Here is a 226,659-nt window from a genome sequence, read left to right on the forward strand (position 1 = left end):
CCATCCATGCTGGCCTCCTTCCCAGCCAGCATCTTGAATCAGACGCCAGCTGATTTGGGAATCCCGCGATTCAGCTAAACCTCAACCCGCTCTAGGCCATAGGTCCGGGGAGGGAACCATGGTCAAGATCGTCACCCTGAAATCCGTGCTGGCGGCCGCCGGCGTCTCCGTCGCGCTCGGCGCGGCCGGCGGCGTCCAGGCCCAGGCCGTCCCCCACACGCCGCAGATCAAGTACGACCCGATCGCCGAGGCGCCCGCGGTTCCGCCCGGGTTGCAGGTCGTCTGCGTCAAGGTTCCGGACGACGGCGCGGAGATGAGCAAGACCTGCCCGGTCATCTACTATGGCGGCTACAAGACCTGGATCTACAGCTTCGCCGACAACCGCACGTCCTTCGCCCTGGTCAGCTACGACAGCACCGGCCAGGTGGTGCAGAACATCACCCGCGACGGCGCCCGGTATGTCTTCGACGCGCTCAGCGACGACAAGGGCCAGAAGATCACCATCGTCGGCCAGGCCAAGAACTTCGTCATGATCAACTGGTCCGACCTGCCGCACTAGAGCATCGCGCGGAAAAGTGGACGCCGGTTTTCCGCAAAAGCGATGCGAAAACAGAAATCTAGAGCAAGCCGCACGATTCTCATATCGCGCGGCTTGCTCTAGGCCGGACCAGTCGGCGCGCCTCAGCCGACCTTCAGCACGTTGAAGCGGTAGAGCAGCGCGCCCAGCACCGCGCCGATCGCCGGGGCGACGAAGAACAGCCACAGCTGCGCCACGGCCTGGCCGCCGACCAGGATGGCCGGGCCGAAGCTGCGGGCCGGGTTGACCGAGACGCCGGTCACCTGGATGCCGACGATGTGGATCACCGCCAGGGCGATGCCGATGCCCAGACCCGCGAAGCCGGGGGCGGCGTCGGTGCCGGTCGAGCCCAGGATCACGATCACGAACAGGGCGGTCATCACCACCTCGAAGGCGAAGGCGGCCTCGACCCCAAAGCCGCCGCCATAGCCCGTCCCCCAGCCGTTCTGGCCCAGGCCGTGCGCCGTGCCGCCGGCGATCAGCAGCAGCACCGCCGCCCCCGCCGTCGCGCCGACGAACTGGGCGATCCAGTACAGCCCCATCTCCCTGGCGCTCATCCGCCCGGCCACAAAGGCGGCGAGACTGACCGCCGGATTGACGTGGCAGCCCGAGACCGGGCCGATGCCATAGGCCATGGCCACGATCGCGAAGCCGAACGCCAAGGCTATGCCAAGTTGTCCGACATGGTCGCCGCCCAGCACGGCCGCACCGCAACCGAACAAGACAAGAGCAAACGTGCCGATGAACTCGGCAACAATTTTTGACATTTCGCGATCTCCCGCTCCGCGCCCGCGCTTCACCTTGAAGACAGGCCGACCGACCTTGTCTCTATTTGGCGAGTCCTGGAATAGGAGAAATGCTCGGGCGTCCAGAACGAACGGGGACCTCAGGTCTCCAGCAGCATGTCCGGCCGCCCCCTCAGGCGGGCGGCGTCGCGAAGCGGCGGCGCGCCGAACAGCCGGGCGTATTCGCGGCTGAACTGCGACGGGCTGTCATAGCCCACCGCGTGACCGGCCGAACCGGCGTCCAGCCGCTGGGCCAGGATCAGCTTGCGCGCCTCCTGCAGGCGGATCTGCTTCTGGTACTGCAGCGGACTGAGCGCGGTGACCGCCTTGAAGTGGCGATGCAGGGCCGAGGGGCTCATCCGCGCCTCGGCGGCCAGCTCCTCGATGCTGAACGGCTGGTTGAAGTGCTGGGTGATCCAGCCGATGGCGCGCTTGACCTGGCGCATGCGGCCGTCGGCCCGGGCGATCTGGGCCAGGCGCGGCCCCTGATCGCCCAGCAACATGCGGTAGAGGATCTCGCGCTCGATCAGCGGCGCCAGCACCGCGGCGTCGCGCGGCGTCTCCACCAGCCGGACCATCCGCATCACCGCGTCCAGCAGCGGCGGATTGACCTGGCTGACGGCCATGGCCCCGATCAGCGGCCCGGCGTCCTGGGCCAGGGCCGGCTCGCCGCCCAGCTGCAGCAGGAGGTCGCCGATCACCGCCGGGTCCAGCGTCATCCGGAACGACAGGTACGGCGCTTCGGGCGAAGCCTCCACCACCTGGCCGATCACCGGCAGGTCAACCGACGCCACCACGTAGTTCAGCGCGTCGTAGACCAGCACCGATCCGCCGCTGAGCACCTGCTTGCGCCCCTGGGCCACCACGCAGACCGCGGCCCCGAACACCCCATGGGTCGGCTCGCTGGGCTGGCTGGCGCGATGCAGGGACGCCTTTTCACAGACCTTGTGATCGCCGTCCACAGGCGCGTATCGTTCAATCAGAGCGGCGAGTTCGCCTGGCTCGACCATCGACATTTCCTTTTGCTGATGGCGCTTGTCCTACGCCCGGCGCGGTCGCCCGTCACGTCCGCCAGACATGATGTGCAGGATCGTGCAATCAAGGAGCAGCATCGGTCTATCGCGAAGGACGATCCATGGGTCATGGTGGGGATGTCCCGCCCCGCCGCCATCGCCGCCCCTTCCCGAGCCGTCGGCCAGAGCCGTCCGCCCGGGACCGAGCGACACGGCGGCCGTCCGCCCCCGAGGATGTCATGACCCGATACACGCCCCGCCGGCCCCAGGCCGCGCCACGGTGGTTCGTCGCCGCCTGGCTGACCGCCACCGCCCTCGTCACCGCCGCCTCCGCCCTGGGCGGCGCCGCCTGGGGAGCCGTCCATTGACCGGCCGCCGCGTCTCCGGCGTCTGGGCCAGCGCCGACGGCGGCGTCAGCCTGGAACTGCGCCCCGACGGCCGCTTCGATGAGCGCCATGACGGAGAGCTGGTGTTCGCCGGTCACTACGAGCTGATCGGCGACGACATTCGGCTGTTCGAGGACGGCGGCGGCCAGCTATCCGGCCGCCTGACCGAAGGCCGGCTGAGCCTGACGCCGCCGCCACGTCCCGCGCCCCATCCCCGTCAGTGGCGGCGTCGCTCTTCCCATGGCGAGCCTCACCCCCTATATTGAACGTGTTCGGGTTCGCCCGGACTATGGGGATAAACGCGCACGTAATAAGCGGACTGGACCCGGGTGCGATTCCCGGCGGCTCCACCAAAACCTCCCGAGTTATCACGGGACTTCATGGGGCCGATCAGCATCGACAGACGTGTAAAGGTGTCTGCTTTCTCTCGGCGTGGCTCACCGTATCGGGCCGCTAAACTAACTGCGAACGATAACTTCGCTGAAGAGTTCGCCATCGCCGCGTAATGCGGTGCGGGTGATCTCGCCTCTTAAGTCCTAGGGGTTCAGATCCCTAGGCGGGGCCCGGAGGGAGCCTGCCAACAGAATCCCTCCACTTTCCACGACATCGCCGAGGCTCCCTCCTCTTCCTTGCGAAGGGATGCGGGAGCCTGCCAACAGAATCCCTCCACTTTCCACGACATCGCCGAGGCTCCCTCCTCTTCCTTGCGAAGGGACGGGGAAGCGGTCGAGCCAATTGTGAAATTCCCCCGCTCCCCCACCTTCTCGCCGCCCCTGCGACAGGCTACTCTGCGCGCTTCGTTCCAGTTCCCGCCTCACGATGGACCGCATGGCCCAGACCAATCCGCCTGAAGACCTGATGCAGTACGAGGCGATGGCCCAGGACGCCCTGCGCGGCGTCGTCAAGGCCGCGCTGAAGAAGGCCGCCGCGCCCGGCGGCCTACCCGAGCCGCATCACCTCTACATCACCTTCAAGACCCAGGCGGCGGGCGTGTCGGGCCCCCAGGATCTGCTGGGCAAGTATCCCGACGAGATGACCATCATCCTGCAGCACCAGTATTGGGACCTGGCGCCGGGCGAGACCTTCTTCTCCGTCACCTTGAAGTTCGGCGGCCAGCCCAAGCGGCTGTCGATCCCCTACGCCGCGGTGACCCGGTTCTACGACCCGTCGGTGCAGTTCGCCCTGCAGTTCGAGGCCCCCGAGATCGCCCCGCAGGAGCCCGAGCCCGAGCCGGAACCCGAGGTCGCCGCCACCGTCGAAGGCGGCGAGGAAGCGCCCAAGATCATCTCCCTCGACCAGTTCCGCAAGAAGTAGCGCGTGAGCGACATCGCCCCGAACGATGTGGCTTTCGACACGCCGCAGACCCTGACGGACGAGGCGATCCTCGCGCGCTTTCACGCGTCCAAGAACCCGCCGGGCAGCGCCCGCACGCTGGGCTTTCACATGCTGTCGGTCAGCCAGGCCGAGCGTCGGGTCGAGATCGCCTTTGCACCCTCGGTCGAGGCGGTCGGCAATCCGATGGGCCAGGTCCAGGGCGGCTTCGTCTGCGCCATGCTGGACGAGTGCATGTCGGTGGCCGGCATGATCGCCTCGGGCATGACCTCCGTCGTTCCGACGCTCGAGATGAAGACCAGCTTCCTGCGCCCAGCCCGGCCCGGCCCGCTCAAGGGCGTCGGCTGGGTGGTCAAGTGGGGCCGGACGGTCTGCTTCCTGGAAGGCGAGCTCTACGATCCCGAAGGCCGGCTGCTGGCCCGGGCCAGCGCCACGGCGATCCCGACGCCGTTTTCGAAGTTCAAGACGTAACGGGACCATGCGGCGGTTCGCGAGCCTGGTTCTGGGTTTGCTGCTGACGTCGCTGCTGGCCGCCGCGCCGGTTCGGGCCGACACCCCTACGTTCTCCGACTGGGCCGCCGTCGTGGTGGCTGGCGACTGGCACGCCCATTCGGGCGGTCCCACCGAAGCGTTCGACAACGCCCGCCGCGACGTAAGCGCGACTCTTGTCGATCTCGGATTTTCCGCCGACGCCGTCCGTCAGTATTCGATGCGTCCCAGGCGCTATCCCACCGCCAAGCCTCGCAAGACCGACCTGGGCGCCATTCATGCCGACCTGCGCGATCTGGCGACCAAGCGCTCCGCCGGATGCCTGGTCTATCTCACCAGCCACGGCGCGCCCGAGGGCGCCTTGCTAGGTGAGGACATCCTTCCGCCCAGCCTGATGGCGGCCATGATCGACGACGCCTGCCCGGCCCGCCCGGCGATCATCGTGGTCTCGGCCTGCTTTTCAGGCGTGTTCGTCAAGCCGCTGCAGCGCGAGAACCGGATGATCCTGACGGCGGCGCGGCCGGACCGCACGTCGTTCGGCTGCAGCGAGGACGACAAGTACCCGTATTTCGACGACTGCTTCCTGTCGTCGGCTCCCACCGCTCACGACTTCGCGGCCTTGGGCCGGGCGGTGCAGGCCTGTGTGGCGCGGCGCGAGCGCGACACCGGCGCCGAGCCGGCCTCGGAGCCGCAGCTGTGGATCGGCGCGGGTCTGCGACCGCTCCTGCCGCTCTACGCCTTTCCGCCACGCGCGGTCGCGAAGCCCGCGACCGCCCGGCGGCGCTGACCGACCGGGCGTCCACGGGAAAGACACCCAGGCAAGGCCACATCCCCTTGATCCCCGGCCCGGACGCCCTAGAAGTCTGAGCACCCTTAGTTTTCCAAAAAGTCGGCGAGGTCTTGTTCGTGACGCTGCGTCTTTCGTTCAGGGCCGTTCTTTCGGCGGCGATCATCGGTTGCGGCCTGTTCGGCGCGACGATCGCCGAGACCCAGGACGTCGCCCGCGCGGCGCGACCGCCCGCGGCGACGACCGCCACCCTGCCCTCGGCGCCGATCCCCTACAGCCAGACGGTTCGACGCCGCCGCGCCCCGCGCCCGCAGCCCGCCGCGCCGGCCGCGGCCCACCCCCCCGCCACGCCGGCGTCCGCGTCCGTCGCCACGGCGACAGCGGGCCCGGCGACGGGTGCGCTGGCCAGGCCGACGGCGACGCCGGCCGGTGGCGAGGCCGCGCCTCCTGCTCCGGTCCTGGCCAGCCCCGCCACGCCGCTGCCGCCCGCCGACCTGGAAGCCTATGTCGACGGCGTCGTGCGCGACCGCATGGCCCATGACCACATCGCCGGCGTGACCGTCGCGGTGGTCCAGAACGGCCAGGTGGTGCTGAAGAAGGGCTATGGCGTCGCCAGCCTGAGAGACCACCGACGCGTCGATCCCGACACGACCCTGTTCCGGGTCGGCTCGATCTCCAAGACCTTCACCTGGATCGCCCTGATGAACGAGGTCGAGGCCGGACGGATGCGCCTGGACGCCCCGATCAACGTCTACCTGCCCGAGAAGCTGCAGCTGAAGGACCAGGGCAAGAAGACCCCGGTGCGGCTGCGCGACCTGATGACCCACACCGCCGGGTTCGAGGATCGGGCCCTGGGCCAGCTGTTCGAGCGCGACCCGCGCCGCGAGCGGCCCCTGGAGCTGTACCTGCGCCAGGAACGTCCCAACCGCGTGCGCGAACCGGGCCTGCTGCCGGCCTATTCCAACTACGGCGCCGGCCTGGCGGGCGCGGCCCTGGCCAACGTCACCGGTCAGCCGTTCGAGAAGGTGATCGCCGACCAGGTGATCCTGCCCGCCGGCCTGACCCACACGACCTTCCGCGAGAATCGTCCGTGGCGCGACGACCTGCCCGCCCCGATGGCGCCGGCCCTGGCGGCCGGCCTGTCGGACGGCTTCCGCTGGACGCCGCTGGGCTTCCAGACCGAAGCCCCCGAATTCATCGGCCATATCGCCCCCGCCGGCGCGGCCTCCAGCACCGCCGGCGACATGGCCCGCTACATGACCCTGCTGCTGAACGGCGGGACGATCGACGGCAGGACGGTCTTTTCGCCCCGGACCAGCGCGATGTTCCGCACGCCGATGTACCGGCCGGCCGAGAGCGCGCCGGGCTGGAACGCCGGCTTCATGGACATCCCCCTGCCCGGCGGCAAGCGCGGCTTCGGCCACGCCGGCGCCACCCTGTGGTTCCATTCCAACCTGGTCATGGTCCCCGAGCTGGGCCTGGGGGTGTTCGTGGCGGTCAACACCGACACCGGCGCCTATCTGCCCGCCACCCTGCCCTCGACCATCATCGAGCGCTTCTATGCCCCGCGTCCGGAGATCCCCGCCCCCAGCCGGATCACCTACGACGAGGCCCGGGCCTATGAAGGCCAGTTCCTGACCACCCGCCGCGCCTATGGCGGGCTGGAGGGTTTCATCGACCGCCTGATCGGCCAGGCGACCGTGCGCGCCGCGCCCGACGGCCGCCTGACTCTGACGGTCGACGGCGAGTCCAGCCAGTGGACCGCCACCGACCAGCCCGACACCTTCGCGCCCGCCAATGGTTCGGGCCTGCTGGTGTTCCAGCGCGAGGACGGCAAGGTGGCGCGGTTCTTCTCGCCCACCGGCGGGGCGGCGTTCGAGCGCATCGACTTTCCGCACCAGCGCAACCTGTTGACCACCTTCGCCGTCCTGGCCGCCCTGGCCGCCCTGGCGACCCTGATCGGCGCGGCCACCCGCGACCGCCGCGAAGCGCGCCAGACCCCGACCCAGGCCCGCGCCAGCCTGCTGCAGACCATCCAGGCGCTCCTCTGGCTGATCGCTCTGATCGGCGTGGGCGTGTTCGCCACCGGCGCCGACGACATGGCGCGGGTGTTCTATGGCTGGCCCAGCGGCTGGCTGCTCAGCGCCTCGGCCTGCGCCTTCGTGGCCACCCTGCTGACCATCGCCACCCTGGCCATGCTGCCGGTGGTATGGCGCGGCGGACGGCGGGTCGACAGCTGGACCGCGCTGCGCAAGCTAGCCTTCAGCTGCACGACCCTGATCTTCCTGGGCTTCGCCCTGCTGCTGGCGGCCTGGGGCTTCCTGGAGTTCTGGAACGCTTAAGCCGCGCGCCTCAGCCCTCCAGCGTCGCCCGCAGGAAGCGCGACTCCAGCTTGCGCACGACGATGACGATCCGCTCGCGCTCGGCCGGACGGCGCTCGACCAGCAGCCGGGCCACCTGGGCGTCGTCGTGGAAGGCGTAGCCCTTGATCGCGTCCAGCAGGGCCTTGGCCAGGTTGTCCAGGTCCATCCACGGCGGCTCGCCGACGAACTCCATGCCGATCTCGACCGAGAACTCGCCCCAGGCCGGGCGCGAGCCGCGCCAGACCTTGCGGAAGAACTCGTAGATCAGCGGCTTGTAGTACTTGGCCTGGGTGGTCAGGCCGTCGACCACCAGGGTCAGCTCGCCGTCGGCCTCGCGGGCCCGGACCTTGCCGTGGTGGATCCAGCCATCATCCATCACTCGGCGATCGGCTCGACCTTCACGGCGGTGCCATAGGCCAAAACCTCGGTAATGCCTTCCATGATCTCGTTGGCGTCGTAGCGCATGGCCAGGATGGCGTTGGCGCCCATCTCGGTCGCGTGGGCCACCAGCAGGTCGTAGGCCTCCTTGCGGGCCGCCTCGGCCAGATTGACATAGATCGACAGCTTGCCGCCGAAGATAGACTGGATCGAGCCGCCGATATTGCCGATCACACTGCGCGAGCGGACGGTGACGCCGCGCACCAGGCCCAGATGGGCGACGATGCGGTGGCCGGGCAGGTCATTGGTGGTGGCGACGAGCATGGGATATCTCCTTGGCTTGCCACCGATATAGCCAAGGCCGGCGGGCCGCGTCCCCTACAAACCCACCATCGCCGCCAGCTTCAGCACCGTGTTCCAGTTGCGGGCGGTGCCCGGCGGGGACTTCTTGGTCTTCTTCCAATCGCGGTCGAGCATCGAATGGCCCACGTCCTCGGGATAATCGATATAGAGCTCGCGCGCGCCCGCCTTGAAGGTCTCCGGGCCGGTGATCGCCGCGCGCAGGACCGCCTCGTCGCCGTCCGGCAGCGGCGCCTTCATGAAGTGCACCAGCAGGTGGTTGGGGTGGCTCTTGACCTCGTCCGGATAGGGGTTGGCGTCGATGATCGCCTTCAGCTCAACGGGGGTGCGGACGAAGAACTCGGTGCGCAGGCCCATGTGCTTCTCCAGCCCGTCCTCCAGCCGCTTCTCCAGATCGGCGTCCGCTTCGGCCTTCCCCCACAGCACCAGGTTGCCGCTGGCCAGCAGGGTCTTGGCGTCGTCGAAGCCGAGGTCCTTGGCCAGGCCCAGCAGGTCGTCCTTCAGCACCTTGCGGCCGCCGACATTGACGCCGCGCAGCAGGGCGATGTGAGGGCTCATGAGGCGAACTCCGTTCTTCTAACGTTCCCGTCGTAACTTCACCCGCGCGGCTTCGCAAGCCGGGAGCGTTGCCCTTCGCCCGCCTTGGGTCTAGACCCCCGCTCGACCGTTTTTCCGGGAGACCCGCCGCATGACCGCCACGCGCAACGAGACCGACACTTTCGGCCCGATCGCCGTCGAGAACGACAAGTACTGGGGCGCCCAGGCCCAGCGTTCGCTCGGCAACTTCAAGATCGGCTGGGAAAAGCAGCCGCTTCCCGTCGTCCGCGCCCTGGGGATCGTCAAGCGCGCCGCGGCCGAGGCCAACCTGGCCCTGGGCAAGCTGGACCCGAAGTTGGCCGAGACGATCGTGGCGGCCGCCAACGAGGTGATCGAGGGCAAGCTGAACGAGCACTTCCCGCTGGTGGTCTGGCAGACCGGCTCGGGCACCCAGTCGAACATGAACGCCAACGAGGTGATCTCCAACCGCGCGATCCAGATGCTGGGCGGCGAGATGGGCAGCAAGAAGCCCGTCCACCCCAACGACCACGTCAATATGAGCCAGTCGTCGAACGACACCTATCCGACGGCGATGCACGTGGCCTGCGCCGAGCAGATCGTCCATGATCTGCTGCCGGCCCTCAAGCACCTGCATGAGGCCCTGAAGGCCAAGTCCGACGCCTGGGCCAAGATCATTAAGATCGGCCGCACCCACACCCAGGACGCCACGCCCCTGACCCTGGGCCAGGAGTTCGGCGGCTACGCCCAGCAGGTGGCCAACGGCATCGAGCGCATCGAGCAGACCCTGCCCAAGCTGATGCAGCTGGCCCAGGGCGGCACCGCCGTCGGCACCGGCCTGAACGCCCCGGTCGGCTTCGCCGAGAAGGTGGCCGAGCAGATCGCCGCCATCACCGGCCTGCCCTTTACGACCGCCCCCAACAAGTTCGAGGCCCTGGCCGCCCATGACGCCATGGTCTTCAGCCATGGCGCGATCAACACCGTCGCCGCCAGCCTGTTCAAGATCGCCAACGACATCCGCTTCCTGGGCAGCGGCCCGCGCGCGGGCCTGGGCGAGCTGAGCCTGCCGGAGAACGAGCCCGGCTCGTCGATCATGCCGGGCAAGGTCAACCCCACCCAGTGCGAGGCCCTGACCCAGGTCTGCGTCCAGGTGTTCGGCAACCACGCCGCCGTCACCTTCGCCGGCAGCCAGGGCCATTTCGAGCTGAACGTCTTCAACCCGGTGATGGCCTACAACTTCCTGCAGTCGGTGCGCCTGCTGTCGGACGCCGCGATCAGCTTCACCGACAACTGCGTGGTCGGCATCGAGCCGCGCGTCGACAACATCGCCAAGGGCGTCGAGAACTCGCTGATGCTGGTCACGGCCCTGAACGGCAAGCTGGGCTACGACATCTGCGCCAAGATCGCCAAGACCGCGCACAAGAACGGCACCACCCTGCGCGAGGAAGCCGTCGGCGGCGGCTACCTGACCAACGAAGAGTTCGACCAGTACGTCCGCCCCGAGAACATGATCTCGCCGGGCTGATCTTGCTTCAGCTGATCCGGATCCTTGAGGACCTGCCGGAAGGCTTCGACGCCCTCCTCGCCGACGCGGCGAGCGAGGGCGTCGGCCACATGGCGCGGCTGGCCGACGGATGGGCCAGCGGCGACCAGCGCTTCGACGGCGATGGCGAGGCCCTGCTGGGCGCGCTGCTGGCCGGCGAGCTGGCGGGGATCGGCGGCGTGTCGATCGAACCCGCCGCGACCGAACCGGCCCGCCGCGTGCGCCGCTTCTATGTCCGCCCCGCCTTCCGCCGCCAAGGCGTCGGCCGCACCCTGGCCTCCGCCCTGATCCAGGAAGCCCTCGACCAAGTCGACCTCCTGACCTGCAACGCCGCCGCCTCTCCCGCCGCTGCGCCGTTCTGGAAGGCGCAGGGGTTCTCGCCAGACCGTTCGGGCCCCTGGACGCACGTGCTGCGGCGGAGCGTCGGGTGAGCCAGACCCTCGACTTCGCCCGCGACGGCGCGACGCTGTTTCGCGCCGCGCTCGACGACACGACCGTCAAAGCCCTACGCTCCCTGGCCGACGAACGGGTCGGAGCCCGTCCCGGTGCGCGACTTCGGGGCGACGCGATCCTGGCCGACCTGCTTGCGGCGAACGGCGCAATCGGCGCCTTGGCCGCCTGCCTCACCTCTGCCTCCGCCCGACCGGTGCGCGCGGTGATGTTTGACAAGACGCCAGAGGCGAACTGGGCCGTGGCCTGGCACCAGGACCGCGTGTTGCCGGTGGCCGAACGAGTCGAGGTCGAGGGCTTCGGGCCTTGGTCCACCAAGGACGGCCTGTTGCACGTCGCGCCGCCGTTCGCGATCCTGGCCCGGACGGTCACCCTGCGCGTCCACCTCGACCTCGTCGATGCCGGCAACGCACTGCTCCGGGCGGCGTTGGGCTCGCACCGCCTCGGCCGCGTGGCCGCCGAGAACGTGGCCCTCCGCGCAGCCGAACATCCGCAAATCGCCTGCTTGGCCGAGCCGGGCGACGTCTGGGCCTACGCCACGCCGATCCTGCACGCCTCGGACCGCGCCGCGCCGCCACGCCGCCGCCGCGTGCTGCAGGTCGACTACGCCGACTTCGACCTGCCCGGCGGCCTGTCCTGGGCGGGACTTCGCGCGCCATGACCGCCCTCGACCGTCCCTACTGGATCGAAGCCCTGTTCGAGCGGCGCGACGGATGGAACCCCAACGCCTATCCGTTCAACCTGCCTGTGGTGCGCGACCTGGACCGCCTGGCGTTCCATCCGCGCGTCACGTTCCTCGTCGGCGAAAACGGTTCAGGCAAGTCGACCCTGATCGAGGCCTTGGCCATGGCCTGGGGCTTCAATCCGGAAGGCGGGTCGACCAACGTCAACTTCTCCACCCGCGCTTCGCATTCGTCCTTGAACAACTACATTCGCAGGGTTCGCGGCGCCCTTCGTCCGATCGACGGCTATTTCCTGCGCGCGGAGAGCTTCTTCAACGTCGCCAGCTATATCGAGGAGGTCGGGGTCGGCGGCTACGGCGACACGCCGCTGCACGAACAGTCGCACGGCGAGGCCTTCTTCGCCCTGTTCGACAACCGCTTCCGGGGCGACGGCCTCTATATTCTCGACGAGCCCGAGGCGGCCCTGTCGCCGCAGCGGCAGCTGTCGTTCCTGGCGCGGTTGCATGAACTGGTCCTGGCCCGCTCGCAGTTCATCATCGCCACCCATTCGCCGATCCTGCTGGGCTATCCCGACGCCTGGATCTACCAGGCCTCCGAGCGCGGCCTTGAGCGAGTGGACTACGAGGACACCGAGCACTTCCAGGTGACCCGCAATTTCCTCAATCGACGCCAGACCTTCCTGGACGTGCTGCTGGCCGACGACGACTTCGAAGCCTGACGCGCGGCAAGGCGCGTGTTAGCCTTGGCCCATGGGCAAGGTCGAACTCGACATCGGCATCGATCCGGAACTGCTGGCGCAGGCCAAGCGACTGGGAATCTCCGTCGCCGGCATGAGTGAGACGCAGCTTCGATTGCACCTCCAGAAGGTCGATCCGGCCGGCGCCGAGGAACGTGCGCGGCGATGGGCGGACGAGAACGCCGGCGTCATCGACGAGTTGAACCGCTTCGTCGACGAGCATGGCGCCTTCGGTGCGGAGTGGCGTCGCTGGTGATCCGCCAGTACGACGTCTGCGACAATCCCACCGCGGCCACGCGCGCTAAGGTCCCCTATCTCGTCGTCCTTCAATCCCACCTGTTCGACGCGCTGCCGACATTGATCGTCGCGCCGCTGATGCGGCTGGATCAGCCCGCGCAAGCGGCAAGGTCCTGATCGAAGTCGACTTCGCCGGCGAGGTCCTGGTGATGAACGCGGCCTTCCTGACCAATATCGAGCGCCGATTGCTTGGCCGGCCGCGTGGCTCTCTCGCGGCTTACGAAGACGATATCCGCCGGGCGATCGACCGCCTGTTCACCGGCTTCTAGCGCCGGTCAACCACGGTCCGCCCGATCGGAGCCAGGGCCACGACGGCCAGTTGCAGGTCCTTGATCGCGAACGGGATGCCGATGATCGTCACGGCCTCGGCCACGGCGGCGATCAGATGGGCCAGGGCGATGTACCAGCCGCCCAGCACGAACCAGATCACGTTGAGCACGCAGCCGAGGGGGCCGGTGCCCAGGTCCTCGCGGCCGGTCACCAGGTCGCGCGGCACGATCTCCTTGCCGAACGGCCAGAAAGCGAAGCCGGCGATGCGCCAGGCCGCGCCCGTATAGGGCAGGCCTACGATGGTGATCGCCAGCAACAGGCCGCCCAGCAGCCATAGGCAGCCGGAGATGAAGCCGCCGAAGATGAACCACAGGATGTTGAGCAGCAGGCGGATCATGACGGCCTCCGGAAGTCGCGAACCTAGGCGTGCGACGAATCGCGGGTGATGTCGAGCTTCGCCTTTCAGGCCTCGCCGGACGTGACCTTGCCACAAGGTATCGCTATGTGACGCCTCCGAAACAAAGGCGCGGCGCGATTCCGCGCGAGGCACCGAACGAGGGCACGATGGGTCTGTTCCGCAAGAAGAAGCACCAGGCGATCTCGCTGCCGGTCGGCGTCGCCCCCGTCCCCGCCTCGGTGAAGTTCCGCGGCTGCACGTTCCGCATGCCCGACCACTGGGTGATCACCAAGCAGCTGCTGGACGGCAAGGACTACGAGCCCTGGGTGCTGGACTACTTCCTCCAGACCCTGAAGCCCGGCATGACCGTGCTGGACGTCGGAGCCAGCTGGGGCGCCTTCGCCCTGCCCGCCGCCAAGAAGGTGGGTCCCGCCGGCCGGGTGATCGCGATCGAGATGAGCCCAGGCAACGGACGGGTGATCCTGGAGAGCGCCAGGACCAACGCCATCGACAACATCCGCCTGATCCTGGTGGGGGTGTCCGATAGGTTGGAGACGGCCTTCCTGCGCCGCCAGACCATGCACAACAACCACCAGCTGGAACCCGCGGGCCAGGCCGCGCCCGACGACCTGAGCGACTACGATTTCGCCCCCGTGGTGCCGATCGACCTGCTGCGCGGCGAGCTGGGCAAGGTCGACGTGATGAAGATCGACATCGAGGGCATGGAATACCGCGCCTTCATGGGCGCCAAGGCGTTCATGGCCGAGCAGAAGCCGATCACCTTCCTGGAATATTCGCCGCGTTTCCAGGCCGAGACCTCGCGCGCCGAGGGTTCGGCCCTGCTGAGCTTCTTCCTGGACCTGGGCTACGGCGTCGAGATCCTGCACCGCAAGAAGAAGCGCGAGGCGGTCAAGGGCGCGGACGCCGCCGAGGTCATCGCCCGGATCGACGCGGCCTGGACGCGCCACGTCGAGGACGACAACGGCACGCACCTGGACCTGTGCCTGAAGGCCGGGGCCTAGCGGCTTTCGCCCTGCGCCCGTCGAGCTTCGTCGGCGGCTCGCTCCTCAGGATGGGGAGTTCAGCAGCAACAAAGCTCCTCATCCTAAAACGCCCGCGCAGCGCGCCTCGAAGGACGCAGGGCCTCCCAACCTATTTGAGCAGCTGCCACCGCTTGGCCCATCGACCCTTGGCGAAGCGCGTCAGGATCAGCAGATACAGCCCGGCATAGATCACCGTACCGACGCCGACGAGGGCCATCGCCCATGGTCCCGGCGCATGCCAGGGCGGTGGAGCCAGCCAATCGTGCCGCGGGGCGGTCGCTTCCAGCCACAGCCCGCCCACCCAGGCCAGCGAGAACAGCAACACCGCCGGATAGCGCAGCAGCGGGCTCTTCTGGATCAGCAGCAGGAACTGGAGGAACGCCACGGCCAGACCGGCGGCGATCGCCGCGCCGGCGGTCAGCCAGCCGTTGTGGGCCAGGGCCTTGACCTGCATCGCCGCCGAAACGGCCGCCCACAGCGGGGCCCACAGCACCGGGCCGAACATCAGCAGCAGGACGCAGAAGCCGATCACCACGCCCAGGCCGCCGCCGATCACCTGACCGGCCGCCTCGCCGGCGCGGTGAGCGTGGTCGTTCGCTTCGTCGCGTGAAGTCTCGGAGGAGGCCCGCCGCCCCGCCCTGGCCATGTCAGGCCCGCCGACTGACCGCGAAGTCGGCCAGGCTCTCGAGACTGGCGCGCCAGTCGTTGGCCGGGAAGCCCGACAGGGCCGCCTTGGCCTTGTCGGCATAGGCGGCGGCCAGATCGAGCGTAGCCTCTAGCGCGCCGGTGCCGACGATCAGTTCGCGAGCCCGGCGGAAATCGACCTCGGTCTGCTCGCGGCGGCCGATGGCCCGTTCCCAGAACTCGGCCTCGCGCGGGCCCGAGCGGGCGATGGCCAGCAGCAGCGGCAAGGTGGCCTTGCCTTCGCGGAAGTCGTCGCCGGCGTTCTTGCCCAGGGCTTCGGTCGTCCCGCCGTAGTCCAGAGCGTCGTCGGCCAGCTGGAAGGCCAGGCCGAGATTCATGCCATAGGCGCGCAGGGCGTCGGATTTCTCGGTCGGGACGCCGGCCGAGACGCCGCCGGCTTCCGACGCCGCGGCGAACAGCTCGGCGGTCTTGGCGCCGATGATCTCCAGGTACAGCGCCTGCGAAAGGTTCAGGTCGTGACTGCGGGTTAGTTGAAGCACTTCGCCTTCGGCGATCACGCGGCTTGCACGGGCCAGGATCTCCAGCGCCTTCATCGAGTTCGTCTCGACCATCAGCTCGAAGGCCCGGGCGAACAGGAAGTCGCCGACCAGCACGCTCTGCGCCGCGCCCCAGATCAGGTGGGCCGCGACCTTGCCGCGCCGCAGCTGGCTGCCGTCGACCACGTCGTCATGCAGCAGGGTGGCGGTGTGGATGAACTCGACGGCGGCGGCCAGCTTCAGGCAGGTGTCGTTGTCCGAGCCGGCCAAGCGCGCGGCGGCCACGGTCAGCAGCGGACGCAGGCGCTTGCCGCCGGCGGCGATCAGGTGCTCGGCCAGGGCCGGAATGACCGGCACTTCGCTCTGCATGCGCGCGGTGATCAGAGCATCGACCCCGGCCATGTCGGCGGCGGCCAGCCGCACGAGACGATCCACCGATCCCGGCTGGCGGGCGAGGGTCGCTGCAGCTGCGTCCAAAACCATACTCTCCCTGGCTGACGCCCGCCGGCGGTCGGCGTACGCCTCGCGTCCCTTGGGCTTGATCAGCCGTTGCGAGCGACAATGGTGGCGGGATAGGTCAGGGTCAAGGCGAGCACAAGGCTTGAAACGTTGCCGAACGAGATACCCGCGGCCGGAAGCCCGCCAAGCGTCACCGAAGACGCCGTCCTCAACGGCCGCGTGCGGCTGCGCCAGCCCCTGGCGGGCTATCGGGCGGGCCTGGACGCGGCCCTGCTGGCGGCGACCTGCGACGCGGAGCCCGGCGAGCGGGTGATCGAGGCCGGCTGCGGGGTCGGCGGCGCGCTGCTGGCGGCGGCCGCCCGCCGCCCCGGCGCCCGATTCGTCGGCGTGGAGCGCGATTCCGTCGCCGTCGAACTGGCCCGAGCCAATGCGGCGCTCAATGGACTCCAGGATCGGGTCGAGATCGTCGGGGGCGATGTCGAGCGCGGCTTCCGCTTCCTGGAGCTGCCGGTGTTCGACGCGGTCATGAGCAATCCGCCGTTCTTCGACGACCCCGCCGCCTTGCGCGCCCCCGCGCCGGAGAAGTCCGGGGCCTGGATGGCGGATGGCGGCCTGGCGGCCTGGACCGGTTTCTGTCTCAAGGCGGTGCGCGAGGGCGGGACGATCACCGTGATCCACCGCGCCGACCGGCTGGCCGACCTGCTGGCCCTGCTGGCGCCCAAGGCCGGCTCGTTCCGGATTCGCCCGGTCGCGCCTTTCGCCGACGCTCCGGCCAAGCGGGTGATCGTCCGGGCGATCAAGACCGGCAAGGCCCCGCTGGTGTTGTTGCCGCCGCTGGTGCTGCACGAGCGGGACAGCCCGGGGCATTCAGCGGCGGCCGAGGCGATCTTGCGGGGAGATGCGGCGCTCGGGTGGTGATCACTTGCCCCCACCTGGCGGCTTCGCCGCCTGTCCGCCCCCATAGGGGGCGGAGCCTAAGCGCGTAAGCTCTTCCCCCTATGGGGGAAGACGATCGCGAAGCGATCCGTAGGGGGCAAGTGCGTGAGCCCTAGCCCCCTACTCCGCATACAACGCCAGCGCCTCCAGGCACATCTCCAGCCCGGTCAGGTCGTGCAGCGGGTCGTCGGTGATGATCACGAACAGCCGGCGGGCCTCGGCCCAGAGCATCAGGGTCTCGGGCAGGCCGAAGTCCTCGACCACGCAGCCGTCCCCGTCGCGCCACACGCCGTGCTCGTCGCGCTGGGCGCCGACATGCACCTCGACCCGGTCGACATATTCGGCCTCGCTCTCGTCGGCGACGTTGACATAGGCCACGACCGGACGCCCCAGCCCGGCCAGAACCCCGGCCTCGAAGGCGGCGGCGCTGGCGCAGGAGGGGCCGCGGAACGGCGTCAGGTTGATGATCCCGGCGTCGGCCTGCCGCAGCTTGGCCATCCTCTCGGCGTAGAGTTCGCGGGCCTGGACCTCGACATTGTCGGCCTGGGTCTCGACGACGGCCGGCGCGGTCAGGCCGGTGAAGCCGTTGTCGGCGCAGAAGGCGCGCTGGCGCGCGGCCTGGGCCTCGGCGTCGGGAAGCCAGGGCTCGGGGCCGGCCAGCCAGATGGAACGTACGGGTCTCATGTCCCTTAGAACTTGCCGAAACGCGACGCTGTCAACCGCCATGAGAACCATGATCGCTCCAAAGACCGACCTGGACCGCCGCGCCCTGATCGCCACGACCGCCGCCGCCCTGGTCTCTCCCGGCCTCGCCCAGGCCGCCCCCAGCGATCCGTGGCTCGCCTACGACCGCCGCCTGCGCCGCCAGCTGGCCGAGAGCCGGGGCGACTTCGACCCCGATTTCGAGACCGACCTGCGTGACCTGGGCGACCTTTTCCGGCGCGGCCGGGGCCTTTCCGAACTCGCGCCCGATCCCGGCCTGACCCTGGCGGCCCGCGCCCACGCCGCCGACATCGCCCGCACCGGCGTCTTCGACCACATGACCCGTGAGGGCTTCGGCCCCGCCGCGCGGGTCGGCCTGCTGGCCCGCGACCTGGTCGGCGCCCCGGCCGAGAACATCGCCGAGCGGCTGAACGCCGACGGCGCGGTGCGGCCCGACCAGATCATGGGCCAGTGGAAGGGCAGCGCCGGCCACCGCGCCAACCTGCTGGCCCCGGGCTTCACCCATGTGGGCTACGGCGCGCTGCGCCGGGGGCGTGAGGTGATCGCCGTAGGAGCCTATGCCGAGGTCTCCGCCCGTCTGACCACTCCCGCGCCCCTCCGCGTGGCGTCGGTCGCGGCCATCGCCGCGGGCCTGGCCAACGCCACCCCGCGCATCGACCAGTTCTCGGTCTCCGAGCCCGGCGTCGAGGCTCTGGTCGAGACCTATGTCGAGGCGCCGGGAGCCCGGACCCTGCCGCCGGGCGCCTGGCAGCTGCGCCCGCACCTGTCGACCGGCGCGCGGAAGTACCAGGTGGCCTGGGGACCGGTGTTCGTGCTGGGGTAGCGCGCAACGAAAAACGGCGAGCCCTTTCGAGCCCGCCGTTCGTCGCTCCGGCGATGAAGCCGAGGCCTAGTTCTTGGCCACGTCCACCAGCTTGTTCTTGGCGATCCAGGGCATCATGGCGCGCAGGCGGCCGCCGACTTCCTCGATCTGGTGCTCGGCCGAGCGGCGACGGGTCGCCTTGAAGCTCGGCTGGCCGACCTGGTTCTCCAGCATGAAGTCGCGGACAAACTTGCCCGACTGGATGTCGTCCAGCACCCGCTTCATCTCGGCCTTCGTCTCGGCGGTGATGATGCGCGGGCCGGTGACGTATTCGCCGTACTCGGCCGTGTTGCTGATCGAGTAATTCATGTTGGCGATGCCGCCTTCGTACATGAGGTCGACGATCAGCTTCAGCTCGTGCAGGCACTCGAAATAGGCCATTTCCGGCGCGTAGCCGGCTTCCACCAGCACTTCGAAGCCGGCGCGGACCAGTTCGACCGTGCCGCCGCAGAGGACGGCCTGCTCGCCGAACAGGTCGGTTTCGCACTCTTCGCGGAAGTTGGTCTCGATGATGCCCGAGCGGCCGCCGCCGATGGCGCTGGCATAGGCCAGGCCCAGGTCGAGGGCGTTGCCGGTGGCGTTGTGGTGCACCGCGATCAGGCAGGGCACGCCGCCGCCCTTCTGGTACTCGCCGCGCACGGTGTGGCCCGGGCCCTTCGGGGCGACCATCAGCACGTCGATGGTGTCCTTGGGCTCGATCAGGCCGAAGTGGACGTTCAGGCCGTGGGCGAACAGCAGGGCCGCGCCGTCGCGGATGTTGGGCGCGATGTCGTTCTTGTAGATGGCGGCCTGGTGCTCGTCGGGCGCCAGGATCATCAGCAGGTCGGCCCAGGCGGCGGCTTCGGCCACGGTCATGACCTTCAGGCCTTCGCCTTCGGCCTTCTTGGCGGTCGGCGAGCCGGCGCGCAGGGCGACGGCGACGTTGGTCGCGCCCGAGTCCCGAAGGTTGAGGGCATGCGCGTGACCTTGCGAACCATAGCCTACGATCGCGATCTTCTTGTCCAGGATGCGGGCGAGGTCGGCGTCGCGATCATAATAGACGCGCATGTTTTTTCTCCAGGACTTGGTCAATATGGCCACCCCGCGCAACGGCGGAGCGACAAAGGCCGGGCGTTTGAGCGTTTTTTTGCCGTTTCGTCAAGGCGACGACGACAGAACGTTGTGGCCGGAAAGCCTCTGTGGCGACGTTTTAGACGCTGGAGCGTTTCCCCGCCATGGCCAGCCTCGAAGAAGCGCCCGAAGACGCCCCGCTTATTTCCCCCAGGCCCAGCGAGGACCGCGCCCTGCGGGTGCTGGTGGTCGCCGGCTCGCAGCGACGCCAGAACAGCTGTCCGGGCCTGGATTCCAAGGCCCGCGCCCTGATGCTGCGGATGGCCGCCCGCCTGCCCGCCGCGTGGCAGATCGACACCGAGGACCTGGGCAACCAGCACGGCAGGCCGAAGATCCAGGCCTGCAACGCCTGCGTCAGCTCGTCGATGGCGCTCTGCGTCTGGCCCTGCAACTGCTACGGCCCGCGCAGCGGCGCCCAGCCGGATCTGATGTGGGACCTGGACCTCTATGGCCGCCTGGCCCGGGCCGACGCCTGGGCCTTCATCGGTCCGACCAACTGGTATGGCCCCTCCACAAACTTCAAGCTGATGTTCGACCGCCTGGTCTGCGCGGCCGGCGGCAATCCGCGCCCCGACCTCATCGACAAGAAGGACACCCTGAAAGCCCAGGCCCTGGAGCGCTCGCCCCAGTGGCGGCGGCTGACCCGAAACCACCTGGAGGGCCGCACGGCGGCGTTCTTCACCTATTGCGACGGCGGGGCCAACGAGATGGGTGAGGACGGCAGGCCCCGGCTGGTCCGGCGCAAGGACTGGTTCGATCCGGGCCAGGAGCCCTACAAAGACGAGAGAATGGCCTATCAGGGCCTGGTCTGGCAGTGCCGCTACAGTGGGATCGAGGTTCCCGATCCGCTGTGGACCGCGGGCGTGTTTGGCGAGGGGCGGCCCTATGCCGACGATCAGGCCGACGACATGATGACCGAGACCGACCACCTCGCCGACTTCGACGCCTGGGTCGATCGCTTCATCACCCATGTGGCCCTGAAGGGGATCGTGGCGACCAAGGCCGACGAGCGGGCGGCGAAGTCGACGACGAACGTCTAGAGCAAGCCGCGCGATACAGGAATCGGGCAGCTTGCTCTAGATTTCTGTTTTCGCATCGCTTTTGCGGAAAACCGGCGTCCACTTTTCCGCGCGGTGCTCTAGGCGTTCGCCGTCTCGCGCCAAGGGAACAGCGCTCGCAGCGCCGGGGTGCGCAACCAGAGGCCGCCCCACATGAACAGGCCCAGATAGATCGAGAACAACTCGTGGCTGAACAGCGGGTTCTCGACTCGGATCTGGGTGGCCATCGCCCCGCCCAGCAGGCCGGTCATCAGAACCGCGCCCAGCACGGCCGTACGCGGGAACAGGTAGAGGACGACGAAGGTCAGCTCCATGAGTCCGATCATCAGAACGTAATCGGCCTTCCAGCCCAGGGCGGTCAGGGTGTCGGCCGCCACTGGCATGCCGGTCAGTTTCGGCAGGACGGACGCGCCCAGCATGAACAGGGCGAACAGGCCGGACAGGACGCGTCCTGTCCAGACCATGGGCGAAGCTTTCAACATCGTCTTTCCTTTCGAGGTCGCCATGCGGCGGAAGGCGCCGCGGCAGAGCCCCCAGGACGATCCTCCAGACCGACCGCCGACACGCTCCGTCGAAAAACCTCAGCACGGAAACCTTGGACTTGAGAGCGGCCCGGAAACGAAAAACCCCGGGCGGATCGAAATCCGCCCGGGGTCCATTCAGGACGAGGCCGATCTACCAGAACAGGTCGTAATAGACGCTCAGCACCTGGCCGCTCCAGACGTCGACCAGCACGGCGTCGTCGCCGACCCGCACCCATTCGCAGCCGATCGGCGGATAGGGCAGGCCGTAGCGCCAGGCGTCCAGATAGTAGGACGAACCGTACCAGCCGCCCGGCAGGTAGTCGCCGAACGCCCAATGCCGAACATAGAAGCCGCGCGGATAGCGGTAGGCCGGGACCCGGTAGCGCTGCACGGCGCGATACGAGGGCCGGTAGCGGCGCTGGTCGTAACGCGGGCGATCGTTGTCGCGGTCGCGCCACTGACCGTTGTGACCCGGACGGCCCCAGTCGGGACGGCCCTGGTCGCCACGTCCGGGACCCCGGTCCCAGCCGCCGTTGCGGTCGCCGCGATCGCCGCGGTCGCTCCAGTTCCGATCGCCACGGTTTTGGTCGTCGCGGTTCTGATCGCCACGATCCCAGCGGCCGTCGCGACCGTCCCGGCCTCGCCAGCCGTCCCGGTCGCCGCCTTCCCGCGGGTTGCGGGCCTGAGGCGCGGGCGGGGCTTGCTGCGGCTGCGGGGGCTGCTGAGCCTCGGGCGCCGGCCGGCCGCCGCCGTTCCAGTCGGGACGGCCGCCGCGATCGCCACGGTCCTCGCGCGACGGGCGCCAGCCGCCGCCTTCCCGCGGATTGCGGGCCTGAGGCGCGGGCTGGGCTTGCTGGGGCTGCTGTTGTTGCTGACGCCAGCCGCCGCCCTCGTCGCCGCGGCCGCCGTCCCGGCTGGCGCCGCGTTCGCCCCGACGATCCGGGCGATCCTGCCCGGCCCCGGCGGCTTCCGCCGCGACGCCGCCCATCAGGGACAGGATCATCGCGGCCGTAATCAGACGTTTCATGTCTTTCCAAGTGCTCCAGGGGGCCCTTGCGCTGGCCCCGTCGCTCATCCCTTGTATGGAAGTGTCGGCCTTGCTCCATGAACCGCGTTTGAACGACGCCGCCCATCCCAGATTGTCTGAAAAGGGGATCCGCCATGACCGCCAAACCGCAGGATGTGCTGGGCTTCTGGACCGCCGCCGGCCCCGACAAGTGGTTCGCCAAATCCGACGCCTTCGACGACGCCATCCGCCTGAAGTTCGAGCCCGTCCACCTGGCCGCCGCGCGAGGCAAGTACGACGCCTGGGCGGCTGAAGCCGACGGCGCCCTGGCCCTGGTGATCCTGCTGGACCAGTTTCCTCGCAACCTCTACCGCGACAGCGGCCACGCCTTCGCCACCGACGGCAAGGCCCGCGCCGTCGCCGCCGCCGCGGTGGCGGCCGGCCACGACAAGGCCGTCGCCCCCGAATTGCGGCCGTTCTTCTACCTGCCCTACGAGCACTCCGAATCCCTGGCCGACCAGGAAACCAGCATCGCCCTGTTCGAGGGGCTGCTGAAGGACACCGGCGACGCCGACAGCCTGAAATGGGCCATCGCCCACCGCGACATCATCGCCCGCTTTGGCCGCTTTCCCCACCGAAACAAGGCCCTGGGCCGAAGCACGACCGCGGCCGAGCAGGCCTTCCTGGATCAAGGCGGCTTCGCCGGCTGACGCGAGCTTGGCCGCGCCCTCCGCGCAAGCTAAGGTTGGCGCTCGCAGTCAGGGATTACTGGAGCACATCATGAAACCGTTATCGGGCCTGCTCACGGCCGGCCTCACGCTGTCGATCCTCGCGCCGAGCGCGGCCCTGGCCCAGGCCAAGCCGAGCAACGCCCAGAAGCTCCAGACCCAGGCGGTCGCCGAGATCCCCCACTGCGCCCGCAAGCTGGGCACCCTGTCGATCATGGACGGCGACGATCCGCGCGGCTGGATGCAGTACAATCTGGCTTCGCCGCAGAAGCTGCTGAAGGCCATGGTCCAGAAGTCGGGCTGCTTCAACCTGGTCGACCGCGGCGCGGGGCTCAACGCGGCGCAGATCGAGCGCAACATCGGCGGCAATCTGGGCCTGCAGCGCGGCTCCAACGTCGGCCAGGGCCAGGTCAAGGCCGCCGACTACGTGCTGGTGGCCGAGGTCCAGGCCAGCGACAGCAACGCCGGCGGCGGCGCGGTGGCCGGCGCCATCGGCGGCTTGATCGGCGGTCGCGTCGGCGGCCTGGTCGGCGGCATCAAGACCAAGAAGCTGGAAGCCAACACCGTGCTGTCCCTGACCAATGTGCGCACCACCGAGACGGTGGCCGTGCAGGAGGGCTATGCGGCCAAGAACGACATCGGCTGGGGCGCGGGCGGCGGCTGGGGCTTCGGCGGCGCCGTCGGCGGCGGCTACGAGGACACCGAGATCGGCCGGATCATCACCCTGTCGTTCATCAACAGCTACACCAAGCTGGTCACGGACCTCGGCCTGCTGTCGGCGACGACCACGGCCGCGGCGGACGCGCCGTCCAAGACCTTCGTGGCGACCCGCGTGACCAACATGCGCGCTACCGCGGCGGCCGGCGGCAAGCTGATCCGCGCCCTCCCCGCCGGCGCCATCGTCTATCCGACCGGAACCAAGAACGGCCTGTGGTGGGAAGTGGCCGACGAGAACGACAATGTCGGCTGGGTGCTGAACACCGGCCTGGAGCCGGCGAAGTAGGCCCGCGACAGATCCACGACCAGACGCCCCGCCCGAGACCTCGAGCGGGGCGTTTTTGTGATTGGCCAGCGCGGCGATTCGCGTAGGACAATGACGTCATGAACGCCGTCGCGCCCATCCATGCCGATCCCGCCGCCGCCGACCATCCCGAGCGGCAGTACCTGAACCTGCTGGCCGACATCCTGGACAACGGCGTCCAGCGCGGCGACCGCACGGGCACCGGCACGCTGGGCGTGTTCGGCCGGCAGATCCGCTTCGACCTGTCGAAGGGCTTCCCGGTCCTGACCACCAAGAAGCTGCACCTGCGCTCGATCATCGTCGAGCTGCTGTGGTTCCTGCGCGGCGAGACCAACGTGAAGTACTTGCAGGACAACGGCTGCAGGATCTGGGACGAATGGGCCGACGGGAACGGCGACCTGGGGCCGGTCTACGGCAAGCAGTGGCGCTCGTGGGCCGCGCCGAACGGCCAGTCCATCGACCAGATCGCCAACCTGATCGAGGGCCTGAAGACCAATCCCAACAGCCGCCGCCACATCGTCAGCGCCTGGAACCCGGCCGATGTCGAGGACATGGCCCTGCCGCCCTGCCACTGCCTGTTCCAGTTCTTCGTGGCGGATGGAAAGCTCAGCTGCCAGCTCTACCAGCGCAGCGCCGACGTCTTCCTGGGCGTGCCGTTCAACATCGCCTCCTACGCCCTGCTGACCATGATGGTCGCCCAGGTGGTGGGGCTGAAGCCGGGCGAGTTCGTCCACACCTTCGGCGACGCGCACCTCTATCTGAACCATCTGGACCAGGCCCGCGAACAGCTTCGGCGCGAGCCCAAACCGTTCCCCACCCTGAAGATGGCCGACAAGCGCGACCTGTTCGCCTTCGCGTACGAGGACTTCCAGCTGGAAGGCTACGAGGCTCACCCGCACATCAAGGCGGCGGTCGCGGTTTGACCTGGGCCACCGACCGGCTCGACCAGATCAAGAGCGGCGACACCGCCCTCCCGCCCGTCGTCCAGACTCTGAAACTCGGCGGCCTGGACGACTGGAGCGAAGGCTGGGTGCGCAAGACCTGGACCCCGGCCCCGGAGCTGCTCAACAGCGACGGCTCGCTGTTCGGTGGCTATGTCGCCGCCCTGGCCGACCAGATCCTGGCCTTCGCGGCCATGACCGTGGCACCCGCCGATGCGATGTTCCGCACCAGCAACCTGAAGGTCGACTTCATCCGGGTCGGTAAGGCCGAGATCCTCGCGATCGCGGGCCGGGTGGTCGCCCGGACCAAGGGCGTGATCCATGTCGAGGCCGACTCCGCCGGCCCGACGGCGAACTGATCGCCCGCGCCGGCGCCCAGCAAATCATCGTCCCCTTCGGCGGCTGAACCGTCAGCCGCCATCGCAAATCCGACAGAGCGGTGGCCGCGGCGCCCGACGCAGGGTAAACTTGTCCCATGCCCGTTATCCTGACCGTCGGCCCAGTGGCTCGCTCCCTCAACGGCGTCATCGGCCGCGACAACGACCTGCCATGGCGGCTGAAGTCCGACCTGGCGATCTTCAAGGCCTGCACGATGGGCAAGCCCGTGATCATGGGGCGCAAGACTTGGGACAGCCTGCCGCGCAAGCCGCTGCCGGGGCGGATGAACATCGTGCTGTCGCGCGACGGCTCGTTCGAGCCGCCCCAGGCCGTGGTCTGCGAAAGTTTCCTGGAGGCCGTGCAGATGGCCAAGGAACAGGCGGCCGAGGACGGGGTCGACGAGGTCTGCGTGATCGGCGGCCGGGCCCTGTTCGAGACCGCCCTGCCCAAGGCCAGGCGACTGTACCTGACCGAGGTCCAGACCGAGGTTTCGGGCGACGTCAGCTTCCCCGCCTTCGACGAGGCGGCCTGGACCGAGGTGCGCCGCGAGGAACATCCCGCCGGTCCCGACGACGACCACGCCTTCGTCTTCCGTGTCCTGGAGCGTCGATGATGACCGCCCGTTCCCGCGCCCTGACCGGCCTGCTCTGCGCCCTTGCCCTCTGCGTCGGCATGGCCGGCGCCGCCGAGGCCGATATCGGCCTGGGCCAGGGCGACAGCCTGGCGCGGGCGGCGGCCACCGACGTGGTGGTGTTCAACGTCGTCAAGGTGCGACCGCTGGACGGCGGCGAGGTGGCCAGCTGCCGGGTGTTCGGTCGAGCGATCCGGGCCGAGCGCGGCAAACGCTTCAGGCCTCGCCAGTCGGTGCGCCTGGTCGTCCCCTGCGCGACCCAGGGCGCGGACGCCTCCGACGCCACACCCAAGTGGGTGGACCGCGAGGCCCTGGTGCGCTCGGCCCACGGCCGCGCCTTCCTGGGCAGCGATGGCGGGCTGATCGCGTATGAGCTCTATGACCTGAACTGAGGCGGGTCGCGTCCTGCGGGGCTTGCCTGCGAACGCGCTTGCTCCGTCATTCAAACGATCGTTTACTCCCGACATGCGCCCGCTAGCGGCGCCATGCCGGGAGAGACGCATGGAGCTGGAACTCGTCGCCGAGGGCCTGCAATTCCCCGAGGGGCCGATCGCCATGGTCGACGGCTCGGTGATCCTTGTCGAGATCCAGGGCCAGGTTCTGACCCGGGTGCATCCCGATGGGCGCAAGGAGACGGTGGCCCAGGTCCCGGGCGGGCCCAATGGCGCGGCCATCGGCCCGGATGGGGCGATCTATGTCACCAACAACGGCGGCAGCTTCCAGTTCGTCGACATGGGCGGCCTCAACGTACCCGGCCCCACACCGCCCAGCCACCGGGGCGGCTCGATCCAGCGGGTCGATCCCGCCACGGGCGCGGTGACCACGCTCTATACCGAATGCGACGGCAAGCCGCTGGTGGGCCCCAACGACCTGGTCTTCGACCGGCGGGGCGGCTTCTGGTTCACCGACCACGGCTGCAGCACGCCCGACGGCCGCAAGCACGGCGCACTTTACTACGCCCTGCCCGACGGGTCGAAGATCACCCGCTGGCGCGACCACCTGATCTCGCCCAACGGCGTGGGCCTGTCGCCCGACGAGAAGACCGTCTACATGGCCGACACCCTGCTGGGCCGGCTATGGTCGTTCGAGGTAGCCGAGCCCGGCGTGCTGGCCGATCCCGCGCCGCTGCAGCCGGGAAACGTGGTCTGCAACCTGCCGGGCTACCAGCTGCTGGACAGCCTGGCGGTCGAGGCCGACGGCAGGGTCTGCGTGGCCACCATCATCAACGGCGGCGTCACCGCGTTCTCGCCCGACGGGACGACCGAGCACTTCGCCGTGCCCGACGCGATCGTGACCAACATCTGCTTTGGCGGAACCGACATGCAGGACGCCTGGATCACGGCTTCGGGGACAGGAAGGCTTTACAAGGCCCGCTGGCCGCGACCGGGGCTGCGACTGAACTTCAACGGCTGACGGCCCGGCCCTGACAAGCAAAAAGGCCCCGGATCGCTCCGGGGCCTTTCCGATCGTCTTCGACGGGTCGACGCTTACGAAGCGTAGAATTCGACGACGAGGTTCGGTTCCATCTTCACCGGATACGGCACCTCGGCCAGTTCCGGGGCGCGGACGAAGGTGGCCGACAGGCCCTTGGCGTCCACGGTGATGTAGTCGCAGAAGTCGCGCTCCGACGAAGCGACGGCTTCCAGCACCAGGGCCATGTTGCGCGACTTTTCGCGGACGGTGATCACGTCGCCGGCCTTGCAGCGGTAGGACGCGATGTTCACGCGCTTGCCGTTCACCTGCACGTGGCCGTGGTTCACGAACTGGCGGGCGGCGAACACGGTCGGCACGAACTTGGCGCGGTAGACGATGGCGTCCAGGCGCGACTCAAGCAGGCCGATCAGGTTTTCCGAGGTGTTGCCCTTGCGGCGGGCGGCTTCCTCGTAGGTGCGCGAGAATTGCTTCTCGGTCAGGTTGCCGTAGTAGCCCTTCAGCTTCTGCTTGGCGCGCAGCTGCAGGCCGAAGTCCGAAACCTTCTGCTTGCGGCGCTGACCGTGCTGGCCGGGGCCGTAGGACCGCTGGTTCACCGGCGACTTGGGCCGGCCCCAGAGGTTTTCGCCCATGCGGCGATCGATCTTGTACTTGGCGCTATGGCGCTTGGACATAAGTCACTCTTTTTCGTCGATCCGGGCCGGCTCCCCCAAAAGGGGTGCGATCTCAACGGCGGCTTCGGGTCATTCCGTCATGCGTTTTTCGCGCCGTCCGGCAAGCCGGCGGCGAGAAGGGGCGGTTTATGGCGGAGGGGCGGCGGGGAGTCAACGGATTGGTCCCGCACGCCGACGGATAAATCCCGCGCCGCGATGTATGACGATTTAACTTCACCGTTTACAATCGTCTTACATCAAGCCAAGCTCCACCCATGGTCGCGCTGAACACGCCCTTGAGCGTCAGGCTCTCCGAGGAGGACTCGCTGTTCCTGGCCCAGCTTGAGCTGGAGGGGGCGGTGACGTCCAGCGATAAGGTGCGCGGCCTGATCCGGCTGGCCCGCCAGCGCGCCCAGGCGCCCGAGACCTTCGCCGGGGCCCTCGGCGCCAGCCACGACATCATGGCCCCGGCGGTCCGCGCCGTGCGTCAGGCCGAGGACGCCACCGACCGCCGCTCCGGCGTCGTCGTCGGCCTGCTGACCACGATCGAGGAATTCCTGGCCCTGGCCCTGGCCACGCCCGGCGAGATGGCCGGGGCGGACGCCAACCGCATGGAGCGCCACGAGGCGCGCCTGGCCGACTGCGCCGCCCGCATGACCGAGCAGATGCTGCGCTGGGCGGTCACGCCCTCGGCCCCCGCCTACGACCCCGGCGTCGTCGCTCGGCGCCTGGCCGCGCTGGGCGACCTGATGAGCCTGGTCACCCAAGCCTCGGCCGCCCGGCCGACCACCACCTCTTGAGAAGCCCCATGCCCGAGTCCCTCCGCGTCCGCGTCGGCCGCATCGTCGCCGGAAGCGCCCACGCCATCGTCGACGCCCTCGAAAGCGCCCTGCCCGACACCCTGGGGCATCAGGCCCTGCGCGAGCTGGACGAGGCGATCGACGAGGTCCGCGCCGAGCTGGGCAAGACCATCGCCGCCCGCCACCTGGCCGCCAAGCGCCTGGCCGAGCAGAGCAGCCGCCACGACGAGCTCTCGGCCCAGGTCGAACTGGCGCTGTCGCAAGACCGCGAGGACCTGGTCCGCGCCGCCCTCGAGCACCAGCTGGACATCGAGGCCCAGATCCCGGTGCTGGAGACCGCCGTCGGCGACGCCGCCGCACGCGAGGCCGAACTGGAAGGCTATCTGGCCGCCCTGCAAGCCACGCGCCGCGAGATGAGCGAGGACCTGCAGAACGCAGCCGCCGTCCGCGCCAGCGCCCCGGCCAAGCCGGCCCAGCCCGACCGCGGCGCCAAGCTGTCGGAACTGGACAAACTGGCCCGCCGCCATCGCGTCGAGGAACGCCTGGCGGCTCTGCGCGCGGCCCGAGCCGCCGAGGCGGATTGACACCCATGCTGGCCTTCCTGACCTCGGGCGACAACGTGCCGTTCCTGGCGGCGCTGGTGCTGATGCTGCTGATCGGCCTGGTCGAGGCCGTCGGCCTGGGCGGCGGCGCGCTGCTGGGCGATGGACTCGATCACGCCCCCGATGGCCCGCACGTCGACGGCGATTTCGATCATCCCTCGCTGCTGAGCTGGCTGAACGTCGGCCGGCTGCCGCTGCTGATGCTGATCGTCGTCTTCCTGTTCAGCTTCGGCCTGGTCGGGCTGATCCTGCAGCAGGTGATCGCCGGGATCTTCGGCAAGCCTGGGCCCTGGTGGCTGGCCGCGCCGGCGGCGATGGCGGCCGCCCTGCCCTTCACGCGCCTGTTCGGTCGTGTCGTGGCCAGGATACTGCCCCAAGACGAAACCACCGCCGTCTCCCGCGAGACCCTGGTCGGCCGCTGGGCGACCATCGTCACCGGCAAGGCCCAGGTCGGCTCCGCCGCCCAGGCCCGGGTTCGCGACGCCCACGGCCAGACCCACTACGTGATGATCGAGCCCGACGACGCCGGCGAGGTGTTCGAGGAAGGCTCCCAGGTCATCATCGTGCGCCACGCCGGCGCGCGCTTCTTCGCCATCCAGAACACCAGCGCATCCCTGCGCGATCTTTGAATTTGTCCGGTACCTAGGGGGTAATCATGAACATGCCTGCTCTGATCGAGATCGCCGTCATCGCCGGCGGCAGCCTTCTCGCCCTGCTGATCCTGGGACTGATCCTGGCCCGCCTCTACAAGCGCGCCTCCAAGGAAACTTCCTTCGTCCGCACTGGTTTCGGCGGCGAGAAGGTGGTGATGAACGGCGGCGCGCTGATCTTGCCGGTGTTCCACGAGACCATTCCGGTGAACATGAACACCCTGCGCCTGGCCGTGGAGCGGAAGAACGATCAGGCCCTGATCACCAAGGACCGCATGCGGGTCGACGTGCTGGCCGAGTTCTACGTGCGGGTCCAGCCCAGCGCCGACGCCATCGCCAGCGCCGCCCAGACCCTGGGCCAGCGCACCATGCATCCCGAACAGCTGAAAGACCTGGTCGAGGGCAAGTTCGTCGACGCCCTGCGCTCGGTGGCCGCCGAACTGACCATGACCGAGCTGCACGAGCAGCGCACCCACTTCGTCCAGAAGGTGCAGCAGGTCTCCAGCGAAGACCTGCTGAAGAACGGCCTGGAACTTGAGACGGTGTCGCTGACCGGCCTTGACCAGACCGCCATGGAATATTTCAACCCGTCGAACGCCTTCGACGCCGAGGGCCTGACGCGGCTGACCGAGGAGATCGAGCTGCGCAAGAAGCTGCGCAACGACATCGAGCAGGACACCCAGGTGCAGATCCGCACCAAGAACCTGGAGGCCCAGCGCCGCACGCTGGAGATCAGCCGCGACGAGGAGTACGCCAAGCTCGAGCAGGAGCGCGAGCTGGCCATCCGCCGCGCCGAACAGGCCGCCGAGGTGTCGCGCCAGGAAGCCGAAAAGTCGCGGGAAGCCGAGGGCGCAAAGATCTCCGCCCAGCAGCAGATCGAGACCGCCAAGATCGAATCCGACCGGGCCCTGGCCCAGCAGCGTATTGCCATGGAGCAGGAGCTGGGCGAGCGGGAAATCGCCAAGGCGCGGGCGGTCGACACCCAGAACATCGAAAAGGCCAAGGCCATCGAGCTGTCGGAACAGGACCGCGCCATCGCCGTGGCCGAAAAGTCCCGCGCCCAGTCCGAAGCCCAGGCCGAAGCCGACAAGGCCCTGGCCATCGCGGTCGCCGCCGAGGAGCAGGTCAAGACCGTTCGCGAACGCGAGGCGGCCGACCGCCAGAAGATCATCGAGCTGATCGAGGCGACCAAGGAGGCCGAGCGCGAGGCCATCGCCGTCAAGGTCGCCGCCGAGGCCCAGAAGACCGCCGCCGCCGACCAGGCCGAGGCGCTGCGCGAGGAAGCCAAGGGCGCGGCCGACAAGACCCGCATCGAGGCCGAGGCCGCCGCCGAGGCGGTCCGCGTCGCCGCCGAGGCCGCCCGGGTGCGCTACGCCGTCGACGCGGCCGGCAACAAGTCGCTGAACGAGGCCGCCAACCTGCTGTCAGCCGACCAGGTGGCCATGGCCATCCGCCTCAAGCTGATCGAGAACCTCGACAAGATCATCGCCGAGTCCGTCAAGCCGCTGCAGGCCATCGACTCCATCCGCATCGTGCAGATGGACGGCATGAACGGCGTGGCCGCCAATGACGCCGGCGGCGGTTCGAATGGCGGCAACCTGGCCGACCAGGTGGTCAACGGCGCCCTGCGCTACCGCGCCCAGGCCCCGCTGCTGGACCAGCTGATGGCCGAGGTCGGCCTGTCGGGCGGCGACGTCCACGGCCTGACCGCCGCACTGCGCGAGCCCGTGGCGACATCGGGCGAAGCGGCCCCGGCCGCCGTCGAGACCCTAGCCGCTCCCAAGAGCCGTAAGGCCAAGTCGATCCCCGCCGCCGTCGAGCCGATCGAGATCGTGGCGGACAAGGCAGAGGATGCGGATGACGCAGAAGCCTAGGCCTCCGTTCCAGGACTGAAATGCGGACGCCCCCGTCACCTCGTGGCGGGGGCGTTCTGTTTGCCCCTTGTGGGAAGAACGGGAATTTAGAGCCTCGCCGCGTGCCAGGCCACGTGCTCGCCGATGAAGGTGGCGATGAAGAAGTAGCTGTGGTCGTAGCCCTCCTGGCGGCGCACCGTGACCTTGCGGCCGGCCTTGGCGGCGGCGGCTTCGATCAGTTCTGGCTTCAGCTGGCTGTCCAGGAAGCTGTCGGCCAGGCCCTGGTCGATCAGGATGTCGTCGAAGGCCTCGCCCGCCCCGTCCTCGATCAGGGCGGTGGCGTCGTGGGCCCGCCAGGCGCTGCGGTCCTCGCCCAGATAGGCGGTCATCGCCTTGTCGCCCCATGGGCAGTTCAGCGGCGAGACGATCGGCGAAAAGGCGCTGACCGACTTGAACAGATTCGGATTGCGCAGGGCGATCGTCAGCGCCCCGTGGCCGCCCATCGAATGGCCGAAGATCCCCCGCCGGGCCGGGTCCAGCGGGAAGGCGCCGTCGACAGCCTCCAGCAGGTCCTGGGTGACATAGGAATACATCTTGAAGTGCGGCGCCCACGGCGCCTGGTTGGCGTCGACATAGAACCCCGCCCCCTGCCCCAGGTCATAGGCTGGATCGTCGGCGACGCCCTCTCCGCGCGGCGAGGTGTCGGGCGCGACGATGGCGATTCCGTGCCGGGCCGCGTGCGCATAGACGCCCGACTTGGTGGTGAAGTTGTCCTCGGTGCAGGTCAGGCCCGACAGCCAGATGAGGTAGGGGAACGGCCCCTCGCCCCCTTGGCTATCTTTGGCCGGGGTCCAGACCGTGAACTTCATCGGCGTGCCGGTGCTGGCGCTGTCATGCCGGCAGTAGCGCAGCGTCCCGCCCTGGGTGCGATGGGTGGTCAGGGTTTCGACGGTCATGGGACTAGAACGTCACCACCGTCCGGATGCTCTCGCCCCGGTGCATCAGGTCGAACGCCTCGTTGATGCGCTCCAGCGGCAGGACGTGGGTGATCATCGGGTCGATCTGAATCTTGCCGTCCATGTACCAGTCGACGATCTTGGGCGTGTCGGTGCGGCCGCGGGCGCCGCCGAAGGCCGTGCCGCGCCAGACCCGGCCGGTGACCAGCTGGAACGGCCGGGTGGCGATCTCCTTGCCGGCCTCGGCCACGCCGATGATGATGCTCTCGCCCCAGCCGCGATGGCAGGCCTCCAGCGCCTGGCGCATGACCGTGGTGTTGCCGGTGGCGTCGAAGGTGTAGTCCGCCCCGCCGTCCGTCAGGGCCACCAGGTGGGCGACCAGATCGCCGTCGATGGTCTTGGGATTGACGAAATGGGTCATGCCGAACTTGCGGCCCCACTCTTCACGGTCCGGATTGAGGTCGACTCCGACGATCATGTTGGCGCCGACCAGCTTCAGCCCCTGTATGACGTTCAGGCCGATGCCGCCCAGGCCGAACACCACCGCGTTGGCGCCCGGCTCCACCTTGGCGGTGTTGGTCACCGCGCCGACGCCCGTGGTCACGCCGCAGCCGCAGTAGCAGGCGGTCTTGAACGGCGCGTCCTTGCGGATGCGGGCCACGGCGATCTCGGGCAACACCGTATAGTTCGAGAAGGTCGAGCAGCCCATGTAGTGGTGGATCGTCTGCCCCTTGTACGAGAAGCGGCTGGTGCCGTCGGGCATCAGCCCCTTGCCCTGGGTGGCGCGGATCGCCGTGCAGAGGTTGGTCTTGCCCGACAGGCAGCTTTTGCACTGGCGGCATTCGGGCGTGTAGAGCGGGATCACGTGGTCGCCGACCGCCAGGCTGGTGACGCCCGGCCCGACCTCGACCACCACGCCCGCGCCCTCGTGGCCCAGGATCGAGGGGAACAGGCCCTCGCTGTCCAGCCCGTCCAGCGTGTAGGCGTCGGTATGGCAGACGCCGGTGGCCTTGATCTCGATCAGCACCTCGCCCGCCTTGGGGCCCTCCAGGTCGACCTCGACGATCTCCAGCGGCTTCTTGGCCTCGAAGGCGACGGCGGCGCGGGTTTTCATCGGTCAGGTCTCCGGAAGGGCGAGTCGGCGGACTTTGCCTTCGCGCCGGGACCGGGTCGAGCCCCTGGATCGCCATCCTCTCGACTTGGTCGGGAGATGGCGATCCCTTCCGGACCTCAGAACGTGAACCGCGCGCCCCCGCCGACCACCAGTCCCTTGCCCTCGGACCGGCCGCGCAGCGACAGGTTCATAGGAAAGGCCGTGCCGTCGTACAGCACCTGGTCGCTGTGGATCGCGCTGTCCTTCAGCTTGATGTAGGCGGCGCTGAGATCCAGGTGCATGCCCGGCTTGGGCGTCACGGTCGTGCCGACGCTGTAGAGCTTGCGGTCGCCGTCCGGCACGCGCGGGTCGCGATAGAGGTCGTTGGTCGGGGTCGGGTCCTTCTGCGCCCCGGCCCGCACGGTCAGCCAGTCGGTGACGGCGAAGTCCGCCCCCAGCGCCACATTGGTGGTGTCCTTGTAGAACTCCTTGACGGTGATCGACTTGGGCAGCAGCGCGCCCGGTAGGAGTTGGCCCGCGCCCTTCAGATCGACGCGAACATTGTCGAAGTCACTCCAACCGAAACGCTGGACCTGGGCGTGCAGGGCCAGGCGGCGCATCGGGCGCACGGTGACGCCGCCGGTGGCGATCCACGGCAGGTCGAAATTGGTCGTGGCCTCCTGCTTGCTGGTGACCAGGGCGAACGGACCCTGGAAGCCGTAGATGGTCACGTCGCCGTCCAGGTGATGCTTGTAGCCCGAGCGGTAGCTGGCGCCGACGGTCACGGTCTTGGCCGGACGCACCTGGGCCCCGGCGTTCCAGCCGAAGCGGGTGTTCGATCCCTTGACCTCGATCTTGCCGTCCGGGAACGGCGCGGTCAGGTCGGGGCCCATCTGGCTGAAGGTGGCGTCGAAATAGTCGACGTTGCCGCCGCCGCCGATCGTGAGCCAGCGGTTGACCCGCATCGAGACGGCCGTCTGCAGGTTGATGTTCAGGAACCGCGACTTGATGGCGCCGTAGCGCACCCAGCTGTCGCCGTCATAGGTGGTGATGGCGTTGAACGGGGCGTTGATCCCCAGGCCCACGGAGAGGCGGTCGGTCACCGGCATGGCGAAGGCGAAGTTGGGGACGATCGACTTGGGGATCGGGTTCTTGGCCACCGGATTGCCGCCCACCGGCTGCGGCGGCAGCAGGGCGATGTTGGGCAGGCTGTTCAGCGTGGGGATCAGCACCCCATTGGTCAGGCCGGGCAGCACGCCGCTGAGCAGGCCGGTGACGCCGTTCGGCAGCCCCGGGATCGGCGTTCCCAGCGCCGAGGGGACGTTCAGGGTCGGCCGCTGCAGGGTCGAGCCCTCGTCGGTCACCTCGCCGATGACGAAGACGCCGAACGCGCCGTTATAGACTTCCTTGCCCTCCAGCCGGCCGATGGCCGCCGGGTTCCAGAACATCGACTCGGCCCCGGTGTCGGTGACCTCGCCCGAATAGGCCCGCCCCGCGCCCTTGACCGACTGTTCCTGGATGTAGAAGGCGCCGGCCGCCGCGCTTGAGGCGCAGGCCAGCACGTAGCCGGCCGCGCCCATGGCGAGCCATGCCCTGAAACCCTTGATCACGATGTCCTCCCTGCGGTCTGTTTCCCCCCAAGCCGCAGGGGGCCAACGTGACCGGAAGGGTTTGGTTCCGCTTAGTTTTCCGAGCCCGTTTCGCCTTCCGTTACGGAAGTTTCGGCGGTTTTCCGGGCCTTTTGCTCGGCCAGCTTGGCCAGGACCCGGCCCCGCCCCCTCGACAGCGCCGTGACTACGCCGCGGAAGGTGCGCACCTCCTGCTCGGTCAGGCGGGCCCGGGCCAGCGGGGCGCGCAGGTTGCGGACCATCGACGGCTTCTTCTCCGGCGGATGGTAGAAGCCGGCCTTCTCCAGTTCGTCCTCCAGCTGGCCGTACAGGCCCAGAAGGCTGGACTGGTCGGCGGGCTCGGCGACGTTGTACTCGAACTTGGACCACGGCCGGTCGTCGACCGTCATCTTCCACTCGTAGGCGTTGATCGACACGGCCTGGGCCAGGTTCAGCGACCGGAAGCGCTCGTCGATCGGGATCGAGACGATGGCCTGGCACAGGGCGATGTCGTCGGTCTCCAGCCCCGCCCGTTCGCCGCCGAACAGCAGGCCCACCGCCCGGCCCTGGGCGACGTCGGCCGACAGGTGGGCGGCGGCCTCGCGTGGCGTGTAGACCGGCAGGCGGGTCTCGCGCGGGCGGGCGGTGGTGGCGAAGACCAGCTTCAGGTCGGCGATGGCCTCTTCCAGCGTGCCGAACACCTTGGCGTCGTCCAGCGGCCAGTTTGCGCCCGAAGCGCTGGCCCAGGCGCGCTCCTGGGGCCAGCCGTCACGCGGCTTGACCAGGCGCAGGTCCGACAGGCCGAAATTGGCCATCACGCGCGCCACCGCGCCGATGTTCTCCGCCAGTTGCGGCTGGTTCAGGATGACGCAGGGCGGGGCGTTCTGGGAGCTCATCGTCCCCCTTTGCCGCCGGACCGCCGCGCGGTGCAAGTCCCATGATGGAGTTCGTGCGTCGGGCGATGTGCCGCTGGCGGGACGACCGAGGCCTAGCCCGCCGCGCTAAGCTCGGCCGCCCCGCGCCCTATCCGCGCCCGCGCCAGGGCTTCCAGCAGCTGGGCCGGACGCACCGGCTTGGCCAGGTGGAGGTCGGCGCCCGCCGCCCTGGCGGCCAAGATGTGCTCCTCCATGGCGTTGGCGGTCAGCATGACCAGCAGCACCGGCGGAGCGCCGGCGGCGGCTTCGCGCTCGCGGATCAGGCGGGTGGCGGTCAGGCCATCCATGACGGGCATCTGCATGTCCATCAGGATCGCGTCGAAGGCTCCGGGCGCGAAGGCGTCCAGCGCCGCTTGGCCGTCCGCGACCATGGTCAGGTCCACGTCGAACGGCTGGAGGATGATCTCGACCACCTTCTGGTTGGTGGGATGGTCTTCGGCGACCAGAACCCGCAAGCCTTCGAGCGAGATCTCTTCCTCGGCGTCGGGCGCGGCGTCCTCGACGGCCCGGATGCGGGTCAGGGGCAGGTCGACTCGGAAGGTCGCCCCGCGGCCCACCACGGCGCGCGCGTCGATGCGGCCGCCCATCATCTCGGCCAGGGCGGCGCAGATCGACAGGCCCAGGCCCGAGCCGCCGAACTGGCGGGTGATCGACTGGTCGGCCTGGACGAAGCGCTTGAACAACCGCCGGCGCACCGTGTCGTCAAAGCCGACGCCGGTGTCGCTGACGATGAAACTCAGGCCCTCGGCCCCGCTTTCGACGCTCAGCGCCACCTCGCCGATGGCGGTGAACTTCACGGCGTTGGCCAGCAGGTTGTTGAGGATCTGGCTGATCCGCCCCGCGTCGCCCAGATAGCTGCCCGCCAGGCCGGGCTGGATCGACCAGCGGAAATTCAGGTCCTTGGCCTGAGCCGACGCCCGATGGAGTTCGGCGACGCCGCTCACCAGGGTGGCCAGGTCGAACGGGGCGGGGGTCAGGTGGAACTGGCCCGCCTCGATCTTGGAGACATCGAGGATGTCGCTGAGCACCTGCTCCAGCAGCCGGCCGGACGACGTGACCAGGGCGGCCAGCTCGCGGCGGCGCTCGGGATCGGCCTCGTCGGCCAGCCGGTCGCCGATGGCGATGACCCCGTTCAGCGGGGTGCGCAGCTCGTGGGACATGTTGGCCAGGAACACCGACTTGGCCTGGTTGGCGTGCTCCAGCTCGGCCGTGCGCTCGGCGACCCGCTCCTCCAGCGAGCGCAGCAGTTCGATATTGCCGTCGCGCTGGTCGCGCAGGGTCCGGGCCAGGGCGCCGATCTCGTCGGCGCGGTGCTCGATGGGCTCGGCCTCGACGACATTGCCCGTGCGGTGCGCTTCGGCCAGCACCCGCAGCGGCCGCTCGACGGTCAGGCGCATCACCCGGTAGAGCAGCGCCACCTGGATGATCACGCCCAGCACGCCGAACAGCAGCACCCAGGAGGCCGTCTTGACCGCCGACCACACCAGGTCGCCGGACGGGAAGCTCATCAGGAAATACCAGTCGGGCTCCTTGAGCCGGCCGTAGGCGATCACCCGGTCGCGGTTTCGGATGGCGCCCGCGTCCGCGCCCAGCGCGCGGATCTGGCTGACGACGTCGGCGACGCCCTCCTTGGCCTGGGCGCGCACCAGGGCCTGGGCGTCGACGACGCCGTTCTTGGCCAGCCCCGGCGCGGCGATCAGCTCGCCGTCCGACGAAACGATCATGTTGCGCCCGCCCGGCAGGGCGTCCTCGACGGCCCGCAGCAGGTAGGAGTCCAGAGACAGGCTGGTGCCCCACGCCCCCAGCTGCTGGCCGTGATAGTCGAAGGGCGTCATGCAGGCCGAGTTCAGCCCCCGGCCGCTGGGGTCCGACAGCAGCTTGCGCAGCTTGGTGCACTTCATCACCCGCTCGCTGTTCTGCGCGGGCAGGGTCAGCAAGGTCATTTCCTCGCCGCTGACGTCGAAGGTCGGCGGGGCCTTGTGGCGGTAGTAGGTCAGCCGGTCCGGACGCCGGGGCCCGAACATCACCAGCCGGGTGTCCGGGGTAAAGAAGTAGAAGTTGTCGTAGCGGTTCAGTTCGGCCTCGCCGGTGTGCGACACCACCTGGGTCGCCGCGAGGAACAGAGCCTTCTGCGCGGGGGTCAGCTTGTCGGCCCTCCGCAGGTAGCCGCCGACGCCGTAGGTATAGTCGCCGTCGACCATCCCGCCGTCATAGAGGGTGTCGGCCGTGCGGCGGGTGCCGTCGCCGCGCTTGGGGAACTGGGCGTCGAACTCGCGCTCCACCGTGCGGGGATCCATCGCCTGCAGTCGGCGCGCCAGGGAGTCGGACGCGGCCTCGTGCACCTTGACCAGGTCGGAAAACAGCCGGTCCTCGGTCTTGACGCGCTCGGCGACGTACTCGGTCAGGTGACGCATCTGGGCGTCGGTGGCCGCTTGCTGCACGAAAACGAAGGTCACCGCCGTCGCCACGCCCGTCACGGCGATGGACAGGATGGCGACAATGGCCAGCAGCCGCCGCGCGAGCGGCGAAGTAACGTCGGCTATGGCGGCCCGCTTCTTCACGCCTGGTTCGTACCCCAAGAAGCCTCAACAAGGATTTACACGCAGATCAAACACTTAGCGCGCGGAAAGGGCTTCATCGCCGGTTCGAGGCGACCTCGGCTTTCCCCCCGGCTCGCAACAGTCTATAGGCACGCCGTCCGCGCCGCTCCTTGGCCCTGTGCGCCAAAGAGTCACAGGCGCGCCACCGCGAGAGGAAAGACCCCGCAATGGCCAAGATCAAAGTCGCCAACCCCGTCGTCGACATGGACGGCGATGAAATGACCCGGATCATCTGGAAGCTCATCAAGGATAAGCTGATCTTCCCGTACCTGGACCTGGAGCTCGACTATTACGACCTCAGCGTCGAGAACCGCGACGCCACCAACGACCAGGTCACGATCGACGCGGCCGAGGCGACCAAGAAGCACGGCGTGGCCGTCAAGTGCGCCACGATCACCCCCGACGAGCAGCGCGTCACCGAATTCAATCTGAAGAAGATGTGGAAGTCGCCGAACGGCACGATCCGCAACATCCTGGGCGGCGTGATCTTCCGCGAGCCGATCATCTGCCAGAACGTGCCGCGCCTGGTGCCGGGCTGGACTCAGCCGATCATCGTCGGCCGCCACGCGTTCGGCGACCAGTACAAGGCCACCGACTTCCTGTTCCCGGGCAAGGGCACGCTGTCGATCAAGTTCGTCGGCGAAGACGGCCAGACCATCGAGCACGAAGTGTTCAAGAGCCCGTCGGCCGGCGTGGCCATGGGCATGTACAACCTCGACGAGTCGATCCGCGACTTCGCCCACGCCTCGTTCGCCTACGGCCTGAACCGCAAGTATCCGGTCTACCTGTCGACCAAGAACACGATCCTCAAGGCCTATGACGGCCGCTTCAAGGACATCTTCCAGGAAATCTACGACGCTCACTACGCCGAGCAGTTCAAGGCCCTGGGCATTCATTACGAGCACCGCCTGATCGACGACATGGTGGCCTCGGCCCTGAAGTGGTCGGGCGGGTATGTCTGGGCCTGCAAGAACTATGACGGCGACGTGCAGTCCGACATCGTCGCCCAGGGCTTCGGCTCGCTGGGCCTGATGACTTCGGTGCTGATGACCCCGGACGGCAAGACGGTGGAAGCCGAGGCCGCCCACGGCACCGTCACCCGCCACTACCGCCAGCACCAGAAGGGCGAGTCGACCTCGACCAACTCGATCGCCTCGATCTTCGCCTGGACCCGCGGCCTGGCCCACCGCGCCAAGCTGGACGACAACCAGGAGCTCGCCAACTTCGCCCACACCCTGGAGAAGGTCTGCGTCGACACCGTCGAAAGCGGTTTCATGACCAAGGACCTGGCCCTGCTGGTCGGCGACAAGCAGTCCTGGCTGACCACCGAGGGCTTCCTCGACAAGATCGACGAGAACCTGAAGAAGGCCATGGCCGCCGCCTAGGCTCCACGGCGAACGGCTCTCGCGACGCCTCCCCCGCAAGGGGGAGGCGTTTTCGTTTCAGGCTCTCGCCAAGGGCGCAAAAATTGGCTCTTCTGGGCGCCGCGACCCCGTGCCGCGCGTTCCATGATCGTGGGGTAGCGCGCCCGATCGAGAAGTTTGCCCTATGGTCCATGCATGACCGCGATCGCTTGTCTGAAGATCTTCGTGGGCGAGGAGCTGGTCTTCGCCGACACCGACACCATGGCCAGCGTGGTCGCCAAGGTCGCTTCCGCCTATCTGGAAACCCACTGGACCTGGCCGCGCCGCTACGGCCTGGTGGCCCCGTTCTCCTTCGTCCTCGCCGATCCCCGCGCGACCAGCCTGGACGCCGAGGAGCTGTGCCGCATGTCCCGCGACCTGCAGTACAAGCTGTTCGGCGAGAACGGCGCGGGGGAGGTCACGCTGCTGATGCTCGAAGGCGATCAGGCCGAGGTCATGCGGTTCGCGGGAACGCCCGCCCTGGCGCTCAAGACCTTGCTGGACGGCCTGGGCGACGGCGCCTTCGCCGGCCGGGTCTGCAAGATCACGCCCGAGGGCGCGGTCAGCCTCGCGCCGCCGGACGGCCCGACGGAGGGAGCGCCGCCGGCCGAGGAGCTGGCGGCCCTGTCGCCGGCCCCCGGCGACATCGACGACCTGCTGCAGGTCGAAACGCCGCGGACCGGCTGGTGGGGCATCTACTATCTGCCCAAGGAACGGTTCGTCGGCGGCGGCGTCGGCTGGGGGGCCGAGATCAACGGCGGTCCGGTCACCGACCTCGTCGAGGCGGTGGAGCGCGACCAGGTCTGCCACGAGGCCGCGCTGGTCGAGGCGAAATCCGGCCCGTCTGGGTACCTGTTCCTGCCCTTCTGCTTTTCGGCCCTGATCAAGCCCAGCCTGCAACGGACCTACGACACCACGCTCCAGAAGCTGCCGCGCGCCCTGCGCCCCAGGCTGGCGGCCAACATCTACGACGTGCCCCGCGAACCCAGCTACGGCGCAATCAACAAGGTCCGCTCGTTGCTGATCGACCGCTTCTCGCTGCTGGACCTGCACGTGTCCGACCCGGGCTTCCGGATCGAGAGCCTGCAGGCCGGCGCGGTGAACAGCGTGACCCTGGTGCTGAGCGGCGAGGACGAGCGACAGCGCGCCGCTGCGATCACCCGGTTCCTGCGCGACCCCGCCATCTATCGAAACAAGAGGGTCTGGCAGGGCATCGCCGGGGTCCAGAGCCTGCGCGAACTGGATCTCTGCCGACGGCTGAAGGCCCCCTTCCTCAGCGGCCCGATCGTCGCGCCGATCTCGGCGAAGTTCCCCGGCGAGCCAGCCTGCCCGTCACTGAACCTTCCCTATCGCCACGCGGTCTAGAAGGGGGCGCTCCCGCCGTAGAGGGCCGAAAGGCCCAGAAGGCCGCAATCGGCCTCCAGGACCAGGTAGAGCGGGATGTCCTTCATATAGACGTCCATCCGCCCCTTGGCCTCAAAGCGGGCCCGGCACAGGTCGCGGTCGAACAGGTCGGTCCAGCCCAGCATCATCGGGCTGAAGATGTAGACGCCGCTGCGGGCGCCCGCCACCAGCGCCAAGTCGCCGGAAACCGCCCCCAGCCAGCTGGAGAACAGCGCGAAGGCTTCCCGCGCGATCGGGTCGTCGGCGCGGGCCGCCGCAACCAGTTGAGGGAAGTCGCCGCTGGGCGGCGCGTGGCCGTCCAGTTCGGCGATGGCGACGGCGACCTCCAGCAGGCCGCCGTCGGACAGCACCCGGTCGGCCGAGACATAGGGATTGGCCAGCCGCAGGTGTTCGATGACGGCGCATTCGCGGGCGGTGCCCGCCGCCAGGGCGGCGTGTCCGCCTTCGCTGGCGGTGGCCACCCAGCCCACGAAACCGTCGGGATTGAGGATCGACACGCCCAAGCCGGTGCTCGGCCCCAGAGCCGCCGCCGGGGCCTGGCCTTTGGGCGGCGCCCCGCCGATCTGCTCCAGGGCTTCGGGCCCCAGTAGCGGCATCGCCATGGCGCGGGCGGTGAAGTCGTTGACGAGGCGGACATCGGCCACGCCCAGCCGCTCGGACAGCACATCGGCGTCGAGCTTCAGGTCGGCATGGGTCACCTGCAAGGTCTTGCCGAAGATCGGTCCCGGCGCCGAGAAGGCCGCCCCGCGCGGGCGCGGCGCGCCCAGCTCTTCCAGCGCCTGGCTCAGGACCGCGATCAGCTCGTCCAGGGATCTGGCCGGCGCCGCCTCCGTCGTCGCAGGCGGCTCGCCGGCCTCGACCACCGCGAAACGCGCATACGCCCCGTCCGCATCGACCAACAGGAACTTATCGGACACGAACACCTCACTGGCCGCCGGGTCTTGCGCCATAAGAAACGCGCGTTTTCCCCAATGAGGCAAGGCTGTTCGGTCATCAGCGCAGCGCCGCCACAGGCAACGCGCGCAACGTCGCAGCGTTACGTTGAACAGCGGGCGGAACCTTCGGCAAGAGGCGGCTTGTCCCTGGCGGCGGAATGGGGTGTCCTTCCGGCCCGAACCTTCGCGCGGAGCGGCGATGACCTTTCACAGGCGGCTTTGGGATCTGGTCGTCCTGGCGATCGCGGTCTTCGCCGCGGCCTTCGCCACCGCCCCCTGGTTCGCCTTTCGCGCCCTCAAGGCCGCCGCCCAGTACGAAGACGTCCAGGCGATCGGCGAGCTGGTCGACTTCCCAGCGGTGCGCCGAAGCTTGACCGCCGAGCTGAACGAGACCCCGGCCGCCGCTCCGGCCGAGCCGCCGTCGCTCTGGCGCGACCCCTTGCGCGTCTTCAAGCGGGCCATCGAACCGATCGCCCCGCCCGAGCCCAGGGTCGACCGCTACCTGACCGTCGCCGGCCTGGCGGCCCTGACCCGCGGCTACCCGCCCGGCGCGGCGCCGCCCGCCCCGCAGAAACCAACGACCGCTCTCGACCAGATCGAGGCCGCCGTGGCCGGTCCCCACCCCGCCGTCGCCTACTGGGATCCCAATCGCGTGCGGATCTCGGTCAAGCGGCCGGGCCAGCCGTCCAAGACCACGACCTTCACCTTCCGGCGCGACAGGCTGTTCACCTGGCGGCTGGTGCACATCCGCCTGCCCGTGGACGAGCGGTAGGCGTCGCTGAATTCGGGTCGCCGGAAAACGGCCGAACTTTGACCGCCCCCCGCGACCGATGCTATCGACGGATGGCCCCTTCGGGCGGAGACCGCCACGCTTGCGCCCTATGCCGGTGACCCTGTGATCGACCTGTTGATCGACGTGCCGCAGCGGGTGGTGCCGTTCTTCCTGCTGGTGACCGGCGGCGTAACCCTGGCCAGGCTTCGGCTGTTCGACGCCCGGATGTCTGCGGGCCTGTCGACCTATGTCTACTGGATCGGCTTTCCGGCCCTGCTGGTGCATTCGTTGTCGCGCGTCGGCGTCCCTGACCACGCCCTGACCCTGGGCCTGCTGACCTACGGGGCCTGCGCCCTGACGGTGGTCGCCCTGATGGTGGCCGTCGGCATCGCCCTGCGCTGGACCCGTGAGGAGCGGGCCGGCGGGGCCCTGTCGGCCAGCCTGGGCAACAGCGCTTTTCTCGGCCTGCCCATCGCCCTGGCCGTGCTTGGTCCCGAGGCCGCGCGGGTTTCGGCGGGCGTGGTGGCGGTGGACTTCGTGGTCGTGGCGGCCATCGGCGTGGGCCTGCTGGGCTGGGCCGGCGGCCGCTCGACCTGGCGCTCGCTGATGCAGGCCTTGCGCAACCCCATCGTGCTGGCGGCGATCACCGGGTCGGTCATGGCCCTGGCCGGCCTGTCCCTGCCCGGCGTGCTGGACCGCGCCGTGGGCGCGGCGGCCGCCTCGGGCAGTCCCGTCGCCCTGGTCGCCCTGGGAATCGCCCTGGGCCTGACCGGCCTGCCGGCGGCCGGCGTACCCTGCGAGCCGACCGACGAGGAGCCCTCGCCGATCCCGCGCTGGGGACCGATCATCGTGGCCGCCGTCGGCAAGCTGCTGGTCATGCCGACCCTGGCCTGGTTCGCCACCGGCCTGGTCGACGCCCCCCTGCCCTTCCGCCTGGGCGCGACCCTGCTGGCCGCCACCCCGACCGCGGTCAACGTCTTCATCCAGACCAAGGCCTACAGCGTGTTCGAGCGCGGCGGCGCGCGGATCGTGGCCCTGACTACGGCCGTCTCCTGCGTCAGCCTGTCGGCGATCGCCATCCTGCTGGAGCGCTACGCCGGCGCCTGACCGCGGCGCGGCGCGGTCGTCTACGACCCTACGCGCCTTGCGCCGACAACGCTGTCAGCTACCCTGGCGCGCAGCCCCGGCAGGGGGCGCGGGAGGATGCATGCTCAAGATTCTGGCCTTCACCCTGGCGCTCGCCGTGGCCGCCCCCGCCCTTGCCACGCCCCCTGTGGCCGCTCCGAACCCGCCCCTGGCGCTCGCCGACATCCCCAAGGCCGCCGGTCCGGCCGTCGCGCTGTTCAACGGCCGGGACCTGAAGGACTGGAACGCCTGGCTGGGCTATGCCGACCCCGCCCTGACCTACAAGCGCCCGCCGGTCGCCCCGATCGGCGCCGGGCCCCGGAGCGCCGAGATCTTCAAGGCGGTGATCGAGGACGGCCGCCCCGCCCTCTACGTCAACGGCAAGATCTGGGGCAGCCTGGTCCACAGCGGCGACTTCCACGATTACCACCTGCGGCTCCAGTACAAGTGGGGCAAGGGCCGCTGGGCGCCGCGCGAGGCCCAGGCGCCCAACAACGGCCTGCTCTACCACGCGCATGGCGCGCCGGGCGCGGTGTGGGGCACGTGGAGCCAGGCGGTGGAGTTCGAGATCATGACCGGCTCGATCGGCATGGTCGTGCCGGTGGGCGAGGCGATCAGCGCCACCGCCACGGCCGTCGACGATCCCTCCCTGATCGCCCCCAGGCTGCGGTTCTCGCCCGCCGGCCGCGCCGTCACCGCCAAGGGCGGCACGGCGCTGTGGAACGTCGAGGCCTACAGCGACGCTGAGAAGCCGGCCGGCCAATGGAACACCCTGGACCTCTACGTGCTGGGCGACCGCGCCGTCCACGTGGTCAACGGCGTGCCGGTCATGGAGGTCCGCGACCTCCAGGCCGACGGCGCCCCCCTGACCCACGGCGCGATCCAGCTGCAGTCAGAGGGGGCCGAAACCTTCTTCCGCGACATCACGCTGGAGCCGATCAGGAGCCTGCCGAGGGTGGCGGCGAGGTAGGCGGGCCGCCAAACATTGACAATCTTTGCCAAACGGCCATCCTCGACGGAGAGGTGCGAGAATGGCCACGATGAACGTTTCCCTGCCCGACGCCATGAAGGACTGGGTGGAAAGCCGCGCCGAGACCGGGCGCTACAGCAACGCCAGCGACTATGTGCGCGACCTGATCCGTCGCGACCAGGAACGCGCTGAGAAGATCACCGCCATGCAGCGCCTGATCGACGAGGCGGAGGAAAGCGGCGTCAGTCCAAACGGGATGGCCGATATCCTCGCGACCGCCCGTCGCCGCGCCGGCGTGGATCGTGGCGTATAGGCTCAGCCGCAAGGCCGAGGAAGACATCCTCGAGATCTACGCGACGGGCGCGGCCCAGTTCGGCGTGGACCAGGCGGAACGCTACTATTCCGGCCTGGAGAAAGCCTTCGCGTTCCTTTCCCAATTCCCGCGCGCCGCACCGGAGCGGCCGGAAATCGACCGCCCCACCCGCGTGCACCCGTACAAGAGCCACATCATCCTCTATCGACTGGATGGACGCGACATCCTGATCCAGCGGGTACGTCATGGCAGCGAAGACTGGACGACGTAGGACGTGCCTGGCTCCACACACTGAGAGAAGCTTAGTAGGCCCGGAGGGACTCGAACCCCCAACCAGACCGTTATGAGCGGTCGGCTCTAACCATTGAGCTACAGGCCCCCAAGACTCGAAAGGGCCGCGCGGCCCCTTCGGGAGGAGGGGTCGATTAGCATGGGCTGCACGCGGCTTAAAGGTCCGGTTCAGGTTGAGCCTGTCAGGAATGCCACCGTCCGTCGTCGGCCGCGCTTGCCGGGGCCGGCGGACGGGACGATCAAGGTCGCGGCGCCTGTCCCCCGAGCCGCATGGAGAACGACGATCATGACCGCCCTGACTGCCGCCCGCCCCGTGTTTCCCCTGGCGGCTTCCTTCGCCGTGGCCGCCGCCCTGATGGCCGGCGCGGTCGCTCCGCCCGCCCAGGCCCAGACGGCGGACGCGGCCTTCCGCGCCACGACCCTGAACCTGTCGGCGTTCGGCGAGAGCAAGGTCACGCCCGATCTGGCGACCATCACCCTGGGCGTCCAGACCGACGGCGCGACCGCCGCCGCCGCCCTGTCGGCCAACGCCGCCCAGATGACCAAGGTCGTCGCGGCGCTGAAGAAGGCCGGGATCGCCGAGCGCGACATCCAGACCTCGACGCTCAACGTCAATCCGCAATACGTCTACATCCAGAACGAGCCGCCCAGGCTGAACGGCTACCAGGCCAGCAACCAGGTGACGATCCAGGTGCGCGACCTGACCAAGCTGGGCCAGACGGTGGACGCCACGGTGGGCGCCGGGGCCACCAATGTGGGCGGGATCAGCTTCGGCCTGCAGGACCCCAAGGCGGCCGAGGACGCGGCGCGGCTGGACGCGGTTAAGGCCCTGCAGGCCAAGGCCGACCTCTATGCCCGGGCCACGGGCTACAAGATCGTCCGCCTGGTCAGCCTGGGCGAAGGCGGCGGCTATACGCCCGCCCCGCCGATGCCGATGTACGCCATGGCCAAGCGCGAAATGGCCGACAGCAGCCCGGTCTCGGCCGGCGAGCTGAAGGTGCGGGTCGACGTCTCGGCGACCTATGAGCTGGTGAAGTAGTCGTGGCTGGGGACAGGCCCATGGGCCTGTCCCCAATCTCGTCCCCGATCGTCTAGAGTCCCGCCTTGCCGAACGCTTCCTCGACCCGCTCCTGGACCTCGCGGCCCGGCAAGGCGCGCTCGCCCTCCATCACCGCGACATAGGACAGGCCCAGGTCCGGCTTGCCCGCGCCGACCGGCACGGGACCCATGGCCCAGCCGACCGTGTTGGCGCCGGGGCCCGAGGGGCAGCTGGCGAAGCGGGCCGGCTTGCCGACCGCGCCTTCCAGCACCGTCTGGGCCGTGGTGGTCGCGCCGCCGCAGGTGGGCAGGTTGCGGGCGCAGGTGATGTAGCCGCCGCCGGTCCAGACCACCTTGCCGGCCTTGTCGGCCAGCAGCACGCAGGTGTTGGGCCCGCCGATGGCCCGGCCGACCGCCTCCGACAGCTGCTGCTCGTCGACGCCCTTGGGCAGCTTGGGCGAGCAGGCCGCCAGGGCCAGCCCCGCCGCGACCAGGAGAACGGCGGCAGCCCGCACGCTCAGGCGGCCTTCTTGATGCGGTTGCCGTCTTCCAGCAGCACCACGGTCGGGGCGTAATTGCGCGCCTCCTCGGCCGGCATCTGGCAGTAGGTGACGACGATCACGGTGTCGTTCTTCTGCACCAGCCGGGCGGCGGCGCCATTGACGCCGATCACCTTGGAGCCGCGCGGCGCGGCGATGGCGTAGGTGGTGAACCGAGCGCCGGTGGTGATGTTCAGTACGTCGACCTGCTCGTTGGGCAGGATGTTGGCGGCCTCAAGCAGGTCGGTGTCGATGGCGATCGAGCCTTCGTAGTCCAGGTCGGCCTGGGTGACGGTGGCGCGGTGAAGCTTGGCCTTCATCATCGTCAGCAGCATGGCGATATCCCCTTATCTTTTTGAAACGTCGCGGGATTTCCCGGGTCGCCACACACATGACCCGTCGTCAGTCCTGGCCATATAGCCAGGAAGCGGACGGCGTTCAATCGCGGTGCGACAAAGCGGCCGCTCCCGGCGAAACCTATCGCGGACACGAACCCGTGGGGACGTCCGAAGAGGTCAACGCCCTTCCACGTCTCCCAAGGTTCAGGGTCGGACTTCGAACACCAGGTTGAACGGGGTCTGGGCCACACGGCGGAAGCGCGTGAAGCCGGCCTCCTGGCAGACCCGGCGCAGGCGCGCCTCGCCCGCCTGGGCGCCCAGACCCAGCCCCACCTCCTGGCTCAGCGACGCCGGCGTGCACAGCATGGTCGAGGCCGCGTAGAACATCCGGCCGACCGGGTTGAGGTTGTCGGTCAGGTCGTCATTGGCGAACGGCTCGACCAGCATCCACGTGCCGTCGGGGCTGAGGCAGCTGCGGATATGGGCCGCCGCCCCGACCGGGTCGCCCATGTCGTGCAGCGCGTCGAAGATGCAGATCAGGTCGTAGTGATCGCCAGGGAAGGTCTTGGCCATGGCGGTCTGGAACACGGCGCGGTCGCCCAGACCGGCGGCGGCGGCGGTCTCGCGGGCCCGCTCCACGGAGGCGTCGTGATAGTCGAAGCCAAAGAACCGGGACTTCGGGAAGGCCTGGGCCATCAGGAGGGTCGAGGCGCCATGGCCGCAGCCCACGTCGGCGACCACAGCGCCCCGCCTCAGCTTGGCTTCGACGCCGTCCAGCGCCGGTATCCAGCTGGTAAGCAGGTTGGCGTTGTAGCCCGGCCGGAAGAACCGTTCCGTGCCACGGAAGAGGCAGGCATTGTGCTCGTGCCATCCCACCCCGTCGCCGGACTTGAAAGCGTCAGCGATCTTCGGCTCGTCGCGGAACATGGCGGCAATCACGTCGAAGCCGCCGGCCAGGAACACCGGCCCGCCCTCGTCGGCGAACACCAGGGTCTGCACCGGATCGAGGAAGAACCGGTGCTCGTCCTCGTCATAGGTCACGTAGCCCGCGGCGGCCTGGCCGGCCAGCCATTCGCGCACGTACCGCTCGGTCGTGCCGGTGCGGGCCGCCAGTTGCGCCGAGGTGGCCGGACCGCCGTCCGCCAGGGCGCGGTAAAGTCCCAGATGGTCGCCCAGCAGCACCAGGGCGGCCGACATCGCCGCCCCCATGTCGCCGACCATCTTGCCCATGAAATCGTCGAGCGCGCCCGGACTGGGCTGCGGAAGCGGCCCCGCGGGGTCGGTGGGTGGGGATTGTCCAAGCATGATGACCTCCGATCATCGGCGCATAGCGCGGACGGGCCGTGGTCACACCTGTTCGGCCCGAAGACGCGAAAGGACCTCGATCCTACGCCTGGCCACCGGAACGCCCAAGGTCAATCACCGCCTGGCGAGGCCCGAAAACGCGTTTCGCGTCGCTGTCCCGCAGCCGTGGATAGGCATAGGCCGAGGATCGCCGGAAAGTGGCGATCACGGCTTCCCGGAAACGGCCCTACAGCCGGTAGCCGCCGGCCAGGATCTTGGCGTGCACCGTCTTGGTCAGCTTCACATAGCCCTTGGCCGGGTCGCGGAAGTACAGCGGATCCTTGATCTTGCCCGGGTCGAAACCCTCCTGGACCAGGTCGATCTTGCGGTACTTGAAGGTGCCTGTCGTCTCGATCTCGGGCTGCAGGCGCACGAAGATCGGCCGGGCGTAGGCCGGCAGTTCGCGGTCGACATGCTCGGCCAGGGCGCCGATCTCGAACTCGGAGCCGACCACCAGCGAGGCCATGCCCGCCTTGCCGTCCAGCTCGCCCACGGGCACGCCGTAGACATTGACCTCCTTGACCCCGGCCACCGCCGACAGGCGTTCGGACACTTCGCTGGTGGCGACGTTCTCGCCCTTCCAGCGGAAGGTGTCGCCGATGCGGTCGACAAAATAGAGGTAGCCGTCACCGTCGGCGCGCATCAGGTCGCCGGTGCGGAACCAGGCGTCGCCCTTGTCGAAGACGTCGTGCAGGATCTTCTTCTCGGTGGCCGCCTTGTCGGCGTAGCCGGTGAAGTTCGAGCGCGCGTCGCTGGCGATATGGCCGATGCACTCGCCGATCTCGCCGGGCGCGGCCTCGATGCAGCAGCCGTTGGGGCCGCGCACCGGGGTCTCGGTTTCGACGTCGAACTTGACGATGCGGATGTTGAACTTCTTGCGCAGATAGCCTGGCACTCGGCCGATGGCCCCGCGCCGGCCGTCGAAGTTGAACAGCGAGACATTGCCCTCGGTCGCGCCGTAGAACTCCAGCACCCCGCCGACCTTGAAGCGGTCCAGCATCACGTCCCAGACGTCCGGGCGCAGGCCGTTGCCGAAGATCAGCCGGATCTTGTGGGCGCGCTCGCTCGGCGTTTCCGGATGGTTGGCCAGGTAGCGGCACAGCTCGCCGATATAGACGAACATCGTGCAGTTCTCGGCGACGATGTCGTCCCAGAAGGCGCTGGCCGAGAACTTCTTACGCAGCACCACTGCCCCGCCGTTCAGCAGGGCCGCGCCCATGGCGCACAGGCCGCCGGTGGCGTGGTACAGCGGCAGGGTCACATAGATGCGGTCGGTGGCCTTCGCATCGGTCGAACCGGCGAAACCCCGCATGTAGAGCTGGGCCCGCATGTGGGTGATGCGGGCGGCCTTGGGAAGGCCGGTGGTGCCGCTGGTGAAGATGTAGAGCGCTGTGTCCTTGGCGACCAGGCCGTTGCGGGCCGTCAGGCGGTCCGGACGCAGCTGGCTGCAGCTCTTGAGCGCATTGGCCAGGTCGCGCTGATCGCCGTGCGCCTGGCCCAGCACCCACTGCTGGACATGGCGTTCCAGCCCGCCCTTCACCTGCTCGAAACAGGGCGAGGTGTCGGGATCGACGATGCAATGCAAGGCCTGGGAGATGTTCAGGCAGTGGGCCAGGGCCGGCCCGGTCAGCTGGTTGTTGATCAGGGCGGTGGCGACGCCCACCTTGGACAGGCCATACCAGATCGCCAGGTATTCCAGGCGGTTGGGCATGAACAGCGCCACCGTCTGGCCGCGGGTGATGCCCTGTCCCTTGGCCCAGTGGGCGTAGCGGTTGGCGATCGCATCCAGCTCGGCGTAGGTCACCGACTTGCCTTCGAAGACGATGGCCTGGCTGCCCGGCCACTTGTCGACGGCGGCCTCCAGATCGTCGCAGATCAGGTTCGAGCTGTCCGGCGCGATGGACTTCACGCGCTTGAGCGTGCGCGAGAGCCCCTTCAGGAACTTCAACTCGCGTTTCAACCTGGCCGGCAAACTCATCGACGCACTCCGTTCAAACAACCATTGGAGAGCGGCGAGCGACCGGTCAAGACGTGGCCGCGCCTCGATCGACGGTTGTCGACGAGAGTTGGAAATGCACAGCCCCTCTACGGTAGTCGAGGGATACCGTTTGGAAGATGCTGAGCACGTCCATGCCCAACAGCAGAGCCGGCCGATCCGAGATGCCCCAATAATCAAAGGTGTGCACCGGACCGAACACGACCGGCAGGTTTACGAGGGCGATCGATCCAAACCGCAAGCGTTTGAGCGCCGCCAGCCGACCGGCCAAGGTCTGCCCAGTGAGACTGACCAGCTGCAGGTCGGCCCAGTCGCTGGTGATCTCACGTTTGCGGACGGCCGCGTCCATCAAGGCCTGGTTGCCAACTGTCGTGGTCGAGCCGGTGTCGAGGAAGCAAAGCGTCCGCACGCCGCCGGCCAGCGCCTCAATCAGGCTCAGGCCGCTGCGCTGAATCTTGGCCGGCACCGAAACGCTATATTCGTCGGTCTTGGGAAGGCTGGCTCCGACGTGCATCTGACGGCCGGCGACGTCAAGCGTCAGGCCTTGGGAGCCCAGCCAATCCATGCCCAGAATACCAGGCGCGCTGAGGTGGCGATCCGGCAGCACCGACAGCACCAGGTCCCGGCGCTCGCGCCGCCCCACCCGCACGCGGTCGATGGTCACCGTTCCCACGACCTGGACGCCTGCGATGCCGTGCAGATTGACCTCCTTCCCCGCCGGGAGGCTCAGCTGGGACGCCAGGGCGCTGGAGATCACCGAAGCGTTGGCGCCGGTGTCCACGAGAAAAGAGAACGGTCCTTGATCATTGAGGAAGACCTGCACCGTCAGGCGACGCGCGCTGTCCAGAACCCGGGTCGGCGCTGTCGTAACCGGAGGGGGTTGTTGCTGGTCGGCCAAGGCCAACCCTGGAAATGCCACGCATGACAGCGCGATCGCCAGATTCCGGCGGGAAATCGGGACGTTAGCCACGGCGCCGCCTCCTTCTTCTTGAACGGAGACTACACCCGTGGGCGAACAGAAGCCACATTGTCTAACGGCGTTATCCCGTGGCAAGGCGACGCTGGTCGTCGCGCGCCGACTTCAGCTTTTCGGCCACCAGGAACGCCAGTTCCAGGGCCTGCTCGCCGTTCAGGCGCGGGTCGCAGTGGGTGTGGTAGCGGTCGGCCAGATCGCCTTCCGAGACCGCCCGCGCGCCGCCCAGGCACTCGGTGACGTTCTGGCCGGTCATCTCAAGGTGCACGCCGCCCGGGTGGACGCCCTCGGCGTGGGCCACCTCGACGAAGGTCTTCACTTCCGAGAGGATACGGTCGAACGGCCGGGTCTTGTAGCCGGTCGAGGCCTTCAGCGTATTGCCGTGCATCGGGTCGGTGGCCCAGACCACCGAGCGGCCGGCGGCCTTGGTCGCCTTCATCAGGCGCGGCAGGCGGTCGGCGATCTTGTCCGAGCCAAAGCGGCCGTACAGGGTCAGGCGACCCGGCTCGTTGTTCGGGTTCAGCACGTCGATCAGCCGCAGCAGATCGTCGCCTTCCATGGTCGGGCCGCACTTCAGGCCGATCGGGTTCTTGACGCCGCGCATGAACTCGATGTGGGCGCCGTCCAGCTGACGGGTGCGCTCGCCGATCCACAGCAGGTGGGCGCTGGTGTCATACCAGTCGCCCGAGGTCGAATCGACGCGGGTCATGGCTTCCTCGAAGCCCAGCAGCAGGGCCTCGTGGCTGGTGAAGAACTCGACCCGGCGCAGGTCGGGCTGGGTTTCGGGCGTGACGCCGACCGCCGCCATGAAGGTCAGGGCCTCGCTGATCTTTTCCGACAGTTCGCGATAGCGCGCGCCTTGGGGACTGTCGCCGACGAAGCCCAGCGTCCAGCGATGGATGTTGTAGAGGTCGGCATAGCCGCCGCTGGCGAAGGCGCGCAGCAGGTTCAAGGTCGCGGCCGACTGGCCGTAGGCGCGCAGCAGGCGGTCCGGATCCGGGACGCGGTCCTGGGCCGTGAACTCCATGCCGTTGATGTTGTCGCCCCGGTAGGACGGCAGGGTCACCTCGCCGATCGTCTCGACAGGCTCTGAGCGCGGCTTGGCGAACTGGCCGGCGATGCGGCCCACCTTCACCACCGGCTTGCCGCCGGCGAAGGTCAACACCACGGCCATCTGCAGGATCAGGCGGAAGGTGTCGCGGATGTTGTCGGCGTGGAACTCCTTGAAGCTTTCGGCGCAGTCGCCCCCCTGGAGCAGGAAGGCCCGCCCCTCCGCCACCTCGCCCAGGGCCGACTTCAGGCGGCGCGCTTCACCGGCGAAGACCAGCGGCGGCATCTGGCGAAGTGTCTGTTCGACACGCTCGACCGCCCTCATGTCCGGATAGTCGGTCGGGACGTGCTTCGCGGGCAGGGTTCTCCACGACGACGGGGTCCAGCGGCTGGTCATGACGGTCTCGAACATCTCAAAAAGGGAGCGGCTTTTATCCCAACCGCGGCCCAAAGGCAAAATCGTTGCGACGGAAACAGGAAAGTCACCCCAACGGGGTAAGTTCATCCAAGGCGGTCCACTGCGGTTCGGCGACCGCGCGGGCCAGGCCGCAGGCGATCAGCGTCACCGCGCCCAGGCCCAGCCACCACTCCTGCCAGACCCCGAAGCTCAGCCCGCCGATCACCAGGTAGCTGACGAGGGCGGCAGCGGCCATCGCCGCCTCGGATCGCGAGCGCTGGCTCAGGCGCACGACGCCGTAGGCCAGCCAGCAGAAGAACACGCCGGCCAGGGCCGCGCCGATCGCGCCCAGCTCCAGCCACAGCTGAAGCTGGGCGTTATGGGTGTGAAGCGGGATGGCCGGACCGAAGGTGCGGCTGGCGTCCAGTCCCCAGCCTCGGAACGGATGGCTCTGAATATGGTCCGCGGCGAAGGTCCAGATGTTCAGCCTGGCGTCCCAGGAGGCCGGAACCATGCGGTGCAGCCAGGCGATGGTGCCGGTCTGGACAGCCACCAGCACGGCCAGGGGCGCCAGCACGAACGGCGCGGCCACCAGCCCGACCAGCACCTTGGCCCCCGTCTGCCTGGCGAAGTACACGAGCAGCCAGACCAGCCCGCCCGCCGCGAGGGCCACAAGGCAGGCGTCCGAACTGCAGATCACCGAGGTTACGATCGTCCCAACGACCATCAGCCAGATCAGTCCACGACGCCAGAGTCGCGACAGGATCAGCGCGGCCGGCCAGAACAGCAGCGCCAGAGCGTAGGTCGACAGCGAGACCTTGACCATCGCCAGGTCCGGCCGGATCGCCTCGCCTGTCACCTGATGGAGCTTCTGGTAGATCGCCGCGCCGGTCAGCGAGTCCAGCGCGGCGACGCTGGCCAGCGCCACCGTGCCATAGGCCAGCACAGCCGCCGCCCGTCGCGCGCCGGCGTCGGACAGACCGCGCAGGGCCACTACGGCCGAGCCGTAGGTGGCCAACTGCAGGAAGAGCTTCAGGGCTGTCAGGCTCTCGATATCGCCATAGTCCTTGAGCTTGGTCGCGTCGATGACCACGGGACTCCAGCTCATGCTGGCCGCCGCCCACAAGGCGATGGCCACCAGGATCAGCAAGGGCGGCGCGGCGGCGCGCGTCAGCCTGAGGCCCGGCAAGGCCAGCAGACCCGCCAAGGCCAGCAGCGGCGCGAAGCCCAGCGGCGCCAGATAGGCCAGCAGCGGCGTCATCACCACGAGGAAGATCGCCACGGCGGTCAGCCAGGGCGTGCGGCGCTCCGGCGCTTCGTTCGACTGGGACACGAACGTCGCGGTCATACGGTTCCCATTTCCGAGGGCATGTACTTCTCGCGCATCGTCACCAATTCCTCGGCCAGCGTCGGGTGGACCGCGCAGGTGGAGTCCCACTGTGGTTTGGTCACGCCCATCTTCACCGCGATAGCCGCCATCTGGATGATCTCCGGCGAATCCGGCCCGACCACGTGCACCCCGACGACCCGCTGGTCATCCTGCTTGACCACCAGCTTCATCAGGCAGCGATCCTGGCCGCCGTAGAAGGTGCTCTTCATGGGCCGGAACACGGCGCGATAAATATCGACCTTGCCGAACGCCTGCCGCGCCTGCGCCTCGCTCATGCCCACGGCGCCGACCGGCGGCTGCGAGAACACGGCCGAAGCGACCATGTCATGGTCGAACGTCGTCGGGTTATCGTGGAACTCGGTCTGGGCGAAGGCCGCGCCCTCGCGGATCGCCACGGGCGTCAGGTTGATGCGGTCGGTGACGTCGCCCACCGCCCAGATATTCTCGGCCGTGGTCCGGGAATAGTCGTCGACCATGATCGCGCCGCGATCGTTGAGCTTCACCCCCACCTTCTCCAGGCCCAGGCCCGCCACATAGGGGTCGCGGCCGGTGGCGAACATCACCGCGTCGGTCTCGAAGGTCAGGTCATTGTTGAAGGTGCTGAGCAAGCCGGTCTCGGTTTTCTCCAGCTTCTCGTGCGAGCAGCCCAGCACCACCTTGATCCCGCGCTTTTCCAGTTCGTCGGCCAGGTGCGCGCGCACGTCGTCGTCGAACCCGCGCAGGATATTGGCGCCGCGGTAGCAGAGCGTGGTCTCTACGCCCAGGCCATTGAAGATGCTGGCGAACTCGACCGCGATATAGCCGCCGCCGACCACCATGACCCGCTTGGGCAGTTCCGGCAGATGGAAGGCCTCGTCGGAGGTGATGCCCAGGTCGGCGCCGGGGAAGTCCGGACGCCAGGGCCGACCGCCGGTGGCGATCAGGATCTTGCGGGCGGTGTAGCGGCCCGCGTCCTTGCTCCCGGCCTTGGGCAGCACCTCGACCGTATGGGCGTCGACGATCTCGGCCCGGCCATGCAGCAGGTGGGCGCCGGCCTTCTGCAGGTTGGTGACATAGATCCCCGACAGGCGGGCGATCTCGACGTCCTTGTCGTGAAGGAAGCCCTTCCAGTCGAAGCTGGCCTCGCCGATCGTCCAGCCGTAGCCCTTGGCGGTCTTCAGCTGAGCCTTCACCTCGCTGGCGTAGACCATGAACTTCTTGGGCACGCAGCCGCGGATCACGCAGGTGCCGCCCACGCGGTACTCCTCGGCCACGGCGACCTTGGCGCCGCTCATCGCGGCCACCCGTGCGGCGCGCACGCCGCCGGAACCGGCGCCGATGACGAAGAGGTCGAAGTCGTACTCAGCCATCGGAGGCTCCAGGCTCACTGGGAGAGGGTCCGGCCGGCTTGGCCGTGGACCCGAAAGAGGGCGGATATGGGTCTAGGGGACCAGCTTGACCACCCCCTGGTCGGTTCCGATCAGGGCTTCGTCCGCCAGGTCGAGGAACAGGCCGTGGTCGACGACGCCGGTCACCGTCTTGAGCGCCGCGCCCAGGGCGGCCGGCTCGGCGATCACGCCGGACGGCAGGTCGTAGATCACATTGCCGCCATCGGTCACCACGATGCCCCGGTCGGCCATGCGCAGGCGCGGTGGCAGGAGGTCGAACTCCGCGGCGATGTCGGCCAGGCGGTGGCCGGTGTGGACGTGGCCGAACCGCACCACCTCGATCGGCAGCGGGAACTTGCCCAGGGCGTCGACCTTCTTGGCGGCGTCCGCGATCACGACGCAGCGCTTGGACGCCTCCCAGACCAGCTTTTCGCGCAGCAGGGCCGCCCCGCCGCCCTTGATCAGCGACAGGCCCGGACCGACCTCGTCGGCGCCGTCGACGGTCAGGTCGATCGACCGGACGTCGTCCAGCGCCGCCAGCGGGATGCCCAGCTCGCGGGCCAGGTTGGCGGTGGCCTCCGAGGTCGGCACGCCGCGGATGTCCAGCTTGCGCGCCGCCAGGGCCTTGACGAACCACGCCGCCGTCGAGCCCGTCCCCAGGCCCACCACCATGCCGGCCTCCACGAACTCGGCGGCCGCCTCGCCCGCAATCCGCTTCTGAACGTCGGCGCTCATTTGCTGTCCTTCCTGGCCTTCTTGGCCGCCTTCATGGCCCGGAACTTGATCGCCCAGCCGGGCTTGTCGCTTTGCACGCCGCGTCCCAGCGCCAGCGCGCCGTCCTCGACATCCCTGGTGATCACCGAGCCCGAGCCGGTCATCGCTCCGTCCCCGACCCGCACCGGGGCCACCAGGGCGGTGTTGGAGCCGATGAAGGCCCCGGCGCCGACATGGGTCTCGAACTTGTCGAAGCCGTCGTAGTTACAGAAGATCGTGCCGGCTCCGATATTGGCCTTCGGGCCGACCGAGCCGTCGCCCAGATAGGACAGGTGGTTGGCCTTGGCGCCGGCCCCGACCTGGACCTTCTTGACCTCGACGAAGTTGCCGATGTGGGCGTCCGGACCGATGTCGGCCCCGGGGCGCAGGCGGGCGTAGGGACCGATCAGGGCTCCCTCGCCGACCGTCGCGCCTTCCAGGTGGCTGAACGCCTTGATCACCGCCCCAGCCGCGACGCTGACGCCAGGGCCAAACACCACGAATTGTTCGACCGTCACGCCGGCGGCCAGCCGGGTGTCCCAGCTCAGGTGCACCGTTTCCGGAGCCGGCATGGTCACGCCTTCGACCAGGAAGGCGGACCGGCGAGAGGCCTGCCATACGGCCTCGGCGGCGGCCAGTTCGGCCTGGGAGTTGACCCCCTGCACCGAGGCCTCGGGCGCGAAGGCCGCGCGGGTCGACAGCGAGCGGTCGTGGGCCAGGCCGACCACGTCGGTCAGGTAGTATTCCTGGTTGGCGTTGTCGTTGCCGACATCGGCCAGCAGGTCGAACAGCAGGGCGCGGTCGGCGGCCAGGACGCCGGAATTGCAGTGCTTGACCTGCTTGACGGTGTCGTCGGCGTCCTTGGCCTCGACGATGCGCAACAGCACGTGGCCGGGCGCCAGGATCAACCGGCCGTAGGCCCCGGGGTTGGCGGCTTCGAAGCCCAGCACCGCTACATCCGCCCCCCTGGCCCGCAGGTCGAACAGCGGCTCGATCACCGGCGCGCTCAGCAGCGGACAGTCGGCGAAGGTCACCACCACGTCGCCATCGAAGTCGGCCAGGGCCTCGCGGGCGGCCAGCACGGCGTGGCCGGTGCCCTGGGGCGGATCCTGCAGCACGGTCGCCCCCTCGCCCAGGCGCTTCCTGGCGTGCTCACCGACCTGAGGGCTGTGGGCGCCGACCACCACCACGATACGCTCGCAATTCAGGGCCTGGGCGGTGTCGATGGCGTGGTCCAGCAGGGTCCGGCCGCCGATCCGGTGCAGCACCTTGGGCGTCGGCGACTTCATGCGCGTGCCCTGGCCAGCGGCCAGGATGACGGCGGCGCGCGCCCGGGCTGGCGAAGAGACGGCGTTGGTCATGGGCGAAGCGACTCCCGAAGCGCGGACCAAAGTTGCATTAGCCGCGCGTTTAGCCGAAAGGCCAGAGCCATGCATGCCCAGAACGACATTCCCAAGGCCGAGATTCTGCAGGGCGCGACGATCGCCTTCGATCTCGACGGCACCCTGGTCGACACCGCTCCCGACCTGGTGGCCTCGCTGAACCTGATCCTGGCCCAGGAAGGTCTGCCGCCCTTGCCGTTCGACGACGTGCGCAAGATGGTCGGCCGCGGGGCCAAGGCCCTGCTGGAGCGCGGCTTCGCCGCCGCCGGCGCCCCGCTGGACGCTGACCAGGCCCCCCAGCTGGTCGAGCGCTTCGTCGCCCTTTATCTGGGCCGCATCGCCCACGAGAGCGCCCCGTTCCCCGGCGTTGTCGACGCCCTGGTCGCCCTGCGCGCGGCCGGCGCACGGCTGGCGGTCTGCACCAACAAGCTGACCCACCTGTCCGTCGCCCTGCTCGACGCCCTGGACCTGACCCAGTATTTCGACGCCGTGGTCGGGGCCGACAGCGCCCCGGCGGCCAAGCCCGATCCACGCCACCTGCTGGCCACGATCGCGGCCGTGGGCGGCGACCCGGCCCGCGCGGTGATGGTCGGCGACAGCATCAACGACGCCCTGGCCGCCAAGGCCGCCAACGTGCCGACCCTGCTGGTCACCTTCGGCTATACCGAGGCGCCGGTCGAGACCCTGGGCGGAGATCTGTTGATAGACGCCTTCTCCGACGCGCCATCGGCCTGCATCACGCTTTTGGCCTCTTGCGGTCGCGGAAACGCCGGGCTATAGGCCCGTCCCTCTCGCGGCGGGGTCTTCGAACCTCACCGACACGGCGGATGCGTAGCTCAGCGGGAGAGCACCTCGTTCACACCGAGGGGGTCACAGGTTCAATCCCTGTCGCATCCACCATTTTCCTCTCCCCGACGGACAGGCCGAGCGTTCGATGGACTCGGTCCGATGCGGGCCGAGCGACGCCGCCCCGGACTTAACGGTCCTTTCAATACGAGCTGCGCATATGGCGATAGCGAAGCTGCTTCCCTAGGGCGTCGCTCGTAACCTCGTAAGGGTGTCGGCGTGCAAAACCAGGCTTCCAGCGACCAGGACGGAGGCTACGGCGCGCTCGACATCCTGGACGCCAGCCAGGAATGCGCCTGGATCCTGCGGCTGGACGGGGCGGTCGAGCACGCCAACCGCCACGCCCAAGCGCTGTTCGCGGCCAGGCAGGACGGTTCGGCCGCCTGGCGCTCGATCTGGCCCGAGGAAAGCCGCTTCTCGCTGGATCGCGCCTTCGACATCGCCCGCGGCGGCCAGGTCGCCCACTTCCGCGCCTTCCTGGGCGACGCCCGGCGGCGGGCCTATTGCGACACGACGATCTCGCCGATGCGTGACCGAAGCGGCGCTGTGATCCGCCTGCTGGCCTGCGCCCGCGACGTCACCGACGAAGTCGAGACCCTGGGCTTCCTGAAGACGGTCATCCAGCTTCTCCCCTCGCCGCTGACGGTCAAGAACGCCGAGGACGGCCGCTATGTCCTGATCAACCGGGCCGCCGAGGACGCCTTCGGCCTGGTCGCCGAGGAGGCGGTGGGCAGGACGGCCGCGGAGGTGCTGCCCGCCGCCCTCGCCGGGACCCTGACCGAGATCGAAAGCCGGGTGCTCAAGACCGGCGAGATGCGGATCTGCGAGGAACAGGTCGGCGGCGAGCCCGACGCCGCGCCCCGCTACCTGCTGACCAAGACCTTGGCCACCTATGACGACATCGGCGCGCGCCATCTGATCACCCTGGGCGACGACATCACCGCCAGCAAGCTGGCCGAGGCCTCGTTGCAAGCGGCCCTGGACCAAGCGGAGCAGGCCAGCCAGGCCAAGACCGCCTTCCTGGCCAATATGAGCCACGAAATCCGCACGCCGCTGAACGGCATCGTCGCCGGCGCCGACCTGCTGGCCCAGGGCGAGCTGCCGCCCAGGGCGCGCGAACTGGTCGAGATCATCGTCCATTCGGGCCGCAGCCTGGAGCGGCTGCTGTCCGACATCCTCGACCTGGTGCGCATCGAGGCGCGACAGGTGACGGTCGAAAGCCAACCCTTCGACCTGGGCGACCTGACGCGGTCGGTCGGCGCCCTGTGCGCCCTTCGCGCCGAGGAGAAGGGCGTCCTCCTAGAGACCCGCGTCGATCCAGCCGCCGAGCGGACGGTGTCCGGCGACGACGCCCGGCTGCGCCAGGTGCTGACCAACCTGGTGAGCAACGCGGTCAAGTTCACCGATCGCGGCCGGGTGAGGCTGGATGTCGCTCCGGATACGGACGAGCGCGTGCGCTTCTGCGTCCGCGACACCGGCATCGGCTTCGACGCCGCCGAGAAGAGCCGCATCTTCGAGCGCTTCCAGCAGGCCGACGCCTCCTTCACGCGCCGCTTCGGCGGCACCGGCCTGGGCCTGGCCATCTCGCGCGAGCTGGTCGAGCTGATGGGCGGCGTCCTGCACTGCGACAGCGCTCCCGGCGAGGGCTCGACCTTCTGGTTCACCCTGCCCCTTCCCGTCCATCAAGGGATGCTCGTCGAGGAAACGGCCGACGCCGCGCCGGAAGCGCCCGCCATGCCTCGGGTGCTGGTAGCCGACGATCACCCGACCAACCGCAAGATCGTCGAGCTGATGCTGGTCGAGGTCGCCGAGATCTTCAGCGCCGAGAACGGACGCGACGCCGTCGAGCTGTGCGCCGCCGTCGCGCCCAGCCTGATCCTGATGGACATGCAGATGCCGGTCATGGACGGCCTGGACGCCGTTCGCGAGATCCGGGCGCGCGAGGCGAAGAGCGGCGCGGCGCGGACGCCGATCATCATGCTGACCGCCAACGCCCGCCCCGAGCATGTCCGCGCCAGCCGTCAGGCCGGCGCCGACCTGCACCTGGAAAAGCCGATCACCAGCGCCATGCTGTTCTCGGCGATCGGCCAGGCCTTCGAGGCTGCCCACGGCCCGCCGAAGGCCCTCGCCGTGCGGGCCTGATCGAGGCCAAAGGCGTCCGATCTTTACCTGACCTTCGCACATGTTCCGGCATGATGCGGCAACAGTAATCATCCGGCGATTTCATGGGCTTGGCGTCTTCCTCGGCGGCTTTCGCAACGACTTTCCACACCTCGGGCGAGGCCGATGGCGGCGCACGGATCGGCGCGCGCCTGGAATCGGCTCGCCAGGTGGTGGAAGCCCGCTTTCTTGAGGCTGGCGACGTCTTGTCACGGGCCGTCGACGGGGTCGGCGCCCTGATCGCCGGCCTGGAGGCGATCCGCGCCAATCTTGACGCCGAGACCGTGACGGCGACCACCGGCGAACTGGCCCAGGCCGCCGCGACCCTGAAATCGCTGCCCGACAGCCTGGACGCCCGTCGCCAGCGCGTCGGCGAACTGGTCAAGTTCAGCGACGGCCTGGCCGGCCGCATCGCCGAGATGCGCCAGCACCTGGCCTATCTCCGGGTCTTCGCCATCAACATCAAGATCACCTCCGGCGGCATCGCCGCGGCGGGTCCCGAATTCGCGATCTTCGCCCAGGAGATCTATGACTGCATCGAGATGGGCGGCGCCCAGCTGGACGCTCTCAACAACGACCTGACCGGCCTGGACCAGACCCTGCGCGGCGCCCTGGCCCACGAACAGAACCTGGCCCGGAACTGCGCCAACCTGCTGCCGGCGGTGCCCGACGCCCTGACGGCCAGCGCCGCCGCCATCGCCGACCATCACAGACGGATCGCCAGCGTCGCCGTCAGCGTCGCCGTCCTGGCCCGCGACGTCCAGAAGAAGGTCGGCGGCGGCCTGGCGGCCCTGCAGATCGGCGACATCACCCGCCAGCGGATCGAACACGTCCAGGCCGGCCTGGGTTTCCTGGACGAGGCGAGCGAGATCACCGCCCTCGCCCCGGAGCCGCGCCAACGTGCCCAGGCCTTCGTCCACCGTCTGCTGGCCGCCCAGTTGGCCGCCATGGCCGAGGACTTCCATCGCGAGGTCGCGCGCATCGGCCACAACGTGGTCGGCATGGCCGCCGACGCCACCGAACTGCTGCGCCTGCGCGACCTGGCCTCCGGCCAGGCTCCGGGCCGGATCGGCCAGGTCGAGACCAACTTCCTGCGCGATCTGGAAGGCAATGTCGGCCAGGCCCTGGACCTGGTCGGCGACATGACCGCCGGCGAGCAAGCCGCGGAGACGGTCAGCCGTTCGGCCGCCGTCTCGGCTCGCGAGCTGACCGAACGCATCGCCGGCATCCAGAACATCCGCGCCGACGTGCAGATGATGGCGCTGAACACCACGCTCAAATGCAGCCGCATCGGCGAAACCGGCAAACCGCTGGGCGTCATCGCGGTCGAGCTGCGCCAGCACGCCATCCACCTGGAGAAGTCCGCCGCCCAGACCACCAGCTCGCTGGAAGGCCTGTTCGACGCCGCCGAGGCCCTGGGCCAGGGCGAGGCCGGCCAGGGCGACGGCAGGGCGGCGGCGGCCGCCGCGGTGCTGAGCGGCGCGGTCGCCCGGATCGGCAAGGCCGGCGACGGCGTCGACAGCGCCCTGACCGCCGCGGCCCGCCAGGGCGCCGACGTGGTCGACATGCTGCGGCGCGCCGCCGAGCGCTTCGACTTCCACAAGCAGATCGGCTCGGTGCTCGACGCGGCCGCCAACCAGCTGCTGGACATGGCCGGCGACGATGAGATCCCCACGGACGACATCGCCCACGCCCTGCGCCCGCTGCTCGACCGCCTGGCCAGGCAGTACACCATGGCCCAGGAACGCGAAGTCCATCGGTCGCTGACCGAGGGGCTGGCGGATATCGAAGGTTCCGCGCAGGCCGCCCCCTTGGTCGGGGATGAGGACGACGTGCTGTTCTAGACTGGCGTGCGTACCGCGGCCACGCACCTGCCGATCATGGCTCGTACCGTTGCTGCTGAATGACCGCTTCGCGGCTGGCCAGGGCGTGCAGATACCTGAAGCGCTCCTGCGATCCCTTCCTGTATCCGCCCAGCTCCGCCGCCTGGGCGGGGGTCAGTGTGAACCTGACATAGCCCTTGTCCGACAGGCACGCCTCGACATGGTCGACGAGGAGCCGCTGCAGGGCCTTCACCTTCGGCTCAGGCCGGCTCTTCAGGCCGTTGAGCGCATAGTCGCGCGCCAATTTTTCCACCGGGTCTTCCCGGGTCAGGGACGGCGGCAGGGACCGTCCGATGTCGATGTCGGTATCCTGGCGGTCCAGCCCCAAGACCACCGCGTCGAACTCGCTTCGCCCCTTCATCGAGGTGGAGGCGCCCCGCGCGCCACACTCGATCGAGTCTTTCCGGTAGTCGTCGAACGAGACGTCGGACTTGCCCCACGACACGACCGGCGCCGGCTTCACGCTCGCAGCGCCTGCTGGGCCGCACAAGATAGCTGCCAGGACGGTCGCGAGGCAGACGGCGGAGTTTCGCATGGCCACACGTTCGCAGGAGGACAAGGGCGGGCGGGTAAGGCTTGCCCAGGGGGAGTGTTAGGATAAATCCTCACAACGTAAAGATGCAATCAGCGGCGCGCGACCTGGACCACGGCGCTTCACACCGGGGAGACCGCCGTCTACCGGCTGGCCGCCCGCAGCACTTCGCCCGCCAGGCCCGGCAGCGGGACCACCCGGTCGACGCAACCCAGGGCGATGGCTTCCTTGGGCATGCCGAACACCACGGAGGTGGCTTCGTCCTGGGCCAGGGTGAAAGCTCCGGCCTGCTTCATCTCGGACAGGCCACGCGCGCCGTCGTCGCCCATGCCGGTCATGATCACGCCCACCGCGTTCGAGCCGGCCGAGCGGGTGGCCGAGCGGAACAGGACGTCCACGGACGGACGATGTCGCGACACCAGCGGGCCGTCCTTGACCGACACGTAGTAGCGGGCCCCGCTGCGCTCCAGCAGGGTGTGCCGGTTGCCTGGCGCGATCAGCACCCGGCCGCGCCGCACGGTGTCGCCGTCCTCGGCCTCCTTGACCTCGACGGCGCACAGGCTGTCCAGCCGACGGGCGAACGAGGCTGTGAATTTCTCGGGCATGTGCTGGACGATGACCATGCCGGGCGAGTCCGGCGGCAGGCCTTCCAGCAAAACGCGCAACGCCTCGGTGCCGCCGGTCGAGGCCCCAATGCAGACCACGCTCTCCGTCGTGCGGGCCATGGCCCGCCCCCCGGTCGGCGGCGGCAGCATGGCGTCGGCGGTCAGCTTCTTCTCGGGCTCGTGGCCTAGGCGGGTGAACTGCGGGACCGCACGATTGACGCCGGCCAGCCTGGCGCCGGCCGCCGCCTTGACCGCGTCGCAAATGCGGATCTTCGATTCCAGCAGATGGTCGGCCACCCCGACCTTGGGCTTGAGGATGATGTCGACCGCCCCGGCCTCCAACGCCTGCAGCAGGGTCTCCGAGCCCGCCTCGGTCAGGGACGAGCACATCACCACCGGAATCGGCTTCTGCGCCATCAGCTTGCGCAGGAAGGTGATGCCGTCCATGCGCGGCATCTCGACGTCCAGGGTGATGACGTCGGGGATCTCCTCGGCGATGCGCCGGGCGGCGACGAAGGGGTCGGACGCGACGCCCAGCACCTCGATCTGCGGATCGGACTCCAGGATCGAACTCAGGGTCTGACGCACCGTGGCCGAGTCGTCGATGATCAGGACACGGATCTTGCGGACCACGGACATCAGCTATCGCTTCTGGAAGACCGTATTGGCGATCTGGACGACGGGCAGGTCGATGCCGACGATCGACTCCGAGTGGCCCAGGAACAGATACCCGCCAGGCGCCAGATGGTTGCACAACCGGCTCAAAACCTTGGCCTGGGTGGCCTTGTCGAAATAGATCAGGATGTTGCGGCAGAAGATGATGTCGAGGCCGGTCTCGATCGGATAGGCCTCGTCCATCAGGTTCAGGCGGCCGAAGGCCAGCTTGGACCGCAGGTGCGGCTTGATCCGCACCTCGTTGCGCGACGCATCGCGCGCCCGCATCAGGTAGCGCTGGCGGCGGGCCATCGAGACCGGCTCGATCATCTGCTCGGAGAACCGGCCGGCGATCGCCTGGCCCAGCACCTCGGTGCAGATGTCGGTGCAGAGGATCGAATAGTCCATCCTCCGCTGCCTCTGGCAGAACTCGTCCAGGATCATGGCCAGGGTGTAGGGCTCGGCGCCGGTCGAGCAGGCCGAACTCCAGATCCTGATCTCCGTCTTGCCCTTGGCGGCCAGCGCGGGCAGCCCCTTGGCCACCAGGAAGTCGAAATGGGCCGGCTCGCGGAAGAACTCGGTCTTGTTGGTGGTCACCGCGTCGATCAGGTGGATGACCTCGGCCTCCATCCCGTTCTCGTCGAACAGGTAGCGGCAATAGGCGTTGACGTCGTCGATGCGCGTCGCCCGCATCCGGCGGCGCAGGCGGCCCTCCAGCATGGTGCGCTTGTTGGCCGGCATCTTGATGCCGCTGTAGTCGTGGATGAACGTCGCCAGGCGCTGGAAATTGCGGGCGCTCAGCTGTTCGATCTCCGGGGCTTGCAGCACGGCGGCGGCTTGTCTCGACACGGGCGTCTCCGTTCGCGGTGTTCGGGCGGCGGCTCGGGCCGCCGGCGCAATCCTAGGCGGCCAGGCTGAGAGCGGCCGCGTCCTGGCTGGTCAGCAGGCGTCCCAGGTCGAAGATGACCACGAAGCCGCTGCCGCCGGACGAGGGCTCACGACGCACCACGCCCTGGATGTACTCCGAACGCCACGGCACCCCGATGTCGGGCGCGCCTTCGATCTGGCTCTCCGAGAAGGCCACGACCTCGATCACCCGGTCGGCGACCAGGCCCAGCGACAGCACGCGGTCGTCCACCGGCACGTCCAGCACCAGGATGCGGGTGGCGCCGGTCGGCTCGACGCGCGGCAGGCCCAGCTTCAGGCGCAGGTCGAGGGTCGGCGTGCCGCGGCCGCGCACGTCGGTCAGACCCATCAAGTAGTCGGGCCCCTCGGGGATCGCGAACGGCGGCTGGTAGTCGAGGATCTCGCGCACATGGCTCACCGACACCGCGAAGACCTCGGCGCCCAGACCCAGCGTGACGAACTGGCGATCGGCGGGACCGGCCATCAGGCGTATTCCCGGAAGTCGGCGTCGTCGGCGTCGGGACCGCCGCTGGTCAGGTCCAGGGCGAAGCCGCCGGCCCGGGCCTGCTGGGCGGCGACCGTCTGGCGCGGCGCCGAGACGGCGGACTTTCGGGCCGCGGATGTCGCGGGGCGCTTGGCGACGGCGGGGCGTGCAGCCGGACGACGCGGCGCCGCGCCGCTGGCGTTGGTGCGGAAATAGGCGATCGAGGCCTGCAGCTCCTCGGCCTGGGCGGCCAGTTCCTCGGAGGTGGCCGACATCTCTTCGGAGGCCGAGGCGTTCTGCTGGGTCACCTTGTCGAGCTGCTGGATGGCCTCGTTGATCTGGGACGCCCCGATGTCCTGCTCGCGGCAGGCGGCGCTGATCTCGGCGACCAGCTCGGCGGTCTTGCGGATGTTGGGCACCAGGGTGGTCAGCATCTCGCCGGCCGACTGGGCGGCCTTCACCGTGTCGGAAGACACCGCGCCGATCTCGGTGGCCGCGGTCTGGGACCGCTCGGCCAGCTTGCGCACTTCGGAGGCGACAACCGCGAAGCCGCGGCCATGTTCGCCCGCCCGGGCGGCTTCGACCGCCGCGTTGAGGGCCAGCAGGTCGGTCTGGCGGGCGATCTCCTGCACGATGGTGATCTTCTCGGCGATCGTCCGCATGGCCTCGACGGCGCGGCTGACGGCCTCGCCGCTGACTTCTGCGTCCTTGGCCGACTGACGGGCGATCTTCTCGGTCTGGGCGGCGTTGTCGGCGTTCTGCTTGATGTTGGCGGCCATCTCCTCCATCGAGGCCGAAGCCTCCTCGGCCGACGAAGCCTGCTCGGTGGCGCCTTGCGACACCTGCTCGGAGGCCGCCGACAGCTCCTGGCTGCCCGCCGAAACATTGTCCGAGGCCGAGATCGCGTCCGAGACCACGCCGCGAAGGCGCTCGATCATCACGTTCACATGGCCCAGCAGGTCGCCGATCTCATCCTTGGTGGTGACATCGACCGTCTTGGTCAGGTCGCCGTCGGCCACCGCGCGCACGGCTTCCGAAGCGCGGTTGAGACCCTTGCCGACCGCCATGGAGATGTAGAGCGCGGCGCCGGCGGCGATCAGCAGCGAGACCACCGTCAGGGCGACCAGGCTGTTGCGCACGGAGGCGAAATCTTCGTCGGCCTTGTCGGTGGCCGCCTGCAGCTGGGCCTGGGAGAGCTCGACCAGTTCATGGACCTGGTCCGCCGCTTCGGTGACCGCCTTGCGCCCGTCGCCCATCGAAATGGCGGCGGCGGCGGCGTCATTGTCGGCGATGGCCAGGGCGTAGACGCGTTCGTGGGCGGCGATCAGCCGCTCCCAGGCGTCGCCCAGGGCCTGCCACTTGGGCTTGCCCTCGGCGGTCGCCAAGCCCTCGGCCTTGGTCAGCAGGGCTTCGAAGGCGCGCTTCTCCTTCTCGATCGAGGCCTCGAAGGTCTTCACCTCCTCAGGGCTGTCGACCAGGACCATGTTCTTTTCGGCCCGCACCACATTGAGCAAGTGGATGTTCAGCTGCTGGGCGGCCTGCAGGCGCACGGCCGGGCCGTCGACCATCGCATTCATGTCGCGATTGGTGCTCGACAGGCTGTTGATCCCGAACAGGGTCGCGGCCAGCAGCAGGGCGATGATCAGGCCAAAGGCGAGGCCGAGCTGCAATTTGATTGTAAGGCGCATGGTCTTGTCCTTGGGACGGATCAGTATTCGGTGAAGTCGCGGTCGTCGGCGTCGGGACCGCCCTGGCTCAGGTCGAGGGCGAAGCCCTGGGCCCGGGCCTGCTGCGCCGCGACGGCTCGGGCGGGGGCCTTGCGCGGCGCGGCCTTGGCGCCGCGGGCCGGCAGGCGCACGACGGGGGCCGGCTTGCGCGACGCCTGGGCGACGTTCGACAGGCGGAAATAGGCGATCGAAGCCTGCAGCTCCTCGGCCTGGGCGGCCAGTTCCTCGGAGGTGGCCGACATCTCTTCGGAGGCCGAGGCGTTCTGCTGGGTCACCTTGTCGAGCTGCTGGATGGCCTCGTTGATCTGGGACGCCCCGATGTCCTGCTCGCGGCAGGCGGCGCTGATCTCGGCGACCAGCTCGGCGGTCTTGCGGATGTTGGGCACCAGGGTGGTCAGCATCTCGCCGGCCGACTGGGCGGCCTTCACCGTGTCGGAAGACACCGCGCCGATCTCGGTGGCCGCGGTCTGGGACCGCTCGGCCAGCTTGCGCACTTCGGAGGCGACGACCGCGAAGCCGCGGCCGTGCTCGCCCGCCCGGGCGGCTTCGACCGCCGCGTTGAGGGCCAGCAGGTCGGTCTGGCGGGCGATCTCCTGCACGATGGCGATCTTCTCGGCGATCGTCCGCATGGCGTCGACGGCGCGGTTGACCGCTGCGCCCGACACCTCTGCCTCCTGGGCCGACTGGCGGGCGATCTTCTCGGTCTGGGCGGCGTTGTCGGCGTTCTGCTTGATGTTGGCGGCCATCTCCTCCATCGAGGCCGAGGCCTCCTCCGCCGACGAAGCCTGCTCGGTGGCGCCCTGGGACACCTGCTCGGAGGCCGCCGACAGCTCCTGGCTGCCCGCCGAAACATTGTCCGAGGCTGAGATCGCGTCCGAGACCACGCCGCGCAGGCGCTCGACCATCCTCTGCAGGGCGACGCCCAGGATGTCCTTGTCGGACAGGGGCTTGGTCTCGACCGTCAGGTCGCCGTCGGCCACCTTGTCGGCGATGGCGGCGGTGGCCCGCAGGTTCTCGGTCATCTGGTTGACCGTCTCGACCAGGTCCTTGATCTCGTCATTGGTCGTCACCTGGACCTTCTGGTCCAGGTCGCCCAGCGCCACGGCGTCGGCCAGGGCGGCGATCTTCGACAGGCCCCGGCCGATCGACAGGGCGATCCAGGCCGCCGCCGAGACGGCGACCAGCAGCGAGACCGCCACCAGGCCGATCATCAGGTTGCGGGCCCTGACGTAGGCCTCGCCGGCCGCGTCCTCGGTCGCCTTAAGAAGTCCCTGGTTCACCGCCACCAGGTCGTCGACCTTGTCGGTGATGCGATTGGTGATCGTTCGTTGCGAGGTCTGCATCTCGCGGATCGCGTTGGCGCGCTGGTGGGCCAGCAACTCTCGCCGCATCGTCGTGTCGGACGCGGCGTAGGTTTCCCAGTCGGCCTGAAGGGCGGTCCACTTAGCCTTGGTTTCGGGATTGGCCGCGGTGGCGACGCCGCCGGCCACCAGCTCCTGAAAGACCTGCCGCTGCTTGTCGGCGCTGGCGTTCTGGCCTTCCAGCTCCTCCTCGTCGTCGGCCAGCGCCATGTTCTTCTGAGCGCGGCTGATCTGCAGGAGGCTGATGCTCAGCGACTGGGCGCGTTGCAACTGGGACATCGGCCCGGCGATCATGGCGCTCTGGTCGGCGTTCAGCCTGTTCAGCTCGCTGATCCCGAGCAGGGCCGCGCCCGTCATCAGGACGATCAACAGTCCGAACGCCGCGATCAGTTTGGCTTTGATGGTGAAACGCACTGGAGGACCCCGTTCGTTCAGGACTGAATTGAGTGAAGGCTGGTCACAGACGCGCCGGTCCGGCCGCGCGCGGCGAAAATCTGCTCAAGATCGGGAATGACGATCACGTCGCCGTCCCGGCGCGCCAGCAGGCGGATGAAGTCGGACCGCCAGCGAAGGCCGACGCGCGGAACCTCCTCGGTGACGGCGCGGTCGATCGTGGTCACCTCATGGACCTTGTCGGCCCGCAGGCCGATCAGGGTTGGCTCGCCGTCCAGGTCGTGCTCGATGACCACGATCCGGCTATCGATCGTGGGCTCGGCGGCGTCCATGTCGAAGGCCAGGCGCAGATCGACCAGGGGGATCACCCGGCCGCGGAAATTGATCACGGCGCCGACGAACGGCGGCGCGCCCGGCACGCCGGTCTCCGGCAGCAGGTCCAGGACCTCCCGGACCAGGCTGGCCTCGAGGGCGAAGGTTTCGCCGCGCAGATCGAAGGTCAGGGCCTCGATGGCCTGGGTCGACGGTTCGGCGGTCATGTCGGGGCCCTTCATCAGCTGGCGGCGCGCAGCTGCGCGTCGTGGCCCTGGCCGGCGGCCACCAGGTGGGCGATGTCGAGGATCAGGGCCACGCCGCCGTCGCCCAGGATGGTCGCCCCCGAGAAGGCGCCGACCTCGGCATGGAAGGCTGACAGGGCCTTGATGACGGTCTGGTGGTCGCCCAGGATCTGGTCGACGACCAGGCCGACGCGTTCCTGGCCTGTGGAAACCACGACGATCTTCTGGTGGGGATCCGGCTCCAGGCCGGTGGCGAACATCTGGCGCAGGCGGATGAACGGCACCAGCTGGTCGCGCAACGTGATCAGGTTGCGGCCGGTGGAACGGACGTCCTGCTCGACCGACAACTCGACGCACTCCTCGACCGAGGCCAGCGGGATGACGTAGCGCCCCGTCCCCACCCGCACCAGCAGGCCGTCGATGATCGCCAGGGTCAGCGGGATGCGCAGCGAGACCACCGAGCCCTGGCCCGGCGTGCTGGTCAGCTCGATCGAACCGCGCAAGCCCTCGATCGTGCGCTTGACCACGTCCATGCCGACGCCGCGCCCCGACAGGCTGGTGATCGCCGCCGCGGTCGAGAAGCCCGGCGCGAAGATCAGCTGCAGCAGCTCGTTGTCGCTCAGCGCCTGGCCGGGCTGGATCAGGCCGTTCTCCTCGGCCTTGGCGCGAACGCGAGCGCGGTCGACGCCGCGGCCGTCGTCGGTGATGGTGATCACCACCTCGGCCCCGGACTGGCGGGCGGCCAGCACCACCTGCCCGGTCTCGGGCTTGCCGGCGGCCAGGCGCTGTTCGGGAGTCTCCAGGCCATGGTCGGCGGCGTTGCGGATCAGGTGGATCAGCGGATCGGCCAGGCGCTCGATCACCGTCTTGTCCAGCTCGGTGGCCTCGCCCTCGGTCGACAGCTCGATGGCCTTGCCGGTGTCGCGGGCCAGGTCATGGATCAGGCGACGGAAGCGGCCGAACAGCTGGGCGATCGGCACCATGCGCACGACCATCATGGTGTCGCGCATCTCCGAGGCCAGGCGCTCGATCTCTTCGGCCACGGCGCGCAGGGCGATGTCGCTGCTGGAGGCGGCCAGCTGCTTGAGACGGGATTGGGCGATGACCAGCTCGCCCACCCGGTCCATCATCTCGTCCAGGCGTTCGGCCGGGACGCGCACGGTGTCGCCGCCGACCTTGGCCCCGCGGCCTTCGCCGACGGTCTCGGCCTGGATCGCGACGACCTGAGGCGCGCCGGGAGCCTCGGCCACTTCCGCGATGGTTTCGAGCTCGGCGGGAGCGGCGTTCATGTCCTGGATGTCCAGGGTCATGTCGTCGATCACGAAGATGAAGACGTCCTCGATGGCGTCGCGGCCGTGCCGAGTGGTCAGGGTCACGTCCCAGGCCAGGTGGCATTCGGTCGGGACCAGCACGTCGAAGTCGGGCGCCGCGTCGGTGAGGGCGACCACCGTGCATTCACCCAGCTCGCGCAGTTCGTCCAGCAGGGGCAGCGGCCGGGTTCCGTTGACCAGCGCATCGGCCGGCAGGCTGAAGCGGACCCGCCAGCGGTTCAGGCCGGGCTCGGAAGAAATCTCGGCGGACGTCGGGCGGCCCGCGGCCTCGACCACGCGATGCAGGTCGGCCAGCAGCAATTCGCCGTCTGCGTCCGACGCGGGGCGACCCTCGGCCAGGGCCCGCATGTGGTCCTGGGCGGCCAGGACGGCGCCGACCAGTTCGGGCGTGGCGGCGACCTCGCCCTTGCGGACGCGGTCGAAGGCGGTTTCGCAGTGATGGGTGAAGGCGGCCAGGGCGTCGAAGCCGAACATGGCCCCCGACCCCTTCAGGGTATGGAGGCCGCGGAACACCGCGTCCACCAGATCACGATCCCCCGGACGATGGGCCAGGTCGAGCAGGCCCTGCTCGATCTCTTCCAGCAGGTCCTGGGCTTCCTGGCGGAAGGTCTCGATGGGATCGAGGCCGCTCACTTGGCCAGGACCTTCTTGACCACCCGGATCAGCTGCTCAGGGTCGAAGGGTTTGGTCAGCCAGCCGGTCGCGCCGGCGGCCTTGGCCTGGGCCTTGATCTCGGCGTCGGATTCGGTGGTCAGGAACAGGATCGGCACGCCGGCCCCGGCCGGACGCTGGCGCAGCGCGCGGATCATCGCCAAGCCGTCCATGACCGGCATGTTCAGGTCGGTGACGATCAGGTCGAAGCCGCCCGCGCTGCCCTTGTCCAGCCCGTCCTGGCCGTTGACCGCCTCGGTGACGGCGTAGCCTTCGCCGCTCAGGGCGATCCTGATCGCCTGCCGGATGCTGGCGGAATCGTCCACGGTGAGGATCGAGGTCATTGGGCGGTCCCTTGAAGCCAGAACTTGGCGCGCTCGGAGGTCTCGTCGTCATCGAGGAAGCCGCCGCGGCGCAGCACTTCCAGTACCGCGCCGCCCGCCGGATGACGCAACCTGAAGTCACGCCCAGTCCCGGCCGCCTTGCGGCGCGCGGATTCGATGAGTTGGATGAACGTCAGGTCGGTCTCGTCCACCGAGACGATATCGACAACGACCGGACCACCCTCACGCAAAGCCGCGTCAAGATCGTCGCGAGCCGCGCCGATATTTGAGATCGTCACCTCTCCGGCGAACGAAATCGTATTTTTACCTGGACTCAACAATAACGTCGGCCCCCGCCGCGCGCAGGTACCAGCGTTATCTGGCACCACTACTTATCATAACTTGCGATGCGCGCCTTAAATTAGCGTAAACCTGACAACCTCAAGGGGAGCGGCAAACTGTCGCAAAGCGTGTGCGCTCGAGTTTGGTCGCGCAGCGACTGCGGCGGGGTTGATTGCAGGGCGCCGGTCGGGCGGAACACAGGGTCCCGCCCTCGGGGTGAACGGAGCGGCGTAATGCGCGCTTAGGCCTCGTCGTCGGTGTTGGCCATGGCCTTGGCCAGCGCGACCAGGCGACGCCGCAGGTTGGGGTTCATCGCCTTGAACGCGACGACCAGATCCTGCGAGCCGCTTTCCCCGAGAAAGTCGATCAGGCCGCCGGCGGGGGTGTCGCCGCTGATCCCAGGATGATCCAGGCCCTCGAAGAAATCGGCCAGCGGCGTGTTCAGCTTCAGGGCGATCTCGTAGAGCTTGGACGAGCTGACGCGGTTGGCGCCCCGCTCGTATTTCTGGATCTGCTGGAAGGTGATGCCCAACGCCTCGGCCAGCTCGGTCTGCGACATGCCCAGGGCCTTGCGCTTGGCCCGGATAAGGGCCCCGACGTGCCTGTCCACATGATGCGGTTCGGAAACGGACGTGACTTCCATGGTCTTCACCTTCCCTAAAACTCTTGACGCCAAAGCCTCCAGACAAGCGCCACTGTCGCCCATTATAAAGCCAAGGTTGCGGCTTGGTTGCAGGCGGATCGTCGCAGGCGAGCGACGCCTGGATGTCGGCGATTCAGGGTTTCGAAGGCGGCCTTTACGGGAGTCGTCACCCGGTGCTGGCCACGACCTAGCGTGGGCGCTTTTCGCCGTCGGCCGCCCAGTAGCGGGCCATGCGGGCCTTGACCGCGGCCGGCGGCGGCTCGGTCCAGCCGGCGGCGCGCGCAGCGGCCGGCGGCCAGGCGCCCGCCAGGACCAGGCGGCGAATCTCGCGCGCCTCCAGCGCGCCCGGGAAGCGCCATCCGGCCTTCTCCAGGACCGGCACGACGCGCTGACGCGCCGCCTGCTCCTCGGGCTCGCCCGGACGCATCGGCCCATCGACCACCGCCCCTACGGTCTCGCCGTTGGCGCCGACGCTCCAGGGATTGGCGCCCCGCTGCAGCAGGAACTCCGCGATGCGGTAGTTTTGCTGCTCGACCGCCAGGCGCAGCGGCGTCGCGCCGCTGGCGTCATGCTCCTCGACCGCCGCGCCATGGGCGACCAGCAGCCGCACCGCCCCCAGGGAGTTCAGCCCGATCGCCGCCTTCAGCGGCCAGTAGGCGCCGTCGGCCCGCCGGCCAGTCCCGGCGCCGGCCTTCAGAAGCCGATCAGCGAACCAGGGGTCCGTCGCCCGCAGGGCCAGGCTGAGCGGGATGGCGTCCGCCGCGCCGTCGGGCGACGCGCCCAGGGCCAGCAGGCGCTCGACCATCGGCTTGTCGCAGCGCGCGATCGCCAGGCTCAGCAGGTCGCCGTTCGGACCGCCGCGCGTGGCGACCAGTCCCTTGTCGGCGGCCAAACGGCGCTCGACGCCGGCGACGTCGCCGTCCAGCACGGCGGACATCACCTCTCGCCCGGCCTGACCCTGGTCGGCCGCCGCCAGCGCCTGGCGGGGATCGGGCAGGGCCGTGCCGCTCACGAAACACGCCGCCCCAGCCGGATCCGCCATCACCATCGTCGCCATCAGGACGGCGAGCCTCAAGAGCATGAGAAAGGCCTCATCGGCCTACTGGACCGCCGCGCGATAGGCGGCGTCAAGGCTGGAGATCAGCCAGGCGCGGCCATGCAGGTCGCCCAGCGAGGCGTCGTCGCCCGATTGCCCCTCGGGCCCGACCGGCCGCAACCGGTGGCGGTCGCCATAGGCGGCCGGCGCGTCGGCCAGCAGCGCGCCGAGAACCCCGCCGCCCAGACCGCCGAACAGCCCGCCCAGCCCCGCGCCGATCCAGCGGTCGCCGCCGTCCTGCACCCGGCTCAGCGGATCACCGTCCAGATAGTAGGCGTCGACATGCGGGGCGGTTGCGCCATTCGCCCGCGCCGCCTCAAGGGTGTCGGCGCTGAGGCCGGCGGCGTTGAACGTGTCGGCCTCCAGGCCGGACGCCACCGCCGCGGCCGAGGCCAGGCCGCCGCCCAGGGAGTGGCCGGTCAGGGTGACGTCCTCGCCCGCCGTGCGCAGGCGCTCGCCGATGACCAGGGCCTTGTCGTAGTGGCCGGAGTCCAGGCCAAGCCCCTGCTGGAAATTGTTGCGCCAGTCCTCGGCGGTGGCCGAGCCTCGGAACGCGACCACGTAGCCGCCGTCCGCGTTGGCGTAGACCCGGGCCCGGAAGCTGGAGCCCGGCTCCTCCAGGTCGGTGGCGTCCAGCCCCAGCCGCGCCAGATCGTCCTCGCCCGCCACGCGCCAGCCGGCGGGCGGGTTGGGCGTGTCGTTGTAGACGTCATTGGCCAGGGCCAGGTGCACCTTGGCCCGGGCCAGCTCCTCGGCCTGGCCGCCGGGGTTGGCCGCGACCGCGGCGCTGGCCTGAGCCTTGCCGACCGCCGCCACGCTGATCGGCGCCCTGGCGGTCGGGGCCGCCCAATCGGCGGCGACAGCCGCGTCGACGGACATCGCGACGACCTGCGGCTCGCGCGCCGCGCCGATCGCCGTCGTTGATCCGCTCTCAATGCGCATGACGCCTCCCTGGATCGGCAGGAACTGTCGGGATCGTTGCATGCTGGAGGCGGCGAGGGCGAACGCCTAGCTAGGGTCTTCCCTAGTTATGCGGGGCGGCCGCGGGGCGTAGCGTTCGGGACAGTTGTCCGTGCGAGGAGCGTCCCCATGACCAGCGTGTCCCTGAACATCCAGGCGTCGGCGACCGGCGGCGGACGCTCCGGAGCCTCGCCCGACGAGCACCTGGTCAAGCCCGGCGAGACCCTGTCGGGCATCGCGGCGGAGCGCGGCGTGTCGCTGGACGCCCTGATCCGCGCCAATCCGCAGATCGTCAATCCCAACCTGATCCGCCCCGGTCAGGTCCTCACTCTTCCGGCCGGCGGCGAGCCCCGCTCGTATCGTGTGGCCGACGGCGACACCCTGTCCAAGATCGGCGCCAACCTCGGCGTCTCCTGGCAGGCGATCGCCCAGGCGAACCACCTGGCCAATCCGAACCTGATCCATGTGGGGCAGGAACTGCGGGTCCCAGGCGCTGGCGCGGCGCCCGTGCGGGCCGGCGTGCGGACCGGGACGACGGCCGTTTCTCCCGCGACGCCGGTCCAGACCCAGGCCGCAAGCCGCCCCACGGGCGCCCTGCCCTCGACGGCGGGGCTCAGCGCCAGCCAGAAGTACGAGCTCTATGCCGGCTATGTGAACGCCTATGGCGGCGCGGAGGCCAAGGCCGACTTGGCCGCGGGCCGGCAGGTGATCCTGGGCCTGCGCACCGACACCGCCGTCAACATCAACGGCGGCAAGGGCGCCTATGACGACCGCGTCGTGGTGATTCAGGCCAACGCGTCCGGCGGAACCGCGACGGAGTTCTCGGCCAATACCGAGCCCTCCGGCCAGTACGACGGCCGCTTCGGTTCGGACTTCAATGGCGACGGCCGCCTGGAGCTGGGCCGCCTGGCCGAGGGCACGGTCAACTTCCAGAAAAGCCGCAGCGACAGCCTGGGCGACGTGCTGCGGCCGACGGGCCCTGTGAGCGTCGAACGCGACACCAACCACGACGGCCGGATCGACGCCACTGATCCGCGGGGCAAGGGTCAGAGCACCGACAATTCGTTCCTGTTCCACGCCGGCGGCAACAGCAACACCGGCTCGGCCGGTTGCCAGACCCTGAAGCCGGCCGACTTCCGCGCGTTCTGGAACGGTTTGGGCGATCAGAAGACCTTCAACTACGTGCTGGTGGATGTAGACCGCCACGCGGCGCCCGGCGGCGCCACGACCGTCCAGGCAGCGTACAGCGACAACGCCCAGCTGGGCGCCCTGTCCGAGCGGTACGAGACCGGCGGCCGCGGCCCCGGCACGGTGTCGTCGGGAGCCGGCGACCCGGGCGGGGTGTCCTACGGCAGCTACCAGCTGGCCGGAAACCTCGGGCGTCCGCAGCAGTTCCTGGCCAACGAGGGCCGGAGCTGGGCGGCGGAGTTCGGCGCCGCGGCTCCCGGCTCGGCCAGCTTCACGGCGACCTGGAAGGCGATCGCGGCGCGCGAACCCGAGGCGTTCAAGGCCGCCCAGCACGCCTATATCCAGCGCACCCACTACGACGTCCAGGTCGCCCACGTTCAGGCGGCCACGGGGTTGGATCTTTCGACCCGCTCGGCGGCCCTGAAGGACGTGGCCTGGTCGACCTCGGTGCAGCACGGCCCGGAGACCAACGCCATCGTCAAGGCGATGGCCAAGGTGGAGGCGCAGGGCGTCACGCCGTCGGACGGTCAGACCTATGACCGGGCGCTGATCAACGCGATCTACGACGAGCGCGGCAAGCGCGACGCCAGCGGCGGCCTGGCCTATTTCACCAGCTCTTCGGCCCAGGTCCAGGCCTCGATCGCGGCCCGGTTCGGCGACGAGCGGCGCGACGCCCTGGCGATGCTCGACCGATGAGCGCCGCGTGAGAACCGTCGGGACCTCGCCGCGTTGTCGGCTCATGCCCCCTCGCCTGTTTCCCCTGCTTGTCCTTGCCCTGGCCCTGGCCGGTTGCGAGCGCCCGGCGGCGGCAGTCGCTTCCCCCCCGCCTGACGCCGCCGCCGGATCCGCTTCCCAGACGGCGCCGGCCGCCAAGGCCTCGCCCGCCGGGACCTACGCCATGCAGGGCGATCGGCGCGCCGCCCTGACCCTCGCCCCGGCCGGCGCTGGATGGCGCGTCAGCCTCAAGGGGGGCTCCAGCGCGGCGGACGGCGCCGGGGCTGCGGCGGACTGTGAGATCGAGGCGGAAGGTCCGTTGAACAACCAGACGATCGAGGCCAGGGTCGTTCCCTTCGAAGGGACCGACCTGTCGGTCAGCGCCCAGGACCTGGCCGCCCGTCCCGCCGGCGTGAAGGTCGACCTTCGTCCGCAAGGCGCGATCGTCAGCACCGACTTCCAGGGCTGCGGCGTCGGCGCCGACCTTTCGGGCCGCTACGTCCGCGCCGGAGCGGCGCAGAAGGGCGTCGCCGCCCTGCGGCCGGGCGCCTCGATCGCCGATCTCCGCGCCGCCTATCCGGACGCCCGGCTGCAGATCGTCGAGGGTTATCCATGGGCCCGCTTCGCCGTCCGGCAGGACGGCCGCGCCACCGCGATCCTCACCTTCGACGGCGAGAACGAGGAACTGGCCGACGGACGCAACAGCATCCAGGCCATCGGCGCCGTGGTCGGCTGGGATGCGCTCAAGCCGAGTCTGCGGGTCACCAAGGTGGAGGCGGCCAAATCATGATCCGTCCGGTCGAACGCACCGCCAGCGCTGAGTTCTCGACCTCCTCGCCATCGACGACCGCCGCACGAGCCGGGGTGGCGCGGCTGGCGCTGGAGGCGATGGCCACCATCGCCGGCGCGGCCCTGGTCGATCCCCTGCGCGGCGGCGACCGCGCCGGCGCCGTGGCCCAGACCTGGTCCGAGCACGGCCAGAGCAGCATGGCGCAGGTCGGCGGCGACCTGCGCACTCTGGCGGCCCAGAGCGGCCAGACCGTGGCCGGCCGCCTGTCGGCCACATCGCCGGTCGACGCGGGCCGGATCGAGCGGGTGCTGGCCGACTTCGCCCGCGAGCTGCGCGCCCAGGCGATCGACAAGCCGCACATGACGCCGGCCGCCCTGGTCGAGCCGCTGATGCGGGCCATCGCCGCCGGCCTGCAACGCGATCCCGCTCCTGGCGCGGCCCGCGCCGACGCGGTGGAACAATTCGTGCGGATCATCGACGGCGCGACCCAGGACCTGCGCGACGCCTGCTAGAGCATCGCGCGGAAAAGTGGACGCCGGTTTTCCGCAAAAGGGATGCGAAAACAAAAGTCTAGAGTAAATCGTGCGATTTTGACTTTGCGCGATTTACTCTAGGCTCGAACGAAGCCGCCGGCGGTCAGGCGCAGCCCTCGCAGATCGACGCCCATCTCGCTTCGAAAGCGCGCCACCGCGGCGTCGCCAAGCCGCTTCTGGGTCGGCCAGTCGCCGCGCTTGAGGGCGTCGACATAGGCCGCCTGCTGGACCAGGAAGTTCAGCATCAAGGTCTCGGCGAATTCCTGGCGGCCAGGGTCGTCCAGGCGCGCGAACGCCGGATTGCCCGCCATGATGGCCCGGACCTGTTGGCGAACGGCCAGGACCTGGGCGCGGTCGCTGTCGGCGTTGTTGGCGATCACCCAGTTGAGGATCCAGTAGGCGGCCAAGGCGTCGGCCGCATCGCCCGGTCGCAGGCCATCGCCGCCGACCAGTTGCGCCCAGTCGCGCACCGGGTCGCCGCGCTCCAGCAGCTGCGCCACGCGACGCCCCTCTTCCGGACTGGTCTGCTTGCCCATCCAGTCGGCGAACTGACGCCGTACTCTGGCGCTGACCGCCGGGGCCGGACGATAGACAGTGGTGATCGAGGTCGAACGAGGCTGGCTCGGAGTCGGCGCCCGCCGGCTCGCCTCGCCCGGCCGCGCGCCGATGGCCGCCTCGACACGCTGCTGGTTGAGAATGTCCTTCAGGACATAGTCGTTCGGCAGAACGGTCGGCATGTCCTGGGCGTGGACGGACGTGACCGCGCCGGTCAGGGCCATGAGCAGCGCCAGGCCAATCGATCCCAGGATCTTCAAACCTTCGACTCCGGCGCCGGCGCGGTGGCGTCCGTGCGGGTCAGGTTCGCCAGGGCCGCGGCGGGCCGATCCAGCTTGTGGTGGAAGGCCAGGGTGACGTCCATCTGGGCCTGGCCGCGCATCTGCGTCCACCACTGGTCGTGGACCGCCGCCTGGAAATTGCCGTTGGTGCGCTCGGAGCGGGTTTCGATCGCCGGATCGGCGACCGTGTCGGCCGTGTCCTCCACCGCGCCCGCCGCGTCGTCGACCACGCCGCCGACGCCGTTCAGCAGCCCGCCCAGTCCTTCGGCGAGCAGCGCCCCCTCCAACGCGCCACGCTGAGCCGGCGGCAACCCTCGCAGGGCGGAGGTCAGCTCTGCGCGGTCGGCTTCGGCGAAGGCCGCGCCATCCAGTTCGCCGCTGCGCCGAAAACGGTCGACCGCCTCATCGAGACGGCCATCGCGGGCGGGAGCGGCGGCCGCGGCGCGCCCTGGGCCGGGAAGATCTTGCACGATCATGACGGAGCCTCCTGCTCCTAACCTGCGCCAAGCGGTCCGGCGCGACTATTGGGGTTTTCCCCAGCGGTCACGAAGCTTCAGCGCACGAAGCCGGCCGGGGTCAGCCTCAACTGGCGCAGATCGACGTTCATCTCGCTGCGGAAGCGCGCGACCGCGGCGTCCGAGAGCCGGCTGGCCAGGCTCTTGTCGCCCTTGGCCGTGGCGTCCGAAAACGCCGAGCCCTGGGCGACGAAATTGTACATGAACACCTCGGCCATCTCCTGCCTGGCGGCGTCGTCGAGACGGGCGAACTGCGGGTTCGCCCCGAGCGCCCGATAGACCTGGCCCCGGACGGCCTGGACCTGAGTGCGGTCGGTGAAGGGCACCTTGTTGGCGATCTGCCAGTTTTGCACCCAGTAAGCGGCCATCGCATCGGCCACGTCGCCCCGGCGCAGGCCATCGACCGAGACATGCTTTTCCCAGGCGCCGAGCAGATCGTTCTGCTGGACCGCCTGGCGCAGACGGGGACCGTTGGCGGGGTCGGTCTTGGCCACGAAATCGGCGAACTGGCTCTTGACCCGCGTGGTTACGGCGGGCGAGGCGCGGTAACGGGTGTTGACCGACACGGCCTGCCGCGACGCCGACAGTCCGGCGCCAGCGCCGCCGCCCACCCGGCGGGCGCCGCTTCCGCCCCCCCGCACAGTGTTGCCCAGCACGTTGTTCATCTGGCCGACGGCCATCATGGACGAGCCGAAGTCGATATACTGGCTGCCGATGCTGGGAAAGTCCTGGGCCGCGGCGGGAAGGCCCACGGCCAACACCATGGCGCTCAACACGGGGACAAGGCAGCGTTTCATCCGGCTTTCTCCAGTTTTTTCCAACCCTGACGTGCAATATTGACAACAAAACGACAGGCGGTCCAAGGACCGCCTGTCTTTCTGTACTGCAAAGCTTGAGCTTAACCCTTGCGGGCCAGGGCCGAGCCGGCTTCGCCGATGGACTTGATCGAGTTGTTCAGCGCTTGGCTGACCATGTTCATTTCCTGACCCAGAGCCTGGATCTCGGCGGTCAGCTGGCCGTACTTGGAGTCCTTGGAGTCCAGGCCGCCCAGCTGATCGGTCTTGGCCTTCATCTGACCCATCTTGTTGTCCATGACCTTGCCCAGCGCCTTGGCCAGGGCGACCAGGAAGCTGTCGCCCTTGGTCGACTTGGCTTCGCCGCCGTCGCGGACCTGATCGAGGATCGAGCGGGTCCAGCTTTGGGCCACGTCCTCGGCGGTGCGCTGCAGATCGCCCTGCTGCTGCGGGTTCAGGTTGAAGGCGTCGCCCGCGTTCTGCACGGCCTCGGTCAGGCTCTGGGCCGCGCCGCCCGGATTGCCGCTGGCGGCTTGGAAGACGCCTTGCGCCATGTCGATCACGCCTTGCGGGAGGCCCAGTTGCTGACCGACCTGCTGGATCACCTGGCTGGCGACCGAGCTGATGATCTGCTGGAAGATCGACTGGAAGGCCAGCGAGGTGCCGCCCGTCAGGGCCGCGAGGGCGACGGTGCTGAACAGGCTGCCGATGTTGAGACCGCCGCCGCTGAAGATACCGGACATGATTGGGACTCCGCGATGTGAAATCTGGCGCCTTGGGTCTGCCTGGCGCTCATCGCCGTGACCTGGCGATAGAAGACAACCATTCCGCGCCGTTCGTCAGAAGTCGGGGCGTTCCCTAGCTAGGGTTTTCCCTATCAGCCGGCGCAGGGCCGTCGGAGGCTGGGCGGCGCGGCGACGGGCCTGTTCGGCGGCGCTGGCTTCGGCCGCCAGTTCCTCGGGCGAGCGGGGCCGGCGGTCGAGGACCGTGATCTGGCCGGCCGTGACCCCCAGCAGGAACACTTCGTCGCGATAGGCCACCAGGGTCAGCCGCTCGCGCTGGCCCACCGGCAGAGCGCGCAGATAGCGGATCTGGTCGTCGCTGGGGGCGCCGGCCTGCAGGCGCTTCAGCAGCTTGAGGGAGAAGAACGCCAGGCCCAGCACGATGGCCAGGGCGACGGCGACCGTCAGCAGTTCGAGCAGCGCGCTGGCGAGGTTCACTGGGGCTCCTGATCAGGCCGGAAGCCGCCCTCCGGCGGCGGCGGGAAGATGGGGCCCGAAGCGGCGCCGTCCGGGCTGGAACGCGATTCGCCCGGCGAAGGTTCACCTGCCGCCTCCTCGCGCAGGCGGCGGGCCCAGAGGATGACCTCGGCGACAGCCGCGAACAGGTCCTGCGGGATGATGTCGTCGACGGCCACCTTGTCGCGCAGCGCCCTGGCCAGCTCGACATTGCGGATGATCGGCACGCCGCCGGCCTCGGCCGCCTCGCGCATGGCCTGGGCGATCAACCCCTCCCCCTTGCCCAGCAGTACCGGCACGGCGTGCTCCGCCGGGTCGTAGGCCAGAGCGCAGGCGATGTGGGTCGGGTTGACCACCAGCACCGAGGCGTCGCGCGCCGCCTGCACCGCGTTCTGCTGCGCCCACTCCTGGTGCAGCTGGCGGCGATGGGCCTTCACGTGGGGATCGCCCTCAGAATCCTTCATCTCCTGGCGGATGTCGCGACGGCTCATCCGCATCTTCTTGGTGAACGAGAACTTCTGGTAGGCGAAGTCCAGCATCGACACGAACAGGAACACCCCCACCGTACCGGCCAGGAGCTGGAAGGTGATCCCGCCATAGGCCGCCAGCGCGCCGTCGGCCTCGCCGGTCGGCACGGCCATCAGCTTGTCGAACGCCGCCGCGGCGACGATCCAGGTCAGCACCACCAGCAGCAGGGTCTTGGCCAGCGACTTGACCACCTCGAACAGGTTGTCGGTGTTGAACATCCGCTTGAGCCCCTCGCCGGGGTTCATGTGCGACATCTTCGGGCTCATCTTCTCCAGCGTGAAGACCGGCCCGACCTGGGCGAACTCGGCCAGCATGCCGAAGATCGCGATCGGCAGCAGCAGCATCGCCGTGATGGAGACGAAGGCCCTTCCTGCGGCGGCGCCGGCGATCGGCCAGGCCTCGGCGAACGGGCGGTCCATCACGGCGAAGATCTCGTCGAACAGCCCGCCCAGCCGGTCCAGGGTGAAGCCGGCCGCCATCAGCCCCAAGAGCAGCCAGGCGCCCAGGACGGCCGTCGAGGTGACGTCCTTGCTCTTGGGGACATCGCCTTTCTTGCGGGCGTCGGACAGGCGCTTGGGCGTCGGCTTTTCGGTCTTGTCGCCACCGTCATTCTTCTCAGCCATAGCGTGTGCTCACGAAGAAACGCCGGTCCTTGACCGTTGATCGGCCAACGAATTTGACGAGTTCATATCCAAATGGGGCAGAAAGATGACAACCTGAACCATAGATGATCATAAGCTTAAGCTTGGACTATCTCGCCATTATATCAGTATACCGCGCTTAAAAATTGTCACGAATGCGCAGTTGACAGGTCAGACAGCCTAAAGTTAACCTTTAAATCGTCGGGAAAACAGACGGGGCGCTACACGAGGGAACCAATGAATGCGCAAGTTCTGCGTAGCGCCAACTATTGCCTGTTTAATATTGATTTCATCCAGCTCAGCACTTGCTTATGAATGCGAGACGGAGGACGGGCTGAAATTCAGCTCAAGCCAGGCGCTCAACGAGAAGTTTTCCTTGGCGCTGGCCGATTGCAGGGTTGAAACTCAACCAACGGCGGCATCCGAACAGCTCAGGCTCTATGACGCGCCCGTCTCGGCGACTGCGGTCATCTCTGCGGGCCGGATGGTCCCGACGCCCACCGTCGTCGCCTCGCGGGGGCTGGCGGGAACCGCGCTCTATGCCAACCAGACCGCCGCGGTCGCCCGTGACTACAACATCGACCCGGACCTGTTGCGCGCCGTCATGCACGTGGAATCGCGGGGCAACGCCGCCGCCGTCTCGCCCAAGGGCGCCCGGGGCCTGATGCAGATCATGCCGGCCACGGCCAAGCGCTTCGGGGTCCGCGAACCGCTGGTCGAGCTGAGCGATCCGATGATCAACATCCGCACCGGCGCGGCCTATCTGAAGACCCTGCAGCACCGCTTCGGCAACAATCTGGAACTGGTGCTGGCGGCCTACAACGCCGGCGAGGGCGCGGTGATCAAGTACGGCCTGAAGACCCCGCCCTATCGCGAGACCCAGGGCTACGTGACCAGCGTCATGGGCCGGTACCGCACCCTCGTCTCGGCGCGCGGCAGCCAATAGGCGGGACGAAGGGCCGAAGCGATGAGCGTCGAATCCTATCTCAAGCGCCTGCAGCGCCGTCCCGATCAGGGCTTGGTCGCGCGGTTCAGCGACCTGTTCCTGGTCGCTGGCGTGGTGGCCATCGTCGGGCTGATGATCCTGCCGCTGCCGGCCCTGGCGCTGGACACCCTGGTGGCGGTCAACATCTGCTTCGGCGTGATGCTGCTGCTGGTGGCGATCTACATCTCGACCATCGTCGAGTTCTCGGTCTTTCCCAGCCTGCTGCTGATCACCACCCTGTATCGCCTGGCCCTGTCGATCGCCACGACCCGGATGATCCTGATCGAGGGCCACGCCGGGCATATCATCGACACTTTCGGGACCCTGGTGGCCGGCGGCAACCTGGTGGTCGGGCTGGTGGTGTTCCTGATCATCACCGTCGTGCAGTTCATCGTCATCGCCAAGGGCGCCGAACGGGTCGCCGAAGTGGCCGCGCGCTTCAGCCTGGACGCCATGCCGGGCAAGCAGCTGTCGATCGACAGCGACCTGCGCTCGGGCATGATCGACAAGGACGAGGCCAAGCGTCGCCGCCGCGTCCTGGAGATGGAAAGCAAGCTGCACGGCAGCCTCGATGGGGCGATGAAGTTCGTCAAGGGCGACGCCATCGCCAGCATCATCATCGTGGTGATCAACCTGCTGGGGGGCCTGGCCATCGGCATGATCCAGCAGGGGCTGGAGTTCGGCGCGGCGATCCACAAGTACTCGATCCTGACCATCGGCGACGGCATGGTCACCCAGATCCCGGCCCTGCTGGGCGCCATGGCCGCCGGCCTGATCGTCACCCGCACCACCGACGAGGACAGCGACAGCCACCTGGGCGACGCGGTGCGCAAGCAGTTCGCGGCCAAGCCCCGGGTGTTCCTTGTGTCGGGCGGCATCTGCTGGCTGATGGCCCTGATCCCCGGCTTCCCCGCCCCGGTGTTCCTGCTGCTGGGCGGCGTGGCCCTGGTCACCGGCGCCCTGCTGGACGTCGATCTGCGGTCCAGGCTGACCCGGCGGTTCGCCCCCGGGCGCGCCCTGGCCGAGGAGGCCAAGGCCCCGCCCGTCGCGGCCCAGACCCGAACCCTCGACGCCCAGCCGATCGTGCCCCTGCTGCTGGAGCTGGACGGCGACGGCGTGCGCCGCCACGAGGGCGCGGTCCTGGCCCGGGCGCTGGAGGAGGTGCTCGAAAGCTTCGAGGTCCGGCTCGGCGTCGCCCTGCCCCGCGCCTCGTTCCACTACGGCGAGCCCGCCGGTCCCGCCCGCTGGCGGCTGCTGGCCTTCGAGGCCCCGATCGGAGCGGGCGAGCTGGCGGACCCGTCGGACCTGTCCGCCCTGCAAGAGGCCGTGCGTCAGGCCCTGCGCCGCAACACCGGCCTGTTCGTCGGCATCCAGGAGGCCAGCACCCTGCTGAACCGGGCCGGCGCCGACTATCCTGAGGTGGTCAAGGAAGCCGCCCGCGCCCTGCCCCTGGCCCGCATCGCCGAGGTGATGCGCCGCCTTGCCGAGGAAGAAGTCCCGCTGCGGAACCTGCGCGACATCCTGGAATCCCTGGCCGACGCCGGCCAGCGCGAGAAGGATCCGTTCGCCCTGACCGAGTTCGCGCGGGTCGCCCTGCGCCGCCAGATCAGCCACCGCTACGCCCCGGACGGCGCCCTGCGGGCCGTGGTGCTGGAGCCGCCGCTGGAACAGCACCTGCGCGAGGCCATCCGCACCGGCGGGGGCGCCCAGCAGCTGGCGCTGGATCCGGAGATGTCGCGCCGGATCACCGACGCCATCCTGGCCAAGGTGGACGACACCCAGGCGCCGGTCCTGCTGGCCGCCATCGACCTGCGCCGGCATGTGCGCAAGCTGATCGAGCCCGCTCGCTTCGACTTGGGCGTGCTGTCGTTCCACGAGCTGCTGCCCACCCTGAAACTCGACATCGCCGGCCGCGTCGCCTTCCCGCGCGAGCCGCTGACCGTCGTGCCGAACGATCCCGAACCGCCCCAAACCGCGCCGGCCGCGGCCTGAACCTGGAGACGGAATGCGCCTACGACCGGACTACGCCACCGCTTCCCGCCGCGCCTGGCGAAAGACCTTGCTCGCCGCCGGCCTCGGCGCCGCCCTGCTGATCCCGCCGCCGGCCGCCGTCGCCGGCGAGGTCCCCCTGGGCGCGCGCACCGTGGACCTGACGGCGCGGGAGCAGCCGATCAGCCAGTTCCTGCAGAACTTCTACAGCCAGATCGGCGTGCCGGTGGTGATCTCGTCGTCGGTGGCCGGCACGATCAACGGTGTCTTCAAGGGCCCGGCCGCCAAGATCGACGCCGACGTCTCCAAGGCCTTCGATCTGGTCACCTATTACGACGGCGGCGCGGCCTATGTTTACACCGCCTCGCAGCTGTCCAGCCGCAGCTTCCCGATCTCGGCCTCGGCTTCGCGACGGGTGGACCGGGCGGCCCGGCAGCTGGGGATGCTGGACAATCGCAACACCCTGCGCGCCACCGGCGACATGCTGCTGGCGTCCGGCGCGCCGCGCTTCCTACAGCAGATCGACGAGCTGGCGCGCGGCGGGGCCCAGGCCGAGGCCGCCTCGCCGACCCTGCAGTACCGGGTGTTCTATCTGCGCTACGGCTGGGCCGACGACGTGAACCTGACGGTGGGCTCCAAGCAGGTGACCATTCCCGGCGTCGCCTCGATCGTGCGCTCGCTGGTCAATTCCGATCCCAACGAGCGCACCGGCGCCAGCGCCCGCAGCGAGAGCCTGATCCCCGCCGCGGTCCAGGGCCTGCGGGGCCAAGGCTTGGCGACGCTGGGCACGCCCAACCCAGGCGGTCCGGGCTACGCCAACGACCAAGGCACCCTGGGCCTGCCCCTGGCCAGCGAGCAGACGGGCGTCTACTCGCCGCAGAACCCGGTTCGGATCCAGGCCGACTCCCGGCTGAACGCCGTCATCGTCCGCGACGTGGCCGAGCGGATGTCGGCCTATGAGGAGCTGGTCCGGGCCCTCGACGTCGAGCCGCAGTTGCTGGAGATCGAGGCGGCGATCATCGACATCGACACCACCAAGGCCCGTGACCTGGGCGTCAACTGGCGGTTCGACGACGGCAACGGCGGCGTCCAGTTCGGCCGCGGCCCCAATGCGCCGGCCGGCCTGGAAGACAGCAACCTGGTGCGCGGCAACACCTCGCCCAAGTCGGCCACCGGCCTGGTGGCCTCGACGATCATCGGCAACGGCGACTATTTCTCGGCCCGGCTCAACGCCCTGGAGACCGAGGGCGTGGCCCGGGTCGTCTCACGGCCGCAGGTCGTCACCCTGTCCAATGTCGAGGCGGTGTTCCAGAACACCCGCGACTTCTACGTCCGCCTGGCCGGCGAGCGCGACGTCGACCTGTTCAACGTCAGCAGCGGCACCACGCTGCGGGTGACGCCGCACGTCACGCGCGACAACAACCAGACCCGGATCCGCATGCTGGTCAGCATCGAGGACGGGGCCCTGACCAACGCCAGCGTCGACAACATCCCGGTGGTCCGGCGCTCGGCGCTCAACACCCAGGCCCTGATCGTCGAAGGCCAGAGCCTGCTGCTGGGCGGCATGACCGTGCAGTCCGACACCAACGACTCCACCAAGATCCCGGTGCTGGGCAGCATTCCGGGCCTGGGGAACCTGTTCAAGGTGCAATCGCGCAGCAGCGGCCGCGTCGAGCGGATGTTCCTGATCACCCCGCGCCTGGCCTCGATCGGCGCGCGATCCACAACCCAGGCGGGCCTGCGCTACGAGGCCCCGGCCTCGGGCTTCGAGACCGCCCCCCTGCCCTCGGCCCCGCCCCTGCCCGTCGACCGCAAGAAGCCGCCCCGCGCGGCCAGGACCAGTCGCACGACGCAGCCTCCCGTCCCCCCGTCGGCGGCCCCGCCCGCCAGCGGCACGATGCAACCCATCCCCAACCCGAGTTAGGCGCCATGTTCGACACAGCCCTCGAAACGTCCTCGGAAACCCTCGTCCTCAAGGTGCTGGCCGGCCGCGTGCGGGGCGCCTCCGCCCCGCTCGGCGACGGCGAGCCGGTGGACCTTGGCCATGGCTTCGACGCCGACATCGTGCTGCGCGATCCCAGCGCCAAGGGGATCCGCGTCCGGCTGACGGCGCGGGAGGACGCCGCCGACCTTGAGATCCTGGAAGGCCGCGCCGAGATGCTCGGCCACGTCCTGGCCGCGCCGTCCCGAGCGGTGTTGCCGTTCTACGTGCCTCTGCTGGTCGGCGACAACGCCGTGGCCATCGGGCTGGAGGACAGTCCCCGCTGGGCCGAGGCCGAGCGGCTGCTGGCCACCGCCCCGCCGAGCGCCGCCCACGACGTCGCCGATGCCGACCACGATTATGGCGAGACGATCGCCCGCCGGCTATTCGACCGCACCGTGGCCGTGGTGCGCGGCACGCCGCACCTCGTGCCCGGCCTGGTGTTCGGCGCGGCCCTCGCCTGTGTGACCTACGCCGCCGCCAACGCCCCGATCTGGGGCGGTCCCCACGCCAGCGCCAGCCAGGTCCACGCCCTGCTGCGCGAGGAAGGCTACGGCGCCCTGGCGGTCAAGCCGGGCGAGGGCGACAAGCTTGTGATCGCCGGGGTGCTGAACCGCGAGGCCGACAAGGACCGGCTGCGCCAGATCGTCGACGCCCGCCAGGTGCCGGCCCGCATCGAGGTGCAGACCAGCGAGTCCCTGGCCCAGAACGTCGAGGACGTGTTCATGGCCAACGGCCTGGCCGCCACCGCCCGGCCCAACGGCCTGGCGCGGGTGCAGGTGCAGGTCACCGGCCCCGCCGAGGAAGTCGCCAAGGTGCAGAAGGTGGCGCTGGCCGACGTTCGTGGCCTGCGCGCCCTGGACATCTCGCGCGTCGACGGCGGCGACCGGTTCGGCAAGGTGTTCGACGAAGGTCCCGGCAAGCGGGTGGTGTCGGTGGTCGGCGGCGACGCCGGCTACGTCGCCACCGCCGACGGCGCCCGCTACTTCGCCGGCGCGATGCTGCCGACCGGCGACCGCATCGTGGCCGTCGAAAGCCAGGCGGTCACCGTCGAGAAGGGCGGGGCCCAGACCAAGCTGATGTTCTGAAATCCAATCCGAGAAGGAGAACGACCATGGCCGACGAAATCCAGGGGTTTGGCAGCCTCTCCCTGGCCTCCACCCTCCAGGGCACCAACAACAAGAACCGTCCCGGCACCTGGTTCGAGGCCATGGCCCACGCCTGGGGCCAGACGCTCGACGCCCAGGCGGTCAAGATCACCGAACTGGCCGACCAGATCGGCCCGGGCGGCGAGGACAAGCCCTCGGTCATGGCCATGCTCACCGCCGAGAGCCTGCGCATGAACTTCATGGCCAATTCCGAATCCACCTCGGTCGACAGCGTCGGCCGGGCCCTCGAAACCATGGCCCGCAAGAACTAGCGGTCCCTCAATCGGAAGAGACGTCATGTCCTTCGATCCCGTTTCGGCGGCGGCCCTGGTCGCCCCGCAGGAAGCCCAGGTCACCCAGGTCGGCTACGGCGCGACCATGACCGACGCGGTCCAGTTCCAGAACGCCCTGCACACCGCCGGCGCCCAGGCCCCGTCGGGGCTCGGTGGTCCCGAAGCCCTGGCTCCGGCCATGAAGGGCATCTTCAACCAGCTGGAGTTCGTCAACGGCCAGGCCTCGAACCTGGCGGCCCACGCCAGGGCGGCCGAGGCCAAGGGCGCGGCGATCACGCCCGGCGAGATGATCGGCCTGACCGTCCAGTGCCACGAGTTCATGTTCAACTGCCAGCTGACCTCGAACATCGCCAACCGCACGTCCGACGGCCTGCAGCAGTTGTTCCGGCAACAGGCCTAGGAGGCAGCCATGCGCAGGAGCCTTCTGGCCGTCCTGGCCGCCACCGCCCTGCTCCTCTCGGCCTGCGCCGAGAAGGAACTCTACGGCGATCTCTCCGAACGCGAGGCCAACGAGATGGTCGCCGTGCTGCAGAACGCCGGCGTGTCGGCCGCCAAGAGCACCAAGGACGGCAAGGTCTGGACCCTCAAGACCCGGCCCGAGCAATTCTCGTCCGCCGTGGCCGTGCTGCACGACCAGGGCTATCCCCGCGACAAGTTCGAGAGCCTGGGCGACGTCTTCAAGAAGGAGGGCTTCGTCTCCTCGCCGATGGAGCAGCGGGCCCGGCTGATGTACGGCCTCAGCCAGGAGCTGAGCCAGACCATCTCGTCGATCGACGGCGTGGTCCAGGCGCGGGTGCATATCGCCGTGCCCGAGGCCGACCCGCTGGCCGAGACCCAGAAACCGTCGTCGGCCTCGGTGTTCATCCGCCACAATCCCGACGTCGACCTGTCGGGCCAGGTGGGTTCGATCAAGGCGCTGGTCACCAACTCGATCGAGGGCCTGCCCTACGACAAGGTGACGGTGGTGATGTTCCCGGCCCGGCCGGTGATGACCCAGGCCCAACCCTCGGCCGTCAAGTCCCTGACCGTGCCGGCCATCGCCGTGGTGCTGGCCGTGGGCGGGGTGGCGGCCTACCTGCTGACTCGCCGTCCGAAGAAGAAGCCACGGCCCCGCCTGCGCGCGGTCGAGACCGAGAGGCCGGCGGCATGAGCGGCGCCGACGCCCGAGCCCGGATCGTGGCCCAGGCGCGCGTGCTCGACGCCGCCGGCGCGCCGGCCGGCCTCCCGGTCGACCTGGGCGCCCGGGCTCGCCGCCTGTCGCGCCGGCTGGCCGAGCACGCCGGACGCGGCTGCGCCCCGGCGGTGGCGTTCGCCGACGTCGCCGCCCTGCCCGACTGGGCGTCCTGGCCGGTCGAGCGCCGCGACCTGTTCGTCCACCTGGCCGCCGCCATGGCCTGCGCGCCCGCCCTTCGCCGCACGATCGACGGCCGCGTTCTGGCCCGCCTGGCGCGTCGGCTGGGCGAGGCGACGCTGGATGCGGTGCTGGCCACGCCGCCCGGCCTGATCCCGCCCTCGCCCTGCGACACCGCGCTGGCCAGCGACGAGGGCCTGCGCGACCTGGGCGCGGCGGTGCTGCTGTCGGAGCTGGCGGACCGCCCCGCCCTGTCGATGCGCCTGGCCCACCTTCTGGACGCCCAGCCCTGGCCCTTGCCGGCCGCCGTCGGCCAGGCCGCCCTGCACGCCGCGCGCGGAAGTCTGCTGGCTCTCGAGGCCGGCCTGATGGAGGCCGCCGCATGAGCTACCTGCTGCTCGCCTCCGCCCCCTCCGCGGTCCTGCTGACCGACGACCCGATCCTGCGCCGCGAGGACGTCGCCCACCTCGCCGAGGCCGCCGAGGTTGTTGCGGGCCTGGAGGCCCACCGCCAGGCCGCGCGCGACACCGCCGTCGCCGAAGGCTTCACCCAGGGCCGCGCGGAGGGCGCCGCCAAGGCCGCACGCGAGACCGCCGAGACCTTGGCCGGCGTGCACAACGCTCTGCAGGCCGAACGGGCTCGCCTGCGCGCCTCGTCCGCCGCCCTGGCCCTGGACATCGTCCGCCGCATCGCCGCCGGCCTGGCGCCCGAGGAGGTGCTGGCCGCCCTGGCCGAACAGGCCGCGCGCGACCTGCTGCCCGAGGAGCCGATCGGCGTCCGCGTCGCGCCCGAGGCGGTCGGCGCCGTCAGCCGCCGCCTGTGGCCGATCGGAGCGCGGATCGAGGTGCAGGGCGATCCCGACCTGGCGACCGGCGACTGCGTGCTCGACACCCCGTCAGGCCGTACCCACGCCGGGCTCGAGGTCCAGCTGCAGGCCCTGGAGACCGTATTCGCCGCCCGCGACGAGGCCGCCGCATGACCGCGCCCGACGCCATCCTGCGCGACGCCCTGCGCCATGCCCGCACCGTCGAACGGCGCGGCCGGGTCGTCCAGGCCTTCGGGACCACGATCCGCGCCACGGGCCTGGACGCCCGCATCGGCCAGGAGTGCGAGATCGTCGACCGCGCCAGCGGCGGTCGCGTGAAGGCCCAGGTGGTCGGCTTCCAGGACGGCGCGGCCATCCTGACGCCCCTGACGCGGCTGGAAGGCCTGTCGATCGACGCCGAGGTTCTGGCCGGCCCGCGCCGCAGCGAAGTCGGGGTCGGCGACGGCCAGCTGGGCCGGGTGCTGGACGCCCATGGCGAACCCCTGGACGGCCTGGGCCCGATCGCCGGTCCGCTGCGCCCGCAGGCGGTCTATGGCGAGGCGCCCAATCCCCTGGCCCGCGCGCCGATCGACACCGTCTTCGCCACCGGCGTGCGCAGCGTCGACACCCTGCTGACCACCGGCGAAGGCCAGAGGGTCGGGGTGTTCGCCATGGCTGGCGGCGGCAAGTCGACCCTGCTGGGCATGTTCGCGCGCCACGCCCAGGCCGACGTCAATGTCATCGCCCTGATCGGCGAACGCGGGCGCGAGGTGCGCGAGTTCCTCGACGACTGCCTGGGTCCGGAAGGCCTGGCGCGCTCGGTGGTGATCGTCTCGACCTCCGATCGGCCGGCCATGGAGCGGGTGCGCGCCGCCCACGTCGCCACCGCCATCGCCGAGGGCTTCCGGGCCCGGGGCCGCAAGGTCATGCTGCAGATGGACAGCGTCACCCGCTTCGCCCGAGCCCTGCGCGAGATCGGCCTGTCGGTGGGCGAGCCCGCGGTGCGCCGGGGATTTCCGCCGTCGGTCTTCGCCGAGTTGCCGCGGCTGTTCGAACGGGCCGGCGCGGCCGAGGGCGGTGCGATCACCGCCTTCTACACGGTGCTGGTCGAGGACGAGGACGGCGGCGACCCGGTCGGCGAGGAGGTCCGCTCGATCCTGGACGGCCACATCTATCTGTCGCGCAAGCTCGGCCAGGCCGGCCACTATCCGGCGATCGACATCGCCGCCAGCCTCAGCCGAGTGTTCCCGCGCGTGACCTCGACCGGGCACCAGGCTCAGGCGGCCAGGGTGCGCGGCTGGATGGCCAAGTACGCCGACATCGAATTCCTGTTGCAGATCGGCGAGTACAAGGCCGGCGGCGACCCGCTGGCCGACATCGCCATCGCCAGGCGGCCGGCGATCGAGGCCCTGCTGCGCCAGGGTCCGCACGAGCGCATCGCCCTGGCCGACGCCCTGGCGACCCTGGCGGAGACCGCCGCATGAACCCGCGCCGCCAACTGGACATCCTGACCCCCGTGGTCCGTCTGCGCGAGCGACGGGTCGAGGTCGCGCGCCTGGAGGCGATCGCGGCCCGCGACGCCCTGACCGCCGCCGAGGACGCCCTGGCCGCCCGCGACCGCGCCGTCGCCGCCCACGACGCCGCCCTGGCTCGCCTGGACGCCTGGTTCGCCGAAGGCCTGTCCGGCTCGGTCGCCATGGTCGAGACCGCCTTGGCCCGCCGCGAGATGGTCGCCGAGACCCGGGCTCGCGACCTGGACCTGCGCGAGCAGGAACGCCTCGCCGTCCAGCAGGCGCGGGAGGACCTCGACGCCGCCCTGCGGACGCTGGTCCGCGCCCAGGGTCGGTTCGAGGCGATGAGCGGCCAGCGCGACCGCGCCCGCTCGGCCCTGCTGGCTCGGCGCGACGAGCGTCAGCAGCAGGAGATCGAGGAACTGCCCATCCGGAGGGCCACGCGATGACCACCACCCGCGACGTCTCGTCGGCCGAACGTCCGACCCCGCCTCAGCACCATCCGGCCAGCGAGCCGGCCACGCCGTGGCGCGGGGCCGAGTTCAACGCCGCCTTGCGACAGGCGGCCGAACGCCATGCGCCGGCGGCCCGCCAACAGCCGTCCCGCACCGAACGCGAGGACGAGGACAGGACCGAGGACGGCGCCGATCTGTCCGCCCTGTTCGGTCCCGCCCGCGACTTCCAGAGCGCCGACGCCGCCTCGACCGACAAGCCGCCCGTCGAAGGCGTCGGCGTGCCCGGCGCGGCGCATGGTGCGGCCGAACCCGTCGTCGTCCAGCCGCCGGCCGGGGCCACGGGGGCGGAGATCGAGGCCTTCGCCGCGGCCATGGAGAAGGCCTGGCTGGCGGCCGGGGGCAACGCCTCCAAGGGCGTGGCCATGGGCCTGGCCGATCGCGGCTCGCCGTTGACGGGCCTGGGCCTGGCGCGCGGCGCGGACGGATCGCTCTCCCTCACCCTCGCCGCCCATCCCAACGCCACGCCCGAGGTGACCAAGGCGCTGGAAGCCCTGCGCAAGCGACTGGAGGTGCGGGGCCTGACCCTGGCCGACCTGCAGGTCGAGGCGGACGACGGCGACTTCGAGCGCCTGATTCCGAAGGTGCGCTGATGAGCTCAGCGGAGCGGAAGACCCCAGCGCGCGGCGCCCCGGTCGGCCTCGGCCGCGCGAGCCACGGCGCGCGCCACCTCGGCAGGAGCGTCGCCGGCCGCCCAGCGCTCGGCCAGGGTCTCGATCAGGCGACGGGTCTGGGCGTTGTGCAGGCCCTCGGTCGGGTCGCTGGCGTCGGCGCGCAGCTTGTCGACATAGAGGGCCGCCGCCCGGGGCGATGCCGAGATCAGGTCGACCAGATAGGTCGCCGCCGTCTCGAAGGCCTCGCCGCTCAGGGCCTCGTCGCTGACGTCGCGCACCAGCCAGACGCAGAGGAACTCCAGCGGTCCGACATTGCGGCTGTTGGTGCGCAGCGGACCGTCCAGCCCCAACCCTGCGAAGCCGCCAGCGCCCCAGGCGGGCAGCCGCGTCGAGGGCAGGCGCGCGGTCATCAGGGCCTGGGCCAGGGCGTCGGCGCCCAGCACCTTGACCTCGCGGTCACCGAAATGGTCGACGGCGGCCAGCAGCTTGGCGAAGCCGGGATACAGCGCCTCGCCCAGGTCAAGGCATACGCGCTCCAGCACGTCGACCCGGCCATCGAGGGTGGGTTGCGCCTGCAGGCCCTCGACCAGGGCCTGGGCGGCGCCGAACCAGTCCGGCTCGGCCTTGAGGATGCGTTCGGCCATGACGCCGGGAAGCTAGCCTCAGCCGAAGCCGTTGTCGCGGGTGTCGGTGAGGCGATCACTGACGGCGCGGGCGGTGCTCTCCAGATCGCGATGGGCGGACGAAAGGCTCAAGGCCCCGTCCTGGCGCGAGAAGGCCGAGAAATCGCCGAACGCCTGGCCCTGACGGCCGGCGGCGGACGGCGAGGCGCTGTCCAGGCCCCGGGCCCAGACGCCGGAGACGGCGTTGGCGTCGATGCGGATGGTGGACATGGCGGACTCCTTCGCAGCCTGGATACGGCTGAGAACGCGCGGACGCCATTCGGGTTTTCCCTAGTGAGACCGCCTGTCGCAGGAGGCCGGCCATGAGAGCCCTGCGCCTGCACGCGCCGGACCTGGATCCGGCCGAGGCCGCCTTCGCCGCCCTGGACCTGGCGGTCGGGGCGTTCGACGGCGCGCCGGCCCGCCTGGTCTGGCGCACCGACGCCTTCGCCCGGCTGATGCCCGAGGCGTCGCCCGGCGACGTCGCCCCGCCCGCCCTGGACGCCGCACTGGCGGCGGCGGCGCGCGGCGAGACCGCGCCCCTGTCGCTGGAGGCCGGCGAGGCGGTGCTGGAGGTTCGACCGGGCCGCAGCGCCGACGGACGGCTGTATCTGAAGCTTTCCGACGCCGCCGAACGCCAGGAGGCCGAGGCTCGCCGCCTGGCGGATCGCGAACGCCTGCTGCTGACCTCGCGGGTGATGTCGGTCGGCGAGATGGCGACGATGATCGCCCATGAGCTGAACCAGCCGATCGGCTCGATCGCCAATATCGTGCGTGGCCTGAAGGCAAGACTGTCGCGCGACGCCCTGACCGTGGCTGACGGCGTCGAGGCCTTGGACAAGGCCGCCGACCAGGCGCTGTACGCCTCGGGCGTGATCCAGCGCATGCGCTCGTTTGTCGAGCAGCGCCAGCCGCAGGTCGAGCCCCTGGACCTGCCGCGCCTGGCGCGCGCCACCCTGGACCTGCTGGACTGGGAAATCGCCCGCGACCGGGTCTCGGCCCAGGCGGTGTTCGACGACGACCTGCCGCCGGTGCTGGGCGACGCCGTGATGATCCAGCAGGTGCTGGTCAACCTGGCCCGCAACGGCCTGGACGCCATGCGTGGCGAGCCCCAGCCCCGCCGCCTGACCATCACAGGCCGCCGCCTGGAGGGCTCGACGCGGATGGTCGAGCTGACCGTGACCGACACGGGTCCCGGCGTCTCGGAGGAGGCGGCGGGCCGGATGTTCTCGCCGTTCTTCTCGACCAAGCCCGGCGGCATGGGCGTGGGTCTGGGGATCTGCCGCTCGATCATCGAACTGCATCGCGGACGCCTCTGGCACACCCGCGAGCCCGGAGGGTCCAAGACCTTGGGGGGAAGCGTGTTCCACATCGCGCTGCCGACGGCGCGCCAGGAGGATGAACCATGACCGTTCAAGACGCCGTCGCGTCCCGTTCTGAACCGCCCCGCAGCCTCGGCGCGGTCTGCCTGGTCGACGACCACGGCGAGTTCCGCCAGTCGGCCGCCTGGTGGCTGGAAAGCCTCGGCTACGAAGTCAGGACCTTCGACGATCCGCAGGCCTTCCTCGACGCCGGCGACCCGCCCGCCGACGCCTGCCTGCTGTTCGACGTGCGGATGCCGACGATGTCCGGACTGCAACTGCTGGACGCGGTCAAGGCGCGCGGCTGCGAGCGGCCGGTGATCTTCATGACCGGCCACGCCGACGTGCCCCTGGCGGTCGAGGCGATGAAGAAGGGGGCGATCACCTTCCTGGAGAAGCCCTTCCAGGAGGCGGCGCTGGAGGAGGCCCTGGGCCTGGCCTTCGCCCGCCTGCGGCCGGCGACGACGCCCGGCCAGGACCTCTACGCCCGCCGGCTGGCCAGCCTGACCGAGCGGGAGCGCGAGGTGATGGCCCTGGTCGTCGCCGGCCGGGTCAACAAGATCATCGCCTACGAGCTGGGCATCAGCCCCAAGACCGTCGAGCTGCACCGCTCGCGGATCATGACCAAGATGGAGGCGACCAGCCTGACCGAACTGGTCCGCATGGCCATCACCGGCACGACGGACGGCGACGCATGACGGACGTACTCGCAGCCGAACCGCTGGTTCATGATTTGGAGCGCTTCGACGCCGCCGAGGTGGCCGCCCGCAACCGCGCCCTGGCGGTGATGTCCGCCCTCCCCGCCCCAGGCCTGCGCATCGCCGCCAGCTTGGTCGAGCCGCCGGCCGGTCCGTGGATCCTGTTCGGCTCGGAGGCCGACGCGCCGCGCCTGGCGATCCCGGCCCTGGACGGCGCTGCGTTCGCGCCGGCGGACGACGCCGCCCTGCTGGTGGCTCTGGACCGCCTGGAGCCCGTGCTGGCCGCGATCGAGGCGGCGACCGGCCTGAACCTCGACCCCACCGACATCTCCAGACGCCCTCTGGAAGCGGGGATCGCTGTCGCCCTGGACGTGGCGCGCGACGCCGAGACGGCGCCAAGCCGCCTGGTCCTGCACGTCGCCGCCGATGCGCCCGCCGCCTGGCCGGCTCCGGCGATCGACCTTTCCGTCGACGGCGCCCACCTGGCCGTACCGATCGCCGGAAGGTTGGTGCTGGACGCCGCCGTCGTCTCCGCCGCCCGCGTCGCGGCGCTGCGGACCGGCGACATCGTGCTGACGGCCTGGGGCCCCCGTCGGCCGGGCGACGCTCGCCTTGCGCTGCCCAATCGCCACGTGGTCGGCCGCTTCGACCCCGCCGACCGCCGCTTCACCGTCATCACCCTGGAGGAGGACAGCGCCATGACCGCGCCGCCCATGGAAGCCCTCGTTCAATCGGCCGAGGCCGCCGCCCCGGACACCTCCCCTATCGCGCCCGCCGACCTGCCGGTGGCCCTGCGGGTGATGCTGGGCGAGGCCAGCCTGCCGCTGTCTGAGCTGACGGGCCTGCGCCCCGGCTCGACCGTGGTGCTGGGCGGCTCGGCCCGCGACACCACGGCCGTGCTGCTGGCCGGCGACCACCCCATCGCCACCGGCAAGCTGGTGGCCGTGGGCGAGGCCTACGGCGTGCTGATCGAACAGCTGGCGAAGGGAGCCTGACCCCGGATGGACCTGTCGTCGTTCACGCCCGGCTCGGCCCTCATCACCGTCATCCTGCTGGCCCTGGCGCCGTTCGTGGCGGTCATGGTCACCTCGTTCACCAAGATCGTCGTCACCCTCAGCCTGTTGCGCAACGCCCTGGGCCTGCAGCAGGTGCCGCCCAACATCGTGCTCAACGGCCTGGCCCTGATCCTGACCCTTTACGTGATGTATCCGGTCGGCCAGCAGATGGCGGCGGCCAACCAGGGCGTCAAACCCGTCGCCGCCGTCAGCAGCGACACCCAGGCGCTGTTCACCTACGCCGACAAGGCCAAGGAGCCGCTGCGCGCCTTCCTGATGAAGCATTCGACGCCGCGCGAACGGGCCTTCTTCCTGAAGACCGCCCAGCGTATCAACGGCCCGGACAAGGCCCGCACGATGACCCAGCGCGACTTCATCGTGGTGGTGCCGGCCTTCACCGTCTCGGAGCTGGCGGCCGCCTTCCAGATCGGTTTTCTGATCTTCCTGCCGTTCCTGATCATCGACCTGGTGGTCTCCAACATCCTGCTGGCCATGGGGATGATGATGCTGTCGCCGACGACGGTGTCCTTGCCCTTCAAGCTCCTGCTGTTCGTGCTGATCGACGGGTGGGTGAAGCTGGCCCACGGCCTGGTCCTGTCCTACACCTGAGGAGCCTCCCATGATGAACGCCCAGGCCATCGAGCTGGTGAACCAGGCGCTGTGGATGGTGCTGATGCTGTCGGCGCCGCCGATCGTCGCCGCCTCGGTGGTCGGCGTCGCCGTGGCCATCGTCCAGTCGGCCACCCAGTTGCAGGAGCAGACCCTGCAATACGCCGCCAAGTTCTTCGCCATCGTCCTGACGATCTTCCTGACCGCCAGCCTGCTCGGCGGCACGCTCTACCGGTTTGGCGATCGGGTGTTCACCGAGTTCCCGGCCATGGTCCGCCGCTGATGCCGGAAACGGCGCCGGACTGGCTCGGCGCGATCTTCGCCAACACCCTGGTGCTGGCCGTAGGCGCCACGCGGATCGCCGCGGCCTTCATGCTGCTGCCGCTGCTGTCGCCCGAGACCGTGCCGGCCCTGGTGCGCAACTCGATCTTCCTGGCCTTCGGGGTGATCGTGATCACCCTGCAGCCGCAGATCGCCCACAGCGACCTGCCGACCGTCCAGTGGATCCTGATCTTCGGCAAGGAGGCGCTGATCGGGGTGGTGATCGGCTTCTTCTTCGGGACCATGCTGTGGGCCTTCGAGGCGGCGGGACAGATCATCGACGCCAAGGTCGGGGCGACCATGGCCCAGGTCGTCGATCCGCTGAGCGGTCACCAGACCTCGCTGAACGGCGAGTTCCTGGCCCGCCTGGCCAATTTCGTCTTCATGTTCTCCGGCGGGCTGCTGCTGCTGGTCGGGACGATCCTGGACAGTTACGCGGTCTGGCCGATCGGCAGCATGACGCCGGTGCTCAGCCTGCGCAGCCTGTCGCTGTTCGAGGGCGAGTTCTCGCGGCTGATGGTGCTGGCTGTGATGCTGGCCACGCCCGCCCTGGCCATCCTCTATCTGGTCGATGGGGGCCTGGGCCTGATCAACCGCTACGCCCCGCAGCTGAACGTCTTTTCGCTGGGCCTGGCGATCAAGTCATGGATCGCCACGGCGGTGATCCTGGCCATGCTGACCGGCCTGGTCCAACTGCTGCTGAACGAGATCGGCGCGCGGCCCTCGACCATCCTGCAGGTGCTGCGGGCGATGTCGGGAAAGCCCCTCTGAAGCGGCGCTAGGGAATACCCTGATGGGGTACGCCCCAGCTAGCGGGGCCGTCGCGTCTGGAGCCAACTGTCGCTTGAGGCCGCAGGACGCGGCCGGCACGATTGGACAGGGGTTGAAGGATGACCAGCATCAACACGGCCTTGGCGAGCGCCGTGAACGCCAGCTTGCTGACGGAGATCGGGGCCTCGATGGGCCAGGGACTGCGGACGTTCGGCGCCATGCAGTTCACGCTCGGCCTGATGGCCGGCGGGGCCTTCCAGGCCGCGCCCAGCCAGCCGAAGTTCACCGCCGCCATGCCCGAAAGCGGCAAGGCCGAGATCGACCTGGGCGACGGCAACACCCTGTCGATCAACGAGGCCAGCTCCGAGGTCGTCATCCGCGACGCCGACGGCAACGCCACGCGCATCTGGGGCGACCCCCACGTCAGCTACAACGGCAAGCAGGTCGGGGACTTCTGGGGCACGACCACCTTCGTGCTCGAGAACGGGACAAAGATCACGATCAACACCGAGACTTCCAAATGGAACAACATGACCTACGCCGAGCAGATCGTCGTCACGCGCGGCGACCAGGCCTTGGTGATCGACGGGGTCAGCGAGCAGACCAAGGGCGACCTGAAGGTCTCGCTAGGCGGTGACGGCTATGCGCTCGACGCGGCCCATGACGACGGCCTGGTGGTCAACGAGAACGACGGCACCAGCAGCGGCTGGACCAGCTCGATCACCGGCGCCGCCGTCGGCCAGGCCGACTTCAACCTGACCAAGCCCGGCGCCGAGGGCCTGCGCGAGGCTCTGGAAGCGTTCAACGCCACCCTCGGCCTGATGCTGACCGGCTGGCTGCTGGGCAATCTGGTCAAGGCGGACACCGACGTCGCCGCGACCGTCACGGCCAAACCCTTCTCGACCCTGCCCCTGGTGAACGCGGCCCGGTTCTGAACCCTCGCCGAGACCGCGTCCGATCCCGGATCCGCCCACGCGGATCCGGGACTTTTTCGTGCCTGAAGAACGGGTTGGTCGCGTCGCCGTCAGTCCGCGTTGGTGCGGACCACGACCGGCAGGCCCGCCGCCGGCGGAGCCAGGGCGGGACCCGGCTCGACTCCGGCGACCATGAACCGGCGGGGACCGGCCTTGTAGCCGAACGACCAGTACTGCCCGGCCAGGGTGGACCGCGCGGGCGGCGACAAGTCAGGGTCCGCGACCCAGCCGCCTTCGGCCGCGGCCTTGCGATAGTAGGCGGTGATCGCTTCGCGGCCCAGCCCGACGGGCGCGCGATAGACCTTGGTGCTGACATTGGGGGCGCGCCAGATCTGCGGCTCGGCGGCCAGGCCGGTTTCGAGCACGCGATCGTAGTCGCCGGCCGAGGCCTGGCTCAGGGGCAGGGTGCGGGCGTCGACGAACTGCGCCGGCGGTGCGGGCGTACGCGCCGCCGGCGCCTGGCCGCAGGCGGCCAGGCCGAGGGTCGTGGCGAAGGCCGCCGCCAGCAAGGGCGGGGCGAAGGCGGTCGGTCGCGTCATCGGGCCTCGACGTCGGCGGGGCGCCGGCGTCAGGGTTTGGCCTGCCGCACGACGGTGTCCAGGGCGGTGTTGTAGGCGCTCTTGGAATTGCTGCCCACCGCCTCTTCGCCGGTCTTGGGGTTGGTCGGCACGGCGGTCAGGTCCAGCGCCTTGCCGGCGGCGGAGGGATCGTCCTGGATGGCCTTCAGCGCGGCGTTGGTGCCGATGGTCACCCATTCCTTGGCCACCGCCGCGGCCGCCCCGACGCCCTTGCCGCCTACGCCCGCCTTGTCGATGATCGTCAGGCCGCTCTTGAGCACCGCGGTCAGCAGTTCGGCCTGCTCCTTGCGATCGGTGGTGATCGAGGCGGCGGCGGCCTGCACCCCGCCCACATAGTGGCCCAGGGCCGCGGCGTTCTCATAGCGATCGACCTTGTCGCCGTTGGGCAGGGTCACCTTCTCGGTCGCCTCGAACCGGTTGATCGGGTTCTCGTTCTTGCTCCCGCCCACCTGCAGTTGCTGCATCATGTCGGCCAGCGGCTCGGTCTGCTTGTCGTTGAGCATCTGCTTGGCGTAGGTGGCGAAGGCCGTGCCGTCGCGGGTCTCGCTGTTGAACGACAGCTCGCGCATCACGCCCGACACGTCGCTCTTGAGCACCGCCGTCAGGCCCTCGGCCATGGTCCGCGTCGCCGCGTCGCGGTCCATGACGCTGACGCCCAGCAGCAGGTTCTGCTGCGGAACGTCCTTCAGCACCGCCGAACCCTCGGCGAACAGCCTCGCCTTGAAGTCGGCGTCGGTCGACTGGGCGCCGGCTTCCAGGATCGCCTTGTAGGTCGAGGTGTCCAGCGAGGTGCTGTTGCTGTGCGCCGCGCCGCCCATCGATATAGTGGTGGTGTCCATCTCTTCACGATGGATGGAGGCGGACAGCACGCCGCGCAGTTGCTCGGGGCTGAGGGCCTTGAACGCCTGCTCGGCGACGGCGGGATTGCCCTTGAGGCTGGCCAGCACGTGGCCGACCGCGGCGGCCTCGGCGTCGCCGTGGCTGGTCACGCGGATCGAGCCGCCCAGGGTGAACGGGCTGGTGGTGTCGGCGGCGTGGTCCAGGGTCGAACCGGCCTGGGCCTTGACGAAGTCGAGCTTGGCGTCGGGGGTGGCGTGGGTGGCGATGGCCTTGCCGAGGGCCTCGACATCGGCCTTGCCGTGATAGTCGCCGCCCGCCTTGGCGAAGGCGTCCGACAGCGCCTTCAGCTCCGTCCCGCCCAGGTCCTTGGCCATCTCGGTGAAGAAGTCGCGCTTCTCGTCGGCCGACAGGCCGCCCAGGCCGAAGCTCTTGCCGTCGTTGATCTCGGAGGCCAGCTTGTCCAGCCCGCCGTCCTTGGCCAGTTCGCTGATCGCCGCCTTGGCGTTGGTCGCGTCCAGGCCCTTAAGGGCGCTGACGGCGTTCTTCACGTCGCCGTTGGTGATCGGATTGAAGAAGCCGCTTTCCATCGCCTTGTGCACGGTCTTGACCGCATCCTTCGCGGGATCCAGCGAGGGCGGCGGAGGCGGCGGCGGAGGGGCCTGGCGGACCGTGGTCGAGGATGTGGCGTCGAGCATGGCGAAACTCCCTGACTGGCCGCCGACCTCGGCGACGCCGGGACTTTCGTCGCGGACGACCGCAGCCGCCAGCTAGGGAATTCCCTAGTCTTGGCGATCAGGCCCCACGCTCTCCCCCCCTCAGGTTGCGCGCGATCTCGGAGCGCGCGATGGTCGGCGGCCGCGATCTCGCCGTCCTACGGAACCCCAAGGGCAGACGCGGGGTTCCACTTCCAACACCAGCGCTTCCAGGTATGTCGGACTTCATGCTTTCTCGTCGTTTGACCGACCTGGCTCAGGCCGAGCGCTTTCAGCTGCTCGTCGACGCGGTCAAGGACTACGCCATCTATCTGCTCGACAGCGAAGGACGCGTGGCGACGTGGAACACCGGCGCCCAGCTGTTCAAGGGCTATACCGCCGATGAGATCATCGGCCAGCACTTCTCGACCTTCTACACCGAGGAGGACCGTGCGGCGGGCCTGCCCGAACGGGCCCTGCACACCGCGGCGACCGCCGGCCGGTTCGAAGCCGAGGGCTGGCGCGTACGCAAGGACGGCACGCGCTTCTGGACGCATGTGGTGATCGACCCGGTGATCGAGAACGGCGAGGTGATCGGCTACGCCAAGATCACCCGCGACGTCTCCGAGCAGCGCGCGGCCGACCGGGCGCTGTACGAAAGCGAGCAGCGCTTTCGGCTTCTGGTCCAGGGCGTCAAGGACTACGCCATCTACATGCTCGACCCAGAGGGCAACATCACCAACTGGAACTCCGGCGCGCAGGCGATCAAGGGCTACAGCGCCGACGAGATCATCGGTCAACACTTTTCGCTGTTCTATACGCCCGAGGATCGCGAGGCCGGGGCGCCGGCAAAAGCCCTGGCTACGGCCTTGCGCGAGGGCAAGTTCTCCGGCGAGGCCCAGCGCGTCCGCAAGAACGGCGAGCGGTTCTGGGCCAGCGTCCTGATCGATCCGATCCGCGACGAGACCGGCAAATTGCTGGGCTTCGCCAAGGTGACGCGGGACATCACGGAAAAGCGCCGGGCCGAGGAGGAACTGGAACGCTCGCGCGAAGCCCTGGTCCAGGCCCAGAAGATGGAAGCCATCGGACGCCTGACCGGCGGCGTCGCGCACGACTTCAACAACCTGCTGACCGTGATCCGCGCCTCGGCCGACTTCCTGCGGCGGCCGAACGTGCCGGAGGAGAAGCGGGCGCGTTATGTCGAGGCGATCGCCGAGACCGCAGAGCGGGCCGCGACCTTGACCGGGCAGCTTCTGGCCTTCGCTCGCCGCCAGCCTCTCCAGCCCGAGGTCTTCGACGTCTGCACGCGCCTGAGGGGCCTTCAGCGGATCATCGGCAGCATGATCGGCTCGTCGGTGACCATGCAGAACGACCTGCCGGAGGCGGAGCACGTCGTGGAGGCCGATCCCACCCAGTTCGACACCGCCATCCTCAACATGGTCATCAATGCGCGAGACGCCATGCCCCGCGGCGGGACGATCAGGATCGGCGCGCGGATCGTCGACGGCCTTCCCGCCGTCCGAGGCCATGCCGCCGCCAGCGGAACGTTCGTCGCCATCGAAATCTCCGACGATGGCGAGGGGATGTCGCCGGAGACCCTGCAAAAGATCTTCGAGCCGTTCTTCACCACCAAGCCGGTCGACAAGGGCACGGGCCTGGGTCTGAGCCAGGTCTACGGCTTCACCAAGCAGTCGCGGGGTGAAATCGACGCCCGGAGCCAGCTGAACGTCGGCACGACCTTCACGCTCTACCTGCCCAGCGCCGACGGACAGGTCCCGACGATTTCCGCCTCTGGCGGCGACCTCGCCGAGGCGTCGAACGTCCCGCGCCGCCGGGTGCTGCTGGTCGAGGACAACGAGGGGGTCGGCAAGTTCGCGGCGGGCCTGCTCAAGGAGCTGGGCCAAGCGGTCACCTGGGTTGGGGACGGCCAAGCTGCGCTCAGGCAGCTGAACAACGATCCCGGCGGCTTCGACCTGGTGTTCACCGACGTGGTCATGCCCGGGATCAGTGGACTGGAACTGGCCCAGATGATCCAGAAGCAGCGGCCCGACCTGCAGATCGTGCTGACCAGCGGCTACAGCCACGTCATCGCCGAGCAGGGCGCCCAAGGCTTTCCACTGGTGCGCAAGCCCTATTCCATCGACGGTCTGCTGGCGATCCTGGCCTCTAGGCCGGATCAGCGCGGATAGCCGCCCACCTCGTTCTCGTCGTCGATCACCCGCCCGGTTCCCTTGCCAACCTCCTGGACAATGCGGCGGTCGACGGCGTCACGGTCCCAGGGCCGGGCGCCGGCGTTGGCCAGGACCCTGGCCTCGACGAGCGTGGCGTCGATCGCATGCAGTCCCTCCGGCCATAGCGGCGGCCTGTCCAGCAGCCGGATCTTCGGCAGGGGCGCGGACGGCAGCACGCGGGTCGGCGGCATTTCGCCGCCGTCGGCGTAGGTCGCCAGGTTGCCGCGCGCATGGAGGTCTAGATCGCCCTGCCCCTCGACGATCAGGAACGGCAGATTCGGATCGGTCGAGGCGCCCCCCTTGACGACGTTGCCGACCAGGGCCAGGCGTCCGGTCCGCCAGGCATGACCCACCCACTCCGAGGCGTTCAGGGCATAGTGCATGGCCCGCGTGCCCGGATCATAGACCAGGTTGTTGACCGAGACGGCCTCGACCGCGCCCTTGAACAGCTGGTTGCGCTCGCGGTTGTGGGCGTAGAGGTTGCCGACGATCAGCACCTGGGTGGCGTTGTCGTGGATCAGGCTGCCCTTGGAGTGCTCGCCCTTCACATGGCTGGCGTTCGACAGACCCTCGGCCACGATGTTGTTGCTGAAGGTGATCCGGTGCGAGGTCCCCTCTTGCCAGCCCTTCGGATCCTCGCCGCCCGTGAAACGCGGGCCCGAGGCCGACAGGTTCTCGTCGGTGGCCCAGCTGATCGAGCAGTGGTCGACGATCACGTCGTGAGCCTTCCAGCAGGTAATCCCGTCGACCTCCCAGCCGCTGCGCGAGGGCGCGCCGTCGCGGCCCGCCCGCACCCGCAGGTGGCGGACGATAACGTCGTGGGTCTCGATCGCCAGGCCGCCTTTGATCAGCGTGACGCCGGGCGACGGCGCGGTCTCGCCGGCGACGGTCAGGAAGGGTTCGGCGACCTTGAGACTGTGCCGGCCCAGGTCGACGACCCCGGCCACGTCGAAGACCACGGTGCGCGGGCCCTTGGCCGCCAGCGCCTCGCGGAACGACCCCGGACCGGAGCCGGACAGGCTGGTGACCCGGATGACCTTGCCTCCGTCGCCCCCCGGCGTGCCGCCGGCCCAGCCCAGCCGTTCGAACATCCGCGGCCTGGGCGCCGCGACCGCGCCGAAAGCCGGAAGCCCCAGGGCGCCGCCCAGCAGCATCGCCCGCCGCCCGATCCTGGTCACTCTCACCACGTCCGCCTCCCTCAAGATCCGCGCGCCAGCCAGTCGACGGCGTTGGCCAGCCAGCGCCGCTGCAGCGGGCCGGCCATGTCCGGCAGCCGGTGGACCAGGACCCGCATCCCGACCCGGCGCGCGATGAAGCTGGCCGCCCCGTTCTTGCGGTCGTGGTCGCGGCTGTAGGCGGCGATCACCTCGACGCCGTCGCCATCGACGACCAGTCCGTTGGACGGCTGGCCCTCGACCTGATGCAGCACGCTCAGGCCCCGGTCGACCGGCAAGCCGGCGAAGGTGGAATGGGCGCGGACATAGTTCCAGTTGCCCATCCAGGGCGCGCGCAACCCGCCCACCTGGCCGGCGTCATCGAACAGGCCCAGGCTGGAGAGCTGCCGGGCCACACCCTCGGCCAGGCCGTCTTCCTGAACCATGGCCAGCAGCGGAACGCCGGCCTTGACCGCCGCCAATACCTCGGGCGGCAGTTCGCCCAGGACGACGACGGGCTTGTCGCCCTTTTTGGGCTGGGCCTCCAGGCCGGTCTGCTCGCCGACCTGTCGCCGGACGATCTCGTCGCTCTTCAGGCCCGAGGCGATGACGCCGTCGTAGCGGACGCCGGGCTTGAAGTCCTCGAGGACGACGCCCTGGAGGAGCGCCAGTTGGTCGCGCAGGCTGCGGGCTATGCCCGAAACGCCGATGCGCGCGGCCTTGGCGGGTTTGGGCCCAGGCCCGGTCACCCAGATCTCGCGGTCGGAGACGATGTCGCCCAGGGCGATGCGGATCACGTTCAGCCCTTCGCGCCGTAGGAGCGGGGTGCGGACGCTCTCGGCGACGAGATAGCTGAAACGGTCTGGCGACTGAGCCGGGGCCGGCCAGCGGCCCAGCGCCTCGACGGCGCCGTCGGGTCCGACCAGACTGAGGACCAGCTCGCCCGTGACGGCCCTGCCTGTGTCGTTCAGCAGGTAGAGGTCCAGCTCTGCGCTGTCGCCCACGGCATAGGCCAGGGCCCGGGGCTTGGCGATGGCCAGCACCGGCCGCAGGCTCTGGCTCAGCAGGGCCGGATCGGCCTTGAAGCCGCGCAGGTTGTCGACGATCCCCGAATGGTTCTCGATCGCCGTGCTCTCCCAGCCGGAGATGGCGGCGACATCGACGGTGTCGCCGATCCGGATGTTCTCCAGATACTCGCGCCAGGCCTCGTAGGCCTTGCGGCCGACCGACAGGAACAGGCTCTCGCTGGTCGGGAAAGCCTTCTGAAACCCCCAGCGCTCGAGATAGCTGTTGGTGGCCGCGACCACCGCCCTGTGGTCCTCCTGGTCGTAGCTCTTGCCGCCGTTGGCCAGGATCTCGGCCAGCATGGCCGAGTGATTGTCGGCGACCGCGCAGCCCTGCATCTCGCCGAACTCGACGATGAACGGCTTGCCGGTCTGGCGATGGATGTAGTCGTCCTTACCCTTGTAGAAGCGGTCGTACCACTGGTCGCCCGCCCCCTGGTGGTTGACCCACCAGCCGCCCCACGCGTCCCTGTCCGAACGCCAGTAGCGATCGTCATAGGGCAGGTACATGGCCTGGGCGGCGCCCCGCGCCACGAAGCCGTCGTTGAGGATCACCGTGCGGCTGGGATCGACTTCGTGGATCGCCTTCAGCACCGCCTGGACGTCGGGATTGGCCAAATCGGCCCCGATCTCGTTCTGCAGGGTGTACTGGACCAGCGACGGGTGGGAGCGGAAGGCCCGGGCCATGGCCTTGCACTTCTCGACCATGAAGTCGCGGCTGAAGGCGTCCGCCGGCGATAGGGCCTCGCCGGGCTTGAGGTCTTTGCCGATGGCGTGACGACCGCCGCCCGGCTCCATCACTCGCAGCAGGCCCATTTCGTCCATGGCCGTGAACACCTCGGGCTTGCCGACGTTGCGGTGGAAGTGCAGCGTGTTCAGGCCTAGCGTCCGGGCCGCGCCGACCTCGCGCCGCGCCAGCTCCGGCGTCGGCCACAGGCCATTGAATCCCCAGTAGCCCCACGAGATCGCCGAATAGAGCCGCACCCGCCGGCCGTTCAGGCGCAGCAGGGCGTCGGAGCCCAGGCCCTCGGGCGCGAACCAGCGGAAGCCGAAACGGACCTCGCGACTGTCGGCGGCGTCGCGGCCCCCGGCCCAACCCAGACGCAGGCGATGGAGGATAGGCGTGTCGAGATCCCAGAGCTGGACGTCGGGCGCCGAGACCGTGAACCGCGCGCGCAGGCGGTGGTCACCGAGCCTCTCCAACGCCTCCAGCCGGATGTCGCCGACGACCGGCCGGCCCGTGTCGTCGACCAGGACCGCCGAGGCCTTGGCCTTCAGGCGCTCCAGCTGCCCCTCGGACACGGGTCGCTCCAGCGCGACCTCCATGAAGGCGGTGACGCGACGCGGGTCGGGCGTGTTCAGCACCCAGGCGTCGTCGATGCGCGCCGCCAGGGGGTGGACGCCGAGGGTCAAGCCGCGATCGAGGCCGCCGAAGCCGTGCGAGGCGAACAGCTTGGCCTTGCCCCACATCATGGTGGTGCTGTCGCGCCAGTCGAACCGGCCGCCGGGATTGGTGATGCGGATCGCCAGGCGGTTGGCTTGGCCCGGCCGCATGGCGCGGGTCAGGTCGCAGGCGATCGGCAGCTCCGACATGATCGAATAGCCGACCAGCTGCTCGTTCAGGAAAACCTCGGCCCGCAGCCGCGCGCCGCGGATGTTCAGCATCACCCGCTTGCCCTTGGCGGACGCGGGGATGTCGATGCTCCTGGACCACCACGACACGCCCTTGTAGGCGCCGTAGCGCGGCACCTCATCGTCCTCGGCGTAGCGGTACTCGTCAGCGCCGTACGGGCGCGTGCCGAACTTGCCCCAGAAATGCTGCTCGACCGTGGTCGGCAAGGTCACCGTCACCGCGTCGGGCGAGGCCAGCGCGCCCCAGCCGCCGGTCGGCGGATTGACCGGCAGCGCCGAGAGGTCGAACCGGCCCGGCAGATGGATCTCGTCGTCCTTCCAAGACGCGGCCGTGTCAATCCACAGGCTCCAGCCCTGGTCGGGGATGGCCAGAGGGTCGGCCTTGGCGGCGTGCGTCAAGTTGGGCGCCAGGCTGGCGGCCACGCCCACGCCGCCAGCGGCGAGCAGGCTTCGTCGGTCTACGCGCATCGTCGAACTCATCAGGCTTGAAAGGTCACGGCCGCCATCCGTCGGCGCCGGCCAGGAAGGTGTCGCGCGACCAGGCCTTGGCCTCGTCCGCCGTCAGCTGGCGGCTGCGGCGCTCGCGCGTCCGGGGACTGGCCCCCTGCCCCGTCGAGGCGAACTCGGCATAGGTGGCGGTGCTCAGGGTGTCGGTCTTGCCGGGCGTCCATTCGCGCCAGCCTTCCGGATGCAAGGCCGCATCGATCTGGGTGCGTAGGAAGACGACGGTCGCATAGGGTCGCCAGGCGCGGCCGAAATAGAGGACCCCCACCGTCGGGTCGGCGGTGATCCGGCAGCGGTCGAAGACATAGGCGCTGTCCTGGTCGGGCCTGGACTTGCTCTGGGCCGTGATCATCACCGTCTCGTGGGCGATGCCGTGAATGTGGCAGCGATCGAAGAACGCCTTGGCGTCGCCGAAGATGAAGTCGACGTGGCCCTCGACATAGCAGTCGCGGAAATATTGCCGGCTGGGCGCGCCCTTCTTGCTGGCCGCATAGAGCGTGTCCTGGGCGCCCAGCAGGCGCACGCGCTCCAGCACGGCGCGGTCGGCGGTGATGGCCAGGGCCACGGCCTGGGACGGACGGGCGTCCTTCAGGTGATAGTCGTTCTGGATGGTCAGGTTGCGGGCCTGAAAACCGTCGCCCGACACATTGACCGAGGCCGACTTGAACGTGCCGCCGGCGGTGATCGCCCCGTCGCTCCAGACCAGCACCACGTCCTGCGGCCGCTTGCCCTTGCCGACCAGGCGGACGTTCGGCTTGGCGATCTCGAGCTTCTCGCGATATTCGCCCGGCGCCAGCTCCAGGGTCCCGCCTTGCGCCGGCAGGGCGTCGACGGCGGCCTGGACGCTGGCATAGGCGCCGTCCTTGCCGACCCGCACGGTCGTGGCCCGGGCGCCCAGGCCGACCGCCAGCGCGGCCAGCGCGCAGATGAGGGCGATCAGCCTGGCCACGTTCAGGCTTTCCTCAGCACGCCGTCGCGCGCCGTCAGGCGAACGCGCTGGCCCTTCTTGAGGTCGAGGTCGATCGCCGAGGCGCCGTAGCGGACATGGTGACGGCCGTCGGCGGCTGCGGTCAGCATCGCGGACTCCAGCCTGCCGCGCGTCCAGGTCACGTCGACGCCGACCGCGCCCCGGGCCCGCAGGCCCGTCAGGCGCCCGGTCGGCCAGGCCGACGGCAGGGCCGGCAGCAGCACGATCTGGTCGTTGCGGCTTTGCAGGATCATCTCGGTCATGCCCGAGGTCCCGCCGAAATTGCCGTCGATCTGGAACGGCGGGTGGGCGTCGAACATGTTGGGATAGGTCCGTTCGGGACCCAGCAGCAGCGACAGGATCCTGTGGGCCCGGTCGCCGTCGCCCAGTCGCGACCAGAGGTTCAGCCGCCAGGCGATGGCCCAGCCGGTCGAGATGTCGCCCCGGGTGTTCAGCGACGCCTTGGCGGCCTCGGCCAGTTTCGGCGTGGTGTCGATGGCGATCTGATCGCTGGGGAAGACGCCGTACAGGTGCGACACGTGGCGATGGTGGATGTCGCCAGCGTCGGCGTCCCAGTCCTCCTGCCACTCCTGCAGTTGGCCGTCCTTGCCGATCCTGTACGGCGCCAGCTTGTCGCGCGCCGTCGTCAACTGGGCGCTGAACGCGGCGTCGCTATCCAGGATGGCGGCGGCCTTGATGCAGGCGGTGAACAGGTCGCGGATGATCGCCTGGTCCATGGTCGGGCCAGCGACCAGGGACGAGCCGTGGCCGTGATCGTTCTCCGGAGAGATCGACGGGTTGGTCACCAGCTTGCCCGACTTGGGATCGACCACCAGGGCGTCGAGGAAGAACAGGGCCGCGCCGCGCATCAACGGATAGACCTCGGCCAGATAGGCGCGGTCACGATTGTAGTCGTAGTGGTCCCACAGGTGCTTGCAGAGCCAGGCCCCGCCCGTCGGCCAGACCCCCCACATAGCGCCGTCGATCGGGCCGCTGGCCCGCCACAGATCGGTGTTGTGGTGAACGACCCAACCGCGGGCGTCGTACATCACCTTGGCCGTGCGGGCGCCGGTGACGGAGAGGTCGCGGACCATGTCGATCAGCGGCCGCACGCATTCGGCCAGACCGGTCGGCTCGGCCGGCCAGTAGTTCATCTCGGTGTTGATATTGATCGTGTACTTGCTGCCCCAGGGCGGCGAGGTCTTTTCGTTCCAGACGCCCTGCAGGTTGGCGGCCTGCCCGCCGGGACGCGAGCAGGCGATCAGCAGGTAGCGGCCATACTGGTAGTACAGAGCCGCCAGCGCCGGGTCATCGCTGGTCTGCGAGGCCTTGATCCGCTCGTCGGTCGGCTTCAGCGCCGCCGTGGTGGTTCCGAAGTCGGCCTCCACGCGTCGGAACAGGGCCCGGTGATCGGCTTGGTGGGCCGCCAGCAGGACCGGCCAGGACTTGGCCGAGGCCTTGGCCAACACCGCGTGGTTGACGGCGACCGGATCGCCGCCCACGTCGTCGAAGCGGCGATAGCTGGTGGCGGCGGCGATCAGCAGCAGCACCTCGTCCGCGCCCGCGACCGACAGCACGCCGTCCTTGGCGCCCAAGGTCCCGCCTTTGTGGATCACCTGGACCCGGCACTCGAACGTCAGCCGGGCGGGAATGCCTTCCTGACTCTCGTTGGCGCCGGCCAAGACCAGGGTGTCGCCGCCCTCGACCCTGGAGACGGGCTTGGACTTCAGCGGACAGTCGAACGCCAGGTCGACCGAAATCGCCCGGCCCTTGTCGGCGGTCAACCGCACGGCGATCACCCGGTCCGGATAGCTGCCGATGACCTGGCGCGTGTATCGTGTCCCGCCGATCGCGAACCGGGTCGTGGCGATCGCCCCATCCAGGTCGAGCTCGCGGACATAGTCGGTCGCCTGGCCGTCGAGACCTGGGAAGGCCAGCTTCAGGTCGCCGATCGTCTGGTAGGCCATCTGCCGCTTGGGCTTGGCCATGAAGCGGGCGTTGGCCACGTCGGTGGCCTTGGCGTAGTCGCCGGCGTCGATCAGCGCCCGGATCTCCGGCAGGGCCTTTAACGCCTCGGGATTGGCGGGATCATAGGGCCCGCCCGCCCACAGGGTGTCCTCGTTCAGTTGCAGCCGCTCGGCCGCTACGCCGCCGAACACCATCACGCCCATGCGGCCCGACCCGATCGGCAGGGCTTCCACCCATTCCTGAGCGGGCTGGCGATACCAGAGCTGCAGGGGCGAAGCTGAAGCGGCCTTCGCCGACGCCAGGCCGCCGGTCGCGGCTCCGGCCGCCAGGGCCAGTGTGGTTCTACGGGTTAATCGCACGGCAAGGTCCTCGTGGGGCGAACTAGGGGATCAGGAACCTGCGCAGGGCCGGAACGGCCTTGGCGAGGTCAGCCGTGACCATGGTGGCGAAATAGTCCGCCCCTGTCTCGCCCAGGTGGGTATAGTCGAACGACAGCTTGGCCTGGCCCATCGGCTCGACGGCCGCGTTTTTCTGGTCGGCATTGGCGGGGCCGGCCAAAGCGACCCCGGTGCTGGCGGCGATCGTCGTGCCCGTGCGGGCCGCGGCCAGGACCTCGGGCGAGGGCGGCTTCTGGGCGAAGCGCGTCGCCTCGGCCGCGCCCATGGCCTGGACCGCGGCGGCGCTGTCGGCGTGCAGGTCGACCAGCGGCGTCCCGGTCTCGGCCGCCACCTTGCGGACCGCCTGGGCCCACGGTTCAAGGTCGTCGACCAGCTTGCCGTCCTTGAACTGCCGTCGGGTCAGCGGAGTCACCAGCACCGGCTTGCCGCCGGCGGCGCGGACGTCCTCGACATAGAGCTTCATGTTGGCCGGGAACTCCATGGCCAGATCGGTCGAGCGGCCGGGCTTGCCGGGCTGGTCGTTGTGGCCGAACTGGACCAGCACATAGGTGTCGTTGAACCCGCCCGACCGGATCTCGTCCATCGCCAGGGCCCACGAGCCTTCCGTTCGGTAGTTGCCGCTGCTCCGACCGCCGCGTGCCAGGTTGATGCAGGCGGCGAACGAGGTCACGTGCTTGGCGCAGAAGCTGGGCCCCCAGCCGCCCTGCACGGCCGTCGTGGAGTCGCCGACCAGTACGATCTTGATGGCGTTGAAGCGGGGCGCAGGATCGGGAACGGGAGTCTGGGCCCGGGCGCCTGCGGCGCCCAGGGCGCCGGCGGCCAGGCAACCGGCAAGGAGAAGAGCTTTGAAACGCATCCGTCGTCTCCGGACTGGGACCTGAACAAAGGTGGCGGACGGCCAGGAAGGACGGCCATCCGCCAAAGTCACCGCGGGAGGCGGCTTGGCGACCGGCTCGCGATTGGTCCGGCCCAAGCCGGCCGACCGCGGGCCGAAGGGGATCAGTACTTGTAGCGGACGCCGATCCGGTAGTTCGGACCGGTCCCGCCGTAGGACTGGACGACCGGGTCGGCATAGGCGAACCGTTCGGCCATTTCGTTGGTGATGTTCAGCGCCTCGAAGGTGATGCTGACCTGCTTGAGCGGCTGGTAGCGCATCGAGAAATCCACGTTGGTGGTCGACTTGGCGCCGCTGAACTCGTTGATCAGCGGGCTGTCGCAGGCCGAGCCGTTGGCCTGCAGGCCCGGATCGCAGTTGCCCGCGCTGATGGGATAGGTCGTGTAGTACTGGCTGCGATGGGCCACCGAGACCCGGGCGTTGAACTTGTCGGTCTCGTAATAGAGCGTGAAGTTCACGCCCTTCGGCGACGCGCCCAGCCACGGCCCCTCGCCGTAGACCGGCGCCTTGGTCACCGCCCCCGTGGCGGCGTTCACCGAGCCCGGATCGAGAATATAGGTCAGCTTGGTGTCCAGCTTGGTCATGTTGAACTGGACGCCCAGGTTCTTGAAGTACCAGGGCAGAAAGGTCAGGTCCTGCTGGTAGTTGAACTCCCAGCCCTGCAAGACCCCGCCGGGCGCGTCGCGGACCTGACGGGCCAGCACCGGATTGTCGGCGTCGATATAGGCGCGGCGGAAGACGTCGCCGCCGGTCGTGCCCGGGAACTGCAGCTTCAGCTGGGCGATGGCGTCGGCGTCGAGGAATTCCGACAGCGGCGCCTCGTAGAAGATCGTCTGCGGGTACGAGGCGATGTCCTTGCGGAAATAGCCCAGGCTGATCAGGCCGCCCGGCGTGAAGTACCATTCGGCGGCGACGTCGTAGGCTTCGCCGCGGAATGGCGAAAGCTTGGGATTGCCCACGGTCAGCGTCGCGCCGGTGCTTGACCCGTCGCTGGGGATGCTGATGCCCGTCACCGCCGGCGACAGGTTGCCCAGCAGCGGACGGGCCATGACCTTGGCGGCGGCCGCCCGGACATAGAAGTTGCGGAAAGCCTCGAACGTCACGTTGCCGGCCGGCAGGGTGTCGTCATAGCTGTTCTTGCCGTAGATCGCCCGGCCCGCGGTCGTTTCGCCCTGGGCGTCGACGGAGGTGTGGGCCTGGCGGACGCCGATGTTGCCCGACAGGCGGCGGCCGTCCAAGACGTCGTAGTTGAAGTTGAACTGGGCGTAGTAGGCCAGGTTCTCCTCGGTCACGCCGAACGAGGCCGAGCGGTTGCGCTTCCGCGTGATGCGGAAGTCGCCGTACTTGTTGATGCAGTTGCAGGTGAAGCCGAAGACGTTGTCGAAGGCCTCCAGGCTGGGCGCGAAGAAGCTGGTGGTCGTGCCCTCCGGCACCTTGAGGCCGTCGCCGAACTCGACGACCTGGCCCAGCGAGGCGATGCTGACCCCGGCCTCCTTCTCGGTCGGGTTCAGGATGTCGCTATTACGCTCGAACTGGTTGGTGGTGAACTCGAAGCGCCGGCCCGTGCCGCCGAACTGGATCGTCCAGTGGTCGTCCACCTCGTAGGTGAAGTCCGCCTTCAGACCCTTGTAGGTGTTGACCGTCTCGCGCTCGTAATTGCGCATGGCCGAGAAGCCCTTGATGATCCCCCACTTGTTGGGATCGGCGGCGTTGAAGCCCGCGTCGAACCTGGGCATGCCCGTCGCGCCGCGCTCGTCGAAGATGAACGGCTCGGCGGCGTCCATGTAGTTGAACTCGACCAGCGTGCCCTGGTTCTTGTTCGTCGATTCCGACAGGCCGGCGCTGAACTGGCCCCTGAACCGGCTGCTGAACTCGTGCGTCAGGTCCAGGGACACCTGGCGGAAGTCGGTGGTGTAGGCGCCGCGGTCGGCCGCCGAGCGCCAGTCGACATTGCCCAGTTTCAGATATTCGGCGTTCTGGCCCACCACCTCGGCGTCGAGCAGCTTCACCGACGGACGGCCGATCAGGTCGCCGCGGAACGGCAGGCTCGCCCCCGGCCCGGCGTAACCGGGTGAGGTCGGGCTGGTGTAGTATTCGTAGGGATCCAGGTTGTAGGGGTTGTAGCTGAAGCTGTAGCCGCTGACCGGCGTGGTCCCATAGATCGACTGTCCGCAATCCTGGCCCGGGTTCAGCTCGGTTTCGTCGACGAACGTACAGCTCCCGGGATAGAGCGCGCGGCGCTGGGCTGCGGTCATGGCCGACCCGGTTCGCGCCGTCGCCGTAGGCACGTTGGCCCCGTAGGCATAGCTGGCGTTGGTGTTGTTGCGGTTCAGGCCCACCGGCGAAAGGCCGTAGTTGGTGGTCACGCTCTTGAAGCGCGAATACAGCGCGTCGACCGTCAGGCGCGTACGGTCGCTGATCTGGACCTGGAACGCCCCGGTCAGGCCCAGGCGCTCGGTGTCGACGTCCTTCTGGTTCAGCGTCGGCAAGGCCGGGAAGCGGATCAGCGAGTCGTTGCAGCCCGGGCTGGTCGGGGTCAGGGACGCCACCGGCTGGGCGGCCGCGGCGGCGCAGTTCGGATAGAGCTTGGCGTAGGCGGCCGGGTCGGACCCCGTCATCTCGGCATAGGCGGCCGGATTGGCCAGCGGGTTGTAGTAGTTGGCCGGATTGGCCTTGTAGGTGTCGAGCGCGGCGCCCGTCAGATTGGTGGGGATCAGGGCGCGGAACACCGTGCCGGTCGGCGCGGCGAAGCCGGCCCGGCCGGGCAGCTCGTCGCCGGTCCAGGTCGAGCCGCGGTAGGTATAGTCGGACGAGCCGGCGCCCCGGCCATAGTTGTCGTCGATCGACTTGCGCTTGGCGTAGGCGCCCGACAGCAGCAGGCCGACCTTGCCGTCGAACCAGCGGTCCGAGGCCAGGACGGTCAGGCGCGGGCTGTGGGTCTTGCCGTTCTCGTAATAGGAGTCCTCGGCCGAGGCGGCGAAGGCGGTCTTCTTGTAGTCGAACGGCTTGCCGGTGATCAGGTCGACCGTGGCGCCCAGCGAGCCTTCGTCGGCTTCGGCCGATGACGACTTGCGCACTCGCACCGAGCTGAACAACTCCGAGGCGAAGGCGTTGAAGTCGAAGGCCCGCGAGCGGTTGGGGCTGGCGCCGGCGTCGTTGTTGGCGCCCGTGGACAGCGCCTCCATGTTGTTGATCCGCACCCGGCTGAAGTCGCCGCTCAGGCCGCGAACGCTGATCGTCCGGCCTTCGCCGTTGTCGCGATCGATCGAGATGCCTGGCAGGCGCTGCAGGGATTCGGCCAGGTTCGAATCCGGAAAGTCGGCGATGTCCTCGGCGTTGATGGCGTCGAGCATGACGTCCGAGGTCTTCTTGGTCTCCATGGCGCTGCGCAACGACGCGCGATAGCCGGTGACGACGACTTCCTCGACCACATCGGGCCCGCTGGCTGTCGCCACGGCGGGGTCCTGGGCATGGGCTGCCGCCGCCCCGAGGCCGATCGAAAACGTGGCTGTGAGCGCCGCCGTCAGCGCTCGGCGCGACGTGTCGCGCAGCAGGGCGCGGGTGCGCGGATGCGTGGACGTGGTCATGGACTTTTCCTCCCCAGTCGGTCCCGGGCGGTTCTTGACCACCCTTCGCCTTCCGGCCTTTTGTCACCGGTGTCATAAGGATAGACATGGCAATAACTTGGAGAAAAGGGGAAAAGTTAGCGATATCATGCAGAAAATTCTGAATATTATTCCTTTTCGGAACTCGACAAAGAACGACGATTTCGGCCTATCGATCCGCACAAAAAAGTCGAGACCAGCCCATTTTTTTCGCTTTCGGTTGATCGCGCCGCCGTTCCCTTCCATCGTCGCGCCTTCAAGAAAAAGACCGACGTGACTGGGGAGCACCGGTGTTCGAGGCGAAGGCGCCCAAGCTTCGAATCGTCAGGCCAAGCGTCGGAGCGGATCGCGACGGAAGGGATCGGTGGCGTGATCGCCCGTCCTATTCGGCGACCTATGCCCGTGAATGGCGCGACCTGTGCGCCTTCCTGCGCGCCCGGTTCGGACCCGGACCGCCCGACCCCGAGGATGTCGCCCAGCAGGCCTTCTTCAAGCTGGGCGAGCTGGAGGGCGCCGAGCGGATCGAAAGTCCCCGGGCCTTCGTCTTCCGCGTGGCGATCAACCTGATGCTGGACGAACGCCGCAGCCAGGCGCGCGTCAGCCGCACCCTGGACGCTTCGGCGCCGCTGCTGGCGATCGACAGCGAGGAGACGCCCGACCTGGAGCGCAGCCTGATCGCCAAGCAGCAGATGGGTCTGCTGGAGAAGGTGGTGCAGGGCCTGCCCGACCGCCACCGTCAGTACCTGCTGGCCAACCGGCTGGAGGGCCAGAGCTTCGTGGCGATCGCCGAGCGCTTCGGCGTCTCTCAGTCTCTGGTGCGCAAGACCGTCGAGGAAGCGCTGGCCGTCTGTCAGCGCGCCCTGATCCATGGAACCGCCGATTATCGAGGACTGTCGCGTGAACGAAGCCGTCGATCCTGACTCGCCGATCGGCCGGACCGCCCGCGCCTGGGCCTTGGCGGTGGTGGGCGAGGACTTCCCGCCCGAGCGCTCGCGGCGGTTCGGCGCCTGGCTGGACGCCGACCCGCTGCATCGCCGCGCCTATGAGCAGGCCGAGGCGGTCGTCATGATGCTGGGCGCCTTGCGCACCTCCACGGCGAGCGAACCCGCCCGGCGCCCGGCGCCTCGGTGGCGCGTCCCGGCCGTGGTCGCCGCCGGCGGGCTGCTGGCGGCCTGCCTGGCCCTGGCCGTCGTCGCCCTGCCCGGCCCGGCCTACGAGACGCCGGCGGGCCAGAGCCGCCAGATCGCGCTGGCCGACGGCAGCCAGATCACCCTCGCCCCAGGCTCTCGCCTGCGCGCCGCCTCGCGCTGGCGGCCCCGGGCCTTGTCGCTGGACCGCGGCGAGGCCTTCTTCGTCGTCGCCCATCAGGGCGGCCAGCCGTTCACGGTCCAGGCAGGCGACGCCCTGGTCCGCGTCGTCGGCACGCGCTTCAACGTCCATCGCGGGGCTGGCCGCGCCGTTCGGGTCGAGGTGGAGCAGGGCGTGGTCCAGGTCTCGAACCGTCCGGACAGCCAGGATGGGGCGGTCACGCTGCGCGCCGGCCAGACCGTGGTCGCCGACGGACGCGGCCTGACCTTGGGGACGCTGGACCAGGCGCAATCGGCGGGCGGCTGGCGGCAGGGACGCCTGGCCTATGACGACGCGTTCCTGGCCGAGGTCGTGGCCGACCTCAACCGTTATAGCCGACAGCCGCTGGCGATCGGTTCCCCCGCCACCGGCCGGCTCAAGGTCACCGCCGCCTTCGATGTCGCCCAGGCCGAACGGTTCGTCGCCGAACTGCCGCGCGTGCTGCCCGTGCGCCTGACCTCGGACGGTCATGGCGGCCGGATCCTGGTCGCCGCCGATCCGAACCGCGCCCCGGAGCCCCGTGCCCCGTGAGGTCCGCGCCGCGGGTCGCGATCGTCGGCAGGCCTGCCTCGCGGCGATACTGGCCCTGTCCCTTGCGCCGACCGTGGCGCGGGCCGCCGCGACGCGATCCATCGACCTTCCCGCCCAGCCGCTGTCGGCGGCCCTGCTGACGCTGTCGCGGCAAACGGGCACGATCATCATCGCGCCGGCCGCCCTGGTGCGGGGTCGCGCGGCGCCGGCGGTGCGTGGCCGCCTCGAACCGGCCGAAGCCGTGCGACGCCTGCTGCGCGGCTCGGGCCTGGACCTTTCGATCAGCGCCGGCGGGGTCATCAGCATCCGAGCCGCCCCTCCGCCGCCCGCGATCGCCCCCACCCGCCCTCGCCTCCTGCCGCCGGAGGACAGCGAGCCCGCCGCCCTGAGCACCGTTCTGGTCGTCGCCCGCGACCTGGGAAGCGAGGCCCTGCGCATGAAACGCCTGTCGGCCCAGACCAGCGACATCCTGCTGGGCGAGGACCTGCGCGGCCTGGCCGACCCCAACCTGGGCGGCGCCATGCAGTTGCTCCCCGGCGTGGCCGTCACCAATGACGGCGGCGAGGGCCGGCAGGTCAGCGTGCGGGGCGTGGGTGGTGAATTCACCCGGGTGCGCATCAACGGCATGGAGACCCTGGCCACGTTCGGGGGTACGAACGCCGGTGGCGGCACCAACCGCGGCCGGGCTTTCGACTTCAACGTCTTCGCCGCCGACCTCTTCAACCAGATCCGCCTGCGCAAGACGCCTTCGGCCGATGTGGACGAAGGCTCGCTGGGCGCGACCGTCGACCTGCAGACCCGCTCGCCACTGGACGGTCCACGCTCCAGGGTCCAGTTGACCGTCGAGGGGGCCTACAACTTCGGCGCCGACAAGGCTGTTCCGCGCCTCTCGGCCATCGTCTCGCGCCGTAGTCGGGACGACCGGTTCGGGATCCTGGTCTCGGCCGCCTATAGCAAACGGGCCGTCGAGGACGTCGGCGTCAACGCCGGGCAGTGGCAGACCGGCGACACCGTCTATCCCGGGTTTGGAAGCACAGCGACGGGCGCGCCGGACCTGACCGCCCTGAACGCCGCCCTGCATCCGCGCATTCCCCGGCTGGAGATGTTCCAGATCGAACAGGAACGGCTGGGCCTGACCGGCAGCCTGCAGTGGCGACCGTCCAACCGCACCCAGGTCGCCCTGGACGTCCTCTATGCCGAGCTGTCGTCGGAACGGCGAGAGGATCTGCTGGAGACTTTCACGCTGCGCACCGCAGGTCCCTGCCGCACGCCGCCGAACGCCGACTGCGGGATCGCCGCCGTCAAGGTGCGGGACGCCACGATCACCTCCCCTCGCCCAGGCCTGCCGGTGCTGATCGCCGGCGCGTTCGACAATGTCGATGTCCGCGCCGAGTCGCGGCTCGATCGGCTGAAGACCATCTTCCGCCAGACCACCCTGTCGATCAGCCAACGCCTTTCGGACCGGCTGATCCTGAAGGCCCTGGCCGGTTACAGCCGGTCCGACTTCGGCAATCCGTTGCAGGCCACCGTCCAGCTGGACCAGTACGACGTCCAGGGCTTCGCCTACGACTTCCGCGACCGTCGGCGACCGCGGATCGACTTCGGCTCGGCCGACCTGACGACGCCGGCGAACTGGACCCTGGCCGAGCTGCGGTCCGAGCCCAACTGGGTCGACAACAGTTTCAAGACCGTCGGCGCCGACCTGGAATGGACGCTTCGCGAAGGCCTGACGCTGCGGGGCGGGCTGCAGCACAAGGCCTACGACACCGAAGCGACGGCGCAGTCGCGCTCGAACGGCACGATCGCCAATCTCAACGCCGACATCCCGCCCGCCTTCGCGGCCATCCCGCCGTCGGCCTATCTGCGGCAAGTCTGGTCGAACCGCTTTGCGACCGCGGCCGGAACGCCGGACGCCTGGCTGGCTCCGGATGTCGCCAAGGCCTTCGTCCTGTTCCAGGCCGCCTGCGCGTTCAGCGCCTGCGGAACACTGACGCTGGGCGCCGAACCGTTGCTGGGCCTCAACTATGTGGTCGAGGAACGTGACAGCTCCGCCTATCTGCAGGCCGCGTTCGCGGTTCCCTGGCCCTGGTCGCCGCGCGGCGACCTGGGCCTGCGCTACGCCCATACCGGCCAAGTGTCCCGAGGGTTCACCCTGGACCTGAACGCGCCCGGCTTCGTCGCGCCGGTCTCGGCCAGGCGGAACTATGACGACTTGCTGCCGTCGTTCAATCTGGCGCTCGAGCCGCGCGAGGACCTGCTGCTGCGGTTCGCCGCCGCGCGGGTGATGGCGCGGCCGGACCTGCGCAGCCTGCGCCCCGGCGTCACGGTCTCGACGGGCGGCCTGCGGTCCGTCTCGGCCGGCGATCCGTTTTTGCGCCCGACCCGGGCCGACACCCTGGACACCGCCGTCGAATGGTACTTCGCGCCGGGCTCGGTCCTGTCGGTCGCCGTCTTCCACAAGACCATCCGGTCCAACCCTCTGTCCGTCGCCACCACGCCGACGGTGTTCGCCGACAACCCGTACGGCCTGCCCGACAGCGTGGCGGCGACGGCCTGCGGGCGCCTGCCCGGCTGCGCGCCGGCGCTGCCGATCTGGCAGTTCCTGACCCGGACCGACCGCGGCGGCGGCCACCTGGACGGCCTGGAACTGGCGCTTCAGGCTCCACTCGACCTGGCCGCGCCGGCCCTGAGCGGATGGAGCGTCCGCGCCGGCCTGACCTACACCCGCGCGCGAATGCGCTTCCAGGACCTCGCTGGCGCGCCGTTCATCGCCCATGACAGTCTGGGCTCGCCCCGCCTTGTGGGGACATTCACCTCCGCCTATCGCCGCAACGGCCTGGACCTGCGCGCGACCCTGTCGCATCGGGGACGCTACCTGACCGCCATACCGGCCTCCACGGGGGCCGATGTCGATGGGGTCAACGGCCATACCAGTCTTGACGTCTCGGCCCGCTACCAGCTGGCGCCGGGCTGGTGGCTGACAGCGGCGGGCGGAAACCTGCTGAACGGGGCCCAGCGCCAGTTCTCCGACACCAGCGGTCTGGCCAACTACCAGCACCATACCGGCCGGGAGATCCGCGTGGGGTTAGAGATGCGGTACTAACGTTCTAGCTCGGGTTCAACCGCGCGGGATTGAAGCCCAGGCCGGCGCCGATCTTCAGGGCGGCGGCCTTCACGCGCGGCGTCAGCTCGGCCATCCGCGCCTCGTCCATGTATTGCGGCACGCTGGACAGGCTGATGGCGGCGACGATCGCGCCACTGGCGTCGCGGATCGGGGCGGCGATGCAGCGGATGCTATCCAGGCCGTCGTCCAGGTGCAGCGCATGACCGACCTGGCGCACCGTCTCCATCTCGCGGAAGAACGCCGCCGCCACCGGCGAATTCGGGTCGTCGGCGAACAGCTGCGACCATCGCGCCGGCGGCGCGTCGATCAGCAGGGCCCTGCCCAGGGCGGTGTCGCGGATGCGGTTGCGGTCGCCCACCCGGTGGCGGACCTCCAGCCGACGCCGGCCCGGCGCCTGGCCCACATAGAGGACATCGTCGCCGGCGATCGTGCCCAGGTTGGTGGCGTCCTGGGTCTCGGCCGACAGCGCGGCCAGGACGGGCCGGGCCACCTCGGCAAGCCCCAGCCGCTCGCGCGCCTGGTGGCCCAATTGCACCAGGCGGCCGCCCAAGCGGTAATCCCGCCCTACCGCCGACAGCAGGCCTCGATCGACCAGGGCCGAGGCCAGGCGGTGGGTGGTGCTGCGGGTCAGGCCGACGCGGGCCTCGAACGCCTTGAGGCTATGGGCGCCCTCGGCGACGGCTTCCAGAATGTCCAGCGCGCGATGCAGAGTCTGGCTGGCGCGATCCGAGGCGGCGGAGGCTTGAGGCGCTTCTGTATCAGACAAGAGGGCATCCCATCGCGAACACCCACCTAGATAGCATCGGAACGCCGATTCCGAAGATGTCGGCGGATGATCCAGCATCGAAATCTTCGGGTCCTGGGCAAGCTGGGCGCTGGGAACGCCCCTCCTTCCGATCGGTTTGGAAAGGGCAGATATGGAGGAAGCCAATGTCCAAAGCCCCGCCCATTCCGCCCGAGCAACGCGCCTTCAAGGGCCAGAAGCCGGCGATCGAAGGCCAAGGCGATCGCGACGACCTGCAGTCGCCTGATCCCGGCAACGCCGACGTGAACCTCAAGGAACAGGGCCGTCATGGCAACCTGGCCCAGAACACGTCCCACTCCGGCAACGTACAGGATCGATGACCATGCCCGACAAGAATCCCGCCGCCGATCGCTGGGGCGGCCCCGGCGCCAGCCACGAGAACGCCAAGCAGCCGCGGCCCGACCCTACGGTCAAGGATCCGGACGATCCCGACCGCTACAGCCGCCACAGCAAGGTCTCGGGCGGCGGCGGCGAGTCCGACGTCCACCACGCCCACGACCCTGACCGCAAGGACGATTTCCAGGCCAACGACGCCCAGAAGAAGAAGCACTAGCCTCCGCGCACGGCTGGGGACACACACTCGTTCCACGGCGGCGGATCACGTCGCAAGCCGTGGAACGAGTGTGTGTCCCCGATCGTAATCCTCACGCCGCCTCACGAACCTCCGGCGCGAAATCCGGATAGTATCCCGCCATCATCCGCTCGGCGTAGGCGACCAGATTGGGCAGGCCCTCGGCGCGGCGGCGCAGCGGCGAGTCGAAGAACGGCGTCAGGATCTGGGCCAGCATGGCGAAGGTGATGGCGTCGACGCTGGTGGGCCGGTGGCCCATCATGAAGGACTTGTCGCCCAGCATCTCCGACAGAGCCGTCAGCGACCAGGCGCCCAGTTCCACGATTTCGTCCGGCGAATGGCGGCCGATACCGATCGACTTGAGGCTGGCCTGGACGGTGTCCAGCAGGCCGTCGATCGCCTTGGCCTTCGCCTCGCCTGGCATGTTGTCGAACCAGCGGGCCGGCCCTTTGGCGAAGTTGGCGTCGTCGAAGAACCGGAAGTGGCAGCTGGCCCAGCCCAGGTGGTTCTCGACCATCCGCTCGATCGCCCAGGCCTGGCCGCGCTGGGCCTTGCTGAGGCCGGCGTCCAGGTCGACACCGTAGCTGCGCTCGATATAGGCGCGGATGAAGGTGGAGTCGGCGACCTTGACGCCGTCGTCGTCGATCCACGGCAGCTGGCCCTTGGGCGAGGTCTGCGGATGGGCCGGGACCTTCTGGTACCAGAGGCCCGCCATCTTCAGGTGGATCTCGGTCTTGGTCACATAGGGGCTGCCTTCGGGGAGGCCGAAGGCGGGTCCGGCGGCGTAAAGCGTGATCATGGTGGTCTCTCCCTGCTGAGCCGCCTTCGACGTCCGTCCAGACTTCGTGTTGCGACAATCGGACGCTACCGCCATCCTGCTGCCAGCATGCTGTCAGCATCGGTCGAGCAGAGTGGCCCCATGAGACGCGCCGAACGCCTTTTCCAGATCATCCAGATCCTCCGCCGCAGTCGCCAGCCGGTCACGGCCGACGCCATGGCGGCCGAACTGGAGACCTCCAAACGTAGCGTTTATCGCGACATCGCCGCCTTGATCGGCCAGAGGGCGCCCATCCGCGGCGAGGCGGGCGTCGGCTATGTGCTGGAGGCCGGATACGACATGCCGCCCCTGATGCTGACACCCGACGAGATCGAGGCCGCCGTGCTGGGGGCCCAGTGGGTCGCCGGTCGCGGCGACCCGGTGCTCGCCACCGCCGCCAACGACCTGATCGCCAAGATCGCCGCCGCCGTGCCCGAACAGCTGCGCCCCTACGTGCTGACCCCCGCCACCGGGACCGGCATGAACTGGAAGGCCCTGCCCGACGGCATCGACATCGCCCAGACCCGCGCCTGGATCCACGCGGGCCGCAAGATCCGCCTGGACTATCGCGACGAGAAGGGCGCGGTCAGCCAGCGCGTCGTCTGGCCGGTGACGGTGGGCTATCTGGAGACCGTGCGCCTGCTGATCGCCTGGTGCGAGCTGCGCAACGACTTCCGCAACTTCCGCACCGACCGGATCGAGGGCGCGGAATTCCTCGACGAGCGCCACGGCCAGCGGCCCGGCGTCCTGCGCGCGCGCTGGCAGCGGGCGCTGGAGGAGGAGCGCAAACGGTGGCGCGATTGCGAGAAGCCGGCGGCTACCTGAAGCCCAGGCCTTCGACGCCGTTCGCCCGGGCGAGCGACGGCGTCAGATCCCGTGCCGCTTGGCGAAGGTCTCGAACAGGGTCGGCCAGGCCGCGACCGGCTTGCCGTCGATCGAGCGCAGGCCAAAGCCGTGGCCGCCTTCCTCGAACACATGCAGCTCGGCCGGGATCGCCTTGGCCTTGAGCGCGGTGAACATCATCAGGCTGTTGACCACCGGCACGGTCCTGTCGTCGGCGGCGTGCAGCAGGAACACCGGCGGGACGCGGTCGGTGACGTTCTGGTCGGGCGAATAGAGCGCTGCCTGCTCGGGCGTCGGCGACGGGCCCAGCAACTGCTTGCGCGAGCCGGCATGGGCTGGTCCCTCCACCATCGACACCACCGGATAGATCAGAGCCGACAGGTCGGGCCGGGCCGACAGGTCGTCGGCGGCGTCGACGCGGTCATAGACCTTGGCGTCGAAGCGGGTGGTCAGGCTGGCGGCCAGGTGCCCGCCGGCCGAGAAGCCCATGATTGACAGCCGGGCCGGGTCGAACCTCATCGCCGCCGCCTTCGAACGCACAAGGCGCACGGCGCGCTGGGCGTCCTGCAGCGGGGCGTCGGGACCCGCGCCCCAGTGGTCGCCGGGCAGGCGGTAGAGCAGGACGAAGCAGGTGTAGCCGCGGTCGGCCAGCCAGCGGGCGGTCTCGAAGCCCTCCTTGTCGCTGACCACGCGCTCGTAGCCGCCGCCAGGCATCAGCACCACCGCCGCGCCGTTGGCCCTGGCCGGGCGGAACACGGTCAGGGTCGGCTTGCGGGTGTGGGTGGTGGCGCGGTCGCGAAGACCGCCGGCCACAGTGCGGTCGATCAGGGTCTCGACGGCGGTGACGCCGGCCGAGCCCGGCGGATCGCCGGGCCACAGGGGGAGAACTTCGGTCGGATCCGTCGGGGCTTTGGCGGGCTGGGCCGGCTTCGGGTCGGCTCCAGCGACGCCGGCCAGCAGCGATGTCAGCAGGCCGCCCGTCAGGCTGGCCAGGGTTCCCCGGCGATTGAACATGCGACCTCCCTAAGCGACGCGCAGGGACCCTATGGCGGGGCTTCCGCCACGGCAAGCCACCGGTGTCATTCCCGTTCGTCAGCCCTTCGCGAACCGCAGATGGTGCAGCACGATCCCGCTGGTGGTGGCCACGTTCAGCGAGTCGAAGCCGTTCGCCATCGGAATGCCGACGGTTCGCGCCCGATCCATGACGGCCTGCGACAAGCCCGGGCCCTCCGCTCCAAGCAGCACCGCCGCCCGGGCCGGCGGACGCAGTTCCGCCAGGGTCTCGCCGGCGCTCGGGCTAAGCGCCAGCGCTTGGAAGCCGTGGCGCGCCAACAGGGCGACCACGTCCTCCCCCGGCGCCAGCCCGGCCGTCGGCACGCTGAGCGTAGCTCCGATCGAGACTCGGATGGCCTTGCGATAGAACGGATCGCAGCAGTCGCCGTCCAGAATCACCCCGTCGACGCCGAACGCCGCGGCGTTGCGGAAGATGCCGCCCAGATTGTCGTGGTTGGCGATGCCCATCAGCACCAATACAATCGCGCGCGGCCCCACGCCGGCCAGCAACCCCTTCGCGGACATCGGCTCGGGCTTGGCCCCGACGGCCAGGACGCCGCGGTGCAGGTGGAAGCCGGCGATGGCGTCCAGCACGGCCTGTCCGGCCACGTGCACCGGAACGCCGGGCGGCAGGCCCGCCAGCACCTGGCCCAGCTTGTCGATCCGCTTGCCGTCGATCAGCAGAGACTGGACACGCTGCGGGGCGTCGCGGACGAAGGCGGCCAGCACGGTTTCGCCCTCGGCGATGAACAGCCCCTGGCGGCCGACCAGGTCGCGCTCCTTGATGTCGCGGTAGGCCGCGACGCGCGGGTCGTTCGGGTCGTCGATGGGGATCAGGTCGGGCACGAGAATCTCGAAGAAGCTAGCGCACGCCCCGTATCGGAAGGATGGCCATGCCGCCAGCCGCCGCCAGTCCGGCGGCCACCAGATAGAGGGCGTGATAGTTGACGTGGGCCGGGCCCAGCACCCACATCGCCAGGATCGGCGCCATGGCCTGGGGCAAGGTGTTGGCCAGGTTGATCACCCCCAGGTCCTTGCCGGCGTCCTTCTGCGAGGGCAGCACCTGGCTGACCAGGGCGATGTCGACGGCGTAGTAGCAGCCCACCGCGCAGCCGAAAATCACGAAGCCCACCACCACGACAGGCCAGCCGGGCACGAGCGAGAAGACCAGCATCGCCGCCGCCAGGCCCAGAGCCGCGCCCGCCGCGAACAGCTTGCGACGCTTCAGGCGGTCGGACAGCATGCCGCCCAGCATGCCGCAGGCCACGTTGGCGCAGGTGGCCACGGTGGTCAGCAAGGCCATGCCCTGCTCGGCGCGACGGCCCGGGAACAGGTCCGAATAGTGCAGCGCGTCCTGCAGGTAGAACAGCATGTAGCTCTGGGTCAGGGTGATCGCGACCAGCACCATGAACCGGCTGGCCCAGGCCAGGGCGAAATCCGGATGGGCGCGCGGATCGATCCAGAACCCGGACACGAAACCGCGCCAGTCGAACGGCGGACGCTCGCCCGGCGGCAGCGGCGGGTCGTTCAGGCCCAGGGCGAACGGGGCGATCGCCGCCAGCAGCACCACGGCGATGGCCAGATAGCGCGGGGCCTCGCCGACCAGCAGGCCGCCCACCAGGATCGCGCCGGCCATGGCGCCGATCGGATGGCCCAGGCTGAGAAAGGCGGCCACCCGGCCCTTCTGGGCGTCCGGCACCCGGTCGGGCAGCACCGCCAGCAGGGCGGCGAACAGAAGATTGAAGGCGATCTGGAAGCAGACGATCCCGGCCATCAGCTGGACCGCGCTGTGCGCCATCATGATCAGGAAGTACGAGGCCACGGTGCCCAGGGCGCCGATCACCATCCAGGGGCGTCGCCGGCCGAAGCGCGAGGTGGTCCGGTCGCTGATCGCCCCGGCCAGCAGGTTGGCGAAGCTGGCGCTGATCGAGCCAAGGATGGCCACCTGGCTCAGGACGATGGCCTTGCCAGCCGAATCGATGGTCTGGGCCTTCAGCGGCAGCAGCACCTGGAACAGGGGCATGAAGCTGACATAGGCCCCGATCTGGGCCAGGGTGAACGCGGCGATGAAGCTGGGCTTCACGGGCGTCGTCGGCCTTGCCGTGTCGATTCCCACTGCCTCCGCCGCCGCCATCACGCCTCCCCCGCCGCACGCGATCTCCGCCGCGATGGGTTCGGACACTGGCCTTCCAGGCCAGGAGACACAAGGCGCGAGCGGCGACAAACCCCGCATTGTCGTTCTTGATCGCTTTTTTTTGGATTCCGAGCGTCGCCTTATGGCGCGCAGTTGCTCTAGGCTGGCGCCATGAAGATGAGTCCTCCCCACCAGGACCAAGGCGAACGGGCAGGCCCATGGCGTCGGTGACGATCTACGACGTGGCGGCGCGGGCCGCCGTGTCGATCAAGACCGTGTCGCGGGTCATGAACAACGAGCCGAACGTCCGGCCGCAGATGCGCGAGCGCGTGCTCGAAGCCGCCGGCGCCCTGGGCTACGCGCCCAACCTGTCGGCCCGCAGCCTGGCCGGCTCGCGTTCGTTCGTGATCGCCGTCTTCGTCGACGCCTCCCTGACCCTGGACCATTGGCGCAGCGAGCGCGGCTCGGATTATTTGCAGCGCATCCAGCTGGGGGCCACGGTCGAGACCCGGGCCGCCGGCTACCACCTGCTGGTCGAGCTGGTCGATCATGACGGCCCGCGCGTGCGCCAGGAGGTCGGTGCCCTGCTGGCCGCCCTCAAGCCCGACGGCGTGATCCTGACCCCGCCCTCCTGCGACAACGAGGTGGTGCTGGAGCTGCTGGACAAGGCCGGCACGCCCTATGTGCGCCTGGGCCCGGAAAAGCCCGAGGGCCGCGGGCCCCGCGTGCACATGGACGACGTCGCGGCGGCGCGCGAGATGACCGACCACCTGATCGGCCTGGGCCACAGGCGGATCGGCTTCATCACCGGCGACCAGCGCTACGGCGCCAGCCAGGCTCGCCTTGAAGGCTATGTCGCCGCCATGCAGGCGCGCGGCCTGGAGATCGACCAGGCCTGGATCCGCCCGGGCGACTTCACCTTCGAGTCGGCCCACACGGCCGCCGCGGCCCTGCTGGCCCTCGACGAACGGCCGACGGCGATCTTCGCCAGCTCCGACGAAATGGCCCTGGGCGCCCTGGCGGCGGCGGCCGAGGCCGAATTGTCCTGTCCTGGCGACCTCTCGGTGGCCGGTTTCGATGACAGCCCTGTCTCGCGCCTCAGCCGTCCGCAGCTGACCACCATCCGCCAGCCGCTGGTGGAGATGTCGACCCTGGCCACCAAGATGCTGATCAATGGCGTGGCCCGCAACGCCGAGGCCGGGACCCGCCCTCGCGACGAACTCATCCCCTTCACCCTGATCCACCGGGCTTCAACCGCCTCGCCGAAAGGGTGAAGCTCAGTCCTGAAGGTCGACTTTCCAGGTGTCGAGGGTGGCGCCCAGCTGCTGGTCCAGGATGGTCAGGGCGTTGAGATAGTTGATCGAGGCGCTCAGCGCCTGCAGGTCGGCCGAGCGCAGGTTCGCCTCGAAGGTCAGGAGCTCGAAGTTCGAGGCCCGACCGGCGCTCAGCTTCTCGCGTTCCAACTCCAGGGTCTTGGCCGCCAGGTCGCGTGACAGGCGCGAGGCCTCCACCTGCCGCCAGGCCAGCTCCACGCCCTGGACGGCGTCGCGCACCTGGGCCTCGACGTTCTGGCGCAGGTCGTCCAGGCGCAGTTCCTGGGTCCGCACCAGGGTTTGCGCCTGGATCTCGGCCTGGCGCGGCCGGTAGTCGCCCAGGGGGACGCGAAACTGCACCCCGACCGCGCCGCTGGTGCGCGGCAGGCCCGTCCCGGTCAGGGGCGCGCCGGTGATTGGATCCTCGAACAGGTCGCCGCGCTCGGTCTGGCGCTGCACGGTCCCATAGACCGACACGTCCCACAGGCGGTTGTTCCGCGCCAGGATCAGCCCCTGGCGCGCCTGCTCGACCGAGCGCTTCTGCGACAGGAAGTCGGGACGGTTATCCAGGGCCGTGGCGATCGCCTGATCCAGGTCGACGGCCAGGGGTTTGGCGTCCAGGGCGTCAGCGGCGACCACGTCGGTGTGCAGGTCGACGGCCAGCAAGGTCAGCAGCGCGATCTGGGTGCTGTTGCGCTGCTGCTCGGCCTGCAGCAGGGCCACCTGCTGGGCGGCGATGTCGGCCTGGGTCTGGACGATGTCGGCCGCGGCCATCCGTCCAGCCTCGATCAGCGCCTGGTTGGTGGCCAGCTGGGCCCGGGAGCGCTCCAGCGACTGGCGGGCGATCGCCAACTGCTGCTGAGCCTGCACGAGGTTGCGATAGGCCAGGATGATGCGGCTGACCGTGTCGGACACGGTCGCCTTCAGGTTCTGACGGTCGATGGCGTCCTGGAGCCGAGCCAGGCGTACGGGCGCGGCGTTGACAGCGACGCCGGCCCCGCGCAGCAGCGGTTGGCTGACGCTGAGCGTGGCGACCTCGGTCGTCAGATCGTTCCCGCCGCTACGGACCGTCTGGCGCGCCCAGCCGAAATCGAACTGCGCCCCGGTCGAGACCAGCCATGAGGCGCTGGGGTTCAGCTGCAGGGTCGAGCCGCGCAGCCCGCCCGCCCGGGTGGTCTCGGCCGAGCCGATGATCGCCCCGACCGGTCGGAACCGGGTCTCGGCCACGAACAGGTCGTACTTCTCGGCGGCCCGGACCACATAGGCCGACTTGATGGCGCGGTTTTCGCGCAGGCCCAGGAACACCGCGTCCGCCAGGCTGAGCGCCAGGCGCGGCCCCGTCGCGGCGGGCGGCGGCTTGGCCGGCGAGGCGACCGGCGACTGAGCCCAGGCCGGCGCGGCCAAGGCCAGCGCCGCCAGGAGCGTCAGGATCGGCCGCCCCCCTGGAAGGCGCTGGCGCGGGCGAGGCTCGGCAACCCGATACGCTGACATCCTCGCGCCACCCGACGAACGATATTGACACTAAAGTCAACAAAACACGCTCGGAGCTCTTGTTCAAGTTGCGCCGCCGCGCAAGATGGGCGCGTGCTCGAAGTCCTTGACCTGACCAAGACCTACGGCCCGCCCGACCAGGCCACGCCCGTGCTGCGCGGCGTCAGCTTCAAGGTCGAGGCGGGGTCGTTCTGCGCGATCGTCGGCCCGTCCGGCTCGGGCAAGAGCACCCTGATGAACATCATCGGCCTGCTGGACCGGCCCACCAGCGGCGTGCTGCGCCTGGACGGCCTGGACGTGGCGTTCGGCGATCGTGGACAGGAGGCCCGGTTTCGTGGCGCGACGATCGGCTTCGTCTTCCAGTCGTTCAACCTGCTGTCGCGCCTTAGCGCCTGGGAGAATGTCGCCCTGCCCCTGGTCTATGCCGGCGTCCCCGCCCGGGATCGCGAACAGAGCGCCCTGGCCATGCTGGAACGCGTGGGGCTGTCACATCGCGCCCACGCCCGCCCGGCCGAGCTGTCGGGCGGCCAGCGCCAGCGGGTGGCCCTGGCCCGGGCCCTGGTCCGCCAGCCCCGCCTGATCCTGGCCGACGAGCCGACCGGCAGCCTCGACAGCGTCACCGCCGGCGAGGTCATGGCCCTGCTGCGCGATCTAAACCAGCGCCTGGGCGTAACCGTGCTGATGGTGACCCACGACAAGGACCTTGCCGCCCGTTGCGAGCGGCGGATCGAGGTGCTGGACGGCCGGGTCGTGGCCGAGGCGGGCGTGACGGCATGACGATCCCGACATCGCCCTCGCCGCGCGCGGCGCTTTTGACCTGGACACAGTCGGGCGCCGAGGCGCTGGCCAACCTCCTGGCCCAGCGGCAACGCTCGGCCCTGGCCCTGCTGGGCATCCTGATCGGCGCCGCCTCGATCGTCGCCATGCTGACCATCGGGCACATGGCGCAGCGCGAGACGCTGAAGTTGTTCGCCCACATGGGCGTGGACATGCTGCAGATCCACGCCAATCCGGTGGGCCCCCTCCCCGCGACGATGGACCGGGCGGCGATCGAGGCCCTGCCTCGCACCGATCCGGATGTCGAGGCCGCCGCGCCCCTGACGATCGACCGGGCCAAGGTGGCGGTCGGTCCGGCCAGCCAGGACGCCGGAATCATCGCGGTCGCCCCCAACCTGCCCAACCTCGTCCGGCTGTCCCTGGCCAGCGGACGGCTGTTCGCCTCGGTCGACGAAGGCGCGCTGGTCGCGGTGCTGGGCGCCGACACGGCGGCGGCCCTGTCCGCGCCCGGCGCCCCGGCGGGGCCGGGCTCGCAGATCCGCATCCGGGGCTATGTGTTCACGGTGATCGGCGTGCTCAGGCCCGTGGCGTTCACCGCCATGGACCCCGCCGACTACAACACCGCCGTGCTCGTCCCGCTCGGCGACTCGGCCCGGATCATGGCCACGCCGGAGCCAAGCACCGCCCTGCTGCGCCTGCGCCCCGGCGCGGACGCCACGGCGGTGGGCGAGCGCCTGGTCGTCCGGCTGGCCAACCCGACCTCTGCCCCTCAGGCCACAAGCGCCCAGGAACTGATCCAGAGCCTGAACGCCCAGAAGGCCATCCATAGCCGCCTGCTGACGGCGATCGGCGCGATCTCGCTGCTGGTCGGCGGCATCGGGGTGATGAACGTCATGATGATGGGCGTGATGGAGCGCCGGCGCGAGATTGGCCTGCGGGCGGCGCTGGGTGCGACGCCGCGCGACATCCAGGCGATGTTCCTGATCGAGGCCGGGATCCTGGCCTTGATGGGCGGTCTCGCCGGCCTGGCGTTCGGCCTGCTGGCCGCCTTCGTGGCCGCCCGGGCTTCGGGCTGGACCTTCAGCCTGTCGGCCTACGTCCTGCCGCTGGGACCCGGCCTGGCCGCGGTGGTGGGGATGGTCTTCGGCTTCTATCCGGCCCTCAGGGCCTCCCGGCTGGACCCGATCGTGGCGCTGCGCGACGAATGACCGCCCGGATCGGCAGCTACTGACATTGTTGTAGACGGCGGCGCAACCTCGATCCTAAGGTTGAGCCATGACGGCGCGCGGACAGGCTCTGGCGATCTGGCGTTCTCGCAAGTGGACGGTCGTGGCGGCCGTGTCCGGAGTCGCGATCCTGGGGCTGTGCCTGGCCCTGGCGCCGCGCCGGGACACCAGTCCCGATCCGGCCGCACTTCAGACCCAGACGCTTTCGCCCCGACCGTTCGCCGCCACGCTGAGCCTGGTCGGCTCGGTGGTCCCTGGCGACAGCCTCGACATCGTCGCCCCGTTCGACGGCGTGGTGCGACGGCTCGGCTTCGAATACGGGACCAGCGTCGCGGCCGGCCAGGTGCTGGTCGAGCTGGATCCCGCCGAGATCGGCCAGCGCCGCAACGAGGCCGAGGCGGCCTATCTGAAGGCGTCGAAGACCGCCGAGACCCTGGCCGACTGGTCCGGCGGGACCGAGGTCTCGCGTGCGCGGCGGACGGTCGCCGCCGCCGCCCTCGACCTTGCGGATCTCGACCGCAAGCTGGCCGAGACCAGGGGGCTGCTCGACCGGGGGCTGGTGGCGCGGGGCGAGTATGACGGCCTGGTGCAGCAGAAGCGGAACCAGGAGATGGTGCTGGCGGGCGCTCGCCAGGACCTGGCCGCGGTGCTCGCCCAGGGCGCGGGCTCAAGCCGTCGGGTAGCCGCCCTGGATCTCGCCAACGCCCGCGCCCAACTGACCCGACTGGACGGCCAGGCCGCTGGGGCGATCGTTCGCGCGCCTGAGGCGGGCGTCATCGTGCGGCCGGTCGGCAAGGGCGAGGACGCCGAGCCGCTTCACGCCGGTCAGGCGGTGACGCGAGGCCAGCTGATCGGCTCGATCGCGCGCGCGGGGGGTCTGGCGGTGACTTTCCAGCTCAGCGAGACCGACGCCAACCGCGTGCAGCCGGGCATGGCCGTGACGGTCACGGGACCGGGCTTCGGCGGCCTGACGGTCGCCGGCCATGTGACCTCGGTCGCCGGCCAGGCCGCGGCGCCGGCCGTGGCCGGGGGGCCGCTGGCCAGTTTCCCGGCCGTGGCGCGCCTGGACGCCCTGACGACCGATCAGGCCAGGGCCATCCGGATCGGCATGACGGCCAACGTCACGGTGGACCTCTATCGCAACCCGGCCGCCCTGGTGGCGCCGCCGGCCGCGATCCAGGGCGCGGCGCCCTCCGCCTGGATCAAGGTCCAGGATCCGCGCGGCGGCCCGCCGCGCACTGTTCCCGTCAAGCTGGGCCGGATCGCACCGGACGGCGTTGAGATCGTCTCGGGAGTAAAGGCTGGCGACGTGCTCGTCTGGTCGGCGCCAGCCCCGCCCGCCCCTTCGTCTTGAACCGCCCGGATCGTGCAGCCGCTCCCCGCAAAGAAACGCCCTGACGACTGAGTCGTCAGGGCAGGACCGGTCGGGCGCCGCTGGGGTAGGGGAAGGCGGCGTCTCCGGAACAGTGTTGATCAGGGGACGATGGTCAGGGCCGGGCTGGTCTGGACCGAGCCGTTGATGGCGCAGTCCGGGCTCAGGGTCTGGTTGTCGAAAGTGATCAGGCCCCCGGCGCTGACCGAGACGTTCACGGTGCTTGGGCCGCAGGTGCCGAACAGCGAGGCCGTCACGGCGACCCCGGTGATGGTGGCCGTGCCGGCGCCGGCGCCGGTCGCCGAGGTGGCGGTGGCGTTCCAGGTGCCGGTCTTGTGGATCAGGCCGCAGAGGCCGCCGCCGCCGCTGAAGGTGGCGGTGTCGATCACGCCGAGGCCGCCCGTGGTGTGTCCCGTGAAGTTGGCGGTGCAGGGGATGGTCAGCGAGCCCTTCTTCAGGCTGGTGGTGCCCGTGCCGGTGAAGGTGCCGTTGGCCGGGCTGAACGAGGCGGCCGAAGCCGAGGCGGCGAACGCGGCCGTGGCCAGCAGAGCGACGGCGGAAGCGAAGATTTTCATGGCGTTTCCCTAGTATTTATGAGGCGCTACGGCGCCGTTCGGGCGATTGCCTCACCCGATGTAATAGACGCTTCAGGTTAGCTTTAGGGGGGTGTGTATCGCAAAAATAATCATCGAAGATATAGGCGGTCTATTCTTATAGATATAACCACGATGCAGGCACATAAAGGCGTCCACAAAGCTTCGAAAGCCTTGCGGTTTCAACTCCTCGACATCGCCTGCAAGATCGTCTCACCGCGAGCAGCGGCAGGATCAGGCGCCTTTCAAGGCCTGGTCGAGATGGGCGTGGGCGCGTCGCAGGAGCTCCTTGACCGAGTCCTTCGAGATTCCCATCCGTTCGGCGATCGCGCCGTAGCTGAGGTCCTCCATGCGGTTGAGGCGAAAGGCCATGCGGGTGCGGGGCGGCAGGCGCTCGATGACGGCCATGGCGCGGGCGTAATCCTGCCGCGCGCCGACGATGCGCTCGGGCGACAGGTCTTCGGCGGCTTCCGACCATTCGGCGAACGAACGCCGCAGCTCGGCCGCGCGCACGCCCAGCCGCCTGGCCCGGCTGACCAGGACATTGTGGGCCACCGTGAACAGGTAGCGCTCGACCTCGACGATCGGCTCGTCGAGCTGTGCCGCCTGGACGCGCAGGAACACGTCCTGGACCAGATCCTCGGCGTCGGCGCGCGGGGCCCGGCGCGCGAAGTAGCGACGCAGCCGGGGCCCATGGGCGGCCATCCAGGCGCCCAGGTCGGGGCGGATCGGCGCGGAGCCCGCGGCGGACGCGGGCACGCGGGGTGATGCCATCGTACGAACTCCGGCACGACAGCGGCGCCCGCCCCGTGGTCGGGACAGGCGCCGCGGGGTTTGGATCAGAAGCGCTTGCGGACGCTGGCGCCGATCATGCGCGGATCCAGGGTGAAGACGTTGGTGGTCAGGGCGGTGTCGTCGCTGTTGATGAAGGCCCCGGTGATGGGCGTGTCATCCAGCAGGTTCTTGGCGTAGAGCTCGAACTCCAGGCCGTCGTCCGGCTTGGCCAGGGTCAGGCGCAGGTTGACGTTGTACCAGCCGTGCAGCTTGTCGATCGCGTCCTCGTAGACGCGGGCCCAGGACTGCGACTGGTGATAGACGTCGCCGTGCACGCCGCCGACCCAGCCGCCCGGCAGCGGCAGGGCGTAGTCGACGCCGATCGACTGGGTCCATTTGGGCTGGTTGGGCAGGCTGTGGCCCGACACGTCGGCATAGAAGCCGCGACCGCCGTTGGGCAGGTCAGCCTCGGTCGGCGCCGGGAACAGGAACAGGCCCAGGATCGAGCCGGGGCAGACGGCGCTGAGGCTGGCGTAGTCGGGCAGGCCGAAGGCGGCGTTGGTGGCCAGCAGGCTGGCGATATAGCTCTTGGACACCACGCAGTTGGACGGCAGGAAGGGACTGCCCTTCATCACCGTGAAGTCGGTGTTGCCCTGGGTGCGGTTCTCCACGTCGATCGACCGGGAGCCGTCGGCCAGCTTGCTGCCCTGGTAGCCGAGATTGACGGTCAAACGCAGGTCGCGGGTCGGTCGCCAGGCGGACTCCAGCTCCAGCCCCCAGATCCTGGCGTCGAAGTTTTCGTTGATCGCGGTGCGGTCCTGGATCTGCGAGACTTGGTAGCCCTTGTAGTCGTAGTAGAAGGCCGCCGCATTCAATGTCAGGGCGCCGCCCGCCAGGGTGTTCTTCGTACCCAGCTCGAAGGCGTTGACGTATTCGGGCTTGAATGTGTCGGGATACGAGGTCAGCTGCACCAGCGGCGGCAGGCCCGGCAGGAACGGCTCGTCGCTGTAGCCGATGGCCGGCGGGTTGGCGCCGCCGCCCTTGTAGCCGCGGTTGTAGAAGGCATAGACCAGGGTCTGGTCGGTGAACGACAGCGTCGGCGACCAGTCCAGGCCCAGGCGCCCGGTCACCACGCCCCACTTCTGCTTGATGTCGTCGCCGACCGGATAGCCGCCATCCACCGTGCCGCCGTTCGAGGACGACAGCAGCACCTGGGTCGGCACCGGGGTGAAGGTCTTGCGGTCGCGGGTATAGCGCAGGCCGGCGGTCAGCTTCAGGTCGGGCGTGAACGCGTAATAGAGCTCGCCAAACACCGCGGCCGACTTGACCCTGTAGATGTTCTTGCTGCGGAAGTAGTTGTGACCCAGGCCGTCGACCTGATCCAGCGGATGGGGATCGATATAGATGCAGCCGGTCGTCCCGTTCGGCGTGATCGTCGGCGTCGAGCCGTCGAAGCTAGTGCCGCACTTGGTCGGGTCGAGGCTGTTGTTGCCGTAACCGCTGCTCTGGGCGATGGCCGAGACGATGTTGAAAAAGACGTAGTAGTCCTCGGTCGTGCGGTAGTCGGTGTAGTTGCCGCCCAGGCTGAAGTTGACCGGACCGTCGAAGGCCGACGACAGGCGAAGCTCCTGGGAGACCTGGCGGCTCTTGGCGCGCACCTGATCCAGGCCGGCGATCGTGCTGGAACAGCCCAGCTGCGGATCGCAATAGACGCCGCCCGGCGTCAGGTTCGGGGCCGGGGCGCCGGGCACCACCGCGTTGATCAGGCCCGTCGAGTCGTTGAACACTCCGGGCATGGTGTTGAAGCGGTTGTAGTCCTCGCTCGAGAAGTAGTGGTCGCGGTTGTAGGCCGTCTGCGAGGTCAGGGTCAGGTTCGGGGCGACGTCGATGTCGACGTTCAGTTCCAGCACGTCGGCCTTGGCGCGGTACTTCGGATCGAAGATCGACGAGATGCGGCGCAGGTCCCTCGACTGCATCATGCCGCCATAGGGGTCGGCCACCTTCATCAGGTTGACCGGCCCAGACACGCCGTCGGGATTGAGGCCCAGCACGGCGGTGTTGGTGACCGAGGCCAGGACGAACGGAATCGACAGGCCGTTGGGCGTGCCATAGGCCGCATCGTCATAGAGCGAGGCGTTCAGGCAGCCCTGGCTGAAAAAGGCGCTGGCCTGCGGGCTGAGGGTGAAGCCGCCCATGGTCTGGGGGCCCGGATCGCGGGTGCACAGCTGCTTGGTGCTGCGGGCCCGGCTGTCGTTCTCGCTAAAGTGCTCCCAGATCAGGGCGCCGCGCAGCGCCTCCACCGGCTTGAAGCCCAGGGTGACGCGCGTGGAATAGAGGTCGCGGCCGTCGATCTTGTTGCCCGTGACGTCGTTCTCGGCGAAGCCGTCGCGGGTGGTCGAGGCGCCGGCCAGGCGTAGGTCCAGCTTGTCGCCCGCCAGCGGGATGTTGACGAAGCCGCTGAGCCGGCGGCTGTCGTAGTCGCCGACCTCGCCCTTGATCTCGCCTTCGAAGACGTCGGTGGGACGGGCCGAGATGATGTTGACCGCGCCGGCGGTGGCGTTGCGCCCGTACAGCGTGCCCTGCGGACCGCGCAGAACCTCGACGCGCTCGACGTCGAAGAATTCTTGCTCGAAGAAGCGGTTACGGATGAAGGCCGTGCCGTTGAAATTGATCGACACGCCGGGATCGGTCGAGACCGACACGGCCTGGGTGCCGATGCCGCGGATCGTCAGGTTGACGCCGCTGAAGTTGGTCTTGGTGAAGCTGACGTTCGGGATCGCTTTCAGCAGGTCGGGCCCGCCCTCGATCTTGGCCGCGTCGAGGGTCTCCTGCGAGAAGGCGGAAATGGCGATCGGCACGTCCTGCGCCGCTTCTTCCTTGCGCTGGGCGGTAACGACCACCTCGTCGACCAGGTTGGACTTGGCCGCCGCCGCCTGGCCCTGGGCTTGAGCCAGTCCGGCCGACAGGGTGACGGCCACGGCGGAAACCCCCGCGATCCAACAGGCGCGCGCGCGGATGCGTTGAGACATATCCCCTCCCAAGGGTCCTCTCCCCGATCGGGGCGGACATCAAAAAGCGTTTCCTCGCCGCACTTTTTTGTTGAAGTCGCCAGCGGCCGGGCGAGCTTCTCACCCTAAGGATGCGTCTATTCACCTGGGTGTCAATACTTATTGACGGCGGTGTTGATTATTCGATCAGGGCCGGGAGCAAATTGGCGGCCAGCCGCCGCACGGCGTCGCGGTCGCGCCCCAGCATCCTGCGCAGTGGCCCGCCGATCACCGCATCGCCGAACGCGCACAGGGTGATCAGCAGCAGAGCCGACGGGATGTGCCGGGGCGGGTCGTCGCCGGAGGTCAGGACCTTCTCGCTCAGGGCCGTCACCAGGTCGACGACGGCCTCGCGCACGGGCTCCAGATGCTCGTAGCGATTGGACAGGGCGATCCAGGCCGCCAGCTGGCCCGCTCCACCCTCGTCGAAGGCGGTGAACACGATATCCACAACGGTTCTCGGCGCCCGCTCGTCCGAGCGAACATGGGCCACGGCCGTCTCCAGCGCCGCGGCCAGGTCGCGGACCATGGCCCCCATCAGGGCCGACTGGAGCTCGGCGGCCGAGCCGAAATGGTGGATCAGGGTGCCGTGCGTGACGCCGATGTCCTGGGCCACCGCCTGCAGGGTCAGGCCGTTTGGGCCGTTGGCGATCAGCAGCTTGCGGGCGCTGATCAGGGCCTGGGCGCGGGCTTCGTCGGGAGAGCGCCGCCGCCTGACGGCCTGTTCGACCTTCGCCTTGCCCAGCCCCGCCATGACCGTCGCTATTTATATTGGAGTCAACGACAGCATGGGCGACATTCGCATAGGATGTAAACCCGTCGCGGTTGACCTGGGGTCAATCGCTGTCGCGAAAAAGCTGGGCGCAAGGGTCAGAACAGGAAGGTCGGCAGCAGCCGGGCCACGATCTTGCGGCCCGCGTCGTCCTCGCGGTCGAGCATGTCACGCAACGGCGCGCCGATCACTGCGTCGCCAAAAGCATACAACGCGATGAACAGCACCGCCGAGGTGACGCGGTGGTGAGTCTGTTCGCCCTCGGCCGCGAAGGTCTCGCAGATGGCGTCGACCAGGTCGCGCACGGCCGCGCGAACCGGCTCCAGGTGCTGCAGGTCGCCGGACAGGGCGATCCAGGCGGCGAGGCGCCCCGCCCCGCCCTGGTCGAAGGCGTCGAACACCGCGTCGACCAAGGCCCGGGGCGCGCCGGGATTCGAGCGCAGTTGCTCCACCGCCGCCCCCAGGGCGTCGGTCAGGTCGCGGACCATCGACTCCATCAGCGCCGACTGCAGCCCGGCCGCGGATCCGAAGTGATGGATCAGGTTGGCGTGGGTCACGCCGATCTCGTCGCCCACCGCCTTCAGGGTGACCGCCGTCGGCCCCGAGGTGATCAGCAGCCGCCGCGCCGAGGCCAGGGCCTCGCGGCGCGCCACCTCGGGCACGCGACGTCGACGCTTGCCGGTCGCGCCGATCTCAGGCCCATCTATTGACATTGATGTAACTTACATGCATGTAGATATCGTCGGGCGTCGATATATTCCGCAGTCCGACAGCGATCTGGATGGTCCAGAATCGCCGCCTTATTGACAGGCAGTTTAGGAGAAGTTGCCGCCATGGCCCAGGCCTTTCCACGCCATGCCGACGCGACGACGGAGGCGAACGCTCGGGAACGGACGGCTCCCGGCGCGCTCGGCGGCTTCCGATCCCGTCCCTCCCCCTCGCGCGGAGCCTCCGTCACGCCAGGCGCGTGGCCGCCCGCGCGCCCTCACACCCGCCGCCGTCGATGACGGCGCGCCAGGAGTCCCTTTGATGCGCAAACTGGACAAGACCCCGTCGGATCTCGACATCCGCGCCCGCGACATGGCCTTCGGCCGCGAAACGCCCGCCAGCCGCTGGTGGCTGGGCGGCGACCCGGTGGGCACGGCCTTCTACAACGCCCTGTCGGTGACCTTCCCCCTGGGGGAGCGGTTCTTCATGGACGCGGTCCGTCACTATCGCAACGTGGCGTCGCCGGAGCTGCGCCAGCAGATCGCCGGCTTCCTGGCCCAGGAGGCGATGCACACCCGCGAGCACCTGTTCTTCAACAAGCAGGTCGCCGACCACGGCTTCGACGTGGCGGCCATGGAGCAGCGCACGCGCGACCGCCTGGCCTTCGCCCGCAGCCGCCCGCCGCTGCAGCAGCTGGGCGCCACCGTCGCGCTAGAGCACTTCACCGCCATCCTGGCCCATGCGCTGCTGGCCGATCCGCGCCACCTGGAGGGGGCTTCGGACGAAGCCAAGGCCATGTGGCGCTGGCATGCGATCGAGGAGGTCGAGCACAAGGCCGTGGCCTACGACACCTTCATGCTGGCCGCCGCGCGGCTGCCCGCCTGGCGGCGCTGGACGCTGCGCACCATGACCATGATCGCCGCCACGCGCCTTCTGTTCGCGACGGTCGGCAGCAATATCGGCGACATCTTCACCGCCGACGGCATCAACAACGCCGGCAGCTGGCGTCGGCTCCTGCGCTTCATGCTGGTCAAGCCGGGCATGCTCAGGCAGGTGCTGGGGGCCTATTTCTCCTACTTCCGGCCGGGCTTCCATCCCTGGCAGCATGACGACCGGGCGCTGATGCGCCAGGCCGAGCGGGACCTTTCGGCGGCCTACGCCCCCGCGGAGGCGGTGGCGTGATGGCCGCCCTGGCGCTGGCCGCGACCGTGAGCGCGGCCCCCGCCGACGTTATCGGCCTGTGGAACGCGCCGGGCGACGGCGGCTCGACCGTCCGGCTGGAGCGCTGCGGCGACGGCCTGTGCGGCTACATCGTCACCTCGCCGCACATCCAGGCCGATCCCGGCCAGAAGGACGTCCGCAACCGCGACGCGGCCCAGCGCGGCCGGCCGCTGCGCAACCTGATGTTCATGAAGGTCCGAGCCCTTGGTCCGGGCCATTGGGGCGACGGCTGGGTGTACAATCCGGAGGACGGCGGCACCTACAAGGGCGTCATGACCCTGCGCCCGGACGGCTCGCTGAGCCTGAAGGGCTGCATCGTCCCCCCCTTCTGCAAGACCCAGACCTGGCGCCGCGCCAGCTGAGACCGGCGGCGGTGTAATCATGTAACGCGTTCTCAAGGGCGATCGCCAAAGCTATAGGGGCCGCCATGCGTCCGAAGATGACATGGTGGCGGAACCTGGGCGGCCTGTTGGCCGCCTGCGTCCTGGCGCTGCTCGTCGTCGCCCCATCGGTGAGCATGGCCGCCTGCGTCTGCGACGGCTCCATCGCGCCGATCGCCAGCGTCGAGACGGGCATGGACGCCGGCCAGGCGGTCCAGGCCGACCCGCGTGACCACGGCGCGACTTGCGAGGCCGCCTGCTGCGTCGGCGGGCACTGCCACCACGGCGGCGCCATGCTCGACGCGCCCGTCGGGTCGGTTTCGAGGCCCCTCTCTACCCTCTCCGAACACGCGGCGATTTCCGCCCAGGCGCTGGCGTCGCGCACGCTGTCCGGACCCGATCGACCGCCTCGCGGCTGACGACCCGCGCGCCTTGGGCGCGCCGTCGTCCATCCATCGCGAGGAATCTCCATGTCATCGAACCGATGGTCGCTGCGCGCGGCCTTGGCCGGCGTCGCGTCCGGGGTGCTCTGCGCCTCGGCCGCGGCCCAGACCGCCCCTGCCTTCCCGGACCTGCTGAAACAGGCCCAAACCTCCGCCCCCCGGCTCGCCCTCGGCGCCGCCGAGATCCGCGCCGCCGAGGGCCAGGCGGCCCAGGCCGCCGCCCGTCCCAACCCGACACTGGGCCTGACGGTCGAGAACATCACCGGCTCCGGCCCCTACAAGGGCTTCGGCGGGGCCGAGACAACCCTGTCGATCGAGCAGCCGCTGGAGCTGGGCGGCAAGCGCGCCGCGCGGACCTCGGCGGCCAAGGCCGAGCTCGCCGCCGCCCAGGCCCGCGCCGCCCTGGGCCAGGTCGATTTCGCCCGGGACCTGGCGCTGGCCTACGCCGCCGCCGAGGCGGCGCAGCGGCGCCTGGCGATCGCCCGCGACAACGTCGACCTGGCCCAGGCCGACGCCCAGGCCGCCCACCTGCTGGTCGACAACGGCAGGGAGGCCAAGGTCCGAGCCGTCCAGGCCGAGGCGGGACTGGCCACGGCGCGGGCCGAACAGGGCGCGGCCCAGGCGGACGCCGAAACGGCCCTGGCCCGGCTGAGCGCGCTGGCCGGCTCGGCCGCCAGCTATACGGCGGTGACAGGCGGCTTGCTTGAGTCCGTCTCGGCGACCGCGTCGCCGCAGCCCGCCTTCAGCCCGGCCATCGCCGCCGCGCGCGCCGAACGCGACGCCGCCCAGCGCCGGATCGCCCTGGAGCGGGCGAGGCGCACGCCCGATCTCACCGTCAGCTTCGGGGTCCGCCAGTTCCAGGACGAGGACGCCACGGCGGCGGTGTTCGGGGTCTCCGCGCCCCTGCCGCTGTTCGACCGCAACCGGGGCGCGGTCGCGGCCGCCACGGCCGACGCCCAGGCGGCCGAGGCCCGGCTGGCCATGGCCCAGGCCGAACAGGACGGCGACCGCCGCGCCGCGGCCGCCCAGGTCGCCGCCGCCGACCAGACCCTGGACGCTTCCCGCCAGGCCGAAACGGCCGCCGCCGAGGCCTATCGCCTGGCCCGCATCGGCTACGACTCCGGCCGCCTTCCGCTGTCCGAAGTGCTGGCCGCCCGCCGTGACCTGATCGCCGCGAGGGGACGCGCCGTCGACACCAAGCTGGCCCGCGTCAAGGCGCTGGCCGACCTCGCCCGCGCCCAGGGGCGCATCCCCTTCGGAGACCAACCGTGATCGCTCGCCGCTCCCTCATCGTCCCGGCGATCGCCGTGATGGCCGCCGCCGGACTCGGCTACGGCGCCGCCCACTGGCTGCAAGGCGGCCCGGCCATCTCCCCCGCTCCCGAGCCGGAAGGCGAAGCGCACCCGGCGCACGGCGACGCGGGCCTCGTGCCGCTGAAGCCGGCCGACGCGGCGGCGGCAGGGGTCTCGATCGTCACTCCGGGGCGCGGCGGCGGCGGCGACATCCTGCTGCCCGGGCGGGTGACTTTAGCCGCCAACGCCCTGGCCGCCCTGGGCGCGCCGGTGTCGGGCGCGGTGGAGCGGATCCACGTCACGGCCGGCGCAGCCGTGGCCGCCGGATCGCCGATCGTCACCTTGCGCAGCGCCGACGCCGCCTCGGGCCGCGCCAGCCTCGACGCCGCCAGCGCCGACGCCAAGGCCGCCCAGGCCGCCGCCAGCCGCGACCGTCGCCTGTTCGAGGCCGGTGTGGTCTCGCGCCAGGACTGGGAGGCCAGCCAGGCCGCCGCCGAGAAGGCCCAGGCCGACCAGCGCGCCGCCCAGGCCCAGATCCGCGCCATGGGCGGGCCCGGCGCCGACGGCGTCACGGTCCTGCGCAGCCCGATCAACGGCGTGGTCACGCGGCTGGACACCCAGGTCGGCGGCTTCCTGGCCCAAGGCGCCTTGGTGGCCGAGATCGCCGATCCGAGCCACGCCGAATACGTCTTCGACGCCCCGGCGGCCGCGGCGGGCTCGATCCGCCTGGGCCAGGTCATCCAGGTGCAGACTCCCGACGGCCAGCAGGCCCCGGCCACGATCAGCGCCGTGGCGCCCGGCGCCTCCGGGGCCAATACGGCCATCGTCCGGGCGACGCCCTCGGGCCGGACCGCGCCGGTCGGATCCGTCGTCTCGGCGCGGGTCACGACGGGCGCCGACGCGGGCGGCACGATCATCGTGCCCAGCGAGGCGGTCCAGACGGTCGAGGGCCGTCCGGTCGTCTTCGTGGTCGAGCCGGGCGGCTTCCGCGCCAGGCCGGTGACCCCGGGCCGGACCGCCGCCGGCTCCACCGAGATCCTGCGCGGCCTGACCGGAGCCGAACGCGTCGCCGGCAAGGGCGCCTTCCTGCTCAAGGCCGAGCTCGGCAAGAGCGAAGCCGGACACGAGGACTGAGACCATGCTCGCGCGCCTGATCGAACTCTCCGTCCGCTTCCGCTGGATCGTCGCCCTGCTGGCCTCGGCCCTGATGGCCTATGGCGCAAGCCAATTGGCCGGCCTGCCCATCGACGCGGTCCCCGACATCACCAACCGCCAGGTGCAGATCAACACCGTGGCCCCGGCCCTCGGCCCCGAGGAGGTCGAGCGCCAAGTGACCTTCCCGGTCGAGACGGCCCTGGCCGGCGTTCCGGGCCTGGTCGAAACCCGATCTCTTTCGCGGCACGGCTTCTCGCAGATCACCGCGGTGTTCACCGAGGCCACCGACCTCTATCGGGCTCGAAGTCTGATCAACGAGCGGCTGCAGGCGGCCCGCGCCAGCCTGCCTGAGGGGCTGGAGCCGGCCATGGGACCGCCGGTCACGGGACTGGGCGAGGTCTATATCTGGACGGTCGAGCTGTCGGGCCCGGCGGCGCGGCCGGGCGCGGTCTATGTCACTCCCGAGGGCGACCGCCTGACCACCGACGTTGAAAAGGCCACCTATCTGCGCACGGTCCAGGACTGGATCGTCGCGCCGCAACTGAAGACCCTTAACGGCGTGGCCGGGGTCGACGTGCTGGGCGGCTACGTCAAGCAGTACGTCGTCCAGCCCGACCCGGCCAGGCTGTCGGCGTTCGGCGTCAGCCTGCCGCAGCTGATCGAGGCGCTGGAGCACGCCAACCGCGTCGAGGGCGCGGGCTATGTCCAGCGCGGCGGCGAGGCCTATATCGTCCGCGCCGACGCCCGGGTGAAGACCTTGGCCGAACTGGCCGAGACCCCGGTCGGGCGGCGCGGGGCGGCGGTGATCCGGGTCTCGGACGTGGCCACCGTCGTCATCGGCCAGGCCCCGAGGCTGGGCTCGGCCAGCGAGGCGGGACGCGAGGTGGTGATCGGCACCGCCCTGATGCTGGCTGGCGAGAACAGCCGCACCGTCGCCGCGCGCGTCGGCGAGCGCCTGAAGGAGATCCAGGCCAGCCTGCCGGCCGGCGTGGTGGTCAAGCCGGTGCTGGACCGCACCGACCTGGTCGACGCCACCATCGCCACCGTCGAGCACAACCTGGCCTTCGGCGCCCTGCTGGTCATCGCGGTCCTGTTCGTGGCCCTGGGCAATATCCGGGCGGCGATCATCACCGCCCTGGTCATCCCGCTGTCGTTCCTGTTCGCCGCCATCGCCATGCGGCGCTTCGGAATCAGCGGCAATCTGATGAGCCTGGGGGCGCTGGACTTCGGCCTGATCGTCGACGGGGCGGTGGTGGTGATCGAGAACACCCTGGGCCGGCTGGCGCTGCGGCGGAAGGACCTTGGCCGGCCGCTGGACGCCCGCGAGCGGATCGAGATCGCCGCGTCCTCGGCCTGTGAAATGGCGCGGCCCGCCGCCTTCGGCCAGGCGATCATCCTGATGGTCTACGCCCCGCTGCTGGCCTTTGAAGGAGTCGAGGGCAAGATGTTCGGGCCGATGGCCGCCACGGTGATGTTCGCCCTGGCCGGCGCCTTCCTGCTGTCCCTGACCTTCGTGCCCGCCATGGCCGCCCTGCTGATCGGCGAGCCCAAGGGCCACGGCGAGACGCGGTTGATGACCGCCGCCCGGACGCGGTTCGAGCCCCTGCTCCGTCGCCTGGTCGCCCGACCGGTCGCGGTGGCGGCGGGCGCGGGCGTGGCGCTGCTGATCGGCGTCGCCGCCTTCCTGAGCCTGGGCCGCGAGTTCATCCCGACGCTCGACGAGGGCGACCTGATGGTCCAGGCCTCGCGCGTGCCGTCGATCTCGCTGGAACAGAGCCAGGCCATGCAGTTCCGGGTCGAGAAGACCCTGGCGGCCATGCCCGAGGTGGCCCTGGTGTTCACCCGCACGGGCACGGCCGAGATCGCCTCGGACCCGATGCCGCCCAGCGCCTCGGACACCTTCGTGATCCTCAAGCCGCGCAGGCAATGGCCCGACCCGCGCCTGCCCAAGGCCGAGCTGGTCGCACGCATGGAGGGCGCGCTGGGCCGGCATCTGGGCAACGCCTACGAGTTCACTCAGCCGATCCAGATGCGCTTCAACGAACTGATCGCCGGGGTCCGGTCGGACGTCGCCGTCAATGTCTATGGCGACGACTTCGCGGTCATGGACCAGACCGCCCGGAAGGTGGCCAAGGCCCTGCGCGGGGTGCGGGGCGCGGCCGACGTCAAGGTCGAGCAGGTCTCGGGTCAGCCGACGATCACGGCCACGGTTGACCGCACGGCCGCCGCCGCCCTGGGCGTCCACGCCAGCGACGCCGCCGACGCCCTGGCCATCGGCCTGGGCGGACGCGAGGCGGGTCACATCCTGGAAGGCGACCGGCGGTTCGACGTCGTGGTGCGCCTGGACGAGCAGCGCCGCAACGACCCGGCGGTGATGGGCCAGCTTCCGGTCATGCCGGAGGGCGCGGCGCCCGGCGCGGCGGCGATCCCGCTGTCGGCCGTGGCCCGTTTCGACGCCGCCGAGGGCCCCAACCAGATCAGCCGCGAGAACGGCAAGCGCCGGATCGTCGTCCAGGCCAATGTCCGCGGCCGCGACCTGGGCGGCTTCGTCGCCGACGCCAAGGCCGCCGTGCGTGAGGAGGTCCCCCTGCCCGCCGGCTCCTGGCTGGACTGGGGCGGCCAGTTCGAGAACCTGGAGCGGGCTTCGGCGCGACTGATGGTGATCGTGCCGGTCGTGTTCCTGGTGATCACCGTTCTGCTCTATTTCGCCCTGGGTTCGGCGGCGGAGGCGGCGCTGGTCTTCGCCTGCGTGCCCCTGGCCCTGGTCGGCGGCGCGACGGCCCTGGCGCTGCGGGGCACGCCGTTCTCGATCTCGGCCGCGGTCGGTTTTATCGCGGTGTCGGGCGTGGCGACGCTGAACGGCCTGGTGCTGATGCAGAGCATCCGGCAGCAATTGGCCGGGGGGCTCGACCCCGTCGAGGCGGTGGTCACGGGCACGGTCGGCCGCCTGCGGGCGGTGCTGACCACGGCCCTGGTCGCCATGCTGGGCTTCCTGCCGATGGCCGTCGCCATCGGTCCGGGCGCCGAGGTGCAGAAGCCTCTGGCCACGGTGGTGATCGGCGGCCTGCTGACCTCCACCGCCCTGACCCTGCTGGCCCTGCCCGTCTTCGCGGCCTGGCTGGCGGCGCGGCGCCGTCGGTCCACTTGACCGAGGGCTACCCACAAAAAAGCGCCGCCCCGAGGGGCGGCGCAGCAGGGGGAGGATGCAGGATCGGGTCTAGCCGCCGAACTTGTAGCGGAGGCTCACCCCGTAGATGCGGCCGTTCATGAAGGACTGGCGCAGGATGTCGGTGTCGTAGCCGTTGTCGGGCTCGCCCACATAGCGCTGGGGCGCCTTGTTGGTGAGGTTCGACGCCGTGACCGACAGGGTTAGGTCCTTGCGCAGGTTGAAGTTCACCGACGCGTCGAGCAGGCCGTAGCCCTTCAGGTAACGGCCGTCGATCGGGTTGGCCGCGACCCCGAACAGCACGAAGTCGGAGCGGTAGGTGTAGACCAGGCGCGCCGACATGAAGTCGTTCTCGTAGAGGCCGGCGATGCTGTAGTTGTTGTCCGACTGGAACGGCTGGCGGACGTTGGTGACAGGCCCCGAGGCGCCGGTCAGCTTCAGGGGCAGTTCGGTCTTGACGTAGGTGTAGGAGCCCTGGACGCCAAAGTTCTTCAGGACGTCCGGCAGGAAGCCGTAGTCAAAGAAGGTCTGGAAGGCCAGTTCGAAGCCCTTGGCGTAGCCCGGCTGGGCGTTGACCGGCTTGGTGACGCGATATTGGCCGGTGGGGCAGCTGTTCGGCGTCGTGCCCGAATAGGGCGCGGCGATCGCGACGGTCTGGCATTCTTCGACGCCCAGGACGAAGCCCTTGACGTCCTTGTAGAACAGCGCGGCGGACACGTAGCTGGTGTTGTTGAAGTACTTCTCGAACGACAGGTCGTAGCTGTCGGCCCGCAGTGGCGCCAGGTCGGCGTTGCCCTGCGATCCGGTGCCATTGGTGGTGTTGACGGAGATCGTCGGATTGATGTCGCCGACGCTGGGGCGCGTCAGGCCCTGGCCGTAACCGAACCGCACCAGGGTGTCGGGCGTGATATAGCCGGTGACGTTGAAGGTCGGCAGGATGTCCGTATAGGCGTTGCTGCTCTTGTTGGGGACGATCGAGCCGGTGGCGTCGAAGATCCGGGCCTCAGCGTCCAGTTCGGTGCGGACCACCCGGGCGCCGATGTTGCCGCGGATCTTGTCGTTCAGGAACGAGAAGTCGGCGACGCCATAGCCGGCGAAGGTCTGCTCGGTCGCCAGGCGGCGCGACTGGACGATCTCGGGCAGCGAGTCCTCGGCCGGGATGCCGGCCAGGGGGAAGCGGTTGCGGACATTGTCGCCCAGCAGTGCGTCCGGGTTGAAGGTCAGGAAGCCGCCGCCGTAGCCGGCGTCGCCGTCCAGCCAGTTGGTGTGCGAGCCGTTGACCAGGTCCGCGACGCTAGTGGCGAAGATGCCATTCGACTGGTTGGCCGCCAGGGCGGCGCCGTCGGTCGTCAGGTTCTTGCCGCTGAACGAGTAGTTATAGAACTTCGACTTCTTTCGATAATAGCGCGTGCCGAACTTGATGTCCTCGATGAAGCTGTCGTGCAGCTTGTACTTGCCGTCGAACTGGGCGGCCAGGCCGGCGTCGTCATAGACGTTGTTAGTGCCATTGGCGTAGTTCTGGAGCACCCAGGTGCTCGGGCTGCCCAGATCCGGACCCGAGATCGAGACCTGTTGCGGCAGGCCGATGGCGCGGGTGGTGTTCCAGGTCAGGCCGGCGCGGGGGACCATGGCGACCGCGCGATTGTCCTGGTGCTGGTCGGCCTTGACGTAGGAGATGTCCAGCTTCAGGTCCAGGTCGTCGGTCGGGCTCCACTTGGAGCCGCCGGCCAGGATCCAGGTCTTGTAGAGGCGGTGCTCCTCGCCGCCGGTGCTGCTGAAGGTCGAGCCGACGAACGTGCCGCTGGCGAAGCGCTGCCCGGCCAGGACCGCGTCCTCCCCGCCGTTGGCGTTGCGGCTGGCCAGGCCTTCGGTGGTGCTGAATGGCGTGGTCGTCAGGTTCTGGACGTAGCGGCTGTCGCTCGAGTTCAGGAACCGGTAGCTCTGGTGATAGAGATACGAGTTGTAGTTGCCGTCGATGTAGAATTCGAGGTTCGGCTTCGGCTTCCACTGGAACGCGCCGTTAAGGCCCTTGCGGGTGCGCTGGATGTCTTCCTCGTTCTGGTTGACCTGCACGCCGGCGAAGTTGACCAGGTTGGCGCGTTGGGCCGGGGTCATGGCCAGGGCGTCGGCGTTGCTGACGGTCAGCAGGCAGTTGAGATCCGAACGACCGGCGAGGGAGGCGTTATAGGCCGAGCCCAGGTTGGCGGCGCTGCAGTCGCTGCTGTTGGCCGCCGCCACCCGGCGCAGGTTCGTACCGCCGGGGCCCGGGGCGTTGTCCGAGCGGTTCCAGCTCTTCTGGTAGTTGCCCGCCAGCAGCAGGCCCATCTCGCCCTCGCCGACGTTCCAGCGGTTGGCGACCAGACCGAAATATTCCGGCTGCAGGCTCTTGACCATGTCGTTGTACTTGCCGCTGATCGCGGCGCTGGCCGTGAAGCCCTTCAGGTCCAGCGGACGACGGGTGCGGACGTCGACCAGGCCGCCGATGCCGCCCTCGATGTGCTCGGCCGAGGGGTTCTTGTAGACGTCGAGCCCGGCGATCATGCCCGGGATGGCGGCCTCGATGTTGAACTCGCTGCCGCCGGCGGTGAAATAGGCGCGGCCGTCGACCTGCGACGCCGTCTGGCCCGACAGGCCGCGGATGGTCAGGCCCGAGCCGACGCCGACCGGCGAGGCGCCTTCGCCGCCGTAGCGGTAGCCTTGCACGCCCGGCACGCGGGTCAGGGTCTCGGCGACGTTGGGGTCGGGCAGCTTGCCGATGTCCTCGGCCCGGATGGAGTCCACCACTTCCATGGTGTTCTTCTTCATCGACACCGCCGACTGCAGGCTCTGGCGGATGCCGGTGACGACCACCTCCTCGACGGCCGTGTCATTGACGGGCGCGGGCGCCGTCTGGGCGTTGGCCGCCGCCGTCCCGCCGACCGCCAGTAGGGCGGTCATGGACGCGGTGGCCAGGAGCCGGTGATGGGTCGATCGGTAATGGGTTGGCTTCGACATGGTTTCCCCTCCGTGTTGTCTCGTTGCACCGCCCGGCTGGGGCGACGTTGGCGTAAGGCGCGCCCGGCCCCGCCGTGACGCTCGAACGCAGTTGCGGTTGGCCTCTTCGTTTCGCTCCTGAACGACCCGCGGCGACGCCGAAGCCGTTTCGTTTTTCGTCTTGGCGGCCATCTGCGCCGCTGAAGTACTGTTATCGATATCAAGACAAATGGCAATATGTCAATTGTCCTACTAATGCGCGTTTATCGGCTTGGCTGAGACAAAATGACGCCCCAGCCAGCCTGAGCGCACGCAAGGGTAGTTATCGATATCATTCGCGCGCCCCCGGGCTTGAGGCGGCTAGGGCGAGACCTCGAACGACTCGACGTCGGTCCATCCGATCCGCGTGGCGGTGAAGGCCGGCCGCCCCGCGGCGGCCTGGCTGAAGACGCCCATCTGCGCGCCCACCCATCGCCCCGGCCTGCTGACGAACGGCTCGCCCAGCGGCGTATAGGACACCCCGTCGAGGCTGTAGCTGAACACGACCCGGGCATGAGTGGAGCGCAGCATCGAGGGCGCGTAGTGCGCGAAACTCGGCGGCGGGTCGGCGACGGTGACCGGCGAGGCGCTGAGCCTCAGATAGACGCTGGCCGGCGCCGAGGCCAGGCCGACCGTGACGCGCTCGGGCTGGAAGGCGTCGGCCCCCACTCGGTCCACCCGGACCAGGCGCACGCCCTCGGCCGTCTTCTCCAGGCCGATCCAGGCGTAGTCGGCGCCGAACATCACCAGGCCGGCGCGCTCGCCCACCGCCTTGGGCGCGAAGCCGATCCGGGTCGTCGCGCTGAAGCTCGGTCCGGGCAGCTTCTGGGTCAGCAGCGCGCCGGCTTCCCACAGGTTCTCCGGCGAGGAGATGGATTTCAGGCGCAGGGCGCCTGGCTTGGCGGTCAGACTGGCCCAGTCGTCGCCGGGATTGGCGTTCCACTGCCAGGCCAAAGACAGGGCGCCGTCGAAGCTGTCGCTGGCCTGGACCGCGACCGGCGTCTGAGTCCCGTCCGCCCTGGGCTTGCGCCAGCGCAGCACCGGCTCGCCCCGGCCGTCGCCGTCGAGGTCCTGGCCGATCACGGGCCAGCCCTTCTTCCAGGCCATGGGCTCCAGCCAGACCCGCCGGCCGTAGGAGTCGGTGTCCTGGAAGTGCAGGAACCAGTCCTCCCCCTTGGGCGTCGTCACCCAGGCGCCTTGGTGAGGTCCGTTGATCTGGGTCTTGCCCTGGTCGAGCACGTTGCGGCCCTCGTAGGGACCCAGCAGTGCGCGGGACCGGAACACCCCCTGCCAGCCGCCCTTCACACTGCCGGCCGGAGCGAAGATGTAGTACCAGCCGTCGCGCTTGTAGAGCTTGGGCCCTTCGGTGGTGAACCAGGGCGACGGCCCGAAGGTGGTGGCGACCTGCGGAAGCTTGGCGCCGTCGATCAGGGTGGCCGGCTCGCCGACCGTCCTGTCCCCCGCCGCGTTCAGGCGCCGCGCGGTGATGACGTTGCTGAACCCCGCCCGGCTGCCGGCCCAGGCGTGCACTAGCCAGCCCTGGCCGTCGTCGTCCCAGAACGGGGCCGGGTCGATGGCTCCCTTGCTGTCGTCGACCAGCACCGGCGGGCTCCAGGGCCCGGCCGGGTCAGTCGCCGTCACGAGGAAGATCCCGAAGTCCGGGTCGGGATAGTAGATCATGAACTTGCCGTCGTGGTGACGGATGGCCGGCGCCCAGACGCCGCCGCCGCGCCGCGGCGTGGCGTGATGGGCCACGGGGGTGATCCGAGGCAGGGCGTGGCCGATCAGCGTCCAGTTGACCAGGTCGGTCGATTTCAGGATCGGCAGGCCGGGCACGTTGGTGAACGATGAGGCGGTCAGATAGTAGGCATCGCCCACCCGGACGACGTCGGGATCGGAGTAGTCGCCGGCCAGCACCGGGTTGCGATAGGTCCCGTCCCCCTGGTCGGCCGCGAACGCGGGGGGCCCCGCCTGGGCCAGGGCCGGTGTGCTCGCGGCGCAGGCCAAGAGTACGCCCACGATGGATTTGGTCCAGGGCACGGGCGTCTCCGCTACAGGGGCTCGAACAGGACAGCCTGACCGCCGCTGGGCGCCAGCGCCAGCGACAGCACGGTCGCGCTGGTGACGGGGATCTTGCGGATCACCACCGGCGTCTCGAACGCGGCGTCGGCGCGAGGACCGTCCGCGAACACCGTCGCCATCCACTGCCCGCGCCCCAGGAACCCCAGCGGCGCCTTCAGGACGCGCGGCGCCTCGTTGGTCATCGCCCCTAGAAACCAGCGCTTGCCGTGGCGGCGGGCCACCATGACATGCTCGCCGATCGCGCCCGACAGGGCCCGGGTCTCGTCCCAGGTGGTCGGGCATTCGTCGAACCATTGCAGGTCGGGCCAGGCTCGGCCGGCGTACTTGTCCGGCGTGTCGTACCAATACAGGAAGGTCAGCGGATTGTAGTAGACCGCCGCCATCGCCAGCTGGTGGGCGTTGGTCGTCTGGTTCTTCGGGTTGGCGTAGCAGATCGTGTAGTCGATCGGGCCAGCCACCGCGCGCGTGAACGGCAGGGTGACGTTATGGCGGGCGGTCGGGAACTGCTCGTTGCCGCGCACGCCCTCCAGGGCCACGTAATTGGGCAGGGTCCGCTCAAGCCCGGCCGGGCGCAGGTTGTCGTGCAGATTGACCAGCAGCCGGTGCTCGCCGCACGCCTTGACCAGGTCGAAGATGAAGTCGTTGTCGGCCTGCCGTCCCTCCCAGACGAAGCCGAACTTGATCCCCGCCACGCCCCAGCGGCGATAGGTGTCCAGGATCGCGTCCCGCTGGCGCATGGCCGGCACGCGATCGACATAAAGGATCATGCCGATCCCCTTGGCGCGCGCCGCGTCGATGATGCGCTGCATGTCCAGCCCGGCGATCGGGACGGTGGCGTCGCCGGGATCGGTGCCGTCGCCGTACCAATGGGCGTCGAACTCGACATAGTCGAGCTTCCGCGCGGCCGCGAACTCGACCACCTTCAGGGCCGCTTCAGTACTGTAGGGCTTGCGGATCCGCACCGCCCTGCCCGGCTTCACCCAGCTGACGTCGCCCAGCATGTTGGGCGTGGCCAGGGTGGGGATCAGGTCGGCGCGCTCGATCAGGCCAGCGACGTTGTCGGCCAGGATCAAGGCGCGCCAGGGCGTGGCCTGGCCGACGTCGAGCCGGAAGGTCGGGGCCGGCGGGGTGTCGCCCGGACCCGACCAGCCCGTGGCGCGGCCCGGATAGCGCATCAGGTGGACCGCCAGGCCGTCGGCGGGGTCGGCGGCCGGACGCAGCATGGCGCGCGGATAGTGCAGCCGGTCGGACTCGGCGATCAGCACCGCGCTTCCGTCCCCCGCCACGGCGGTGACTGGCAGGTCGGCCAGCGGGCCGACGTCGGAGCTGCCCGTCAGGTCCGGATGCACGACCGGCGCCAGGGCCGCGGGCGTCGAGCGCTGGTACTCGCCTTCGTCGCGGCTGGAATAGACCTCGACGCCGGGCGGCAGGTTGAAGGTCGTGGCCTCGCCGCCCACGGTCACGCCCTGCCCGCCTGGCGCCTGGCGCAGGACGTAGCGGACCGCGCAGCCGGCGTCGTAGGCCCTGGCGACTACGGCGAAGGCGATGCCGGTCCTCGGATCGCGCAGGTCAACAGTGATCTCTTCGCAGGCCTGGCTGTAGGTCGCCTTCACGCCGAAGGTCGGGGTCCAGGTCCCCGCCAGTCGCCGCCGCGACACCGAGACGACGCTCGCCCCCGCCCCAAGCTGGTCGCCGCCGGCCAGGGCCAGGCCCAATCGGCTCGGGCGGAGAACCGCGCGTCCGTCGTGAGCGACGCTCCAGGACAACCGGCCCTGCCGCGTGTCCAGTTCCAGCCGCACCCGACCATCTGGTGAGACCGCTCGTAGAGGCGCGGAGACCGCCGTCGGCTTGGCCAGCGCCATGCTCGCCGCGCCAAGCGGCGCGCTCGCGGCGGCGGCCAGCAGCACGAAGCGGCGGCGGTCGACGGGCGGACGGATCATCGGCGCGCTCCGGATCCGCACGTAAGGCAGGCGCGAACGCGCTTGAAGAACGGGCTGATCATCGACGCCTCCCAGACGGTCTGGCCTTCGGCGCCTGGGCCGCGGCCTGTTTTCCTTGGTCGCCGCTATCGATCGGGCGAGCGATTGATATCGATATCATTCCTTCTCTAAAAGCGTCAATCTCGACGGGCCGAACTGCGACGCGCGAGCCCGTCTCAGCCGGCGGGCGGCGCGGTCGATTGACGAACGACCAGGGTCAGTTCGGCCAGGACATGCTTGCGCGCCTCGTCGTCGGCGTCGCGGCGGGTCAGGCCGGCGGCCAGTTCCACGGCGGTGGCGGCCATGTCGGCGATCGGCTGGTGGATGGTGGTCAGCTGCGGCCAGATGGTCGAAGCGACGGGCGTGTCGTCGAAGCCGGCGATGCTGAGCTCGGTCGGCACGGCGATTCCCATGCCGTGGGCGACGGCGCTGACGGCCGCGGCCATGTCGTCGTTGCTGGCGAAGATCGCCGACGGCCGGCGGCGCAGGCCCAGCAACTGGCTCGCCGCCGTCAGGCCCGAGCGATAGGTGAAGGCGCCTTCGACGACATAGGCGTCGGGCACGGCCAGGCCGGCTTGCGCCATCGTCGCCCGAAAACCCTCCTCGCGCCGCGTCGAGGTCGAGTGCGACGGGTCGCCCCGGACAAGGGCGATGTCGACGTGGCCCAATTCGATCAGGTGGCGGGTCATCATCGCCGCGCCCTCGAAGTCGTCGATCGCGACGGAGGTCACGCCCGGCGACGGCCTGGCGGTGGCGAAGCTGACGGGCCCGACGCCGGCGGCGGCCAGCAGCTTGAGGATCTTGGCGTCGTCGCACAGCGGCGGCGGCAGGACCACGGCGCCGACCCCCGCGTCGATCAGCTTGGCCACCGCCCGCGCCGGGGTCGGATGGGCGGCCGTCGGCTCGATCAGGAGCTGGCAGCCGATCTCACCGGCCTTGCGGAAGGCGCCCATCAGGAAGGCGCTGAGATTGGACGAGTTGGGATTGGAATACAGCACCCCGACCTGGACGACGCCGGTCCGGGTCGCCCGCGCCACGGCGTTGGGACGATAGCCGAGCGCCTCGATCGACTTCAGCACCTTGGCCCGCGACGCCTCGCTGATGAAGGCGTAGTCGTTGATCACCCGCGAGACCGTCATCGAGGAGACGCCGGCATGCCTGGCGACGTCGTGAAGGGTCACGCCGGGTCGTCGTTTTCCGCTCAAAAGGCTCTCCCCGTGGATCGTCGCGGGCGCGAACGGTCTTTTCCGGGGCATTCTAGCCAAGATTTGCCTTCAACCGCCTAGGCTAAATCGACGAGGCGCAACCGGGACGGCGTGCGGCCGTCCCGGTCGCCGACCTATCTGAAGGAAAGGCCGCTCACATAGGGGCCGACCTCGAGGATCTCGGGCGCTGGTCCGGTCAGCTTGCGGCCGGCGATCGTGACGTTGTCGAAGGTCACGTTGCGCACCGGCCGGTCCGGAGCATAGCCGGCGATGATCGAGGGCCCAGCCCAGCCCGAGCCCGTATAGCTGACGTTCCTGAAGTGGACGCCGTCGATCAGCAGGCCCGGACTGGTGCTGTACTTGGCGTTATAGACCACCCGCAGATTGATCAGCTTGCCCTCCTCGACGTGGTCCACGCGGATGTTGCTGAACGTGACGTCGCGGACAGTGTTGGTGTCGCCGGCGCTGATGGCCATCGCGCCCTCGTATTCCGGGTCGTCCTCGTCGAGGTTCAGCACGTCGATGTCGTCGAAGACGATGTCTTCCAGGGTGTTGGGCTTGGCGCTGTCGCCGTGCAGGCCGACGAACATGGCGTGGGCGACGTCGGGCCAGAAGATCGAACGGCTGACCCGCACGCGGCGCGTGTCGCCCACGCCGTTCTTGCGGGTGGCGTAGATGGCGACGCTGTCGTCCGAGGTGCGGATGAAGGCCCGGTCGATATCGACGTCCTGGCAGGCGAAGACGTTGATCCCGTCCGACCACGGACCCTTGCCGAACGCCTTGATGTCGCGGAACCGCACCTGGCTGGACCCGCTGCACGCCAGCGAGCCGTGCGTCGGATTGAGAAAGGTCGGCCCCTCGATCAGCACGGCCTTCGAGTCCTGGACCACCAGCTGGTCGGACTCCAGGAACATCCCGTGGCCGATGATCTTGAGGTTCTCGACCTTGTTCGGCTGGAACACGCCCTGCATCAGCGCGCCGCCCGCCAGGTAGATCGTCTGGTTGGAGGCCGCCGGGAACGACGTCGCGCCATCCGGCGGGACGTGCAGGCCGGGTCCGTAGACGACGACGCCGGGACCGGGCGCCGGTGGGGCGATCGGCTCGCCCGCCAGGATGTGCAGGTTGCCCAGGCGGTCGCCGTCGAACTCCACCGAAAGGTTCTGCGGCCGATCGAGGGTGAAATAGACGACGCCGCCCTTCACCGTGGTCTTGACCGCGTTGCGCCGGGGCCGAACCTCGACCCTCCGGAAGTCGCCGTTGTTCTTCTGGACCGCGACCTCGACGGTCCCGCGGAAATCGAACTGGACCAGCGAGGCGTCGTGCGGACGGTCCTGGTCGACCTTGATGTTGTACTCGTAGAGATCGCGCCAGGGCCCGCCCGGGCGCCGGACCCGCACCGTGAAGTCGTCGCTGTGCAGGCTGTAGACCAGCTTGGCGGGCGGGGTGGCGTAGATCTGCAGGTCGGGATCGGCCTGCGTCGTACCGGCCGGGTCGGTATCGCTCTGGGCGACGGCGGCGCCCGAAAGTCCCAGCGCCATGAGCAGGGACGCGGCCAGCATCCTGGCCGCCGATTGGGAACCCTTCTGTCTGCGCATGGCGTCACTCCCCGAGGGCGGCTGGAGCGCCGCCACTTGATATCGATATCACGAGGTCATAGTCCAAGTCGGCGGGGCGTGTCACTAGCCTGCTCCAAGCCTAGCGTCGACTTGGGGATAGGACCCGCCGGGACCTGGGCTCGCATGGCGCTGTCGTCGCCCTTCGACATCGCTGGAAAAACACGGGGCGCCGGCCAAGCCAAGCGCCCCGTTCCCGGAGTCAGGAAAATCCACCCGAGAAAATTCGCAGGACAGGGGCCTAGGGGCCCGCCGCAACTGTTATCGATATCATCACTGGACGGCAAGCCCTTTTTGTTCGGCGTCGTCTCGAAGGATTTTGATTGGTATCGATATCTCTTTTCGATTATCACAGGACGACCCGAGCGGCTCCAGAGCCGCGCCGCCGCCTGGCGTCAAACGGGGGAGGAGTCGCTGAAGGCTATGAAAAAGAAGAACTACGCGCTGCTCAGCGCCTTTCTGTTCCTCTACTTCTTCGCCCAGGCGATGAGCATCTCGCTGCTGGCCCTGTGGCTCAAGCGCACCCTCGGCCTGACCGGCGCCCAGACCGGCGTGGTGTTCTCGGCCAACTTCGTCTTCGCCATGGCCTCGCAGCCGATCTACGGCTTCCTGTCCGACAAGGTCGGCTTTCGGAAGACCATCCTGTGGGTGATCGCCGCCCTGGTGATGCTGTCGGGCGCCTTCTTCGCCTTCGTCTACGGCCCGCTGCTGAAGACCAACATCCTGCTGGGCGCGGCGCTGGGCGGGCTCTATCTGGGCGTCACCTTCATCGCCGGAAGCTACGCCCTGGAATCCTATGTCGACCGCGTCGGCCGCAAGGACGGGTTCGAGTACAGCCGCGCCCGGCTGTGGGGCTCGCTGGGCTTCGCCTTCGCGGCGTTCTTCTCGGGCCGGCTCTACAACATCGACCCGCTGATCAACTTCTCCCTGGCCTCACTGGCCGGCCTTCTGCTGCTGCCGATCCTGGCCATGACCCGGGTCGAGGGCGCCGCCGACGAGCAGGCCCGCTCGGAAAGCCTCAAGCCGCTGGACGCCCTGGCCATCCTGAAACTGCCCAAGTTCTGGGGCTTCATGGTGTTGATCCTGGGGGTGACGAACCTCTACCTGGTCTTCGACCAGCAGTTTCCCGCCTACTACGCCTCGCAGTTCGCCGATCCCAAGCACGGCGCGGCGATGTTCGGCTACCTCAACTCGGCCCAGATCTTCGTCGAGGCGGGGATGCTGTTCGTGGCCCCGTTCATCGTCAACCGCACGGGCGCGAAGAACGGCCTGTTGCTGGCGGCCGCGATCATGATCTTCCGCATCGCTGGCTCGGGCCTCGTCGAGGGGCCGGTGGCGATCTCGGCGATGAAGATGCTCCATTCGCTGGAGCTGCCGATCCTGGCGGTGTCGATCTTCCGCTACATCGCCGCTCATTTCGAGGCCCGGCTGGCCTCGACCCTCTACCTGGTCGGGGTCAGCTTCGGTCACTCTCTGGGCCTGGCCGTCCTGTCGCCGCTCGTGGGCAAGTCCTACGACCTGATCGGCTTTCCCCACACCTACCTGCTGATCGCCCTCGGCGCGGCGCTGTTCTGGACCGCCTCGCTGTTCACCCTGTCGCCGACGGCCACCTCGGCGAACAGGGCCGACCCAGCGCTCAAGACCGCCCTCCCCGACGCCGATCTAGCCAAGGTCGACTGAATCCATGTCCCCGACCTCTCCCTTGCCGACCACCGAAACACCCGCCCGCGAGCCGCTGAGGCTGCGGGAGACCTTGGAACGCCACGCGCCCGACCGCGCCGCCCTGGACGCCATCCTGGCCGCGGTGCTGGAGCGCATCGACGCCAACCTGGCGGTGTTCACCGACGCCTTCCCGGCGCCGTCCAGCACCGGCGGGGTCTATCCCGCCATCGACAATGTGGAATGGACCAACGGCTTCTGGACCGGCATGCTGTGGCTGGCCTACGAGGTCAGCGGCGAGGCGCGCTACCGCCAGGCCGCCGAACGGCAGGTGCAAAGCTTCAAGGACCGCGTCGATCGCCGGATCAACGTCGATCACCACGACCTGGGCTTCCTCTATTCGCTGTCGTGCGTGGCGGCCTACAAGCTGACCGGCGACACCATGGCGCGCGACGCCGCGCTGGCGGCCGCGCGCCTGCTTCTGGCCCGCTACCTGCCCCAGGCGGGCATCATCCAGGCCTGGGGCGACCTCGACGATCCCGCCCAGGCCGGCCGGATGATCATCGACTGCAACCTAAACCTGCCGCTGCTCTACTGGGCCAGCCAGGTGACCGGCGACCGGGCCTTCGCCGACGCTGCCGACCGCCATATCGAGCAGGCCGCCCGCCATATCGTGCGGCCCGACAGCTCGACCTTCCACACCTTCTTCATGGATCCCGTCACCGGCGCGCCACGGATGGGCAAGACCCACCAGGGTCACAGCGACAGTTCCTGCTGGGCGCGCGGCCAGGCCTGGGGCATCAGCGGCTTTCCGCTGGTCCATCGCTACAAGGCCGATCCGGCGCTGCTGGCCCTCAGCGCCCGCCTGGCCAACTATTATCTCAACCGCCTGCCGGCGGACCTGATCTGCTGCTGGGACCTGGTGTTCACCGCCGCGCCGCACGAGCGCGACAGCTCGGCGGCGGCGATCGCCGCCTGCGGCCTGCTGGAGCTGACCCGAGGACTGCCCCTGACCGATCCCGACCGCGCCGCCTACGAGGGCGCGGCCGTGGCGACCGTCCAGACCCTGGGAACGCGCTACCTGCTGCCGCACGGACCGCCTGGTACGGGCGTCCTGGCCCACGCGGTCTATCACATGCCCAACGGCGTGGGCGTCGACGAGGCCTGCATCTGGGGCGACTACTTCTTCCTTGAGGCCCTGGTCCGGCTGACGCGCGCCTGGGAGCCCTACTGGTGATCCAGGTCGGTGTCGATTTCGGTGGGACCAAGGTCGAGGCCGCCGCCCTGGACGCCCATGGCGCCTATCTGGCGCGGGTGCGAGCCCCCAATCCCGGCGCCTATGAGGCGGCCATCGAGACCGTGCGCGACCTGATCGCCCAGGTCGAGCAGCAGGCCGGCGGCCGCGGCACGATCGGCGTCGGCGCGCCCGGCTCAATCTCGCCGACCACCGGCGTGATGCGCAATTCCAACTCGGTCTATCTGAACGGCCGCACCTTCCGCGAGGACCTGACCGCCGCCCTGGGCCGTGAGGTGCGCCTGGCCAACGACGCCAACTGCCTGGCCCTGTCCGAGGCGGTCGACGGGGCCGCCGCCGGGGCGCGCGTCGCCTTCGCCATCATCCTGGGCACCGGGTGCGGCGGCGGCCTCGCCGTGGACGGACGCCTGGTCGAGGGCCCCAACGGCGTCGCCGGCGAGTGGGGCCACATCCCCCTGCCCTGGCCGACGGCGCAGGAGCTTCCGGGCCCGCGGTGCTGGTGCGGCCAGCACGGCTGCCTGGAGATGTGGGTGTCGGGCACCGGCCTGCAGCACGACTTCGCCGCCGCCACCGGCCTCCGGGCCACGGGCGAGGCGATCATCGGCCGCTTCCGCGAGGGCGAGCCCGCCGCCGTCGCCGCGTTCGACCGCTATGTCGACCGGCTGGGCCGGGCCATCGCCGTGCTGGTCAACATCGCCGATCCCGACGTGCTGGTGCTCGGCGGCGGCCTGTCCAATGTCGGCGAGATCTACGAGCGCCTGCCGGCCCTGATCGCGTCCCGGGTGTTCTCCGACCGCTGGTCGGCCCGCATCGCGCCGGCCCGCTGGGGCGACGCCTCGGGCGTGCGCGGCGCCGCGCGGCTGTGGAACGACCATCCCAACATCCAGGCGGCCATTCTGGCGCCAGCTTAGGTTACGCCTTCACGGCATGGCGGCGCGGCGGGGCCTTGGTCGGCGCCGGGCCCGACGAGCCGCGCTTGACCAGGGTGAACTTCATCAGCTGATGGGTCGGGCCGGGCGTGTTTCCGGCCCGTTCGGCCTTGATCTCATCGACGATCAGCGACACCGCCGCCCGGCCCATGGCGCTGATCGGCTGGTGAATGGTGGTCAGTTCGGGCCAGACGGTGCTGGCGATCGGCGTGTCGTCGAAGCCGACGACGGTCAGGGCCTCGGGCACGGCGATCTGCAGCCCGTGGGCCACGGCCAGGGCGGCGGCGGCCATGTCGTCGTTGCTGGCGAACAACGCCGTGGGCCGCTCGTCCGGGCTGAGCAGCAACTCGGCCGCGGCCAGACCCGAGCGATAGGTGAACTGGCCCTGCACCACCCAGTCGGGATCGACCGGCAGGCCGGCGGCGGTCATGGCGTCGACGAAGCCTTCGTAGCGCAGTTGGGTGGGCGTGTGCTGCGGATCGCCCTTGACGAAGCCGATCCGCGAATGGCCCAGCTCGATCAGGTGACGGGTCATGGCCGCCGCGCCCTGGTAGTCGTCGATGCGCACCGACGAGACGTCGTGCATCGGCCGGGCCGTGGCCAGGGCCAGGACCTTCACGCCGGCTGCGTGAAGCATGTTGATGGTCGGGCGGGAGTCGCAGAGCGGCGGGGGCAGGATCACCCCGTCCACCCCCTGGTCCAGCAGGCGGCGTACGGCGGCCTTCTGGCTGGCCAGGCCGGTCGAGCGCTCCAGCACCAGTTGGGTGCCCAGCCTGGAGCTCTGCTCGATGCCGCCCAGCATGACCTCGCTGAGGTAGGAGGCGCTGGGGTTGCTGTAGAGCACGCCGACGCGCGGCCCCGTGCTGCCCGCCCGGGTGTTGCGCGCCGCCAGGTTGGGCGAGTAGTTCAGCGCCTTGATCGCCGCCTGCACCCGCTCGCGCATGGCGTCGCTGACATAGCTGTTTCCGTTGACGACGCGCGACACGGTCATCGAGGCCACGCCGGCGTAGCGCGCCACGTCGTGGATGGTCACCGCTCGCCCGGACTCCGCCGCCGGGGGCGTTTCGACTTTGGTCTTGCCCTTGGCCAAGTGCGGGCTCCTTGAGCGTTGTGGACGAGAGGGTCGCGGCCATGATCCGCGCCCCGCCAAGGGCGAGCGGCCGGCCGCGCCAAGCTGCCGACCGATTCCAGCGCCTCTCGTTCGTTATCGATAACTTCTCAGTCCCAGAAGGGCTTGGCAAGTTTTCGTCGGGCGCCGCGGCGGCGTGAATCGGGCCCTCGCGCCGCCACGGCGCGATCTCATCCCCGCACGAAGATGTTCCGCAGCCACTGCGACCCGGCCTTGGCGGCCTGGCCCCAGTCTTCGTTGTCGTCCAGCGCCTCGGGCTTGTAGCCCCACGGATTGAACAGCTTCAGCCGGTTGACCTTGAAGGCCGCGACGTCACGGGTGACCAGGGTCAGGCCGTGCTCCAGGGCGGTGGCCGCCAGCAGGGCGTCGCGGGCGTCGGTCAGCGGCAGGCGGCCTCGCCCCCGGACCACGGCGGCGTCGACCGGCAGGATGCGGCCCTCGAAGGCGACGACGACCTGGTCGTTCAGCCAGGCGCGCAGGGCCAGGCCTGCCGCCTTGTCCTTGCGCTCGACCCGCGCCGCGCCGGTCTCCAGCTCCAGCAGGGTGATCGCCGAGATGAACAGGCTGGACCGGGCCTGGGCGGCCGCCCAGCCGGCCAGGCCTGGGTCGGTCCCGCCGCCCTTGGCCTTGCGCAGTTCAAGGACGATGTCGGTGTCCAGCAGGTACATCAGCCACGCCGATCCCAGGCTTCGTCCGACCGCGTCTCGGCCACGTCCAGGGCGACCGGCGCGGCCATGGCCAGCAGGTCGACGATCGTCTCGCTCTGGCCCGACAGCTTGCGATAGGCCTCAATGCTCATCAGCACATGGGTGGTCCGGCCCCGGTCGGTGACGAACACCGGCTCGATCCGCGCGGCGCGCTTGGCCTGGCTGACATCCTGGTTGAAGTCACGACTGGAGATGACCTTCATGTGCCTACATACCTACATTGACAAGGCTGTCTTGTAGGCACGTTACTACGTTGTGGCGTTCGGGCAACAGGAAATTCGCCAGCAAAAACAATCTTCTGTACAGCGGCGTCAAAAACACGATTTCGGCTTGCGGCGAAAATCCAATTCTGCGCGGCTTGGGTCCAACGGCGAACCAACGCCGAGAGGATTCACAAGGGGGGACACACTTGTCCGACATCGTATCCAGCCTCGTCAGCACCGTGACGGGCGTCCTGAACCCGCACGGGCCGGCCACCAAGGTCGCCGCGCACAGCTTCACGCCCGGCGATTTCAGCGTGCACTTCTTCCTGCAGCTGGCCGTCATCGTCCTGGCCTGCCGCGTGGTCGGCTGGCTGGGTCAGAAGCTGCTTCGGCAGCCGCAGGTGGTCGGCGAGATGATCGCCGGCGTGGTGCTGGGCCCGTCCCTGCTGGGCCTGCTGTTCCCGCACTTCCAGGGCATGCTGTTCCCCAAGGAAACCAAGAACGTGCTGTATGTCGGCGCCCAGCTGGGCGTGGGGCTCTACATGTTCATGGTCGGCACCAGCTTCCAGGCCGACCACTTCAAGGCCAAGGCCAAGAGCGCCATGAGCGTGTCGTTCGCCGGCATCGCTGCGCCCTTCCTGATCGCCGCGATCATCACGCCGTTCCTGCTGAAGGTCCCCGGCCTGTTCGCCCCGACCATCGGCCAGGGCGCCGCCACCCTGTTCATGGGCGCCTGCATCGCCCTGACCGCTTTCCCGATGCTGGCCCGGATCATCAACGAGCGCGGCCTGGCCAGGACCTCGCTGGGCACCCTGTCCCTGACCGCCGGCGCCTTCGACGACGCCGTGTCGTGGTGCGTGCTGGCCGTGGTCCTGGCCACCTTCGGCGGCGGGCCCGGCGTGGCGGTGCTGGCCATCGGCGGCGGCCTGGCCTGGGTCGCGTTCGTGACGATCCTGGGCCCCAAGATCCTGGCGCCGCTGGGCCGCATGGTCGAACGCGAGGGCCAGATGAGCACCTCGGTCCTGGCCATGATCATCCTGGCCTTCTGCGTCTCGGCCTTCCTGATGGACGCGGTCGGCATTCACGCCATCTTCGGCGGCTTCATCCTTGGCGTCGTGATGCCGCGCGGCTTGCTGGTGCAGGAGCTGAAGAAGAAGGTCGAGCCGATCGCCGTCGTCCTGCTGCTGCCGATGTTCTTCACCTATTCGGGCCTGAACACCCGGATGGACATGGTCAACTCGCCGACCCTGCTGCTGATCGCCCTGGGCGTTCTGGCCTGCTCGATCCTGGCCAAGTGGGGCGCCTGCTACGCCGCCGCCCGCCTGACCGGCGAGAACCACGCGACCGCGATGGGCATCGGCGCCCTGATGAACTCGCGCGGCCTGATGGAGCTGATCATCATCAACATCGGCCTGCAGAAGGGCATCATCGGCCCGACCCTGTTCTCGATGCTGGTGCTGATGGCGATCGTCACCACGGTGATGGCCAGCCCGCTGTTCGAGGTGGTCTACGGCAAGAAGGCCCGGGAAACCGGCGAGCTGGACGCCATCGACGGGGCCATCGCCAAGGCCGCCTGATCCGGCCTCAAAAGTCGCTTCCCTGCCCTCGCTCCCTGACCGGAGCGAGGGCTCCTTTTTGCGCGGTCCCCGACGCCCCTCAGCGGGTGTCGGCCCAGTTGTTGTAGATGTTGTAGGCCGAGACGATGTCCTGGTAGTCGTCGGCCAGTTCGGGGCCGATCGCCGGATTGCGGCTCTGCTGCTCGTACAGGGTCACCGTGGCGGCGGTCAGGCCGTCCTGCGCCGTATAGGCGTCCAGCAGCTGGGCCTCGGACGGCGTGGCGTGCTCGGTGAGCCAGGCCTTGGCCTCGTCGGTCAGGCGGCCCGTGCCGGCGTCCACCAGCTGGCCCGAAAAGTCCTTCACCGCCGTGCCGATCGGACCCGCGCCGAACAGCTGGCCCAGCGCCCCGGTCACCGCGTCGTTGGCCTTGCTGGGCAGAGGCAGGGCGGTCAGGGCCAGGTCGACGGTGAAGCCGATCAGTTCCTCCCGCTCGGCCTTCTCGGCGGCGATGTCGCTCTGGATGTTGCGCACGGCTTCCACGGTGGTGGCGCTGAGCAGGGCGATGCGCTGTTCGGACAGGTTGCCAGGGTTGGTGCCGCTTTCGACGATCGCGCGCTGGTCGCCGATATAGTCCAGCACCTTGTCGCGCACCGCGGCCCCGCCGATCACGTCGGACGCGAACATCGTCCGCTGCAGGAAGCCGGAGAAGGTGTCGAGATTGTACTGCCACTGGTTCATGTCGGTGTCGCGGTAGTGCTCGGACTCCACGTCGGGATTGGTGAAGTGGTCGAGCACCGCGTCGGCATGGCTGACGAAGGCGCCGGTGATCGCCTGGGTGCGCTCGGTGGTGGCCAGGCTCTCGTGGGTGTTGGACAGCTCGGGCGGGTTGGCGATCAGGCCGGTCAGCTCGGTGGCCAGCCAGTTCGAGGCCTCGGTGGCCAGGGGCGGCACGAGATGGGTCGGGACGTTGCCGCGATAGCCGTCGGCCGCCTGGGCCAGGGCGATCACCGGATCATCGATGGCGTAACGGCTGGCCTGCTCGTCGCCGCCCCACATCTCGGTAATGCCCTGCAGATAGGGTTCCGACGTGTAGAGCCCGCCCTGCGCCGCGTACTGGGCGAAGGCGCGGAAGCCTTCGGGATTGGCGCCATAGCGATCGAACAGGACCTGCGAGGCCAGCTCGCGCGGCGCGGCCCTGTCCGCCAGGATCTGGGTCGCGAAATGGGCGGCCGCGTCGCGGACATCGTAGTTCTGCTGCTTGGGGTTGTCGACATAGGTGTCGATCAGGTGGTTGGCGTAGTTCTCGCGGAACGCGGCGACCTCGGGACTGGGCGAGGACCCGAAGAACTCCAGGAACTGGTTGATGTTGTCGGCGTACTGGTAGGCCGCCGGCAGGCCGTCGACCTCCTGGTGCGGCGCCAGGCCGGTGTTCTGGACCGGGATCTGGTCGAAGGCCAGGCTGGTCGTGATCGAATAGGCCGCCTGGCCCGGCTCGATGGGAATGGCGCCCTTGTTGAACCCCAGGGCGACCGCCTCGGCCAGGCCCGCCCGCTCGTTGTCGGTCAGCCAGCCGTCCTTCACCAGCGTGTTGACGCTCTCGGGGTTGAGCCAGCCGTTCAGCGCCTCGGGATCCTTGGCGAACACCTCCCGCACCAGGGCCTCGCGCTGGTCGGCGGGGGCGGCGTTGTAGGCCGTGGCGAAGGCCTGGGCCTTGGCCCGGTCGTCGGTCTGGCTGGTGACCCGCTGGGCCTCGCTCTGCGGCGTGACCTGGGTCGCGACCTGGCTGGCGATCTGGGCCGAGAGGCCATGGTCGACCGGGCTGGTCTGGGATGTGGCGGTCACCGAGCCGCCGCCGTCCGCGCTCAACATGGATGGGCTCCTTCCACGGAACGCGAAGAGCCTGCGCCCCCGCGCCGGGAAGAAACAGCTGGGGAATACCCTAGTGTCCCCGCCCGTCGTCCTCAGGCTGGCTCGAGCGACCGGTCGAAGCCGAAGCGGTTGATCTGGGCGATCAGGTCGCGGTGGCTGGGCAGGTCATGGGTGGCCCGTTCGCCGAAGTTGCGGATCTTGGCGAACAGCTTCTCGGCTCCCGCCACGTCCGGGAACTCGTCGCGGCCCGGCGACAGGTCGGTTTTGAAGCCCATGCCGTACAGGATGTACTGGTAGTTGAAGAAGGCGAAGGTCTCCAGATCCAGGATGAAGTCGTAGCGGGTGGGCGGCCGCCAGCGCCACTGCTCCAGCAGGTCGACCAGCCGCTCGGGCATGGTGGCGGGGTCGGCGTTCTGCCGCCAGAACGGCTCGCTCCGCCGGCTCAGGCAGTAGTGCAGCTTCAGGAAGGTGATGATGTTGTCGTAGCGGGCGGTCATCAGCTCGTTGAAGCGCAAGGCCGGGGCGCTGATCGGGCCGTTGTGCGGGAACAGCTCGGCGATGATCGCCACGGCCGCCTCGATCAGCACCACCCCGGTGGACTCCAGCGGCTCCAGGAACCCCGCCGACAGGCCCACCGCCACGCAGTTCTTGACCCACTGCCGGGTGCGATAGCCGGCCTCGAATGACAGCGCCCGGGGCGCGATCTCGACGTCCCGCCCGACATAGTCGCCCAGGATGGCCAGCGCCCGGTCGTCGTCGACATGGTCGCTGGAATAGACGCAGCCGACGCCGCGCGCGTCCTTCAGCCCGATGTCCCAGATCCAGCCGGCCTCGTGGGCGGTGGCGATCGTGAAGCTCTGGATCGGGGCGTCGGGACGGTCGTAGGACGCCTTGCAGGCCAGGGCGCGGTCGGCGAACAGGATCGGCCGCGCCGACTTGAACGGCGCCTTCAGCGCCTTGCCGATCAGCTCGGCGTGGAAGCCCGTGCAGTCGATATAGAGCTCGGCCTCCAGCCGGCCGTGCTCGGCGCAGACCACGTGGTCGATGGCGCCGGTCGCATCCAGCTCGACCTGGGTCAGCCGGCCCTGCAGGTGGCGCACGCCCAGCTCGCGGGCCCGCTCGGCCAGCACCTGGGCCAGCTTGGCGGCGTCGAAATGGTAGGCGTAGTTCAGCGGGCCGGAGAAGTTGCCCTCGTGCGGGCGCTTGGGCGCGCGCTGGGCGTCGGCGACCCGCGCCTGGATGGTCATGGCCTCGGCGAACGGCGCGCGGGTGGCCTCGTTCTGCAGCAGCCAGTACGGCGCCAGGCTGGCGCCGTCGGTCGAGAACGGGGCCTCGAACGGATGGAAGTACTGGTGACGCTCGCCGTTTTCGGTCGGCGCCCAGGCCCAGTCGTTGAAGCGGATGCCCTGCTTGAAGGTGGCCGAGGTCTCGCGGATGAACCGGGCCTCGTCGACGCCCAGGAACTGCAGGGTCGTGCGGATGGTCGGGAAGGTGGCCTCGCCCACCCCGATGATCCCCACCTCGGGCGATTCCAGCAGGGTGATCTCCAGATGCGCCTGTTCGGCGATCCGCAGCGACTTGGCCAGGTAGGCGGCCGTCAGCCACCCGGCCGCGCCGCCGCCGACGATCAGGATTCTGCGTCTACGATCCATGCCGCCTTGATAGCGCCCTCCGCGCCAAAAGCGGAAAGCAAAGTTCTGGAGACGAAACCGAGGCTACCGCCCCGGACGCGCGAAGGCGGCGACGCGGGCGTGCTGCTGGTGCACCGGATTGTCGCCCGCGTAGGACGCCGGCCCCGTGCGGAAGCCGCTGACATGGCTGGACAGGTCCGCGGCCTCCACGCGCAGGGCGCGGGTGGCCTCGGTCGACTGCTGGACCATGGCCGTGTTGCGCTGGGTCACCTGGTCCAGCTGGTTGACCGCCACATTGACCTGGCCCAGCGCCGAGGCCTGCTCGTTGGCCGAGGCGGCGATCTCGTCGACCAGGGTGTCGATCACGCCCACCTTGTCGACGATGCCGCGCAGGGCCTGGTTGGTCTGGCCGACCAGATCGACGCCCTCGCCCACCTGGCGGCTCGAATCGGCGATCAGGGTCTTGATCTCCTTGGCGGCGTCGGCCGAGCGCTGGGCCAGGGCGCGAACTTCCTGGGCGACGACGGCGAAGCCGCGGCCGGCGTCGCCAGCTCGGGCGGCTTCCACCCCGGCGTTCAGGGCCAGCAGGTTGGTCTGGAAGGCGATCTCGTCGATCACGCCCAGGATCTGCGAGACCTTGGCCGAGGAGGTCTCGATCTGGGTCATGGCCTCGGCGGCGCGGGTGACGATCGCGCCCGAGCGCTGGGCGTCGGCGGCGGCTTCGCTGACCTGGGCCGAGACGGCCTTGGCGCTCTTGGCCGTGCGCTCGACCGTGGCGGTCAACTGCTCGACGGCGGCGGCGGTCTGTTCCAGGGTCGCGGCCTGGTGTTCGGTGCGCTGGGCCAGGTCGTCGGCCGCGTGGGCGATGCCGTCGACGCCCGAGCGGATGCCCGAGGTGGCGCGCTCGACGGCCTTGACCGTATCGGCCAGGGCGGCGGCGGCGTGGTCGAAGTCGGCCTTCAGGCTGAGGAACTCCGGCGACAACGCGCCGTCGACCCGGGCCGACAGGTCGCCGGCCGCCAGGCGTGACAGGGCCTGGCCCACGGCGGCCACCGCCGCGGCCTGGCGCTGCTCGGCGGCCTGGCGTTCGGCGGCCATCCGCTCGCGCTCCTCCTGCAGGGTGTCGAGATAGCTGGAGATCGCCAGGTCCATGTCCAGGAAGGTGGCCTTGACCAGGGCCACGACCTGGTCGGCGACCTCGCCTTCGCCCTTGCCGCCGAACAGGCCGCCCTTGGCGCGCTTGGCCAGCACCGCGCGGATCAGGTGCTCGGCCACCAGGGCGTAGCCGCCGATGTACCAGCGGGGCTCCAGCCCGGCGCGGACATGGGCCTGGCCGACGCGTTGCACGCCGTCGGCGTAGTCTGGGCCGAACTCGGCGCTGGCCAGCTTTCGCCAGTGCTCGCCCTGGCGGGCCTGGGCGGCGTCCATCTGCGTGCGGCTGGCGAACAGGTCACGCATCTCGGGATAGGCGCGGACCTGGTCGTAGAAGCTGTCGAGCGCGGCCTGGATCTCGCCGTCGACCATCGGCTTGGCCGCCTTCAGCGCCGCCCGGGCGCGGTGGTCGAACCGCATGAAGGCCATGCGCTGGTCGAGTTGCTGATTGACGCTCATGCCACGGCCCCGAGTCCCGAAATCCACAAGGTCGAGAGAAGTGACCGATTTTGGTTAACCGAGGTTTGAAATCCACGCCCCTTAAGGGCTCAAGCGTTCGCCGTCGCCGACCACGGCGAGCACGCGTTCGGCCGCCACGGCCGCGCCATCCGGACGCATGGCGGCGGCCACGGCGGCGGCCCGGGCGCGGGTCTCGGGCGCCAGGACCGTGTGGAGCGCGACCGACAGGGACTCGACGCTGGGCGTGGGACCGTCATGGGCGACGCCGACGCCCAGTTCGGCCACCCGGCCGGCGAAATAGGGCTGGTCGGCGATCTGCGGAACGACCAGCTGGGGCGCGCCGGCCCGCGCGGCGGTCGTCGTGGTGCCCGCGCCGCCGTGGTGCACGACCGCCGCCACGCGGCCGAACAGCGCCTGCTGGTTGACCTCGCCGATCTCGAAACAGTCGTCCCGGTCGTCGCCCAGGGACGCCTCGGCCCAGCCGTGAGCCAGCAGCACCCGCCGACCGTGGGCCCGGGCCGCCTCAATGGCCGCCCGGGCGGCCGCCTTCAGGGCCTCCATCGGCATGCTGCCGAAGCCGACATAGACCGGCGGCGGGCCGGCGGTCAGGAAGGCCTCCAGGGCGAACGGCAGCGGGCGGTCGTCGGGCAGGACCCACGCGCCGGTCTGCACCACCTCGCGCAGGGGCGTGGGACGCCAGGGGCTCAAGACGGGATCCGAGGCCAGCCACGGCCGGTCGGTGAAGACGTGGTCGCGCACATTGTCCACCGGCGGCAGGCCGTTTTCGGCGCGCAGGGCGCCGAACGCCGTCCCGAAGATCGCGTTCATGGCCTCGGCGTTCCGCGCCCACAGCACCTGGTTGTCGGTCACCTCCGCCGGAACCGGGTGACCGGGAAACGGCAGCGGCCGGTAATGGGTCGACGGCAGGAACACCGGACAATAGGCCGCGTAGACGTAAGGGACGCCCCGCAGTTCGGCCACGCAGCGGGCGGCGGCGGTGGACGGGAACAGGCCCGCCGCCAGGATCGCGTCGCAGCCCTCGGCCGCCGCCGAGATCGCCGCGAACTGGGCGGTCAGCACTCCCGCCGCGCGCTGGGACAGGTCCATCGGCGGCCGGTTGGCCAGAGCGTCGGCCACCCACCGGCGCACCGGCGTGAAGGCGGGGGCCAGGGGCGCGCCGGCCCGCGAAACCAGCGCGACGAATTCGGGATCCGGCGGGGCGCACACCACCGCCTCGGCGCCCCGCGCCCGCAAGGCGGAGGCGAGGCCCGCCATCGGCTCGACATCCCCGCGCGATCCAAAGGTCGACAGCAACACCCGCATCTCGTCCTCTCCTTGGTTGAGGACGCTACAGACTGCGCATAAATCGCCTCCTGCCAATTCTTGAACGAAACGGGTTCATCCCCAGATCACCATCAGGCGGGGACGAGGCGCGCCGCGGAGCAGGCCTTTTTCTCCGGTTGGCGCCGGCGCGACGCCTATGCCGTCCAGAGGTACCGCCAGGTCTCGGAAATCACCCGATCGCCCCGGGTCAGCCGCAGCGACAGGTCGATGTCGGCCGCCTTGGGCCGCACGCCGAAGGCCGCGCGGGCCGCCGCCTCGTCCGGATAGGGCGACAGGTCGCGCCAGGCGATCTCGCCGCCCTCCGCCTGGAGGTCCAGGGTCACGCCGTCCAGCCCCTCGGCCAGGGCGCCGCCCTGCAGGTCGACGGTGAACAGGCGCAGGCCGGCCTGGGCGTCGGCCCCCGTGCGGGTGCGGAACACCCGGGCGTCGGGGCTGGCGAAGCGCTCCTGGCCCCAGTGCAGGCGATAGCGCAGGTCGACCTGCGACCCGGCCGCCCAGGGCGTCTTGGGCCGCCAGAAGACGGCGATGTTGTCGTCGGTCTCCTTGGTGGTGGCCAGCTCGGCCAGATGCACCGCGCCCTCGCCCCAGGCGTTCAGGGGCTCGACCCACAGGCTGGGCCGCAGGTCGTAGCGGGCCTGCAGGTCGCCGAAGTCCTCCAGCGCCCTGGCCCGCTGCACCAGGCCGAAGCCCCTGGGGTTCTCGTCGGGGAAGTGGCTGAGGCGGTGAGCCTTGGGGTTCTGCAGCGGCCGCCAGAGGTGCTCGCCCTTCCCGGTCCAGATCGCCAGGCCGTCGCTGTCGTGCACGGCGGTGCGGTAGTCGGGGACCGGCGACGGGTCGGCGACGTTGAACAGGAACATGCTGCTCATCGCCGCCACGCCGGCCTTGACCATGTCGGCGCGGGGAAAGACGCTGGCGGCGACGTCGAAGACCACGTCCTCGCCAGGCCGGATCGTGAAACTGTAGGCGCCGGTGCAGCTGGGGCTGTCCATCAGGGCGTGGACGACCACCGCCTCGCCGTCGGCCGCCTGGCCGGCGCCCTGAGGCCGCTCCAGCCAGAAGGCGATGAAGTCGGGGAATTCCTCGTTCGGCTCGCCGGCCCCGATCGCCAGGCCGCGCGCCGACAGACCGTAGCGCTGGCCCCGGCCCAGGGCGCGGAAGTAGCTGGCGCCCTGGAACACGGCGACCTCGTCCTGCTTGTCCGGCTCGTTCAGGGGCCACAGCAGCCGGAAGCCGGAAAAGCCGTTCCAGGTCTTGGCGACGTCGGCGTGCTCGCCCGGGATCTCGAACATCGCCGGGTCGAACGCGATCGGCCGGGCCGCGCCGGCGACCACCTCGTAAAGCGGCAGCGGGCGCGGATACAGCCAGGCCGGCGGGAAGAACTCGGCCCGGAAGGCGGTCGGCCCCTCCCTCCACAGATCGGCTTCGGACCGGAAGCGGATACGGAAATAGTCGTCGTAGGTCAGGCCCGTCATCGTCGGCGGGGCCGGCGGCTTGGCATAGGGCGCGACCGCCAGGGCGCGGGCCTTGTCGCGCAGCCCCTCGACCGAGAACGGCTGGCTGGCGTCGTCGACGGCGGCGGGCGTCGAAACCGTGGGGACCTGGGCGGCGGCCAGGCGCGGCGCCATGGCCAGGACGGCGGACAGCGAAAGCCGGCCGAGCGTAGCGCGGCGGTTGATCGGACTGGAGAACATTCGGGCCTTTTAGAGCAACGCCCCCGTTGCAGGCCATACAACGCACCTTTGGCGACAAAGCTCCGCGCATTCGCCCTATTCCTGAACACAGGCCCAGAAGGCCGCTGGCGCGACGCGTCGCACCCGCCTATTCCTAGTGCAGTAAGCGTTGCAACAAGCCTGGCCTTGGCACGTTTGGGCTTGGTCGAGCGTCTTGGTAAGTTCGACGGCGGATGACAGGGACCGACGAGACTTCATGGGCGTTCCGGCTGATTTCACCCTCAAGGAGACCGCCGGTCACAAGACCGCTGTGCTCTCGGGGGACTGGACCGCGCGCGGCATGGTCGACGCCGGCGAGCGCCTGGTCCAGGCGATGGAAGGCTCACGGACCGTCGACCTGGACCTGCGCGAGATCACCCGCTGCGACACCGCCGGAGCCTACGCCATCCTCCGCGCCGCCGACGGCCGGATCGGCACGGGCAAGATCCAGGCCGGGCCGCGCACGCAGCGCCTGCTGCAGCTGGTCGACGACGCCATCCAGGTCGAGCCCGAGGCCGCGCCGCCGCGCAAGGGCTTCCTGGAGGTGCTGGAGCGCATCGGCCGCGGCGTCTACGGCCTGGCCGACGACCTCTACAGCACCCTGGCGTTCCTGGGCCACCTACTGGTCGCCATCGGCCGCTGCATCGCCAAGCCCAGCCGCATCCGCTGGGCGCCGGTGGTGGCCCTGGCCGAGCGCGCCGGCCTGGACGCGATCCCGATCGTGGCCGTCACCACCTTCTTCATCGGCGCGGTCGTGGCCCTGCTGGGCGCCAACCTCCTGACCCAGTTCGGGGCCCAGGTGTTCGCCGTCGAGCTGATCGGCATCTCGGTGCTGCGCGAGTTCAACATCCTGATCACCGCCATCCTGCTGGCCGGCCGCTCGGCCTCCAGCTTCGCCGCCGAACTGGGCTCGATGAAGATGAACCAGGAGATCGACGCCATGCAGGTGATGGGGGTCGACCCGTACGAGGCCCTGGTCCTGCCGCGCTTCGCCGCCCTGCTGATCACCATCCCCCTGCTGACCTTCGTGGCCACCTTGGCGGGCCTGGGCGGCGGAATGCTGGTGACCTGGACGGCGCTGGACCTGTCGCCGACCTTCTTCCTGCAGCGGATGCAGGACTCGATCGGCGTGCAGCACTTCTGGATCGGCCTGTCCAAGGCCCCGGTCATGGCCATGGTCATCGCCGCCATCGGCTGCCGCCAGGGCATGGAGGTCGGCAACGACGTGGAGTCCCTGGGCCGGCGCGTCACCGCCGCCGTCGTCCACGCCATCTTCGCGATCATCTTCATCGATGCGATCTTCGCCCTGATCTACATGGAGCTGAACCTGTGAGCCCGGCGAAGACTTCCCGGGCGACCGAGGACGAGCCCCCCTCGACCGCCGAGGCCCCGCCGATCCGGGTCACGGGCCTGGTCTCGCGGTTCGGCGACAACGTCATCCACGACGGCCTGGACCTGACCGCCGAGCGCGGTGAGGTGCTGGGCGTGGTCGGCGGCTCGGGCGCGGGCAAGTCGGTGCTGCTCAACACCATCATCGGCCTGAAGATCCCCGACGGCGGCTCGGTCAAGCTGTTCGGCCAGGACATGGCCGACGCCTCGCGCCGCCGCTGGAACGTGATCGAGCGCCGCTGGGGCGTGCTGTTCCAGCAAGGGGCGCTGTTCTCGAACCTGACCGTGCGCGAGAACGTCGCCGCGCCGCTGCACGAGCACACCCGCCTGCCCAAGGGCGAGATCGAGCACCTGGCCGACCTGAAGATCGCCCTGGTCGGCCTGCCCGCCCGGGCCGGCAACCTCAAACCCGCCGAGCTGTCGGGCGGCATGCGCAAGCGCGCCGGCCTGGCCCGCGCCCTGGCCATGGACCCCGAGCTGCTGTTCCTGGACGAACCCACCGCCGGCCTCGACCCGATCAGCGCCGCGGCCTTCGACACCCTGATCAAGGACCTGTCCGACAGCCTGGACCTGACGGTGTTCATGATCACCCACGACCTGGACACCCTCTACGAGATCACCGACCGCATCGCGGTGATCGCCGACAAGAAGGTGGTCGCCACCGGCTCCGTCCAGGAGCTGGAGAAGACCGACCACCCGTGGATCCAGGAGTACTTCATGGGACCGCGCGGCCGCGCGGCCGCCGGCCAGGCGACGCCGGCCCAGTCGACACCGAGGACGAGCTGATGGAAAGAAACGCCAACTACGCCCTGGTCGGCGCGGCCACGCTGATCCTGTTCATGGGTCTGCTGGTCTTCGCCGTCTGGCTGGCCAAGCTGAGCTTCAACCAGGAATACGACCTGTACGACGTGCTGTTCGTCGGCCCGGTGCGCGGCCTGTCGGACGGCGGCGAGGTGCACTTCAACGGCATCAAGGTCGGCGAGGTCACCAAGATCGCCCTCGACAAGTCCGACCCCAACCGCGTGATCGCCCGGGTGCGCGTCACCTCGGACGTGCCGATCAAGACCGACAGCTTCGCCACCCTGGAGCCCCAGGGCATCACCGGCGTCAACTACGTGCAGATCACCGCCGGCGCGCCGTCCAAGCCGCTGCTGAAGAGCACGGTCCGCAGCGGCGAGGTGCCGGTGATCCGCAGCCAGCGCAGCGCTCTCTCCGACCTGCTGGAAGGCGGCGGCACGGTGCTGACCCGCACCATCGAGGCCCTGGACCGCGTCAACCGCGTGCTGTCCGACGACAACGTCAAGACGTTCAGCGCCTCGCTCAAGGACGTCAAGTCGGTCACCGCCGAGCTGCGCGAGCGCAAGGCGATCATCGCCGACGCCCAGAAGGCCCTGCAGAGCCTGGAGGCCACCTCGACCAAGATCGGCCAGCTGTCGGACTCGGCCAACGGCCTGGCCAACGGCGACGCCAAGCGCACCCTGAAGAACCTGGGCGACGCCGCCGAGGAGCTGAAGGCCACCGCCAAGGACGTGCGCGGCATGGTCGGCAAGCTGGAAGGCCCGACCAGCGACTTCGCCAGCACCGGCCTGCCGCAGCTGTCGTCGGCCGTCGTCACCCTGCAGTCGGCCGCCGAGTCCCTGGACCGGCTGGTCAGCGAAGTCGAACAGAACCCGCGCGCCCTGGTCGGCAAGGCGCCGGCCAAGGAACTGGAGGTCAAGCCGTGATCAGCCCCCTGCGCATCCCCCTGCGGTCGCTGACGGTCGCCGCCGCCGCCCTGGCCCTGACCGGCTGCATCAGCCTGTTCCCCAAGAGCGAGCCGGCCGGCCTCTACCGCTTCGGCCACGCTGCGGCCGAAAGCTCGCGGCCGGCCAGCGACAAGAGCTTCGGGGTCTTCAAGACCCCGACGGTCTTCACCCGCGCCGCCATGAGCGACCGCCTGCTGTCGGTGACCAACGGCGAGGCCGCCTACATCGCCGACGCCCGCTGGGTGTCGCCGGCCATCGTGCTGTTCGACGAGGCCGTGGCCCGGGCCTTCGAGTCCGACGCCAGCCCGGCCCGGCTGGTCACCCGCGGCGAGGCGCTGAAGGCCGCCATGGCCCTGCGCCTGGAGGTCCGCTCGTTCGAGACCGACTATGTCGACGGCCCCAAGGCCGCGCCCGAGGTGCTGGTCGAGATCCGCGCCGTCATGACCCGCAGCAACGACCGCGCCCTGCTGGGCGACAAGGTGTTCGTCGCCCGCGTCAAGGCCGCCGACAACCGCCTCTCGGCCATCGTCCCCGCCTACGACCAGGCCGTCGGCCAGGCGCTGTCGGAGATCGTCGACTGGGTCGGCGAGGCGGGGGCGAAGCTGCCGGCGGGGTAGGGGTTGGGGGCTTTTGACTCTTCTCCGACCTTGGGATGGTCCGCTTTCGGGCGCAGCGGTCGGTGGAACGACGGAGCTAGATCAGCATTGCTAAGCGCCCGAGAGAAAGGTCAAGCTACAACCCGAGGCGATCAAAGAAGCGTCTAAGGGGAACGCATGCTGACAAGAGGGTCCGAATGCCGGCGATGGGAGCCGCACATCCATGCGCCTGGCACGGTGTTGAATAACGAGTTCAGAGGCCCAACGGCGTGGGAAGACTATCTAGCGGCGCTTGCGGGTGAGGCTGGGGCGCTAGCCCCCTGCCCTTAGCCCTGACTCGTTTGCGTGACCGGAGACCGATCTTGCCGCCCCAGCCCTTGTCGAGCTACCGACGCAGTATTCCGATTTTCACCTCGGCACATCATGCCTGTGACAAGCGACCTGAGCATGCTGTCCTGGCTGCCAAGATTGTCGGGTTGTCAGCCTCTATCGATGCCCGTTTCGGCTCAATGTTGGTGACCTTCCTCGGGTCAACTGCCACGCCATCGTTTGCGATGTACGAGGCCATTCATCAAACGGCCAAGACTCAGGCGCTTCGCGCTGCGGCGCGGGTTGCGCTCGATCCAGAAGGTCACGACGTCTTCCAGGCTTTGATGACCTTGGCCAAGGCGGCCGACAAGCACCGTAATCGGCTTTCCCATTGGCTCTGGGCATACTCGGAAGCCATTGAGGATGGGCTGCTGCTCATCGATCCTGAAGCGAACTTCGAGTTTCTTGTCGAGATTGCTGGACGGCTAGAAAACGGAGATCAGTACGGAGAAGGTATCGAGCTCGATTACTCGCGCGTGTTGGTCTATCGCCGCGAAGACTTGATAGCCGTGATCGATCAGTTTGAGCGGATCGCGGAATGGCTGAGCACCTTCCACATCCACCTCGTTCCGTCGCCGTCGCATTCCGCCCCGGGCCTGCGCTGGCATCAGTTGGCGACGTCGCCGGAAATGCTGGATGCGCTAAAACGGGTAAGGGGAGGTCGCGAAAGCGGCCCGCCCAAACCGCCCGCGCCGTTTCGCTCACGGCCGATTAAGGCGAATAACAAGAAGAAGTAGACGCTATTTTCCGTAGCTGAGGCGCTGATGAAAGCTCTGATCTCCAAGCCGGTGAACGATCTCCAGCGCCAGTTTAATGACCTCTGCGAGAAGGGCGGGGGCGTCAAAGGCGGCCCGGTTCGCGGGAAGACGTTGGATCTCCTAAAATTCTACGGTCAGACGTTGAACAAGGGTGCCAGCGAGGAAATTCTGGAGCATCTCGCGGCCTTCCCCGTCGCCAACCCGTGGCACGTTTGCTTCGCACTCGGCCTGTGCTGGGGCCACTTGGCGCAGGTCGATCTGACATTCACCGAAGCGGCCGTCGGCGCGCTGGAACACATCAACGATGACGACCTGAAGACGGCAGGAAGCTTCTGCCTCGAACGGGGGCCGGAGCCAATAATCAACTCGCTAAGGGGTGGTAACGCGCTCTTCCGGAGGGTTGTGCTGCCGTCGTCCTTGCCCGACACTCTGGAACGCTTTGATAGGGCGCAGCAGCGCTGGCTCGGCCCCATTGTGCACCCCACCGACCGGCCGCCCTATATCGGGAGTTGGAACGCGACGGCCATGTTCATGACCGCGCTGTTCGCCAATCCAGCTCTAGCGGCGACGCAAATGGAGCCTAAGCCTGTCCTGCCGCCCGGAGGTCCGATCTTCACCGGCCTGTCAATCCTCCACGACGCCGGACTGGTGACGACCCCGCCAGACACTGCTGGCATCGATGGCGCGTCATTTGAGCCCGGCGTGCTCTACGCGAACAATTCGCTACTTCAGTCACTGCTCGCGGGGTGCACTGGGTGGTCGCTGACCGATGTCCACAGCGGGGTTTATCTGCTTGGGACCCGACATCAGGCGTCTAATAGCTGGATCAAGGCCAAGGGGGTAACCGCGCCTACGTAGTGGATTTTGCTCGACGCTGAGGCTGCCTCAAAAGCGACTCGGGACGGCCGGCTCACGACGTGACCCCCATGACGCTCCGTCGCGCGCGTGTGGGCGAACCGCCCTAGGGCCGTTGTCAGCGCGGTTCAAGGAAGAACGCCATTGGCATCCGGTCTAGATAATGCTCGGCGTTAGACATTAGCACCTGTCGATTGACGGTAGAGGCGTAGATTCCCTGTACCGGCGCGGCCACGCGCCTTCAGGATGGCGTTGACGCTGAGACCGGCGTCGAACGTCCGGAGCCTGGATAGATGTCAATGTCGGGAGTTGGCGCCGCCTCCCCCCTACAACCCCGCCAACGGCTCGACCACCGCCCCATACCCCGCCTCCGGCTGGATGCGCAGGGACGCCCCGTCGACCCAGGGTTCGACCGTGACCAACGGGCGGGTCCGCGCCGTGTCGATGGCGGCCGCGGCGTTCGGGCTCTGCGCCAGCAGTTGCAGGTTCATGCGGGTGGGGAAGATCACCTTGCGCCGGCCCGAGGCGGCCAGGTCCAGGGCCTGGCCGGGCGCGATCCATTCGGCGTCGACCGCCTCGTGGCCGTCGCAGACCGCCAGTTGCGCCACCGGGGCGTGGGCGACGTAGAACCAGGTGTCGAAGCGCTTGGCGGTCAGCGGCGGGGTGATCCAGCGGGCGAAGATCGTCAGGGCGGCCAGGTCCAGCTTCAGGCCCAGGTCGCGGACAACGTCGAGGAAGGCGGTGCGGTCGTCGGCCACCGCCGCCCGCACGTCGATCGCCGCCTCGCCGGCGTAGGTCCGGCCGTCGGCGTCGCGGGCCAGCAGCACGCCGGCCTCCTCATAGGCCTCGCGGAGGGCGGCGATGCGCAGCGGCGCGCCGTCCTCGCCGACGCTGTCCCAGCCGGTGGCGTGGTCGGCCCAGGCCGGGTCGTGGTCGCCGGCGTGGGTCTTGCCGCCGGGAAAGACCAGGGCGCCGGCCGCGAAGTCGATCTGGTGGTGGCGCTCGACCATCAGCACCTCGAAGCCGGGCCCAGGGGCTGGCGCGTCGCGCAGCAGCAGGATGGTGGCGGCGGGGCGGATGAGGTCGGCGGCGCGCTCGGTCATCGCATGAGCGTGGCGCCGAAGCGGCGCGGCGGCCAGGGATTTCGAACGGGCGTTCGCCTCCCCTACCCCGCGATCGCCGCCTTCGCCTGATCGTGCAGCCGGTCGGCCCGGTCCAGCAGGTAGTCGGCGTCCTCGCGCGACACGGCCGGCGAGGCGGTCAGGAAGCGCTGGATCATGTGCTCCTGGAAGCGCTCGCGGTCGCCGGGGCGGCCGTCGTATTCCAGGGCGTGGAAGGCGTCGACCCCGGCGCGCAGGGCCGGGAACAGGCGGGGCGGCAGGCCGGCCCGCTCGCAGATCGCCTTCAGGCCCAGGATCCCGGCGTCGTGGATCATCAGCCAGGTGCGGTGATGCGGCACGCCGGCCAGCTCGGCCAGGCCCCACTCGAAGAAGGTCATGTGGCCATGGGCCAGGGCGCGCAGCAGCAGCGACGGCGTCAGCCGGCCGACGCTGGCCAGGTGGGCGGCGAAGGCCTTGGCGTCGGCGGCGCGGCCGGCCTGATCGACCAGGTCGATCGTCGCCCGCTCCTTGGCGCCGAGGATCAGCTCCAGGGTCCGTTCGGCCGACAGCGGGTGGGCGGCCAGGATGTGGTCGCGCAGCTGTTCGCCGACCATGTCGATCAGGCGCTCGGTGACCGACAGCGGCAGGGCCGAGCGGTAGGCCACCGCCGACAGCACCTTCTCGGAGCGGGCGAACCGTTCCAGGGCGCGCTGCAGGGCGGTCTCCGACATGCGGGCGTTGTCGTTGGCGCAGACGGTGGCGACCACCTCCTCGCCGCCCTCCTCGACCAGGAGGGCCGCGACCTTGCCCGACAGCCGGGGACGCTTGGCCACGGCCAGCTGGCGCACCGGACCGCCCAGGCGGACGATCTCGGCCAGGTCGGCGTCGCTGAACACCGGCGAGGCGCTGATCACCGGCAGCGACACGCTCTCGACGTCGCGGGCCAGGCGGTTGGCGACGTCGGCCGGCAGGGTCGGCGAGTTGCGCAGGGTTACGGCCAGGGCGCGGCGGACCAGCTCGGCGGCGTCGGCGGCCATCACCCGCAGGATCTCGGCGGCCAGGGCGCGCTGCTCGTCGTCCAGGTCGGCCCGGTCGATGGTCCGGCACAGCTTGTGGGCGGCCAGGGCGCGCTCGTCGGGCGTCGCGCCCTTCACCAGCATGCGGATGTCTTGCTCGGTCAGGGCGGCGCGGGTGGTGGCCATGGATCTCCCCCTCAGGCCCAGGGAACGGCGGGGAGTCGGATCATCGCCGATCATGCTTAACGATTGTTTGCCCTCAAAGCCGCGGTCGTTAACGATAAGCCGTAACGCGGCGAAAACCGCGATCCCCTAGGGTCTGGCCTCACCAGTCGAGGAATCAGTCCTTGTTCGCCGAGCGCCCACAAAACACCCCCGCGGACGGCGGCGCCGACGCCCGCCTGGCGCTCGACGCCCAGACCGCCCTGCTGCCCTATGCGCTGGCCGTGTTCGCTGTCGGACTGCCGGTCTATGTCTGGGCCGGCTCGTTCGCGCAGAACGCCGGCTGGATGGCGATCAGCTTCGCGGTGTTCGCGATCAACTGGGGCGCCTTCTACGGCGTGGTCGCCTGGCTGCGCACCGACGCGGCCCGGGACCTGACGCGACGCGCGCGGGTGCAGGTGATGTCGGGCCTGCTGTGGGCGGTGGCGGTGTGTCAAATGGCCGCCTTCGCCGACGGGGCGGGCGGGGTGCGCGAGCCCCTGCTGCTGCTGTCGGCCGGCGCGGCCGTGATCTGCATCTTCTTCGCCGCCCCCTGCCTGCTGGCCCTGCTGCTGACCGCGCCGGTGGCCGCCATCGGGCCGCTGTACTTCCTGTTCGCCCGCCCGGACAGCGAATCGGCCGGCGTCATGGCCTTCGGGGCGATCGCCCTGGCCATGGCCCTGTCGCTGATCCTCAACCGCATGCTGGGCCGCCAGCACGCCCTGGCCCTGGCCCACGAGACCCTGCTGGAGGAACGGCTGACCGTGCTGGAGGCCGCCGAGCGCGCCGCGCGCTCCAAGTCCGACATCGTCGCCACCCTCAGCCACGAGATCCGCAACGGCCTGACCGGCGTGACCCACGTGCTGGCCGCCGCGGCCGGCAAGGGTGGACGCGCCGCGCCGTCCCGCGAACAGCTGAACGCCGCCCTCGACGCCGCCCAGGACCTGGTCGCGGTGCTGAACGCCACCCTGGATTCCGAGACCGCCGAGTCGGGCCGCCTGGCGGTCGACAGCATCGCCTTCGAGCCGGTCCGCCTGGTCCGCGACCTGGTGCTGCTGGACCGGCCGCACGCCGTGGCCAAGGGGCTGGAGCTGGCCCTGCACGTCGAGCCCGACCTGGAGCAACGCGCGCTGGGCGCCGCGATCGGCGATCCCCTGCGCACCCGCCAGATCATCGCCAACATCGTCGGCAACGCCGTCAAGTACACCGTGCGCGGCCGGATCGAGGTGCGGGTCGAGCGGCGCGACAACCAGATCGCCATCGCGGTGGCCGACACCGGCCCCGGCCTGTCGCCTGGCGAGATGGACCAGGCTTTCCAGGCGTTCCAGCGCGTCGAGCGCACCGGAGCGGGCGTCAACGGCGCGGGCCTGGGCCTGTCGCTGTCGCGCCAGCTGGCCCGGCTGATGGGCGGGGCCCTGGAGGCGACCAGCGCCGTCGGCGTCGGCAGCTGCTTCACCCTGGTCCTGCCGTTCGACGAGAACGCCCTGTGCGTCGCCGAACCCGCCGACGGCGGCGAGACGCCGCAGCCGGTTGAGGCCGCCGGCGCCCCGCCGCGCAACCTGCGGATCCTGGTGGCCGAGGACGACGCCCTGAACGCCGCCATGCTGCGGGCCATCCTCGAACAGCTGGGCCACCAGGTGGTCCACGCCCAGAACGGCCGCCGGGCCCTGGACCTGGCGCGGATCTGCGACTTCGACCTGGTGATGCTGGACGGCCGGATGCCGGTGATGGACGGCCCGCAGACCGCCGCCGCCTTGCGCGCCCTGGACGGCGGCAACAGCGACGTGGCGATCGTGGCGGTGATCGGCGGCGACGCCGACGAGGCCCGCGAGTGCCTCGACGCCGGGGCCGACACCGTGCTGCGCAAGCCAGTCAGCGTCGCGGCCGTGGCCCGGGCCGTGGCCGACGCGGCGGCGCTGGACCGCAAGTCCCTGCCCCCCGGCCAGAGCGCGGTCGCCTAAAGCGCTTCCCAACAACCGTTTGGATCGTCCACAGTCCCCGCAACGACAAGACGTGGGAGGACGGGATGCTGCGCGATCTGCGGGTCATCGAACTGGCCACCTATATCGCCGCCCCGGGCGCGGCCGGGATCATGGCCGATTGGGGCGCCGACGTGATCAAGATCGAGTCGCCCGACGGCGACCCGATGCGCGGCTTCTTCGACACCATCGGTTCCGACCAGGCCGCCAATCCGATCTTCGAACTCGACAACCGGGGCAAGCGCTCGGTGGTGCTGGACATCCGCACCGACGCCGGCCGCGACGCCGCCAAGGCCCTGGCCAGGAGCGCCGACGTCTTCCTGACCAATGTCCGCCCCGCCGGCCTGGCGCGGGCCGGGCTCGACTACGAGAGCCTGAAGGCGGTCAATCCGCGCCTGATCTATTGCAGCCTGACCGGCTATGGCCTGGACGGTCCGGACGCCGACCGGCCGGGCATGGACGTGGCGGCCTTCTGGTCGCGGGCCGGGGTGGGCGCGATCACCGCCCCCAAGGGCGCCGAGCCCTTCCCGATCCGCACCGGCATGGGCGACCACGTGACCTCGCTGGCGACGGTGTCCGCCATCCTGGCGGCGGTCCACGAACGCCGGCGCACCGGCGTCGGCCGGCTGGTCGAGACCTCGCTGCTGCGGACCGGCGTCTATGCGATCGGCTCGGACATGGCCATCCAGCTGCGGTTCGGGAAACTGGCCTCGACACGGGGGCGGCGCGAGGCGGTGCAGCCCCTGGCCAACTTCTTCCAGACCCGCGACGGCCGCTGGATCTGCCTGCTGGTCCGCCAGGGCTCCAGCGACTGGGCGCGGATCGCCGCCGCCGTCGGCCGTCCGGAGCTGACCGAGGACCCGCGCTTTTCCAGCGCCCGCCTGCGCCGCGAGCACGGCGCGGCCCTGGTCGACATCCTGGACGCGGCTTTCGGGGCGATGGACTACGCCCAGGCCGCCGCGGCCCTCGACGCCGGCGACATCACCTGGGCGCCGTGGCAGACACCGCGCGACCTGATCGACGATCCGCAGGCCGCGGCGGCCGGCTGTTTCGTGCAGACCCCCGATGGCCACGGCGCGACCTTCCCCGCCCCGGCCGGCCCGGCCCGGTTTCCGGGCGCGGAGGATGGGCCAAGAGGCCCGGCGCCCCGGCTGGGGGAACACACGGCGGCCGTACTGGCGGAGATCGGGTGGTCGCGGGACGGGATCGCGGGTTGAGCGGCTTTCCGGCCCTTACCGGTTGGCCTTGTCGCTGGCGTCGGACAGCACCCGCAGCATTTCCGACGAGAACATAGAGCTGGTCATGCGCTGGGCCGACGACCCGCCGCCCGAGGCGAAGCTGAAGCCGCTGTCGGCGTCCTGCGGGCCGCGCAGGATCAGGCTGACCAGTTCCTGCTGCTGCTGGATACGCTCCAGCCGGCGGCCGGTGGCGTACTGGACGAAGCCCTGGTCGGTGTCGGGCATGTCGGGCCGGGACTCCGGCGCGGGGGCGGAAGCCGCGCCGCCGCCGGCGGTCCGGGTCAGGTTGGCGTAGACCTCGCTGACCGTGGCCGGCCGGCCCTCGCGATAGAAGATCGAGCGGTTGGCGGCCGCCGCGTCGGGGAACAGGGCCGCGGCGCTGGCTCCGGGCGAGTTGCCCACGGCCTCGATCAGCCGGGCCGAGCCCTGCGGCCCCAGGAAATGAGCGGCGTAGAGTTCGCCGGCCGTGGGCGAGCGCCCCACCCGACCGCGCAGATAGGAGGCGTGGTCGCTGGCCAGTTCGCCGGCCATCAGCGAGGCGGCGTGCGGGTCCAGCTTCAGGCCCAGCACCGTCTTGCGGGCCTCGTCGCCGGCCACCCGGTACTTGCCGTCCGAACCCTGCTGGATCAGGTCGGCATAGCGGGCGTAGCCGTACTTGGCGCCATGCTTCTTCAGCGTCGACAGCCAGGTCTGGTCGACGAACTGGAACAGGCCCGAGGCCGACGAGGTGCGCGCCTTGGCGGCGGGATTGTAGCCGCTCTCGCGCTTGGCCGTGCCCATCAGGAACGAGAAATCCACGCCCGTCGCGCTGGACGCGCGCTGGATCGCCGACTCGACGACGCTGCGGATGGAGGTGACGTTGGCCATGCCCGAAGATGTGCGCCCGCATGGTTAATCGCGCCTTAACCATGCCTGGCGGCCCGGCAGAAATTGCCTGTGGCGGGTCGCCGCAGCTACGGATGTAAAAATTCTACGTTCGTAATATTTACAAACGTAATTCTCCGTGACAGGCTTGCGCCATCGATCCCGGTCTCTTCGGGCGGTCGATCAAGAAGGAGGTTGTCATGGTTGCGTACGACGGCGCGGTCGGTTCCTACATTCCTGGCCTGGACACCCCGCGCGGCAAGCCGTCCAAGGCCCTGGTCGCGGCCCTGGTCGTGGTCTCGGCCGCCCATGCGGGCCTGTTCGCCTACCTGGCCTACCAGAAGTACGTGGAGCCGACGAAGATCGAGTACATCGATCCGACGCCGATCCTGATCGATCCGGTGATCCCCGATCCCCCCAAGCCCGACAAGCCGGTCCCGCCCAAGGCGACGTCGAATGCGCCGCTGATCCACAAGCCGACGCTGATCACGACTCCCACGGTCGATCCGCTGCCGGTCAAGCCGGTGGAAGGTCCACGCGATCCGCCCGGACCCGGTCCGGTGGACTTGAAAACCGACCTGCCGCCCGGTCCTCCGGTCGTGGTCGACCCGCCCCTGCCCAAGGTCGTCACCCGGCCCAACTGGCTGAAGAAGCCGGGGGCTTCGGAGTTCAGCCGGTTCTATCCGGAAAGCGCCATGCGCCGGGGCGTCGGCGGCATGGCCACCCTGAACTGCACGGTGGCCGCCAACGGCTCGATCCAGACCTGCAGCGTGCTGGACGAGACCCCTTCGGAGGAAGGCTTCGGCAAGGCCGCCATCAAGCTGTCGCGGTTCTTCCGGATGAGCCCGCAGATGGAGAACGGCCAGGCCGTCGACGGCGCCAGCGTCCGCATCCCGATCCGCTTCGACGCCGCCGAAGGCTAGGCCGGGGACGCGCACTCACGGCAGGGGGCGGAAGGTTTGCAGGGTCTTTGGTGTGAGTGCGTGTCCCCAACGTCGGACGGGGCGGGTCCAGCAAAGGCGCTGTCCCCCAAGGGTTCGAGTCAGCAGCCCCCAAATCCACTCATCCCGGCGTAGGCCGGGACCCAAGCCGAGTCGGCCAGGCGATCGCAGCCGTCCCTTCCGCCGCGCCCTGTCCGGACGGGCTGCTTGGGTCCCGACCTTCGTCGGGATGAGTGGAAGTTGAAGGTTATCCTCGGCGGATAGCGAACAGATTCCAGCAAAATCAAAGCCTTGAACTTTTCGACCCCAATCGATCCTCACCCTCCCGAACCCCCTTATCCTGGTCTCACCTCGTCGCAGGGAAAGGGCGCATGGCCAGCGACCGATGCGGCGGCGGGGGGCGATCGAGCGGGAAGCTCTGTCGGCGGTCCTTGTCCGCGTGCGTAGGGACAGGACCAAACCTTGCGTCTCTGGTGCCGGTCGGGCCTGTTATACAGATACGACGTGATGCAAGGGCTGACTTAGCAACAGGCGGGCGGTGACGCGCTCGCGGTCCGGGACCGGGTGTCGTTGACCTGGCCCGCCCGTCGGAGGCTTCAAGGCGGCGAGGCCCTAACAAGGCTCGGCGTCGCGCGCTTCCGGACAACGACCGCGCGGAGCGATCTGGGCTTCGTCGAAACGGTATTGTTTTTCAAACTCCGGACGATGTCCGGCGCTCCGCGACCCTTTCCATACGCTCAGCGAGAGATCGCGTGAGGTCGCTAACACTTGCCCCCACCCGACCGCTTCGCGGTCTGTCCGCCCCCAGAGGGGGCGGAGCCGCACGGCGCCTACGACAGCGCTCTTCCCCCTCTGGGGGAGGACGACCGCGAAGCGGTCCGCAGGGGGCCCGCCCGAACGACACTCGCGAAACCTCGCAAATATGCTAGACGCAGCGCCATGACTTCGACGCCTCTCGACAAGATCCGCAACTTCTCCATCGTCGCCCACATCGACCATGGCAAATCCACCCTCTCCGACCGCCTGATCCAGGAGACCGGCGGCCTGACCGCGCGCGAAATGAGCGCCCAGGTCCTGGACAACATGGACATCGAGAAGGAGCGCGGGATCACCATCAAGGCCCAGACCGTGCGCCTGCACTACAAGGCCGACGACGGCCAGGACTATGTCCTGAACCTGATGGACACCCCCGGCCACGTCGACTTCGCCTATGAGGTCAGCCGCAGCCTGGCCGCCTGCGAGGGCTCGATCCTGGTCGTCGACGCCTCGCAGGGCGTCGAGGCCCAGACCCTGGCCAACGTCTATTCGGCCATCGACAACAACCACGAGATCGTCCCGGTCCTCAACAAGATCGACCTGCCGGCCGCCGAGCCCGAGCGGGTGCGGGCCCAGATCGAGGACCTGATCGGCCTGGACGCCAGCGACGCCGTCCTGGCCAGCGCCAAGTCCGGCCTGGGCATCCACGAGGTGCTGGAAGCCATCGTCACCCGCCTGCCCGCCCCCAAGGGCGACATCAACGCGCCGCTGAAGGCCCTGCTGGTCGACGCCTGGTACGACGCCTATCTGGGCGTCGTGGTGCTGGTCCGCATCTTCGATGGAACCCTGAAGGCCGGCCAGCAGGTGCGGATGATGCAGACCGGCGCCACCCACCGCATCGACAAGGTCGGGGTGTTCAAGCCCAAGGCCACCGATGTCGACGTGCTGGGCCCCGGCGAGGTCGGCTTCTTCACCGCCTCGATCAAGGAAGTGGCCGACGCCGCGGTCGGCGACACCATCACAGACGAGAAGAAGCCCACCGCCCAGGCCCTGCCCGGCTTCAAGGAAGTGCAGCCCGTCGTGTTCTGCGGCCTATTCCCGGTCGACGCCGCCGACTTCGAGGACCTGCGCGCCGCCGTCGGCAAGCTGCGCCTGAACGACGGCAGTTTCACCTACGAGATGGAGAGCAGCGCCGCCCTCGGCTTCGGTTTCCGCTGCGGGTTCTTAGGGTTGCTGCACCTGGAGATCATCCAGGAGCGCCTCAGCCGCGAGTTCGACCTCGACCTGATCGCGACCGCCCCCTCGGTGGTCTACAAGATCCACATGCGCGACGGCACGGAGATCGAGCTCCACAACCCCGCCGACCTGCCCGACGTGATGCAGATCGAGAGCATCAGCGAGCCCTGGATCAAGGCGACGATCTTCACCCCCGACGAATATCTCGGCGGCGTGATCAAGCTGTGCCAGGACCGCCGGGGGATGCAGCGCGAACTCAGCTATGTCGGCAGCCGCGCCATGGTGGTCTACGACCTGCCGCTGAACGAGGTCGTCTTCGACTTCTATGACCGGCTGAAGTCGATCTCGAAGGGCTACGCCAGCTTCGACTACCAGGTCGAGGACTACCGGCCCGGCGACCTGGTCAAGATGTCGATCCTGGTCAACGCCGAGCCGGTCGACGCCCTGTCGATGCTGGTCCACCGCGACCGCGCCGAGAGCCGCGGCCGGGGCATGTGCGAGAAGATGAAGGACCTCATCCCGCAGCACATGTTCGTCATCCCCATCCAGGCGGCGATCGGCGGCCGGATCATCGCCCGCGAAACTGTCCGCGCCCTGCGCAAGGACGTGACCGCCAAGTGCTATGGCGGCGACGCCAGCCGCAAGCGCAAGCTGCTCGACAAGCAGAAGGCCGGCAAGAAGCGCATGCGCCAGTTCGGCAAGGTCGAGATCCCGCAGGAAGCGTTTATTGCGGCGCTGAAGATGGACGGGGATTGATTGGGGGCGCGGATTTGCGCGAATGACCGTGATCGCCTATATCCAACGTCAAATGGACTGGGGTTTCTCGGTCGGCGTTGGGCTCCTGGGACTTCTCGGGGGCCCTTCTGCTTTCTAGGGAAAGACTTTCAGACCGTTTGGCGCCAGCTTGAGCCTCAGGATTTCGAAGGCTCGATTTTCCTGCACCGGGCGGAGAACTTTCAGCCCGACCGGGCGGGCGATCAGGTCGGCCAGTTGCAAGCCAGACGAGTTGCTCTTCTTATCCGCGAATATCGCTTCCCAGCGTAGACGCGTGAAGTCGAGGCTTTGGCGTCCCCACCGCGCTTCGTTGGCGACGATGCGACGAAAATGCAGCTCCAACTCACGATCCTCGCGCTTGCCGCGCCCCTCGAAGACCACGTGGACCATCCTCCCGTCCTGACCCAGCACGAGAAGTCGCTCCAGAAGTTTCTCCAGACAGAAGTGCAGCGCCAGCTCGTAGGGGCTCCAAGGATCGGCGTATCGCGCAACCAGGCGAACTTTATCGATCACAGCCGCAATCACCTCGAATGCCGCATCAGCCACGATTTCATTGATGCCGGCGATGAAGGCTTGGCGAGCCTCGACGTCGACCTGCAGAAACGCGAAGTCCTTCTGCTGACGTCGAATGTCCCGCTCGTGGAGAATAAGTTGATCGTGCCCGATGGCCGCGAACTTCAGGCGTTGCAACCGCGGCACGACGTCATCGACATAGGCCGACTTGCTGACCAGAACAGCGCCGAGCACGAACAGCGGAAAGTCCGGATCGGGGTTTTCGAGAACGGGCGAGCCGCTCTCGTCCATGAAAACGATATAGTCGGCGAAGGCCATGCTATGCTTTTACGATAGCTTAAGACAGGAACAAGCCGAGTCCGCGTGACGAAGCGCGTCGATCTGGACGCCCCCCGTCACGCCGATAGCGCGATAGGCCCGCAGGGGATAAACCCCCGCCATGCTCCGCCTCTCCAACCTGTCCCTCCCCCTCGGCCACCCGCCCGAGGCCCTGGCCCCCGCCATCTGCAATCGCCTGGGCATTCCCGAGCGCGACCTGCTCAGCCACACCATCGTCCGCCGCGCCCATGACGCGCGCAAGAAGGCGGCGATCCTGATGGTCTACACCGTCGACGTCGCCCTGCGCGACGAGGCCGCCGTGCTGGCGCGGTTCGCCGGCGACAGCCAGGTGCGGCCAAGGCCCGACACCAACTATCGCCTGGTCGCCCGGGCGCCGGAGGGCTTGCCCGGCCCCCGCCCCGTGGTGATCGGCGCCGGCCCTTGCGGCCTGTTCGCCGGGTTGATCCTGGCCCAGATGGGCTTCAAGCCGATCATCCTGGACCGCGGCAAGGTGGTGCGCGAACGCACGCAGGACACCTGGGGCCTGTGGCGGCGCGGCGAGCTGAACCCGGAGTCCAACGTCCAGTTCGGCGAGGGCGGCGCGGGCACCTTCTCGGACGGCAAGCTCTACAGCCAGATCAAGGACCCCCGCCACCTGGGCCGCAAGGTGCTGGAGGAGTTCGTCAAGGCCGGCGCCCCGGAAGAGATCCTGACCGAGGCCCATCCGCACATCGGCACCTTCCGCCTGGTGACCATGGTCGAGAGCCTGCGCGAGACCATCGAGGGCCTGGGCGGCGAATACCGCTGGCAGCACAAGGTCGAGGACTTCGACATCGAGACCGCCGCCGACGGCGCGCGCCGGCTGAAGGGCCTGCACCTGTCGACCGGCGACTACCTCGAAGCCGACCATGTGGTGCTGGCGGTCGGCCACAGCGCCCGCGACACCTTCCAGACCCTGTACGACCGGGGCGTGCACATCGAGGCCAAGCCGTTCTCGATCGGGGTGCGGATCGAGCACCCGCAGTCGTGGATGGACAAGGCCCGGTTCGGGGCCTGCGCCGGCCATCCGGACCTGGGCGCGGCCGACTACAGCCTGGCCCACCATTGCAGCAACGGCCGTACCGTCTACAGCTTCTGCATGTGCCCGGGCGGCACGGTGGTGGCGGCGACCTCCGAGCCGAACCGCGTCGTCACCAACGGCATGAGCCAGTATTCGCGCAACGAGCGCAACGCCAACTCCGGCTTCGTGGTCGGCATCGACCCAGAGCGCGACTATCCGGGCCATCCGCTGGCCGGGATCGAATTCCAGCGACAGTGGGAGAGCCTGGCCTTCACGGCGGGCGGCGGCGACTACCGGGCGCCGGCCCAGAAGGTCGGCGACTTCCTGGCCGGCAAGCCGTCGGAGGCGCTGGGCGAGGTGCAGCCGTCCTACCGTCCCGGCGTCACCATGACCGACCTGGCCCAGTGCCTGCCGGCCTTCGCCATCGAGGCGATGCGGGAGGCCCTGCCGGTGTTCGGCCGCCAGATCGCCGGCTACGATCATCCCGACGTACTGATGACCGGCGTGGAGACCCGCACCTCGTCGCCGGTGCGCATCACCCGCGGCAAGGACTTCCAGAGCCTGAACGTCGCCGGCCTGTTCCCGGCCGGCGAGGGCGCGGGCTACGCCGGCGGCATCCTCTCGGCCGCGGTCGACGGCATCAAGGTCGCCGAGGCGGTGGCGCGCGCCTATGTTGGAGAGACGGCTTAGGGGCATCCTCATCCTTCCACTCATCCCGACGAAAGTCGGGACCCAAGCTGAGTTGGAAAGCAGATCGCCGGCCTGCGAGCGCGCCGCGCTCCTTGCTGAAAGGCCGCTTGGGTCCCGACTTTCGTCGGGATGAGTGGATTTAAGGAACGCCCATGCTCAAGATCCTCGGCCGCACCTCCTCGCTGAACGTCCGCAAGGTGCTGTGGACCTGCGACGAACTGGGCCTGGCCTACGAGCGCGAGGACTGGGGCATGGGCTTCGCCTCGACGAAGTCGCCCGAGTTCCTGGCCCTGAACCCCAACGGCCTGGTGCCGGTGCTGATCGACGAACAGGGCGCGCTCTACGAGAGCAACACCATCTGCCGCTACCTGGCCGCCCGCTACGGCCACGGCCACCTGCTGCCGGTCGAGCCGAGGCTGCGGGCCGTGGTCGAGCAGTGGATGGACTGGCAAGCCACCGGCCTCAACCCGACCTGGGGCTACGCCTTCCTGGCCCTGGGGCGGCCGACGCCGGGCTATGACGACCCCGACAAGATCGCCGCCAGCGTCGAGGCCTGGAACCGGGCCATGGCCATCCTCGACCACCGCCTGGCCGAGACCGGCGCCCACGCGGCCGGCCACGACTTCACCCTGGCCGACATCGTGTTGGGCGTCTCAGTGCACCGCTGGATGGCGACGCCGATGGCGCGGGCGAACCTGCCGGCGGTCGCGGCCTATTATGCGCGGCTGAAGGCGCGTCCGGAATTCGGCCGGTGGGCGCTGGACGAGGTTCCCTAGCGTGGCGCCGGTTCACGGCGCGCATTCAGGCCAAGCCGGTAACGCGCGCCGTTGCGCGGCGGAACGGGGCGGTGTTCATCTGAGTACTGGCCAAGTTGGGGGAAACGCATGATCTGGAAGACCTTGCTGATCGGCGGCGCGACCGTCTGCCTCGCGGCCTTGCCGTGCCAACCGACCCTGGCTGCTCCGACGAAGGCCAAGGCCGCGTCCAGGCCCGCGCGAGTCGAGGAGACGGTCATCACCGCCACGCGGCGGGAAGGACCGGACCCCGTCAGCTACATTCTGCTACACGACAAGTTTTCGGCGGAAACCGGCGCCTCCCTCAGCCTGAAACTGATCGAGACATTCAACCCCCAGCTCCACGCGGTCATCGCCCTGAACCCCCACGCCCTGGCCGACGCCCGGGCGCTGGACGCCGAGCGCAAGGCCGGCAAGGTCCGGGGACCGCTGCATGGCGTGCCGATCCTGCTGAAGGACAATATCGAGAGCGCCGACGACACCGCCACCACCGCCGGCTCCCTGGCGCTGAAGGACAACGTCACCAATCGCGACGCCCCGCTGGTGCGGCGGCTGACCGACGCCGGCATGGTGATCCTGGGCAAGACCAACCTGTCGGAGTGGGCCAATATCCGGTCCAACCACTCGATCAGCGGCTGGAGCGCGGTGGGCGGCACGGTGCGCAACCCCTATGTGCTGGACCGCAGCGCCTGCGGCTCGTCCAGCGGCTCGGGGGCGGCGGTGGCGGCGGGCCTGGCCCCGGCGGCGATCGGCACCGAGACCGACGGCTCGATCACCTGCCCGGCGGCGATCAACGGCCTGGTCGGGCTGAAGCCCACCGTCGGCCTGGTGTCGCGCACTCACATCGTGCCGATCAGCCATAGCCAGGACACCGCCGGCCCGATGACCCGCACGGTCACCGACGCCGCCCTGATCCTGACCGCCATCGCTGGCTCCGATCCCGCCGACCCGGCCACCCGCGAGGCCGACGCCCGCAAGACCGACTACGCCAAGGGCCTGGACAAGAACGCCCTGAAGGGCGTGACCCTGGCCGTCGCCCGCTTCTACACCGGCTATTCGCCCGGCACGGACGCGGTGTTCGAGCAGGCGCTGAAGGATCTCAAGGCCCAGGGGGCGACCCTGGTCGAGGTCAAGGATTTCGACGAGGGCCCCATCGGCAAGGCCGAGGGCGTTGTGCTCTATACCGAACTGAAGGTCGACCTGAACGCCTACCTGGCCTCCACCGACCCGGCCAAGGTCAAGACCCGCACGCTGGCCGATCTGATCGCCTTCAACCAAGCCACGCCCAAGGAGCTGGAATGGTTCGGGCAGGAGAGCTTCGAGAAGGCGGAGGCGACCAAGGGCTATGACGACCCCGACTACATCAAGGCCGTCGCCGACGGGAAACGCCTGGCCGGCCCCGAGGGCATCGACAGGATCCTGAAGGAGACCGGCGCGGTCGCCATCGTCGCCCCGACCACGGGCCCGGCCTGGACCATCGACCCGCTGAACGGCGACCACTACGGCGGCTCGTCCACCACCCTGCCCGCCGTGGCCGGCTATCCGCACCTGACGGTGCCGATGGGCGCGGTCGGCGGCCTGCCGGTGGGCCTCAGCTTCATCGGCCCAGCCTGGAGCGAGGCGCGGCTGCTGAACCTGGGCTACGCCTACGAGCAGGCGACGCACCGCCGGATCGAGCCGAGGTTCCTGCCGACGGTGGCGCCATAGACACGGATTCCGCGAAATGACGATCAGGTCGCGGTAGACCCTGGCGCGATCGTTTTACAGATGTAATCATTTCCTCGTCATCGGGAGAGGAACACGATCATGATCACGCGCCTCCTTCGCGCCGCCGGCGTCAGCCTGCTGGCCCTGGCCGTCGCCGCTCCGGCCGCCACGCCAGGTCTCGCCGCCGCGCCCCAGGACGGGCCGGTCACGCCCGAAGCCTGCGCCGCCCTGGGCTTTGCCGGCCCGACCCAGGAGCAGCTCACGGTGTCCGCCAAGCGGCGCACCCAGACCAGCGGCGTCCAGCCCCGCCCGGCCTTCGCGCCGCCGACCATCATGACGGCGCCGCCGCCCTTGCCGATCCCGCCGGTTCGCGAAGCCTTCGGCCCGCCGCCTCCCCCGCCGCCGCCTCTCCCCGCGGCGCCCGGCGTGGCCTATCGGGTGGCGCCGCCGGTGATTTCCAACGCTCCCGCTGTTCCCGTCGACCGGGACACCGAGCGCTATCCCGGCGCCGCCGCCAATCCGATCAAGCACGTGGCGGAAGAGCCGGTCTCGACCTTCTCGATCGACGTCGACACCGCCGCCTACGCCAATGTCCGCCGCTTCCTGAACGAGGGCGCCGCCCCGCCGCGCGACGCCGTGCGGGTCGAGGAGCTGGTCAACTATTTCGACTACGGCTACGCCCGCCCCGCCGCCAAGGAGCCGCCGTTCAAGCCGACCGTGGCCGTCGTCCCCTCGCCCTGGTCCAAGGACCGCCAGTTGCTGCACATCGGCGTCCAGGGCTACGCCGCGCCGCGCGCCGACCAGCCGCCGCTGAACCTGGTCTTCCTGGTCGACACCTCCGGCTCGATGTCCGGACCCGACCGCCTGCCCCTGGCCCAGAAGGCGCTGAACGTGCTGATCGACCAGCTGCGGCCGCAGGACCGGGTGGCGATCGTCGCCTATGCCGGCTCGGCCGGGGCGGTGCTGTCGCCCACCGACGGGCGCTCCAAGCTGAAGATGCGCTGCGCCCTGACGGCGCTGCACTCGGGCGGTTCGACGGCGGGCGGCCAGGGGCTGAAGCTGGCCTACGACCTGGCCCGGCAGAACTTCGATCCCAAGGCCGTCAACCGGGTGATCCTGATGACCGACGGCGACTTCAACGTCGGCATCGCCGAGCCGGCGCGGCTGAAGGACTTCGTGTCCGACCAGCGCAAGAGCGGCGTCTACCTGTCGGTCTACGGCTTCGGCCGCGGCAACTACAACGACACGATGATGCAGGCCCTGGCCCAGAACGGCAACGGCGTGGCCGCCTATGTCGACAGCCTGCAGGAGGCCCGCAAGCTGCTGCGCGACGACTTCGACAGCGCCCTTTTCCCGATCGCCGACGATGTGAAGATCCAGGTCGAGTTCAATCCGGCCAAGGTCAGCGAATACCGGCTGATCGGCTACGAGACCCGGCTGCTCAATCGCGAGGACTTCAACAACGACCAGGTCGACGCCGGCGAGGTGGGCTCGGGCGCGGCGGTGACGGCGATCTACGAGATCACCCCGGCCGGGGCGCGACCGTCATCCGACCCGCTGCGCTACGGCGCCAAGCCGGCGGCGGCGACGGGCGGGGACGAGCTGGCCTTCCTGAAGATCCGCTACAAGCCGCCCGGCGGCTCGGCCTCAACACTGATCGAGCGCCCGATCGGCGCCGGCGACGTGCGCGCCAGCCTGGCCGCTGCTCCGGAATCCACCCGCTTCGCCGTGGCCGTCGCAGCCTACGGCCAGAAGCTGCGAGGCGATCCCTGGGTCGACGCCGGCTTCGACTGGGCCGCGGTCACCGACCTGGCCCAGGGCGCCCGGGGCGAGGATCCCTACGGCCTGCGCGCCGAGTTCGTGCAACTGACCCGCGCGGCCAAGGACGTGAAGGGGAGCTAGGTGATCAGCCCCAGGAACGCCAGGCGGTCACGCTGCTCGCGCGTTCCTGGGGTGAAGTACTTCTCCGACCAGGCGTCGGTGTCCTTCAGGGCGAAGATCTGGTTGGCCTCGAGCTTGGCGTCCCTGCGCGAGCGGAACCAGTAATGCTCGAACATGCGCATGAAGTCGGCGACATAGACGTCGGCCACGGCCGTGTCGCCCCGGAAGACCAGCACGTTGGAATCGTTGGCCACCGTCGAGTTGGTCGAGAAGTTGGCCGAGCCGGTGACCAGCACGGGGTCGGCGCCGAACGGGTCGGCCAGGATGATCTTGGAGTGGATGTGGATGCCGGCGTGGTGGAAGCCCTCGTCCATCATCAGCCGGTCGCGATCCAGCTTGCGCTTCTGGAAGTCGGCCAGCTTGATGCCTTCGAAGGGCTTGGCCACGGCCGCCATGTTGCCGGGGTCGGCGTTGAGCTTGTCGATATTGCCCTTCTCGCCGTAGGACCCTTCCTTGTCGGCCAGCATGAAACGCATCGCGCCGTCGGTGGGCGACTGCAGCACGGCGCGGATCGTCTCGTGCAGGGCGAACGGCGCGCTGACCATCAGCACCTTGGCCGTCTTGCAGATGTCGGCATAGAGATCGATCATCCCCAGGCCGTTCTGCGGCGAGAACAACGGCGTCGTCCCATGCTGCAGCGCCGCCCGGTTCAGGGGCGTAGGCGTGATGACGTCGTTCTTGGCCTGGGTGGCGTCGATGCTCAGGTCCTGGGCCAGCACCTGGAAGCCGGCTTCGTAGCGCTCAGCGACGGCGGCGTCATAGACCGCGTGGCCGACGTTCAACTGGCCGTAGATGCCGCCCTCGGTCCAGTTCGTGCCGCCGGTCCACACCGCGATCGGCCTCAGCGCGCCCGCCGCGTCCTTGCGCAGCAGAACCAGGTACTTGTTGTGCATGATCGCCGAGCCCTGGGTGCGCGGCGTGGTCGGGAATTCGACGCCCAGGCTCTCGATGGCGTGTCGGTTCTCCTCGGCCGTCTTCCCGCCGTTGCGGGCGTGATAGACGATGTGCACCTCGGCCCCGCGCTTCTGGGCCTGGATCAGGGCGCGGATCGGCGTGGGTTTCTCGAATTCGTAGATGCAGCCGTGCAGGGCGAAGTCAGGCCCGTCGGCCTTGGCGATGAAGGCCACAAGCCCCTCTTCCAGCCCGCGCGACAGCCAGGTCAGGGCCTCGGGAATGTCGTCGGGATCGTTGTCGCCGAACTTGGCCACATAGGCCTGGCTGGCCGCCGCCCCGCGATTGAAGAAGATCGAGGTGGCCGCGTTGCGATTGTCCTCGGTGCGCAGCTCCAGGCTGACCCCGCCGGGGATGGCGTCGAACCCGCCTGGGCGCTCGGCGATCACGCCCTGGGCCAGGATCTCGGACGGCGCGCCGTAGCGGGCCACCACGCGGTAGCGGTAGAGCCGGCCTGGCTCAGTGGTGTAGTCGCCCCACCGGAACTTCTGCAGCGGGGCCCGGGCGGTGGTCACCCATTCGGGGTTAGGATCGCCCATGAAGCGCAGCGAGTTGGGCAGCCAGCGGCGATCCCCGGTGCCGACATCGGTGCGCTCGATCGAGAAGCCCAGACATCCAGCGCGGCGCTCGTCGGCCAGGTCGAACGCCAGCAACGCCGCGTGCGTTCCCGCGATCACCCGCACCGTCAGTCCGTCCTTCGAAGCCCTCGCACGCATCGCCGCCTCCCCGCCGCTCTAAGCGCGAGGATGAACGAACCGCACTTTAAAGGCGAGTCATGTTCGGCGAGCTTCGATCACCGTCCGGTCGGCATATCCTTGAAAGCCACGTCCTTGTCGACCCGCACGTCGCCCGGCAGGCCCAGGACCCGTTCGGCGATGATGTTCTTGAGGATCTCGTCGGTGCCGCCGGCGATCCGCAAACCAGGCGCCCACATCAGGCTCTGCTGGAAGGCCGCCTCCATCGGCGCCAGGGCCGGATCGGTCAGGACCCCGTATTCGTCCTGGGCCTCGACCGCGGTGTTGGCCAGGTCCTGCAACTGGTTGGCCGAGATGATCTTGCCGATCGAGCTTTCCGGCCCAGGGGTCTGGCCGCGCGACAGGGCGGTCATGGTCCGGAACCGCGTGTACTTCAGGCCCTGGGAATTGACGTACCAGTCGGCCAGCGTCTCCCGGAAGGCCTGGTCCTTCAGCGCCGGTCCCTGGGCGCCCGGCAGGCCGCGGGCCAGTTCCATCACCTGGCGATAGTCGGGTCCGGCCGAGCCGCCGACCGCCAGCCGCTCGTTCATCAGGGTGACCAGGGCCACCTTCCAGCCTTCGCCCACCGCGCCCAGCCGCTGGCTGTCCTTGATCCGCAGGTCGGTGAAATAGACCTCGTTGAAATCGCGTCCGCCCGACATCTGGTGGATCGGCCGGCGCTCGACCGCCGGATCGCGCATGTCGATCCAGAACATGGTCAGGCCCTTGTGCTTGGGAACATCAGGATCGGTGCGGACCAGCACGATGCCGTAGTCGCTGTAGTGAGCGCCGGTGGTCCACACCTTCTGGCCGTTGATCACCCACTCGTCGCCGTCACGCACGGCTCGGGTGCGCAGCGCCGCCACGTCCGAACCGCCGGCAGGTTCGGAGAACAGCTGGCACCAGATCTCGTCGCCCTTCACGGCCGGCGACACGAAGCGCTGCTTGGTGGCGTCGTCGCCGAAGGCCATCACCGTGGGCACGCACATCCCCAGACCGATGGTGAAGTAGCCATAGGAGACGCCCGCCTTGGCCTCTTCCTGGCCAAAGATCACCGACTGGATCGGCGTGCCGCCGCCCCCGCCGAACGCGGCGGGCCAGGTGATGCAGGCATATCCGGCCGCGGCCTTGCGGGCCTGCCAGGCCTTGGCCGCAGCCATGTGTTCGGGCGTCGTCGGCCCGGGCTCGCCATGCTCGGCGCGATGGGCGGCGGCGTTCTCGGCCAGCCAGACGCGGGCCTTTTCGCGATAGGCGGCTTCGTCGGGAGAGTCGTTGAAATCCATGATCTTGTCCCTAGGCCGCGTTCTTCTTCTCGAGCTCGCTGACCAGCCGCTCCTTCCAGAGCTTCGGCGCGCCCGCCACCAGGCTCAGTTGCCGCGAGCGGCGGTAATAGAGATGGCAATCGACGTCCCAGGTGAAGCCCATGCCGCCATGCACCTGGACGCTCTCCTTGCTGGCGAACCAGAAGGCGTCGGAGGCGGCGATGCGGGCGGCGGCGGCGGCGGTCGGCAGCTCCGGCGCGTCGACGTTCAGGGCCCAGGCCGCGTAATAGGCGTTGGAGCGCGCGACCTCGTTCCTGACGTACATGTCGGCCAGTTTGTGCTTGATCGCCTGATAGCCGGCGATGACCCGACCGAAGGCGTAGCGTCCCAAGGCGTACTCGCGGGCCATCTCCAGGCAGCGGTCGGCCCCGCCTAGCTGTTCGAAGGCCAGCAGCACAGCCGCGCGATCGAGGATCGCCTGCACCAACGCGAAGCCTTGCCCCGCCTCGCCCAGCCGATCGGCGACGGCCCCGTCGAAAGTCAGACGGGCCACGCCGCGCGTCGGATCCAGGCTGTCCAGGGTCTCCACCTTCACGCCGCCGGCCCGCAGGTCGACCAGGAACAGACCGGGTCGCCCGCTTTCGTTGGCCAGGACCAGCGCCATATCGGCCGCGTCGCCGTCGGTGACCGGGATCTTCACGCCCGTCAGCTTGCCGCCATCGACCTTGGCTTGCAGGACCGAGGAGGTGATCACGCCCGGCCCCTCGGACGTGGCCAGGCAACCGATCAGCTGGCCCGCCGCGATGCGGGGCAGGATGGCGGCCTTCTGGGTCTCGGTCCCGTGGGCCATCACCGCCTCGGCCAGGAGGTAGACCGTCGAGGCGAAGGGGATCGGCGCCAGAGCCCGGCCCAGCTCTTCGGCGATGGCGCACAGCTCCACCCGCCCTAGACCCAGGCCGTTGAACCGCTCGGGAATGGCCGCGCCGAGCCAGCCTTGCTCGGCCACGGCGCGCCACAGCCCCGCGTCGTAGCTCTTGCCGGGATCGTCGAGCACGCCGCGCACCACCGAAGAGGGACACCGCGCGGCGAGGAACTTGCGCGCCTCGTCCTTGAGGAACTTCTGATCGTCGGAATAGTCGAAATCCACCTGGACTTCCTCCCTGGCCGCTCTGGTGGCGGCGTCGGAGATACGATGAACGATCGTTCGCCCGAGGGAAAGATTGACCTCGCGTCAAGGATTTCAGGTTCTTATGGCGCTCCCGAACTCAGTGAGAACGCGTGCGTGGCCAAGACCGTCTTCCAGCGGAACCAGAAGGTGTGGGTCGAGAGCGTCGGCGCCTGGGCGACGATCGAGAAGATCGTGCCGATCTGGGCCAAAGGCTTCGACGAACCCGTGCGCGTCACCTATGACGTCGGCCTGGGTCGCGAGTTCGCCGCCCACGAACTGAAGCCGGAAGACCGTGTCGACGGAAACGCCGAGGCCGCCACGGCCAACTGGCGCATCCTGCGAGCCCGCAACAAGTGGCAGCAGGAGAGCGACTGCCTGCACCACCCCTATCCCGGCACCTACCCGGTGGTGGTCACCGATCCCAACGACTGGGGCGGCTGGCGCACGCCGGGGGCGGAATACGACCGCGACCCGCGCAAGATCGAATTCCAGGCCCGGTTGATCGCCGCCGCGCCGCAGCTCCACGCCCTGGCCCGCCAGCTGGTCGAGCTGGCCGCCGACCATCCCGAGGACGCGCCGCCGGCCCTGGTCGCCCTGGCCCAGCGCGCCTCGGCGATCGAACGCGGCCTGCACGAAGTGCCGGCGGCGGAGGTCGCCCTGGGCGTGGTCGAGGCGGGCTGAAGGTTTAGTCGAAGACCTCGGCGACCGGAGCGGCCGTTTCCGAACGGGCCCGGAAGTTGCCCCTCCTCCAGGCCTGGTGGAGAACCATCAGGGCCACGCCTGTGCCGATCACCATGGCCGGCGCCGACGCTTCCGGACCGAACGCCCCGCCGCTCAGCCAGTCCGGCGCGCCGGGCTTGGGCGCGCTCAGATAGAGGCTCTCCTGCACGGGAATGCCCGACACCCGCGCGCCCCAGATCCAGCCCTGGGTGAAGTTCCAGGCGGCGTGCGCGCCGATCGAGACCCACAAACGGCCGGTCAGCAGGTAGAACGAGGCCAGCATCAGTCCCGCCTCCACCGCAATGGCGATGGCGACCAGGGGCGTGGCGTTGGGATTGCTCAGGTGCAGCGCGCCGAACAGCGCCGCCGACAGGGCCAGGGCGGGCCAGGCCCCAAAAGCCCGCATCAGCAGCCGCAGCACGATGGCCCGGAAGATCAGTTCCTCGAACACGCCCGAGGCGACGCCGACATTGATCATCGCCAGGGACGAGGAGGCCCGCGGACCGGAGATGTCGTAGAGGCCGAGCGCCAGCAGGGCGGCGACCACGGCGCTGAGCATCGCGGCCCCGACTACGAGGCCGATCAGCAGCTCAGGCGCCGCCTGTCTCAGGCCCAGTTCGCTGGGCCAGCGGCCTTCGGCCAGTCGCACCATCCCGGCGTACAGCCCCAGGCCGACCGCGCTCAACGCCGCGACCACGACGAGGCTGAGCGGCGTGGCGGCGGCGCCTCGAGCTGGCTCCCCCGCCTGGCTGGTCACGGCGTAGACCACCATGAAGACGACGAACAACAGCCCGCCCCAACCCAGGGCGCGCAGCCAGCGCAGCGGCCCCGGATGCAGGACGCGGCGTGAGCCGATCTCCAGCCCGGTCGCCGACAATGAAACTTCCGTACGCGACATGAACTCGGTCCCCGAACGCAAGGGGAGCTTTGGTGGGTTCGCCGCGGGGTTCAAGTGACGAACAGTTTAGGGACGACCCCCGTCGCCCCCGGGCGGCCAGTCGCGGCCTGAGCCGGGTCGGCGCAAGCGGCCGTGCGGCGCGAACGCCACGGCGGGCCGAACCACGTCCAGGTCGACCTCGCCGCCGGCCGCGGTCAGCCGCCAGCAGCGTCGCCCGACCCAGATCAGCACCTCCAGCCCGTTGGCGGCTCCGGCGCTGGCCCAGCCGCGCAAGGTCGCCTCGAAAGGCGCCCGTCGCCAGGCGGTGGGCTGGGCGGGATCCAGTTCGACATTGATCACTCGGCCGCCCTCGCTTGCATGCAGCACCAGGCCGCTGCGGTCGGGCCGCCAAGCGTCGTCCAGTCGCGCATCCAGCAACCAGTCGCACGCGAAATCGGCGCAGCCCTGGGGCCGCACCTCATAGACGTCGCAGCCCCTGTCGCGCTTGTAGTAACGGCACCAGACGTGCGGAGCCTTCTCCAGCTCGCGCACGCCGATCAGCTTGCAGCACTGACCGCACGCGCCGCATTCCCGCCCGCTCATGAACCATCCCCGGATGAGGTCGGCACTCGCGGACAAATCGACGATCGGGTCAAGTGCGCCCTCGCCCCGGTCCTCGTCCTTGCCTACATTGCCAGGATGCGCACAGACACGCCCCAGCCCGTCCGGCTTTCGGACTATCGCCCATTCCCGTTCCTGATCGAGACCACCAGCCTGGAGTTCCAGCTGGATCCCAGCGCGACACGGGTCAAGGCGACCCTGGGCATCAAGCGCAGCGGCGACGCCGTCGAGGCGCTGTTCTTGAACGGCGAGCGCCTGAAGCTGATTTCCGTCGCCATCGACGGCCAGGCGTTGAGCGCCAACCAATACAGCCTCGACGGCGAAGGCCTGACGATCCACCAGGTCCCCGACGCCTTCGAGCTGACCACCGAGGTCGAGATCGATCCCTCGGCCAACAAGGCGCTGATGGGCCTCTACATGTCCGGCGGCCGGTTCTGCACCCAGTGCGAGGCCGAAGGCTTCCGAACCATCACCTTCTTCCCGGACCGTCCCGACGTGCTGAGCCGCTTCACCGTGCGGATCGAGGCCGATGCGGCGTTCCCCTACCTGCTGAGCAACGGCAACCTGTGGGAAGGCGGCGAGGTGGATTCCAGCCAGCCGGATGGCCGTCACTACGCCGTCTGGAACGACCCCTTTCCCAAGCCCGCTTATCTGTTCGCCTTGGTCGCCGGCGAACTGGATGTGCTGGAGGACAGCTTCGTCACCATGAGCGGTCGCACGGTGGCGCTGAAGGTGTTCGTCGATCCCGGCCAGGCCCCTCGCGCCGCCTACGCCCTGGACGCCCTGAAACGCGCGATGAAGTGGGACGAGGAGGCGTTCGGCCGCGAATACGACCTGGACCTGTTCATGATCGTCGCCGTGCGCGACTTCAACTTCGGGGCCATGGAGAACAAGGGGCTGAACATCTTCAACAGCTCGCTGCTGCTGGCCCAGCCCGAGACCGCGACCGACCTCGACTACGAGCGCATCGAAAGCGTCGTGGCCCACGAGTATTTCCACAACTGGACCGGCAATCGCATCACCTGCCGCGACTGGTTCCAGCTGTGCCTGAAGGAGGGCCTGACCGTCTTCCGCGACCAGAGCTTCAGCGCCGACATGCGCGGCGAGGCCGTCCAGCGGATCAAGGACGTCAAGGCCCTGCGCGCCCGGCAGTTCGCCGAGGACGCCGGCCCGCTGGCCCACGCGGTGCGACCCAACAGCTATCTGAAGATCGACAACTTCTATACGGCCACGATCTACGAGAAGGGCTCGGAACTGATCCGTATGCTCAAGACGATCCTGGGCGCCGAAACCTTCCGCAAGAGCCTGGACCTCTATTTCGCGCGTCACGACGGCGAGGCGACCACGGTCGAGGCCTTCATCGCCTGTTTCGCCGACGCCTCGGGCCGCGACATGAGCGACTTCTTCGCCTGGTACGAGCAGGCCGGCACGCCTTCGGTGTCGCTGACCCACGTCTATGACGAGGCGGCCAACATGCTGGAGATCACCCTGACCCAGACCACCGCGCCGACCAACGGCCAGCCGGTCAAGCGTCCCCTGCCGGTTCCCGTGACCATCGGTCTGCTCGACGGTGAAGGCGAGGTGCTGCGCGACAGCGAGGTGGTGCTGCTCGACGCGCCCACGGCCACCGTGCGCTGGGAAGGCGTCGAGCGCGCCCCCGTCATCTCCGCCCTGCGCGGCTTCTCGGCGCCGGTGAACCTGACCACCGACACCCGGCCGGTCGACCGCTATGTGCAGTTCGCCGCCGACCCGGACCTGTTCAACCGCTGGGAAGCCGGCCAGACCCTGGCCCGCGCACTGATCCTCGGCCGCGCCGCTGACGCGCCCGACGAAGTCGGCGAAGAGCGCTACGCCGACGCGCTGGGCAAGGCCCTGGTCGACGACGCCTCGGATCCGGCCTTCAAGGCCCTGCTGCTGGCCCTGCCCACCGAGGGCGACCTCAGCCTGGCCGTCGATCCGGTCGATCCGGCCGCGATCCACGTGGCGCGCGACCATCTGAAGACCGTCATCGCCGTCCACCTGGGCGACCTGCTGCGGCGGCTGCACGGCGACCTGCAGAGCGGCGGCGAGTTCTCGGCCGACGCCCGGGCGGCCGGCAAGCGCGCCCTGCGCAACGCCTGCTGCGACCTGCTGGCCGCCGACCCGCACGCGGTCAATGTCGAGCGGGTGGTCGGCCACTTCGAGAGCGCCGCCAACATGACCGACGCCATGGGCGGGCTGTCGGCTTTGGTGGCGATCGGCGGCGCGCCGGCTGAAAAGGCCCTGGCCGCCTTCCACGCCCAGTGGCGGCACGAACCGCTGGTGCTGGACAAGTGGTTCGCCGCCCAGGCTCGCGACCCCGGCGAGGGCGCGATCGGCCGGATCCTGGCGCTGACGGCCCATCCCGACTTCGACGCCGGCAATCCCAACCGGTTGCGGGCCTTGGTCCAGGGCTTTTCCAGCGGCAATCCGGCCCGCTTCCACGACCAGACCGGCGCCGGCTATCGCTTTCTCGCCGACCAGATCCTGGCCGTCGACGGCTTCAACCCGATGACGGCGGCCAGACTGGTCGAACCTTTGGGGGCCTGGCGGCGCTACGTGCCCGAACTGGGCGCCCTGATGCGCGAGCAGCTGGAGCGCATTCGCGAGCATGTGGGCCTGTCGAAGAACGTCCTGGAGCTGGTGTCCCGGGCCCTGGACTAGGAATCCAACTCCGCCGGTGCCCAAGTCTGGGATGATTCTTCGGCGCCACAGTTGCGACTAAAGGGCCCATCCCCGGCCGAAACCAAGGTTCGGCGGTGACGCGCCCCTTTGGCGTGCGGTAGATTCACCATGTCGGCGAAGTGACTCGCCAAGTGTTTGCGGGAGCATTGGGCGTTGAAGCGTGGCTGGGCGAGAACCGGGAGGCTGGCGGACGCTGGTCTTTCGGCGGCGGGCGCGGCCCGCTCGCGCGCCGCACGGTCGCCGTCCCAGGTCTATGTGCGCGTGGCCATACTGGCCGCCCTGCTGCTGCTGGCGGTCTACACCGCCTTCGGCGTCAGCCGGCTCAAGAACGAGGCGAGCGCGCCGCCGGGCGGCGTCGGCCTGGCCGCTCAGGCCAAGCTGGTCGCGGCCGCCGCCGAGACCAACCTGGCCGCCCAGCGCGCCGGCCTGTCGGCGGCTTCCGACCTTCTGCAGCGCGACCCCAACGCCCCCATCGACGCGGCCGAGACCGCCCTGCGCGCCGCCGGCGGCGAGGCCATGGCGGTGGCCGTGGTCAGCGCGACCGACGTGCTGGCGGTCGCCGGCCGCGATCCTTCGGCGGACTGGAAAGCCGCCGCCCGCTCGGCCGGCGCCTCCGGCCGCAGCCTCTGGATCGGCGGCGGGACCACCGGCCGTCTCTATGTCGTCATGGCCACCTCCGTCGCGGGCGGTCGCGGCTTCGTCATCGCCTCCAGCGACCCCGGTCGCCTGATCGCCGAACCTGCGAAGGGCGCGGTCAGCGCCCTGATGCTGTCTGACGGCCGGATCATGGCGTCGAGCGGCCGGGCGATCCAGGGCGCGACCAACCTGCGCGAAGCGTTCTCGCTGTCTCTCGATGATCTCGGATCAGGCGGGGCCGCCCTGCGCGGCCAGTCGGTCGACGGCCAGGCGCTCGACGTGGCGATCCAGCCCCTGGCCCAGGGCGACCTGCTGGCCGCCGCGGGCGCCCCGCCACGCACGGTCGCCAATATCGATCGACAGGTCATGGAGGGCGCCTTCTCGCTGCTGGCCCCGCTGGCGGTGGGCATCGCCCTGGCCCTGATGCTGATGCTGCAGAGCCGCCGGGTCGAGACCGCCCAGCAGGAGTTCGTCGACAGCGAGCAGCGCTTCCGTCTCGCCGTGGAAGCCGCGCGCTGCGGCATCTGGGAATGGGAACTGGGCGGCGACCAGGTGTTCATGTCCGACGTGACCGGCGCGATGTTCGGCTGGGGCGGCGGCGGCGTGGTGCCGGGCCAGGAACTGCTGGATCGCGTCTCGGTCGACCATCGCGACAAGGTCCGCCAGGCCCTGGCCAACGCCGCGACCTACGGCGCCTTCGACGTGTCGTTCCGAGTGCCGGCCCGAGACGGCGGTCGCGCCATCTGGATCGACGCCCGCGGCCAGGGCTTCGGCAAGCCCGGCGAGGACGGCTATTCGCGGATCATCGGCGTGGCGCTGGACGTCACCGAGGAGCGGCTGGCCCAGGCCCGCGCCCAGGCCGCCGAGAACCGCCTGCGCGACGCCATCGAGAGCGTGTCCGAGGCCTTCGTGCTGTGGGACCGACAGGGCCGGTTGCTGATGTGCAACCGCAACTACCGCAACGTCTTCAACCTCGAGCCCAAGCTGCTCAAGCCCGGCGCGCCGCGCAACGAGGTCAACCGCTTCGCCGCCCTGGCCATCCGCCACGACCAGCCCGCGCCCGACGGCGCCAAGGGAGTCCGCGAAGCCGAGCTGAACGACGGCCGCTGGATCCAGATCAGCGAGCGGCGCACGGCGGAAGGCGGCCTGGTGATGACCGCCGCCGACATCACCGCCATCAAGAACCAGGAAGAGGCCCGCCGCCTCAACGAGGAGCAGCTGCAGCACGCCGTCGCCGGCCTGGAGCGCTCGCAGGAACAGCTGGCCGAACTGGCCCGCAAGTACGAGATGGAGAAGGTCAAGGCCGAGGGCGCCAACAAGGCCAAGAGCGAGTTCCTGGCCAACATGTCCCACGAGCTGCGCACGCCGCTGAACGCCATCAACGGCTTCTCCGAGATCATGATGAACGAGATGTTCGGCCCGCTCGGCGACCAGCGCTACAAGGGCTACAGTCTCGACATCCACAATTCCGGCCAGCACCTGCTCGCCCTGATCAACGACATCCTCGACATGTCCAAGATCGAGGCCGGCAAGATGAACCTGAAGTTCGAGCCGCTGAACCTGGAGGACGTCACCGAGGACGCCGTCCGTCTGGTGCGCAACCGGGCCGAGGCCGCCGGCCTGAAACTGGAGATCGACTTCCCGCCCCTGCCCGATGTCGAGGCCGACTATCGGGCCGTCAAGCAGGTGCTGCTGAACCTGCTGTCCAACGCCATCAAGTTCACGCCGCGCGCCGGCCGGGTCACCGTTCGCGCCGAGGTGCGCCGCGATCCGCTGGGCGAGCGCGTCCGGGTGTCGGTCACCGACACCGGCATCGGCATCGCCGCGGAAGACCTGGCGCGCCTGGCCAAGCCGTTCGAGCAGGTGGAAAGCCAGCACGCCAAGACCACCCAGGGCACCGGCCTGGGACTGGCCCTGACCAAGTCGCTGGTCGAGATGCACGACGGCGCGCTGGAGATGACCTCCACCCCCGGCGAAGGCACCACGGTCAGCTTCATCCTGCCGATCAACCAGAGCGGCCTGTCGTCCCTGCGCGACTTCGCGGCGGCCTGACCTGAAGCGTTGATCCTCGCTTGAAGAAGGTCCTGTTCATCTGCAGCCAGAACAGGCTGCGCAGCCCCACGGCGGAGCAGGTGTTTTCCACCTGGCCGGGCGTCGAAGCGGCCTCCGCCGGAACCAATCACGACGCCGAAGAGCCTTTGACCGGCGAGCTGGTCGAATGGGCCGACATCATCTTCGTGATGGAGCGCACCCATCGCAACAAGCTGTCCAAACGCTTCAAGCGTCACCTCAAGGCTCGCGTGATCTGCCTGAACATTCCTGACGACTACGCGTTCATGGATCCGGCGCTCGTCACGCTGCTGAAGGCCCGTGTCGCACCGCACCTGCCCTAGCCTCGTCGCCAGGCCAGCATGTGCGGGAAGGGCTGCACGCCGGTGGCCTTGGCGCGGTGAGGTTCGACCGTCAGGCCCCACATGGCCAGCATCGGCACGCCCACATAGCCGCCCTGGCTGAACATCTCGGCCAGAGCCTTGCCGCCGCCGCGATAGCCGCCGGCGTGGAATGGCACCGAGGGGTCCAGCCCCAGGTGGGTCGCGGCCGCGTAGGACCACGCCAGGGCGGCCATCTCCTCACCCGGATCGTCGGAGACGCCCGCGTCGCGGCGCTCCGGATCACCGACCGCGACGTGGCCGGCCTCGTGCAGCAAATCGCCCGGCCAAGCCAGTCGGGCTGGATCGACCCGCAGGCCTTCCCCCGCCACGGCGACGCCCGGCAGGAAGGTCTCGTGCTCCAGCATCGTCACCTCGACCGGAATGCCGACTTGGCGGAGGAACGCGACGATGCGGCCGACCAACGGATCGGCGAACTCGTCGGCCAAGATCTCCGCCCCGTCTGTCGTCACCCGTCCGTCCTCCGTCGCGCGAGGATCAAAGCCTCCCTTCAGCTGCTCGTAAACCCGGTCCATCGCGAGGTCGAAAGGCCGCCGAACGCTTTCACCGACGTGAAAAGCCCCATCCGGCGGCGGATTGAGGCGGCGTCATGAACCCGTCGCCAAACCCTCGCCGAAGCGTCGCAGGCTTGCCCTAACACCCCGGACCTTGAAACGCCCGACAGGGGCGGAGGTCGGAGGGGTTCCATGTTCATCAAATCGGCTCGCCAGGCCTTGCTGGCGGCGAGCGCGCTCGGCGTGCTCGCGACGGCCACGGTCGCCCACGCGGCGGACGCCCCGGCCGCCGTCGCGCCGGCCGCCGAGCCCGCCGACGCCGTCGAGCAGTTGCTGGTCACCAGCCTGTCGACCACCCGTTCAGCCGTGCAGCTCAGCGGTTCGGAGATGCAGAAGATCCTGCCGGGCCTGTCGCCGCTGAAGGCGATCCAGACCCTGCCGGGCGTGCTGTACGTGACCGCGGATCCGTGGGGCAACAACGAGCAGAACACCTCGCTGTTCATCCACGGCTTCAACGGCCAGCAACTGGGCTACACCCTGGACGGCGTGCCGCTGGGCGACCAGAGCTACGGCAACTACAACGGCTTGTCGCCGCAGCGCGCGGTAATCAGCGAAGTGGTCGGCAAGGTCATCCTGTCGTCGGGCGCGGGCTCGCTGGGCACCGCCTCGACCAGCAATCTGGGCGGCGCTGTCGAGACCTTCACCAGCGACCCACGCGGCCAGTTCGGCGGCCAGCTGAACCAGACGGTCGGCAGCCACGCCGCCACCCGCACCTTCCTGCGCGTCGACACCGGCGCGTTCGGCGGCAATAACACCGCCTACTTCGCCTACGCCCACCAGGACGCCCGGGCCTGGGACTTCCGCGGCCACCAGGGCGGCGACCAGGCCAACCTGAAATATGTGCGCGACGGCGAGACCGGCAAGCTGACCTTCTACCTGTCCTATTCCGACAAGATCGAGCCGAACGAGGACGGCACCACCCGCTACATCCCCGGCCGCGCCGGCAAACCGTATGACAGCTACCAGCCCTATACCCGCCCGTTCTTCTATCCGGACTTCCACGCGGCCTTGGACTATCTGGACGCGACCGGCAACTATCCGGTCACCGAGGGCGAGAACTACCGCAACTACTTCAGCGCCGCCCAGCGCACCGACTATCTGAGCTACCTGAAGTACGACGCCAAGCTGGCCGACAACGTCACCTGGTCGAACCAGGTCTATTATCACGACGACCACGGCCGCGGCATCGTCGCCGGCCCGATCCGGGTGGCGGGCCTGCCGGCCCTGTTCAACTTCTATTTCCCGAACCAGGACCTGAAGAAGGTGTTCGGCAATTCGGGCTATGCGACCCGCACCACCGAGTACCAGATCGATCGCCTGGGCGGGATCTCGACCCTGAACGCCACGGTCGGCGACCACCAGATCGAGGCCGGCTTCTGGTACGAGCACAACAAGTCGTCGGCCTATCGCCGCTGGTACCCGTTCGACGTCAACCATCCGACCACGCCCTACGACGTGCCGACCGGCTGGCTGATCACCCAGTACGGCAGCGAGATCGACAACAAGGTCTATCAGTTCCACATCCAGGATCAGTGGCGCATCCGTGAGAACCTGGTCCTGCAGGGCGGCTTCAAGAGCAGCGTGCAGGACGCCACGGGCGCGGTGCCGGTGCAGCCGATCGTCGGCTCGCTGGTCAACTCCACCGGCCTGCCGGTGGGCAATATCAAAACCAAGGAGTGGTTCCTGCCCCAGCTGGGCGCGGTGTGGACGCTGGACGGCGGCATGGAGGCCTTCGTCAACGTCCAGAAGAACCTGCGCCACTTCCAGACCTACGGCGGCGGCGGGCTGTCGCCGTTCAGCCTGGGCAGCCAGGCGGCCTTCGACCAGTTCAAGAAGAACGCCGAGCCCGAAACGGCCTGGACCTACGAGGCCGGCGTGCGGGACAAGCGCGAGGTCGCCTTCGGACCGGTCACCGGGATCGACGGCCAGCTGAGCGTCTATCACACCGACTTCAGCAACCGCCTGCTGGGCGTCACCCCGTCGGCGGCGGCGATCTCGATCATCGGCGGCGCGGCCATCGTCCAGAACGTCGGCGCGGTGAAGACCGACGGCGTCGACGTGGCTCTGACCCTGCAGCTGGGCGACCACTTCTCGTTCTACGACGCGGTGTCCTACAACCGGTCGGTCTACCAGGACGACTATACCAGCGGCTCGACCACGGTCGGCGGCGTCATCACCCCGACGGTCGTGCACATCGCCGGCAAGAAGGTGCCCGGCAGCCCCGAATGGATGAACAAGTTCGTGGCCAGCGCCAACTTTGGCGCGTTCGAGGCCCAACTGGTCGGCGACTATGTCGGCGAGCGCTTCGCGACCTACACCAACGACCTGAAGGTCGACAGCTACCTGCTGCTGAGCCTGCAGGTCAGCTACGACTTCCAGACCCCGGCCAACTGGCCGATCGACAACCTCAAGCTCAGCGCCAACATCACCAACCTGGGCCAGGAGAAGGGCGACCTGAACGTCACGGTCTCCCAGCCCGCCGGCAGCTACTCGACCTTCCCGATCCCGCCGCGTCAGGGGTTCGTCACCCTGTCGACCCGGTTTTAGGGTCGAGCGGTCCGCCGCCGGTCCTCCCCTCCTGGTCGGCGGGCCAGGCTCGCGCCGAACGCCCCGGACCCCGCGTCCGGGGCGTTTTTCGTGGGGCGCGACAAAATACTTAGGCAATTGACAAAGTATCTCTTGACGCGTCGATCGGCATGGCGATACTTAGGCACATGACTAACCAACCCTCTCTCGACCTGATGTTCCAGGCGCTGGCCGATCCCAGTCGGCGCAGCATCGTCGAACGGCTCTGCGCCGGCCCGGCCTCGGTCAGCGAACTGGCCCAGCCGCTGGCCATGTCCCTGCCCTCGGTGATGCAGCACCTGCAGCTGCTGGAGGGCAGCGGCCTGATCCGCTCGGAAAAGGTGGGACGGGTGCGGACCTGCCGCCTGGAACCGGAGGCCCTCAGCGCCGCCGAGACCTGGATCAACGAACGCCGAGTGCTCATGGAGCGCAAGCTCGACCGCCTGGGGGAGTACCTGCGCGCCACGGCTGGCGACGACGAACAAGACTGACCTGCAAACCCAAGAGGATAAGACGATGACCGAACGCTCCGTTGTCCACGCCACCTTCGTCATCAACCGCGTCTACGACGCCTCGTCCGCCCGAGTGTTCAAGGCGTTCTCCAATTCCGAGGCGCGCGACCGCTGGTTCGTGAAGTCCGAGGGCTGGCCTGTGGCCGAGTACACCTTCGACTTCAGGGTCGGCGGCCAGGAGCGCGGCCGCTTCAGCCCTGATGGCAAGATGATCGTCCTCAACGAGACCACCTACTGGGACATCGTTCCGGACCAGAGGATCATCAGCGCCTACGCCATGGACATTGACGGCAATCGCATCTCGGTGTCGGTCGCCACGATCGAGCTGAAGCCCGAGGGCAAGGGCACGCGCCTGACCTATACCGAACAGGGCGCGTTCCTGGACGGCTACGACATCCCCGCCCAGCGCGAGGCCGGGTGCCGCGACCTCTACGAAAAGCTGGCGGCGGAACTGGAGCGCCAGGGCGAGGACGCCTGACGCCCAGCCGAGAAGAGCCGGGGACGCGCCCATGATCGCGTCCTCGCCCCTATCCACGGAGTTCCCATGTCCCTGACCCTGCACATGCATCCGCTGGCCTCTTACTGCTGGAAGGTGCTGATCGCCCTCTACGAGAACGACACCCCGTTCGAAGCCCACCTGGTCGACCTGAGCGACCCGCAGGTCGTCGCGGCGTTCAAGACGCTGTGGCCGACGGCGAAGATGCCGCTGCTGGTCGACAAGGCTCGCGACCGCATCGTCCCGGAGACCTCGATCATCATCGAATACCTGCAGACGGCCTATCCCGGCCCAGTGCGGTTCATCCCGGACGACGCCGAGGCGGCGCTGCGGGCGCGGCTGCTGGACCGACTGTTCGACAACTATGTCCAGGAACCGATGCAGAAGATCGTCGCCGACCGGATACGGCCGGCCGACGCCAAGGACCCGCACGGCGTAGCCCACGCCCGCGCCCAGCTGGCCGTGGCCTACAACCTGCTGGAGGACCAGCTGGCGGGGCGGACCTGGGCGGCGGGCGAGGCGTTCAGCCTGGCCGACTGCGCCGCGGCGCCCGCCCTGTTCTACGCCGACAAGGTGGCGCCGCTGGGCGAGACCCACCCCACCGTCTCGGCCTATCTCGACCGCCTGCGGGCTCGCCCGTCGTTCGCGCGGGTGTTGCAGGAGGCCGAGCCCTATTTCGCGATGTTCCCAACCGAGGACAAAGCCTAGGCCAGGCTGTCGGCCTCCCAGGCCAGGAATTCCGGGGTTTCCAGCAGGCGCTCGCAATAGGCCCCGGCCGCGCCGGTGTCGCCATAGTCCGACAGGTGGATCCCGTAGGTGCGGAACCGGGTCGCCACCGGGGTATAGAAGGCGTCGGCGATCGACCAGTCGCCCAGCAGGAAGGGCCCGCCCGAACGCTTGAGCAGCTGGTTCCAGCGCTCGACGATCCTGCGCACGTCCTTCTGGGTGGCCTCGGAGATCGCCACCGCGGCGGGAGCGACTTCCAGCGCCATCGGGCATTCGCCGCGCAGCGACGAGAAGCCCGAATGCATCTCGGCGGCTACCGACCGGCCCAGGGCCCGCAGCGCGGCGTCCCGAGGCCACAGTCCGGCGGCGGGGAAGGTCTCGGCCAGGTATTCGCAGATCGCCAGCGAATCCCAGATCGCCAGGTCGCCATCCTTCAGCACCGGGACCAGATGGCTGGGCGAATGCTTGGCGATCTCGGCGTCCGAGGCCCCGGCCTGGCGCAGCTCGATCACGGTTTCCTTGAAGGGCTGGCCCGTGCGCTTCAGCGCCAGCCAGGGGCGCAGCGACCAGCTGGACCACTTCTTGGTGCCGACGACGATTTCCATGGCGAGCCTCCTGGGCGAACGGGGGGAGCCCTGGGCTTAGCCCGAGCGCTCGTCCGGGACAACGCCGGTGGACCTGGCCTAGCTGTTTTCGCTGACCGAAGGTCGCGGAAAGACATAGGCCCAGGGACGGGGTTCGTCGGGCGGGCCGGGGTCGCGGGCCAGGGCGCGGGCCGTCCGCGCCCGGTTCAGCGCCTCGAAGGGCACGATTTCGGCGGACCGGGCGACCGGCTCGGGGTTCTGGCGGGGCAAGGCGTGCATGGCGGACCTCCTGCAAGGCCGTCTGTCGCGGCCATGGACCCATTGAAGACCTTCGCGCCTGAACGAGCCCGGGCGCCCTCGTTGTCCGGCGTTCATCTGGTCGCCGCCAAACCGCCCGGATTTCCCCTCTGGCCTTGGCGCTTCCCTTACGTCTACAGTCGGCCCAACGATTAGAACAAATGTTTGAAGGGAGAGGCCCGGGATGGCGGAGGCGATGACGCCGCGCGGCGTGAAGCCGCTGTATTCGAACGGCTACAAGGCCGCGGTGCTGGGGCTGCTGCTGGCCACATACACCTTCAACTTCATCGACCGCACGATCATCGCCACCATCGGCCAGGCCATCAAGGTCGACCTGAAGCTGACCGACACCCAGCTGGGCCTGCTGGGCGGCCTCTATTTCGCGCTGCTCTACACCCTGCTGGGCATCCCGATCGCCCGCATGGCCGAGCGCTGGAACCGGGTGACGATCATCTCGGTGTCGCTGGTCATCTGGTCGGGCTTCACCGCCCTGTGCGGCAGCGCCGCCAGCTTCGCCCAGCTGGCCCTCTACCGCTTCGGGGTCGGGGTCGGCGAGGCCGGCTGCTCCCCGCCGTCGCACTCGCTGATCAGCGACTATTACGAGCCCAGGAAGCGCGCCTCGGCCTTGTCGATCTATTCGTTCGGCATCCCGCTGGGCACGATGTTCGGGGCGGTGGCCGGCGGCTGGCTGGCCCAGGAGTTCAGCTGGCGCGTGGCCTTCGTAATCGTCGGCCTGCCGGGCATCCTGCTGGCCCTGCTGGTCAAGCTGGTCGTCAAGGAACCGCCGCGCGGCCATTCCGAACGGGTAGAGCGCCCGCTTGAAGCCGAAGACGTGGTGGCCGAACCGGCCAAGCCGCCATTCTCGCTGGTCAACGAGTTCAAGGAACTGAGCGCGGTCATGGGCGTGCTGTTCGGCAAGTGGCCGGTGCTGCACATGATGCTGGGCGTGACCATCGCCTCGTTCGGCTCTTACGGCTCGGGCGCTTTCGTGCCGCCCTACTTCGTCCGCACCTTCGGCCTGGGCCTGGCCCAGGTAGGCCTGATCGTCGGCCTGATCGGCGGCTTCTCGGCGGGCGTCGGCACTCTGGTGGGCGGCTTCCTGACCGACTGGACCGGCAAGCGCAGCGCCAAGTGGTACGCCCTGGTGCCGGCCATCGGCCTCGCCATCTGCACCCCGATCTATATCGCCGCCTATCTGCAGACCGACTGGAAGGCCACGGCCCTGATCCTGCTGGTCCCGGGCATCTTCCACTACACCTACCTGGCCCCGACCTTCGGCGTCGTCCAGAACTCGGTCGAGCCGCGCCGCCGGGCTACGGCCACGGCCCTGCTGTTCTTCTTCCTGAACCTGATCGCCCTGGGCGGCGGACCGGTCTTCACCGGCTGGCTGATCGACCACCTGGCGCGGTTCCACTTCAATCACCCGGACGCCTCGTCGATCTTCCACGCCCTGGGCGGTTCGTTCAGTGACCCGGGGACGGCCAGCTTCACCGCCCAGTGCCCCGGCGGCCTGGCCCCCAAGGGCTCGGCGCCGGACCTGGCCAAGGCCTGCCACGGCGCCATGGCCCGAGCCACCCAGCAGGGCGTCATCGTCTCGCTGTGCTTCTACGCCTGGGCCGCCCTGCACTACGGACTGGCGGCGATCGGCATGGTCAAGCACATGCGGGAGCGGGCGGCGGCGCGGGGCTAAGTTCCTCCCCCACAGGGGGAGGAACTTGTAGGCGCGGCTTCACGCTCACGCGCCGAAGCTGCGATCGGATGGGAAGGGTGCGAAGCGCCCGGGCCTCGCCCGGATGATTTGCAGTTATGTGTACCGTTTCGACGAAGTCAGGCGCTTCGCGTGGAGCCGTTATCCGCAAGGCCGGGGCGCGCGGGCCTTTTCCGCCCTTCACCCCACCCGGTAGTTCCTCGGTGGATCTGTGCACCGCATGATTTCAGAGGCGGGAGTGAGCCTTTCGAGGACCGGAGCGAACCCCACGACGGGCGGAGCCTTCCAGCGAGAAGACCCCGATGGGCGAGCTTACGTCCCTCGCCCTCTGTTTAAGCCCGCCGACCGCAAACTCACGCGCCGCCGACAAGCCCCGCTCGTCCACCCCTGAAAGCCGCATCGGTCGCTGGCCTCGCGCCCTTCCCATGCCTTCAGGTGCAAGCAGTATGCGGGCGATCTGGAAGGGTGAGGACCAAATCGGGTCGAGAAAGTTCAAGCCTCTGAAATCATTGAACTTGACTCTCTATCCGCCGAGGATAGACGCCCAACCGGGGACGCGCACTCACGGCAAGGCCCCGGAAAATCGATCCCGGACCGCCGGGTGAGTGCGTGTCCCCTCCGTCGCCCACCGCGCCTGACCAGGATCCCAAACAATTCGCCCTCCGACTCAGCGGACGAAACAGGGGACACGCACTCACACCGGACGCCCTGCAAAATCCTTCAACGCCTTGCCGTGAGTGCGCGCCCCCGGCGGAAGTAATAATCCCCTTCCCTTGACTCGACCGGCGGACGGGACCAAACGCCCGCCCCATGATCACCCGCTATTCCCGCCCCGAAGCCGCCGCCATCTGGTCCAGCCAGACCAAGTACAAGATCTGGTTCGAGATCGAGGCCCACGCCGCCGACGCCATGGCCGAGCTGGGGGTGATTCCCAAGCTGGCGGCGCAGACGATCTGGGAAAAGGGCCGCGACGCGGTCTGGGACAGCGACCGCATCGACGAGATCGAGCGCGTCACCAAGCACGACGTCATCGCCTTCCTGACCCATGTGTCGGAAATTGTCGGCCCCGAGGCCCGCTTCCTGCACCAGGGCATGACCAGCAGCGACGTGCTGGACACCTGCTTCGCCGTGCAGCTGTCGCGGGCCACCGACCTGCTGCTGGAGGACGTCGATCTGGTCCTGGCCGCGCTGAAGCGCCGGGCCCTGGAACACAAGATGACGGTCTGCGTGGGCCGCAGCCACGGCATCCACGCCGAGCCGATCACCTTCGGCCTGAAGCTGGCCGGCTACTACGCCGAATTCCAGCGCGCCAAGGAACGCCTGGCGATGGCCAGGTTCGAGATCGCGACCTGCGCGATCTCGGGCGCCGTGGGCACCTTCGCCAATGTCGATCCCCGCGTCGAACAGCACGTGGCCGACAAGATGGGCCTGGCGGTCGAACCGGTCTCGACCCAGGTGATCCCGCGCGACCGCCACGCGGCCTATTTCGCCGCCCTGGGCGTGGTGGCCTCGTCGGTCGAGCGGCTGGCGACCGAGATCCGGCACCTGCAGCGCACCGAGGTGCTGGAGGCCGAGGAGCCGTTCGACCCGGGCCAGAAGGGCTCGTCGGCCATGCCGCACAAGCGCAACCCGATCCTGACCGAGAACCTGACGGGCCTGGCCCGCCTGGTGCGCTCGGCCGTGACCCCGGCCCTGGAGAACGTCGCCCTCTGGCATGAGCGCGACATCAGCCACTCGTCGGTCGAGCGCGGCATCGGACCGGACGCCACGATCCATCTGGACTTCGCCCTGCGCCGTCTGGCCGGGGTGATCGAGCGCTTCAACATCTATCCCGACAACATGGCCAAGAACCTGGACAAGCTGGGCGGGCTGGTGTTCTCGCAGCGGGTCATGCTGGCCCTGACCCACAAGGACGTCAGCCGCGAGGACGCCTATGCGGCGGTCCAGGGCAACGCCATGAAGGTCTGGCGCGGCGAGGGCCGGTTCATCGACTTCCTGAAGGCCGACCCGGTGGTCAGCAAGGCCCTGTCGGACGCCGAACTCGAGGAGCTGTTCGACTACGGCTACCACACCAAGAACGTCGACGTGATCTTCAAGCGGGTGTTCGGCGAGCAGGGCTGAGTCTCCAAAGCGGGCCGCCCTCGTCCTTCGACACGCTCAGGATGAGGGCTATTCTCGCGCCGTTTCAGTCGGAAACCTCATCCTGAGCGTGTCGAAGGACGGGGTTTCCGCGTCCCTCACGGAGCGGCCGACATGACCCGAAAATCCGGCTTCCCTCCGGTCGTCGACGGGCGCACCCGCGTGCTGATCCTGGGCAGCCTGCCGGGCGAGGCCTCGCTGGTCGCGCGGCAGTACTACGGCAATCCGCGCAACGCCTTCTGGCGGCTGATGGAGGGCGTGCTCGACACGCCGCTGGTCCCGCTGGCCTATGAAGACCGCCTGGCCGCCCTGCTCGCGCGCGGGGTGGGCCTGTGGGATGTAATCGCCCAGGCCGAACGGCCGGGCAGCCTGGACGCCGCCATCCGCGATCCGGCGGCCAACGACCTGAGCGCCCTGATCGAGACCTTGTCGGCCTTGCGCGTCGTGGCCTTCAACGGCGGGACGGCGGCCAGGCTGGGTGGGCGGCTGATCGGCGACCGCATCGCCACCCTGGCCCTGCCCTCCTCCAGCCCCGCCCATGCGGCGCGATCGTTTCAGCAGAAGGCCGAACTCTGGAACGGCCTGCGGGCCTTCCTGCCTACCAGAGCCGGCTGACCCCGTAGCCGTCGAACGCCGCCTCGTTCGAGACCAGCAGCATGTCCTCGACAAAGGCCTGGGCGATCAGCAGGCGGTCGAACGGGTCCTTGTGCGCGATCGGCATGGCGCCCGCCCTCTCGGCGTGACCGATGGTGATCGGCAGGGACAGGAAACCCCGTTCGGCAACGGCTTGCTCGAAACGTTCCGCCAGCGGCCCCGCCGACGGCAGTTTTCCGAGCCTGAACTTTGTCGTGACCTCCATGGCCGATACGGCGCTGACGAAGACGTCGTTGGTGTCGTCCTCGATCGCGCGTCGCGCGGCGATCGGCAGGGCGGCGGCCCCCGCGACGAACCAGATCAGGGCGTGGGTGTCGAGCAGCAGCCTCAATCGCCTTCGCCGCTCCATAAGGCCAGTTCGTCATCGGGCAAGGCCTCGAAGAAACTATCGTCGAGCGCCACCTGTCCCCTCATCGACCCGAAGACCCGCCGTGGTCGCGGCGGCTCCGCCGGCAGCAGCTTGGCCACCGGGGTCTTGCCGCGGGCGATCACCACCTCGCCGCCGGCCTCGACCTCGGCCAGCAGGCGCGAGAGGTTGGTCTTGGCGTAGTGGATGGTGACGACGGTCATCGGAGTCTCCGCTTAGCTAACCATCTTAGCTAAGCAGACCGGAAAGGCAAATCGGGGAGGCGCCGCCACATTACAGCATTTTCATCTGCGCCCGCCACGCAACTAGGGCAGCATCGCTAGCTCTGAGGGGAGACTTCCTATGCGCATGTTCCTGCTGGCCGCCGTTTCGGCGATCGCCCTGTCCACGACCGTCTCGGCCGCCCCGGCCTTCGCGGCCGATCCGCCCGCCAGGGCGATGTATGGCGACTGGGGCGTCGACTTGACCGCCGGCGACCGGTCGGTCTCGCCGGGGACGGACTTCGACAAGTACGCCAACGGCGCCTGGGCGGCGCGCACCCAGATCCCCGACGACCAGGCTTCGGCCGGAGTCGGCTACGACGTCTACAACCGCTCGCAGGACCAGCTGCGCACCCTGATCGAGACGGCCGACGCCTCGACCCAGATCGGCGCCCTGTACAAGAGCTTCACCGACGAGGCCAAGGTCGAGGCGGTCGACGACAAGCCGCTGAAGGCCGACCTGGCGCGGATCGCGGCGATCAAGACCAAGGCCGACTTCGCCGCCGCCATGGGCCAGGCCCAGGGCGGGTTCGGCAGCGGCGTCTTTTCGCTGGACATCTATCCGGACGCCAAGAACCCGGAGATCAACACCCTTTATGTCGGCCAGGCCGGCCTGGGCCTGCCTGACCGTGACTACTACCTGACCGACGGCTTCAAGCCTCAGCTGGCGGCCTATACGGCCTTTGTCGAGCGGGCCCTGAAGATGGCCGGCTATCCCGACCCGGCCAAGAGCGCCGCCGAGGTCGTGGCCTTCGAGACCCGGATCGCCAAGGTCAGCTGGCCCGTCGCCGACCGCCGCGACATCGACAAGACCTACAACCCGACCACCGCCGCCGAACTGGCGACCTACGCCCCCTTCCCCTGGACGCCGTACCTGACCGGCGCGGGCATGCCGGGCCTGGGCAAGATGGTGCTGGGCGAGAAGACCGCCGTACGCGACATCGCCAAGATCTATGACGAGACGCCGCTGGACACCCTGAAGGCCTGGCAGACCTTCAACATCGTGGCCGAGACCTCGCCGTACCTCTCCAAGCGCTTTGTCGACAGCCGGTTCGAGTACATCAAGGTCCTCAGCGGCCAGTCGGCGCTGCGCCCCCGCTGGAAGCGCGGCGTGCAGCTGGTCGACGGCAGCCTGGGCGAAATGGTCGGCCAGGCCTATGTCGCCAAGTACTTCCCGCCCAGCTCCAAGGCCCAGATGGTCGAGCTGATCGCCAACCTGAAGACGGCGATGGCGGCGCGGATCCAGAAGGCGCCGTGGATGAGCCCGGCGACCAAGGCCGAGGCCCTGACCAAGCTTTCCAAGATGCAGGTGATGGTCGGCTATCCCGACAAGTGGCGCGACTATTCGGGCCTGAAGCTGGACGCGGGCGATCTCTACGGCAATGTCGCGGCCAGCCGGCGCTTCGAATGGGCCTATACGCTGAGCGACCTGGGCAAGCCGGTGGACCACGGCAAATGGGGCATGACCCCGCAGACGGTGAACGCCTACAACGGCGGGCTGGAGAACAAGATCGTCTTCCCGGCCGGGATCCTGCAGGCCCCCTATTTCGATCCGGCCGCCGATCCGGCGGTGAACTACGGCGCGATCGGCGCGGTGATCGGGCACGAGATCAGCCACGGCTTCGACGACCAGGGCCGCAAGATCGACGCCACCGGCAAGCTGCGCGACTGGTGGACTCCCGAGGACGCCAAGCGCTTCGACGCCCAGGCCGACGTGCTGGGCAAGCAGTACGACGCCTACGAGCCCGTGCCTGGCGCGCACATCAACGGCAAGCTGACCATGGGCGAGAACATCGCCGACCTGGCCGGCCTGCAGGTGGCCCTGGACGCCTACCACGCCTCGCTGGGCGGCAAGCCGGCGCCAGTGATCGGCGGCCTGACCGGCGACCAGCGCCTGTTCCTGGCCTTCGCCCAGTCCTGGCAGGAAAAGGCCCGCGACGATTCGCTGAAGCAGCAGATGGCGTCGGACCCGCATGCGCCGTCGTCGTTCCGCGTAGTCGGCCCCACCCGCAATGTCGACGCCTGGTACGACGCCTTCGGGGTCAAGCCCGGCGACGCCTACTACCTGGCGCCCGAGGCCCGCTCGCGGGTCTGGTGACGCCAGAAGGCCCGCGCCGCCGCCCGATGGGGGGAGCGGGGGCGACGCGGGCCGGCGCCTCGCCGCGTCCGGATCAGGCGATGTGCTTGACCGGCACGTGCTCGACGTGGGTGTTCAGATAGTTGAAGCCGCCCGAACCGTTCCAGGCCTGGTCGACCGAGAGCGCGGCCGTGAACTTGGCGAGGAACGAGCCGATGGCGGGCGGCGGCACGCTGTAGACGAACTCGCCGCTCAGCGAGACCAGCTGGTGGTTGGGGCCGAAACCGGTCTGATAGATCTGGCCGGTGACCGGGAAGCGATGGTTGCCGCCCAGAACCGCCTGGTTGACCTCGGCGATGCCGCTGACATGGCCCGAGGCCGCCTGGACGGTCAGGGCCAGGTTCACGATCGGCGCGCCGGGCGTGCCGACATTGCCGACCACCGCCTTGACGAAATAGAGCCCGACCTTGTCGCCGGCCTTCTGGGTATGAAGCGTACCAACATCGTCAGCCATGGATGCATCCTCCTGTTGTGTGGCGACATGTGATCGCCCTTTGAGAGAGAGAGTGATACATCCGGGACGCGACGACACCCAAAGGAAACCTGGGCGAGCTTTGTCTTTTTCTATCTACCTATAGGGGTAAACAATCCGTACGCCTCGTTTATCCGGCGGGCGTCCCCTGAACGGACAAGGCCCGGCCGCGGTGAACCGCGCGGCCGGGCCTTGCTCAATCATCAGAATTATTCGCGGCCACGGCCGCCGAGCCCTACTCGCCGGCGGCGATCTGGCCGCGGGCCAGGGCCAGAAGCTCGTCCATCTTCCGGCGCACCTCGCCCTCGCTGACATTGACGCCCGAACCCTTCAGGTCGCCGGCGACCTTGCGCAGCACGTCCTCGTCGCCGGGCTGTTCGAAGTCGGACTTCACGACGGCGCGGGCGTACTCCTCGACCGTCGCCAGGCCCATCAGCTCGGCCGCCCATTCGCCCAGCAGGCGGTTGCGGCGGGCGGTCGCCTTGAATTCCTGTTCCTGCTCCAGCGCGAACTTGCGTTCGAAACCCTGTTCGCGTTCGTCGAAGGTGGTCATGAAAGCCCCAATAGTCTCTGAGCCGGCTGCATATCCTCTGGCGAGCCGCCCGGCAATCGGAAGCAACGCCGCAGCGCTGCTGATCCGCTCACAATCCTGCGGTTCCGGCTAGCGCTGTTTGCGCCAGGGGCCGCGTTCGGCTAGTTTCGGGACGACATTTTTCGTGAGCGGCCTTGAGTCGAACGCCGCGCGCAGCTATCCGCCGCGCGCGCTTTTCGTTTCTCCGGAGATTTTCCGGACCGGTTTCCGGACAGGGGCGCGCCCGCAACCAGAAGGGCCTCGACGAGAGCCATGACCACCCGCCGCAAGAAGATCTACGAAGGCAAGGCCAAGATCCTGTACGAGGGCCCCGAACCGGGCACCCTCATCCAGTACTTCAAGGACGACGCCACCGCCTTCAACGCCCAGAAAAAGGCGGTCCTCGAGGGCAAGGGCGTGATCAACAACCGTATCAGCGAGTACATCATGACTCGCCTGAACGGCATCGGCGTGCAGAACCACTTCATCCGACGCCTCAGCCTGCGCGAGCAGCTGATCAAGGAAGTCGAGATCATCCCGCTCGAGGTAGTGGTGCGCAACATCGCCGCCGGCTCGATCGCCACGCGGCTGGGCCTGACCGAAGGCACCCCGCTGCCGCGGTCGATCATCGAGTTCTACTACAAGGACGACAAGCTCGGCGACCCGATGGTCTCCGAGGAACACATCACCGCGTTCAACTGGGCCGCCACCCAGGAGATCGACGACATGATGGCCATGGCCCTGCGGGTGAACGACTATCTGTCGGGCCTGTTCAGCGGCGTGGGCATCACCCTGGTCGACTTCAAGATCGAGTTCGGCCGCGTCTACGAAGGCGACTTCAGCCGCGTGATCCTGGCCGACGAGATCAGCCCCGACAGCTGCCGCCTGTGGGACTCGGCCACCAACGAGAAGATGGACAAGGACCGGTTCCGCCGCGACCTGGGCAACGTCATCGAAAGCTATACCGAAGTGGCCCGCCGCCTCGGCATCATGAAGGAAATGCCCACCGTCATCCAAGGCGGCGTGCACTAGGCGAGTGAAAATGAAAGCCAAGGTTCAAGTGTTCCTCAAGCCCGGCGTCCTGGACGTTCAGGGCAAGGCCGTCGAAGCCGCCCTGCACGGCCTGGGCTGGGCCGACGTCTCGGGCGTGCGGGTAGGCCGCACCATCGAGTTCGACCTCACCGAGACCGACGCCGCCAAGGCCGAGGCCGAGGTCAAGGCCATGTGCGACGAGCTGCTGGCCAATACGGTCATCGAAAGCTACCGCGTCGAGATCGCCTGATGTGATCGGGGACAGGCGCATGCGCCTGTCCCCGTCCGCGCCATGATCCAGCGCCCTCCTCCGGAGCGGCGCTTTTTCTTTGCGCCACGCCTTCCGCTCCCGCCTCGCCGCCCCATGTTCGGTGAAATCGGAGGGTTTGCATGAGCGCGAAGTTCCACCTGGCCCAGGTCAACATCGGTCGCCTGCGCGCGCCGATCGATCATCCGATGATCAAGGACTTCGCCGACAACCTCGATCCGATCAACGCCCTGGCCGAGGCCTCGCCCGGCTTCGTCTGGCGACTGACCGGCGAGGGCAACAACGCCACCGACCTGCAGCCGTTCGACGACGCCCTGATCGCGATCAACATGTCGGTCTGGACCGACATCCCGTCGCTGGGCGCCTATGTCTATCGCGGCGGCCACGTGCAGTTCATGCGCCGCCGCCGTGAATGGTTCGAGCACATGGACCTCTACATGGTCCTGTGGTGGGTCCCTGCCGGCCACCGCCCGACCATCGAGGAAGCCAAGGCCAAGCTGGCCCTGCTGGAGACCCACGGCCCGACGCCGGAAGCCTTCACGTTCAAGGTTCCCTTCCCCGCGCCGGACGAGGCGACGGCGGAGCCGGTGCTGGACGAATGCGCCTAGGACGTCCGACGCCGCGGGCCCCCTCCGGCCCTTCGGGCCACCTCCCCCAGAGGGGGAGGATCTAATTTATACGAGCTGCTCCCCTCTGGGGGAGCTGTCGGCGAAGCCGACTGAGGGGCGTCCCGGTCGCGAAGCCCCCTGACATCCCCAGCGAACGGTGCTACAGGCCCGCGCCATGAAAGCCGCCGTCGTCGTCTTCCCCGGTTCCAATTGCGATCGTGACTGCAAGGTCGCCATCGAGCGCTCCGCTGGAGCCCGCGTCGAGATGGTCTGGCACCAGGAGACGGCCCTGCCGGACGACCTGGACCTGATCGTCCTGCCCGGCGGCTTCTCCTACGGCGACTACCTGCGCTGCGGGGCCATGGCCGCCCAGAGCCCGGTCATGCGCGAGGTCGTCAAGGCGGCCGAGGACGGCGTGGCCGTGGTCGGGATCTGCAACGGCTTCCAGGTGCTGACCGAGGTCGGCCTGCTGCCCGGCGCCCTGCTGCGCAACGCCAAGCTCAAATATGTCTGCAAGCCGGTGGCCCTGGACGTGGTCAACAGCCAGACCCGCTTCACCGCCAGCTTCGGCGAGCAGCGCTCGGCGGTGATGACGGTCGGCAACGGCGAGGGCAACTACTTCGCCGACGAGGCGACGCTGGACCGGATCGAGGGTGAGGGCCAGGTGGTGTTCCGCTACCAGGACAATCCCAACGGTTCGGCCCGCGACATCGCCGGCGTCATGAACGCCAAGGGCAACGTCCTGGGCCTGATGCCCCACCCCGACCGCGCGTTCGACCCTGACCTGGGCTCGGAAGACGGGGCCCTGCTGTTCCGCAGCATCTTCGCCAGCGCCTAGAGCATCGCGCGGAAAAGTAGACGCCGGTTTTCAGCAAAAAGCGGTGCGAAAACAAAATCTGGAGCAAGTCGTGCGATTCCTATATCGCGCGATTTGCTC

Annotated in this window: 211 protein-coding genes, 2 tRNA genes and 1 other RNA gene (1 of these 214 only partly in view); 114 read left to right on the top strand and 100 right to left on the bottom strand. The window is 69.2% G+C overall.

Going from position 1 to position 226,659, the window contains the following annotated elements; all coding sequences use genetic code 11:
• The first annotated feature begins 118 nt into the window (after positions 1 to 118).
• On the top strand, positions 119 to 559 hold the full coding sequence (locus EV278_RS05795) for a hypothetical protein (protein WP_132087917.1): 441 nt from the start codon (positions 119 to 121) through the stop codon (positions 557 to 559).
• Positions 560 to 681: 122 nt separating this feature from the next.
• Here EV278_RS05795 and EV278_RS05800 read toward each other — a convergent pair whose 3' ends face one another.
• Both EV278_RS05800 and EV278_RS05805 read right to left on the bottom strand, forming a co-directional pair.
• On the bottom strand, positions 682 to 1,344 hold the full coding sequence (locus tag EV278_RS05800; protein ID WP_132087920.1) for an aquaporin: 663 nt from the start codon (positions 1,342 to 1,344) through the stop codon (positions 682 to 684).
• 119 nt (positions 1,345 to 1,463) lie between these two features.
• A complete protein-coding gene (locus EV278_RS05805) occupies positions 1,464 to 2,372 on the bottom strand; it encodes an AraC family transcriptional regulator (protein WP_132087923.1) in 909 nt (302 codons plus the stop codon).
• Between the two features lie 242 nt (positions 2,373 to 2,614).
• Between EV278_RS05805 and EV278_RS24600 the strand changes: the two genes are divergently transcribed.
• From EV278_RS24600 to EV278_RS05835, 7 genes are all read left to right on the top strand, one after another.
• On the top strand, positions 2,615 to 2,743 hold the full coding sequence (locus tag EV278_RS24600) for a hypothetical protein (RefSeq protein WP_279389369.1): 129 nt from the start codon (positions 2,615 to 2,617) through the stop codon (positions 2,741 to 2,743).
• A complete protein-coding gene (locus EV278_RS05810; RefSeq protein WP_165916537.1) occupies positions 2,740 to 3,027 on the top strand; it encodes an Atu4866 domain-containing protein in 288 nt (95 codons plus the stop codon). The genes EV278_RS24600 and EV278_RS05810 overlap by 4 nt, the downstream gene beginning before the upstream one ends.
• Positions 2,993 to 3,357: a transfer-messenger RNA gene (ssrA, locus tag EV278_RS05815) on the top strand. The genes EV278_RS05810 and ssrA overlap by 35 nt, the downstream gene beginning before the upstream one ends.
• 232 nt (positions 3,358 to 3,589) lie before the next feature.
• On the top strand, positions 3,590 to 4,075 hold the full coding sequence (locus EV278_RS05820) for a ClpXP protease specificity-enhancing factor SspB (protein WP_132087926.1): 486 nt from the start codon (positions 3,590 to 3,592) through the stop codon (positions 4,073 to 4,075).
• Positions 4,076 to 4,078: 3 nt separating this feature from the next.
• Positions 4,079 to 4,564 carry a PaaI family thioesterase gene (locus EV278_RS05825; RefSeq protein ID WP_132087929.1) on the top strand — a complete coding sequence of 162 codons (486 nt, stop codon included), beginning with the start codon at positions 4,079 to 4,081 and terminating at the stop codon, positions 4,562 to 4,564.
• Positions 4,565 to 4,571: 7 nt separating this feature from the next.
• Entirely contained in the window at positions 4,572 to 5,369 is a 798-nt protein-coding gene (locus EV278_RS05830; RefSeq protein ID WP_132087932.1) for a C13 family peptidase, read from the top strand.
• A 119-nt stretch (positions 5,370 to 5,488) separates the two neighbouring features.
• Positions 5,489 to 7,711 carry a serine hydrolase domain-containing protein gene (locus EV278_RS05835; protein ID WP_132087935.1) on the top strand — a complete coding sequence of 741 codons (2,223 nt, stop codon included), beginning with the start codon at positions 5,489 to 5,491 and terminating at the stop codon, positions 7,709 to 7,711.
• Positions 7,712 to 7,721: 10 nt separating this feature from the next.
• Here the strand turns inward: EV278_RS05835 and EV278_RS05840 are convergent, their stop codons facing one another.
• From EV278_RS05840 to EV278_RS05850, 3 genes are read right to left on the bottom strand one after another with little or no spacing between them, the layout of a single operon-like run.
• A complete protein-coding gene (locus tag EV278_RS05840; RefSeq protein WP_132087938.1) occupies positions 7,722 to 8,108 on the bottom strand; it encodes a RusA family crossover junction endodeoxyribonuclease in 387 nt (128 codons plus the stop codon).
• Positions 8,108 to 8,434 carry a YbjQ family protein gene (locus EV278_RS05845; RefSeq protein ID WP_132087941.1) on the bottom strand — a complete coding sequence of 109 codons (327 nt, stop codon included), beginning with the start codon at positions 8,432 to 8,434 and terminating at the stop codon, positions 8,108 to 8,110. The genes EV278_RS05840 and EV278_RS05845 overlap by 1 nt, the downstream gene beginning before the upstream one ends.
• Positions 8,435 to 8,488: 54 nt before the next feature.
• Positions 8,489 to 9,028, bottom strand: a complete 540-nt coding sequence (locus EV278_RS05850; RefSeq protein WP_132087944.1) for a DUF1697 domain-containing protein — start codon at positions 9,026 to 9,028, stop codon at positions 8,489 to 8,491.
• Between the two features lie 130 nt (positions 9,029 to 9,158).
• Between EV278_RS05850 and fumC the strand changes: the two genes are divergently transcribed.
• Genes fumC through EV278_RS24315 form a run of 6 tightly spaced genes read left to right on the top strand, consistent with a single transcriptional unit; the run spans position 9,159 to position 12,851 of the window.
• Positions 9,159 to 10,550 (top strand): class II fumarate hydratase, encoded by a 1,392-nt coding sequence (gene fumC, locus EV278_RS05855; protein ID WP_132087946.1) that lies wholly within the window; start codon positions 9,159 to 9,161, stop codon positions 10,548 to 10,550.
• A 2-nt stretch (positions 10,551 to 10,552) separates the two neighbouring features.
• Positions 10,553 to 10,999, top strand: coding sequence for a GNAT family N-acetyltransferase (locus EV278_RS05860; protein ID WP_132087949.1), 447 nt, complete (start codon positions 10,553 to 10,555; stop codon positions 10,997 to 10,999).
• The gene (locus tag EV278_RS05865; RefSeq protein WP_132087952.1) at positions 10,996 to 11,679 is read left to right on the top strand and encodes a phytanoyl-CoA dioxygenase family protein; all 684 of its coding nucleotides are present in this window, start codon (positions 10,996 to 10,998) and stop codon (positions 11,677 to 11,679) included. The genes EV278_RS05860 and EV278_RS05865 overlap by 4 nt, the downstream gene beginning before the upstream one ends.
• Entirely contained in the window at positions 11,676 to 12,419 is a 744-nt protein-coding gene (locus EV278_RS05870) for an AAA family ATPase (RefSeq protein WP_132087955.1), read from the top strand. Before EV278_RS05865 ends, EV278_RS05870 begins: the two co-directional genes overlap by 4 nt.
• A gap of 31 nt (positions 12,420 to 12,450) precedes the next feature.
• Positions 12,451 to 12,693 (top strand): type II toxin-antitoxin system CcdA family antitoxin, encoded by a 243-nt coding sequence (locus tag EV278_RS05875; RefSeq protein WP_132087958.1) that lies wholly within the window; start codon positions 12,451 to 12,453, stop codon positions 12,691 to 12,693.
• On the top strand, positions 12,690 to 12,851 hold the full coding sequence (locus tag EV278_RS24315; RefSeq protein ID WP_243692101.1) for a CcdB family protein: 162 nt from the start codon (positions 12,690 to 12,692) through the stop codon (positions 12,849 to 12,851). The genes EV278_RS05875 and EV278_RS24315 overlap by 4 nt, the downstream gene beginning before the upstream one ends.
• 148 nt (positions 12,852 to 12,999) lie before the next feature.
• Here EV278_RS24315 and EV278_RS05890 read toward each other — a convergent pair whose 3' ends face one another.
• Positions 13,000 to 13,401, bottom strand: a complete 402-nt coding sequence (locus tag EV278_RS05890) for a YccF domain-containing protein (protein ID WP_132087967.1) — start codon at positions 13,399 to 13,401, stop codon at positions 13,000 to 13,002.
• Positions 13,402 to 13,568: 167 nt separating this feature from the next.
• Between EV278_RS05890 and EV278_RS05895 the strand changes: the two genes are divergently transcribed.
• A complete protein-coding gene (locus EV278_RS05895) occupies positions 13,569 to 14,423 on the top strand; it encodes an FkbM family methyltransferase (protein ID WP_132087970.1) in 855 nt (284 codons plus the stop codon).
• Positions 14,424 to 14,553: 130 nt separating this feature from the next.
• Here the strand turns inward: EV278_RS05895 and EV278_RS05900 are convergent, their stop codons facing one another.
• Both EV278_RS05900 and EV278_RS05905 read right to left on the bottom strand, forming a co-directional pair.
• Positions 14,554 to 15,090, bottom strand: coding sequence for a hypothetical protein (locus EV278_RS05900; protein ID WP_132087973.1), 537 nt, complete (start codon positions 15,088 to 15,090; stop codon positions 14,554 to 14,556).
• A 1-nt stretch (position 15,091) separates the two neighbouring features.
• Positions 15,092 to 16,102: a polyprenyl synthetase family protein gene (locus EV278_RS05905; protein WP_165916550.1), complete on the bottom strand. Its 1,011-nt coding sequence runs from the start codon at positions 16,100 to 16,102 to the stop codon at positions 15,092 to 15,094.
• Between the two features lie 144 nt (positions 16,103 to 16,246).
• Between EV278_RS05905 and EV278_RS05910 the strand changes: the two genes are divergently transcribed.
• Positions 16,247 to 17,002, top strand: a complete 756-nt coding sequence (locus tag EV278_RS05910; RefSeq protein ID WP_132088743.1) for a methyltransferase — start codon at positions 16,247 to 16,249, stop codon at positions 17,000 to 17,002.
• Between the two features lie 138 nt (positions 17,003 to 17,140).
• On the opposite strand, the gene EV278_RS05915 is transcribed toward EV278_RS05910, so the two are convergent.
• Entirely contained in the window at positions 17,141 to 17,704 is a 564-nt protein-coding gene (locus EV278_RS05915; protein ID WP_132087979.1) for a nucleoside 2-deoxyribosyltransferase, read from the bottom strand.
• Between the two features lie 49 nt (positions 17,705 to 17,753).
• On the opposite strand from EV278_RS05915, the gene EV278_RS05920 reads away from it, so the two are divergent.
• Positions 17,754 to 18,566 carry a CAP domain-containing protein gene (locus EV278_RS05920; RefSeq protein ID WP_132087982.1) on the top strand — a complete coding sequence of 271 codons (813 nt, stop codon included), beginning with the start codon at positions 17,754 to 17,756 and terminating at the stop codon, positions 18,564 to 18,566.
• A gap of 66 nt (positions 18,567 to 18,632) precedes the next feature.
• Here EV278_RS05920 and ilvC read toward each other — a convergent pair whose 3' ends face one another.
• Positions 18,633 to 19,652, bottom strand: a complete 1,020-nt coding sequence (ilvC, locus tag EV278_RS05925) for a ketol-acid reductoisomerase (RefSeq protein ID WP_035070870.1) — start codon at positions 19,650 to 19,652, stop codon at positions 18,633 to 18,635.
• Positions 19,653 to 19,819: 167 nt separating this feature from the next.
• Here ilvC and EV278_RS05930 point away from each other — a divergent pair, with 167 nt between their 5' ends.
• Positions 19,820 to 20,755 carry an NAD(P)H-dependent oxidoreductase gene (locus EV278_RS05930; protein WP_132087985.1) on the top strand — a complete coding sequence of 312 codons (936 nt, stop codon included), beginning with the start codon at positions 19,820 to 19,822 and terminating at the stop codon, positions 20,753 to 20,755.
• A gap of 98 nt (positions 20,756 to 20,853) precedes the next feature.
• Here EV278_RS05930 and EV278_RS05935 read toward each other — a convergent pair whose 3' ends face one another.
• Both EV278_RS05935 and EV278_RS05940 read right to left on the bottom strand, forming a co-directional pair.
• Entirely contained in the window at positions 20,854 to 21,255 is a 402-nt protein-coding gene (locus EV278_RS05935; protein WP_165916538.1) for a DoxX family protein, read from the bottom strand.
• A 193-nt stretch (positions 21,256 to 21,448) separates the two neighbouring features.
• Positions 21,449 to 22,324, bottom strand: a complete 876-nt coding sequence (locus tag EV278_RS05940) for an RcnB family protein (RefSeq protein WP_132087988.1) — start codon at positions 22,322 to 22,324, stop codon at positions 21,449 to 21,451.
• 134 nt (positions 22,325 to 22,458) lie between these two features.
• Between EV278_RS05940 and EV278_RS05945 the strand changes: the two genes are divergently transcribed.
• The 7 genes from EV278_RS05945 (at position 22,459) to EV278_RS05975 (ending at position 27,415) form a co-directional block, all read left to right on the top strand.
• Positions 22,459 to 23,013, top strand: coding sequence for a DUF924 family protein (locus EV278_RS05945; protein ID WP_132087991.1), 555 nt, complete (start codon positions 22,459 to 22,461; stop codon positions 23,011 to 23,013).
• 70 nt (positions 23,014 to 23,083) lie between these two features.
• Positions 23,084 to 24,034: a CsgG/HfaB family protein gene (locus EV278_RS05950; RefSeq protein ID WP_132087994.1), complete on the top strand. Its 951-nt coding sequence runs from the start codon at positions 23,084 to 23,086 to the stop codon at positions 24,032 to 24,034.
• A 98-nt stretch (positions 24,035 to 24,132) separates the two neighbouring features.
• Positions 24,133 to 24,975: a thymidylate synthase gene (locus tag EV278_RS05955; RefSeq protein WP_132087997.1), complete on the top strand. Its 843-nt coding sequence runs from the start codon at positions 24,133 to 24,135 to the stop codon at positions 24,973 to 24,975.
• A complete protein-coding gene (locus EV278_RS05960) occupies positions 24,972 to 25,352 on the top strand; it encodes a PaaI family thioesterase (RefSeq protein WP_243692102.1) in 381 nt (126 codons plus the stop codon). Before EV278_RS05955 ends, EV278_RS05960 begins: the two co-directional genes overlap by 4 nt.
• 116 nt (positions 25,353 to 25,468) lie before the next feature.
• Positions 25,469 to 25,984, top strand: a complete 516-nt coding sequence (locus EV278_RS05965) for a dihydrofolate reductase (RefSeq protein WP_132088000.1) — start codon at positions 25,469 to 25,471, stop codon at positions 25,982 to 25,984.
• Entirely contained in the window at positions 25,984 to 26,394 is a 411-nt protein-coding gene (locus EV278_RS05970; protein WP_132088003.1) for a hypothetical protein, read from the top strand. Before EV278_RS05965 ends, EV278_RS05970 begins: the two co-directional genes overlap by 1 nt.
• 109 nt (positions 26,395 to 26,503) lie before the next feature.
• Positions 26,504 to 27,415: an SMP-30/gluconolactonase/LRE family protein gene (locus tag EV278_RS05975; RefSeq protein ID WP_132088006.1), complete on the top strand. Its 912-nt coding sequence runs from the start codon at positions 26,504 to 26,506 to the stop codon at positions 27,413 to 27,415.
• Positions 27,416 to 27,489: 74 nt separating this feature from the next.
• On the opposite strand, the gene rpsD is transcribed toward EV278_RS05975, so the two are convergent.
• Positions 27,490 to 28,107: a 30S ribosomal protein S4 gene (gene rpsD / locus EV278_RS05980; RefSeq protein WP_132088009.1), complete on the bottom strand. Its 618-nt coding sequence runs from the start codon at positions 28,105 to 28,107 to the stop codon at positions 27,490 to 27,492.
• Positions 28,108 to 28,361: 254 nt separating this feature from the next.
• On the opposite strand from rpsD, the gene EV278_RS05985 reads away from it, so the two are divergent.
• From EV278_RS05985 to EV278_RS06000, 4 genes are read left to right on the top strand one after another with little or no spacing between them, the layout of a single operon-like run.
• Positions 28,362 to 28,886: a hypothetical protein gene (locus EV278_RS05985; RefSeq protein ID WP_132088012.1), complete on the top strand. Its 525-nt coding sequence runs from the start codon at positions 28,362 to 28,364 to the stop codon at positions 28,884 to 28,886.
• Between the two features lie 8 nt (positions 28,887 to 28,894).
• Positions 28,895 to 29,470 (top strand): PspA/IM30 family protein, encoded by a 576-nt coding sequence (locus EV278_RS05990; protein ID WP_132088015.1) that lies wholly within the window; start codon positions 28,895 to 28,897, stop codon positions 29,468 to 29,470.
• A gap of 5 nt (positions 29,471 to 29,475) precedes the next feature.
• A complete protein-coding gene (locus EV278_RS05995; protein WP_132088018.1) occupies positions 29,476 to 30,117 on the top strand; it encodes a YqiJ family protein in 642 nt (213 codons plus the stop codon).
• A 26-nt stretch (positions 30,118 to 30,143) separates the two neighbouring features.
• Positions 30,144 to 32,012, top strand: a complete 1,869-nt coding sequence (locus tag EV278_RS06000; RefSeq protein WP_132088021.1) for a flotillin domain-containing protein — start codon at positions 30,144 to 30,146, stop codon at positions 32,010 to 32,012.
• 86 nt (positions 32,013 to 32,098) lie between these two features.
• On the opposite strand, the gene fghA is transcribed toward EV278_RS06000, so the two are convergent.
• The 5 genes from fghA to EV278_RS06025 all read right to left on the bottom strand — a co-directional run bounded on the left by fghA (position 32,099) and on the right by EV278_RS06025 (position 39,143).
• Positions 32,099 to 32,947: an S-formylglutathione hydrolase gene (gene fghA / locus EV278_RS06005; protein WP_132088024.1), complete on the bottom strand. Its 849-nt coding sequence runs from the start codon at positions 32,945 to 32,947 to the stop codon at positions 32,099 to 32,101.
• Positions 32,948 to 32,951: 4 nt separating this feature from the next.
• Positions 32,952 to 34,061, bottom strand: a complete 1,110-nt coding sequence (locus tag EV278_RS06010) for an S-(hydroxymethyl)glutathione dehydrogenase/class III alcohol dehydrogenase (RefSeq protein ID WP_132088027.1) — start codon at positions 34,059 to 34,061, stop codon at positions 32,952 to 32,954.
• A 116-nt stretch (positions 34,062 to 34,177) separates the two neighbouring features.
• Positions 34,178 to 35,650 (bottom strand): outer membrane protein transport protein, encoded by a 1,473-nt coding sequence (locus tag EV278_RS06015; protein WP_132088030.1) that lies wholly within the window; start codon positions 35,648 to 35,650, stop codon positions 34,178 to 34,180.
• A gap of 71 nt (positions 35,651 to 35,721) precedes the next feature.
• Entirely contained in the window at positions 35,722 to 36,543 is an 822-nt protein-coding gene (locus EV278_RS06020) for an RNA methyltransferase (protein WP_132088033.1), read from the bottom strand.
• Positions 36,544 to 36,635: 92 nt separating this feature from the next.
• Complete coding sequence (locus EV278_RS06025) at positions 36,636 to 39,143, bottom strand: ATP-binding protein (protein ID WP_132088036.1); 2,508 nt, start codon at positions 39,141 to 39,143, stop codon at positions 36,636 to 36,638.
• A gap of 206 nt (positions 39,144 to 39,349) precedes the next feature.
• Between EV278_RS06025 and EV278_RS06030 the strand changes: the two genes are divergently transcribed.
• Together EV278_RS06030 and EV278_RS06035 are read left to right on the top strand one after the other, a co-directional pair.
• Positions 39,350 to 40,567 carry an NADP-dependent isocitrate dehydrogenase gene (locus EV278_RS06030; protein WP_132088039.1) on the top strand — a complete coding sequence of 406 codons (1,218 nt, stop codon included), beginning with the start codon at positions 39,350 to 39,352 and terminating at the stop codon, positions 40,565 to 40,567.
• 174 nt (positions 40,568 to 40,741) lie between these two features.
• A complete protein-coding gene (locus EV278_RS06035) occupies positions 40,742 to 41,950 on the top strand; it encodes a hypothetical protein (protein WP_132088042.1) in 1,209 nt (402 codons plus the stop codon).
• On the opposite strand, the gene EV278_RS06040 is transcribed toward EV278_RS06035, so the two are convergent.
• On the bottom strand, positions 41,947 to 42,906 hold the full coding sequence (locus EV278_RS06040) for a glucokinase (RefSeq protein ID WP_243692103.1): 960 nt from the start codon (positions 42,904 to 42,906) through the stop codon (positions 41,947 to 41,949). The two genes, EV278_RS06035 and EV278_RS06040, sit on opposite strands and share 4 nt — an antisense overlap.
• 217 nt (positions 42,907 to 43,123) lie before the next feature.
• Here EV278_RS06040 and EV278_RS06045 point away from each other — a divergent pair, with 217 nt between their 5' ends.
• The 5 genes from EV278_RS06045 (at position 43,124) to EV278_RS06065 (ending at position 46,375) form a co-directional block, all read left to right on the top strand.
• Positions 43,124 to 43,696: a DUF2939 domain-containing protein gene (locus EV278_RS06045; protein ID WP_132088048.1), complete on the top strand. Its 573-nt coding sequence runs from the start codon at positions 43,124 to 43,126 to the stop codon at positions 43,694 to 43,696.
• A 123-nt stretch (positions 43,697 to 43,819) separates the two neighbouring features.
• Positions 43,820 to 44,803 (top strand): AEC family transporter, encoded by a 984-nt coding sequence (locus tag EV278_RS06050; protein WP_132088051.1) that lies wholly within the window; start codon positions 43,820 to 43,822, stop codon positions 44,801 to 44,803.
• 100 nt (positions 44,804 to 44,903) lie between these two features.
• Complete coding sequence (locus EV278_RS06055; RefSeq protein ID WP_132088054.1) at positions 44,904 to 45,791, top strand: DUF1080 domain-containing protein; 888 nt, start codon at positions 44,904 to 44,906, stop codon at positions 45,789 to 45,791.
• A gap of 61 nt (positions 45,792 to 45,852) precedes the next feature.
• Positions 45,853 to 46,104: a type II toxin-antitoxin system ParD family antitoxin gene (locus tag EV278_RS06060; protein WP_132088057.1), complete on the top strand. Its 252-nt coding sequence runs from the start codon at positions 45,853 to 45,855 to the stop codon at positions 46,102 to 46,104.
• The gene (locus EV278_RS06065; protein ID WP_132088060.1) at positions 46,094 to 46,375 is read left to right on the top strand and encodes a type II toxin-antitoxin system RelE/ParE family toxin; all 282 of its coding nucleotides are present in this window, start codon (positions 46,094 to 46,096) and stop codon (positions 46,373 to 46,375) included. The genes EV278_RS06060 and EV278_RS06065 overlap by 11 nt, the downstream gene beginning before the upstream one ends.
• A 35-nt stretch (positions 46,376 to 46,410) precedes the next feature.
• Here EV278_RS06065 and EV278_RS06070 read toward each other — a convergent pair.
• Positions 46,411 to 46,483, bottom strand: a tRNA-Ile gene (locus EV278_RS06070).
• Between the two features lie 267 nt (positions 46,484 to 46,750).
• Here EV278_RS06070 and EV278_RS06075 point away from each other — a divergent pair.
• Positions 46,751 to 47,434 carry an SIMPL domain-containing protein gene (locus tag EV278_RS06075; RefSeq protein WP_243692118.1) on the top strand — a complete coding sequence of 228 codons (684 nt, stop codon included), beginning with the start codon at positions 46,751 to 46,753 and terminating at the stop codon, positions 47,432 to 47,434.
• 52 nt (positions 47,435 to 47,486) lie between these two features.
• On the opposite strand, the gene EV278_RS06080 is transcribed toward EV278_RS06075, so the two are convergent.
• The 10 genes from EV278_RS06080 to glmU all read right to left on the bottom strand — a co-directional run bounded on the left by EV278_RS06080 (position 47,487) and on the right by glmU (position 58,941).
• Entirely contained in the window at positions 47,487 to 47,948 is a 462-nt protein-coding gene (locus EV278_RS06080) for a hypothetical protein (protein WP_132088066.1), read from the bottom strand.
• A 2-nt stretch (positions 47,949 to 47,950) separates the two neighbouring features.
• Entirely contained in the window at positions 47,951 to 48,307 is a 357-nt protein-coding gene (gene panD / locus EV278_RS06085) for an aspartate 1-decarboxylase (protein ID WP_056756452.1), read from the bottom strand.
• Positions 48,308 to 48,514: 207 nt separating this feature from the next.
• A complete protein-coding gene (locus EV278_RS06090; protein ID WP_132088069.1) occupies positions 48,515 to 49,615 on the bottom strand; it encodes a class I SAM-dependent methyltransferase in 1,101 nt (366 codons plus the stop codon).
• 226 nt (positions 49,616 to 49,841) lie between these two features.
• Positions 49,842 to 51,632, bottom strand: coding sequence for a long-chain-acyl-CoA synthetase (locus EV278_RS06095; RefSeq protein WP_132088072.1), 1,791 nt, complete (start codon positions 51,630 to 51,632; stop codon positions 49,842 to 49,844).
• Positions 51,633 to 51,678: 46 nt separating this feature from the next.
• The gene (locus EV278_RS06100) at positions 51,679 to 52,620 is read right to left on the bottom strand and encodes a retroviral-like aspartic protease family protein (protein ID WP_132088075.1); all 942 of its coding nucleotides are present in this window, start codon (positions 52,618 to 52,620) and stop codon (positions 51,679 to 51,681) included.
• Between the two features lie 70 nt (positions 52,621 to 52,690).
• A complete protein-coding gene (locus tag EV278_RS06105; RefSeq protein ID WP_132088078.1) occupies positions 52,691 to 54,070 on the bottom strand; it encodes a 3-deoxy-7-phosphoheptulonate synthase class II in 1,380 nt (459 codons plus the stop codon).
• A gap of 85 nt (positions 54,071 to 54,155) precedes the next feature.
• On the bottom strand, positions 54,156 to 55,418 hold the full coding sequence (locus tag EV278_RS06110) for an O-antigen ligase family protein (RefSeq protein WP_132088081.1): 1,263 nt from the start codon (positions 55,416 to 55,418) through the stop codon (positions 54,156 to 54,158).
• A complete protein-coding gene (gor, locus tag EV278_RS06115; protein ID WP_132088084.1) occupies positions 55,415 to 56,809 on the bottom strand; it encodes a glutathione-disulfide reductase in 1,395 nt (464 codons plus the stop codon). Before gor ends, EV278_RS06110 begins: the two co-directional genes overlap by 4 nt.
• Before the next feature lie 72 nt (positions 56,810 to 56,881).
• Positions 56,882 to 57,562 (bottom strand): ribose-5-phosphate isomerase RpiA, encoded by a 681-nt coding sequence (rpiA, locus tag EV278_RS06120; RefSeq protein ID WP_132088087.1) that lies wholly within the window; start codon positions 57,560 to 57,562, stop codon positions 56,882 to 56,884.
• On the bottom strand, positions 57,559 to 58,941 hold the full coding sequence (gene glmU, locus EV278_RS06125; RefSeq protein ID WP_132088091.1) for a bifunctional UDP-N-acetylglucosamine diphosphorylase/glucosamine-1-phosphate N-acetyltransferase GlmU: 1,383 nt from the start codon (positions 58,939 to 58,941) through the stop codon (positions 57,559 to 57,561). The genes rpiA and glmU overlap by 4 nt, the downstream gene beginning before the upstream one ends.
• 69 nt (positions 58,942 to 59,010) lie before the next feature.
• On the opposite strand from glmU, the gene gph reads away from it, so the two are divergent.
• The 4 genes from gph to EV278_RS06145 all read left to right on the top strand — a co-directional run bounded on the left by gph (position 59,011) and on the right by EV278_RS06145 (position 63,812).
• A complete protein-coding gene (gph, locus tag EV278_RS06130; RefSeq protein ID WP_132088094.1) occupies positions 59,011 to 59,742 on the top strand; it encodes a phosphoglycolate phosphatase in 732 nt (243 codons plus the stop codon).
• Between the two features lie 45 nt (positions 59,743 to 59,787).
• Positions 59,788 to 59,862 (top strand) — tRNA-Val (locus tag EV278_RS06135).
• A 165-nt stretch (positions 59,863 to 60,027) separates the two neighbouring features.
• Positions 60,028 to 61,950, top strand: a complete 1,923-nt coding sequence (locus EV278_RS06140) for an ATP-binding protein (RefSeq protein WP_132088097.1) — start codon at positions 60,028 to 60,030, stop codon at positions 61,948 to 61,950.
• Positions 61,951 to 62,033: 83 nt separating this feature from the next.
• Positions 62,034 to 63,812, top strand: coding sequence for a hypothetical protein (locus EV278_RS06145; RefSeq protein ID WP_132088100.1), 1,779 nt, complete (start codon positions 62,034 to 62,036; stop codon positions 63,810 to 63,812).
• A 34-nt stretch (positions 63,813 to 63,846) separates the two neighbouring features.
• Here EV278_RS06145 and EV278_RS06150 read toward each other — a convergent pair whose 3' ends face one another.
• The 13 genes from EV278_RS06150 to EV278_RS06210 form a co-directional block, all read right to left on the bottom strand.
• Positions 63,847 to 64,314, bottom strand: coding sequence for a hypothetical protein (locus tag EV278_RS06150; protein ID WP_132088103.1), 468 nt, complete (start codon positions 64,312 to 64,314; stop codon positions 63,847 to 63,849).
• 212 nt (positions 64,315 to 64,526) lie between these two features.
• The gene (locus tag EV278_RS06155) at positions 64,527 to 65,627 is read right to left on the bottom strand and encodes a chemotaxis response regulator protein-glutamate methylesterase (RefSeq protein WP_207905441.1); all 1,101 of its coding nucleotides are present in this window, start codon (positions 65,625 to 65,627) and stop codon (positions 64,527 to 64,529) included.
• Positions 65,628 to 65,630: 3 nt separating this feature from the next.
• On the bottom strand, positions 65,631 to 66,491 hold the full coding sequence (locus EV278_RS06160; protein ID WP_132088106.1) for a CheR family methyltransferase: 861 nt from the start codon (positions 66,489 to 66,491) through the stop codon (positions 65,631 to 65,633).
• A gap of 52 nt (positions 66,492 to 66,543) precedes the next feature.
• Positions 66,544 to 67,032 (bottom strand): chemotaxis protein CheW, encoded by a 489-nt coding sequence (locus tag EV278_RS06165; RefSeq protein ID WP_132088109.1) that lies wholly within the window; start codon positions 67,030 to 67,032, stop codon positions 66,544 to 66,546.
• Positions 67,032 to 68,720: a methyl-accepting chemotaxis protein gene (locus tag EV278_RS06170; RefSeq protein ID WP_132088112.1), complete on the bottom strand. Its 1,689-nt coding sequence runs from the start codon at positions 68,718 to 68,720 to the stop codon at positions 67,032 to 67,034. The genes EV278_RS06165 and EV278_RS06170 overlap by 1 nt, the downstream gene beginning before the upstream one ends.
• Positions 68,721 to 68,740: 20 nt before the next feature.
• Positions 68,741 to 70,534, bottom strand: coding sequence for a methyl-accepting chemotaxis protein (locus EV278_RS06175; protein WP_132088115.1), 1,794 nt, complete (start codon positions 70,532 to 70,534; stop codon positions 68,741 to 68,743).
• Positions 70,535 to 70,551: 17 nt separating this feature from the next.
• Positions 70,552 to 71,052, bottom strand: a complete 501-nt coding sequence (locus EV278_RS06180) for a chemotaxis protein CheW (RefSeq protein ID WP_243692104.1) — start codon at positions 71,050 to 71,052, stop codon at positions 70,552 to 70,554.
• Between the two features lie 14 nt (positions 71,053 to 71,066).
• Positions 71,067 to 73,034 (bottom strand): chemotaxis protein CheA, encoded by a 1,968-nt coding sequence (locus tag EV278_RS06185; protein WP_132088121.1) that lies wholly within the window; start codon positions 73,032 to 73,034, stop codon positions 71,067 to 71,069.
• Positions 73,031 to 73,396 carry a response regulator gene (locus EV278_RS06190; RefSeq protein WP_057185093.1) on the bottom strand — a complete coding sequence of 122 codons (366 nt, stop codon included), beginning with the start codon at positions 73,394 to 73,396 and terminating at the stop codon, positions 73,031 to 73,033. The genes EV278_RS06185 and EV278_RS06190 overlap by 4 nt, the downstream gene beginning before the upstream one ends.
• Positions 73,393 to 73,761 (bottom strand): STAS domain-containing protein, encoded by a 369-nt coding sequence (locus EV278_RS06195; RefSeq protein WP_165916539.1) that lies wholly within the window; start codon positions 73,759 to 73,761, stop codon positions 73,393 to 73,395. Before EV278_RS06195 ends, EV278_RS06190 begins: the two co-directional genes overlap by 4 nt.
• Positions 73,762 to 73,958: 197 nt before the next feature.
• Complete coding sequence (locus EV278_RS06200; RefSeq protein ID WP_132088127.1) at positions 73,959 to 74,360, bottom strand: helix-turn-helix domain-containing protein; 402 nt, start codon at positions 74,358 to 74,360, stop codon at positions 73,959 to 73,961.
• Between the two features lie 187 nt (positions 74,361 to 74,547).
• A complete protein-coding gene (locus tag EV278_RS06205) occupies positions 74,548 to 75,441 on the bottom strand; it encodes an ankyrin repeat domain-containing protein (RefSeq protein WP_132088130.1) in 894 nt (297 codons plus the stop codon).
• Between the two features lie 18 nt (positions 75,442 to 75,459).
• Positions 75,460 to 76,398, bottom strand: a complete 939-nt coding sequence (locus EV278_RS06210; RefSeq protein WP_132088131.1) for an Mbeg1-like protein — start codon at positions 76,396 to 76,398, stop codon at positions 75,460 to 75,462.
• A 147-nt stretch (positions 76,399 to 76,545) separates the two neighbouring features.
• On the opposite strand from EV278_RS06210, the gene EV278_RS06215 reads away from it, so the two are divergent.
• The 3 genes from EV278_RS06215 to EV278_RS06225 are packed head-to-tail and all read left to right on the top strand — an operon-like array spanning position 76,546 to position 79,620.
• Positions 76,546 to 78,300: a LysM peptidoglycan-binding domain-containing protein gene (locus tag EV278_RS06215; RefSeq protein ID WP_132088134.1), complete on the top strand. Its 1,755-nt coding sequence runs from the start codon at positions 76,546 to 76,548 to the stop codon at positions 78,298 to 78,300.
• A gap of 43 nt (positions 78,301 to 78,343) precedes the next feature.
• On the top strand, positions 78,344 to 79,108 hold the full coding sequence (locus EV278_RS06220) for a hypothetical protein (RefSeq protein ID WP_132088137.1): 765 nt from the start codon (positions 78,344 to 78,346) through the stop codon (positions 79,106 to 79,108).
• Positions 79,105 to 79,620 carry a hypothetical protein gene (locus EV278_RS06225; RefSeq protein ID WP_132088140.1) on the top strand — a complete coding sequence of 172 codons (516 nt, stop codon included), beginning with the start codon at positions 79,105 to 79,107 and terminating at the stop codon, positions 79,618 to 79,620. Before EV278_RS06220 ends, EV278_RS06225 begins: the two co-directional genes overlap by 4 nt.
• Positions 79,621 to 79,718: 98 nt before the next feature.
• Here the strand turns inward: EV278_RS06225 and EV278_RS06230 are convergent, their stop codons facing one another.
• The 6 genes from EV278_RS06230 to sctU form a co-directional block, all read right to left on the bottom strand.
• On the bottom strand, positions 79,719 to 80,456 hold the full coding sequence (locus EV278_RS06230; RefSeq protein ID WP_132088143.1) for a DUF6683 family protein: 738 nt from the start codon (positions 80,454 to 80,456) through the stop codon (positions 79,719 to 79,721).
• Positions 80,453 to 80,953: a hypothetical protein gene (locus EV278_RS06235; protein WP_132088146.1), complete on the bottom strand. Its 501-nt coding sequence runs from the start codon at positions 80,951 to 80,953 to the stop codon at positions 80,453 to 80,455. The genes EV278_RS06230 and EV278_RS06235 overlap by 4 nt, the downstream gene beginning before the upstream one ends.
• A 77-nt stretch (positions 80,954 to 81,030) precedes the next feature.
• The gene (locus EV278_RS06240; RefSeq protein WP_132088149.1) at positions 81,031 to 81,789 is read right to left on the bottom strand and encodes a DUF6683 family protein; all 759 of its coding nucleotides are present in this window, start codon (positions 81,787 to 81,789) and stop codon (positions 81,031 to 81,033) included.
• A 101-nt stretch (positions 81,790 to 81,890) separates the two neighbouring features.
• Positions 81,891 to 82,529: a hypothetical protein gene (locus EV278_RS06245; protein ID WP_132088152.1), complete on the bottom strand. Its 639-nt coding sequence runs from the start codon at positions 82,527 to 82,529 to the stop codon at positions 81,891 to 81,893.
• A gap of 96 nt (positions 82,530 to 82,625) precedes the next feature.
• The gene (gene fliO, locus EV278_RS06250) at positions 82,626 to 83,006 is read right to left on the bottom strand and encodes a flagellar biosynthetic protein FliO (protein ID WP_132088154.1); all 381 of its coding nucleotides are present in this window, start codon (positions 83,004 to 83,006) and stop codon (positions 82,626 to 82,628) included.
• Positions 83,003 to 84,175: a type III secretion system export apparatus subunit SctU gene (gene sctU / locus EV278_RS06255; RefSeq protein WP_132088157.1), complete on the bottom strand. Its 1,173-nt coding sequence runs from the start codon at positions 84,173 to 84,175 to the stop codon at positions 83,003 to 83,005. Before sctU ends, fliO begins: the two co-directional genes overlap by 4 nt.
• A gap of 502 nt (positions 84,176 to 84,677) precedes the next feature.
• Between sctU and EV278_RS06260 the strand changes: the two genes are divergently transcribed.
• The 12 genes from EV278_RS06260 to EV278_RS06315 are packed head-to-tail and all read left to right on the top strand — an operon-like array spanning position 84,678 to position 95,361.
• The gene (locus EV278_RS06260; protein ID WP_132088160.1) at positions 84,678 to 85,139 is read left to right on the top strand and encodes a lytic transglycosylase domain-containing protein; all 462 of its coding nucleotides are present in this window, start codon (positions 84,678 to 84,680) and stop codon (positions 85,137 to 85,139) included.
• Between the two features lie 21 nt (positions 85,140 to 85,160).
• Entirely contained in the window at positions 85,161 to 87,170 is a 2,010-nt protein-coding gene (locus EV278_RS06265; RefSeq protein ID WP_132088163.1) for a flagellar biosynthesis protein FlhA, read from the top strand.
• Between the two features lie 13 nt (positions 87,171 to 87,183).
• Complete coding sequence (gene sctC, locus EV278_RS06270) at positions 87,184 to 89,091, top strand: type III secretion system outer membrane ring subunit SctC (protein ID WP_132088166.1); 1,908 nt, start codon at positions 87,184 to 87,186, stop codon at positions 89,089 to 89,091.
• A gap of 5 nt (positions 89,092 to 89,096) precedes the next feature.
• Positions 89,097 to 90,236, top strand: coding sequence for a hypothetical protein (locus EV278_RS06275; protein WP_132088169.1), 1,140 nt, complete (start codon positions 89,097 to 89,099; stop codon positions 90,234 to 90,236).
• A 26-nt stretch (positions 90,237 to 90,262) separates the two neighbouring features.
• Entirely contained in the window at positions 90,263 to 90,568 is a 306-nt protein-coding gene (locus tag EV278_RS06280) for a hypothetical protein (protein WP_243692105.1), read from the top strand.
• A gap of 25 nt (positions 90,569 to 90,593) precedes the next feature.
• Positions 90,594 to 90,989, top strand: coding sequence for a hypothetical protein (locus EV278_RS06285; RefSeq protein ID WP_132088172.1), 396 nt, complete (start codon positions 90,594 to 90,596; stop codon positions 90,987 to 90,989).
• A 9-nt stretch (positions 90,990 to 90,998) separates the two neighbouring features.
• Complete coding sequence (gene sctJ / locus EV278_RS06290) at positions 90,999 to 91,739, top strand: type III secretion inner membrane ring lipoprotein SctJ (protein ID WP_132088175.1); 741 nt, start codon at positions 90,999 to 91,001, stop codon at positions 91,737 to 91,739.
• Positions 91,736 to 92,326, top strand: a complete 591-nt coding sequence (locus tag EV278_RS06295; RefSeq protein ID WP_132088178.1) for a hypothetical protein — start codon at positions 91,736 to 91,738, stop codon at positions 92,324 to 92,326. Before sctJ ends, EV278_RS06295 begins: the two co-directional genes overlap by 4 nt.
• Positions 92,323 to 92,919: a FliH/SctL family protein gene (locus EV278_RS06300; RefSeq protein ID WP_132088181.1), complete on the top strand. Its 597-nt coding sequence runs from the start codon at positions 92,323 to 92,325 to the stop codon at positions 92,917 to 92,919. Before EV278_RS06295 ends, EV278_RS06300 begins: the two co-directional genes overlap by 4 nt.
• Entirely contained in the window at positions 92,916 to 94,229 is a 1,314-nt protein-coding gene (locus tag EV278_RS06305; RefSeq protein WP_132088184.1) for a FliI/YscN family ATPase, read from the top strand. The genes EV278_RS06300 and EV278_RS06305 overlap by 4 nt, the downstream gene beginning before the upstream one ends.
• The gene (locus EV278_RS06310; RefSeq protein ID WP_132088187.1) at positions 94,226 to 94,705 is read left to right on the top strand and encodes a hypothetical protein; all 480 of its coding nucleotides are present in this window, start codon (positions 94,226 to 94,228) and stop codon (positions 94,703 to 94,705) included. The genes EV278_RS06305 and EV278_RS06310 overlap by 4 nt, the downstream gene beginning before the upstream one ends.
• Entirely contained in the window at positions 94,702 to 95,361 is a 660-nt protein-coding gene (locus EV278_RS06315) for a hypothetical protein (protein WP_132088190.1), read from the top strand. Before EV278_RS06310 ends, EV278_RS06315 begins: the two co-directional genes overlap by 4 nt.
• Before the next feature lie 5 nt (positions 95,362 to 95,366).
• Here the strand turns inward: EV278_RS06315 and EV278_RS06320 are convergent, their stop codons facing one another.
• Positions 95,367 to 96,026, bottom strand: a complete 660-nt coding sequence (locus tag EV278_RS06320; RefSeq protein ID WP_132088193.1) for a hypothetical protein — start codon at positions 96,024 to 96,026, stop codon at positions 95,367 to 95,369.
• 18 nt (positions 96,027 to 96,044) lie between these two features.
• The gene (locus tag EV278_RS06325; protein ID WP_132088196.1) at positions 96,045 to 96,275 is read right to left on the bottom strand and encodes a hypothetical protein; all 231 of its coding nucleotides are present in this window, start codon (positions 96,273 to 96,275) and stop codon (positions 96,045 to 96,047) included.
• A gap of 92 nt (positions 96,276 to 96,367) precedes the next feature.
• Between EV278_RS06325 and EV278_RS06330 the strand changes: the two genes are divergently transcribed.
• From EV278_RS06330 to EV278_RS06360, 7 genes are all read left to right on the top strand, one after another.
• Positions 96,368 to 97,453 carry an ATP-binding protein gene (locus EV278_RS06330; RefSeq protein WP_132088199.1) on the top strand — a complete coding sequence of 362 codons (1,086 nt, stop codon included), beginning with the start codon at positions 96,368 to 96,370 and terminating at the stop codon, positions 97,451 to 97,453.
• Positions 97,450 to 98,103 carry a response regulator gene (locus EV278_RS06335; RefSeq protein ID WP_132088202.1) on the top strand — a complete coding sequence of 218 codons (654 nt, stop codon included), beginning with the start codon at positions 97,450 to 97,452 and terminating at the stop codon, positions 98,101 to 98,103. Before EV278_RS06330 ends, EV278_RS06335 begins: the two co-directional genes overlap by 4 nt.
• On the top strand, positions 98,100 to 99,098 hold the full coding sequence (locus EV278_RS06340) for a FliM/FliN family flagellar motor switch protein (RefSeq protein WP_132088205.1): 999 nt from the start codon (positions 98,100 to 98,102) through the stop codon (positions 99,096 to 99,098). The genes EV278_RS06335 and EV278_RS06340 overlap by 4 nt, the downstream gene beginning before the upstream one ends.
• Before the next feature lie 6 nt (positions 99,099 to 99,104).
• Positions 99,105 to 99,767, top strand: coding sequence for a type III secretion system export apparatus subunit SctR (sctR, locus tag EV278_RS06345; RefSeq protein ID WP_035071130.1), 663 nt, complete (start codon positions 99,105 to 99,107; stop codon positions 99,765 to 99,767).
• A 10-nt stretch (positions 99,768 to 99,777) separates the two neighbouring features.
• Complete coding sequence (sctS, locus tag EV278_RS06350; protein ID WP_051963481.1) at positions 99,778 to 100,050, top strand: type III secretion system export apparatus subunit SctS; 273 nt, start codon at positions 99,778 to 99,780, stop codon at positions 100,048 to 100,050.
• The gene (gene sctT / locus EV278_RS06355; protein WP_132088208.1) at positions 100,050 to 100,859 is read left to right on the top strand and encodes a type III secretion system export apparatus subunit SctT; all 810 of its coding nucleotides are present in this window, start codon (positions 100,050 to 100,052) and stop codon (positions 100,857 to 100,859) included. The genes sctS and sctT overlap by 1 nt, the downstream gene beginning before the upstream one ends.
• A gap of 119 nt (positions 100,860 to 100,978) precedes the next feature.
• Positions 100,979 to 101,794 carry a DUF1521 domain-containing protein gene (locus EV278_RS06360; protein ID WP_132088211.1) on the top strand — a complete coding sequence of 272 codons (816 nt, stop codon included), beginning with the start codon at positions 100,979 to 100,981 and terminating at the stop codon, positions 101,792 to 101,794.
• Positions 101,795 to 101,883: 89 nt separating this feature from the next.
• On the opposite strand, the gene EV278_RS06365 is transcribed toward EV278_RS06360, so the two are convergent.
• Complete coding sequence (locus tag EV278_RS06365) at positions 101,884 to 102,372, bottom strand: hypothetical protein (protein WP_132088215.1); 489 nt, start codon at positions 102,370 to 102,372, stop codon at positions 101,884 to 101,886.
• A 29-nt stretch (positions 102,373 to 102,401) separates the two neighbouring features.
• Positions 102,402 to 103,946 (bottom strand): hypothetical protein, encoded by a 1,545-nt coding sequence (locus tag EV278_RS06370; RefSeq protein ID WP_132088218.1) that lies wholly within the window; start codon positions 103,944 to 103,946, stop codon positions 102,402 to 102,404.
• A gap of 245 nt (positions 103,947 to 104,191) precedes the next feature.
• On the opposite strand from EV278_RS06370, the gene EV278_RS06375 reads away from it, so the two are divergent.
• Positions 104,192 to 106,132 carry a PAS domain-containing sensor histidine kinase gene (locus EV278_RS06375; protein WP_132088221.1) on the top strand — a complete coding sequence of 647 codons (1,941 nt, stop codon included), beginning with the start codon at positions 104,192 to 104,194 and terminating at the stop codon, positions 106,130 to 106,132.
• Here the strand turns inward: EV278_RS06375 and EV278_RS06380 are convergent.
• From EV278_RS06380 to EV278_RS06405, 6 genes are all read right to left on the bottom strand, one after another.
• On the bottom strand, positions 106,120 to 107,361 hold the full coding sequence (locus EV278_RS06380) for a pectate lyase (RefSeq protein ID WP_165916540.1): 1,242 nt from the start codon (positions 107,359 to 107,361) through the stop codon (positions 106,120 to 106,122). The genes EV278_RS06375 and EV278_RS06380 overlap by 13 nt on opposite strands.
• Positions 107,362 to 107,372: 11 nt before the next feature.
• A complete protein-coding gene (locus EV278_RS06385; protein WP_207905442.1) occupies positions 107,373 to 110,492 on the bottom strand; it encodes a sugar-binding domain-containing protein in 3,120 nt (1,039 codons plus the stop codon).
• A gap of 25 nt (positions 110,493 to 110,517) precedes the next feature.
• Complete coding sequence (locus tag EV278_RS06390; RefSeq protein WP_243692106.1) at positions 110,518 to 111,477, bottom strand: pectinesterase family protein; 960 nt, start codon at positions 111,475 to 111,477, stop codon at positions 110,518 to 110,520.
• 2 nt (positions 111,478 to 111,479) lie between these two features.
• Positions 111,480 to 113,822: a glycoside hydrolase family 95 protein gene (locus tag EV278_RS06395; protein ID WP_132088230.1), complete on the bottom strand. Its 2,343-nt coding sequence runs from the start codon at positions 113,820 to 113,822 to the stop codon at positions 111,480 to 111,482.
• Between the two features lie 22 nt (positions 113,823 to 113,844).
• Entirely contained in the window at positions 113,845 to 114,717 is an 873-nt protein-coding gene (locus tag EV278_RS06400; protein WP_132088233.1) for a rhamnogalacturonan acetylesterase, read from the bottom strand.
• Between the two features lie 143 nt (positions 114,718 to 114,860).
• Entirely contained in the window at positions 114,861 to 118,343 is a 3,483-nt protein-coding gene (locus EV278_RS06405; RefSeq protein ID WP_132088236.1) for a TonB-dependent receptor, read from the bottom strand.
• 308 nt (positions 118,344 to 118,651) lie between these two features.
• Here EV278_RS06405 and EV278_RS06410 point away from each other — a divergent pair, with 308 nt between their 5' ends.
• Genes EV278_RS06410 through EV278_RS06420 form a run of 3 tightly spaced genes read left to right on the top strand, consistent with a single transcriptional unit; the run spans position 118,652 to position 123,342 of the window.
• On the top strand, positions 118,652 to 119,281 hold the full coding sequence (locus EV278_RS06410) for a sigma-70 family RNA polymerase sigma factor (RefSeq protein ID WP_132088239.1): 630 nt from the start codon (positions 118,652 to 118,654) through the stop codon (positions 119,279 to 119,281).
• A complete protein-coding gene (locus tag EV278_RS06415; RefSeq protein ID WP_165916541.1) occupies positions 119,259 to 120,239 on the top strand; it encodes a FecR domain-containing protein in 981 nt (326 codons plus the stop codon). The genes EV278_RS06410 and EV278_RS06415 overlap by 23 nt, the downstream gene beginning before the upstream one ends.
• The gene (locus EV278_RS06420) at positions 120,229 to 123,342 is read left to right on the top strand and encodes a TonB-dependent receptor (protein ID WP_165916542.1); all 3,114 of its coding nucleotides are present in this window, start codon (positions 120,229 to 120,231) and stop codon (positions 123,340 to 123,342) included. Before EV278_RS06415 ends, EV278_RS06420 begins: the two co-directional genes overlap by 11 nt.
• Positions 123,343 to 123,346: 4 nt before the next feature.
• Here the strand turns inward: EV278_RS06420 and EV278_RS06425 are convergent, their stop codons facing one another.
• Positions 123,347 to 124,129 carry an IclR family transcriptional regulator gene (locus EV278_RS06425; protein ID WP_207905443.1) on the bottom strand — a complete coding sequence of 261 codons (783 nt, stop codon included), beginning with the start codon at positions 124,127 to 124,129 and terminating at the stop codon, positions 123,347 to 123,349.
• Positions 124,130 to 124,293: 164 nt separating this feature from the next.
• On the opposite strand from EV278_RS06425, the gene EV278_RS06430 reads away from it, so the two are divergent.
• Positions 124,294 to 124,488, top strand: coding sequence for a hypothetical protein (locus EV278_RS06430; RefSeq protein ID WP_132088251.1), 195 nt, complete (start codon positions 124,294 to 124,296; stop codon positions 124,486 to 124,488).
• 2 nt (positions 124,489 to 124,490) lie between these two features.
• Positions 124,491 to 124,721, top strand: coding sequence for a hypothetical protein (locus tag EV278_RS06435; protein WP_207905444.1), 231 nt, complete (start codon positions 124,491 to 124,493; stop codon positions 124,719 to 124,721).
• 91 nt (positions 124,722 to 124,812) lie between these two features.
• Here the strand turns inward: EV278_RS06435 and EV278_RS06440 are convergent, their stop codons facing one another.
• On the bottom strand, positions 124,813 to 125,538 hold the full coding sequence (locus tag EV278_RS06440) for a glutathione S-transferase family protein (RefSeq protein WP_132088257.1): 726 nt from the start codon (positions 125,536 to 125,538) through the stop codon (positions 124,813 to 124,815).
• Between the two features lie 120 nt (positions 125,539 to 125,658).
• Here EV278_RS06440 and EV278_RS06445 point away from each other — a divergent pair, with 120 nt between their 5' ends.
• Entirely contained in the window at positions 125,659 to 126,381 is a 723-nt protein-coding gene (locus tag EV278_RS06445; protein WP_132088260.1) for a YafY family protein, read from the top strand.
• A 42-nt stretch (positions 126,382 to 126,423) separates the two neighbouring features.
• Here EV278_RS06445 and EV278_RS06450 read toward each other — a convergent pair whose 3' ends face one another.
• The 3 genes from EV278_RS06450 to EV278_RS06460 form a co-directional block, all read right to left on the bottom strand.
• Positions 126,424 to 127,413, bottom strand: a complete 990-nt coding sequence (locus EV278_RS06450; RefSeq protein WP_132088263.1) for an alpha/beta hydrolase — start codon at positions 127,411 to 127,413, stop codon at positions 126,424 to 126,426.
• Positions 127,414 to 127,491: 78 nt separating this feature from the next.
• Positions 127,492 to 128,298: an RNA methyltransferase gene (locus EV278_RS06455; RefSeq protein WP_132088266.1), complete on the bottom strand. Its 807-nt coding sequence runs from the start codon at positions 128,296 to 128,298 to the stop codon at positions 127,492 to 127,494.
• A 16-nt stretch (positions 128,299 to 128,314) separates the two neighbouring features.
• Entirely contained in the window at positions 128,315 to 129,586 is a 1,272-nt protein-coding gene (locus EV278_RS06460) for an MFS transporter (protein ID WP_132088755.1), read from the bottom strand.
• Between the two features lie 218 nt (positions 129,587 to 129,804).
• On the opposite strand from EV278_RS06460, the gene EV278_RS06465 reads away from it, so the two are divergent.
• Complete coding sequence (locus tag EV278_RS06465; RefSeq protein ID WP_132088269.1) at positions 129,805 to 130,860, top strand: LacI family DNA-binding transcriptional regulator; 1,056 nt, start codon at positions 129,805 to 129,807, stop codon at positions 130,858 to 130,860.
• Between the two features lie 3 nt (positions 130,861 to 130,863).
• On the opposite strand, the gene EV278_RS06470 is transcribed toward EV278_RS06465, so the two are convergent.
• On the bottom strand, positions 130,864 to 132,390 hold the full coding sequence (locus tag EV278_RS06470; protein WP_132088272.1) for a TolC family protein: 1,527 nt from the start codon (positions 132,388 to 132,390) through the stop codon (positions 130,864 to 130,866).
• A gap of 93 nt (positions 132,391 to 132,483) precedes the next feature.
• Here EV278_RS06470 and EV278_RS06475 point away from each other — a divergent pair, with 93 nt between their 5' ends.
• The 3 genes from EV278_RS06475 (at position 132,484) to EV278_RS06485 (ending at position 135,747) form a co-directional block, all read left to right on the top strand.
• Entirely contained in the window at positions 132,484 to 133,167 is a 684-nt protein-coding gene (locus tag EV278_RS06475) for an ABC transporter ATP-binding protein (RefSeq protein WP_132088275.1), read from the top strand.
• On the top strand, positions 133,164 to 134,375 hold the full coding sequence (locus EV278_RS06480; protein WP_132088278.1) for an ABC transporter permease: 1,212 nt from the start codon (positions 133,164 to 133,166) through the stop codon (positions 134,373 to 134,375). The genes EV278_RS06475 and EV278_RS06480 overlap by 4 nt, the downstream gene beginning before the upstream one ends.
• A gap of 67 nt (positions 134,376 to 134,442) precedes the next feature.
• A complete protein-coding gene (locus EV278_RS06485; protein WP_132088281.1) occupies positions 134,443 to 135,747 on the top strand; it encodes an HlyD family efflux transporter periplasmic adaptor subunit in 1,305 nt (434 codons plus the stop codon).
• Between the two features lie 119 nt (positions 135,748 to 135,866).
• Here the strand turns inward: EV278_RS06485 and EV278_RS06490 are convergent, their stop codons facing one another.
• The 5 genes from EV278_RS06490 to EV278_RS06510 all read right to left on the bottom strand — a co-directional run bounded on the left by EV278_RS06490 (position 135,867) and on the right by EV278_RS06510 (position 141,664).
• On the bottom strand, positions 135,867 to 136,340 hold the full coding sequence (locus EV278_RS06490) for an activator of alkane oxidation (protein ID WP_132088284.1): 474 nt from the start codon (positions 136,338 to 136,340) through the stop codon (positions 135,867 to 135,869).
• 252 nt (positions 136,341 to 136,592) lie between these two features.
• Positions 136,593 to 137,117 carry an RNA polymerase sigma factor gene (locus EV278_RS06495; RefSeq protein WP_165916543.1) on the bottom strand — a complete coding sequence of 175 codons (525 nt, stop codon included), beginning with the start codon at positions 137,115 to 137,117 and terminating at the stop codon, positions 136,593 to 136,595.
• Between the two features lie 80 nt (positions 137,118 to 137,197).
• Positions 137,198 to 140,161, bottom strand: coding sequence for a TonB-dependent receptor (locus tag EV278_RS06500; RefSeq protein ID WP_132088289.1), 2,964 nt, complete (start codon positions 140,159 to 140,161; stop codon positions 137,198 to 137,200).
• Positions 140,162 to 140,318: 157 nt separating this feature from the next.
• Positions 140,319 to 140,933, bottom strand: coding sequence for a TetR/AcrR family transcriptional regulator (locus EV278_RS06505; protein WP_132088292.1), 615 nt, complete (start codon positions 140,931 to 140,933; stop codon positions 140,319 to 140,321).
• A gap of 116 nt (positions 140,934 to 141,049) precedes the next feature.
• Positions 141,050 to 141,664, bottom strand: a complete 615-nt coding sequence (locus tag EV278_RS06510; protein ID WP_132088296.1) for a TetR/AcrR family transcriptional regulator — start codon at positions 141,662 to 141,664, stop codon at positions 141,050 to 141,052.
• Positions 141,665 to 141,980: 316 nt separating this feature from the next.
• Here EV278_RS06510 and EV278_RS06515 point away from each other — a divergent pair, with 316 nt between their 5' ends.
• The 6 genes from EV278_RS06515 (at position 141,981) to EV278_RS06540 (ending at position 149,298) form a co-directional block, all read left to right on the top strand.
• Positions 141,981 to 142,841: a metal-dependent hydrolase gene (locus tag EV278_RS06515; protein WP_132088299.1), complete on the top strand. Its 861-nt coding sequence runs from the start codon at positions 141,981 to 141,983 to the stop codon at positions 142,839 to 142,841.
• Positions 142,841 to 143,242: a DUF2147 domain-containing protein gene (locus tag EV278_RS06520; RefSeq protein ID WP_132088302.1), complete on the top strand. Its 402-nt coding sequence runs from the start codon at positions 142,841 to 142,843 to the stop codon at positions 143,240 to 143,242. Before EV278_RS06515 ends, EV278_RS06520 begins: the two co-directional genes overlap by 1 nt.
• A 65-nt stretch (positions 143,243 to 143,307) precedes the next feature.
• Entirely contained in the window at positions 143,308 to 143,679 is a 372-nt protein-coding gene (locus tag EV278_RS06525) for a hypothetical protein (RefSeq protein ID WP_132088305.1), read from the top strand.
• A 51-nt stretch (positions 143,680 to 143,730) separates the two neighbouring features.
• Positions 143,731 to 144,975 carry a TolC family protein gene (locus EV278_RS06530; RefSeq protein ID WP_132088308.1) on the top strand — a complete coding sequence of 415 codons (1,245 nt, stop codon included), beginning with the start codon at positions 143,731 to 143,733 and terminating at the stop codon, positions 144,973 to 144,975.
• Positions 144,972 to 146,129, top strand: coding sequence for an efflux RND transporter periplasmic adaptor subunit (locus tag EV278_RS06535; protein ID WP_243692107.1), 1,158 nt, complete (start codon positions 144,972 to 144,974; stop codon positions 146,127 to 146,129). The genes EV278_RS06530 and EV278_RS06535 overlap by 4 nt, the downstream gene beginning before the upstream one ends.
• A gap of 4 nt (positions 146,130 to 146,133) precedes the next feature.
• Positions 146,134 to 149,298, top strand: a complete 3,165-nt coding sequence (locus EV278_RS06540; protein WP_132088311.1) for a CusA/CzcA family heavy metal efflux RND transporter — start codon at positions 146,134 to 146,136, stop codon at positions 149,296 to 149,298.
• A gap of 69 nt (positions 149,299 to 149,367) precedes the next feature.
• Here the strand turns inward: EV278_RS06540 and EV278_RS06545 are convergent, their stop codons facing one another.
• The 5 genes from EV278_RS06545 to EV278_RS06565 form a co-directional block, all read right to left on the bottom strand.
• The gene (locus tag EV278_RS06545) at positions 149,368 to 152,310 is read right to left on the bottom strand and encodes a TonB-dependent receptor (RefSeq protein WP_132088314.1); all 2,943 of its coding nucleotides are present in this window, start codon (positions 152,308 to 152,310) and stop codon (positions 149,368 to 149,370) included.
• 339 nt (positions 152,311 to 152,649) lie between these two features.
• The gene (locus EV278_RS06550) at positions 152,650 to 154,368 is read right to left on the bottom strand and encodes a glycoside hydrolase 43 family protein (protein WP_132088317.1); all 1,719 of its coding nucleotides are present in this window, start codon (positions 154,366 to 154,368) and stop codon (positions 152,650 to 152,652) included.
• An 11-nt stretch (positions 154,369 to 154,379) separates the two neighbouring features.
• The gene (locus tag EV278_RS06555) at positions 154,380 to 156,350 is read right to left on the bottom strand and encodes a glycoside hydrolase family 97 protein (RefSeq protein ID WP_132088320.1); all 1,971 of its coding nucleotides are present in this window, start codon (positions 156,348 to 156,350) and stop codon (positions 154,380 to 154,382) included.
• A gap of 215 nt (positions 156,351 to 156,565) precedes the next feature.
• Positions 156,566 to 157,570 (bottom strand): LacI family DNA-binding transcriptional regulator, encoded by a 1,005-nt coding sequence (locus EV278_RS06560; protein WP_243692108.1) that lies wholly within the window; start codon positions 157,568 to 157,570, stop codon positions 156,566 to 156,568.
• Between the two features lie 158 nt (positions 157,571 to 157,728).
• The gene (locus EV278_RS06565) at positions 157,729 to 159,189 is read right to left on the bottom strand and encodes a glycosyl hydrolase family 28 protein (protein ID WP_132088324.1); all 1,461 of its coding nucleotides are present in this window, start codon (positions 159,187 to 159,189) and stop codon (positions 157,729 to 157,731) included.
• A 441-nt stretch (positions 159,190 to 159,630) separates the two neighbouring features.
• Here EV278_RS06565 and EV278_RS06570 point away from each other — a divergent pair, with 441 nt between their 5' ends.
• From EV278_RS06570 to EV278_RS06580, 3 genes are read left to right on the top strand one after another with little or no spacing between them, the layout of a single operon-like run.
• Positions 159,631 to 160,887, top strand: a complete 1,257-nt coding sequence (locus EV278_RS06570; protein ID WP_132088327.1) for an oligosaccharide MFS transporter — start codon at positions 159,631 to 159,633, stop codon at positions 160,885 to 160,887.
• A gap of 4 nt (positions 160,888 to 160,891) precedes the next feature.
• Positions 160,892 to 162,103, top strand: coding sequence for a glycoside hydrolase family 88 protein (locus EV278_RS06575; protein WP_132088330.1), 1,212 nt, complete (start codon positions 160,892 to 160,894; stop codon positions 162,101 to 162,103).
• Positions 162,100 to 163,032, top strand: a complete 933-nt coding sequence (locus tag EV278_RS06580) for an ROK family protein (protein WP_132088333.1) — start codon at positions 162,100 to 162,102, stop codon at positions 163,030 to 163,032. The genes EV278_RS06575 and EV278_RS06580 overlap by 4 nt, the downstream gene beginning before the upstream one ends.
• A 1-nt stretch (position 163,033) precedes the next feature.
• On the opposite strand, the gene EV278_RS06585 is transcribed toward EV278_RS06580, so the two are convergent.
• The 3 genes from EV278_RS06585 to EV278_RS06595 all read right to left on the bottom strand — a co-directional run bounded on the left by EV278_RS06585 (position 163,034) and on the right by EV278_RS06595 (position 165,089).
• On the bottom strand, positions 163,034 to 164,140 hold the full coding sequence (locus tag EV278_RS06585) for a LacI family DNA-binding transcriptional regulator (protein ID WP_243692109.1): 1,107 nt from the start codon (positions 164,138 to 164,140) through the stop codon (positions 163,034 to 163,036).
• A gap of 209 nt (positions 164,141 to 164,349) precedes the next feature.
• Positions 164,350 to 164,847 carry a type II toxin-antitoxin system VapC family toxin gene (locus EV278_RS06590; protein ID WP_132088336.1) on the bottom strand — a complete coding sequence of 166 codons (498 nt, stop codon included), beginning with the start codon at positions 164,845 to 164,847 and terminating at the stop codon, positions 164,350 to 164,352.
• Positions 164,847 to 165,089 (bottom strand): type II toxin-antitoxin system Phd/YefM family antitoxin, encoded by a 243-nt coding sequence (locus EV278_RS06595; RefSeq protein ID WP_132088339.1) that lies wholly within the window; start codon positions 165,087 to 165,089, stop codon positions 164,847 to 164,849. Before EV278_RS06595 ends, EV278_RS06590 begins: the two co-directional genes overlap by 1 nt.
• Before the next feature lie 206 nt (positions 165,090 to 165,295).
• On the opposite strand from EV278_RS06595, the gene EV278_RS06600 reads away from it, so the two are divergent.
• Positions 165,296 to 166,666: a cation:proton antiporter gene (locus EV278_RS06600; RefSeq protein ID WP_132088342.1), complete on the top strand. Its 1,371-nt coding sequence runs from the start codon at positions 165,296 to 165,298 to the stop codon at positions 166,664 to 166,666.
• Positions 166,667 to 166,745: 79 nt separating this feature from the next.
• Here the strand turns inward: EV278_RS06600 and EV278_RS06605 are convergent, their stop codons facing one another.
• The 5 genes from EV278_RS06605 to EV278_RS06625 all read right to left on the bottom strand — a co-directional run bounded on the left by EV278_RS06605 (position 166,746) and on the right by EV278_RS06625 (position 174,792).
• Entirely contained in the window at positions 166,746 to 168,515 is a 1,770-nt protein-coding gene (locus EV278_RS06605; RefSeq protein WP_132088345.1) for a hypothetical protein, read from the bottom strand.
• 92 nt (positions 168,516 to 168,607) lie between these two features.
• Positions 168,608 to 170,167 (bottom strand): tryptophan halogenase family protein, encoded by a 1,560-nt coding sequence (locus EV278_RS06610; protein WP_132088348.1) that lies wholly within the window; start codon positions 170,165 to 170,167, stop codon positions 168,608 to 168,610.
• Positions 170,168 to 170,230: 63 nt separating this feature from the next.
• On the bottom strand, positions 170,231 to 171,757 hold the full coding sequence (locus EV278_RS06615; protein WP_132088351.1) for a globin-coupled sensor protein: 1,527 nt from the start codon (positions 171,755 to 171,757) through the stop codon (positions 170,231 to 170,233).
• 81 nt (positions 171,758 to 171,838) lie between these two features.
• Entirely contained in the window at positions 171,839 to 173,080 is a 1,242-nt protein-coding gene (locus EV278_RS06620; RefSeq protein WP_132088353.1) for a glycosyltransferase, read from the bottom strand.
• 155 nt (positions 173,081 to 173,235) lie between these two features.
• Positions 173,236 to 174,792 (bottom strand): glucan biosynthesis protein G, encoded by a 1,557-nt coding sequence (locus EV278_RS06625; RefSeq protein ID WP_132088356.1) that lies wholly within the window; start codon positions 174,790 to 174,792, stop codon positions 173,236 to 173,238.
• 235 nt (positions 174,793 to 175,027) lie between these two features.
• On the opposite strand from EV278_RS06625, the gene EV278_RS06630 reads away from it, so the two are divergent.
• The 6 genes from EV278_RS06630 to EV278_RS06655 all read left to right on the top strand — a co-directional run bounded on the left by EV278_RS06630 (position 175,028) and on the right by EV278_RS06655 (position 180,525).
• Positions 175,028 to 176,143 (top strand): MlaE family lipid ABC transporter permease subunit, encoded by a 1,116-nt coding sequence (locus EV278_RS06630; RefSeq protein WP_132088359.1) that lies wholly within the window; start codon positions 175,028 to 175,030, stop codon positions 176,141 to 176,143.
• A 62-nt stretch (positions 176,144 to 176,205) separates the two neighbouring features.
• Positions 176,206 to 176,985: an ABC transporter ATP-binding protein gene (locus EV278_RS06635; protein ID WP_132088765.1), complete on the top strand. Its 780-nt coding sequence runs from the start codon at positions 176,206 to 176,208 to the stop codon at positions 176,983 to 176,985.
• Complete coding sequence (locus EV278_RS06640) at positions 176,985 to 177,923, top strand: MlaD family protein (protein ID WP_132088362.1); 939 nt, start codon at positions 176,985 to 176,987, stop codon at positions 177,921 to 177,923. Before EV278_RS06635 ends, EV278_RS06640 begins: the two co-directional genes overlap by 1 nt.
• Positions 177,920 to 178,561: an ABC-type transport auxiliary lipoprotein family protein gene (locus EV278_RS06645; RefSeq protein ID WP_347812818.1), complete on the top strand. Its 642-nt coding sequence runs from the start codon at positions 177,920 to 177,922 to the stop codon at positions 178,559 to 178,561. The genes EV278_RS06640 and EV278_RS06645 overlap by 4 nt, the downstream gene beginning before the upstream one ends.
• Before the next feature lie 341 nt (positions 178,562 to 178,902).
• Complete coding sequence (locus tag EV278_RS06650) at positions 178,903 to 179,646, top strand: hypothetical protein (RefSeq protein ID WP_132088365.1); 744 nt, start codon at positions 178,903 to 178,905, stop codon at positions 179,644 to 179,646.
• A gap of 27 nt (positions 179,647 to 179,673) precedes the next feature.
• Positions 179,674 to 180,525: a hypothetical protein gene (locus EV278_RS06655; protein ID WP_132088368.1), complete on the top strand. Its 852-nt coding sequence runs from the start codon at positions 179,674 to 179,676 to the stop codon at positions 180,523 to 180,525.
• 323 nt (positions 180,526 to 180,848) lie between these two features.
• Here EV278_RS06655 and EV278_RS06660 read toward each other — a convergent pair whose 3' ends face one another.
• Together EV278_RS06660 and spbR are read right to left on the bottom strand one after the other, a co-directional pair.
• Entirely contained in the window at positions 180,849 to 181,625 is a 777-nt protein-coding gene (locus tag EV278_RS06660) for an NUDIX hydrolase (RefSeq protein ID WP_132088371.1), read from the bottom strand.
• Between the two features lie 62 nt (positions 181,626 to 181,687).
• Positions 181,688 to 182,824 carry a pole-localized protein SpbR gene (gene spbR, locus EV278_RS06665; RefSeq protein WP_132088374.1) on the bottom strand — a complete coding sequence of 379 codons (1,137 nt, stop codon included), beginning with the start codon at positions 182,822 to 182,824 and terminating at the stop codon, positions 181,688 to 181,690.
• A 161-nt stretch (positions 182,825 to 182,985) separates the two neighbouring features.
• Between spbR and EV278_RS06670 the strand changes: the two genes are divergently transcribed.
• A complete protein-coding gene (locus EV278_RS06670; protein WP_132088377.1) occupies positions 182,986 to 184,800 on the top strand; it encodes an ATP-binding protein in 1,815 nt (604 codons plus the stop codon).
• 65 nt (positions 184,801 to 184,865) lie between these two features.
• Positions 184,866 to 186,035 carry a CaiB/BaiF CoA-transferase family protein gene (locus EV278_RS06675; protein ID WP_132088380.1) on the top strand — a complete coding sequence of 390 codons (1,170 nt, stop codon included), beginning with the start codon at positions 184,866 to 184,868 and terminating at the stop codon, positions 186,033 to 186,035.
• Between the two features lie 15 nt (positions 186,036 to 186,050).
• Here EV278_RS06675 and EV278_RS06680 read toward each other — a convergent pair whose 3' ends face one another.
• Positions 186,051 to 186,923 (bottom strand): transglycosylase SLT domain-containing protein, encoded by an 873-nt coding sequence (locus tag EV278_RS06680; RefSeq protein WP_132088383.1) that lies wholly within the window; start codon positions 186,921 to 186,923, stop codon positions 186,051 to 186,053.
• Positions 186,924 to 187,120: 197 nt separating this feature from the next.
• Between EV278_RS06680 and EV278_RS06685 the strand changes: the two genes are divergently transcribed.
• Together EV278_RS06685 and lepA are read left to right on the top strand one after the other, a co-directional pair.
• Positions 187,121 to 187,843 carry an energy transducer TonB gene (locus EV278_RS06685; RefSeq protein ID WP_132088386.1) on the top strand — a complete coding sequence of 241 codons (723 nt, stop codon included), beginning with the start codon at positions 187,121 to 187,123 and terminating at the stop codon, positions 187,841 to 187,843.
• 957 nt (positions 187,844 to 188,800) lie between these two features.
• Positions 188,801 to 190,609, top strand: a complete 1,809-nt coding sequence (gene lepA, locus EV278_RS06690) for a translation elongation factor 4 (protein WP_132088389.1) — start codon at positions 188,801 to 188,803, stop codon at positions 190,607 to 190,609.
• A gap of 114 nt (positions 190,610 to 190,723) precedes the next feature.
• Here the strand turns inward: lepA and EV278_RS06695 are convergent, their stop codons facing one another.
• Positions 190,724 to 191,458 carry a DUF3800 domain-containing protein gene (locus tag EV278_RS06695; protein WP_132088392.1) on the bottom strand — a complete coding sequence of 245 codons (735 nt, stop codon included), beginning with the start codon at positions 191,456 to 191,458 and terminating at the stop codon, positions 190,724 to 190,726.
• 121 nt (positions 191,459 to 191,579) lie between these two features.
• Here EV278_RS06695 and EV278_RS06700 point away from each other — a divergent pair, with 121 nt between their 5' ends.
• The 4 genes from EV278_RS06700 (at position 191,580) to EV278_RS06715 (ending at position 197,611) form a co-directional block, all read left to right on the top strand.
• Positions 191,580 to 193,208, top strand: coding sequence for an NAD(P)/FAD-dependent oxidoreductase (locus EV278_RS06700; protein WP_132088395.1), 1,629 nt, complete (start codon positions 191,580 to 191,582; stop codon positions 193,206 to 193,208).
• Between the two features lie 152 nt (positions 193,209 to 193,360).
• Entirely contained in the window at positions 193,361 to 193,984 is a 624-nt protein-coding gene (locus EV278_RS06705; RefSeq protein ID WP_132088398.1) for a glutathione S-transferase family protein, read from the top strand.
• Between the two features lie 108 nt (positions 193,985 to 194,092).
• On the top strand, positions 194,093 to 195,709 hold the full coding sequence (locus EV278_RS06710; protein ID WP_243692110.1) for an amidase: 1,617 nt from the start codon (positions 194,093 to 194,095) through the stop codon (positions 195,707 to 195,709).
• 99 nt (positions 195,710 to 195,808) lie between these two features.
• Complete coding sequence (locus EV278_RS06715; protein WP_132088401.1) at positions 195,809 to 197,611, top strand: VWA domain-containing protein; 1,803 nt, start codon at positions 195,809 to 195,811, stop codon at positions 197,609 to 197,611.
• On the opposite strand, the gene EV278_RS06720 is transcribed toward EV278_RS06715, so the two are convergent.
• The 3 genes from EV278_RS06720 to EV278_RS06730 form a co-directional block, all read right to left on the bottom strand.
• Positions 197,608 to 199,317, bottom strand: a complete 1,710-nt coding sequence (locus EV278_RS06720; RefSeq protein ID WP_132088404.1) for a phospholipase D-like domain-containing protein — start codon at positions 199,315 to 199,317, stop codon at positions 197,608 to 197,610. The two genes, EV278_RS06715 and EV278_RS06720, sit on opposite strands and share 4 nt — an antisense overlap.
• A gap of 77 nt (positions 199,318 to 199,394) precedes the next feature.
• A complete protein-coding gene (locus tag EV278_RS06725; RefSeq protein WP_132088407.1) occupies positions 199,395 to 200,618 on the bottom strand; it encodes an acyl-CoA dehydrogenase family protein in 1,224 nt (407 codons plus the stop codon).
• A gap of 10 nt (positions 200,619 to 200,628) precedes the next feature.
• Entirely contained in the window at positions 200,629 to 201,744 is a 1,116-nt protein-coding gene (locus EV278_RS06730) for an acyl-CoA dehydrogenase family protein (RefSeq protein ID WP_132088410.1), read from the bottom strand.
• A gap of 135 nt (positions 201,745 to 201,879) precedes the next feature.
• On the opposite strand from EV278_RS06730, the gene EV278_RS06735 reads away from it, so the two are divergent.
• On the top strand, positions 201,880 to 202,446 hold the full coding sequence (locus tag EV278_RS06735; RefSeq protein WP_132088413.1) for a hypothetical protein: 567 nt from the start codon (positions 201,880 to 201,882) through the stop codon (positions 202,444 to 202,446).
• 4 nt (positions 202,447 to 202,450) lie between these two features.
• Here the strand turns inward: EV278_RS06735 and EV278_RS06740 are convergent, their stop codons facing one another.
• Together EV278_RS06740 and EV278_RS06745 are read right to left on the bottom strand one after the other, a co-directional pair.
• Entirely contained in the window at positions 202,451 to 203,383 is a 933-nt protein-coding gene (locus EV278_RS06740) for a type II CAAX endopeptidase family protein (protein WP_132088416.1), read from the bottom strand.
• Between the two features lie 66 nt (positions 203,384 to 203,449).
• Positions 203,450 to 203,965: a YkgJ family cysteine cluster protein gene (locus EV278_RS06745; protein WP_132088419.1), complete on the bottom strand. Its 516-nt coding sequence runs from the start codon at positions 203,963 to 203,965 to the stop codon at positions 203,450 to 203,452.
• A 96-nt stretch (positions 203,966 to 204,061) separates the two neighbouring features.
• Here EV278_RS06745 and pepN point away from each other — a divergent pair, with 96 nt between their 5' ends.
• The 3 genes from pepN (at position 204,062) to EV278_RS06760 (ending at position 209,715) form a co-directional block, all read left to right on the top strand.
• Positions 204,062 to 206,665 (top strand): aminopeptidase N, encoded by a 2,604-nt coding sequence (gene pepN / locus EV278_RS06750; protein WP_132088422.1) that lies wholly within the window; start codon positions 204,062 to 204,064, stop codon positions 206,663 to 206,665.
• A gap of 204 nt (positions 206,666 to 206,869) precedes the next feature.
• Positions 206,870 to 209,374 (top strand): PAS domain-containing sensor histidine kinase, encoded by a 2,505-nt coding sequence (locus EV278_RS06755; RefSeq protein WP_207905446.1) that lies wholly within the window; start codon positions 206,870 to 206,872, stop codon positions 209,372 to 209,374.
• A 20-nt stretch (positions 209,375 to 209,394) separates the two neighbouring features.
• Positions 209,395 to 209,715, top strand: coding sequence for a low molecular weight protein tyrosine phosphatase family protein (locus tag EV278_RS06760; RefSeq protein ID WP_132088428.1), 321 nt, complete (start codon positions 209,395 to 209,397; stop codon positions 209,713 to 209,715).
• Here EV278_RS06760 and EV278_RS06765 read toward each other — a convergent pair.
• Positions 209,712 to 210,224: a hypothetical protein gene (locus EV278_RS06765; RefSeq protein WP_132088431.1), complete on the bottom strand. Its 513-nt coding sequence runs from the start codon at positions 210,222 to 210,224 to the stop codon at positions 209,712 to 209,714. The two genes, EV278_RS06760 and EV278_RS06765, sit on opposite strands and share 4 nt — an antisense overlap.
• Before the next feature lie 234 nt (positions 210,225 to 210,458).
• On the opposite strand from EV278_RS06765, the gene EV278_RS06770 reads away from it, so the two are divergent.
• The 4 genes from EV278_RS06770 to EV278_RS06785 all read left to right on the top strand — a co-directional run bounded on the left by EV278_RS06770 (position 210,459) and on the right by EV278_RS06785 (position 214,607).
• Positions 210,459 to 212,873, top strand: coding sequence for a TonB-dependent receptor plug domain-containing protein (locus tag EV278_RS06770; protein ID WP_132088434.1), 2,415 nt, complete (start codon positions 210,459 to 210,461; stop codon positions 212,871 to 212,873).
• A gap of 167 nt (positions 212,874 to 213,040) precedes the next feature.
• Complete coding sequence (locus EV278_RS06775) at positions 213,041 to 213,382, top strand: metalloregulator ArsR/SmtB family transcription factor (protein WP_132088437.1); 342 nt, start codon at positions 213,041 to 213,043, stop codon at positions 213,380 to 213,382.
• Between the two features lie 25 nt (positions 213,383 to 213,407).
• Positions 213,408 to 213,881, top strand: coding sequence for an SRPBCC family protein (locus EV278_RS06780; RefSeq protein ID WP_132088440.1), 474 nt, complete (start codon positions 213,408 to 213,410; stop codon positions 213,879 to 213,881).
• Positions 213,882 to 213,947: 66 nt separating this feature from the next.
• On the top strand, positions 213,948 to 214,607 hold the full coding sequence (locus EV278_RS06785) for a glutathione S-transferase family protein (protein ID WP_132088443.1): 660 nt from the start codon (positions 213,948 to 213,950) through the stop codon (positions 214,605 to 214,607).
• Here the strand turns inward: EV278_RS06785 and EV278_RS06790 are convergent.
• Together EV278_RS06790 and EV278_RS06795 are read right to left on the bottom strand one after the other, a co-directional pair.
• Positions 214,604 to 215,230, bottom strand: a complete 627-nt coding sequence (locus EV278_RS06790; protein WP_132088445.1) for a glutathione S-transferase family protein — start codon at positions 215,228 to 215,230, stop codon at positions 214,604 to 214,606. The genes EV278_RS06785 and EV278_RS06790 overlap by 4 nt on opposite strands.
• A 78-nt stretch (positions 215,231 to 215,308) precedes the next feature.
• The gene (locus tag EV278_RS06795; protein ID WP_132088448.1) at positions 215,309 to 215,488 is read right to left on the bottom strand and encodes a hypothetical protein; all 180 of its coding nucleotides are present in this window, start codon (positions 215,486 to 215,488) and stop codon (positions 215,309 to 215,311) included.
• A 202-nt stretch (positions 215,489 to 215,690) separates the two neighbouring features.
• On the opposite strand from EV278_RS06795, the gene EV278_RS06800 reads away from it, so the two are divergent.
• The 3 genes from EV278_RS06800 (at position 215,691) to EV278_RS06810 (ending at position 219,968) form a co-directional block, all read left to right on the top strand.
• Entirely contained in the window at positions 215,691 to 217,196 is a 1,506-nt protein-coding gene (locus EV278_RS06800) for an MFS transporter (protein ID WP_132088451.1), read from the top strand.
• Positions 217,197 to 218,024: 828 nt separating this feature from the next.
• Positions 218,025 to 219,335 carry an adenylosuccinate lyase gene (purB, locus tag EV278_RS06805; protein ID WP_132088454.1) on the top strand — a complete coding sequence of 437 codons (1,311 nt, stop codon included), beginning with the start codon at positions 218,025 to 218,027 and terminating at the stop codon, positions 219,333 to 219,335.
• Between the two features lie 132 nt (positions 219,336 to 219,467).
• Positions 219,468 to 219,968 (top strand): DNA-deoxyinosine glycosylase, encoded by a 501-nt coding sequence (locus tag EV278_RS06810; protein WP_132088457.1) that lies wholly within the window; start codon positions 219,468 to 219,470, stop codon positions 219,966 to 219,968.
• On the opposite strand, the gene EV278_RS06815 is transcribed toward EV278_RS06810, so the two are convergent.
• Together EV278_RS06815 and EV278_RS06820 are read right to left on the bottom strand one after the other, a co-directional pair.
• The gene (locus EV278_RS06815; RefSeq protein WP_132088460.1) at positions 219,952 to 220,338 is read right to left on the bottom strand and encodes a type II toxin-antitoxin system VapC family toxin; all 387 of its coding nucleotides are present in this window, start codon (positions 220,336 to 220,338) and stop codon (positions 219,952 to 219,954) included. The genes EV278_RS06810 and EV278_RS06815 overlap by 17 nt on opposite strands.
• Entirely contained in the window at positions 220,335 to 220,577 is a 243-nt protein-coding gene (locus EV278_RS06820; RefSeq protein WP_132088463.1) for a type II toxin-antitoxin system prevent-host-death family antitoxin, read from the bottom strand. The genes EV278_RS06815 and EV278_RS06820 overlap by 4 nt, the downstream gene beginning before the upstream one ends.
• 139 nt (positions 220,578 to 220,716) lie before the next feature.
• Here EV278_RS06820 and EV278_RS06825 point away from each other — a divergent pair, with 139 nt between their 5' ends.
• On the top strand, positions 220,717 to 222,732 hold the full coding sequence (locus EV278_RS06825) for a M13 family metallopeptidase (RefSeq protein WP_132088466.1): 2,016 nt from the start codon (positions 220,717 to 220,719) through the stop codon (positions 222,730 to 222,732).
• A gap of 73 nt (positions 222,733 to 222,805) precedes the next feature.
• Here EV278_RS06825 and EV278_RS06830 read toward each other — a convergent pair whose 3' ends face one another.
• Complete coding sequence (locus EV278_RS06830) at positions 222,806 to 223,225, bottom strand: DUF1842 domain-containing protein (RefSeq protein ID WP_132088469.1); 420 nt, start codon at positions 223,223 to 223,225, stop codon at positions 222,806 to 222,808.
• 253 nt (positions 223,226 to 223,478) lie between these two features.
• Positions 223,479 to 223,796 carry a DUF1476 domain-containing protein gene (locus EV278_RS06835; RefSeq protein ID WP_132088472.1) on the bottom strand — a complete coding sequence of 106 codons (318 nt, stop codon included), beginning with the start codon at positions 223,794 to 223,796 and terminating at the stop codon, positions 223,479 to 223,481.
• Positions 223,797 to 224,087: 291 nt separating this feature from the next.
• Here EV278_RS06835 and purC point away from each other — a divergent pair, with 291 nt between their 5' ends.
• From purC to purQ, 4 genes are all read left to right on the top strand, one after another.
• On the top strand, positions 224,088 to 224,846 hold the full coding sequence (gene purC / locus EV278_RS06840) for a phosphoribosylaminoimidazolesuccinocarboxamide synthase (RefSeq protein WP_035070989.1): 759 nt from the start codon (positions 224,088 to 224,090) through the stop codon (positions 224,844 to 224,846).
• A gap of 10 nt (positions 224,847 to 224,856) precedes the next feature.
• Entirely contained in the window at positions 224,857 to 225,096 is a 240-nt protein-coding gene (purS, locus tag EV278_RS06845; protein WP_132088475.1) for a phosphoribosylformylglycinamidine synthase subunit PurS, read from the top strand.
• A 140-nt stretch (positions 225,097 to 225,236) separates the two neighbouring features.
• The gene (locus EV278_RS06850; protein WP_132088478.1) at positions 225,237 to 225,722 is read left to right on the top strand and encodes a DUF3291 domain-containing protein; all 486 of its coding nucleotides are present in this window, start codon (positions 225,237 to 225,239) and stop codon (positions 225,720 to 225,722) included.
• A gap of 175 nt (positions 225,723 to 225,897) precedes the next feature.
• Entirely contained in the window at positions 225,898 to 226,560 is a 663-nt protein-coding gene (purQ, locus tag EV278_RS06855) for a phosphoribosylformylglycinamidine synthase subunit PurQ (protein ID WP_132088481.1), read from the top strand.
• Between the two features lie 98 nt (positions 226,561 to 226,658).
• Here the strand turns inward: purQ and EV278_RS06860 are convergent, their stop codons facing one another.
• A protein-coding gene (locus EV278_RS06860; protein WP_132088484.1) for a type II toxin-antitoxin system VapC family toxin crosses the window boundary here: on the bottom strand, position 226,659 shows a 1-nt sliver of it. It continues 395 nt past the right edge of the window; only 1 of the gene's 396 nt is visible here; the start codon falls outside the window, past its right edge; only part of the stop codon is in view: it crosses the right edge, with 1 base visible at position 226,659.

The organism is Caulobacter sp. BK020 (genome assembly GCF_004342605.1).
Taxonomy (GTDB): Bacteria; Pseudomonadota; Alphaproteobacteria; order Caulobacterales; family Caulobacteraceae; genus Caulobacter.

Coding starts and splice junctions, on each gene's coding strand:
- EV278_RS06780 (WP_132088440.1), top strand. CDS start 213,408: ATGACCGAACGCTCCGTTGTCCACGCCACCTTCGTCATCAACCGCGTC.
- EV278_RS06275 (WP_132088169.1), top strand. CDS start 89,097: ATGTTCGACACAGCCCTCGAAACGTCCTCGGAAACCCTCGTCCTCAAG.
- EV278_RS06820 (WP_132088463.1), bottom strand. CDS start 220,577: ATGACCGTCGTCACCATCCACTACGCCAAGACCAACCTCTCGCGCCTG.
- EV278_RS06205 (WP_132088130.1), bottom strand. CDS start 75,441: ATGCTCTTGAGGCTCGCCGTCCTGATGGCGACGATGGTGATGGCGGAT.
- EV278_RS06790 (WP_132088445.1), bottom strand. CDS start 215,230: ATGGAAATCGTCGTCGGCACCAAGAAGTGGTCCAGCTGGTCGCTGCGC.
- EV278_RS06305 (WP_132088184.1), top strand. CDS start 92,916: ATGACCGCGCCCGACGCCATCCTGCGCGACGCCCTGCGCCATGCCCGC.
- EV278_RS06055 (WP_132088054.1), top strand. CDS start 44,904: ATGCTCAAGATTCTGGCCTTCACCCTGGCGCTCGCCGTGGCCGCCCCC.
- EV278_RS06540 (WP_132088311.1), top strand. CDS start 146,134: ATGCTCGCGCGCCTGATCGAACTCTCCGTCCGCTTCCGCTGGATCGTC.
- gph (WP_132088094.1), top strand. CDS start 59,011: ATGCATGCCCAGAACGACATTCCCAAGGCCGAGATTCTGCAGGGCGCG.
- EV278_RS05930 (WP_132087985.1), top strand. CDS start 19,820: ATGGCCAGCCTCGAAGAAGCGCCCGAAGACGCCCCGCTTATTTCCCCC.
- EV278_RS06280 (WP_243692105.1), top strand. CDS start 90,263: ATGGCCGACGAAATCCAGGGGTTTGGCAGCCTCTCCCTGGCCTCCACC.
- EV278_RS06010 (WP_132088027.1), bottom strand. CDS start 34,061: ATGAAAACCCGCGCCGCCGTCGCCTTCGAGGCCAAGAAGCCGCTGGAG.
- EV278_RS06285 (WP_132088172.1), top strand. CDS start 90,594: ATGTCCTTCGATCCCGTTTCGGCGGCGGCCCTGGTCGCCCCGCAGGAA.
- EV278_RS06555 (WP_132088320.1), bottom strand. CDS start 156,350: ATGATCCGTCCGCCCGTCGACCGCCGCCGCTTCGTGCTGCTGGCCGCC.
- sctU (WP_132088157.1), bottom strand. CDS start 84,175: ATGGCTGAGAAGAATGACGGTGGCGACAAGACCGAAAAGCCGACGCCC.
- EV278_RS06325 (WP_132088196.1), bottom strand. CDS start 96,275: ATGTCCACCATCCGCATCGACGCCAACGCCGTCTCCGGCGTCTGGGCC.
- EV278_RS06000 (WP_132088021.1), top strand. CDS start 30,144: ATGAACATGCCTGCTCTGATCGAGATCGCCGTCATCGCCGGCGGCAGC.
- EV278_RS06435 (WP_207905444.1), top strand. CDS start 124,491: ATGCCCGACAAGAATCCCGCCGCCGATCGCTGGGGCGGCCCCGGCGCC.
- EV278_RS06800 (WP_132088451.1), top strand. CDS start 215,691: ATGGCGGAGGCGATGACGCCGCGCGGCGTGAAGCCGCTGTATTCGAAC.
- sctR (WP_035071130.1), top strand. CDS start 99,105: ATGGACCTGTCGTCGTTCACGCCCGGCTCGGCCCTCATCACCGTCATC.
- glmU (WP_132088091.1), bottom strand. CDS start 58,941: ATGACCAACGCCGTCTCTTCGCCAGCCCGGGCGCGCGCCGCCGTCATC.
- sctJ (WP_132088175.1), top strand. CDS start 90,999: ATGCGCAGGAGCCTTCTGGCCGTCCTGGCCGCCACCGCCCTGCTCCTC.
- EV278_RS06460 (WP_132088755.1), bottom strand. CDS start 129,586: ATGGCGGCGGCGGAGGCAGTGGGAATCGACACGGCAAGGCCGACGACG.
- EV278_RS05970 (WP_132088003.1), top strand. CDS start 25,984: ATGACCGCCCGTTCCCGCGCCCTGACCGGCCTGCTCTGCGCCCTTGCC.
- EV278_RS06060 (WP_132088057.1), top strand. CDS start 45,853: ATGGCCACGATGAACGTTTCCCTGCCCGACGCCATGAAGGACTGGGTG.
- EV278_RS06440 (WP_132088257.1), bottom strand. CDS start 125,538: ATGATCACGCTTTACGCCGCCGGACCCGCCTTCGGCCTCCCCGAAGGC.
- EV278_RS06660 (WP_132088371.1), bottom strand. CDS start 181,625: ATGACCGAGCGCGCCGCCGACCTCATCCGCCCCGCCGCCACCATCCTG.
- EV278_RS06225 (WP_132088140.1), top strand. CDS start 79,105: ATGATCCGTCCGGTCGAACGCACCGCCAGCGCTGAGTTCTCGACCTCC.
- EV278_RS06110 (WP_132088081.1), bottom strand. CDS start 55,418: ATGACCGCGACGTTCGTGTCCCAGTCGAACGAAGCGCCGGAGCGCCGC.
- EV278_RS06825 (WP_132088466.1), top strand. CDS start 220,717: ATGCGCATGTTCCTGCTGGCCGCCGTTTCGGCGATCGCCCTGTCCACG.
- EV278_RS06335 (WP_132088202.1), top strand. CDS start 97,450: ATGACCGTTCAAGACGCCGTCGCGTCCCGTTCTGAACCGCCCCGCAGC.
- EV278_RS06215 (WP_132088134.1), top strand. CDS start 76,546: ATGACCAGCGTGTCCCTGAACATCCAGGCGTCGGCGACCGGCGGCGGA.
- EV278_RS06105 (WP_132088078.1), bottom strand. CDS start 54,070: ATGACCAGCCGCTGGACCCCGTCGTCGTGGAGAACCCTGCCCGCGAAG.
- EV278_RS06810 (WP_132088457.1), top strand. CDS start 219,468: ATGACCCGAAAATCCGGCTTCCCTCCGGTCGTCGACGGGCGCACCCGC.
- EV278_RS06480 (WP_132088278.1), top strand. CDS start 133,164: ATGACGATCCCGACATCGCCCTCGCCGCGCGCGGCGCTTTTGACCTGG.
- EV278_RS05945 (WP_132087991.1), top strand. CDS start 22,459: ATGACCGCCAAACCGCAGGATGTGCTGGGCTTCTGGACCGCCGCCGGC.
- EV278_RS06525 (WP_132088305.1), top strand. CDS start 143,308: ATGCGTCCGAAGATGACATGGTGGCGGAACCTGGGCGGCCTGTTGGCC.
- EV278_RS06240 (WP_132088149.1), bottom strand. CDS start 81,789: ATGAAACGCTGCCTTGTCCCCGTGTTGAGCGCCATGGTGTTGGCCGTG.
- EV278_RS06720 (WP_132088404.1), bottom strand. CDS start 199,317: ATGCGTGCGAGGGCTTCGAAGGACGGACTGACGGTGCGGGTGATCGCG.
- EV278_RS05990 (WP_132088015.1), top strand. CDS start 28,895: ATGCCCGAGTCCCTCCGCGTCCGCGTCGGCCGCATCGTCGCCGGAAGC.
- EV278_RS06510 (WP_132088296.1), bottom strand. CDS start 141,664: ATGTCAATAGATGGGCCTGAGATCGGCGCGACCGGCAAGCGTCGACGT.
- fumC (WP_132087946.1), top strand. CDS start 9,159: ATGACCGCCACGCGCAACGAGACCGACACTTTCGGCCCGATCGCCGTC.
- EV278_RS05850 (WP_132087944.1), bottom strand. CDS start 9,028: ATGAGCCCTCACATCGCCCTGCTGCGCGGCGTCAATGTCGGCGGCCGC.
- EV278_RS06155 (WP_207905441.1), bottom strand. CDS start 65,627: ATGTCCGTGGTCCGCAAGATCCGTGTCCTGATCATCGACGACTCGGCC.
- fghA (WP_132088024.1), bottom strand. CDS start 32,947: ATGACCGTCGAAACCCTGACCACCCATCGCACCCAGGGCGGGACGCTG.
- EV278_RS06095 (WP_132088072.1), bottom strand. CDS start 51,632: ATGAGTTTGCCGGCCAGGTTGAAACGCGAGTTGAAGTTCCTGAAGGGG.
- ilvC (WP_035070870.1), bottom strand. CDS start 19,652: ATGCGCGTCTATTATGATCGCGACGCCGACCTCGCCCGCATCCTGGAC.
- EV278_RS05830 (WP_132087932.1), top strand. CDS start 4,572: ATGCGGCGGTTCGCGAGCCTGGTTCTGGGTTTGCTGCTGACGTCGCTG.
- EV278_RS06405 (WP_132088236.1), bottom strand. CDS start 118,343: ATGACCACGTCCACGCATCCGCGCACCCGCGCCCTGCTGCGCGACACG.
- EV278_RS06655 (WP_132088368.1), top strand. CDS start 179,674: ATGAAAGCTCTGATCTCCAAGCCGGTGAACGATCTCCAGCGCCAGTTT.
- panD (WP_056756452.1), bottom strand. CDS start 48,307: ATGCTGCTGACGATGATGAAGGCCAAGCTTCACCGCGCCACCGTCACC.
- EV278_RS06770 (WP_132088434.1), top strand. CDS start 210,459: ATGTTCATCAAATCGGCTCGCCAGGCCTTGCTGGCGGCGAGCGCGCTC.
- EV278_RS06030 (WP_132088039.1), top strand. CDS start 39,350: ATGGCCAAGATCAAAGTCGCCAACCCCGTCGTCGACATGGACGGCGAT.
- EV278_RS05955 (WP_132087997.1), top strand. CDS start 24,133: ATGAACGCCGTCGCGCCCATCCATGCCGATCCCGCCGCCGCCGACCAT.
- EV278_RS05940 (WP_132087988.1), bottom strand. CDS start 22,324: ATGAAACGTCTGATTACGGCCGCGATGATCCTGTCCCTGATGGGCGGC.
- EV278_RS05920 (WP_132087982.1), top strand. CDS start 17,754: ATGATCGCTCCAAAGACCGACCTGGACCGCCGCGCCCTGATCGCCACG.
- EV278_RS06710 (WP_243692110.1), top strand. CDS start 194,093: ATGATCTGGAAGACCTTGCTGATCGGCGGCGCGACCGTCTGCCTCGCG.
- EV278_RS06630 (WP_132088359.1), top strand. CDS start 175,028: ATGGGCGTTCCGGCTGATTTCACCCTCAAGGAGACCGCCGGTCACAAG.
- EV278_RS06620 (WP_132088353.1), bottom strand. CDS start 173,080: ATGCGGGTGTTGCTGTCGACCTTTGGATCGCGCGGGGATGTCGAGCCG.
- spbR (WP_132088374.1), bottom strand. CDS start 182,824: ATGGCCACCACCCGCGCCGCCCTGACCGAGCAAGACATCCGCATGCTG.
- EV278_RS06725 (WP_132088407.1), bottom strand. CDS start 200,618: ATGGATTTCAACGACTCTCCCGACGAAGCCGCCTATCGCGAAAAGGCC.
- EV278_RS05975 (WP_132088006.1), top strand. CDS start 26,504: ATGGAGCTGGAACTCGTCGCCGAGGGCCTGCAATTCCCCGAGGGGCCG.
- EV278_RS06490 (WP_132088284.1), bottom strand. CDS start 136,340: ATGAAAATCTTCGCTTCCGCCGTCGCTCTGCTGGCCACGGCCGCGTTC.
- EV278_RS06035 (WP_132088042.1), top strand. CDS start 40,742: ATGACCGCGATCGCTTGTCTGAAGATCTTCGTGGGCGAGGAGCTGGTC.
- rpsD (WP_132088009.1), bottom strand. CDS start 28,107: ATGTCCAAGCGCCATAGCGCCAAGTACAAGATCGATCGCCGCATGGGC.
- EV278_RS05965 (WP_132088000.1), top strand. CDS start 25,469: ATGCCCGTTATCCTGACCGTCGGCCCAGTGGCTCGCTCCCTCAACGGC.
- EV278_RS06450 (WP_132088263.1), bottom strand. CDS start 127,413: ATGTTCAATCGCCGGGGAACCCTGGCCAGCCTGACGGGCGGCCTGCTG.
- EV278_RS06705 (WP_132088398.1), top strand. CDS start 193,361: ATGCTCAAGATCCTCGGCCGCACCTCCTCGCTGAACGTCCGCAAGGTG.
- EV278_RS05820 (WP_132087926.1), top strand. CDS start 3,590: ATGGCCCAGACCAATCCGCCTGAAGACCTGATGCAGTACGAGGCGATG.
- sctS (WP_051963481.1), top strand. CDS start 99,778: ATGATGAACGCCCAGGCCATCGAGCTGGTGAACCAGGCGCTGTGGATG.
- EV278_RS06200 (WP_132088127.1), bottom strand. CDS start 74,360: ATGGAAGTCACGTCCGTTTCCGAACCGCATCATGTGGACAGGCACGTC.
- purS (WP_132088475.1), top strand. CDS start 224,857: ATGAAAGCCAAGGTTCAAGTGTTCCTCAAGCCCGGCGTCCTGGACGTT.
- EV278_RS06785 (WP_132088443.1), top strand. CDS start 213,948: ATGTCCCTGACCCTGCACATGCATCCGCTGGCCTCTTACTGCTGGAAG.
- EV278_RS06090 (WP_132088069.1), bottom strand. CDS start 49,615: ATGCTTGGACAATCCCCACCCACCGACCCCGCGGGGCCGCTTCCGCAG.
- EV278_RS06165 (WP_132088109.1), bottom strand. CDS start 67,032: ATGGCCGGTCCCGCCGATCGCCAGTTCGTCACGCTGGGTCTGGGCGCC.
- EV278_RS06545 (WP_132088314.1), bottom strand. CDS start 152,310: ATGTCGAAGCCAACCCATTACCGATCGACCCATCACCGGCTCCTGGCC.
- pepN (WP_132088422.1), top strand. CDS start 204,062: ATGCGCACAGACACGCCCCAGCCCGTCCGGCTTTCGGACTATCGCCCA.
- EV278_RS06235 (WP_132088146.1), bottom strand. CDS start 80,953: ATGATCGTGCAAGATCTTCCCGGCCCAGGGCGCGCCGCGGCCGCCGCT.
- EV278_RS05985 (WP_132088012.1), top strand. CDS start 28,362: ATGGTCGCGCTGAACACGCCCTTGAGCGTCAGGCTCTCCGAGGAGGAC.
- EV278_RS06300 (WP_132088181.1), top strand. CDS start 92,323: ATGAGCTACCTGCTGCTCGCCTCCGCCCCCTCCGCGGTCCTGCTGACC.
- EV278_RS06530 (WP_132088308.1), top strand. CDS start 143,731: ATGTCATCGAACCGATGGTCGCTGCGCGCGGCCTTGGCCGGCGTCGCG.
- EV278_RS05895 (WP_132087970.1), top strand. CDS start 13,569: ATGGGTCTGTTCCGCAAGAAGAAGCACCAGGCGATCTCGCTGCCGGTC.
- EV278_RS06565 (WP_132088324.1), bottom strand. CDS start 159,189: ATGCGCAGACAGAAGGGTTCCCAATCGGCGGCCAGGATGCTGGCCGCG.
- EV278_RS06850 (WP_132088478.1), top strand. CDS start 225,237: ATGAGCGCGAAGTTCCACCTGGCCCAGGTCAACATCGGTCGCCTGCGC.
- EV278_RS05805 (WP_132087923.1), bottom strand. CDS start 2,372: ATGGTCGAGCCAGGCGAACTCGCCGCTCTGATTGAACGATACGCGCCT.
- sctT (WP_132088208.1), top strand. CDS start 100,050: ATGCCGGAAACGGCGCCGGACTGGCTCGGCGCGATCTTCGCCAACACC.
- EV278_RS06400 (WP_132088233.1), bottom strand. CDS start 114,717: ATGCGTTTCAAAGCTCTTCTCCTTGCCGGTTGCCTGGCCGCCGGCGCC.
- EV278_RS06575 (WP_132088330.1), top strand. CDS start 160,892: ATGTCCCCGACCTCTCCCTTGCCGACCACCGAAACACCCGCCCGCGAG.
- EV278_RS05870 (WP_132087955.1), top strand. CDS start 11,676: ATGACCGCCCTCGACCGTCCCTACTGGATCGAAGCCCTGTTCGAGCGG.
- EV278_RS06675 (WP_132088380.1), top strand. CDS start 184,866: ATGCTGCGCGATCTGCGGGTCATCGAACTGGCCACCTATATCGCCGCC.
- EV278_RS05800 (WP_132087920.1), bottom strand. CDS start 1,344: ATGTCAAAAATTGTTGCCGAGTTCATCGGCACGTTTGCTCTTGTCTTG.
- EV278_RS06430 (WP_132088251.1), top strand. CDS start 124,294: ATGTCCAAAGCCCCGCCCATTCCGCCCGAGCAACGCGCCTTCAAGGGC.
- EV278_RS06685 (WP_132088386.1), top strand. CDS start 187,121: ATGGTTGCGTACGACGGCGCGGTCGGTTCCTACATTCCTGGCCTGGAC.
- EV278_RS06220 (WP_132088137.1), top strand. CDS start 78,344: ATGCCCCCTCGCCTGTTTCCCCTGCTTGTCCTTGCCCTGGCCCTGGCC.
- EV278_RS06320 (WP_132088193.1), bottom strand. CDS start 96,026: ATGGCCGAACGCATCCTCAAGGCCGAGCCGGACTGGTTCGGCGCCGCC.
- EV278_RS06835 (WP_132088472.1), bottom strand. CDS start 223,796: ATGACCACCTTCGACGAACGCGAACAGGGTTTCGAACGCAAGTTCGCG.
- EV278_RS06745 (WP_132088419.1), bottom strand. CDS start 203,965: ATGAGCGGGCGGGAATGCGGCGCGTGCGGTCAGTGCTGCAAGCTGATC.
- EV278_RS06385 (WP_207905442.1), bottom strand. CDS start 110,492: ATGCGCGTAGACCGACGAAGCCTGCTCGCCGCTGGCGGCGTGGGCGTG.
- gor (WP_132088084.1), bottom strand. CDS start 56,809: ATGGCTGAGTACGACTTCGACCTCTTCGTCATCGGCGCCGGTTCCGGC.
- purB (WP_132088454.1), top strand. CDS start 218,025: ATGATCACCCGCTATTCCCGCCCCGAAGCCGCCGCCATCTGGTCCAGC.
- EV278_RS06045 (WP_132088048.1), top strand. CDS start 43,124: ATGACCTTTCACAGGCGGCTTTGGGATCTGGTCGTCCTGGCGATCGCG.
- EV278_RS06360 (WP_132088211.1), top strand. CDS start 100,979: ATGACCAGCATCAACACGGCCTTGGCGAGCGCCGTGAACGCCAGCTTG.
- EV278_RS06470 (WP_132088272.1), bottom strand. CDS start 132,390: ATGTCAGCGTATCGGGTTGCCGAGCCTCGCCCGCGCCAGCGCCTTCCA.
- EV278_RS06265 (WP_132088163.1), top strand. CDS start 85,161: ATGAGCGTCGAATCCTATCTCAAGCGCCTGCAGCGCCGTCCCGATCAG.
- purC (WP_035070989.1), top strand. CDS start 224,088: ATGACCACCCGCCGCAAGAAGATCTACGAAGGCAAGGCCAAGATCCTG.
- EV278_RS06445 (WP_132088260.1), top strand. CDS start 125,659: ATGAGACGCGCCGAACGCCTTTTCCAGATCATCCAGATCCTCCGCCGC.
- EV278_RS06315 (WP_132088190.1), top strand. CDS start 94,702: ATGACCACCACCCGCGACGTCTCGTCGGCCGAACGTCCGACCCCGCCT.
- EV278_RS06515 (WP_132088299.1), top strand. CDS start 141,981: ATGCGCAAACTGGACAAGACCCCGTCGGATCTCGACATCCGCGCCCGC.
- EV278_RS06500 (WP_132088289.1), bottom strand. CDS start 140,161: ATGTCTCAACGCATCCGCGCGCGCGCCTGTTGGATCGCGGGGGTTTCC.
- EV278_RS06295 (WP_132088178.1), top strand. CDS start 91,736: ATGAGCGGCGCCGACGCCCGAGCCCGGATCGTGGCCCAGGCGCGCGTG.
- EV278_RS06365 (WP_132088215.1), bottom strand. CDS start 102,372: ATGACGCGACCGACCGCCTTCGCCCCGCCCTTGCTGGCGGCGGCCTTC.
- EV278_RS06640 (WP_132088362.1), top strand. CDS start 176,985: ATGGAAAGAAACGCCAACTACGCCCTGGTCGGCGCGGCCACGCTGATC.
- EV278_RS06520 (WP_132088302.1), top strand. CDS start 142,841: ATGGCCGCCCTGGCGCTGGCCGCGACCGTGAGCGCGGCCCCCGCCGAC.
- rpiA (WP_132088087.1), bottom strand. CDS start 57,562: ATGAGCGCCGACGTTCAGAAGCGGATTGCGGGCGAGGCGGCCGCCGAG.
- EV278_RS06180 (WP_243692104.1), bottom strand. CDS start 71,052: ATGACCGCCGAACCGTCGACCCAGGCCATCGAGGCCCTGACCTTCGAT.
- EV278_RS05915 (WP_132087979.1), bottom strand. CDS start 17,704: ATGAGACCCGTACGTTCCATCTGGCTGGCCGGCCCCGAGCCCTGGCTT.
- EV278_RS06605 (WP_132088345.1), bottom strand. CDS start 168,515: ATGTTGAGCGCGGACGGCGGCGGCTCGGTGACCGCCACATCCCAGACC.
- EV278_RS06680 (WP_132088383.1), bottom strand. CDS start 186,923: ATGGCCAACGTCACCTCCATCCGCAGCGTCGTCGAGTCGGCGATCCAG.
- EV278_RS06245 (WP_132088152.1), bottom strand. CDS start 82,529: ATGTCCGGTATCTTCAGCGGCGGCGGTCTCAACATCGGCAGCCTGTTC.
- EV278_RS06330 (WP_132088199.1), top strand. CDS start 96,368: ATGAGAGCCCTGCGCCTGCACGCGCCGGACCTGGATCCGGCCGAGGCC.
- EV278_RS06625 (WP_132088356.1), bottom strand. CDS start 174,792: ATGTTCTCCAGTCCGATCAACCGCCGCGCTACGCTCGGCCGGCTTTCG.
- purQ (WP_132088481.1), top strand. CDS start 225,898: ATGAAAGCCGCCGTCGTCGTCTTCCCCGGTTCCAATTGCGATCGTGAC.
- EV278_RS06485 (WP_132088281.1), top strand. CDS start 134,443: ATGACGGCGCGCGGACAGGCTCTGGCGATCTGGCGTTCTCGCAAGTGG.
- EV278_RS06795 (WP_132088448.1), bottom strand. CDS start 215,488: ATGCACGCCTTGCCCCGCCAGAACCCCGAGCCGGTCGCCCGGTCCGCC.
- EV278_RS06700 (WP_132088395.1), top strand. CDS start 191,580: ATGCTCCGCCTCTCCAACCTGTCCCTCCCCCTCGGCCACCCGCCCGAG.
- EV278_RS05900 (WP_132087973.1), bottom strand. CDS start 15,090: ATGGCCAGGGCGGGGCGGCGGGCCTCCTCCGAGACTTCACGCGACGAA.
- lepA (WP_132088389.1), top strand. CDS start 188,801: ATGACTTCGACGCCTCTCGACAAGATCCGCAACTTCTCCATCGTCGCC.
- EV278_RS06340 (WP_132088205.1), top strand. CDS start 98,100: ATGACGGACGTACTCGCAGCCGAACCGCTGGTTCATGATTTGGAGCGC.
- EV278_RS05890 (WP_132087967.1), bottom strand. CDS start 13,401: ATGATCCGCCTGCTGCTCAACATCCTGTGGTTCATCTTCGGCGGCTTC.
- EV278_RS06590 (WP_132088336.1), bottom strand. CDS start 164,847: ATGTACCTGCTGGACACCGACATCGTCCTTGAACTGCGCAAGGCCAAG.
- EV278_RS06830 (WP_132088469.1), bottom strand. CDS start 223,225: ATGGCTGACGATGTTGGTACGCTTCATACCCAGAAGGCCGGCGACAAG.
- EV278_RS06465 (WP_132088269.1), top strand. CDS start 129,805: ATGGCGTCGGTGACGATCTACGACGTGGCGGCGCGGGCCGCCGTGTCG.
- EV278_RS06310 (WP_132088187.1), top strand. CDS start 94,226: ATGAACCCGCGCCGCCAACTGGACATCCTGACCCCCGTGGTCCGTCTG.
- sctC (WP_132088166.1), top strand. CDS start 87,184: ATGCGCCTACGACCGGACTACGCCACCGCTTCCCGCCGCGCCTGGCGA.
- EV278_RS06740 (WP_132088416.1), bottom strand. CDS start 203,383: ATGTCGCGTACGGAAGTTTCATTGTCGGCGACCGGGCTGGAGATCGGC.
- EV278_RS06505 (WP_132088292.1), bottom strand. CDS start 140,933: ATGGCGGGGCTGGGCAAGGCGAAGGTCGAACAGGCCGTCAGGCGGCGG.
- EV278_RS05935 (WP_165916538.1), bottom strand. CDS start 21,255: ATGTTGAAAGCTTCGCCCATGGTCTGGACAGGACGCGTCCTGTCCGGC.
- EV278_RS06375 (WP_132088221.1), top strand. CDS start 104,192: ATGCTTTCTCGTCGTTTGACCGACCTGGCTCAGGCCGAGCGCTTTCAG.
- EV278_RS05845 (WP_132087941.1), bottom strand. CDS start 8,434: ATGCTCGTCGCCACCACCAATGACCTGCCCGGCCACCGCATCGTCGCC.
- EV278_RS06145 (WP_132088100.1), top strand. CDS start 62,034: ATGGGCTTGGCGTCTTCCTCGGCGGCTTTCGCAACGACTTTCCACACC.
- EV278_RS06695 (WP_132088392.1), bottom strand. CDS start 191,458: ATGGCCTTCGCCGACTATATCGTTTTCATGGACGAGAGCGGCTCGCCC.
- EV278_RS05995 (WP_132088018.1), top strand. CDS start 29,476: ATGCTGGCCTTCCTGACCTCGGGCGACAACGTGCCGTTCCTGGCGGCG.
- EV278_RS06190 (WP_057185093.1), bottom strand. CDS start 73,396: ATGACCTCGATCCTCACCGTGGACGATTCCGCCAGCATCCGGCAGGCG.
- EV278_RS06370 (WP_132088218.1), bottom strand. CDS start 103,946: ATGCTCGACGCCACATCCTCGACCACGGTCCGCCAGGCCCCTCCGCCG.
- EV278_RS05840 (WP_132087938.1), bottom strand. CDS start 8,108: ATGGATGATGGCTGGATCCACCACGGCAAGGTCCGGGCCCGCGAGGCC.
- EV278_RS06210 (WP_132088131.1), bottom strand. CDS start 76,398: ATGCGCATTGAGAGCGGATCAACGACGGCGATCGGCGCGGCGCGCGAG.
- EV278_RS05950 (WP_132087994.1), top strand. CDS start 23,084: ATGAAACCGTTATCGGGCCTGCTCACGGCCGGCCTCACGCTGTCGATC.
- EV278_RS06075 (WP_243692118.1), top strand. CDS start 46,751: ATGGCCGGCGCGGTCGCTCCGCCCGCCCAGGCCCAGACGGCGGACGCG.
- EV278_RS06170 (WP_132088112.1), bottom strand. CDS start 68,720: ATGCGCCTTACAATCAAATTGCAGCTCGGCCTCGCCTTTGGCCTGATC.
- EV278_RS06570 (WP_132088327.1), top strand. CDS start 159,631: ATGAAAAAGAAGAACTACGCGCTGCTCAGCGCCTTTCTGTTCCTCTAC.
- EV278_RS06775 (WP_132088437.1), top strand. CDS start 213,041: ATGACTAACCAACCCTCTCTCGACCTGATGTTCCAGGCGCTGGCCGAT.
- EV278_RS06715 (WP_132088401.1), top strand. CDS start 195,809: ATGATCACGCGCCTCCTTCGCGCCGCCGGCGTCAGCCTGCTGGCCCTG.
- EV278_RS06615 (WP_132088351.1), bottom strand. CDS start 171,757: ATGAGCGTCAATCAGCAACTCGACCAGCGCATGGCCTTCATGCGGTTC.
- EV278_RS06020 (WP_132088033.1), bottom strand. CDS start 36,543: ATGAGCTCCCAGAACGCCCCGCCCTGCGTCATCCTGAACCAGCCGCAA.
- EV278_RS05875 (WP_132087958.1), top strand. CDS start 12,451: ATGGGCAAGGTCGAACTCGACATCGGCATCGATCCGGAACTGCTGGCG.
- EV278_RS06595 (WP_132088339.1), bottom strand. CDS start 165,089: ATGAAGGTCATCTCCAGTCGTGACTTCAACCAGGATGTCAGCCAGGCC.
- EV278_RS06610 (WP_132088348.1), bottom strand. CDS start 170,167: ATGGATCGTAGACGCAGAATCCTGATCGTCGGCGGCGGCGCGGCCGGG.
- EV278_RS24600 (WP_279389369.1), top strand. CDS start 2,615: ATGACCCGATACACGCCCCGCCGGCCCCAGGCCGCGCCACGGTGGTTC.
- EV278_RS06260 (WP_132088160.1), top strand. CDS start 84,678: ATGGTCCCGACGCCCACCGTCGTCGCCTCGCGGGGGCTGGCGGGAACC.
- EV278_RS05795 (WP_132087917.1), top strand. CDS start 119: ATGGTCAAGATCGTCACCCTGAAATCCGTGCTGGCGGCCGCCGGCGTC.